Genomic DNA, 230,686 nt, shown 5'->3' with positions numbered 1-230,686 from the left:
CGCCCTCCTCGACCGGAATGCGAATGTCGATGCGCTTGCCCCGACGCGGGCGGAAGGTCAGGAAGGACAGGCCGCCTTCATTGCGGATACGGGTAACCGGATCGCCTGTCGAGGCGCGGAAGTAGCCCTTGTCACGATAGGCCTGGCGCACGCGCTCGGCATCTTCTTCCAGCTTCGAGGCGTCGTAGGTCTTCGCAAAGAGATTCTCAAAGATAAGCGAGTGCGGAATCCCGATAGGCCGCAGGTTCCTCATCGACTCGCGGAGTACCCGCGAGCTCAGATGCCGGTTTCCGGTAAAGGTGATGTTGCCCACCTTCACCTTGGGGCCTTCCTTGATGTTGAAGTTCACCTGCACTGAGGCCGGGGGAATCGTCTTCACGTCCGTCTTGATCGTGGCGAACTGGTGGCCATGCTCGGCCAGCAGCTCATGCAGCACGGTCACCGCACGGGCAATACGGGTCGGATCGTACTGGCTCTCGATCGAGAGTCCGACCTTTTCCTTCTTGTAGCGGTCGAGAACGTCGGACTGGGTAACCGAGTTCAGCCCCTTGTAGTTGATCTCGCGGATCGTGGGCTTCTCGCGAACATAAATATCCAGGATGACGCCCTTCGGGCTATCTTCCTTCTCGATGCGGACGTCTTCAAAGTAGCCGGTATTCCACAGCGAGTTGAAGTCGCGCTCCACCGTCTGAGGGTCATAGGTGTCGTTCTCGTGGCTGAAGAGCCGGGCGAGGATCGTCTCCTTCGGTATGCGGCGGTTGCCGATGACCCGAATGCTGGTAATGACCTGCTGAGGCTGCTGCTGTTGCGCCCGGGCCGGAAGCGACGCCGGAAGGAACGTGAAGCAGAGGAGCAGGAAGACAAAATACTTCAGCGCACGGCGGAGTAGACCACACGCAGGCTGCTGCTGTTCGGTTGGGGAACTTGCGCTCCCTTGCATCACGGGAAAGATAGGCACACCCTCACTGCTAAAGATCGATCCACTCGTAGGGAAAAGGCGATTATATGTGACCGGAGAATGAGTTCCAAGCTCGCGGCCGTGCTTCAGGTCCAGAACAGTCATCAGAACGCGTTCGCAGACCTCACCAATTCGTCAGCTTTCCAGTTCAGCGTGGATGGCAAATCCTTCGCCGTCCCAGCGAATCCCGAGAATATTTGGCTTGCAGCAGACCTGGCAGTCTTCAACATACTCCTGCCGTCTGCCCGCGGATTCATCCACGACAGTTTCATTCCACTCCCCACAGCCCGCGCATTGAAAACCTGCTGCGATCGGCATGGCAAATAACCCTCCCTAGTCTATAAGAAGGTTGCCTGTTTTAGCTGCTGGAGTTTTTCCCGTCCTTCTGTCCTGTCACATTTTGTACTTGCCGGACGATCACTCCGCTGCCCTATACTGCTGAGAGCGGTGCGCGACCGCATTTTTTACGCGCCGTCCTGAACCCCATCATGACCAGGCATGCAGCGCAACGCGGAGCAGACGGTCCTTCCATCCCGGACAAACTGTACTTTCGCATCGGTGAAGTCGCACGCCTTTGCGACGTCGAAACCTACGTCCTGCGCTTCTGGGAGACCGAATTCCCCCAGCTCAAGCCCAACAAAGGCGGCACCGGCCAGCGCCTCTATCGCAAACGCGACGTTGAAATGGCCCTTCGCATCAAGCGGCTGCTCCACGACGAGGGCTACACCATCGCCGGCGCGCGCCAGGTCTTCTCCAGCGAAACCCGCGACAGCGCCCCGCGCCCCCGCGAGCCCGAGCTCACTCCTTCCCGCGACGGCGCCGCCCGCGATGCCATGCCCCGCCTCGAGCGCGTCCGCCTGGAGCTCAGGGACATTCTGCAGATGCTCTCCAACGCGCCCGGCCACGCAGCCCGCCGCGAACACAAGACGCGCCGTGCCGGCGAAAGCACGAAAGACACCGGCCCCACCCTTTTCGGGATATAACTCCTGCCTACCCTCTTCGAATTGCAGTCCCAAGCCTCTCCAAGGAGAATGCCACCCATGACCACCGCCGAAATGCTGCTGCAGGACTTCGACAGCGAGATGTCCAACACGCGCCGCACCCTTGAGCGCGTCCCTGAAGGCAAAAACGACTATGCGCCCCATGAAAAATCCATGCCCATGGGCAAGCTCGCCATGCACTGCGCCACCCTCCCGCTCTTCGGCCAGTACCTGATCCTCGACGAGGGCATGGACATGGCCAACAGCAAGCGGCCGCATCCTGATTTCACCTTCAAGTCGCGCCAGGACTGCCTCGCGCAGTTCGACGCCAACGCCGCCGCCTGCCGCGCCGCCATCGCTTCCGCCTCTGACGAAGCCCTCGCCGCGCCCTGGCGCTTCACCTTCGGCGAGCAGCTCATCTCCAACGCATCTCGCTCCCTTTCCTTCAGGAGCATGTTCTTCAACCACCTCATTCATCACACCGCCCAGCTCGGCGTTTATCTCCGGCTCAACGACATCCCGGTGCCCGCGCTCTATGGCCCCTCCGCCGATGAGCAGTGGTCGCCCGGCAAGTAACAGCCTTGGCGGGGGCGCAAGCCTCCGCCTGCGGTTTCAGTAGGAGCGGACAGCTGCGACGTCTACAATAAGATTCGATCGTCAAAATAAACATAAGCATGGCTGTTTTCCGAGTTCTTACTGTCGCGGCTGTGACCGCGGCCACCCTCCTCCTGTCCGGCTGTCCGGGCGACCCGCCCGCCGCCTCGCCCGCGGCGAAGCAGCAGCAGGCCACCGCGCCTGCGCTCTCCGGCGCTCAGGGCGGCACGGCCTCTGCGGCTCCGGCCGCGCAGCAGCCAGCCTCGGAGGCTGCTCCAGCTCCGCCCATCAACGCGCAGCGCGACCAGTCTCTGATCGCCTCCGTTGAAAAGGCCTATCAGACCGGCGTCTCCAACTATCGCGACGGTCATCTTGAAGCCGCCCGCTCCAACTTCGATTACGCCGTCGATCTCATGCTCACCAGCGGTCTCGACCTCAGGAACGATCCCGCGCTCAGCGACGAGTTCGACCATGTCGTTGATGCCGTCAACACGCTTGAGATGGACGCCCTGCGCAGCGGCACCGCCCTCACCGCCCAGCAGCATCAGGACCAGGCGCCGGTCGACGTAGCCAATGACGTCACCTTCCCTGTCGATCCCGCCGTCAAGGCGCAGGCCCAGGCTGAACTCAAGACCACGCAGTCCGACCTTCCCCTCGTCATCAATGACTACGTCGCCAGCTACATCAATTTCTTCTCCAACACCCCCAAGGGACACAACACCATCGTCAACTCCCTCACCCGCGCCGGCCGCTACAAGGCGATGATCCAGCGCGTGCTGCGCGAAGAGGGCGTCCCGCAGGATCTCATCTATCAGGCTGTCGCGGAGTCAGGCTTCCGCCCCCAGGCCATCAATGCCCGTTCCGGCGCCGGCGGCATGTGGCAGTTCATGCCCTACGGCAGCTATGGCCTCGCGCGCAACGGCTGGTACGATGAGCGGCTCGATCCCGAGAAGGCCACCCACGCCTACGCTAACGAGATCAAGAAAATGTATGCCCAGTTCGGCGACTGGTATCTCGCCATGGCCGCCTACGACTGGGGCGCGGGCAACGTGCAGCGCGCCGTGCAGCGCACCGGCTATGCCGATTTCTGGGAGCTCTATCGCCGCAACAACCTGCCGCAGGAGACCAAGAACTACGTTCCGATCATTCTCGCCGTCACCATCATGGCAAAGAATCCTGCGCAGTATGGGCTCACCGGCCTCGTTCCCGACCCGCCTGAAGTCGTCGATACGGTGACCACCAACTACGCCGTCGACCTGCGCCTGGTCGCGGATACGGTCAACGCACCCGTTGAGGAGATCGCCGCGCTCAATCCCAGCCTGCTGCGCATGAGCACTCCGCCCGACGATTCCTTTGACCTTCATCTGCCTGTCGGGACCAGGGATCTGTACGAGAAGCGCATCGCCGAGATTCCGGAAGACAAGCGCCGCTCCTGGCGCTTCCACGTCCTCTCCCCTGGAGACACCCTCGCCAGCGTCGCCCACGAGTATCACGTCTCTGAGTCAGAGGTTGCCTTCGTCAATCAACTCGGCCACGATGGCGACCTTTCGAACACCGACTCGCTCGTCATTCCTCTGGCTCCCGCGGCTTCGCACTCACGCGTTAACTCCGCGGTCTATCGCGCACGCCGCGGCGACACTCTCGTCACCGTTGCCGATCGTTTCGGCGTCACGGTGGCGCAGTTGCGTCGCTGGAATCATCTCTCGTCGACCGTCATCACACCGGGTCGCAGACTTTATGTTGCCGAACCCGCACGCATCGTCACACATACTCGCAGAGCACACAGCAAGCGCACCTCCGCAACAGTGAAGAGCGCGGCGCCCGCGTCCAGCAAGCACAAACGCGCATCGCAGTGATCGGCACGCGACCGCATTCAGGAAAAATCTTTTGAGCAAAGATGCAGAGGATGTCATTAAACACTTGCGTTTAGTAGCTACCCGTTGCATGCTGTTGCTATAATCCGCGCGGCAGGGCATGAGCGCGCAGATAATAAAGCCGAAGCAAAGCCCCGGAGGCAATCGATGCAGGACGATCGCAAACTATACGCATTCAACGATGGCGAATTCGAACCGGAACTCGAAGACGATGATGCTGAAGAGCTCGAAGACGGCTTTGATGAAGACGAAGAAGAGGAAGAGATCATCATCGCGATCACTTCAGATGATGATGATGAAGACGATGCCGATATGAATGGTGACAGTGAAGAGTTTGCAGCAGCCCCTGTGCCTCAGGCAGTGAGTGCGCCTGCTCCGGCCAGGAAGGCTGCGAAGAAGGCCGCCCCCAGGGCGACCGCCGCAAAGAAAGCTGCCGCGAAAAAAGCGCCGGCCAAAAAGGCCCCCGCAAAGAAAGCAGCGGCAAAAAAGATGCCGGCCAAAAAGGCCGCAAAGAAGTCTGCAGCCAAGGCGCCCGCCAAGGGAGCCCGCAGCAGCGCAAAACCCGTGAAGAAGTCCACGGCAAGCAGTAAAAAATCTACTCAACGAGGTATTCCTTTGGCAGTGAAGAAGGTAGCAGCAAAGAAGACGGCGGCGAAGAAGACCGCGGTTAAGAAGACCGCAGCCAAGAAGACAGCGCCGGCCAAGAAGGCAGCAGCCAAGAAGGCCCCTGCCAAGAAGACCGCGGCAAAGAAGACCACCGCGAAAAAGGCAACCAAGGCAACAAAGGCAACGAAGACTGCAACAAAGGCCACCAAGAAGTAACACTGTAGTTTTCAGGCAAGCACAAAGGCCCGGCCAAGCGCCGGGCCTTTGTGCGTCTGCAGACAAATGCGACAATAAGCCTCAGCCATGCGCCGCATCTTTCCCGCTTCACTCCTCCTGTTCCCTGCCCTGCTTGCGGGCTGCGGCTACCATGCCGTCGAGAGCGCGGTGCATCTGCCTAAAACCGTTCACACCCTCGCCGTCGATCCCTTCGTCAACCACACGCAGTCCTACCACACTGAGGTTGACTTCACGCAGGCCGTCGTCCGCGAATTCAACAGCCGCACCAGCCTTCGCGTCGTGCCCGACAAGGCGCCCGCGGCGGTGGCCGACGCCACCCTCCACGGCGACATCAACACTTTTGAGATCATTCCTCTCACCTACAACGCGCAGACCGGCCAGTCGTCGAGTTACCTCATCTCCATCGGCGCCAGCGTGCGGCTCGTCGACCGGCACGGCAAGCTTCTTTATCAGAACAAGCGCTACCTCTTCCGCCAGCAGTATGAAACCACGCAGGACCCCGTCAGCTTCATTCAGGAAGACCCCGCCGCCGTCGAGCGCCTCGCCCGCGATTTCGCCCAGGCGCTCGTCTCCGATATTCTGGAGTCCTTCTGATGGGTGCAGGTTTCCAATCCGCGCAGCGCTTCATCGCCGAGGTCGAGAGCGGCAGGCTCAGGCCCGGCTACGTCTTCGCAGGCAACGAAATTTTTCTCTATGAACGCTGCCGCAAGGCCGTTCTCCGCCAGTTCGTGCCGCCCGACCTCCGCGACTTCTGCCTCTCCGAGTTCGATCTCGCGGAGACCAGCATCTTTGAGATACTCGACCTCGCGCGCACGCCCTCGCTCATGGCGCCTTTTCAGGTCCTCTTCGTCCGCAACCTCAAGCAGCTCTACACCCGCGGCGCCAAGAAGGACGAGTTCGCCGCCATCGACGCCTACTTCCGCTCCCCCAATCCGCAGGCGCTCGTCATCTTCGTCGCCGATCACATCCGCATCCCTTCCGATGTTCGCCGCATGGACATGGATGACAAGAACCGCTACGAGCGCATTCGCGAAACCCTCGCCGAGTGGTGCGGCATCGTCGAACTGGCACAGGCCGATGAGGCCGATGCCGTGCGCTGGATCGCTGCCGAGAGCGAGCGGCAGCAGCTTCGTTTCGATCCGGACGCGGCACGCGAGCTCGCCGACGCGCTCGGCGCTGACATGATGCTCATCGCCAACGAGTTTGAGAAGCTGTCCCTCTACGTCGGCATCAAGAAGCACGTCACCCTCGGCGACGTGGAGACGATGGTGCTCGCCGCCAAGCAGCGCTCCCTCTACGAGCTCACCGACGCCATCTCCTCCCGCGACCGCAAGCGCGCCCTCGAACTCCTCGAAGGCCTGCTCAACTCCTCCGACGGCGGCGAGGACTCGGCCATCGGCCACCTCTACATGCTCGCCCGCACCTTCCGCCAGATGCTCGTCATCCTCGAGAAGAATGTCCGCGACTCGCGCGCCATCTGGCAGGCCCTGTGGCAGGGCTTCCGCATGCCGCCCTTCGCCGCCGACGACCTCATCCGCCAGGCGCGCCGCTACAAGTCGCGCCGCGATCTCATGCGGGCGCTCCGTCTCATCGCCCGCGCTGACCTGGAGCTGCGCTCGCAGCCGCCTGACAAGCGCCTCGTCCTCGAGCGCCTCGTCATCGACCTCGCCAGCGAACCCAAAATCGCTCCGCCCTTTGAATCGCAGCAGTACGCGATGGATCTCTAGCGAGCCGCCGCCGGTACGCGCGCGCAATGGTAAACTCAAGATTCAGGCCGAACTCTTCGCTTAAGCGCCTCGCCCTGCATTCCAGATGGACAGCAAGCTCATACGCAATTTCGCCATCATCGCCCATATCGATCATGGCAAATCCACGCTCTCTGATCGGCTCCTGGAGCTGACCGGCTCACTTACCGCTCGCGAAATGCAGGCCCAGGTGCTCGACGCCATGGACCTCGAACGCGAACGCGGCATCACCATCAAGGCCCACGCCGTCCGCATGATGTATCCCGCGAAAGACGGCCAGATCTACCAGCTCAACCTCATCGACACCCCCGGCCACGTCGACTTCTCTTATGAAGTCTCGCGCTCCCTGGCATCCTGTGAAGGCGCGCTGCTTGTCGTCGATGCCTCGCAGGGTGTTGAGGCGCAGACCCTCGCCAACGCCTATCTCGCCATCAACAACGGGCTTGAGATCATCCCCGTCATCAACAAGATTGACCTGCCGTCGGCTGACATCGTGCGCACCCAGGAGATGATCGAGCAGGCCGTCGGCCTCGACGCCACCGATGCGCTGCCCGTCAGCGCCAAGACCGGCCTCGGCGTCCCCGATGTCCTCGAGGCCATCGTTCACCGCCTCCCTGCGCCGACCGGCGATATCGATGCCCCGTTGCAGGCCCTCATCTTCGACTCCTGGTTCGACGCCTATCGCGGCGTAGTCGTGCTCGTGCGTGTCATGCACGGCCGCCTCTCCAAGGGCATGAAGATCCGCCTCATGTCCAACGGCAAGACCTTCGACGTTGACTCCATGGGCGTGCTGACCCCCAAACCTGTCGAGATCAACGAGCTCTCCGCTGGGGAAGTAGGCTTCTTCGTCGCCACCATCAAGAACGTCGCCGACACCCGCATCGGCGACACCGTTACAGAAGAAGCTCGTCCCGCGCCCGCGCAGCTCCCCGGCTTTGAAGACATCAAGTCCATGGTCTTCGCCGGTCTCTACACCGTTGACTCCCACGAGCACACGCTGCTGCGCGACGCCCTTGAGAAGCTCCGCCTCAACGACTCTTCCTTCTTCTTTGAGCCGGAAAGCTCCGCGGCTCTCGGCTTTGGCTTCCGCTGCGGCTTCCTCGGCCTCCTCCACATGGAGATCATCCAGGAGCGGCTCGAGCGCGAGTACGACCTCGACCTCATCACCACCGCTCCCGGCGTCCGTTACAGGATCACCATGACCGATGGCTCGCTCCTTGAGGTCGACAACCCCTCCCGCTGGCCAGACCCCAGCGAAATCGAGTCCATCGAAGAGCCCATCATCACCGCCCGCATCCTCACCAATGAGGAATACGTCGGCGGCATCCTCAAGCTCGTCGAGGAGAAGCGCGGCCGCCAGAAGAACTTCGAGTACGTCACCCCCATCCGCGTCATGCTCACCTACGAGCTGCCGCTCAACGAAATCGTTCTCGACTTCTACGACCGTCTCAAGTCCGTCTCCCGCGGCTACGCCTCGCTCGACTATCAGCTTTCCGGCTCCTGGACTTCGCCCATGGTCAAGCTCGATATCCTCGTCTCCGGCGAGCCCGTCGACGCGCTCTCGATCATCGTCCACCGCGACTTCGCCTACGAACGCGGCAAGGCTCTGGTCGCCAAGATGCGCGAGCTCATCCCCCGCCAGCAGTTCGAGGTCGCCATCCAGGCCGCCATCGGCTCCAAGATCGTCGCCCGCGAAACCGTCTCCGCTCTGCGCAAAAACGTCATTGCCAAGTGCTACGGCGGTGATATCTCCCGCAAACGCAAGCTCCTCGAGAAGCAGAAAGAGGGCAAAAAGCGGATGAAGCGCATCGGCAAGGTCGAGATTCCCCAGGAAGCATTTCTGGCCGTTCTCAAAATCGGCGAAGATACCAGCGGTTAAGCAGATTTTGGCAGCCCTTGTCATCTCCCGTTCACACTGTTCTGTGGAAAGCTCACTTGGTTACTTTTGATTCCACGAAGAACGGCCTGCTAAGGCCCTTTAAACTTTGGTAACGGGATGCCTCTCATTCCGCACGAGTTATTCAGGGCCAGCCCGGTTACTTAATCTGCTCTATTGGCGCTTGCACCATGCCTTGTGCGAGGTGCGGCTTAAATTCCACAAAATTTTCCACATCCAGGCCGCAGTTTTGCAGCTCCCTCAAAAATCTCTCTTTTCGCATCTTTCCAACCCCTTTTGATGACCGCAGATACGCCGCTCTTCGCCCCGGCCCTGGCCGGCCATCGGCTCGTCCGCCCTCCGGATTCTCGTCAAATACTCCGTTTCTTTCCCATTAAAAGCCGGATTTGCCATTGACCGTGCTTCCGGCGCGAACCTATAATTTGCCCAGTTCCTGAGAACGTCCTCTGTCCGTGTTTCTGCTGTGCGTACCTGGGCCGTAGCCGGTCAGCAAGCCGCCTTTGACGAAGTACGAAGGAGGCAGGCCAGGAAGCGGAACCGCTCGCTTCCGCAGCATGTGCGGACGATCACCCTGAACTTTTAAGGAGTTTTTTATTTACATGAAGCGTTCGTTAACACTTGTTTGCCTGCTCGCGTCAGGCCTGACCACTGCCGCGCTGGCCCAGACTCCCGCTGCTGAACCCATGCCTAACGCCCCATCGACTGCGGGCGCCAGCGCTCCCACCGGAGCTACCAAAGTAGCCGTTATCATGTTCCAGCAGGTCGTGGCCCAGACGAACGAGGGCCAGCGTGACTTCTCTGAGCTCCGCCAGAAGTTCGAACCCAAGCAGGCCCAGCTCAAGAGCCAGAGCGACGAAATCGACTCCCTGAAGAAGGCCCTCCAGACCCAGGGCGCTAACCTCAGCGATGCCGAGCGTCAGCAGCGCCTCAAAACCATCGACGAGAAGGAAAAGTCCCTCCAGCGCTCCGCGCAGGATGCTCAGAGCGACTTCCAGACCGCTCTACAGGATACCTATAACCAGCTCGCGCAGAAGGTCTACGGCGTTCTCCAGGCCTATGTCCAGCAGAATGGCTATTCAATGGTGCTCGACGCCAGCCAGCAGCAGAGCCCCGTACTCTGGATGAACAACAGCTCCGACATCTCCAAGGCGATCGTCGACGCTTACAACACCAAATCTGGTGTACCAGCGCCTGCCAACCCGGCCCCAGCCGCTCCGGGCAGCTCGCCGGCACACGCGCCAACACACAGCACCACTCCGCGCACCACCCACCCCGCCAGCCACTAAAGCGATAGGTTGGTTGTACTTCCACAAGGCCCGCTATCGAGCGGGCCTTGTGTTTTGCTAGACGGTCGGCTGCACCAGCTCTGCCCGCAGCCCCGCCGCAGCCGCGCACATATTGCGGAGCGCAGCCATCACCTCCGGCCATCCCCTGGTCTTAAGGCCGCAGTCCGGGTTCACCCACAACTGCTCCGGCTTCAGCACCTTCACTGCCAGCCGCAGCAGGTTCGCCATCTCCTCGGCAGCAGGCACCCGCGGCGAGTGAATGTCATAGACGCCCGGCCCGATCTCATTCGGATAACCGAAATGCGAGAAGGCGTGCAGCAGCTCCATCCGCGACCGCGCTGATTCGATCGAGATCACATCGGCATCGAGCGCCGCAATCGACTCCAGCACATCCTCGAATTCGCAGTAGCACATGTGCGTATGGATCTGCGTCGCCGAAGCCGCTACCGAGGTCGCCAGCCTGAAGGCCTTCACCGCCCAGTCCAGATACTCCGCCCGTTCCCCAACGCGCAGTGGCAGTCCCTCGCGCAGGGCTGGTTCGTCGATCTGGAGGGCGCGCAGACCCGCAGCTTCCAGGTCCCGGACCTCTCCGCGCAGCGCCAGCGCAATCTGCCACGCGACCTCCCGCCGCGGCCGGTCGTCGCGCACAAAGGACCACTGGAGGATCGTGACCGGCCCCGTCAGCATGCCCTTTACCGGCTTCTCTGTCAGCGACTGGGCATAGCTGCTCCAACGCACCGTCATGGGCGCAGGCCGCGCCACATCGCCGTAGATCAGCGGCGGCTTCACGCAGCGCGAGCCATAACTCTGCACCCATCCATTCTGCGTAAAAGCGAAGCCCTGCAGCCGCTCTCCGAAATACTCCACCATGTCATTCCGCTCAAACTCGCCGTGCACCAGCATGTCGAGGCCAATCTCCTCCTGGGCGCGAATGCACTCTTCGGTCGCCGCCTTCAGGAAGACCTCGTAGTCCACCGTCGAGAGCGTGCCGCTGCGCCATCGGCTGCGCGCCTTGCGCACCTCCGCCGTTTGCGGAAACGACCCAATCGTCGTCGTAGGCAGCAGCGGAAGATCGAGTTCCCTTCTCTGCTCGTGGACGCGGACCGGGTAGCTTTCCGCCCGCGCGAACATGCTCTCGTCCAGACACCGCATCGCCTCACGCACCTTCGCGTCGAAGCTGCTCGGCGCAGCGGCCCGCTCTCGCTGCAGCTCCGCATTACGCGCGAACTCCTGCACAGCCGCCTCGGGACCTGCGGCAATCGCCGCCAGCTCATCCAGCTTCTCCGTTGCGAAGCTGAGCCACCTTCCCAGGCTGCCCGGCAGCGCTGCCTCGGTTGCCGCGCTATGCGGCACATGCAGCAGCGAGCAGCAGGGTGCGATCTGCACCCGCGCCGCCCCCAGTTCCCTCGTCGCTGTCTCTACCAGGGCATAGGCCTTCGCGAGGTCGGCAATCCAGATGTTGCGCCCGTCTACGCACCCCAGGCTCAGCACCTGCCCTGGCTGCACTGCACACAGCGCCTCCGGCAGCTGCTCCGGCCCTCGCACCAGGTCCAGGTGCACGCCCGCAACCGGCAGGGAAAATGTCAGCGGCAGGTTCTCGCCCAGTGAGCCGAAGTAGATCGTCAGCATCAGCTTCACCGGCGTCTCCGCGAGCCGCTCGTAGACGGTTCGGTAAGCTGTCCTGTACTCCTCAGGAAGGTCTGTAACCAGCGCTGGCTCGTCCATCTGCACCCATTCCGCACCCGCGGAGTGCAGCGCTTGAAGCAGCGCGGCATACGCCTCCACCATCCGCGGCAGCAGCGCCAGTGGATCGACGCCGTCTACTGATTTGCCCAGTCGCAGCAGCGTCACCGGACCCACCAGCACAGGCCGCGTCACGATGCTCAGCTCGCGCGCCTCCAGAAACTCGCCCACCGCCTTTGCCGCGCAAACCTCAAAGGGCAGATCAGCCGACCACTCCGGCGCCAGGTAGTGATAGTTTGTGTCGAACCACTTCGTCATCTCCATCGCCGTCTGCAGCTGGCTGTTGCGCGCCATGCTGAAGTAGCGTTCCGCGGTAACGGCTCCAGCGCCGAATCGCGCAGGGGTTGCCCCCAGCGCCACCAGCATATCGAGCACCTGGTCATAGAGTGAGAAATCGTTCGACGGCACAAGGTCGATGCCGTGTTCCTTCTGCAACTGCCAGTGACGGCGCCGCAGTTCTGCGCCGGTTGCGAGCAGCGCCTCTTCCGTGACGCGGCCCTTCCAGTAGTCTTCCAGGGCAAACTTCAGCTCCCGGTGAAGACCGATACGAGGAAAGCCAGGATTGGCGGTGGTGAAACGTGGTGCGTTCATTGGCGATGGGTCCCTTTCGTGAAATAGGAACCACCCGTGCGCTGTCATATCCGGTGCGCCAGCCCAGTCCACGAGGCCAGTTCCCACGCGCGCACGCCGCAGATTTTCTGCGGGGGTGGCGTCCAGGCCGGTCTTCGGACTCTGGGCTGCCTACTGGACGCCGCTTCCCATTTCTCGCGAAACAGTGCGTGGCCGCGGGGGCCGTGCGTCGTTCGTTCCCATTACCGCTGCGGGACAGTACCGGATTCTCACCGGTTTCCCGTTTAACAAAACCCGTGGGTTTTGCACCTTGACGTTGCCAGTGTACTTGAAGCGTTCCGCCGGCGCCGCCACGCCGCCGGTTACAATCAGACAGTGCAGCCAATTATTCGCGCTGAAAACTTAAGCAAGATCTATCGCGCCGGCAAGGTTGAAGTTCCGGCCCTCCGCAACGTTTCCTTCGAGATTGAACCCGGCGAATTCGTCTCCGTCGTCGGCCCATCCGGCAGCGGCAAATCGACGCTCTTCTACGTACTCGGCGGCCTCACGCGCGCGACCTCCGGCCGCATGACCATTGACGGCGTCGACTTCGCAACGCTCACCGACGCCGAGCGCACCAAGATGCGGCGCTCCAAGATCGGCTTCGTCTTCCAGAAGTTCAACCTGCTGCCGACGCTCTCCGCTATGGGCAATATTGAGATTGCCTACAGCATCTCAGGCCGACAGGAGCCGATGGACCACGCCTATCTCGAGCACCTCACCAGCCTGCTCGGCATCCGCGGGCGTCTCCATCATCGTCCTTCCGAGCTCTCGGGTGGGGAACAGCAGCGCGTCGCCATTGCGCGTGCCCTCATCACTCATCCAGCCATCGTGCTCGCCGATGAGCCGACCGGCAACCTCGATACCAAGAACTCCGACGCCGTCCTCGGCATGCTGCGGCGATCCAATCAGGAGTTCAAGCAGACCGTGCTGATGATCACGCATAATCCCGAGGCCGCAGCGATCGCCGACCGCATCCTCCACATGCGCGACGGGGAGATCGTAAGCGTCGAAAGCGGCCGCGGAAGGCAGCCTCGAGGAGAATCATTATCAAACGATAACAATTCTCCTTCGCGGGCTTTTCCCGCACCATAAGTGGTGCAAAATCGGGCGGAATTGACCAGAATTGCGCCGCCCCTTTATACTCAGCAAGTACTAAGCGGGAGTAGCTCAGTGGTAGAGCATCGCCTTGCCAAGGCGAGGGTCGCGGGTTCAAGTCCCGTCTCCCGCTCCAGTCAGCCCGGCCCACCCACGGGGCAGCAGTTAAAGGTTGACTTCCCACCGGCACGATGACGTAATCTATCCCGTTCCAGGGGCGCGGTACCCAAGTGGTAAGGGAGAGGTCTGCAAAACCTTTATGCGTCGGTTCGATCCCGACCCGCGCCTCCAGCCTTCTTAAATCCAAATCACAAAATCTGTCCCCAGCCGCCGCCGCCGGGCGTTTCAAGACGAATCACATCGCCCTTCGCTGCGGGAATGCTGCACTTGCCGGGCAACTGGGTCGTCTCGCCGTTATGCAGGTGCGATATCTTGCCGGGCATTCCGGGCTCTCCTCCGTTGAGTCCGTAGGGAGCGGTCTTCTGCCGATCGGCCAGCAGTGTAACCTGCGCATCGGCGAGCAGCTCGACTTCCTTGATGAGGCCGTTGCCGCCGCGATGCAATCCTCGTCCGCCTGAGCCAGGGCGATAGGAATACCGCAGCACCCGCAGCGGATACGCATACTCCAGAGCCTCAACCGGAGTGTTGAGAGAGTTGGTCATGTGGGTGTGCACTCCGGAGAGACCGTCCCACCCGCTCATCGCACCCATGCCGCCCGCAGTCGTCTCATAGTACGCAAAGGATGAACCGCTGCGCGGATCGACGCCGCCAATGGTGAGGTTAGACATCGTCCCGGAACTTGCGGCGGGAATGCGCTCGGGGATCGCCTTTGCCAATGCCCGCAGAAGAACATCGACGATACGCTGTGAGGTCTCGACATTGCCGCCGGCGACCGGGCCTGGCAGCTCGGCGTTGACGATGCTGCCCTTCGGCGCGGTGAGTGTGACAGGTCGCATCAGCCCCGCGGTGGCCGGAGCATCCACCGGCAGCAGACAACGAAAGACGTAGTAGACCGCCGAGTAGGTAATCGCCAGCACTGCGTTGAGGCTGCTCGCCACCTGTGGACTGGAGCCGGAAAAATCGATATGCGCCGTTGCAGTGGCAGGGTCCAGATCGATGCGGACGTGAATGGGAAGAGCGGCGCTGCCGGCGCCATCATCGTCAAGAACGTCCTCGGCCTCGAAGCTGCCTGCAGGCATGCGCGAAAGCTCCGCGCGGGTCAGCCGTTCGGAGTAGTTCAACAGCTCCCCGCACAGCAGGCGAATGGTTGCAGGCTGATATTTGGCAATGAGTTCCGCCAGGCGCAGCTCAGCCACATGGCAGGCTCCTATCTGCGCCTGCAGATCGCCCTCGCGCTCCAGGGGCGTGCGCACATTGTCGAGGATCATCCGCAGCAGATCGGAGTTGATTTCGCCGCGCCGGACAATTTTGACCGGAGGAATACGCAAACCCTCCTGATAGATCTCGCGGCACAGGCCCATGGAGCCGGGATATTGCCCGCCGACATCTGCATGATGCGCGCGTGCCGCCGCGTAAAACACCGGCGTCTCGCTCGTTGCAGAGAAAATGGCGACAACCATCGTGATGTCGGGAAGGTGCGTTCCTCCCTGATAGGGATCGTTGAGGATCGCGATATCGCCGCGCTCCAGCGTGAGAGCAGTGATCGCGGCCTTGACCGACATTGGCATCGACCCAAGGTGAACGGGCATGTGGTCGCCCATCGCAATGACCTGGCCATCGCCATCGAAGACGGCGCAGGAGTAGTCGCGACGCTCCTTGATGTTCGGAGAGAAGGCCGTGCGCCGCAGCGCCGCTCCCATCTCCTCGGCAATGGAGTGGGTTGCGCTCTTGAAGATAGAAACGTCAATCAGGCTGATCGGCTTCTGATACGGCATGGTGGACTCTGTTGGGCTCATTTCGCTGCGACCTCGATCAGCAGATTGCCGTAAGTATCGACGGAGACGACATCGCCTGCCGGCAGAACGGTCGTTGAACTGTATTCAGTAATCAGCGCAGGGCCCGGGAAAGAATCTCCCGGCCTCAGCTTTTCACGCGCATAGACGGGGGTCTCATGCCAGGAGCCGTTGAAATGAACACGCCTGTGCTTGAGAAGCGCCTGGCTGCCATCCCCTGCTTCAAGAGGCCTCCGGGGCAACTCCACTGGCTCCGCTTCCAGGATGAAGCGCACGCGCAGACTGACCACTTCGATGGTTCGCGATGGGTCGGAATAGCCATAGCGCGCCCGATGCGCCTCATGAAAATCTCTATCCATGTACGGTCCCGCCTGCACATTCAACTCATAGCCCTGCCCGTAGTAGCGCATATCTGCAGAGCGCACGACCCTGACCGTCGCGCCTTCGCCGCCAAGTTCTTGCCGCCCCCGCTCTTCGAGCCGCGCAAAGTATGGCTCCAGCGACTGCCCGCCAAAGGGCAGCATCACGGTTCGGGAAAAGTCGCGCACAGTATCCGAGAGCAGGATGCCCAATGCAGAAAGTGCTCCTGGCATGATGGGCACGAGCACGCGCGGAATTGACAACGCTCTCGCCAGCTCACATGCGTGCAGCGGGCCTGCTCCTCCAAAGGACAGCAGAGTGAACTCCCGTGGATCGTAGCCACGCTCGACGGAGATGACACGGATCGCCTTCTCCATCGCAACCTCCGCCAACAGAACTACACCGGAGGCGAACTGCTCGATGGTCTCTTCCGTAGCAAATCTGCCCGCACATGCGCGGGCGCGGTCTTCATCGAGGGTCATCGCGCCGCCCAGAAAGTTTTGCGGATCGAGCCGGCCAAGCAGCAGGTTAGCGTCCGTAACGGTCACTCCGTCGCCACGGCCGTAACATGCAGGGCCCGGATCGGCGCCTGCCGACAGCGGACCGACATGCAGAATGCCGCCTGCATCCATGTATGCAAGCGAACCTCCCCCGGCGCCAACCGTGTGTATATCCAGCATCGGCGAAGCCACGGGCATTCCTGAGACAGATGACTCCTTCGTGATCTGCGGACCACCGGCGCGGCCATCGATGAGAGAAACATCGGTGGATGTGCCGCCCATATCGAAGGCGATCACTTTATCGAAGCCAGCCAGTCCAGCGATGCGGTAAGCTCCGATGACTCCACCAGCCGGCCCTGACAGCACCGTGCGCACCGGCTCATCAATGGCGACAGGCGCGGCGATGATGCCACCGGACGACTGCATCACATGCAGATCTCCAGGCGGATAAGTGCCCGTCAACGAATTGGAGAGATTCCTGAGATACGCACCTACTTTGGGCGAAAGATAGGCGTTCACGACGATTGTCGAGGCGCGCTCATATTCGCGGAACTCCGGCAGGATGAGATGCGAGACGGAGAGCGGCAGCCCGAGCCGGGCCAGCGCTGCAGCCGCCTTGCGCTCGTTCTCAGGATTGGCGAATGAGAAGAGGAGTGAGAGAGCAATCGCCTGTGCGCCGCTGGCACGAACGGCGTCGCACAGCTCGTCAAGCTGCCCGGGAGTGGGCGAAAGCAGAATCTCACCCGTTGCACTCGTCCGCTCCCGGAGCCCGAAGCGCAGCTCGGGTGGAACAAGCGCAGGTGGCTGCGGCTGCGACCACTCATATAGCAACTGCCGAGTTTGTCTCCCGATGGCGATGGTGTCTTCAAAGCCGCTGGTGGTGACAAAGGCGACCCGCGCACCCTTTCGTTCCAGCATCGCGTTTGTGCCAACGGTCGTGCCATGGCGCACAGAGATGTCGGCGCCAGCGGGGACAAGCCTTCCAATGGCGTCGAGAATGGCCTGGGAAGGATCTGAGGGTGTCGAAAACACCTTGGTCAGCTGCAGCGAACCGGCTTCAAGAGAAACGCAATCCGTAAAGGTTCCGCCACTGTCGATGGCTAAGCGCATCAGGCCTCGCTCTCTGTCTGAATGTCCATCCCGATGTTCCTTCTTCTTCTCCAAATCAAAGGCGCCGCCTGCTTCTGGTCTGCATGGATTGCCTGGCTGATGGTTCAAGGCTGATGGAGTTGATTTCAGACGCAAGCTCGGAATTCTGCGATGCAAAATCAAGGCTCATGGTGCGCGCAATCGTCTTCAGAACATGTTCGGAGGATTTTTGTCGCGCCACCTCCGGTTTGCGCGCCTTGATGGCCCGGACAATTTCGCGATGCTCCTGGGCCAGATCCACGCCAAAGCTATCCATTGAGATCACCATGTAAAAGTAGCGGATCAGGCGTGCCTGCAGATTCGCCGTGATTTCGGCAAAGAGCTCATTTCCACTAGCTGCCGCGATCTCGACGTGGAGGTTCTGGTTCCACTCAAGAAAGGTGTGATAACTGGACTTCTGGCCGGTGTGGTACTCGTAGTTGGCCCAGCGCTCGATACTCCGGATCTGCTCAGCGCTTGCCCGCTCAGCAGCCAGGGCAGCTGCCGCCGGATCGATGACGAGTTGGACCTCGTGGAGGTTGCGAAACTCTGCAACGGTGAGCGGAGCAATGAAGTAGCCGCGGAAAGGAACGATGTGGATCAGGGATTCTTCCTGCAGGCGGCGGCAGGCCTCCCGCACTGGTGTCCGGCTCGCTCCGTAACGGGCGCAGAGCTCAGCCTCAGAGACAGAGGCTCCGGGAGCAAACTCTCCGCCAATGATGTCGTTTCGCAGTTCGAGATGAACGCGGACCGCTTCCGTCATAGGCCCACCTTGATGTACAACCTGTATACAATTGGCATCTAAAACCCACAATAAAGCAAAGAGCCTGCCACGACAAACGCAAATATTTGCGGATTGTCTCGGTATTTCCTTATTTCTAGAGCTAATAAATAGTTTTTATTAAGCATTGACATTCTGATTTTTAAATTCTATAAGCAGAACACACCGGTGTAGGCAACTCCCATATTTGGTCGGCCCGCTTGACTTGGTCGAGGCGACTTCAAGCCTCGTCAAGATGGAGGAGACATGCGAGTACCGGTAGCTTTCCGCGCATTCACGGTTGTATTGGTTCTGGCCCTCGCGCCAGTTAGCCGGTGCTTTGCTCAGGCCAGCGCGGCGGACATTCAGGGCACTATCACCGACCCGTCAGGTGCAGCAGTGGCCAACGCGACCGTCAGCTTGAGGAATGCGGACACGGGCGTCGTCGTGAAACTGGCAGCGCCGAGCGGCTCTTATCGCTTTCTCGATTTGAATCCGGGGCACTACACGTTAACGGTAGAGGCTCCTGACTTCTCTGCCGAGACGGTCGCCAACATCAATCTCCAACTCGGGTCGCATCTTCAGCAGAATTTGAGTCTGAAGCTGGGGAGCACGCAGCAGTCCGTCACCGTAGTCGCGGACAATGGCCAGGTGGATACCAGCACCAACGTCGTCGGCGGAGTTATCAGCAATCGCCAGATCAACACGCTGCCGCTCAATACCCGCCAGTATCTCAACCTCGCCCTGCTGATGCCCGGCACCAGCCAGGATGCTTCGCGCACCTTCTACAACAACGTACAGATCGGTGGCGGCGGCACCTTCTACGCGAATGGCTTCAGAGTAGACGGCGTATCAAACAACTGGGCAGAGCAGGGAGAGCCACGGCAGAATTTTCCGGAAGGCGCAGTGCAGGAGTTTAAGGTAGATATCACCCAGTACCCTGCCGAGTATGGACTCTCCGAGGGCGGACTGGTCACCATTGCCACCAAGAGCGGCACCAATGAATATCATGGCGAACTCTTTGAATACTTCCGCAATCAGGACCTGAATCACCTGAACAAGTTTCAGCAAGCGACAGAGAAGCAGCAGGGCACAGGCACGCCTCCATTCCTCCGCAACCAGTTTGGCGGGGATATGGGCGGCCCCATCATCCAAGACCGTACTCACTTCTACGCTGCCTATGAAAGAACGCAGACCGACGACTCTTACACTATCTTCACCTCTGAGCCGCAGTTCTATGGGGCGATGGCGGGAACCTTTGATGAGCCCAGCCATGACCAGATGCTGACGGGGCGCGTCGATCACCAGATCAGCAACTCACAGCAGATGTTTGTCCGCTATGCGCAGGAGTGGAATCTCTATACAGCCCAGGGTTGCGGCGGCAGTAACCTTCGCTTCTGCTACGACGGGCTTATTCCCCGATGGGCGATTGTAGGCGGCCACACCTGGACACTCTCGCCCACACTGCTCAATGATTTCCGATTCCAATACGGGCGCTCCGCGTATGAGCTTGGCCCCCACGGCTCACCAATCCCCACAAACGCCAAGAAGCTTTCCGATTCGACGCTCAATGAATTGCAGCGCGGCTATGTCTTTCCGAGCTTTAGCTATGGATACGGTTATGCCGAGGTTGGCGTGGAGCAGCGCTATGAGGCCCTGGATACCGTTTCGCTGGAGAAGGGCAAGCATTCCCTGAAGACAGGCTTTGACGTCAGTATCATCCCCTTCACTGACGTGACGGCGGTCAATTACAACGGCACATATTTCTTCAGCACGGACCAGGTATTCAATCCAAAGGATCCCGCGACTCTGGCTGCGCTGACTAATCCCGTAAGCTTCAGCTCTTCTACGCCGTCGCTTTCTAATACCGAAGACACGCGCCAGCTTGGTATCTTCGTTGAGGATTTCTGGAAGCCGACGGATCGGCTCACCCTCGAGATGGGGTTACGGTATGACCGCGAGTTTGGCTCCTTCAATGAACAACTGGCCAACACGACGCTGCCGAGCCGCGTGCCTTTCATGGGCGATCCAGGCAAGCGTGGCGATGAGAATAACTTTGCCCCTCGACTAGGATTTTCGTTTGATCCGGGCGGTAAGGGCCGAGATGTTCTAAGGGGCGGCTTCGGCATCTACTATGGGAACATTCAGACGCTTCAGAACTTCAATGAGCTTCGTGATCTTGCGCAATGCAACGTCTCACTGAATAACCCCTCATACCCAAACCCATACGGGTCGGGAACGGCGGCGCAGTTCTGCTCCACTGCTGCACCTATCGTGACTGTGCTTGCGCCGAATATTCAGAACCCATATTCGGAGCAGACATCACTCGGCTACTCGCGCCAGGTGTCACCTAACCTGTCGATCAATATCGATGGGCTCTACACACACACGCTCCGCGACTACCGGGTGTTTGACCTCAACTACCCCTACAGCGGAGCGCGTCCTCTTACAACATGGAATCAGATTCTGCAGCATGCGCCGGAAGGGGCAGCCAAGTATGGAGCGCTCTTTGTCCGTGTCGATAAGCGTTTCGCGAACCGATACATGTACACCGTCTCCTACACGTACTCCTCTTCACGCGACAACAACCCACAGGGGACGCTCGTAAACTACTCTCAGCCGCAGCTGGACTGGGGCCCGAGTGCGATCGATCGCCGGCACGCACTGGTGGCGAGCGGAACCTTTCTGATTCCCGGCAATGTAATGCTCGGCGCAATCTGGACCCTCCGCTCTTCTCTGCCCTTCAGTTCCTTTTCTGGAAGCGTCAACGCGGATGGCACCACCCAGTATGTTCCTGGCACTTCGCGCAACCAGGGCAACCGGAGCCTGAGCCTTGCCGCTGTGAACGCCTATCGGACAACGACCGGAGCGGCAACGGTAAACCATATTGACAGCAGCGCCTATGACAGCCTCGACCTGCGCGCGTCGCGCAGTTTCTTTACCCACGGCCAGAAGAGTCTGGAGATCCTTGGCCAGGTATTCAATGTAACTGGGCATGAAAACCTGTTGAACAGCGCGATGACAACCAGTGCACGCTCAGCTACCTTTGGAACGATTACGAACGCAAGTAATCTGCAACAGGTGGAGCTCGCGGCGCATTTCGTTTTCTAGATGGAAGCAGCGACTACTCTTCAGGAGAAAGACTAGAGGATCGACATTGACGTGGAGGTTCGGAACGATTGCAGGGACCGCTGTTCTTCTGGGTGGAAACATCTTCAGCTCGGCGGCCCCCGCGCAACAGAGAGAGCTTAGGAACTACATGAAACCTCTTCCTGCCAAATCCGCAGTTGTCATCGGTTCAGCGGAGGCCACGTCCATTGCCGCCTTTCCGCTGTCCTGCATCGATCACCCGCAGGCGGCTCCTGAGCATGCAGGAGCGTATCTCTGGGCGTTCGGATCCAAGCCGTTCATCCCGGAGGGATACGACAAGAGCCGCGCTTTCTATGGCTGCTATGACTGGCACTCCGCGGTAAACTCCTTGTGGACCATGGCCGTACTTACTCAGGCCTATCCTGATCTACCGCTTGCGCCGCTAATGCGCGAAAAGCTGAAGAAGCATCTCGGTAAATCAAATCTCGCAGGCGAACTCTCATTCTTCAAGCAGGCCAAGGACTTCGAGAAACCGTACGGCTATGCGTGGCTGATCAAGCTCCACGCGGAGATGGCGCGCTGGGATAACGCTGACGCCAAGGTGATGACCGCAGACCTGTCGCCACTCCGGGATTTCTTCAGCGGCAGGCTTGTTGACTACTTCAACGAACTACCCTACGCAACGCGGAGTGGCATTCACCAGAACACTGCCTTTTCGATGAATCTCGTTCTCGATGCCACAGAACTGGTGCCAGATCCTCCGCTGCATGATGCAGTGGTGCGCGCAGCAAAACGCATGTTCCAGAACGACCGGCACTGCCCCACGGCTTATGAGCCTGGAGGTGCAGACTTTCTCTCACCCTGCCTGACGGAAGCCAAGCTAATGGGGCGGGTACTGGGGCAGAAAGCATTTCTGCCCTGGCTGGATCAGTTTCTGCCGCCGACTGGCTCGGAAGAGTTCAAACCATTGACTACAGCGGTCGATGTGAAAGGAATCACCTCTGAAGATCTGCTGGCCGGCAAGTCACACCTCATCGGGCTGGCATGGCAGCGGGCCGAGGCCATGCTGGCGATTGCAGCCCTGCTGCCGCCAACCGATCCAAGAGTACCGATATTTCACCGCCTCGCCACAATTAATGCCGAGCAAGGACTCGCCTCGCTCACACAGGCTGGATATCTAGGTTCACACTGGCTGGGAACCTTCGTCGCCATGTACATGAAGACTGCAGCTCCGACCGACGCAATTCCGTCCGCAAGGAGTAGTGTTCCCGGCGCTTCCCATCCATAGATCACGACTATTGGAGTGCTCATGCTGACTGCACGTAACTACCTCGCCCTTGCCCTGCTAACAGCGACCGCATTCGGAGCGGCCACTTCTGCGCCTGCCCCTGTTGAAATTTCATCCTTCCTTGAGAATCCTTTTCAGACAGGCGCGATGCTGCAGGACACTAATGGAGACAAGGTTGCCGATGCCATCTGCGGCCACATCATCGTCTCGCCAGCGGCATCGGAAGCTGAAAATGCAGCGGCTGCAAATCTAGCTGCGAGGCTTGGCTATGGTACGAGCGCGTTAACACTTCCAGTGGTTGTGTCCGAGCCAGCCCCTGCGCCGCAAGCTGGGTGCAAGACCTCGAATAATATCTGGATAGGGTCATCCCTTCCCTCTGGCGAGCGGGCGAAGCTTGCTCCCTTACTCGAAGATCTCTCCCTGTCTGAGGGCGGCATCTATGCAGTTCCTGGTGGGATTACCGTACAGGCCCATGACGAGGTCGGCCTGCTGGTCGCTGCCAATGCGCTGGCGGCGCGGGCGCCTTATCTCTGGAGTCTGCCCGGCGCGAAGATCAATTCACTCGCGGCTGCGCTGAATACCGCCTTTGAGAAAGCAGGCCTGCAGGCACATGCAGACCTGCGAGGCCTCACCTATCTCAGCCGGACGCCAGGCGCCAGGCTTGCCGTCTTCTCCGTAAGCGGGTCGACCGATCTCGCCGGTATCGATAAGGCCTTGAAGCCGGAGGAACCTGGCACGCCGCTTCAACTGCATGGCATTCGGGAAGCGCGCCTTCTGATTGGAGAAACACCCCTAACGATTGCGGGGGTTCCGCAGCCGCTATCCGAGGGCCTCCCATCCACGCCGGAGGCATCCGCCGAGGCTGCACGCTCCCTCGATCTTGGGGAGCTCTATACGATCAAGGGACTCCTGAATGGAAGCCCGAAGAAGCCGATTCCATCAGCAGTCGCTACTCACCTCTATATAACGGCAGGTGCCCGAGGGACCGCGATGGCCAATCTAGCGGCGCGTATTGGCCTGGAGACGACGGGCATCATCCTACCCCTGGCAGAACCCGCTTCCGGCGTATCACCGGCGCAGGTCAAGACAAGCGCTGTGGTCGGTGGTGACTCGGCCCTTTCGCAGCGGCTCACGGACATCTTGAGCGCGCCCGGAAATGTCGACCTTGACAAGCTGGTCCGCGGCCAGTATCTCCATACCCCGAAGAGCCCGGAATTTGATGCTCTGGCCGCGAGCGAGGGTGAACTCAGGGTCGTGGATCGCGGCTTCGGTAAGCAGGATGCGCTGCTGGTGCGCGGGGATGACCAAGGCGCTGCAGCAGCAATTAGCTATGCGGCTGACCATCTGCCGTTCCTCTGGGAGCCCTCAAAGAGATATGCATCCGTTGAAGAGATGCGTGACGATGTCCGCCACTTCTTCACTTTGCGCTCGGGGGTGGGTCAGGCTAGCGCCTCGCTCTATCATCTCGATCGCTGGCTCGATGTGTTGAGCAAAAGCGAGCAGGGTAAGCATCTTTACTCCGTGACCGCGGAAGTATACGTTGACGAGGCGGACCCGCGACTCAGTGACTTTCTCCGCAAAGAGATTTCAAGTCGGATTCATGCTGATCACGTGGAGGTTAAGACCGGCAGCCTGCACGCAGGGCTGAAGTGCTGCGCAAGTGATCCTCCGCTACACCGCACCTCCAATGTTGTCCCTTTTATGCAGGCGAAACCTACGATCGCCGAAGACATCGTGATTCCGTGGGAAGGCAGGCGCCTGCTGGAGGCCGTGCAAAAGGCCTCTGTGGGGCTCCCGGTACAGGGCGATGTGAAGGTTGAGGCGCGCGTCAGCGAGAGTCCCGAAGAACGCGCGAAGCTGAGCCAGCAGATTGCCGCGATCCTGCAAAAGAATGGCGCGACGCCAGACCGCATTCAGGTGGAAGTCCTGAGCGCCTATAAGCAAGGCTACAGCTGGCTGCTGGATGGTGTCGCTCAGGAACTCGCGGGCAAAGCCGTGGATCACATCACGATTGAGTTCGCTCCGTATGGCGATCCTGCAAAACTATCTTCCATGAGATCGATTTCGCGATGGGTGCAGGAACTTTACCCTGCAGACGAAATGCTTGCGAAGAAGCTTGGCATATCGCTAACCAAGATCACCTTCTCCAAGATGACGGATGCGAGCGGCCCGACGTATCGGGTTCACGCCTATGCTGTTGACGGTCATGAGCTTCTTCAACAACCGTTCGCTGTCAAGATCGCGGAGCGAAGCTATAGCAGCGAATTTGCAAACTACGATCACGTAAATGTGGAGACCGGCTGGCTGCACATGACCGCAGGCGGAGAAGTCAAAGCAGATGAACGAATCGAGACAGATCCGGAATACTTTTGGGATCACTACCAGACAGAGACACTGCCAGCTATCTACAAATACATTCTCAGGCAAAACAACGGCAAGCCAAAGGTCGAGTACCAGCCGCTCTTTGACACGCTACGCGTCAGCTTTCACATGAGCGAGCCCGACTACAACATTGGCCTCGACCAGGAACGCATCTCTTCGCTCGAGGCCCTGCAGGAAGATACCCTTTTCTCCACGCAGAACTTCTTCTACATGCTCGGAAATCTGGAGTCGACTGGCATGATGGATTACCTCGGCCGCGTTATCCCGGTGGCCTATCCCTCAACAGAGGGGCAGGATGGGCACGTGCGCATCGAGTTCTATGCTAAGGACGCAGCGCATCCCATGGTGCGGCTTGCATGGAAAGAGCGCGCGGACAGCCCGGAGCAAGAGGAGAAGCGCGACCTGCCAGTACTGAAAGCAGGAGGAATTCGTCTAGTCGCTGCACGTGTGCTGGCTGGAAGAGATGGCGTCGAGTCGCTCACCTGGCGGGTGCCGGTAGATGCCAGGGAAGACAAGTTTGATGAGTGGGAAAGGTTGGTTCCCGAAGAACAGCTCGAACACACCGCAATGTTTGCCGAGCAGGGCGAGGGACAGCTTGCCTGGCTGGGGAAGCTGCATACGGCCGGCCTTTACAAAGATGAGCTGGCTTACCCTCATCTCGCTCATCTCGCCTTCGAGTTTCAGCTACCGCTGGGCTTTCACCCACCCGAACTGACGAAGCATGAGGTCGTTGCATCGACGCTCGAGGTTGCGCCTCCGGTGCATCCACGTCCGCAGATTACGGATATAACTCCAGCACCACTCAATGCACAGCAGCGCTTTGTGCAGTGGGAGAGGCCAATCGGCCCAGCAGAGAGCGCTCATCTGCTGGCGCGGCTCGCCACCTATCCAGGCGTGAATGTTTACTGGATGGGCAGAACTTATCTCGGGAACAACATCTGGGCTGCGGATGTGTTACTGCCGACCCCATCGGCTCACCGCTCGATGGCGAAGGAGACGACATACAAGGCTGCCATCATTTACTCTGGCCGCCAGCACGCCAATGAAGTGTCGAGTACCAGCCATCTCTTTCGACTCGCCGAGCAGCTTGTCACCGATCCTGCCACGCGGGCCTCGCTTAATAAGGTCAACGTAGTCATCCATCCAATCACTAACATCGACGGCGCACAGTTGGCGATGGACCTAGCGAAGATCACACCCAATAATATGCTTCACCCTGGCTACCATGCGTCGTTGACAGCGGACCTAGTCACCGACCAGTGGAAGAGCGACCCACTCTACCCTGAGTCGCGGACGCGCCGTCAACTATGGCAAACGTGGCTCCCGGACGCCTTCCTCAATCCGCACGGCTATCCCTCCCACGAGTGGGTGCAGCCCTTCTCCGAATATGCGGCCTGGGTCATTACGCGAACTGAGGCGGAATCAGGCAGAGCCTGGTGGATACCGCGTGGATGGTTCACCAGCTTGAACTACCTGAAGGATCCAGAGCACCCCGAGAGCGAGACTGTGACTATCGCCTTGCGCGACTATATTGCCAACAACATGGTGAAGACTCCAGGGGTGCTGGACATGAATGCAAAGATGAATGCCCGTTACTTCAGGTATGGTCAGCAGTGGGACAAGCGCGACTTCCAGCAACCAATTTATAAAGGCGTCCGCATCTACATGGCGCAGGTCGGCACAACACCTGATCCGCAGTCGCAGAGCTTCCTCGGCCGCTTTCCTGATGTCACCTACGACGATGGCTACACTGAGGCTCCAGATGAGACGGCCTACGGAGACTGGCTCAAGCTGGTCGCCTCCGCGGGCCTGGCATACGATCACGCTCACTTGCAGTACTTGTCTGACGCGAAGATGAAGATTAAGCACACACAGAAGGAGTTTTTCGACGGCGTCTCATGGAAGGTGGATAGGCAGCGGCCTATGCTGCCTGCAAACATCGATACACTCGATCATCAGAAGTAAACGCGCAGAGCAGGCAGCAAAAGGAGCAAATGGTGGGCACAACTTCATTTCGGCCGGAGCCAACGGGGACCATGTCGTGGCTGCGCGGAGCTACGACGGCGCAACGGCGCGTGCTGCTGGCCGCCTCCCTTGGCTGGATGCTCGACAGCATGGACGTGATGCTCTACGCGCTTGCCGTGCCTCGCATGAAGGCAGATCTGCACATGAGCTCCGCCACTGCGGGACTGATCATGTCGGGCACGCTGGTCGCAGCGGCCATCGGAGGAGTACTCTTCGGGCGCTTCGCCGACAGGCGTGGCCGGACCCGCGCCCTTACAGCGAGCATTCTCGTCTACTGCCTTTGCACCGGACTTTGCGGCCTGGTTCACACGGCGATGCAACTGGCCATCTGCCGCGTGCTGCTCGGCTTCGGGATGGGCGGGGAGTGGGCGGCCGGCGCTGCGCTGGTTGCAGAGACATGGCCAGACCAGCACCGTGCCAAGGCGCTCGCGCTGGTGCAAAGTTCGTGGGCGGTCGGTTACGCACTCGGGGCTGGAATCGTCGGGCTCATCATGCCGCATTTCGGCTGGCGCCCAGTCTTCTTTGCAGGAGTTCTTCCTGCTCTGTTTGCGGTGTGGATCAGGCGGCGCGTCGAGGAGCCCGAACGCTGGCAGGAGTCTGAGGCATCCGTCACCCCGCTGCGCGAGGTCTTCCGCAGCGGCACCCGTCGGCGGCTCACGCTCGTCACGCTGATGAATGGAGCGACGCTCTTTGCCTGGTGGGGACTTTTCTTCTGGGTTCCTTCGTTCCTCTCCCTGCCGGTGGCGCAGGGAGGGCGCGGACTCAGCATCCTGCAAACCTCCGGCTGGACGATCCTGATGCAGGTAGGGACCTTCGCGGGCTATGTGAGTTTCGGCTTCTTTGCGGATCGCTTTGGCCGCCGCCGGATGTATATCCTCTACCTTTTAATGGCGGCCATCGTAGTGCAGTTCTATGCGCGCGCCAGCAGCCCGGGCACGCTCCTGCTACTGGGACCGATTGTAGGATTCTGGGGATCGGGATACTTCAGCGGGTTTGCTGTCATCGCAAGTGAACTTTTCCCGACCATTATCCGCGCATCAGCAATGGGCTTCTCCTACAACATGGGAAGAATTGTCAGCGCCGCCGCTCCCTACGTGGTGGGGCGCGCCTCTGCCAACCACGGCATAGGCGCCGCACTGGGCATCACCTCCGTGGCTTTCCTGACGGCAGCAGCGCTGGCGACTACGCTGCCGGAGACCCGAGGGGCGCCGCTAAGCTAGGAACCTTTCCTGCAAGCCGTGGAGTGCCCGGCTTCTTCAATGCAGGAATTGCGCTCCACACAGAGCACAATTATGTAGACAAGATCGTACACATGCTAAACTTTCTGCGAGTCGCATCTGATCGTATCCCCTGGCTTCTCTATTCTGTTTCTCCCGTTCAGCATCTTCTCAGGAAGTCTCACGGAGGACTATGTCGACCCGCCAACGTCTTCGCGCTCTCAGCCTCGCACTCCCCTTGCTCATTACTGCTACCTTCTCCACACTGTCTTTGGGCCAGACAGTTACGCCAGAGCAGCAGTCGCCGTATAGCGCGTTGCACTACCGCTACATCGGGCCGCCGGGCAATCGGGTAACGTCAGTCGTCGGTGTTCCGGGTGATTTGAACATTTACTACGCAGGCGCAGCTTCGGGCGGCGTATGGAAGTCCTTTGACGCTGGTGAGCACTGGTATCCGATCTTCGACTCGCAGCCCGCACAATCCATCGGCTCGATAGCCATTGCTCCGTCCAACCACAATATTCTCTGGGTAGGCACGGGGGAAGCTTTTATCCGCAGCAATGTCTCGCTCGGCGACGGAATTTACAAGTCAATCGACGGCGGCAAAAGCTGGCAGCATATGGGGCTCGAGAAGACAGGCCGCATCGGGCGAATCCTGATCGATCCTGCGAATCCCGACATCGTCTACGCCGCCGCGCTGGGCACCTGCTACGGGCCGCAGCAGGAGCGTGGAGTCTACCGCACGACCGACGGCGGCAAGAACTGGAAGCGCGTTCTCTTTGTCGACCAGAATACTGGCGCCTACGACCTTACGATGGATCCGACGGACTCGAGCAGGATCATCGCCTCCACCTGGCAGATCGACATCAAGACATGGGGACGAAAGAGCGGAGGGCCGGGGAGCGGGTTATTCGTTACCAGCGATGGAGGCGATACCTGGAGCCGCATTAACGGGCATGGTCTGCCACCTTCCCCGCTAGGAAAGATTGCGGTGAGCTTCGCACCCAGCGACTCGCGGCGTGCATATGCGCTCATTGAAACCGGCCAGGGCGGTACGCTTTGGCGGTCAGACAACGGGGGCCTCGACTGGAAGGTCGTGAATTACAGCAGACTGCTCAACGAGCGGCCACACTACTACACCCGCATGCTGGTAATGCCGGATAACGAAAATGAGGTGTACTTTCCCTCGAACGGCATCAGCGCAACCTTTGACGGCGGATTCACCACCGACCACATGCATTGTCCGGGCGATAATCCCGATCCCGCGGCTGAAGAAAGCTCTGCCGAGCGCGAAGGCGGCTGCGGCGGAGATAATCACGACATGTGGGCCGATCCGACAAATCCCAGCCGCATGATGGTCGGCTCCGACATCGGAGTGATGATCAGCACCGAGCGCGGACGTTCATGGAAGATGATCCGGCTTCCGATCGCGCAGATGTACCACGTCACCACGGATAATCGCATTCCTTACATGGTGTATGGGCAAATGCAGGATGGCTCTCCGCTCCACGGGCCGAGCAATGCTCCGGGAGAGTCGAGCATCAGCGCGAGCCAGTGGACCACGACAGCCGGCTGCGAAACGGGGTGGAGCACGCCCGATCCGGTCGACAACAATATTGTCTGGGGCGGATGCTATGCAGGCGTAACGGAGCGCTTCGATGCGAGGTCCGGCTTTTCGCGCTCGGTGAGTGTGTGGCCCGACCGCACCATGGGTGCGAATGCAGGCGAGGTCAAGGTCCGCATGAACTGGACCTATCCCTTAATCATCTCTCCGCATGACCACAATACCGTTTATGTAGGCAGCCAATATGTGCATCGCACCCCCGACGGAGGGCAGACGTGGACACGCATCAGCCCTGATCTCACGTTGAACGATCCCTCGATGCACGGCGACTCGGGCGGCCTCACCGTCGACAATCTGAGCGTGGAATACGCCGGAGTGGTGTATGCGCTCGCGGAGTCTTCAGTTGCCAAGGGCCAGATTTGGGCAGGAACCAATGACGGCCAGCTGCAGATGACGCGCGACGGCGGCCAGCATTGGACAAACCTAACCGCGAACATAGCGGGACTGCCGCCGAAGATGACGGTCGACAGCATTGAGCCGTCGAAATATGCAGCCGGCACATGCTATGTGGCTTTCGATGGCCACCAGGTGGATATTCGCGATCCCTACCTCTACAAAACAACCGACTACGGCAAGACATGGACCCGGATCACGACTGGCATTCCCGCGTCACAGTTGAGCTACACACACGTGGTTCGCGAAGACCCGGTGCGGCAGGGACTGCTCTACGCAGGAACCGAAAACGGGCTATATATCTCCCTGGATGATGGGGCTCACTGGAAGCCGTTCCAGCAGAACCTTCCCCATGCGCCGGTGTACTGGCTAACCGTCCAGCCGCAGTTCAACGATTTGGTGGTCGGCACCTATGGCCGCGGATTCTGGATACTGGATGACATCACTCCGCTGCAGCACCTCAAGCCGGGAGCTGCAGAGAATGCTGACAACCTCTTACCAGTGCGGCACGCCTATCGCCTGCGTGCGCGCTCCAAGCGGGATATGGCTCCGGCGGGAGCCTCGGTAGGACAAAACCCTCCCTATGGCGTTCCAATTAACTTCACACTCAAATCCGCAGACGAAAAATTTACGCTGCAAATTTTCGACAGCCAGGGGAAGGCAGTTCGTCATCTGGATGCCAAGGCTCATGCCGGACTAAACCGCATCTGGTGGAATCTACGCTATGAGCCCACCGTCGAGGTAGCCCTGCGCACCATCCCGCCGGGCAATCCGCACATCTGGAGCGAGAAGCGCTTCAGTGGTAAACAGACGCGGCCCATCTTCTACTACGGCGTCGGCGGAGAGTCCACTGATGGCCCGCTGGTGGCTCCCGGCGCCTACACGGTCAAGCTCACAATCGGAGGGAGTACGCAGAGCCAGCAGGTCATTGTCCTGAAGGATCCGACGACTCCCGCTTCGCTACCGGATGCGATTGCTTCTTCCGAACTCTCTCACCAGATCTATGACGACACCAATCTCTCGGCCCAGCTGATCAACCAGATTGAGTGGAGCCGCAAACAGCTGGAGGATACGCGAAGCATGCTCACCGCGCGGGCCGCGGACAAGGCGCTCTTCGACGCCACTGACAACCTGAACAGAAAATACGTAGAACAGGAAAATCTGCTCATGCATCCGACGATCGCCGAAGGTGATGAGAAGTCCTTCCGCGGACCGCTGGGACTTTATCTCAAGTTCATCTGGCTTGGCGCCGAAGTAGGCACCGGTGGCGGAGACGTTGCCGGCAACTCCGACTATGCGCCCACGGAGCCTGAGAAGCAGGTCTTCTCTCTGCTCGACACGCAACTGCACACGGTGCAATCTGCTCTGAGCACAATAGATAAGGAAGCTGTGCCGGCTTATAATTCCATCTTGCAGAAAGCAGGATATTCGATCATCACGCCAGTTCCCAAAGGTGGGACTGTGCCAGGTGAGGCCAAGGCAGATAGTCGTGGTGAGGCAAACGATGCAGACTGAGCATGCTTAAAGAGATTGACTGGATCACACTTAGCGCCGATATCGGGCTGGGAGCTGTCGCATCGGCAACACTAAGCATCTGCCTTGGATTGCTTATCGCCGTGCGCTACAGCCCGCTGCGGCTGTGGCCTCATCGGCGGATCGACATATTTCGCATCCATCGGCTTCTTGCCTATCTGACACTGGTGGCAATCGCGGCCCATGTGCTGGTATTGCTGCTCGCGCGCCGCGTCATTTTTCGGTGGATCGATATTCTGCTGCCGATCCACTCACCCTTGCAGCCGCTCCAGAATACTTTAGGGGCTATTGCGCTTTATGTTTTGCTGGTGGTTCTCATCTCATCGCTCGTGCGCGTCGAGATCGGCCGCCGCCTCTGGAAGTCGTTGCACTATCTCGCGTATCCAGCCGGGCTATTGCTCTTTATTCACGGCATCTTTACTGACTCGGAATTGAAGACCGGCAAAGCTGATCTTCTCGATGGAGAAAAGGTGTTTGTAATGGGCTGCTTTCTGCTGGTGCTTGGCGCATCGCTTTTTGCGCTTCGCCTTCGACGGGTTCGTGCGCGCGAGAAGCTGTTGCGAACCGTAGCAGGCTGAACAGGATATTCAGCGGGCTCGATCGTTACCAGCTTCCTCGTTCTCCGAAGACGTCAATAATATGGCCGACTCGTTCGCAGCCTTTTTCCCAGTTTGTCTGAAGGCTTCGCTCCACCCGATCGGCATCGCCATCCGCCAAAGCACTGATGATGTCATTATGTTCGTTGATCGAAAGCTGCAGATTATGAACGATGGAGCTTGCATAGAGCCGCCAGTAGCGCTCCACCTGTGGTTCGATCGTCTGGTGCCATGCACGCAATCGAGGTCCAGCACCAGACTCAACAATGAGGCGATGAAAGTCCCGATCGATATCAAAAATGGTGCCGTGTTTGCTCGGGTTCGTTCGCACATCGCTCAACTGCTGATTCAACGACTTGAGCTGATGCACGATCACCATTCTTTTTGTTTTGGCCAACGCTGCGGTATTGCGTCCTGCCAGCCCCTCGAGACGACCGAGGAAGGAATATAACTCGCTTGCATCGTCTTTTGTGAGCGGGGAGACAATCATGCGGGATTTTGTAGCTGTCCGCTGCTCTCTGACGTAGCCTTCCTGCTGCAGCCACTGGAGCACTGCACGCACGGGCGTGCGACTTACCTTGAGACGTTTAGCCAGCTCTTCTTCAACGATCCACGTGCCCGGGGAAAGTTTGCCATGTACGATGAGCTCTCGAACCTGCTGCAATGCCTGGAGAACTGTGGTGTCTTGCTTTCGCTGGGAAGTGCCAGTTTTTGATGCTTTCTTTAACCCCACAGCCGTCATAATCACCCGTTCTCTAGTGTTAGATTGTACAACCCGCTCGTACCATGTCGCACAGAGTGAAGTCAGGGTGTAACTGGATATGCCGCATTCCACAGATCTCTGCATTTGCATGTGGCAGCAGCTATCACAGGCAGCGGCGATGATGGACGCAACAATCCTCAATGCTTCTGGATCGCAATACTTCTGGTTCAGCCGCTGAAGCCGGAAAGCTATTCTTTCGGCGTAGTACTCGAGCCGGCTTCCGGTTGCATAAGATAGCGGTAGAAGAATTCATCGGTTCGCCGCCACGCATCTCTTAGTACATAGGCCCTGCGGAAGAAGTGAATCTCTCCCGGATAAATAGCCATATCAAAAGGCTTGCCGAGCTTCTCCAGCGTGTCGATCACCTTCAGCGATTCCCAGAAAGGTACATTGGCATCATTGGTGCCTTGCAACAGCAGCAACGGGCGAACGAGTTTATCCAGATGCTTGACAGGTGCGGAGCGGTCATAAAGTTCAGGATCGGTCACAGGAGTTTCGCCGAGCCTTCCCAGGATGAGTCCTCCTGTTGTCCATGTCTCCCAGTCGCCTACGCCGGCCACATCGATTGCACAGCGGAAGAGAGTCGGATCAGTCACCATGGACTGCATCGTCATGAAGCCACCGTAGCTCAATCCCCAGATGGCGATGCGATTCGGGTCAACATAACTAAGCGTCTTCAGGTAGTCAGCGCCTGCGTTTACATCCTGAGTTTCGCCGCCTCCCAGGTCTCTGGATGCTCCAGTTGCCCAGTCTCTGCTATAGCCGGAGCTACCGCGGTAATCGGGCGTCAGCACTACATAGCCCTGCTGCGCGAGATATTCATCCATGGCGTAATACATGCGATAGGCGCCAGGATGCCATGCCAGATAGTTCTGATCGGCGCCCGAGCCGTGCACCCAGATGATGGCAGGGTGCTTCTTGGTGCGGTCCAGATGCTTATCGACGATGAGCGTAGCTGGAACAGGCTTTCCATCTTTCCTGCTCGGATAATGCACTGCTACGGGCGCGATGAGATCCTGTGGCAGCAAACCCGGAGGGAGTGAATTAGTGAGCCGAATGGGAACAGCTGCCGGCTTTGCCGCAACAGAGTAGACCTCGAGTGGATGCTCCACCGCACTTCGCTCATAAAGCAGAGTTGCGCCATCGGGAGAAAAGGCCGGGGCGCGATTCACACCATGCTCCGTAACTATAGGCTCGATACGTCCACTCTCTACGGAGGCTATGGAGATGAAGCGCTCCATCTGGTTGCCATCCGCGCTATGCGCGAAGGCAATTCGCTTGCTATCCGGCGACCATGCGATGTAGCCATCGCCGAAGTTTCCCTTGCCTATCTGCTTCGCCTGCGATTCAGAGGTAGCGTCCGTCTGTATCACGTAGAGATGCGGCCATCCGCTGCGGTCGCTGATAAACGCTACCCACTTACCATCAGGCGACGTAACATCCATCGCGCCATCAGCGGGTGAAATCCATGCGGGATCATGATCTTTCCACAGCGTGCGCGTTTCGCCGGTCATGGAAGTGATTTTCAACTCCATGGTTTTGTGATCAGGCGAGAACTCCTCATGCACGATGGACGGCCCCGCGGCCCATTGCATGTCAGTCGATCCGTAATTGCGTGCTGACACAGGTATCCACGTTGGCTCTGCTGCATAGCTGAAGACTGAAACGATGCCGATGCGATCATCCCAGTTCAAGCTGCGAAATACCTTCACCAGATTGCCGTTATAGGGCAGCGGCTCCGGTACAGATTCGTGGCGTGCAGCATTGAAGGCTACATATTGGCCATCCCCGGAAAAGGAAGGCTCGGAAGCGTGGAGGCCCTCCGGCATATGTGTAAGCCTGCGCCGCGCCTGAGACTCAAGCGAGGCTACCCATACATCGTCTTTCTGAATGAAGGCGATCTGCTTCTTATCCGCCGATAGGGAAAAGCTGCTCACTCCCTCAAAGCCCGCCAGCGACTCCGGCTTGCGTGTGGCGGTCGATACTCTCCAGAGCTGGTTTCCTTTGCTGAAGATGATTTCGTCTGAAGAGGACCACTCAAAGTGGCCTATGTCACAGACCAGCAGGTTCGGATCAACAGGAAAATCGGTCAGCGCAATCGGCGCTTCTCCTGCCCTGACCATGAATAATTCCTGCTTGCCTGCGGCATCCCACAGAAAAGCTATGGTCTTATTGTCTGGCGACCATTGTGCCTCAGTCGGATATTTGATATCTGCGATGCGATCGATGGTAATGCTGCCACGAGGTGCTTCTTGAGCATACGTCGCCTGCACAACGCCCACACCCATCCACAACAACATACAGACTGGAAGAACTTTTACATTCATCAGACAATCTCCGAGCTTTCGTAATTACCTACCGCGCCAGGTACTCCTGTTGGATAGCTTCAACTGCACAGGGCAGAATGATCCTGCCCCGTGCAGTTGCTAGATAGCTTCCTAGAAGCTGAAGCGCATTGCAAATCGAGCAATGAATGGGTTGAGTTGGTTCGTCGGCCGCCTGAAGCTGCTGCCGCCGGTCGGAACTTCACTGATTACAGTATTCGCATTCGCGATATTAAACAGATCCGCAATCGGTTCGAGTGTAAAGCGGTCGCCTAGATGTGTCGGCCGTGAAAGGCGGATATTAGCGATATCAACGTTCGGCAGACGAAGATGACCTATCGTGTCGCCAATCACCGATACCTGCCCCTGGTTGAGGTTCTCGAAGACAGCGGTGGGAGGCCCATTGTTAGGATCAAGCGGGTAACCGGTATAGTGCTGATAGTTCAACCCCAAAGCTATCGACTTAGGCAGCGTATAGTTCGACAGTATCTTGAACATCTGCGTGGCGTCGTAGTTCAGGATGGCACTCTTCCGGTTGATCTCGTTATTCGGATTATTGAAGTCATCCGTCAGTCCGCGTGTATAGGTTCCTTTCTGCTGCTGAAGAGTGTAGCCGGCCAGGACCTGCCAGCCTCGGCTCATCCTCTTGGTCATGGTGAACTCAATACCGTTGTAGTGATTCGTGTCCAGCTCGGGGATATTGGTGATTAGGTAGTTCGACAGGCCAACATCGGCGGGATTCAGGTTATAGAGCGTAATCTGTTGCCCGGTAATCGAATTGATCAGTGGATTCCCGAGGTTATCAACCTTTGTCGCAGTATAGTCAGTAGCAGGATTAGCCAGGTTGCGTTCCGCAAATTGATTCTTGATATTACGGTAGTAGTAGTTAACGCCGACCATGACAGAGGACAGTACCTGCTGTTCATACCCGACATTGAATTCACTCGTATATGGGCGCTTCAGATTCGGATCAACCTTAGTTACAACTCCACCTGAGGCAGAGACCAGATTGGCAGGAGAATCCCATTCATTCTGCTGTGGAACGCCATCTCCATTGAGATCGTTCCAGTTATAGACCTGAGTGCTCAGACCATTTGGATTGATCTGCTCAGCGAGCCCAGCGCCTTCAATGATGTCGAATTGCCCATAATAGGCGCGGATCACCGACCGTCCTTTTCCGGTTAGATCGTAGGCCATACCGAGACGCGGACGGAAGGTATTCCAGGTAGCGATGTCAGGTGACTTTGCGAAGGTCCTCTGGGGAAAAAGAGCGGGGAAGGTCGCAGCAGGACTGGTTTGTGCAGGATAAAAAGTGTTGAAGTGATCGTATCTGACGCCCAGGTTAAGCGTCAGCTTACGCTTGATGGTCACAGAGTCCTGCGCATAGGCGGCTGTCTCGTGATAAATGCTTCTCACATTGACAGGTGTGTTGTAGGCGATAACTTCAATAGGCTTGGTGTTGTTGTAGAGCGCGTTAATACCCTGGTCGACCGTGTAGTTATACCCGTTCCTGTTGACGGAACTATCCACACCGAACTTGAAGGTGTGAGAGCTGCCCCAAAGATGCCCGTTGTAGTAGGACACTCCCTCGGCAAAAGCGATTACGCTTGCAGGATTGACAAACGAGTAGGGCGGCGCACCGGACTCAGTCGAGAGAGTTACATCCTGCCGGTTAAGAGCATTGAGAGGAGTTCCTGGCTGGTTCTCAAGCGGAAAGACCTGGTGCAGATACCCGAAGCGGGTATCGAAGAGCATATTCTTGACCGTGCTCGTCCACTCCCCTTGCAGGATGTATGCAGGTTCGATCTGACGCCACGCTGCATCTGCACTTACAAAGGCATAGGATGTATCGCGGCGGAAGAACCTGTTCTGCTCGTTGTACCACCAGACAAAGTCGAGGTGATTATTCTTCGTAAGCTGGTAGTCACTGCGGAGCGTGACATTGCTTTGATGGTTCGGATCGGTCGTGGGCGTGCCATCGGGATTAGTGACCGAGAGGACGCTCTCCTTTAAGTCGTAGAGCCGCCATGACCCGAATATCCACCATTTATCTTTCAGGATTGGCCCGCCCAAATTAGTAGCTATATCTCGCGCCATGATGAATGGCGTGCCGGAGGGTACTGGAACGCCGCCGTAGATTGGATTGCTTATCGTGGCCTGGGTGCCAGCTGATTGGTAGTAGGCTGCTGCAAGACCATGCATCTGGTTGGCGCCTGACTTGGGAACCAGGTTCATATAGACGCCGCCTACTGCGACCTCAGCCGGAGCGCTATCGGTTACGACCTGAAGCTCAGAGAGAGAATCATCATCAACATAGAAGGACGTATAGCCGCCAGTTGAGCCGGGCCAGTTGAGACGCAGACCATTAAAGCTGTACACCTGGTCTCCGGGCAGGCTGCCGTGAACCTGCATGACCGATTGTTGAAAGCTCTGGCTGCCGGCAATATCAAAATCGCTGGTAGCCACGCCAGGAGCCTGCGCAACGGTAGAGAATGTATCCCGGCCACTGGGAACATTCTGCAACAACGCCTCATCAAAGGTAGTCGTGGAAGTGTTATCCGTCGTGTCGACCACAGGAGCCGCTGCCGATACAACTACCGATTGCTCGCTGGTACCAATTGCCAGCTCGGGGCTGACAGTAGCAGTAAATCCGGGAGTGATGGAGATGTTTGAGCGCACCTCTGTTTTGAATCCCGAGATAGTGTAAGTCAGCTCATAAATGCCAGACGGCAGGGAGTCAAAGAGATATCCCCCTGCCACATCGGTTGCAGTCGTACGAGACGTCATGAGCGCAGGACTCTTTACGGTAATTGATACGTTAGGCAGCGCACCACCTGAAGCATCTGTTACGACACCTCGTATCTGGCCGGTGATCGCGACCTGGCCAAACGCTAATGATGAGCCTAGACCCAGGATGAACAGAAGCAACAGAATTCTTTTTGTCATGACCTCTCCTTACACGCGTACTGTGGTGCTCGACAGCTGGTAACAGTGATAGACCTGCAGCCTCTCCTCAGCGCTGGAAGGTACGCGTCGGAAAGCCGCAGAGAAAAGATTTGAATGATTACAACGTGCTCCGAAAAGTAGTCTGGAACTCAGCAGCAGAAAGACTGATCGAGAAAAGGAGCTTTAATTTTGTGAGGCGAATGCGTATTCACAACAATGGTGAAGGCCCCGGCATTGGGTGTCCGCGAGTTAGAGCGCCGGGTGCTTCAGGTGCCAATCCGTGTGAAGCTGATATAACTTTGCTGCTCTTAAAACTGCAGCGTCGTTGCATGCTCGTCCCATGATCTGCATGCCATAAGGAAGACCAGCTGCACTGAAACCACTGGGGACGCTGATTGCGGGCAGCCCGCAAAGACTGGAAACTCCGTCGGGGGCGCGTCTATCCATGTGAAACTTCTTCGCGGCCTTAGCAGTTGCAGGATCATTTGGATCGTCAGGATCCTTTGCCCGCAGTGGCTGCGCCGCCGTCGGCTGCGCGGGAGAGATCAGCACCGAGTAGCGGTCGAACATGCTGTCAGCCGTGCGCTGCAACATAGGTCGAACGCGTTGAACATGAAGATAGTCCGTAACGGAAAACTGTTCGCTGGCGTAACCATTCACTTTGCCCACCGGATCGACAAGTTCCTTACAGTCTCCACTATGTATCAAATGTTCAAATGCGCTGGCAGCTTCCATGAGGATGGTCAGCTCGGCAGCCTCTTCAAACGGACCATCGGGAAACTCACATGACTCGACGGATGCACCTGCTTTCTCAAATACCGTGCAGGCTTCATCCACCGCCTTCTCCGTTCCCGGATCGCTCTTACCGTAGACATTCGTGAGACGGCCAATGCGAAGCGGAGCGCCATGGCCAGGATCCGTCTCCTGATAAACGAAGGGCTTCGCGCTGCTACTGAGCGAGTCGTGATCGAGCGGGTCATGCCCGGCCAGCACACTCAGCACCAGCGCGCAATCGTTTGCGGTTCGCGCCAGTGGGCCCAGCTTGTCCATGCTGTATGCAATGGCCATCGAACCATACCTGCTGACACGACCGAAGCTCGGGCGCATGCCTGAAACTCCGCACCAGGAAGATGGGCAGAGGATTGAGCCGCGCGTATCTGAGCCCAAGGCCCAAGGCGCCAGGCCTGCTGCGACGATTGCGCCGGAACCGCTCGATGATCCACAGGTCCAGCACTCTGGATTCCACGGATTCCGCGCTGGGCCTGTCAGCGAAGCTTCACCCGAGCTGTATCCCAGCCCGCCGGCCAGTTCAATCATGGCAGCTTTGCCCAGAAGGATCGCTCCAGCATTATTGAGCCGTTCCACGACTGTCGCATCAAAATCGAAGCTCTGATGCGCATAGGGCACCGCTCCCCAGGTGGTCGGATAGCCTTTCACTGCTACGAGATCTTTCACAGCATAGGGAATCCCGTGCAGAGGCCCGCGATACTTACCAGCTTTAATTTCCGCTTCAGCCTGCCTGGCCTGCCTGAGCGCCAGGTCGGCAGTGAGCGTTACAAACGCATTCAATCGCGCGCCTATCGTGCGGCAGCGTTCGAGATAGCCCTCGGTCAACTCCACAGGTGAGAGCCGGCCCTCTCGGATTGCGCCGCCGAGCGCTTCTACCGACATGAAATACGTTTCCCTGGGAACCATTGAGTCCTCTAGAAAGCCGTTGGATTGATCAGGTAAAGAGAGCCGGTGCCTACGAGCGATGAATCAGATGCTGCGTGTTGCGCTGTCGTGCTGATGAGAGCTATAGAGCCTTAAAGTACAAGCCGAGGGGTCGCCATTCTGCACGACGAAGGACCGGACCGAAACCAGCATGCGCTGGTTGGTGGTGAGAATGGCCGCCAGTCTGCGCTTTTCTTCTAACGAGAGCCGCTCTCCGTAGACCCGCAGCAAGTTCGAATACCGGGCGCGCACCTCATTCCAGTCTGCGTCGGAGAGGTCCTCCGGTCGTGGCCCCGGCTCGTCGGTGCTTTGGCTCTGAGCGGCGGATGCGACAGGGAGAAGAGCGACCGTGGCGGCTCCGAACAAGCTGCCCGCAAAGCCTCTTCGAGTGAGGGATCCAACGTCATCGGGAGCATTTCGAGCCTTCATTTGTGTCACCGAAGAGCATTCGCTCGCTTCAGATTGATGAAACTGGCTGCGGAGTAGCCGCATTTCCCTGCCAGAAGATGCAGGGCCGGAGTGCGATACCCGTTTTGTATACAATTATGAACGCGACGTCAATAAATATTTTTGAACCCTAACTTATTTTTGAGATTCACATGGAAGGCATGGACCTCCCCGGCTCTATGCCAAATCCGAAGTGGGGGATATGGGGAAAGGTTATAGTCGCCCAAAACGACTACACCGCCAGCCCACTTGTTAAGGGCTGGCGGTGTAGTTTGCGAGGTTCTGGAAAAGAGGGAGATCCCGGTAGTGCGGGCTCCTCAACTAGAAGTGGAAGGTTGCCCCACCGTAGATGGTAAACGGCGCAGCTGGGTAGGCCAGTGCATAGCCGCCCGTCGGCGTTCCGAAGTAGCCACCCGATGAGATGTACTCATATTCGTTGTACTGCTTGTTCAGTACATTCAGCGCCATCACATTCAGGTCGAAGTGATGGAATGGCGCCTTTGCTCCCATGTTCAATGTTTCATAGGAAGCCATGGTCAGCGGACTCGGCGCACCGAGGCTGTTATCAAAGATGTGCTGGCGCCCGATGAACTGGAACGAAGCAGTCGGCTGAATGGTCAGGTTATCCGTCGGCTTGAAGTTGTAGTAGGCGCCGATGTTCACTGTCGAAGCAGGCACATAAGGAACGGCGCTTCCGTTGTAGCTCGCACCCGGCGTGCCGTTAGGGTTATAGGCAATGACGTAGTAAGTGTAGGTTGCGCGTTCCAGACTTGCGTTGGCGAAGAGGTGAAGATTGGTGACCGGATCGTCATCCACGAACGCGTTCACGCCATGGTAAGACGAAGTTCCGTTGGTTGAGATGGTGTTGCCGTTGGCCAGACCGATATCAATTTCCTGGTTCGCGTAGTTCTGATGGAAGTATTCAGCACCGAGGATGAAGCTGTTCAGCAGCCCCGTTCCTTCTGCATGAGTCTTGAAGCCAGCCTGGTAGTAGCGCTGCCGGGCGAGGTGATAGCTTGACGGATCGACGGACTGGAAGAGCCCACCACCGCCGCCAACCTGCGGCGCCTTCAACGCTTCAAGATAGCCGCCATAGATCGTCAGCCATGGACGGGCCGTGATCGTGGCATTCGCAGAGGGCTCGATGCCGGTGCGGTTCTCCTGCGCCGCGGGGCATGCACCCTGGTTCGTGGCTGTATTCTTTTCTCCGACATTAGGAATATACCGGCAGACCGTGCTAAGAACAGCTCCGGGTCCGAGGGTAAAGTCCTGTGCGGCGTGATCGGCGAAGTTGGTCTGAAAACCGACGAAGCGGATGCCCGGCGTCACGTGAAGCCAGGAGATGGGATGCACATCGTCCTGCAGGGAAACAGCGAAATCATCCTGGTTGAAGTAGGTCGAGCGAATCTTGCCGCCGGCATTCACCACACGCTTCGAGCCGCCGTCTGCAGGATTGTAGAAGTTGTTCCGGCTGTTATACAGCGAGTGGATATAGTAGCCGCCGCCGCTGATGGTGTTCATCGGCAACCGCTTGGTAAAGAAGAGCCGGTCGCCAACTGTATCGGTGTGCGGATTGTTCCACTCCCGCAGTTGCGGGCCGCCACCATACACATCGTTGATGCGATAGTGGGTGCGGTCAATGCGCATGAACCATGCCAGGTTCTGAAGCGACATCGTGTCATCGAGCTTGATATTCTGGCGGCCATAGATGAGCGCCATATCGTTCGTGTCGTATTTGTTGTAGCTGTTATAGGGCAGCGTGCTGTAGTAGCCCGACGTCTTCTGGCTGTACTGCAGCGAGCCCGGCTGGCCGTCCACAGTCACGGCAGGATTGGGATCGGTGAGAATCACCTGCGAGCGATAGCCGCCCGCATGCGCATAGTAGCCACCGAACTCAAAGCTGTTGTCCTGAAAGTTTTTGACGGTCTTAACCAGCAGCGCCCAGTCCTTGCTTGGATTGGTGAAGCCATCCGGCGAAACCCGGAAGTCATCTCCACTGCCCGCGCCGAACGACAGCACCGACGACCAGCCATGATAGAGGCCGCTCGCTGCGTTGAGAGTCAGGTCCTTCTGGTTATAGCTGCCGTAGGTCAGGAAGAGATCGGCATGCGGCTTGGCGGTCGGCTGAATTGGAGTGAACTCCACAGCGCCGCCGATGTTGGTGTACCAGCGCTCCGCAGGATCGCCCGGGCCGTAGGTCACGTTAAGGTTCTGGATCATCTGCGTCTCAGGAATGCTCGGCGACTGCCAGAGTCCAGTCGCTGGATCGACGATCGGTACACCGTCAAACGTCACGCCCAGTGAGCCGCCGCCAGTGAAGCCGCCGTAGCCGCCCCAGCCCTGATTAATGCCATTCAGCGAGACCGTGTACTTGGTCGCGCCCGTGTTGCCGTAGCCGGTCACGTTTGCGCCCGGGGTTGTAGCAATGAGCTGAGCCGCGCCAGCCACCGGTCCGGCGATATCCATCTGTTTGCGATCGATGACGCGGATGGTCTGATCGGAGTTAAAGATCTGCTGCTGCGTCGGGGCCGGCGTCGCGCCCGAGACAACGTCTCCATGCACCACGACCGACTCAGAGGCTGACGAGACGGACATGGCGATATCTGAAGTTATGATCTGGCCTGGCTGAATCATCAGCGTCGTCGGCTTCGCGGCCGCGAAGCCATCTTTCACCACGACCAGCGTATAAGATCCGTTCGCCAGACCGCTGATGGCATAGGAACCATCTGCAGCGGTGGAAACATGGGTTGTGACGCCGGTGGCAACGCTGGTCAAAGTAATGTCGGCGCCCGGAATGGCAGCTCCGGAAGAATCAAGAACGTGCCCATTTATAGCGCTTGGGCTTGCAGCCCGGGCGAAGAGAACGCTGAAGAACATGACTGCACATACAACTGCTGCTTTGCGCACAGACGCAACTCCTAAAAAAGTTATTCAAAATGGCCGGAACTCTTAACGCTCTACGGATCAAAGCGAAGAGGTGTAGATGAATACTTAGTTAAGATTGGGGTGTGAACGTTGCAGAGGTGTTAAGGCAGAGTAAAGCTTCCGTTACAACCATCTCGATCATGGCAAAAAAAACAGACTGACCTATCGACAGCAGCACTTCGAGATTCTGTGATGAAAAATCACCTACGGAAAATACTTCGCCTGGGGTAACAACTTCTCGCGCTCGCGAGAGCACTTTCGCGACCCCGTCAGAGGAGGGTCGCGAAAGACAGTAGGCTATGTAGCATCAGCTGTTGAGCGACTCCTGCAGCTTGTTCAGGGTGCGATTGAGGTCTTTATCCGCCCTGCGCTGCTCATCGATCTTCGCTATGGAGTGCATAACGGTAGTGTGGTGCTTGCCGCCAAAGGCTCGGCCTATCTCCGGCAGCGATGCTTCAGTCATCTGCTTGGCAAGGTACATCGCAATCTGGCGCGGCACAACCACCGGTCGCGAGTTGTTCTTCTGCTTGAGTTCGACAACCCTCATACCGAACTGCTCGGCAACTACACGCTGAATTGCCTCAATGGTGATCTTGCGCACCTGCGTATCAATAAACTGCTTGAGGCACTGCTGTGCGGTCGGCAGGGTGATCTCGACTCCATTTAGTCCGCACCATGCAAAGAGACGCGTCAGGGCGCCTTCCAACTCGCGCACGTTGGTGCGGACGTTCGAGGCAATGAAGAGCGCGACATCAATGGGCAGCGCCATCTGCTCACTCTCTGCCTTCTTCTGCAGGATGGCGACCTTCGTTTCAAGGTCAGGCGGCTGGATGTCGGCAATCAGACCCCACTCGAAGCGCGAACGCAGACGGTCCTCAATTTCGGCCAGTTCCTTGGGAGGACGATCCGATGCGATGACAATCTGCTTCATGTTCTCGTGCAGCGCATTGAACGTATGGAAAAATTCTTCCTGCGTGCGTTCTTTCTGCGCGAGGAACTGGATGTCGTCGATGAGCAGCAGGTCAACTGTGCGGAACTTGTCGCGGAAGCTGGTCATCTTGTCATAGCGCAACGAGTTGATCATCTCGTTGGTGAACTTCTCACTGGAGACATAGCAGATGGATGCCGTGGGGATGGTGCGCTTCATCTCGTGGCCGATCGCCTGCATGAGATGAGTTTTGCCCATGCCAACGCCGCCATAAAGGAAGAGGGGGTTATAAGCCTTGGATGGGCGCTCGGCGACGGCCATCGCAGCGGCGCGCGCAAACTGGTTCCCTGCACCCGTCACAAAGCCATCGAACGTGTAGCGGGGGTTAAGCTGAGCGGCCGCACTCCAGTCAAAGCGGGCCTGCTGCGGCCCTCCTGCCTGCTGGGGGCGCGCTGCTGCGCCGTTGTTTTTCGACGGGGCTGCCTCCTGCGCCGGAGGCGCGCTGGGCGAGTGATCTGGTTGCGGCGCGAAGCCGCCATCCTCGCGCATGCGTGCCAGCGACGGATCCTTTTCGGCAGTGACAAAACTTACATCTTCAAACTCGAGCTCGAGCTTATCGATAGCTTCCTGGATAAGATCGCCGTAGCGGTCGCCGATATGCTCGAAATCGGCAGTGGGGATGCGCACGATGAGCAACTTGCCGCTGACATGACTGAACCGGGTTGGCTTGAGCCAGGTCTCGAAGGACTGGCGGTTGACCTTCTTTTCGAGCGCTCCGAGGATGCGCACCCAGGGGTTCAGGGTGGCCGGGGCCGTAGACATAAAAGACATCGTGTTTCCTCAGCTCATCATCCGCTGCCTGAAAAGAACTTGCAGTCCGCACACTCTCTGAAAAACAGCATTCCGCTGGGAGCCAATGCCCAGTCGAGGAAGCGATTCGTCGGTGTGTCGTGGACCCTTTGGACGGGCTTCGTCCCGTTGGTCGGGTTCTTTTTACAAGCAGGAGGACGTGGACAAAATCACTATTGAACGAGGCCCAGACTAGCACAAATCGAGGGCGTTGAAAGCCTTGTTTCGGTGCGAAATCTGTGATTCACCCAGAGTTGCACCAATGCTTGTGAAGAATGTTACTGATGCGTCTGATAGCGCCTCGCGGAGATGCGTTGCCTGTTCAAAATTCCCCCTTGAGGCAGGGTTTCGCAGCGCACGGAGAATGCGCTGCCCGGCACCAAGACAAGTCCGGGAGTTTTGCTATACTAAGCGAGGTTGTTGGGCAGCAGTCCGGTAGCAGATCCCCTATCGATCTCCGCTAACATACCTCCTTGGAAGTAATTCTCCCCAAGGCCAGATAGCTCAGTGGTAGAGCGCGGCCCTGAAAAGGCCGGCGTCGGCGGTTCGATCCCGTCTCTGGCCACCACATTTTCAACAAGTAATAAGGCCGCCAAGCATCCCTCACCCTCCGAAACGTTCCAACCAGGCGGCGGAGTCGGTCAACTCCCACGCCTTGGATTGCCGGAGAGTACAGGAACGTCTTCGGCAGCGCGGGGACGCCAAAATTTGGCAGACAGATATTTTCTGCGACGCGTGAAAATATTGGCTCGAAAGGAATCGTCTGGAGCGCAGGGCCCCAGAAGGCTGCTCTACAGTTCTCATACCTGCTTCTTCAAAGCCTAGATTTGGTGGCAAGACGCTGTCCCTGAAGAGATATCTCGTCGGCGCAGTCGGTCGCCCAGACTGTGCGCAGAGAACATTGCCGAACCGGCGAAGCACCTCTCTGTCCATTCCACTCTGTCCGTGATTTCAGTACAAACACTCTCTAAATTCCGCGATTCGGGTGCAGTATCCAAACCTCAAAAGTCATTTTCCGTGATTTGAGCGCAGCGTGATAGTTACTTAGGCGTAAGCGAGCATGGCTGACTGCCCGTCCTCGGTAGGATCGCTAAGTATACTGTGGACTTTGTCAGCTTCAGATTGGATTTGCGACTCCGCGACTCTACTCTCAAGAATGATTGCTGCATCGTGAGGGATAAAGCGTCGCACTTGGGAAAAAGCTAGCTCCGCCACTCTGGAGATTATGTCGTGCTGATTGGAGGTATCAACTTCACTCACGTGAAGTTGCACAATGCGGTCGCCGAACGCTCTCAGCAACTGATGAGCCCCGACCATAGATGAGTCGACTTGTCGAGCGTGGCCCAGGTCGAGACACATTGTTGTGCCAGGCAGCAAGTCGAAAACCCGAACGAGCTCTGCGGCCGATCGGCCTATTCCTTTCCGCTTGTCCATATTCTCAATCGCCAATCGCGGTGCTAAAGATCGCCAAGATGACACGTCGTGAATGGCGTCAGGATGCAGAACGATTGGCCAATTCTGTGGGAGCCGCTGAAGAAGTCTAATGAGGAGCGGCTCTTCTTGTTCGGTGAAGGAACTGGGCGCATGAAAGGATATATAGCTATATTGTGCCTAACTCAGGTTAGGCAAAGCGTCAATTAGGGGCTCCATTTCGCCGATACGAAGGGCTGATAGCTCGACTGCATTGAAGTTATAGGCAGACAGGAGTGTGAGCGCGTGAGTGAAATCTCCTAACGCAATTGCGCCTGTCGAATATCCAAGTATGCTCATTAGAAAACTCCGTATCTGATGCAAGAGAGCCGAACCCCACCAAGCTTGTGTCAGGAACGACTAGCGATTGACACGCCTCTAATAACCGAATCAGCTCCTTTGCTGCCTTCTCTCGTCCAACAGCCAAGAATCGCCAATCAACACCCAATTCAGCCGCAAGCTCTTCTGTCGTGTTCGCTTTCATCGAGCTCCCCATGCCATCTCAATTACAACCGTATCAGCGGGGACGCGAGCTTCCAAAAGGATAAGGATACGGTGGAAATCGTCGAATTAGACGTGGCCTGCTCACGCCGGTAGGTTTCATTCCCTGGGGGCGAAACGTTCCATTAGGCCGATGAGTGTTAAAATCCCCAATTCTGCAACGGGCCGTTGCAAAATTGGTCGGCCCTGGCGATTCGTTGGTTCGTATTGATATGGATGGCCTTTTCCTCATCGGGTGCGTTCCCGCGCAACGTCTCCATCTCTGAACGGAGCTTGTTGATGAACGATCTTCGATTGGGACACTATGTAGGAGGCGCAGCAATGGCCCGGCACGCTCACGTAGAAAGCTCGTTCACCATTGTGCTTCAGGGTTCCTAGCATGAGCGAATTGTCGGACGAAGCATCGAGCCCCGGCAAGGCTTGATGCTCTTCTATCCCGCCGGAGAGACCCACTCCCAGGAATTTGGCAAGGATGGGGCGTACAAGTTGATATTCCGTCGCAGCTCATCGTCGCCCAGTTTAGACTCACGCCGCCGCTCAGGAGTCTCAATTTATGACATCAGGCCTTAGCACGTTTGCAGACTCAAGCGGGCTGGAAACACGATTGGGCACTCATTGAAAATCGAAAGATGTTGATCGCTAGATGCCCGTTTACGAGGATTCTATCCGCCTGGACGCGCCCAAGTCGCGGTGGATAAGTGATTTGACCAGTAAGCAACACTTCACTTCTCATGATCCATCAATAGGGCATCCAGCAGAACTCGTCGGGCTGAATTCCGCATCTTCAAGTCCGGTCGACCAGAACTGAACATAGAGAGCAACCAGGGCAGCGGCAAGCCCCGATGACGCGCCAATGCCAAGGGCCCAACGCGGACCGAAATGGTTTGCCACCCAACCCACGATGGGGGCTCCAATGGGCGTGCCACCAAGAGCTATGGCCACGCGGAAGGCCATGACCCGGCCTCGCAGGGCAGGTTCGGTAGTGAGCTGCATCATACTGTTGGTTGTATTGGTGAAGGTGAGGGCCGCACCACCCACGAGGATGAGAGCGGCAGCAAACCACCAGTAACCCGGAGCCAGGGCAGCGAAGATGCATCCGATGCCGAAGACCGATGAGCCGGCGAGTAAAGTGCCAAATCTGGGTTTCTGCCGGCTCCCTGAAAACAGCGCCCCGACGATGGAACCGATTGCCATGATGGAAGACAGCAATCCGAAGCCTCGTGCATCGGCATGGAAGACATCAACTGCCATCGTCGAAATGAAGATAGGAAAATTAAGCCCGAAGGTGCCAATAAGAAATAGCATCAGCAGGATTGCCCGAAGGTCACGACGACCCCAGACATAGTGGAATCCTTCCAGAAAGCCACCTGCACTATGTCGAGTACGTGGATTTGGGGACAGTTCTGATTTGCGTAGCAACAAGATCGAGATCACAACTGCGGCAAACGACAGGCCGTTTATCGCAAATGCCCATCCGGTTCCCACTGTTGCGATGACGATGCCGGCGACTGCCGGGCCGATCATCCGGCCGGCATTGAAGGATGTGGAATTGATGGCGACGGCATTATGCAGGTGCTCGTCGCCCACAAGTTCTCCAACGAACGTTTGCCGTACTGGCGCATCGAGCGCCGCCGCGGAGCCAAAGAGGAATGCAAAGACATAGACCTGCCAGAGCTGGACGACCCCGGAGATCGTAAGAATGCCCAGAGCGAGCGCGAGTAAACCCATCGCCGCCTGGGTAAATATAAGAAGCTTTCGCTGATTGAAGCGATCCGCGGCAAGTCCGCTCCAGGGCAGCAAAAGTAGCTGCGGGGCAAACTGCAGCGCCATGACGATGCCAACGGCCGAGGCATTGTGGTGCGTGAGTTGTGTGAGGACAAGCCAGTCCTGAGCGACGCGCTGCATCCATGTGCCGATGTTGGACACCAGAGCGCCGACAGTCCACACCCGAAAGTTGAAGATGCCCAGGGCGCGGAGAGCGCCCGCCACAGGATTCTTCATGAGCGCCCGGGTGCGTTGCCTCCATGAAACTGGCCGAAATGCCGTGCCGACAAAAGGCTGATCAGCAGTGCGCCAAGGGCAAGAACAAGAACGTCACCGATCGATCTGAGATGAAAGATACCCACGCGCACAACGAGAAGGTATCCGATGACGGCGTTGAAGAAGCCCCATAGAACATTCACTGTAGACGAGGAAAGACCTTTGCCGGGCGGCTTTGCAAAGGGAGATTGGAAAGGCTGTCCCATCATGCCGCTGACAAAATGCGGTACGGCGTTGGCCAGAAAAATCCCCCCAAAGAAGTACGACACAAGATAAAGCCAGTTCACGATCAGGCGCTCCTTGTTGCCAGCAGGTCGAGTATGTCCTGAGTTGAGCCCGTTTCTCCGAGGCGCGGAAAGACATGGGCGAGGCTGTAGGCGTGGGCTTCGGGACGCGAATCGGTCATAGCGTCCATCGCAAGCGTCACATGGAACCCTGCTTCATACGCCTGCCGGGCAGTGGCTTCCACGCCGGTTCCGGTTGCCACGCCGGTGACGACCACCTGTGTGACTCTTTTCGCTTTGAGCTGCGCCTCAAGGTCAGTGCTCGCAAAGGCGCCCCATGTGCGCTTCGTCACCACAATGTCGCCGGGCTGGCGATTTAGTTCCGGAATCAGATCGCTGAACCCTTCAGAGAACGTCGAGATGCGGCGCGGCTGCTCCGTCCGGCCTGGGGCACTTCCCGCGACATTGACCAGAGCGGCCGGAAGATTGCGCTGGCGAAAGGCGTCGAGCAAAGCGCAGGTTCGTTCAATGACTCCAGCGATCGGATGGATAAAGGGTAAGGGGATAATACCTTTCTGAAGATCAACAACAATCAGTGCGGTCTCTGGATCGAGAGTGCTAAGGGGCATAGGGTTCCTCTCCTCGACGGGAATGTGAATCAGAGTTGTGTGGCCGCACGCGAAGACATCAGTCTTCGATAAGGCGGCCGAGCAGTTCCACCGCAGAAGCAAGTTTCTGTTGTTCGTGAGTGGAGAGCTTCTTCTGGATGGTGGTTGTGAGCCAATCCTGCCTGGCGGCGCGACCGTCCTTAAGCCACTTCTGGCATTTCCGGGAGAGTGCCATCAAGGTCTGCCGCCTGTCATTCGGGTCCGGAGCGCCGCACACCAATCCGGCTTCGAGTAAGGACGTTATGATGGCGCTCATCGATTGAGGACGCATGCCCTCTGCCCTGGCCAGCGTTGATACTGCTGCGGGACCGTCTTTTTCAATACGAAGCAGAACGGAGACCTGGGAAGGCGTCAAATCGTTTTGCCCTCCCTGCTCGCGCAGCTTCCGCTTGAGTTTGCCCAAGATCGCACGAAGCTCCGCGGCAAGTGCAGAGGCGCGCTCGTCTCGATAAGGACTCACCGGATCACTCATGGATCCCAGTATGGCACATATGCAGCCTGGCTGTACAGGTAAACTGTATACTTACTCAGTGGTGACGGCTGGACTCTACTTATCAGCAGCCTTACGAATCAGCCTCTCATAAGAGGGGCCGCAGAGCAGATGCTGCCATTACGCGAGTATCGATTCTCAATAATCGTGTCATCCAATGCGCTCATCCAAGCCGGAGCTCTACCGGGAATAGATGGTCCGCCGCGCGACTGCAGGGAAGCGCGGGCGAGACCATGGATTCTGCGCGCTAAAGGCCCAAATCGCTCAAGCCCGGATGGCCGTCAGGTCGCCTTCCCAGAGACCAATGAAATTTCCGGCCGGCTTCCGTGATGGGCAAATCATTGATACTGGCATGCCTTGCATACATCAATCCCTGGTCATCAAACTCCCAGTTCTCATTTCCATAGGCGCGGAATCAATTTCCAGAGTCATCGTGGTATTCGTAGGCAAACCGGACGGCGATGCGATTGCCGTGAAATGCCCACAGTTCCTTGATGAGCCGGTAGTCCAGCTCTCTGGTCCATTTTCGCGAGAGGAATGCGACGATCTGATCTCTGCCGGATATGAATTCGGCGCGGTTCCGCCAACGTGAATCCACAGCATAGGCAAGTGAGACCTTTTCAGGGTTACGGGTATTCCATCCGTCCTCGGCGAGGCGAACCTTTTGAGCTGCTGCTTCTTGTGTGAAGGGAGGCAGTGGTGGACGAGAAGTCATGGCAAACAAGTCCTCTTCAAGCCAGCATAGCTGCTTTCAATGGCAGTTTCTGCTCGCGTCCAGGTAGATCGGGTGGCTCGGATGCCTGAAGCTGCGAGTTCAAATTCAGCTTTGGGTGATGCGGGAATCTTGTTCGCGCACAGACGCGTGTGCCTCAGGCAGCAGTCCCGGCCTGGCTTTGTGAAAGAAGGATGGCACCGTGTCGAGGCATTTCGTGGACCAAGTGGGGCTGAGTCCTGCGCAAAGGCTTGCGAAAGCCATGGTTCGCCGGGCACAGCATCTGTTGGAAACAGCCCAGCGTTCTATCGAAAGCATCGCTGGGGAAGCGGGGTTCCGATCTGCGTCCGTGCTCAGGGAACATTTCAAATACTCCGTGGGCGTATCACCAAGCGTCTGGCGGCGATCCTTTGGACCCTCTGCATAGCAGATCAAGTCTCTCCACTGATTCCAATTGGATCGCCCCACTTTTGGAAGACATAATCTTAAGCCAAGATCTACTGCGCCGCGCGTGAGCCTGCGATGAGGATATCCACCAGTCTGCGAGCACTCTGCTGCCAGTCTGTGGTGTCAGCCACATGGGCGACGCCGACCAGAGCACGCAGCAGATCGGCAGGCTCTATATCCCGGCGAAGATCGCCGCTCTGGATAGCGCGCTTCACCAGTGCTCGAACTGCCTCCTGGATTTGCAGATACGAAGCCTCGAAAACCTTCTTGGGGTCTCCTGCGAGTTCCTTCAGGGCAGGGGCGATCACCTGCTTAGCGGCGATGGCTTCAACGAACAACAGCAGCCAGGCTCGCAATGCCTCCACCGGAGACAAGGTCTCGGCGAACGTGCGCTGTGCCTCAGCCAGCTTTTCAATTTCAGTTCGGTAGACGGCCTTCAGTAGCTCCTCGCGCGAAGGAAAGTGACGGTATAAGGTTCCTGCACCGACCTCTGCCTGCTTTGCAATCTCGTCGAGGCTGGCTTGCGCACCATATCGAGTGAATGCGTCTTTTGCAACCTCCAAGATGCGCTCTCGATTCCGCAGCGCGTCGGTGCGTGGTTTCCGGCTTGGCGTTCTTGCGTCTGGTTTTGATTTCTTTTTCGCCATTCCACAAACTTTTCTGCAACCGGAGACAGTCTCCACTTATCTATAGGATTAGGAGACTGTCTCCGTTCTATTGGATGCCGCGGCGGCCCGTCAACCACCGCACCTAAGAAATCGTAAGGATCAATGCAACAGGAGGAGAAAGATGCGTGTTTTTGTGACCGGCGCTACCGGATTTATCGGTTCTGCCATCGTGAAAGAACTTATGGATGCTGGGCACCAGGTACTTGGCCTGGCGCGCTCGGACGCAGGAACCCAGGCGCTCATCGCCGCCGGTGCTGAGGTGCATCGCGGCGACTTGGAAGACCTGGAAAGCCTGCGCAGTGGAGCGGCCGCCTCGGACGCCGTCATCCACACCGCCTTCCGGCACGACTGGACGAGGTTCGCGGAAAGCTGCGAACTCGATAGGCATGCGATCGAAGTCATCGGCGATGCACTCCAGGGTTCCAGCCGCCCGTTCATCCTTACAGGTGGACTTGCCGTGATTGCCCACGGTCATCTCGCCACCGAGGATGATCCGCCGGTTCCCGTCTCCAGTTCACACCCTCGCGCTTCCGAAGCGACCGGTGCGGCTCTCCAGGCGCGCGGAGTGAGCACAGCAGTGGTTCGACTTCCCCAGGTTCACGATACGGTCAAGCAGGGCCTGGTCAGCTATCTCATCGCAGTGGCCCGGCAGAAGGGCGTTTCGGCATACGTTGGCGATGGACAAAATCGCTGGGCCGCGGTGCATCGGCTGGATGCCGGTCGCCTGTACCGGCTCGCGCTGGAAAGGCATGAGACAGGCGCACGCTATCATGCCGTGGCCGAAGAGGGTGTGCCGCTCGTAGATATCGCCACAGCCGTCGGCCACGGGTTGAATGTACCCGTCCGTTCCATTTCTGCGGAAGAGGCGCAGGAACATTTCGGCTTTCTCGGACTTTTTGCGGGCAGGGACCTTCATGGTTCCAGTGCGAAGACGCGGCAACAACTTGGATGGAGTCCGGAAGGACCAGGGCTGATCGCCGATCTAAAAAGCATGCGCTATGCGCAGGACTGAACAAAGAGGCCGAGGCGCTATCTACAACCCAACTCAATTCAAACCGTTACAGAGGAATCGAATATGAAGAAGACATGGTTCATTACCGGCGCATCGCGCGGCTTTGGCCGCATATGGGCAGAAGCCGCACTCAAGCGCGGCGATCGGGTCACGGCAACTGCCCGCAAACTCGCTGACGTCGCCGATCTCACGGAGCACTTCGGCGATGCTGTTTTTCCACTGGCCCTCGACGTGACCAATGCCGAGCAGGTGAAGCAGGTGGTGCAGCAAGCGTACGCGCACTTCGGCAGGCTCGACGTTCTCGTCAACAATGCAGGCACCAGCGTGGTTGCAGCGACCGAGGAGGCGAGCGACGAGCAGATCCACAAACTGTTCGATGTGAACTACCTCGGCATGATCCGGGTGCTGCGAGCAGCTCTGCCTCTGTTGCGTCAACAGGGGAGCGGACACATTCTGGGCGTTTCCAGTGGTCTTGGAATTACGTCGATGCCCCTCATCGGCTACTACTGTGCGACCAAATGGGCCGTGGAAGCGCAACACGAAGCGCTGGCGCAGGAGGTCAAACCGTTAGGCATCCACGTGACACTCGTGGAACCAGGCGCCTATGCGACCGACTTCGGCAAAGACGCACAGATCGCCGATGCGCAGCAACCATACGCGGAGTTCCGGAAACAGTTTCTGACACATCTTGCCGGCATGGAACGTGGCGATCCTGAGGCGACCGCAGAAGCCGTTCTCAAGCTCGTGGATGCGGACGACCCGCCGTTGCGGCTCGGGCTGGGCACCTCGATTCTGCCTCGGGCGCGCGCCGCTTACGCCGAGCGTCTAGCCACCTGGGAAGCATGGGACGACGTTGCCAACGCCGCGATGGGCGTGCCGAAGATAACCAGTGAGGCGTGGGTCCAGGAACTTATCCGGGGAATCCCGGATAAGGCATGACGCCGGATTCCAAGCCGCGACAGCAAAGGCGTTTTCGTCCGCCTCACTCTTGATAGCGTTTGCGATGACAGAGTGAGTGAATCCACAGTAGCGGGCGGCTCGCGGAGCCAGACCAGATACCTCATTCGTGATTCATGGTGAGGGCAGCCTCACGACGACAATGACGATGAAGGCGGTTTGGCTACGCGAGCGTATGGCACTGGTTTGCAACGAGGGGTTGAGTCCAGATGAGTTACGCGAGGTGCTTATGCCGACTCGGCGAAAGCTAGAAGACATGAGCGATCAGGAGCGATTCACGGTGAATACGATCTATCTGGCAACAAGCGAGGGAATCTCAGTTGTCAGAGGTTCAGAGAACCGCTGGCAAGGAGCGACCCAACTCGAAGATAAACAGGTCGAATGCGTCCTCGCCGATCACAAAACTAGGGACGTGGCATTTTGTGGAACGTTTGGTGCCGGGCTGTTTAGAACGTCAGATGCCGGCCGAGCCTGGGCCCCTTGTGCTGGATTCCCGGAGGCGACGGTGACTGCCCTTGCCGCTGCCGAGTCCGGTGTTCTGTTTGCGGGCACCGAGCCAAGCCGAGTCTTTCGATCGGATGACCTCGGGGAAACCTGGTTTGCGTTGCCACGGCTTACCGAACTTCCATCTGCGGAGAATTGGAGCTTCCCTCCTCGCCCACATACCCACCATGTCAGGGCGATTCTGCCGGATTTCGAGCGTCCAGACGATCTCCACGTTGCGATCGAAGCCGGAGCAATGTTGCGCAGCAAAGATGCAGGAAGCCGTTGGGTTGATCGTGTACGGTCCGCGCCAAAGGACACGCACTGGCTCATTTCAAACCCGCTTGAACGAAACACTCTCTATTCAGCCGCTGGAGACGGGTTCTTTCAAAGCAGTGACGATGGAGAGACCTGGCAACGCTTTGAGCAAGGACTAGACGGCACTTATTGCTGGAGTATGGCAATAAGTGCGAGGCCCTCAAGAGCTATGGTGATGTCGGCTGCAAAAAGCGCTTATGGGGCTCACTACGAACCGTACGCCCATTCGTACGTGTATCGAAGAGAGGGAAATGCTCCCTGGGAGAAGACGCTGGGCGGACTGCCCAATTCCCAAGACCACCGAGCGGCCGTAATTGCATCTGTAGACACATCTCCAGGTTTGTTCTTTTTATCGACAGAGGGGGCCGTCTTCCGATCGACGGATGACGGCAGGAATTGGCAAGAACTGTCCATTGATTGGCTGAATGGTCGTGCAAAGCACGCAGTGGGTATAGCTGTCGGCTGAGTTTGCCGGACGGACGTTTGAGAAATTGCTCTTCGGAGGGAGTGGATCCACCTTTCGTTCGGCCTCCGCGTTTTGCCGCAAAATTGACAGTATCAATAAGTGAATGATCGCGGGGCCCCCCGTGGAACCCAGACTTCTAATCCAGTCGTCATGGGCCTGCCGGGACGCAGCCAGATGGAGAAGCGTTACGGAAAGGATGCCGAAGCCATGCTCTCCCAGCCCGCGACGAAGATATTTTTGAAAATTTCCGAACCGCGTGTAGCGAAATGGATCAACTTTCTGTGGGCCGAAGATAGCACGCAAGCAGATTGGGATCTATAAACGGCGGTTCGATTAGAGGAAGGACTTCATATCCCATTTTGGAGGAAGTTCCTTTTATCAAAATATTCTAAAAGGCTTAGCTACGCTGCAGGTTGGAACGTCAGCCCCGTAATCGGGATGAAAAGCGGTGTGTAATGCCTGAACAAAGCCGTCTCTGGCCACCACATTTTCAACAAGTAATAAGCCCGCCAAGCATCCCTCACCTTCCGCGTTCCAACCCGGCGGCGGAGTTGGTCGACTCCCACTCCTTGGATTGTCCGAGCGTACCGGAGGATCTTCGGCCTTGTGGTCCTGCTTCACCTTCGCCATGTGAAAGGCTTCTTGCGTCGCATTGTAGCGTTTGAGCAACCGCTCCCTCGCCGGCTCCAACAAGACGATGAAGTCGCTTGCTTCGAGTTCGGATTCAATTCGATGTAGCATCAACCTTCGCGAAAGCCGCGCCTAATCGTTCAATCTTGCAGCGATTCGTTCAAAGCCGCCGCGGACCGTAGTTGTGTAGGGGGAATCCGTCAGAGCTGATAGAAGGCGCAGTCCATCCTGTAGATGCCGTCTTGCGGAGTCGAACTCCCCGAGTCTCAAATAGTCATCTGCCAAATTCAGATGGAGGGAAGGGAAGAAATCCTTGATCGAAAGAGAAGGGTGGTGATTCTTTGCAGCCTCGTCGGTCGCTCGACGAGCTGCGTCGAAGGCTCGGATGTCCCACGAGAGCTCCTTCTCGATTTCGTCCTGCAGGTCGGCCATATAGTGGGATAGCACGCATTCTTGATATGGATCGGGCATCGGTTGCATCCGAGACCAGATTGCGGTAAAGCGGTTGCGCGCTCCGGACCGATCACCTGTGTGAAGGAGTGCGATAGTGTCCGTAATGTCTACCATTATTGAATCCTGCATTCCTTCGGCCCTATCCAAACCATGAACTGCGGTCAACGTTCATCTCGCGATACTGCGAATGGGAAGACATACTCGACAAGACGGGCAAGCGATTGTCCGGCTCCTCCATCATCATAGGTGATGAGGTTGAGACCCCAACCAGCTTTTTGAGGGGCTTCAACCTTCGCATACCATCGTGCTAACGGGTCGCGGTTAGCTGGCAGATCACAACAGCTTCAAAGGAGGCAATCGTAAGTGCTAGAAGCGGCAATGTCAGCACGATGCGCCTCGTGTTGGTGTCTCGGAACCATAGCCTTATTGCGTTGGGTAAGCAAGAGCACCACGAGGCAGCCAAGGGAGAAGGCCGAGAGCGCGACAAATCCGAGCGTGAACGAGCCCGTCTGCTGCTTGATCGCTCCAAGCAAAAAGTGGTGGGAAAAATCCGCCGAGGCCGGCCGCCGCCCCTACGATACCGGTCACACTTCCGACAGTGGGAGGAAAATACTCCGGAACAAGTTTGAATACCGCGCCATTGCCAAGGCCAATTGCGACGGCCATCCCCAGCGCGCCCAAGGTGAAAACCCGCACCGTGGGGCAGGCAAGGAAAATTGCCATGACTGCCGTGAACGGAAAGACAAGGGTGAGAATTCGCTTACCGCCCACTTTGTCCGCGAGTATGCCACCAACTGGCCACAGTGGAAAAAGGATTTTCCCATCGAGTGGGAAGGCGATCACTATGTAAGCCGTCGCGAGATGGTCAAGTTCCTCACTCTTGGATCATCGATTCTGGCCGCTGCAAATTGGCTGGTCGCCTGGATCTGGCATCGTCATCGGGCCGAAACATTCACAGCCCAGATGATTGGATCGGTTACGGATCTAGAACGCAGCAAGTCGATGTTGTTTCGGTATCCGACTGAGAGAGATCCTTGCATCGCCGTTTGTATGCCCACTGGCGAACTTGTGGCCTATTCCCAGGTCTGCACCCATTTGTCCTGTGCCGTGATCTACAAGGAAGAAGAACTCTTCTGCCCCTGTCACAATGGGGTATTTGAACTCAAGGCAGGACGTCCGACGGCAGGGCCGCCTACTCGCCCCCTTCCGCGGATCGTTCTGGAGAAGCGCGGCGACCAGCTATTCGCTACCGGGGTTGAGGTAACAGCATGAGCGTCCAACGACAAGGCACGGTCCTCTTCACCGCGATCCTTGTGCTGGTTGCGACAGGGGTTGTGGTTCAGTTATGGCTGCTAACCGTCAGCATGGAAGCAGTCTTCCGCCACGACGCCCATACGGCGATTCCTGCGGCTACGTGTTCCACCGTTCTTTTTGCGATCAATGCAGGATTGTTGCGTTACGTCTTCCGCTTCGACCGATCTCTGCAGCGATAGCTGGCTTAAATCCGCCTTGAGCTGATTTCAGGCCCTATCTCCGCTAGGAGGATGCAGTGATAAGGTCGCGGAGACCCTTGATGTCTTTCACCACAATGTGTCGCGCATCTACATCGAGCAAGCCTTCTGCCTGCAATCGCATCAGGTTGCGTGAGATAAGCTCACGAACCGTGCCAAGCTGACTGGCCAGCTCCTGGTGACTTGCGGGCAACTGGAATTCGATACCAGCTTCGGTTTGCTTGCCCTCGGTTTCCGCGAGCCGCACAAGCGCCGAGATAAGCCTCTGCCGAATAGTCGTAAAAGATAATTCTTCGATGATCCCGACCAGGCGCCTCAGACGCGCACCGACGACGGCCAGGACTTTGAGAGCTACCCCCGGATGTTCCAGGCAGAATGCCTGGAAGTCGGATCGCGAGATGAACGCGATCTCGGTGTCTTCAATGGCCATCGCCGATGCCGGAAAGACGCCCCCGTCAAACACAGGCAACTCGGCAACACACTCGCCGGATACATTGATCGCTAAAACCTGCTCTCGGCCGCCAAGCGAGGTCTTGAAAATACGAACTTTGCCATCGGCAATGATGTGCAAACCCTGGCATTTCTCTCCTTCGGCAAAAAGGAGTTCGCCGGTATCAAACCGCTTGCGCGAGGTACGAGCAGCCAGGAGTTGAGTCTCGGAGGGATTCAGGCTCGACAAAAGCGCGGTCTTTTGCAGGACGGCGGCAACATCTATGCGTTCGTGAATCATTGCGAGAAGTCTAGCAGTGCCAATCACACTCGAACAATCAAGCCACTTGGCGGAGATGCCTGGCGGGTGTCCTGGCCATAAGATCTGTCGCCGGAATCATCCTCAAGAAAGTCACGATGTAGGCACTTAAGTCACTGAGACTTTTTGCCGGCTCCTCTAACGTTGTTGATGAGGACACAATATGCAAACCGCAGTGAAACAGGTTCGGGATTTGGCTATTGAACAGCCATCATCGGTGCGGGTATTTGAACGATTCGGAATCGACTACTGCTGTGGCGGCAGAAAACCGCTGGAGCAAGTCTGCTCGGAGCAGAATATCCCCCTTCCACAGCTTCTCCAGGAGCTCGCCGAAGCTGAGGGTCATTCCCCTCAGCCAATAGAGCCTTGGATCGCGCGCCCGTTGTCGGAGTTGGTTGATCACATCGTGCGTGAATGTCATGCACCAACCCGCACGGAACTGGAACGACTCACGGTGCTGGCAAACAAGGTAAACAGCCGTCATGGCGCAAACCATCCCGAGCTCGTCCAGATTCAACAGCTCGTCGGGCAGATTCTTGAAGAGATGACGCCACACATGGACAAGGAAGAACAAGTTCTTTTTCCGTACATTATCTCCCTTGAAACAGCAGCTGTCACAGGTGCTGCGAAACCCTATGCGTTCTTCGGGAGTGTCGCCAATCCGATCGCAGCGATGATGGCTGATCACGATCTTGTCGGCGCTGCGCTTGCATCGATCCGGAGCCTGACGAACGACTTTGAACTCCCGGCAGGTGCCTGCCCTACGTACCATGCGCTCTACACGACGCTTGCGGACTTTGAGGCACTGACACACCGTCATGTCCACCTTGAGAACAATGTGCTCTTTCCAAGGGCAATTAACCTGGCCGGAAAGGAATGATTATGGCCACATAAGGTACCTCCTAATTGCGATTGATGAACGGCTCGCAAAACGCATGAGCCCGCATATCTTTGATAGCCACAGGGAATTGTTGTCTTTCGGAGCCTCCTGCGCGGGCCTTTTCTTTTCGCGCCTTCCTGAGCCATCAGCAGACAACTACTTCTCACGTTCTTAGAGTTACCCACTTGCCTGTCTTCTCCAGAAGGTCTGCGGGAACATCTTGCTGCAGCGTCTTGATCAGATCGGAGAGCCGCACACTGCGCAGCTTCGCGCGCCACGCGTCATCGGCCTCCCACATCACCCTCGCTACAGCACAGGCTTTGCTCTCCCGTGCACCTTTGGGCCTGCAGGGGTTGTTGCGCCGAATCTCCGTGCACACAAAGGTCGACGCCTTTCCCTCCACCGCCTCGACGATGTCGAGAAAGGTAATCTCCTTCGCAGGCTTTGAAAGCCTGTACCCCCCGCCGGGTCCAAGCGTGCTCTCGATAAGACCTGCTGTCGAGAGCGCCTGCAGCGCCTTCGACAGGTATTCCTTGGGGACACCATGGAACTCCGCGAGGTCTCTAGTGGCGAGATAGTGCTCCTCCGGCACTCCCGCGAGGATCGCGCAACAGTGAATCGCCCACTCCACATGGTTTCTAAGCTGCATTAGTTCAGGCCCGCCTTCGTCAGGCCGTACGCTTCGTCCTGCGATCCTGGCACTGCTTTGAAGCCAATACTCAAGCGGTTCCACCCGTTGATCGCCACGATCGCAAACGTAAGATCGCTGATCTCCTGCTCGCTCAACTGCTCTCGCACTTTATTGAAGATCTCGTCCGGAACACCGTGCGGCGGCAGCTTGGTGAGCACCTCGGTCCACTCAAGCGCCGCGCGTTCGCGTTGGTTGAAGAGCGTCGACTCACGCCACACCGCCACATGATGCAACCGCAACTCACGCTCGCCTGCGATCTTCGCCTCCTTCACATGCATATCCACACAAAAGGCGCAGCCATTCATCTGTGAAGCCCGCAGATCTACCAGGTGCAAAATGCTCTTCTCTATCGAGCCCTCTTTGATCCCCAGACTGAAAGTAAGGTACTTCCGGAAAAGGTTCGCGGACTGCTTCATATACTCCACCCGTATCGACATCTTCCATCTCCTCGAACAACGAAGTCGCCTATCAATTAAGGATATTGTATATCCTTAATTGATAGGCATGGAAGCTTATCTTGATCCGGCTCGATCTGAAGCGTTGCCACACTCAGGTTGCCAGGGCTAGCGGGTTGCTTCGGCATGGGCGACGACCACGGCGGAGTCGTGCGCGGCCTGCTCGTAATAACGGACCATGCGCTCAGGTTCCGGGGCACGGTAGGGAGCGAGATTGTGGGCCCAGCGAAAACCGATGGGCTGGTAGATGAGCTCAACTGCAATGTGGAACGGGCCCGTGGCATGGTGGGTAGAGACGGAGTAGCGAACGGTGCTGCCATCGCCGTTGAAGTTGGGATCTGCGGCAGCGCGACCGGCAACGCGAATGTCATGGACCGCGGTGGCTTTATCAAAGCCGGCTGGCAGCAGGCGGTTGTCTTTCAGGTAGCCGACCGCGCTAAGCAGACCCGTGGTGACGTGGCCCTCCAAGTCCTTGAGGATGGGCTCATAGATTTCGACCTGGTCGGGCTGGGTGATCTCGGTGAAATGCGGTTCGTAGCGGAGCGGGTCCACGTCGTTGGCATTGCCGACGATGGAGCCGTCGGGGTTTAGATGGCCCGATTCGAAGACGATGCGATTGTCTCTGTCGCGGACCGTGACGTGGAGCCAGACGCGGCGGGACGGGTAGGCCGTGGGGAACTTGTGCCCGGTGAGATTCTGCGCGTGGACCTCAAAGGCAAGGCCCTGGGCTGTGGGCGCGATGCCGTTAATTTCGACTCTGGCAGACTGGGTCTGGAGAAATTTGGTGGTGCGTTGAACAGCGGCCTGGAGCTGATCCGGTTGGGCCTCGACGGCCAGGGCCTGGCGATGCTCCTGAAGCATGGCCTGCATGAGGAAGTTGCCGCCGACGAAGACGTGGCGGTGCACGCCCTCGCGAGGCTGTCCATAGAGCGCGGTGACCGGAGTCGGCGAGGTGACCTCCGGCATATGGCACTCCTGGCAGGTCTGCGGCCGAGGCTTCTGCTGAGACGCGTTGGATGTGGTGATCACATTCGACACAGAGACCGGCGCACCGGCAGGATTGGAGGTGTTCCCCGCGGAGTAGTCACTATGCTGCCACTCGAGGAAGGGCATCTGCTCAGGGAGTACGCCCACCGTCTTGCCATTTGGGCCACGAGCCTTCGTGTAAAGGGTGTGGCAGGAGCCACAGAGGCCTGCATCGCGGATGTGGTCGCCTTGCATCGGGTCATAGCCGCCGGTAGAGGATTCCATGACGCTCTGATGGCCTGCGTCGATGCTGTAGGGGCCGTATTCCGGACGCAGAAGATGTTTGATCGGCCGGGCAAACGTGATGTTCCCATTGAAGCTGATAGGCTTTCCAAGATCTGTGGCCTCCGCCTGATGGCAAACCGAGCAGGAGACGCCATCGGCAGCGGCGTGGTCGCCCTTCGGAAGCAGCTGGAGCGGGAGATGGATGAAGACCGCCGTCTTGCGGCCGGCGTCACGGTTGGCGTAGTGCTGCACGGGCATGTGGCAGGTGGAGCACTCGTCTTCAATATCGGACTTGGCGGTGGGGTGATCAAGAGTCTCACGGCGGATGCTCGCGAGCCAGTAAGGATCGCGGCCGGCATTGGCCATGATGCTGGCTTGCCACTGGAGGCCGATGGAGACGTCTTCTCCACTGCTGGTGATCAGGCCGTTGTGACACGCGACGCACCGGTCGGAGGTGCGAAATTCAGAATGAACAGCGGCGGCAGCGCGGCGAGGATCGGCAGGAGCGAGACTGGGATCGCTCGGAAGAGGCTGAGGAATGGCCTCAGTCGGGATGCGCGGCTCGCTCTGGCCGGGAGGAACGTTCTGGGACTGCTGCTGCGGCGCAGACTGAGCACCATCCTGGAACAAGGCCGGAAGAGGTGAGGCGGCAATCAAAAAAGCAACACACGTGAGAATGCGAGTGAGCATCGGTTACCAGCCTTCCCAGAATTTGCCGTCCGCCCAATCCCAGAGAACGTAGAAGACTATTTGCGGCTTGCGCCCCTGGGTATCGGTGAAGGGAGCGCGTACACCAATGTCGGCGCGGACATGCTGGCGAGGACTCAGCGTGACCTGCATCTGGGGAAGGATGTCCCAGTCGGTTACGGCGCCGGTGGTGAAGTCGCGTCTCGCAAGCAGTTCGACCATTGGACTGTACTGGCGGCCGAGCCCATGATCGCGGGCGAAGGTTTGCCCGAGAGCAGTGCGATAGAAAAGACTGTTCGGGGTGTTTTTGCGGTTGGTCGGCAGATCGCCGCCGATCTGGAATTGAATCCAGGTATTCGTCTTGAATAGCTGGTCAAAAGCGGCGAACGGCTCAAAGGTAGCGGCCCCTGCGCCGAATCCACTGCGGCTATCGCCGGTAGGGAGAAGAATTCCACCTTGCAGGCTCAGGATCGAACCAGTGTGGAGGCTGGAGAAGAGCTCGCGCTTGAGGCCGACAGTAACGTCGCCTACCCCACTGGTGCCCTGTCCGTTGAGGTCAGCGTGATTGACAGGGACATCCACCTCAAGCTGGTTACGGCCAGCAAAGGTCTGCTCGTGGATCGCGTCGATGGTGTTGCTGGCCGCGCCGGAGACATTGGCGGCTGCGGAGAGCACGAGTTCGTCTTCAGGGAATGCCTTCTCCGTGACCAGGGCGCGAGGCAGATTGAGTTCGCCCCGTGGGTAGTGATGTACGTTATGGCAGAACGTACGCAGATACGCAACAACATCATTGATCTGGCGATCGGTGAGAAGTTGTCCGAATGCCGGCATGATCTGCGAGAAGCCGTAGTTAGGACCACCATGAACGATGACAGATTTGTAGGCGGAGTCGACCTCAGGCGTGGTCTGACTGCACGCGGTGAAGTCAGGAAAGCTGTCAGGCCGCGTGAAAACGGTGAGGCTCTGCGGAGCGCCCTTGCCTTCGGCGCCATGGCAGGCGATGCAGCCGGAGTTATAGATGACTGCGCCGTTGTTGGCGTCGGGTGGATGAGCATAGTGGATGGCTTGCGCACAGGCAGGAACAGCCGCGACGGAAAGTACGAAACCGAACGCGGCCAAAATGAAATGGGAAATGTAAGCGGCCCAGACACCAGCAGTGGTGGCCAAGCGACTACACATTTTGCAGACCACGCCCACTTGCTGCACCTTTCCTATCGCTCCCGCCATTCTGCGCCGAGAACCATCGTGACATTTTTCCCTTAGGATGCAGGATGCCGCGACTTGATTGCTCGGCGCAGGGCGTGCGTCAGAACATGCCGCACATCGTCGGCTCAGAAGTTCAAACGTAGGCGACGAACGCAGCTTTGATTTGGCCTCATGGCAGCGGCGGAGAAGAGGCCTCCGCAAGCGGCCGCGCTGAGCCGGCCGTTCAAGTTACCTATTCATCTGTCACAACTGCGCTCGCCTGCTCTTCGGAGGTTTCATTAAAGTGTCTCCTACTGCGCTCTTTGCCTGTCTCGTTGGCGCCATAGACGAATTGGTTCACCCATAGCTGTCATCAACAGGATGGCCATCAGGATGAGACCTGCATCTTTGAGTGTCTGCATGACTCCGAGAGAAATCAGCAGCGTCGTCGAAAGCGCAGCAGGCTGTGTCGCCTTCAACAGCAATGTTCCAAAGACCGTAAGCATTGCTGCAAGGACGGCCGCCCAGACACGAAGCCCCGGAACACCGGCCGACGAAACGCTCGGCACACCTCTCGCGCCGGTAAGCCACAATGCGAAAAATGCAGCTCCAATGGCGATGATGTTTCCTGCAATGATGTTGTACGGACGTGCGCTCGGCCTCTCCGGTGTCTCGATCAGTTCAAATGCAGTAGGGCCGAGGCTCGCAAAGACAAGCGGACTGTGGCTCACCCAGCCGCCCAGTGCGATCACCGCTATCAATGCAGCTTCGAGAAGCGGAGCAAGATAGATATCTTTGTGGCGCATAGCGATGAATCAAATCCAGTTCATCAAGTTTAGTTACAGCCATGGCGCCCGTCGAACAACAGGTGCTGAAGCACGTAGCTCCACCCGATCATCCTGCCTTCTACTCTTCGGGCCGCTTCGCTCTAACCCTGACGCGGAATGACATGATCGCTGCGGGATACTCGCCATCTCTGGAGAAATCTTCGCTGCAACCGGCGGCCGAACTCCACTCTAGCTGCCGGCTCGCGGTAGGACGATTACGATCAGGTCGGCTGTACAATCTCCGCGGAGGAGCGGAAACAATGTCCCTCACGATGAAAGTGCAGCCGGCGAGCCTGTTTCACTGATACTGCTATCTCGAGAACAATTTGGAGACCTCGCGCTCCAACCACGCAAACATACTATGCAAGCCGGATCTCGCTTAGATCGAGCTCTCGCTCCAGGCTGCGATGCACGCTATCCCCGATCCTCCCATGGGCCCGTAAAAGGTTCAGCTCTTCGCGCTCCCGCCGGATCGTATCCAACAGAAGATTGCTCATCGTGAGTCCATTCGAATCTCTTACCGGATCGCTTCCGTCCGGCGCACAGCCGTCGATCTCTTCCAGCTTATGTTGATACTCGTGCAGCAGATCCTCATAGAGATGCACCTCATGTTCTCCCTCCGCTGACCTCCTGCGTTCACCAAGGAAGTCGATTGCCGCCTTCAACAGCAGTTGTCTCGCCTCTACTTCTTCGCAGAACTGCGTATTTTCTTTCGAAATGCGTAAGACACGGATCAGCCAGGGCAACGAAAGACCCTGCAGAACGAGTGTTACCAGGATGAGGGAAAAGGTCAGGAAGATGATAAAGCTTCGCTGAGGAAACGGGCTTCCGTCATTGAGGGTAAGAGGTAGTGAGTTAGCCGCGGCCAACGCAACAACGCCGCGCATCCCCGTCCATCCCACCACAAAAACCTGGTTTGCTCTCGGACGTTCATACGCCTGCTTCGCAATGCGCGCTCGCACCCACCACGCTGCGCTTGCTGCGGGATACATCCAGACCATACGCAGCAGCACCAGAATGGCTGAGAAGGCAACGCCATATCCCAGCAGGCCCAGCTTGCTTTGTCCATGAATCCCATCCAATACATACGGAAGCTGCAGGCCGATGAGCACGAACACCAACCCGTTCAGCAGAAACTCCAGCGCGTCCCACACTGCCACGGCTTGTAACCGTACACCCGGGGAAAAAAAGTCCGAACTGCGCCGGCTTACGAACAGACCGCATACCACGACCGCAATCACGCCTGAGCCCTTCACCGCTTCCCCCGTCAGGTAGGCAGCATACGGCACGATCAGCGACAGAGCGATCTCGACTGGCCCGTCATCCACCCAGCGTTCCAGCCATGTGACCACCCATCCAATCACCAGACCTACAAGCAGTCCTCCTACCGTCAGCCAGGCGAACTCGAGTATGCCGCGACCTATGGTTGGAGCGGTCCCCTGCAGCACCATCTCCACACCGAACTCCAACGCTAGCAGCCCGGTCGCATCGTTGAGCAGGCTCTCACCTTCAAGCAGATCCACGATGCGCTGTGGCATTCCTACCTTGCGCGCGATTGAGGTCGCAGCGACGGCGTCGGTTGGCGAGACCACAGCCCCCAGCAGAAATCCGAGCTGCCAGTTGAATCCCGGCAGCCACCACTTCGCTGCAAAGGCCACGCCAACAGCGGTAAAGAAGACCAGCAGTACAGCCAGGCTCGAGATCGACACCAGGTTGTATTTGAACTCTCGCCACGACGTCTGCCACGCCGCCACATAAAGAAGGGGCGGCAGAATCACCAGGAACACCACCGAGGGCGGCAGCGGGATGCGTGGAATGTGTGGCAGCAGCGAACACAGCAACCCGAACACCACGAGAACAATGGGATAGGAAATGGCAAACCGGCGTGCCAGCCCGGCCACCGCCGCCACAGAGCATAGTAGGCCAATCAGCAGCACCAGAATGTAGTTCACGTGATCCATCGGATGAGTGCAGCCCTCCTTCACTTTCCATAGTGTCATTAGGCTGGCGTTATCAACAATATCCGCACAGGATTAAATACACCTGCGCGTCATCCACACGCTGATTCCGAATAGTTTTTGATCACGCTTGCGGCAATGGAACAGCCCCTGGCTATCGAATCCGGCTGGCTCGGAGGCGCACCCGTCGTAGCTCCTCAAAGTACGCGCAGGCTCTTCGCACGGAGACCGCAACATCCATCTGGCGCCGATATTTTGCGCTTCATCTTGGGTGCGATTCGCATACAATCAGTACTTACAGTAGTCGGGCCACTTCGATTCCACCAGCAACTCCATAAACATCCCGTGAAAACTCAGAATAGTTCTACACAACCGGCCGAACTGGAAACCCCTGATTCCAGGCAGCAGGACATCGAATTTCTTCACGAAATTGGCACGCGCATCGCCACGGCTCATGAACTGCATGCAGTGCTCGAACGTATCGTGAACTTCGTCTCGTCCATTCTGCAGTGCGACTCCTGCTTCGTTTATGTTCTGGAGCAGGACCGTCTGGTGCTCCGCGCCTCTAAAAACCCCCACACAGACGTGGTCGATCAACTCGGCATCAGCGTCGGGCAGGGCATCACTGGCTGGGTGGCGGAACATCTCAAGCCCGCGGCCATTCCTGCAAAGGCCCTCCGCGATCCTCGCTTCAAGCTGGTCCATTCCCTCCCGGAAGATTTGTTTGAAGCATTCCTCTCTGTGCCAATCCTGTGCAGGGGAAAGCTCGTGGGCGTCATCAACGTCCAGCACCGGAAGCCCTACCACCACACGGCGGAGGAAGTGCGACTGCTTTCCATGATCGGCTTCCTGGTCGGCGCCGAGATTGAGCGCGCCCGTCTCGAGTCAGAGAACATTGAGCTGTCCGCTCAACTCGAGACAAGAAAGCTTGTCGACCGCGCGAAGAGCATTCTTCAGAATGATCTGCACATCAAGGAAGAGGAGGCTTATCTCGCCCTCCAGCAAGAGAGCCGCCAGCGACGCAAGTCGATGCGCGAGATCGCAGAGGCGGTCGTGCTCAGCGATGAACTGCGCCGCAAACGCCAGCCGAGCTAAGCCCCGGCAGCGCGAATCTCAAACACTTAGCAAGTGATGAATGCTGGCCGGGTCGGAATCTCTCGGACTTCCATTTTCCACAATTCGTCCGCGCCGCATCACATAAAATCTGTCCGCAATGGACCAGGCAAAATCCAGATATTGCTCCACCAGGAGAATGGCTACCTTCAGCCGTGTGCGAATCTCGCGCAGGATCTCTTCAATCTGCTGGACAATCGACGGCTGGATTCCCTCCGTGGGCTCATCCAGTATCAGGAGCTTCGGCTGGGCCACCATCGCACGCGCAATAGCTAACTGCTGCTGCTCGCCTCCGCTCAACACGCCGCCCTTGCGATTCGGCACGCGGCGCAGTAACGGGAACAGTTCAAAAATGTGTGCCGGAATGGCGTCCCCACCGTTGTGCTCGCCTTTCCGTGCGGATGCTGATCCTAGGCGGAGATTTTCCTCCACCGTCAGATGCGGAAAAATGCCCCTCCCCTGGGGAACATACCCGATTCCCTTTCTTGCTCTCTGATACGCCGCACTGTGCGTGACCTCTTCCCCCGCAAACCTCACCGTACCCTGGCTCACCGGATGCAGCCCTACAATCGTGCGCAACAGTGTCGTCTTACCCACCCCGTTCCGTCCCAGCAGCGTCACTGACTCTGCTGGCGCGATCGATAGATGAACATTTTCGAGCACGCGGCTCTTTCCGTAGGCAGCACAGATTCCTTCCAGTTCAAGCAACGGACACCTCCTTCACCCGGCCCAGGTAGACAGCAGCAATCTGCGGATCATTCCGGATCTCTTCGAGCGTTCCCTCTCTCAACATGCGGCCCATGTGCATCACGCTCACCGGCGCGTCCAGTTGATCAACGAACGCCATATCATGGTCGATCACAAGAAGGCTGTGCTGCTTTGCAAGCTCACGTATCAGCGCTGCGGTCTGCGCCGACTCATCGTGCGACATTCCTGCAGCAGGCTCATCCAGCAGCAGCAGTTCGGCATCTGAAGCCACCACCATGCCAATCTCCAGCCACTGCTTTTGCCCGTGGGACAGCTGCCCGGCCAGCGCATGCTTCCTGTCGTTCAGCCCCACCAGCGTCAGCACGCGCTCTACCTGCGCACGAACTTCCTTGTTGAGTCCCACAGAAAACGATCTCCAGCACTCGCGATGACGACGCGCCGCCAGGTTCAGATTCTCCGCAACGGTCAGATTGTCGAGGATCCCCGGCGCCTGAAACTTGCGGCAGATTCCCCGCCGCACAATTTTGTACTCATCCATGCGCGTGATCTCATGCCCTTTGAACACAACTCTTCCGGCAGAGGGACGTACATGGCCAATAATCGTATCGAGCAGGGTAGATTTTCCTGCGCCATTTGGTCCAATCAGTACGCGGATGGAGGTTGGCATCAGATGCAGGCTCATGCCATCAAGGGCGTTGAAGCCATTGAAGCTCACCGTCACGTTTTCAACCGACAATAGTGGAGTTCCCATAATCCCCTCGCTCAATCAGTCTTTTTCAACCAGCGCAATTGCCGGCTGATCGGCCATCTTTGCTTCGCGCTTCCCTTTGCTCCACAGCACCAGCTTCTCGACTAAACCCGGAATTCCTGCGAGCCCCTGCGGAAGAGCAGTGACCACCAGAATGAAGAGAGCGCCCATCGCCAGCTGCCACATCTCTGGCATCGCGCTGCTGATCCAATCCTTGCCAAAATTCACCAGCAGCGTTCCCAGCACCACACCCGTCAGGCTGGATCGTCCACCTACTGCCACCGCAATCACCATTTCAATGGATGGAATCACGCCCACCATCGCGGGTGAAATCACCCCGACATGCACGACATAGAGCGCGCCTGAAATACCGGCGAGCATGGCCCCGAACGCGAAGGCGATCGTTTTATAAGCAGCGGGGTGATAGCCGAGAAAGCGCACCCGGCTTTCTCCATCGCGTATCGCTACCAGCACTCTGCCAAACGCAGTATGCGTAAGCCATCGGCAGGCGATCGATGCCAGCACAAGCACGCCCAGCGTGATCCAATAGATGTTTCGCTGGAAGCCAGGGTCAATCATCGGGTGCCCCAAAATAGTGCTGAAGTCCGTCAGTCCGTTGAATCCTCCGGTGTAAGCCTGCTGACTGATGAGCAACGTGGAAAACGCCAGCGCAAGCGCCTGCGTCAGGAGTGAGAAATAGACTCCGCTCACGCGGCGGTTGAACACCAGCCACGCCAGCAGTCCCCCCGCAATTGTGGGAATCACGACGACTCCGGCAATCGCTACCGCCGGATGCTCAAAAATCTTCCACCACGCCGGCAGGTGATCCAGACCGCTCCACATCATAAAATCCGGAAGATCGCCCGGCGCCAGCCCCGTGAGTTTCAGGTGCATTGCCAGCACGTAGGCGCCGAGTCCCCAGAACACACCTTGTCCCAGGCTCAGAATTCCTCCCCATCCCCAGATCACTGAGATTCCCAGCGACAGGACAGCCAGCGCAAGAAAGCGCCCCAGCAACGACAGGTGATAGGCAGACAGATAGAGTGGCGCCAGCGCAAGGGCAGCCAGAAGCACAATATCCAAAGACAGGGCCGACCATTTCTTCAAAGCTATGCCTCTTTCATCGCTCTGCTGCGTTGATAAATGATTCCCTTGGGACGGAACTGAATGAAGAGAATGACCAGAACCAGCAGCCATACATCTGCGAGGCTGATGCTGGTGAACATCTGCACCCCGGCGGAAAACAACCCCACCAGCAGTGCCGCCAGTGTGGTGCCGAACAGGCTGCCCAGTCCGCCCACAATCACCACCAGGAACGCATACACCACGTAGCTCTGTCCCACCGTTGGCGTTACCGGAGCAATCAGCGCCAGCGCGGCGCCAGCCAGTCCAGCCACGCCCGTCCCCATGGAGAAGACCACCAGATCGACCCAGCGCGTGTTCACTCCCAGCGCCTGCGCCATCTCACGATCCTGATGTACGGCTCGCAAGTAGAGACCCCAGCGCGTGCGTGCAATGAACACCATCAGCAACCCTAGAACAGCAACCGTTAGCAGGATGATGAAGATGCGCACGTAGGGCATTGACAGTCCTGCAAGCAGGCCATGCTCGATCGAGACTGAGCCCTCCAGCCAGTGCGGCGCGACCACCTCGACTCCGATCGCGCCAAACAGGCTCCTTGCCGCTTGTTGCAAAATCAGGCTTACGCCCCACGTGGCCAGCAGCGTGTCCAACGGCCTCCCGTAAAGCCAGCGAATCACGGTTACTTCGAGCAGCGCCCCCAGCAGCGCCGCGCCTGCAAATGAAAGCAGCAGCGCGAAAGGAAAGGCCAGCGGTCCATGCACCATCTTCGTGGCCAGAAACGAAAGATAACCGCCAACCATCAGCATTTCGCCATGTGCCATGTTGATTACGTTCATCAGGCCGAAGCTCAACGCCAGCCCCAGTGCTGTCAGCAGCAGAATGGAAGCAAGACTGACCCCGTTGAATCCCTGCCCTGCAATGATCGCCGCATGTCCCATACCTCTCACCGCCTTTCGTTCGCGCTGCTACTCGAGTGCTTTACTTGATCACGCAGTGCTTTCCGGGGAAGGCCAGCGCGTCATACGGATCCGGCCGCAATGGTTCCTTCGATTGCCACAGAACTTTGAACTGACCGTCCGGCTGCAACTGCCCCACATACGCCGTCTGGTAGAGGCTTTGGTTATCGGCAAACTGCACCTGTCCCATGGGTGAACTGGTTGCGCCCAGCTCCGTTGCGGCCTTCCGCACGGCATTCGGGTCAAAGCTTCCAGCCTTCTTCACTGCGGCCGCCCACATCAGCACATCGATGTATCCATGCACCATCGGATCATCGAGCACTGCGTTTGCGCCGAACTTCGCCTTGTACGCAGCGATGAACTTCTTGTTTGCGGGATTGTTGAGGCTCTCAAAGTAGTTCCACGCCGCATAGCTTCCATTCACCAGCGACGGCCCCATCGCCTTTGCCTCCTGCTCGGCAATGCTGAACGACATAACCGGCAGTTGCGACTGCGTGATCCCCGCTGCCGCCAATTGCTTGAAGAAGGAAACATTGCTGTCGCCGTTAAGAGTGCTGAAGATCACCTCCGGCTTGGCCATCTTGATCTTGGTAATGATGGAACTGAAATCTGTTCCGCCCAGAGGAACGTACTCTTCCCCTGCAACCGTGCCACCATCATGCAGAATATGTTTCTTCAGAATCAGGTTCGCTGTGCGCGGAAACACGTAGTCTGATCCCAGCAGAAACACTCGCTTCTTTCCCTTTTCGAAGGCCCACTGCAGTGCCGGCAGAATCTGCTGATTTGGCTGCGCACCCGAGTACATAATGTTGGGCGAGCACTCGTTGCCTTCGAACTGGACTGGATACCACAGCAGTGAATGAAAGCGCTCGAACACTGGCAGCATTGCCTTGCGGCTTGCCGATGTCCATCCACCGAATACCGTTACCACCTTGTCCTGCTGGATCAGCTTCTGCGCCTTCTGCGAGAAAATGGCAGGGTCCGATGCTCCATCTTCAATGACAGGAACAATCTTCTTCCCCAGCACGCCGCCCGAGGCATTCACCTGATCAATCGCCAGCATCGTGGCGTTCTTTACTGTCACCTCGCTGATTGCCATCGTTCCTGACATGGAGTGCAGCACTCCCACCTTTACCGTTGCGTCTTGCGCCGACAACGGCCCGCTCAACCCAATGCCGACCGTCACAACTGCCGCCAGCTTCACATATTTCCCAAACATGCTCTTCATCGAAACCTCCCTTTCGGTTCACGAACTGTGGATAGCACTGCCGCACGAGACCTGCTTTGGTTTCGCGGGCTAGAACATAATTTGCGTTTGGATCCATACCCTGCTGGCCGCAAAGGTTCGGCCTGTGAACGTATTGCCGTGTAGATAGGAATAGGACATTTGCACCTTGGCATTGTGGCCGTGAAGGTAATAGTTCAGCCCCGCCGAGTCCTCTCCAATCCGGTGATAAGGAAATCCAGGCCCGACGTACCATGTGTTCTCAACCGGCAGGGATGATCCAACTGCGACAGCGCTGCCCGCCCCGTAGTCTTCAGCGCCCCAGTTCACGCCGGAAATCCGCTGCGCAAATTCAAACTTCTTCGGCACCAGATAGAATCCGGCCTGCTCTCCATAGCCCCATGAGTTATTAGAAGGAGCGCCGGAGCCAGGATGCGTCTTGCGAAAATATCCCGTTGTCTGCAGCGTGAATAGCTTGTACCGATAAGCCGCTGTAGCCGTAGCGTTCTTCGTCGTATCCCCTGCCGTCAGGTTCTCGAATCCGGAGCTGTTCTCCACCGGGTTGTACGCGACTGATCCCCACAAGGTCAGTTGCTGTTTCGCAGACCCTGAAGGATCTGTTTCGACATATCCGTAGGGAGCCAGCACGTCATACTGCACATGTCCTAGGTACGCCAGCTTGGTGTCCACGTTCTCCTGGCCGCCTGCATCGAGTGCCGGAATATTGTTGGAAACCATTCCCGCATAGGACAGCTTTCCGGCATGCCCGTATGCCTGCACCCCAATCGCGCGCGGCAGAACAAACGCGTACTCAGCCGTGGATAGGTCGGCAAATAAGTAGTTTCCGGGATTGTCGTAGTACTCATAGGTATAAGGTGTCCATGCTCTTCCTACCTGCACTGTTAGATACTTCGAGAACGTGTCTGAAGCGAACCAGTCCAGCATCGAAATAGTGTTACTGTTACCCGCCGTGCTCCCCTGTAGCTGCAGAAAATACTTCAAACTAGGTCGCACGACTGACCCTGATATCGCCAGCCGGCCGAGAAACACATCGAAGTTCGCCGTACCCTTCGAGCTCTCTCCTAATGATTCAATACCGCTATGCGGTTTGAATCCAGTAAACCGCACCTGGAATAAACCATTTATATACAGCGAATAACTTTTATCTTTAGTGGATACAAAAAATCCGTCGTTATAGATGTCTGCAGGAATGAATCCGGACTTCGTCTTGGCAGTAGTTTCCGGCCCTTCTCCGACGGCAAGATTGCTCTTTGCCGGCGCAGCGGCGACTATATCCAGTTCCTTCTGAAGTGCCTGTAAATGCTGGCGTTCCGTGTCCAGCTGCTGTTGAAACCCTGCGCCAGGCTGCTTGGCGTCCAGCTCTTTTTGCAACGCGTCGATGCGCTGTGCTGACTGCTTCATCTCTTGTTGCAGCTGCTCCACCATCGCCTTTTCCTGAGGAGCGGGTGCGTCCTGCGCTACTGCGGAAAGGCCGAGCCATCCCAGGCAGATAACTGCCATCGACAGCGTTCTTATAGGTGCGCCGTTATATGCTTTCCGTAAAAACAATGAATACTTAGACACAATTCTCCCCTTAGCATTACAGTCGTTTTATTTTTAGTGACAGCGGAGAGGCGTCTTGGCCTGCTATATGGAAAGGCTTCGCGGCCCTTCGATAGTTTTTGAACTACCGAACTAAGTCTGCAGTTGCGAATAACTCGTGTTCGAGCTATTCCAACTCAACCAGGTCATATATAGATGTCTTAGGGAAACTATCTCGGCGTCGTGGGCAGATAGCATTTTGCAGCACATAATTTACTGCGTTTCATGTACTGTGTATACAAGAGAGTATCCAAATGGGAATCGCATGTAAAGAGATTTTTTTCGGCAGGACTTTGGCCGAATGGAGAGAAGACTATCTCCGCGGCACGCTTCAACCTCACAGCATGTTGGAATCGCTTGATCTTGACGCCGACGATCCTGCCTGGATCTCGCGCATCAACCAGGAAAGAATCGACTCCCAGCTCGACTACCTCGCCGCGCTATTGAGAGAGGCCGACGGCGATGTAGCACGCCTGCCTCTCTACGGCATTCCCTTCGCAGTCAAAGACAACATTGATGTTGCCGGATGGCCTACAACGGCAGGCTGTCCGGAGTTCGCCTACATCGCGGACTCCGATGCTACTGTCGTGCGACGTCTGCGGGACGCCGGCGCACTTGTCGTCGGAAAGACCAACCTGGACCAATTCGCAACCGGCCTGGTCGGCACCCGATCCCCCTACGGCACAGTCCCCAACTCTTTCCGCTCTGAATACATCAGTGGCGGCTCCAGTTCAGGCTCCGCCTCAGTGGTCGCACGCGGGCTGGTGCCTTTCGCTCTCGGAACAGACACTGCAGGCTCGGGCCGCGTGCCCGCTGGAATGAACAACATCGTCGGGCTCAAACCCACGCGCGGATGGCTTCCCATCACCGGCGTCGTGCCTGCATGCCGTACCCTTGACTGCGTTTCTATCATGGCGCTCACAGTAGAAGACGCGGCCCGCGTCGCCGGCATCGCTGCTGGGTTCGATGCCCACGACGCCTACTCGCGCCAACGCTCCAGCACTGCGCCCGCCGGCTTTCCAGCTCGTCCGCGCTTCGGCGTTCCTCACCCTGCAGAGTTCTTTGGCGACACCGCGGCCTTGCAGGCTTATGCGCGAGCAACGCAGGTGGCACAACGGATGGGCGCGGAAATCGTTCCAATTGATTTTGCCCCATTTTCTGCCCTCGCCTCTCTTCTCTATGAAGGCCCTTGGGTCGCCGAACGCTTTGCCGTTGTGGAGTCCTTGTGGAAACGCAATCCTGACGCGATTCATCCCGTCGTGCGGCAAATCGTCGAAGGCGCGGCGCGCTTTTCCGCTACCGACACGTTCAAGTCGGAGTATCGGCGCGCGGAGTTGACGCGGCTGATCGATGGCGTCATGGCTACCGTGGACGCACTGATGGTTCCCACCGCACCCACTGTCTTCACGATTCAAGAGGTGCTCGCAGATCCGCTCACGCTCAACGCCCGTCTGGGCATTCACACGAACTTCGCCAACTTTGCCGATCTCTGCGCCCTCGCTCTGCCCGCTGGCATGCGTGCAGATGGACTCCCCGCAGGCATCACCCTGCTCGCTCCCGCATGGCACGACACAGCACTCGCACAATTCGGACTGCGTTGGCAACGCTACTGGGGCGAACACGAGCAGGATGCAACTCTCGGCGCCACAGCGCGCAAATATCATCCAACATCAGAAGTCATCGCCCCGCCTGCACATAGTACTGTTCGCCTGGCCGTCGTTGGCGCGCATCTCCGCGACATGCCGCTGAACCACCAACTCACTTCCCGTGGGGCAGCCTTTGTTGAGGCAACCACGACTTCTGCTGAATATCATCTCTACGCCATCGCCAACAGCACTCCACCCAAGCCTGGCCTGGTGCGCGCAGCTCCTGGCGAAGCCGGCGCCGCGATTGAGGTGGAACTCTGGGACATCCCTATCGGCAACTTCGGCACCTTCACTGCTGAGGTTCCACCACCCCTCGGCATTGGCAGCCTCACCCTGGCTGATGGACGTGTCGTCAAAGGTTTCATCTGTGAACCCAGCGGTCTCGTCGGCGCGCTGGATATTACCCGGTTCGGTGGCTGGCGCGCATATCTCGCCAGTCTGCAATCTGAAAAATAACCCTCGGAGACTGCCATGTTCTCGACCGTCTTGATTGCAAATCGCGGCGAAATCGCCGTTCGCGCCATCCGAACGCTGCGGCGCATGGGAATCCGCAGCGTTGCCGTCTATGCAGAGACAGACCGCAATGCTGCCCATGTGCGCGAGGCCGACGTGTCGCTCGCGCTTGGCGGTGAACGCCCTGCCGACAGTTATCTGCGCATCGACAAACTCATGGCAGCGTGCCGCGAATCCGGCGCTCAGGCCATCTTTCCGGGCTACGGCTTCCTCTCGGAGAGTGCGGAGTTCTCTGAAGCCTGCGAATCTGCGGGCCTCGCATTTCTTGGCCCCACACCGCAGCAGATTCGAGACTTTGGATTGAAGCACCGCTCCCGCACTCTCGCTGCTGAGGCTGGGCTGCCGCTTGTTCCCGGCACCGGACTACTCTCCAGCCTCGAAGAGGCGATGCAGGAGGCAGCCACGCTTGGCTATCCCGTAATGCTTAAGAGCACCGCCGGCGGAGGTGGCATCGGCCTTTCGCGATGCAACACACAGGAGGAGCTCGCCGCTGCCTTTGCCAGCGTGCAACGCCTCGGCCAGCAGTTCTTTCGCGATGCAGGCATTTTTCTGGAGCGCTGCATCGTTCATGGCCGACACATCGAGGTCCAGATGTTCGGTGACGGTGGGGGCCGCGTTGTGGCCCTCGGTGAACGCGACTGCTCCATTCAGCGTCGCAATCAGAAAGTGGTGGAGGAAACACCTGCGCCTAACCTCAAGCCAGCCACCCGCGCGGCGCTGCTCCAGGCCGCCGTACGTCTCGGGGAGTCCGTCCACTATCGTTCCGCTGGCACGGTGGAGTTCATCTACGACATCGATGCCGAAGAGTTTTACTTCCTTGAGGTCAACACCCGCCTCCAGGTCGAGCATCCCGTCACCGAGATGGTCACCGGTCTCGATCTCGTCGAATGTATGTTGCGTGTCGGCGCAGGCGAACCACTCGACTGGAATGCTCTCCAGCAACCGCCGCGCGGCGCGGCCATTGAGGTCCGTCTGTACGCCGAAGACCCGGCGCGAAACTTTCAGCCCTGTCCCGGAACACTAACCGAAGTACACTTCCCTGCAGACGTCCGCATTGATGGCTGGGTCGAGACCGGAACGGAGATTTCTCCTTACTTCGATCCCATGCTCGCCAAACTCATCGTGCATGGCGCTACCCGGGAAGAGGCACGGGAAAATCTCTCCGCGGCTCTCGATGCCACCCGCCTGCACGGCATCGAAACCAATCTTGATTTTCTGCGCCATGTCATTGCCAGCCCATCCTTCATTCATGGCAATGCGACCACGCGCTTTCTGGATACCTTTCAGTACGAGGCCAGCATCATCGAGGTCCTCGAACCTGGCACGTACACCACAGTGCAGGACTATCCAGGACGCCTCGGCTATTGGAACATCGGCGTCCCACCCTCCGGCCCCATGGACGACGAAGCCTTCCGCATCGCCAACCGCATCGTCGGCAATGCGCCTCAGGCAGCCGGGCTGGAATCTACGCTGGCGGGGCCAACTCTGCGCTTCCATGCAGATGCGGTCATCGCGCTCACGGGCGCAGACGCATCGGCCACGCTCGATGAGGCCATCGTTAAGATGTGGACGCCTGTACCGGTGCGCGCAGGTCAGGTGTTGCACGTAGGCCGCGCAACCAATGGCTGCCGCACCTATCTCGCCGTGCGCAACGGGCTTGACGTACCCGTCTATCTCGGCAGCCGCTCCACATTCGTACTAGGCCAGTTTGGCGGCCACGCGGGACGCACACTACGGCCCGGCGACACCCTGCACATCAGCAATCCCCGCTCAGCTGCGTGCACTACGCCGCCGCCCACACACGAGCCCCGCGCACTCCCCGATGAGATGATCCCCTACTATCCGCGGCATTGGGAGATCAAGGTACTCTACGGGCCGCACGGTGCGCCCGACTATTTCACGCTTCAGGCGATCGACTCCATCCTGGCTGCCGACTGGCAGGTCCACTACAACTCCAATCGGCTAGGCGTGCGCCTCATCGGCCCTAAACCCGAGTGGACCCGCGACAGCGGCGGCGAAGCAGGACTGCATCCCTCGAACGTGCATGACTGCGAATATGCACTGGGCAGCATCAATTTCACCGGGGACAGTCCAGTCATCCTGACCCACGATGGTCCCAGCCTCGGCGGCTTTGTCTGTCCGGTCACCATCGTCCAGGCGGAAAGGTGGAAGGTCGGCCAGGTCAAGCCGGGAGACACCATCCGCTTCGTCCCAGTCCGCTATCAGGATGCACTTGAGCTCGCCCTCGCTCAGGAAGGGCGCATTCACACGCTCGCTCCTGTGCCGTCGCCTCGTTGCGCGCGGCCATCGCTGCACCCGGGAGCCAGAACCTCCGCCACTCTTCTCGAACAAAGAGATGCCGATGGCCACCATCCCCGAGCCGTCTGGCGTCAGGCCGGCGACAACTACATCCTGCTCGAATATGGCGAGGACGTGCTTGACCTCGCGTCGCGCCTTCGCGTGCATCTACTTATGGAAGCCATCCGCACAGAAAAGCTTCCCGTCGAGGAGCTGTCTCCCGGAGTCCGCTCCCTGCAGGTTCGCTACGATGGTCGCCGCATACGGCAGGGCGACCTCATGCGTCACCTGCTCCAGATCGAAGAGACACTTCCCGATGTCGCTACGCTGAGGATTCCTACCCGCATCGTGCATCTGCCGCTGGCGTTTGAGGACTCAGCCACTCTCGGCGCCATCCAGCGGTATCGCGAAACCGTTCGGGCCAATGCTCCGTGGCTACCCAGCAATACTGAATTTCTTCGCCGCATCAACGGCCTCGATGCCGTAGAAGAGGTGCGCGCCATCATCCATGCGGCGCGCTATATGGTGCTCGGACTCGGAGATGTCTATCTCGGTGCGCCCTGCGCAGTGCCTGTTGACCCGCGTCACCGCCTGCTCAGCTCCAAGTACAATCCGGCCCGCACCTATACCGCGGAAGGCACCGTCGGCATCGGAGGCATGTACATGTGCATCTACGGCATGGACTCGCCCGGCGGCTATCAACTCGTAGGCCGCACGCTGCCTATCTGGAACAAGTTTCTGACGAATCCACAGTTTGCCTCCGGCAAGCCATGGCTGCTCCGCTTCTTCGATCAGGTTCGTTTCTATCCCGTCGAGGAGGCGGAACTGACGGAACTCCGTGAATCCTTCCGCTCAGGACGCCATACGATCCGTATCGAGGATGAGATCTTCGATCACGGCGCCTATCAGCAATTCCTTGCCGCGCAATCCGGCAGCATCGCAGCCTTTCGACGTCGCCAGCAGGAGGCCTTCACCGCTGAAATCAGCCACTGGGCCAACCAGGAATCTGCCGCTGCCCAATCAGCCGCGCCCCCGGCGATTCCTGAAGAGCCGTCACTGCCCGACGGGCATCGCGTCCACGCCATCATGCATGGCAGCGTCTGGAAAGTGCTGGTGCAGCCAGGAGAGCAGGTCCAGGCTAACCAGGTCGTTCTCATCGTCGAGGCCATGAAGATGGAACTCGCGATTCTGGCTCCCGTCTCAGGCACTGTCAAATCGATCTATTGCAAAGTTGGTCATCCCGTCGCCACTGGTGATATTTTGGCAGTAATCGATGCCTAAGCGAAACCATCAGGTTCCCGCCTCGCAAAAACTGCGCCCGCAGAATTTAGCGGACACAGTCTATGAGCAGCTCAAGTCCGAGTTGTTTGAATTTCGCCTGCTGCCAGGCGACCGCTTCACCGAGGCTGAAGTGGCTGACCGCACCGGGGCCAGCCGCACCCCCGTGCGTCAGGCGCTCTACCGTCTGCAGCGCGAAGGCTTCCTCGACGTCAACTTCCGCAATGGCTGGGAAGTGCGCCTGCTCGACTTCGAACAGCTCGATGCTCTCTATGAGCTGCGCATCCTGCTCGAACAAGCCTCCGTGCGTCGCATGGCTGCCCTCGGCGCAAAAGAACTCGATGCCGTTCTCTCGCCGCTCGATCATATCTGGGGCATTGCGCCGCGCAGCCGCAGCAACGACGGCATGCAGGTTGCTGCATGGGACGAGGACTTTCACTGCGGTCTGGTGGCCGCGTCCGGCAACCCGGAGTTTGTCCGCGTTCACCTTGAAGTGACCGAGAAAATCCGGATCGTCCGTCGCCTCGACTTCACCGAGGGCGCCCGCATTACGGCCACTTATAAAGAACACAGCGCCATGCTTGCGGCTCTCCGCCAGCGCAAGTTCGCAACCGTCGCCGGGCAGCTTTCCGGGCACATTGAAGCTTCGCGCGAGCAGGCCCGCAAGATCACCCTGCTCCGTCTGCAGAATGCCCGCCAAAGTCTTTCGTAGCAGGGAAGCCCACCCGCTCTGGCAAACGCAGATAAGCTCAACGGAGAGTAGACTTCGAGAATCCAGCCGAGGTCTGGCAACGTGTCGACTTTTGCAGCAAAAAGACTACGCAGGTTGACAAGCGGCAGACGAGTAGAGAACGGCGTCGCATTTCCACTGGGAGCTACCCTCTGCGGAAACGGCGCAAACTTCAGCGTCTTCTCCTCCCACGCAACCAGTGTCGAGCTTCTGCTCTGCAACAGCGAAGGCGCTGACGAACTCATCCTGCTTGATCCAGTGAAGAACCGCACGACCCACTATTGGCATGTTCACGTGCCCGGCGTACGCGCCGGACAGCGTTATGCCTGGCGCATGAACTGGCCCAGCCCGCCGAAACCCGGCCATCGGTTCGATCCGGGCAAGCTGTTGCTCGATCCCTATGGAAGAGCCATCGACCCCACGGAGTATCGGCGCGCTGCGGCCATTGCTCCGGGCGACAATCGTGCAGAAGCGATGAAGAGTGTCGTCGCCGATCTGTCCTCCTATGACTGGGAAGAAGATCACCCGCCGAACCATCCCTTCAGCCAGACCGTCATCTATGAAATGCACGTGGCCGGATTCACCAGAAATCCCAATTCAGGAGTGGCTGCCGACCGGCGCGGTACGTATGCCGGAGTCATCGATAAAATTCCATACCTCGTGGACCTCGGCATATCTGCTGTCGAGCTGATGCCGGTCTTCCAATTCGATCCGGAAGATGCTCCTCCCGGCCGCGAAAACTACTGGGGATATTCTCCGGTTTCCTTTTTTGCGCCCCACTTCGGATACAGCTCCCGTCCCGACCCACTGGGCTGTCTCGATGAGTTTCGAGACATGGTCAAGGCTCTTCACCGCGCCGGCATCGAGGTCATTCTCGATGTCGTCTATAACCACACCGCTGAAGGCGGCGACGACGGCCCGACGCTCTCCTTCAAAGGGCTCGACAATCACACTTACTACATCCTGTCTCAGGACTACTCCGAATACCAGGACTACACCGGCACAGGCAACACTCTCAACGCCAACTTTTCAGTCGTGCGCCGCATGATTCTCGACAGCCTCCGCTACTGGGTTTCAGAGATGCACGTGGATGGCTTTCGCTTCGATCTGGCCTCCGTCTTATCTCGCGACGAGCGCGGCAACCCCGTGCCCAATGCACCGGTTCTCTGGGACATCGATTCTGATCCTGTGCTTGCAGGAACAAAACTGATCGCCGAAGCCTGGGATGCCTCTGGCTTATACCAGGTCGGCTCCTTCATCGGAGACAAGTGGAAGGAGTGGAACGGTCAGTTCAGAGATGATCTCCGCCGCTTCATCAAAGGCGATTCCGGAATCATAGCGAACATCAAGCAGAGGATGCTCGGCAGCCCCGATCTCTATGCCAAGCGCAGTCATCCGCCCGACCAGAGCATCAATTTTGTAACATGCCACGATGGCTTCACCCTCAACGATCTTGTCTCTTACAACGAGAAGCACAATGAGGCCAATCTCCAGAATAATCAGGATGGCACTCTCGACAATCTCTCCTGGAATTGCGGCATCGAGGGTCCCACCGACGATCCGAAGATTGAGGAATTACGCTCACGGCAGATTCGCAATGCGCTCGCCATCACCCTCTTTTCGATCGGAACGCCGCTGCTGCTGATGGGAGATGAAGTTAGACGAACGCAGAAGGGCAATAATAACGCCTACTGCCAAAATAATGAGGTGAGCTGGTTCGACTGGGACCTCTGCAAGTCAAACTCTGAGCTTCATCGCTTCGTGCGTCTTCTCATTCACTATCGCAAGCGCTTCATGCGTGCACGCCGGGGTGAGGTGCTCACTCTCTCGGAGTTCCTCGATCGCGCAAAATTGGAATGGCACGGAGTGGGGCTAGGCAAGCCCGACAACTCCGTGAACTCCCACTCCCTCGCGGGAACAGCGTATCGAGACGACGGCCACGCCTTCCACTTCATCCTGAGTGCCTACTGGGAACCTCTGCGATTTGAACTTCCCCTGACGCGGCCCGGCAGTGGCTTGTGGTACAGAATCGTGGACACGGCACGCAAAATACCGGAAGGCCTTCCCCTCGGAGCGCTTTCTCCTGTCACCGAGACGACCTATCTGGTGCATCCAAGATCGGTCGTGCTGCTAGTTAATATCCCGTCGCCGCTCGACACCAGCTCGCTGGCATATCTCCTCACCGGTTGATCGAAAAGACAGCGTTGGCGGCCAGGGATGACAATTGCCGGCGGTGCGGCTAAGGTGGTTAGCGGAAGCAGGCAAACACCGCGAATGCTCTGCAGGACTGGAAATCTTCTCTGGGTCGGGATCATCGCCGGCCTGTTAGGCACGGGGGCGGCCCTCCCGGCTGCTGCGCAAATGACCGCAGCCGCCCCCCGTCTGCAACAGGCGGATACTGCCTACAGGGCCGGCCAAGCCGCTCTTGCGCAGCGTGATCTTGCCGGTGCGCGGGCCGACTTTGAAAAAGTGGTGAAGCTCGCTCCCCAAATCGAGGAGGGCCACAGCGCTCTTGGCGCAATTCTCGTCAGCACGGGCGAAACTCGTCGCGGTATCGTGGAACTCGAAAAGGCCCTCACGCAGAAGCCCGGCGACTCCGTGGCCCAGACCAACCTGGCCCTCGCCTACGAACAGACGGGCTCGTATCGAAAAGCTCTTCCACTCTTTGAGAAACTCGACGCCGAGGCCCGCTCAAAAGCCGCAAACAGTCCCACCCGCACGCTGTCTCCTTACCTGTTGTCAGCCTATGCGCGGTCCCTTGCCGCCACGCATCAGGACAGGGCCGCAATCATGCAGATGAAGCGCGCGGCAGCGGCAGCCCCACAGAATGCCGATCTCTGGGATGCGCTCGGCACACTCTATGCGCAGCAACAGGAGTGGCCGCTTGCTGCCGCGCAGTTTCAGCACGCCATCCGGCTCCAGAATTCCCTCGCCGTCGCCCATCTGCATCTCGGCGTCGTGCTGGGGATGCAGAAGGAGTTACCGCAATCCATCGTGGAACTGCAGCGCGCCATCCAGCTTGCCCCGCAGGAGGCTGCAGGCTATGCCGAATTGGGTAACGCGCTGGTAGCCGCAGGGCACGATGCCGATGCCATACCCGTGCTGCAGAAAGCGCTGGCACTCAATCCTTCTCTGCCGAAGACACAGTATGCCCTCGCAGCCGCGCTGCAGCGCAACGGCCAGGAGGAGGCCGCGATTCCGCTCTTCAAACAACTACTGAAGGCGGAGCCGGACAACGCTGAGACCCTCACCAATCTTGGACTTGCACTCCTGCAGACCAACCATGCCGTGGACGCGATCCCGCTGCTGCAGCGCGCGGCGCTGACCTCTCCGCATGATGCAACAGCGCATCAAAATCTGGCCGCTGCCTATCTGCAGATGAACCAGATGGACGACGCCGCTCGCGAGCTGAGGCTGTGCCTCAAAGACAACCCGGATAGTCCCCAGATGCACTATGATCTGGGCCTCGCACTCAAACTTAAAGACGACGATGCGGATGCGATCCCGGAATTCAAGACCGCCGAAAGGCTCGATCCCGCTGCCTCCGAATATCCATTTGCCCTCGGCATGCTCTATCTGCAGGACGGCCGCTACCAGGACGCGGCAGGTAACCTAGAGACCGCGCTCAAGCTGCACCCGGCGAATGCAGATGGATGGGCGACGCTGGGTACCGTCTATCGCAATCTGAATCAACCGGCAAAGGCCATCGCCGCGCTGCGGCAGGCCATCAGGCTGGCGCCCGACGAGCCGGCCCCACACCTCACCCTCGCCACCGTACTGACCGAGCAGGGGCAGACGGCGGAGGCGATCGAGCAGCGCAAGATCGGCGCCGACCTCACTCGCCAGGGAATGAATAAGCAGCGTGCGGAGATCGCCATCAACTCCGGCAATGCTCTGCTGCAGAAAGGGCGCGTCGCCGATGCGCTCGCCGATTTTGAGCAGGCCATAAAGGATGATCCGTCGAGTGCCGCTGCACACCTCGGTCTCGCGACAGCGCTCGAACGGAACGGCAGGACAGTCGAGGCCGCGCAGGAACGCAGAAAGGCGAGCAGCTTAAATGAACGATAAACTCGACAACGGTTGCCGCAATCCGTGACCGCCAGCCTCAGAGAGCGCAGCGTACAATCCTTACTGGTATGAAGGTCGAGCGCCAAGTCGCCGCGAAAGAAAATTCACAGTATCCGCACTTTTCCCTGCTATGAAGCTGGCTCGCATCGCTGCATTCCTTTTCGCCGCGATGACTGTCGCGGGCCTCGCAGGATCGAAAGTTAAGTCTCATCCAGTGCTCGCGCAGGCGACCAGCAGCTACTCTGACAAAGTAAACAAGACTTACACCTATCCCTTTGGTAAAGATAAAATCTCCGCGCCAGGCAACGCCGTCTCCGTCGACAATCAATTTATTCCGCCGGGTGCGTTCATCTCAGCTGAGTACTGCGGCCATTGTCATGCGGAGGCCTACAAGCAGTGGCGGCAGTCGCTTCACTCCAACTCCTTCCGCACGCCGTTCTACCGCAAGAGCGTCAATCTCCTCATCAACACAAAAGGCATAGCCTACGCACGCCACTGCGACAGCTGCCATAACCCGGCAGGCCTTCTTGCAGGCGCGCTGGATCCTGCTGCGAATATGGACCGCTCTTTTGAAGATGACGGCGTCACCTGCACAACCTGTCACTCCGTTCAGAAGCTCCAGCCGCTCACCGGGAATGGAAGCTATGTCATGGGCATCCCCGCTACCATAGTAGACGCACAGGGCAAGCCGATCCCCGGGGAAGTTCCTTATGCGGAGATACTTGCGAACACCGATCGCCACTCTGAAGCCGTGATGAAGGATTTCTATCGGAGCGCCAAGTTCTGCGCCGCATGCCATAAGGCAAATTTTCCCGCCAGCCTCAACGAGTACAAGTGGATAAGGGCCTTCACCACCTATGATGAATGGCAGACTTCCAAGTTCTCCAAGCAAAACCCTCTCGTCTTCTACACCGCTGACTACACTCCGTGCCAGGGCTGCCATATGAAGCGCACGCAGATCAGCGTGCCTGACTATGGAGCGAAGAATGGCATGCTGGCATCGCATCGCTGGCTGGCTGGCAACACGGCGGTTCCCTTTTACTATGGCGATGACGAGCAACTACAGAAGACAGAAGCGTTCCTGCGCTCCGGGAACTACCTTAACGTCGACATCTTTGCCATCAAGGAAGCATCCGGCCCCAGCCTGATTGCACCTCTCGGCACTGTGCCTTTCCAATTGCCGGCAAATGAGACGATACAGGTCTACATAGTCGTGCAGAACAAGAACATTGGCCACTCCCTCGTTCCTGAAGTGCGCGATCTGTATGAGGCGTGGGTCCAGTTCTCCGTCAGCGATGCGAGTGGCTCCATCCTTTATCGCAGCGGATATCTGCGACCGGACGGCACGCTCGACCCCGGCGCGCACAGCTTCACCAACCGGCCCGTCAATCTCCACGGCGACTTTGTCGACAATCATCAGGTGTGGGGTATCCACTCCGTGGCCTATGACAATACGATTCAACCAGGCCGTTCAGCGCTGGTGCGATATGAATTCCGAATTCCTGCCGCAGTCAAAGGCCCGCTCACAATCACGGCTCGCGTCAACTATCGCCATTTGCGCCAGAGCTATCTGAACAATGTATTCGGTCCCGATCATCCGGATTATCCGGTAGTCGAAATGGCCTCGAAGACCCGGACGCTCAACATAGGCGAGAACTCACCCCAGACTGCAACGCCGCAGGATAATCCCGAATGGATGCGATGGAACAACCTTGGCATCGCGCTGCTTGATGAGGAGCAGTACGCAGATTCTATCCACGCCTTTGAACAAGTGCTTCGCCTGCGTCCCGACTACGACGACGGCATGATCAATGTTGCCCTCACTTATATCCAGTGGGAAAAATATGCTGATGCACGCGCGCCGCTTGAGCATGCTCTTGCCCTGCATCCCAGCAATGCCCGCGCCCTCTACTATCTCGCCATCGTCGAACGCCGTGAGGACCATCCTGAAGCCGAGATAGCCGACCTGCAGCAGGTGGTTGCGCAGTTTCCTGAGGCGCGCGATGCACGCCGGGAGCTGGGTATCGCCTACTATCAGGCTCACCAGCCCAGAGAAGCAGTCAAGCAGTTTGAGGCGCTCCAGTCCATCGACCCCGATGACTTGACCGCCCACTACAACCTTGCCGTTCTCTATCGACGGCTTGGCATGAACAGCAAAGCATCCGAACAGGCCGCCCTTTACGCTACCAAGAGGATTGACCCCGGCGCTCCGACTTATTCGCTCGACTACCTTCGTAAGCACCCTGAGATATCGACAGAGAGTGTGCCGTGGCATGTGCACCGCGAGATGCAACCTTGAATGACAGGAGAATGTGATTTGGATCAGGGCCGCAGAAAGTTGTTGGTATCCCTTAGCCGCACCGCTCTGGTGCTCCCCTTTGCTGACATCATGGCCGCTGCATTGCCTCCGCAGCAGTCGCAGTCCAATCGATTGCCCCAGCATCCGATGGAGCGCAGCTACGATGCAAAGCCTGCGCCACCTCCGCCGGGCCCCCGATCTCCGATTGAGGGAACGCCACTCGGCGTCAGCTTTGTCGATGTAGCGAAGCAGGCCGGCATCGGAGTCGAAACCATCTATGGCGGCCAGCACACCAACAAATACCTGCTGGAGACCACAGGGTGCGGACTCGCCTTCTACGACTACGACGATGATGGCTGGCTCGACATCTTTCTGGTCAACGGCTGGCGACTCGAAGGCTTTCCCGCGGGCCAGGAGCCTCGTTGCCATCTCTTCAAGAACAACCGCGACGGCACCTTCACCGATGTCACCAAAGGATCTGGCCTGGAGCATCGCACCGGCTGGGGGCAGGCTTGTTGCGTAGGCGACTATAACAACGATGGCCACGATGATCTCTTCGTCACCTACTATGGCCAGAACGCTCTCTATCGCAACAACGGCAATGGAACCTTTACCGATGTCACCGAGGCAGCTGGATTGATACAGCCGGGCCCTAAGACGCGCTGGAATACAGGCTGCACATTTGTAGACTATGACCGCGACGGCCATCTCGATCTCTTTGTGGCCAATTATGTTGACATGGATCTGAAGACAGCGCCCTTACCCTCCGACGGCCCGTGTACTTATAAGGGCATCCTGGTAGCCTGCGGACCTCCGGGGCTTCCGGGCGGCAAAAACATTCTTTATCACAACAACGGAAACGGCACCTTCACCGACGTCAGCGAGAAATCCGGCATGTGGACCGCGGTCGGAACCTATGGGCTCAGCGTCGCCGCATCCGATCTGGACAACGATGGCTGGCCTGACATCTACGTCGCCAATGATTCAGCTCCTGCGACCCTCTACATGAACCAGAAAGACGGCACCTTCAAGGACATGGCCATTGAGGCCGGAGCCGCTCTTTCAGCCGAAGCCAAACCGCAGGCAGGCATGGGCGTTTCCATCGGGGACTACAACCGCGACGGCAACCTCGATGTAGTCAAGACAAACTTCGCGGGCGATACCGACTCGCTCTATACCAACCTGGGCGGGGCCAACTTTGAAGATCGCACCTATCCCGGGGGCCTCGGCGTCAACACCCGCCTGCTTGGCTGGGGCGTCGGCTTCTTCGATATGGACAACGATGGCTGGCTCGACATCCTGATGTCCAACGGCCACGTCTACCCTGAAGTGGATCTGTCCAAGGCTGACCTTCGCTATGCGGAACACAAGTATCTCTACCGCAATCTTCGTAACGGCAGGTTTGAAGAGGTGACGGACAAAGGCGGCCCGGGCATACTCGAGAACGCGCCTGCCCGCGGTTGCGCCTTCGGAGACTACGACAATGACGGCGATATCGACATCGCCGTCAACTGCATCAATACCATCCCTCAACTTCTGCGCTGCGACTCTTCCCTCCACCGCAACTGGATCAAGGTCAAGCTCGTTGGCGTCAAGTCAAACCGTACCGGCATCGGAAGCCGTGTCACAGTCACGGCGAAAACGATGTCCGATGCGTCACGGCCGCTCGTGCAGATCGATGAGCTTCGCAGTGGCGGCAGCTACTTCTCGCAGAACGATCTGCGCATGCATTTCGGCCTGCAGGATGCGAAGAAAGTGGATTCTGTCCAGATTCGCTGGCTGAGCGGCCAGGTAGATGAACTGAAGGATCTCGATGTGAATCAGCTTTATGTCATACAAGAGGGTGGGAAAATTCTGGGAACGCAGGCGATGAAGCAGGCGTGAGAATCCTCCTGCAGCGGTCGCGAAAAATAGCCTGCGGCCTGGCAGCGGCTGCGCTTCTTGTCCCGGCAGCCAACGCTTGGGCACAGCCAGCCTGCGAGTGGCTGAACAGCGCTTCCGCAGCCACGCTGCTCGGAGGCCTGCCTGAGGTTAAAACCCTCTCCGCAAATGATGAAGACACCATGTGCTCCTTCACTCATCAGCAGGGTTCCTCGAGGGCGGAGCTTCGGTTGACGATCACACCGGCAGCACACGCTGCAAGGGATGCTGCAACTCGCACGCGTGATTGCATGGGCAGCAGCATGCCGCTGAGGGGCATCGGCAACGACGCATCGCGCTGCGATCTCAGGCAGACGCACGGCCTCCATGTAGAGCAGATCACCAGCAGGGTTCGAGACCGGACCTTCACCCTGCAATGGATGCAAACCACGCGACCATCCTCACCCGCCGCACGAGCCCTCCAGTCTGAACAATTCGAACGGCTGGCACGGATGATCGCAGGAAATCTCTTCTAGTAACTCTTCGGGAGATAAAAAAAGAATGTTTCCTCATGCTCCCCGCGTACGGCACAATGGCAGCTAAGGTGCCGACACTGCAATCCATCCGCCTGCGTCTGCTTGAGGGCTTTCTCGACCGCTGCCACCGCGCCGCCGCCCCGCGCATCGCACGCCAGCCGCAGCACCTCGCCACTGGCCGCCGTGGCGAGCGCGCCGCGCTTTTCCATCTGCGCAGGCTCGGCTACACCGTCGTCGCCCACGGATGGCGCTCCGGACGCGCTCCCGGCGACCTCGACCTCATCGCCTGGGATCGCGACATCCTCTGCTTCGTCGAGGTCAAGACGCGCACCACGCGCGACATCGCCACCGCCGAGGCAGCAGTCGATGAACACAAGCGCCGCACCTTGCGCAGGCTCGCTCGTCTTTACGTCAGGCAGCTGCCGGATGCGAACGTGCCGGCTCGCTTCGATATTCTGTCAGTCTATTTTGAAGAAGGAAAGCCGCCAGCCTTCGAGCACTTTATCAGCGCCTTTGACTGGCGGTAGGTGGGACTCAACCCTGCGCGTCTTGGTACTCGTCGTACCACGCCATCTGGATGGCTTCCAGCTTGGACTCATTCGACTTCGCCGGCTCATCGGAGAAGCCCTCAAGCTCCGTCACATATTTGTGCAACTCCGTGAAGCGAACCGTCAGCGGATCAAGATCAGGAAATTTCTCCTGCAGCTGAATGCCGATCTCTTCCGAGTCATTCCAGGTGATTTCGCGGGCCATCGTTATTTCTCCTCGTTCAGCGCGAGCGGCTTGCCTTCTGAAACATAGTTCCGGTTCCACTTGGGAATCTCGACAACATAGCTCCCCGGCCCTGTAATCACTGCCTGGCAGCCCAGCCGCGAATTCAGCTGCAGGTCGGCAGCCAGGTCCAGCCGGTCCAGCTCGTCTTCATCTGCTTCGCTCAATCCCCGCTCGCCTTCCTTGACCCACAGGTGGCACGTCGTACACGCACAGGCGCCGCCGCACGCATGGTCGAGGAAGATTCCATAGTTCTCAGCCACATCCAGAAACGACATCGGCTTGCCGTGATGGTCATACGGCATCGTGCCGTATTTGAACTCGACCGTTTTACCCTCGGGCATAAATGTCACGCGCACCATATCCGCGGCGGGCGGCTTGCTTAAATCGATCGTTTGCTCTTGCTGTGTAGCTTCGCTCATTTTCTTCCAGTCTATTTGATCTCAGCCGGTGCAAACGGGTGCGGCACCGTCGGCGCTTCGCCCAGGTTTTCTCCGGCTGCATCCATCGTCTTGCCGCCAATCGCGCTCGATACCGCGGCATCCATCATCAACTCCGCAAAGCGCCGCGTAGCCTTGTCCAGCGCTTCCGTCGATGCCTGGATTGCCGTGCGCTCGCCCGTTTCCCTGAGCACGCGCAGTTCATCGGCCAGCATGTTGATCTGCGTCCGTTCTTCCTCAGACAGCTGCTGCCACGCAGCATTCCCCGGCGCCTTCTCCACCGCCGTCAGGATCGTCTCCGCCTCGTTGCGCGCCTCGATCAGCTGCCGCTCGGCGAAGTCCTGTTCTGCATAGTCGAACGATTCCAGAATCATCGACTCGACCTGCTCATCCGTCAGCCCATAGGTCGGCTTCACCTCGATCTCAGCCTCCTGCCCCGAGCGCTGTTCCCGCGCCGAGACATGCAGGATGCCATTCGCATCGATCAGAAATTTCACCTCGATGCGCGGCAGCCCCGCCGACATCGGCGGAATCCCCTTCAGGTCAAACCTCGCCAGTGAGCGGCAATCCTTCGCCATCTCGCGCTCGCCCTGCACCACGTGAATGGCGACATTTGTCTGCCCATCGACGCCAGTCGTAAAGTGCTCCGTCGCCGAAGCCGGAATCGTAGAGTTGCGCTGAATAATCTTCGCCACCACTCCGCCCAGCGCTTCTATGCCCAGCGAAAGCGGCGTCACATCCAGCAGCAGCATGTTTTCCGTCGCTGCCGAGCCGCCCCCAAGAATGTTCGCCTGCACCGCTGCGCCCAGCGCCACCACCTCATCTGGGTTCAGCTCGATGTGCGGCTTCTTGCCGCGCGCCGCCAGGTGAAACACCTCGTCCGTCAGCTGGCGCACCGCCGGAATGCGCGTCGAGCCGCCCACCATCACCACTTCGTCGATCTGCTCCGGCGTCACCTGCGCATCTTTGAGAGCCTGCCTGCAGGGCCCCTTGGTCCGGTCGATCACCGGCTTGATGATCTGCTCGAATGCCTCGCGCGGCAGCTCGCGTTGATACTTCTTTCCATCCGGCAGCTCGACGCTGATGCGGCTCGTCGTCTCCGTCGACAGCGCAATCTTCGCCTCGATCACTGCCTTGCGAATAGCCTGCACCGCCTCCGCATTCGCGCGAAGATCCAGCCCCAGCTCGCCCTGGATATCGTCCAGAGCAATCGCGATCAGCAGATTATCGATATCGTCGCCGCCGAGGTGCGTATCGCCGTTCGTGGCGATCACCTCGAAGATGCCGTCCTGCAGCTTGAGAATGGAGATGTCGAAGGTGCCGCCGCCCAGGTCATAGACCGCGACAATGCCTTCCTTCTTGCGGTCCAGGCCATAAGCCAGCGCGGCAGCGGTCGGCTCGTTCACCAGCCGCAGCACTTCCAGCCCTGCCATCCGCCCGGCGTCCTTCGTCGCCTGCCGCTGCGCATCGTTGAAGTAGGCAGGCACCGTCACCACAGCCTTCGCCACCGGGGCTCCAAAGTAGCGCTCAGCGTTCCGCTTCAGCTGGCGCAGGATGTGCGCCGAGATCTCCGAAGGTGTGAACTGCTGCTCGCCCAGTTTGATGCGCAGCACTTCGCCGGGGCCGATATCCTCCGCCATGCGAAATGGAAAAAGCTTCAGCTCCTCGTGCACATCTTCAATGCCGCGGCCCATCAGCCTCTTCACCGAATAGACCACGCGCTCCGGCGACTCCACCAGCGCCTTACGTGCGCTGTTGCCCACCACAAAACTCCGCGCATCCGCGCCAGTCATCGCGACTACCGATGGCACCAGGTTTACCCCATCTTCTCCGGGGATAACTACAGGGTGCTCGCCCTGCATAAAAGCCACCAGCGAATTTGTGGTGCCGAGATCGATTCCTACAATACGTTCGTCTGCCATGAATCCCTTAGGGTGTTGGAGCGTCGCCGCTCTGCCCGTCAAGCGCCGCGTTCACATCGCGGACCAGGTTGCGCACATAGCGTCTGCGATCGAGCAGCGCCAGCATCTCTTCCTTGCTGGCCATCTGCGCCGTCAGGTCTCCCTCGGCGAGCGCTCCATCCCACTTCGCCCACAGCGCCGCCAGGTCTGCATCCGCCTGCGCCAGCTGCGCTTCAAACTGCTTCTTCGCATTCTCCAGATCGCTGCGAAGCTGCGGATCGTCGCCGCCCATGCGCATCTCTTCGAGCTGCATATTCAGCTCGAAGACTTCCTCCAGCAGGTCAGCGGGGGGCTGCTGCTTCTTGCCCGTAGTCTCTTCGCCGATCGCCATCCCTTCGAGCTTCAGCAGATACTCCGTCCGTGCAATCGGATCTTTCAGCGCGCGATACGCGTCATTGACGAGCGAGGTCTGCTCCGTGCTCCACTGCTGCTCCAGCTCTGAGGTGCGCGCGTAAAGGTCGGGATGCAGTCTGCGGCTCAGCCGATAGAACTCGCGCTCCAGCACCTTAGTGTCCAGCGAGAGCCTGCGGGGCAGACTGAAGACAGCGAAGTAGTCCTGCTCCGTCGCCGGCTGCACCTTGCCGCAGGCCGCACACAGCGGGCCGGACACGTCTGCGCCGCACGACCAGCAGGCCGTCTTCACGGATTGTTGTTCAGCGATTTGCATTTAGCTTTGGAAGATCAGGCCGAAAACGACGAACCGCAACCGCAGGATTTCGTCGAATGCGGGTTGATGAAGTTGAAGCCCTGCCGCATCAGTGTCTCTTCATAATCCAGCACCATGCCGTGCAGGTAGAGAAACGACTTCGGATCGACGAAGACGCGAATATCGTCAAACTGGAAAATGCGGTCGCGCTCGCGCGGCTGCGTGTCGAAACGAATGTTGTAGCTAAGTCCCGAGCAGCCGCCGCCCTGGATGCCGAGCCGCAGCCCGCCCTCCACCGGCGAAACGCCTTCCTTGGCCATCGCAACGCGAATGCGCTTCAACGCGCGCTCCGTCACCTGGATGCCCTTCTGATTCGGCGCCATATTTTCCGCGTTCAACACTGCCAGTTCGGTCGCCATTCTGTTCCTCGGGTGCTCGCAAACAACCGCCGGCTGCCAGCCTTAGCTGACAACCGGCATCTATTTCTGCCCTTACTGCGCTGCGACTGCCTGCGGAGCTGCCGCCCCTTCGGCTACGCCGTTCTTCTTCTTCCAGTCGCCGATCGCCGCACGGATCGCATCTTCCGCCAGAACCGAGCAGTGAATCTTCACCGGCGGCAGAGCCAGTTCCTTCACGATGTCCGTGTTCTTGATCTCCATCGCTTCGCTGACCGTCTTGCCCTTTACCCATTCGGTTGCCAGCGAAGAAGAAGCGATCGCAGAGCCGCAGCCGAAGGTCTTGAACTTCGCCTCTTCGATCACTTGCGTCTCCGGATTCACCTTGATCTGCAGACGCATCACGTCGCCGCACTCCGGCGCGCCTACCAGCCCCGTTCCTACTTCGCTGCTCGACTTATCGAGCTGGCCAACGTTGCGGGGATTGTTGTAGTGGTCGATGACCTTATCGCTGTATGCCATGTTGAATCTCCTGTCTAACTTTGAAAAAACCGTGCCTGCTGCAAATCCCTTTTAGTGCGCCTGCCACTCGATCTTGGTAATGTCGATGCCTTCTTTCACCATCTCGTAGAGCGGCGAAAGCTCGCGCAGCTTCTGCACCACATCGATCACCTTATCGGCGACGTAATCGACTTCGGCGTCATTATTGAAGCGGCCGAGTCCGAATCGAATCGAGCTGTGCGCCACATCGTCGCCCAATCCCAGCGCCTTTAATACATAAGATGGCTCCAGCGTCGCAGAGGTGCATGCCGATCCGCTTGAAACCGCAATATCGTTAATGCCCATCAGCAGCGACTCGCCTTCCACATACACAAAGCTCATGTTCAGGTTGCCCGGCAGATGGTGTTCCATCGTTCCGTTCACGTGAATGTAGTCGAGCTTCGATTCGAGCTTCGCCTTCAGCCTGTCGCGCATCCCCGCCAGCCGCTTCGCCTCTTCGTCCATCTCCAGCCGCGCCAGCTCGCAGGCTTTCCCCAGCCCCACGATGCCCGGCACGTTCAACGTACCCGAACGCATGCCGCGCTCATGGCCGCCGCCGTTGATCTGCTCTGAGATCTGCACCCGCGGATTGCGCCGCCGCACATAGAGCGCGCCCACGCCCTTCGGGCCATAAATCTTGTGTGCCGTCAGCGAAAGCGCGTCGATGTTCATCGCATTCACATCCACCGGCACCTTGCCTACCGCCTGCACCGCATCGGTGTGGAAGAGTACGCCGCGCTCGTGACAGAGCTTGCCGATCTCGGCCACCGGCTGGATCACGCCGATCTCGTTGTTCGCGAACATGATCGTGACCAGAATCGTCTTGTCATCGATCGCACGCTTCAGGTCTTCCATGTCGATCAGGCCATCGGCCTTCACCGGCAGATACGTCACGCGATATCCGGCCTTTTCCAGCCGCTTGCAGGTGTCGAGCACCGCCTTGTGCTCGGTCGCCTGCGTGATGATGTGGTTGCCGCGCTCCCGATACATCTCCGCGATTCCCTTGATCGCCAGGTTGTTCGACTCCGTCGCGCCTGAGGTGAAGATGATCTCCTTCGCCGTCGCTCCGATCAGCTTCGCAACCTGCTCGCGTGCCTGCTCCACACCCTGCTCGGCTTCCCAGCCAAAGGAGTGGTTGCGGCTCGCCGCATTGCCGAACTTCTGCGTGAAGAACGGCATCATCGCCTCCAGCACCCGCGGATCGAGCGGGCTGGTCGCATGGTTGTCCATGTAAATTGGCAGCGTTACGCCGGCCGGAATCTCAACTGTGGATGCCACGGTGCTCATAATCTTTTCTTCTCCAGTCACTTTCTTAACTCTTGATCGACACCAGCGTGTGGACGTCATGTCCGGTTCCCGCCAGGTCTGCAATCCGCATCTTCTTCAGCACATCGGTAATGCTGTCGTTCACACGTGCCAGTGGTTCTTTGATGGTGCAGCTGTCATGCAAGTCGCATGCTCCGCTCACCGTCACGCATGAGGTGATAAACAAGGGACCGTCAATTGCGCGAATCACCTCAAAGGCCGTTATCTCCCGAGAACTCCGCGCCAGCGCATAGCCGCCATTCATCCCCGCATGCGACTTCACCAGCCCTTCCTTGGCCAGCCGCTGCAGAATCTTCGCCAACAGCTGCTGCGGAATGTGATACGCATCGGCGATATCCTTGGCGCTCACCGCAGGCACATCCGGGTGCTCGGCCAGATACTTCAGCGCCATCAGCCCATAATCTGCCTTTTTGGTCAGCCTCAGCATCCTGGTTCCATGACTCCCTTTTTCACTATTCCAAGTATACGACCATTAGAGTCCGCATTTCAAATCGGCATTTATCTTGCCGCCCCCTGCAAAAAAATCCGCCCCCCGCGCCCACTTCGCGTTTGACAACTCCCTCCGGGCGAATACAATTCTGCCCATAACGACTTTCCAACGGTCCAAACCATCCAATGAATACCGTTTGCAAACACCCCCAAGTCCGAATCGTTGCCCGCGAAGAGGATGCCGAGTTCGTCGAATGCCAGCAGTGTGGCGAGGTCTTCGACTCTGATGAGTTCCGCGATATGGAAATCGAAGAAAAGACCGCGGAGGATGAGGAAGAATCGTAACTTCAGTCCGAAGACATAGTTCCTCCAGGGCAGCGGTCTCCAGTGACACAGTTGCGCTTACCAATGGCATTTCCCGAGAAAAGCCTTCGCGGGACAGGTGCGTCCCATTACCCCAGCCCTGCAAACCCTGGCTGCGCCAGTAAACCAAGCCGCAAAAAGAGATGGGCCTTCCGCAATCGTTCTGCAGAAGGCCCACATCCTCAAACCAGAATCGGCAACCCGCCGGCTAGCTGACCGGCTTTTCTACCCTGTCTCCCAGCACATGCAGCCTCAGGAAGTTCGTCGAGCCGGACTTCGTCCGCGTTCCCGCCACAATGCCCAGGATGTCCTTGGTCGTAGCGAAGCCACCCTCTTCGAGCAGCCGTTCCGCCATATCCACCATCTCTTCGGCCGTGCTTGCCTTGGCGCAGAGAACAGGATGCACTCCCCACAGCAGTCCCATGCGATTGATGACCACATCGACGCTTGAGAGCCCGTAGATAGGTGACTTCGGGCGGTACTTCGAAAGCTGCCGTGCCGTCGTGCCCGTTTCGGTGAAGACCACAATTGCCTTGATATCCAGATCCTGCGCCGCATGCGCCATCGATTCGCAGATGGTCTCCGCAACCGACAGCCGGACATGGCTTGGCCGTCCATCATGGATCGGCATTCCGCCCATCTGGTTTTCCGTTTCGATGACGATCTTCGCCATCATCTTCACCGCCTCGACCGGATACTTGCCCGCAGCGCTCTCTGCCGAGAGCATCACTGCATCCGTTCCGTCATAGACGGCATTGGCCACATCGCTCGCCTCAGCGCGCGTCGGCCGCGGATTCTCGATCATCGACTCCAACATCTGCGTCGCCGTGATCACTGGCTTGCGATACTCTGACGCCCGGCGAATCACATGCTTCTGGATCGCCGGAACCTTTTCCGGCGGCATCTCGACGCCCAGGTCACCGCGCGCGACCATCACGCCGTCAGCCACTTCCAGGATGCTTTCGAGGTTGTCGATCGCCTGTGGCTTTTCCAGCTTCGCAATCACCCAGGTATCGGCTCCGAGCGACGCAATCCGCTCCTTCACCAGCCGCACATCTTCCGCCGTGCGTACAAAGGAGACGGCAATCGCGTCCGCGCCGTTTTTCACCGCAAATTCAAGATCCACCGCGTCCTTGTCCGTCAGCGATGGCACCCGCACCGGAATCCCCGGCAGGTTGATGCCCTTGTGTTCACCCAGCATCCCGCCGTTGATCACGTCGCACTCGACATCCTCGCCATGAATGGCCGTCACCCGCAGCTCAATCAGCCCATCGGCCAGCAGAATCCGCGCCCCCGGCTCCAGGTTCTCCGCCAGTGTGGGGAAAACCGTCGAGATCACCGATGCGTTGCCCGCAATGTCCCGGGGTGTAATGGTCAGCTTCTGCCCGCCCTGCAACTGCACAGGAATCCGGTTTTCGAGCCGCCCGGTCCTGATCTTCGGTCCCTGCAGGTCGGCCAGAATGCATAGGGCCTTTTTCTCTTCCTGCGCGACCTTGCGGACCATTTCGATCAGCTTCAGCTTTTCCGGCTGCGTCCCGTGGGAGAAATTCAGGCGAACAACGTCAAGTCCTGCCCTGACTAGTTCGCGAAAGGTCGTCTCATTGTTCGACGCTGGTCCAAGTGTGGCTACAATCTTTGCCCGGCGCTCTGCATTTGTGGCAGGCGCGGCAGCAAGCGTGAAATTCATCCATCCCCCAACTTCAAAAACTGCTTCGGTAACGCGTTCTTGAGCCTCCTCATTCTAACTCGCGCGAGGGGTCTTCAGCGCGCCCCGTGCCCTGCCTCAGGTATCGAGGCATAGGCTGCCCCGCGTCTCGGCTCTCCTTCCGGCGCTTCCAGCCCGATCGTGCGAGGCAACGGGAAGAGCTGTGCGTTGAACTCCGAGCCCAGCAGAATACTCAGCGAAACCATGTACAGCCACACCATCGTGGCCACGCCCGCCCCAAACGATCCATAGACCTTCGAGTAGTCGGCGAAGCGCGTCACATACCACCCGTAGAGCATCGTGGCCGCAAACCAGGAGATCGTCGACAGCAGGGCGCCCGGCACCACCCGCCTCCAGTGCTGCGCCCGCGGCAGCGCAAAGTGGTAGACCACCGCCAGCACCGTAATGCTGGTTGCAATCGCGATCAGCCAGCGCAGAATTCTCCACACAAACAGCACATAGAGTTGCAGATTATGCCCGGAGTTATCGACCATCCAAAGCTCGATCTGGTGGCCGAAGACCACAAATGCCGTCGCCGCCATCATCGGCACCAGCGTGCTGGGGATCAGCGCGAACGCCACCAGCCGCTCCCGCCAGAAGCCGCGAAAATCGCGCGGCAACCCATACGCCTGGCGAAAGCCCTCCATCAGCGACAGCATGAATCCCATTGCCGCCAGCACGCTCACAGCGGCCGCCGACCAGGCCAGGTGCCACGGCCGCGCATGGCTTGTCTGGAAGTAGTTCTGCAGCAGCCCCATTGTGTCCGGCGGCAGCAGGTCGCTGAAAACCGCGCGGATATCCGAGCTCGCGTCGCTCGTCTCCGGCGTCAGCGCCAGCAGGGACGTAGCCACCAGCACTGCCGGAAAGATGCTCAGAATCGCGGAATAGGCCGCGGCCTTCGCGGTCGCGAAAGCATTGTGGCCAAAGGCCTTCCACATCGCTCGCCGCAGATTGATCCAGAGCGTCTGCATGGCATGAGACTACCCGAATCTCGCCGCACGCCGCCAGCAAATCGGCTAACGCTTCGGCTTCCACTTCTCCAGAAAGGCCGTCACTGCGTCTCCGCTTACCTGTCCCATCTTTTCGAATTCGCCATTTCGCTGGCTGTAGAGCATTCTGCCCTCGCCATCCAGCACCGCCAGCGCCGGCACCCCCAGCTTAAGCGGTATCCGGTACTTTGCCGCCAGGTCCAGATTCTTGTCATACCGCCCGATGTCGATGTCCACCAGCACATAGTTGTTCTGCAACAGCCCGAGGTTAGGAAACTGGTGCAGGTAGATATCGAGCACCAGGCAATCCCCGCACCAGTTCCCGCCAAAGTCCAGAATCACCCGCTTGTGCTGCTTCGCCGCCGTTGCCAGCGCTTCGCGAATCTCGACATGCGCATCCGCCGTCGGCGAATAAACCTCCCGGAACTGCCCGCGCGCCACGGGCGCAGCGATGACCGCCATCAGTGCCACGACCACCGCAGCAGTCTTTTGATAGATCCGCATCTCGACAGCATCTCTCCTTCATAGGACTTGATCGAAAATCAATGGAAGTTCAGCGTGTATCGGCCCGCTGCCTCACCGCCCGCTGAGTCGATGCTCTTTAAGATGTCACAAATCCGCCCGCGACACGAGCGGCTTTTTGCCTCTGTGCCCCCGGCAAAAAAAGGGCCGCGGCTTTCGCCGCGGCTATCCAGAGTGATTTCTATTTTCCTGAAACGCGATTGCTCAGCGTCCCGCGAGACCAGTCGATCGACGTACCGGCAGCGTTTGCGCTTCCCTTGTGCCGGGCTTTTGCTCGCGCTGCTTCATGGGCAGCACCTTGTGCTCCGTCCTCTTACGCTTCTGCCGCTCTTTGCTGCCGATACTTGCCACCATCACCGGCGCCGTCAGTAGTCCCAGGAACGCCAGCGCCATCCATAACTCGTGCATCGCCATCTCCCACCTGCACTGCCAGCATCTCCCCATAGCTGCGGCCTGCAAATCCCACCTTCGGTGCCCTCCCCGAACTTTCAGGTGATTACCGGCTAACACAGAAGTGTTAGTCCCGGTCCGCTCGGTCGAAATCGAATATTTTCGGTTTGAGACCCGGACGGGTGCGGTATCCTCACTCTGTCAATGAATGAGTGAATATTTGCCGAACAAATTGCCTGAACCTTTTTTTGTTTTCCTTCCTGTTGACTGCGTTCCGGTAGCTGCAGATACTTTTTCTAAAAAACAGGACAACGATGACACCTTCTGAACTTTCTCGCCGCTCCTCATATGTGGAGGCAGAAAAGGAACAGGCCGAAGAAGATTTACTGCAGTCTGCTCGCCTGAAACTTCGCGCGGAAATCACCATCCTCGTTGCCCACGATCTCGGCAATCAGCTCACCGTCATCCAGAATGCAGCCCAGATGCTCCACGATCACCCCGAGCTGCCCGACAGGAACCTGCTCGATCTCATCCTTTCCTCGTCCCGCTGGGCACTCTCCCTCAGCCGCCAGCTGCAGGGCCTCGCCCACGATGACGGCGACGTCGCCCGCCCCGCCGACTGCAATGAGCTCATCCGCGAGCAGTCCGGCACGCTGGCCGGCGTCCTCGGCAGCGCCGTCACCCTTGACTTTGAACTCTCCCCGATGCCCATTCATGCGGCCATCGACCATGCAAGCCTCCGGGAGGTCCTGCTCAATCTCGCCCTCAACTCGCGCGACGCCATGCCCGACGGCGGCGTCTTCCATGTCTCCGTCGGTCTCTCCTCGCCGCCGGAGAAGAGCAGCATGCCCCCTGAACCATGCGTCCACATCACCGTCCGCGACACCGGGCACGGCATGGATGAAGAGACCAGGCTCCATGCCTTTGAGCCCCACTTCAGCCGCAAGGAAAAGAACGGCAGCCCCCGCCGCGGACTCGGACTCGTCTCCGTCGAGCGAACCATCTCGCGCGCCAAAGGCATGGTTCTTGTCGAAAGCGCCCCCGGCAAAGGTGCACGCTTTGACCTCTATCTGCCGCTGGCCCGGGAATGCCAGGCAGCAGGCTGACAGACCGCCTTTGTTATACTTTTCTTATGAACGCAGCTTTTATCTCGCTCCCCGTACGCTCGGCGTACCTTCCGGTGTGAGCGCCAGTTCGACCCGCCTCAAATCCTCTCTGAGTTAATTCATCCATCTTTTTGTGGCAGGCTCATCGTGAGCCGTCCCCTTTGCCGCTATCCCTGTCTTTTTTCCGGGATCGCAATTGGAGGCCTCCTTGTCGGCAAGTTCCGCTCTATCCCTTTCAGAAGCGAAAACAAATATCCTCTCCGGTCTCACCGTCGCACTCGCCCTTGTTCCTGAGGCGATTGCCTTTGCTCTCGTGGCCCACGTTAACCCGCTGGTTGGCCTCTACGCCGCTTTCATCATGTGCCTCATCGCCTCCGCCTTTGGAGGCCGTCCCGGCATGATCTCAGGAGCCACCGGCTCCATGGCGGTCGTCATGGTCGCCCTCGTCGTTCAGCATGGCGTCGAATACCTCTTCGCTACCATCGTCCTCACCGGCATTCTTCAGCTCGCCTTTGGCCTTCTTCGCCTGGGCAAGTTCATCCGCATGGTTCCCCATCCGGTCATGCTCGGCTTCGTCAACGGCCTCGCCATCGTGATCTTCCTCGCCCAGCTCGGCCATTTCAAGGTCAAGGACGCGACCGGCGCAGAGCACTGGATTCACGGCCGTCCGCTCGGCATCATGCTCGCGCTCATCGTCGCGACCATGCTCATCATCTATCTTCTGCCCAGGCTCACAAGGGCCATTCCCTCGTCCCTTGTCGCCATTGTGGCCGTCGCCCTCTTCGCCATCTTTACCGGCATCCACACCCGGACCGTGGGAGACATGGCGTCCATTCGCGGCGGCTTCCCCAGCTTCCATCTCCCTGCCGTCCCGTGGAACCTCGCCACCCTCAGGATCGTGCTTCCCTATGCATTCATCCTGGCCGGCGTCGGCCTCATCGAGACGCTACTCACGCTCAACCTCGTCGATGACATCACCGACAGCCGCGGCCGTCCCAATCGCGAATGCCTCGCCCAGGGCGCAGGCAACCTGGTCTGCGGCTTCTTCGGCGCCATGGGAGGCTGCGCCATGATCGGCCAGACCATGATCAATGTAAGCTCCGGCGCGCGTCGCCGCCTGGCCGGCATCACCGCCGGGCTCTGCCTGCTCAGCTTCATCCTTTTCGCCTCTTCGCTGATCGAGCGAATTCCCATCGCCGCCCTCGTCGGCGTCATGTTCGTCGTCTCCGAAAAGACCTTTGAATGGGGCTCCTTTCGCGTCTTCGGCAAGGTCCCGAAGCACGACATCTTCGTCATCATCGCCGTCACCGTCGTCACCGTCTTTACGGATCTCGCCGTGGCCGTCATCCTCGGCATCCTGATCGCCGCCCTCGTCTTTGCCTGGGAGCACGCCAAGCAGATCGCCGTAAAGACCCGCATCGATGAAGAGGGCCGCAAGATTTACGAGCTCTCCGGCTCCGTATTCTTTGCCTCCACCGCGCAGTTTCAGGATCTCTTCACTCCCCGCGAAGATCCCGACGACGTCATCATCGAATTCCGTCACGCCCGCGTCATGGATCATTCCGCGCTGGAGGCCATCGACAGCGTCGCGGATAAATATCAGCAGGCAGGCAAGCGTCTTCATCTGCGCCATCTCAGCCCCGACTGCTACGAACTGCTGCAGAAGGCCCGCTCGACGGTCGAGGTCAACCTCATCGAGGATCCTCGCTATCACGTCGCCGACGATCAGATCAGTTGAACATCAGGCGGGCTGTCGCGGCGGCATTTGACACTCGGGCCACGCCGCGATAGCTTATTTCCAGATGCAGATCCGCACCCACCATCGTCATCACCACCATCATCATGTGACGAACGTGTCGGCGGATCCTTTCGGCCTGCGATAGCAGCCAAACCAAAAAGGAATCAGGAAAGCCCGCCGATGCGCAATGCGCTGGCGGGCTTTCTGCTTTCAGCGCATCCGCAGGCGGCCAAACAGGAAGGGAACGGACAGTGGAATTGGATTTCGCGAAAATGGATGGCCTCGTCCCGGCAATCGTGCAGGACGCAAAATCGGGCCAGGTGCTGATGGTCGGCTTCGTCAACGAAACAAGCTACAACAAGACTCTTGAAACAGGCTTCGTCACCTTCTGGAGCCGCACCCGCCAGAAGCTCTGGATGAAGGGCGAAACCAGCGGCAACCGCCTGCGCGTGCTCGACGCGGCCACTGACTGCGATCAGGACACCCTCCTCTTCCGCGTTGAAGTCGAAGGCGACGGCCTCGTCTGCCACGAAGGCACCGTCAGCTGCTTCACCCGGCCCATCGCCGTCTCAGCCGCCAGCAATGCCGCGGAGGTGCGCTAATGGCCAACAAACTCCGTCTCGGCATTCCCAAAGGCAGCCTGCAGGACGCCACCATCGCCCTCTTTGAACGCGCAGGCTGGCGCATCTACGCCAATGGCCGCTCCTACTTCCCCAGCATTGACGACAGCGAAATCGAGTGCATGCTCATCCGCGCACAGGAGATGGCCCGCTACGTCAACCACGGCGTCCTCGACGCCGGACTCACCGGCATCGACTGGGTCGTCGAGAGCGGCCTCGATGTCACCAGCGTCGCCAGCCTCGTCTACGCCAAGCAGAGCCGCCAGCGTGTCCGCTGGGTGCTCGCCGTCCCTGAGGATTCCCCCTGGCAGCGCGCCGAAGATCTCGCCGGCCAGACCATCGCCACCGAGCTCGTCGAGGTCACCAAGCGCTACTTCGCAGAAAAGAACGTCCCCGTCAAAGTGGAGTTCAGCTGGGGCGCAACTGAAGTCAAGCCCCCCATGCTCGCCGACGCCATCGTTGAAGTCACCGAGACCGGCAGCTCCCTCAAGGCCAACCGTCTCCGCATCATTGATACCGTCATGTTCAGCGAGACCCACCTCATCGCCAACGCCACGGCCTACGCGAATGACTGGAAGAAGCAGAAGCTCGATAGCCTCGCCATGATGCTCAAGGGCGCCATCGCCGCACAGGGCCAGGTCGGCCTCATGCTCAACGTTGCCAAGGCCAACCTGCCCACCGTGCTATCCGTTCTGCCCGCGCTCAACTCGCCCACCATCTCCGAGCTCAGCAATCCGGAGTGGGTCGCCGTCAACACCATCCTTGAGGAGAGCGTCGTCCGCGAAGTCATCCCCAAACTCAAGGCCGCCGACGCGACCGGCATCGTCGAGTACCCGCTTAACAAGGTGGTCCTGTGAAGATACTCCGCACCACCAGCCGAAGCGCGCGCGCCGTCATCGAAGCCCTCGAAAGCCGTCGCGCCGCTTCGGACCCGGCCATCACCAAAGCCGTCGCGCGCATCGTCGCGGGCGTCAAAAGCGGAGGAGACAGCACTCTCCTCCGCTACGCGGCGAAGTTCGACGGCTATACGTCGCAGTCGCCGTTACAAATCTCCCCGGACGAGATGCGAGCCGCATGGGAGGCCACTCCGCGCCGCCTGCAGGCTGCTCTCAAGACCGCGGCGAAAAATATCCGCGCCTTTGCCCAGCGCCAGCTTCCTCGCTCCTGGAGCTTTTCTCCCGTCAAAGGCCTCACCACCGGCCAGCAGGTTCGCGCGCTTGACTCCGTTGCCTGCTACGTTCCCAGCGGCCGCTATCCCTTGCCGTCCACCATGCTCATGACCGTCATCCCCGCGCAGGTCGCGGGCGTCCGGCGCATCGTGGTTGTCTCCCCGCGCCCCGCGCAGGAGACTCTCGCAGCGGCTTCGCTTCTCGGCGTCACCGAGTTCTACCGCATCGGCGGAGCGCAGGCCATCGCCGCTCTCGCCTACGGCACAGCCAGCGTCCCTCGCGTCGCCAAAATCGTTGGCCCCGGCAACGCCTATGTCACCGCCGCCAAAGAGGCCGTTGCCTTTGACTGCGGCATCGACATGCTCGCCGGTCCGACTGAGATTGTCGTCACCAGCGAAAGCGGCAAAGCCGTCAACATCGCCTCCGATCTCATCGCCCAGGCCGAGCATGATCCCGACGCCCTCGCCATCTTCATCACCAGCAACGCCACCCTCGCCGAGGAAGTTTCCGCCGAGGTCAAGTTCCGCGCCCGCGCCAATCCCATCGCCGCCCAATCCATTCGTGCCCACGGCCTGATAATCGTAACCAGGTCAGTTACAGAATCGCGCGAGCTCACCAATCGCCTCGCCGCCGAACACCTCACCGTCGATTCTGAAAGCGATCTCGCCTGGGTGCAGAATGCAGGTTCTGTCTTCATCGGCCGCTGGTCCCCGCAGCCCATGGGCGACTACATCAGCGGCCCCAATCACACGCTGCCCACCGGCGGACTCGCCCGCGTGCGCGGCGGACTCAGTGTCCTCGACTTCGTCAAGCTCATCACCGTGCAGCAGTACACAGCAGCAGGACTGCAGTCTCTCGGCCCCGCCGCCATCGCGCTCGCCGAGGCTGAGGGCCTTCACGGCCATGCGGAAGCCATCCGCGCACGAGGCGTGCGATGACCACACCTCAGCCCCGCGCCGCCGTGCGCCGCATGAAGGAGTATCACCCACCCCTCGGTGGCCGCGATGGTTTGCGCCTCGACTTCAACGAAAACACCTTCTCCTGCTCCCCGCGCGTCCTTGAAGCGCTGGCGAAGATCTCCAGCGCCGAGCTCACCAGGTATCCTGAACGCGGCCCTCTTGAGGCGCTCGTAGCGCAGCACCTCAACGTTGCACCCGCGGAGACGCTGCTCACCAACGGAGTCGACGAAGCCATTCACGTTCTCTGCCAGGCCTTTCTCGACGCAGGCGACGAGCTGCTGCTGCCCGTCCCGACCTATTCCATGTACGAGGTCTACGCCTCTTCGACCGAGGCGCGCATCGTCACCGTTCAGGCAGGCGCCGATTTCCGCTTCCCGCTCGATGCGCTGCTCGCCGCCATCACGCCTGCAACCAAGGTCATCTGCATCGCCAACCCCAACAGCCCCACCGGCAGCGTGGTCTCGCGCGAAGCGATTCTGCGCATCCTCGCGAGCGCGCCCCACGCCATTGTCCTCATTGACGAGGCCTACTTTCACTTCCATGGCGAAACCGTACTCGACCTCATCGGCCGGCATCCCAACCTCATCGTCGCGCGCACCTTCTCTAAAGCCTATGGCCTCGCTGGTCTGCGCCTCGGCGCGCTCATCGCAGCAGAAGAGCAGATGCAGTGGCTGCGCCGCGTTATCTCGCCCTACAGCGTCAACTCGCTCGCGCTCGCCTGCCTGCCCGCCGCGCTGACTGACAGCGCTTATCTCGACTGGTATGTCGAAGAGGTACTCGCCGCGCGCCGTGAATTCGCTGCTGCCCTCGACGAGCTCGCGCTTCCCCACTGGCCCTCCGCGGCCAACTTCATCCTCGTCAACATCGGCTCACAGCACGCCGCTTTCACAGCGGCAATGAAGACCCGCAACGTTCTCGTCCGCGATCGCTCCTCCGATCCCGGCTGCGACGGCTGCGTGCGCATCACCATCGGCACCCGAGAAGACACTCGCGCAGGCATCGAGGCCCTCCGCGAATCACTCGCCGCAATCAACTGGAAAAGGGACAGCGAAGCATGAAAGCAGCCAGCGCCAGGCGCACCGCCGCCATCGACCGCAGCACCACCGAGACAAAGATCTCCCTGCGCCTCACCATTGAGGGAACCGGCAAATACAAGGTCTCCACCGGCATCCGCTTCTTCGATCACATGCTCGAGCTCTTCACCCGCCACGGCGCCTTCGATCTTGAACTCACCTGCCAAGGCGACCTCGACGTCGATCAGCACCACACCGTAGAAGACGTGGGCATCGCGCTCGGCGAGGCATTCGATCAGGCGCTCGGCGACAAGCGCGGCATCATGCGCGCGGGTTACTTCCTCATGACCATGGATGAAACCCTGGGCGTCGCCGCCGTCGATCTCAGTGGCCGCGTCGCCTCCGTCGTCAAGACCAAGGTCAAGACGCGCCTCGTCGGCGATCTCCAGTCCGAGCTCGTCGAAGATTTCTTTGAAGGCTTCGCACGCGGCGCACGCGCCAACGTCCATATCAAGACGATGTATGGCCGCTCCAATCATCACAAGGTAGAGGCGCTCTTCAAGGCCTTCGCACGCGCCCTCCGCGTGGCCTGCTCCCGCGACAAGCAGCTGGGTGAGATGCTGCCCAGCACCAAGGGCCTTCTGTGATCACCGTCATCGATTACAAGGCCGGCAACCTCACCTCTGTCGTCAAGGCGCTCCGTGCAATCGGCGCCGACACCCTCGTCACTGAAGATCCCGACGAGGTGCGCCGCGCAGACAAGCTCGTGCTTCCCGGCGTCGGCCACTTCGCCGCAACCCGCTTTCTCGCTGACCGCGGGCTCAGGCAGGCCGCCACGGAAAAGATCGCGCAGGGCACGCCATTCCTCGGCATCTGCGTCGGCCTGCAGTGGCTCTTTGCCGGCAGCACAGAAGACCCATCGGTGCAAGGCGCAGGATTATTCGAGGGCATGTGCGAACGTTTCACCGGCGCCATGAAAATCCCCCACGTCGGCTGGAACTCTATCTCGGTCGATCCCGCATCGCGTCTGCTGCGCGGGATTGAAGAGGGTGCCTATGTCTACTACACCCACTCCTGGCGCGCGCCCATCATAAAAGAAACAGCGGCAGTTACAAATTACGGCCAGCCCTTCACCGCCGCCGTCGAACGCGACAATCTCATGGCGGTACAGTTCCACCCGGAGAAGTCGAGCGCCGCCGGTCGCACTCTGCTTGAAAACTTTGTGAGGCTCGAATCATGCTGACCAAGCGCATCATCGCCTGCCTTGATGTCACCGCTGGCCGCGTCGTCAAGGGCGTACAGTTTCTTGACCTCGTCGACGCTGGCGACCCCGCGGAGCTCGCCGCGCGTCACGCCGCCGCTGGTGCCGACGAAATCGTCCTCCTCGACATCACCGCCACGCACGAGGGCCGCGGCACTCTGCTTGAGACCGTGCGCCGCACCGCCCAGCGCCTTTTCATCCCCTTCACGGTCGGCGGCGGCATCCGCACCGCAGATGACGCAGCCCAGGTCTTCGATGCAGGCGCAGATAAGGTCAGCATCAACTCCGCCGCCATCGCACGCCCCGAGCTCATTGGCGAAATAGGCCGCAGCTTTGGTGCGCAGGCCGTCGTCGTGGCCATCGACGCGCGCCGCACTGTAGACGGGGCAGAGGTCTTCATCAACGGTGGCCGCAAGCCCGCAGGCCGCGCACTCCTTGACTGGGCGCGCGAAGCGGAAGACCGCGGCGCCGGAGAAATTCTGCTCACCTCCATGGACGCCGATGGCACCCGCGCCGGTTTCGACTGCGAACTCACCGCCCTCGTCAGTCAGGCCGTGCAGATTCCCGTCATCGCCTCCGGCGGCGCGGGCACGGCGGAGCACTTTGCAGAGGTCTTCCTCGTAGGCAAGGCCGACGCCGCGCTTGCCGCCAGCATCTTCCACTTCGGTATCGCCGATGCCCGTACACTGAAAGAAGTAATTGCGCAGAGAGGTATTCCCATGAGGCTCCCATGTTAATTCCTTCCATTGACCTGATGGGTGGCCGCATCGTGCAGCTCGTCCACGGCGAGAAGCTCAAGCTGGCCTTCGACGACTTTGAATACTGGATCGAGCGCTTCGCCTCCTATCCGCTCATCCAGCTCATCGATCTCGATGCCGCCATGCGCCAGGGCAGCAACGCGCCCCTCATTGAAAAGATCGCGCGCCGCCTTCCATGTCAGGTCGGCGGCGGCGTAGCCACCGCAGCCCACGCTCAGTCGCTCCTCGATGCAGGCGCCAGGCGCGTCATCTTCGGCTCCGCGCTCTTCCGCGCCGATCTCAACGCCCCGGTTAATGCCGCGTTCGCGCGCGAAATCGCCGACTCCATCGGCACAGACAAATTTGTAGCAAGCATTGATACAAAAGCCGGTCGTGTCGCCATCAAGGGCTGGAAGGAGCAGACCGCCCTCACCCCGGAAGAGGCGATCGTCGCGCTCGAAGCCTACTGCACAGCCTTCCTCTACACCCACATTGACACGGAGGGCACCATGCAGGGCTTCCCGCTGCCCATCGCCGCCTCGCTGCGCCGCCTCACCCAGCGCCAGCTCATCGCTGCCGGTGGCATCCGCGAACAGGCTGAGATCGACGCGCTCGACGCCATTGGAGTCGATGCCGTCGCGGGCATGGCCGTCTACACTGGCGTATTAGCGGTTTAGCATCTCGCGTCCTCGCAGCCGCACGCCGATGAAGAAGAAGATCAGCGCGACCACCGCGTCGATCGTCGCCGTGTCTTTGTGGTGGTGCACCAGCGCCACCGGCACAGCTGCAATCCATAACACCGCAAGCAGAAACCAGATTGTTGATCGCCGCATAGCGCTAAGAATATCAGCAACGACACGCCGCTTCAGATAAGTTATGCTGTTCCGTTACCTGAAAGGAAGCCTACGCTATGCCAACGAGAAAAAGCGGCCTGCGCCTCGCCAAGCGACTTGATGAAGTTGGCTTCTCCGATATCGTGCAGATCAGGAACAAGGTGCTTGAGCTGCGCGCCGCCGGTGAAACCGTTCACCCCTTCCATGGCGGCGAGCCCTTTTTCGAGACTCCTGAGACCATCAAGTACGCGATGATGCGCGCCCTCGTCGAGAACAAGACAAAGTATGCAGCCTCCTCAGGCATCGCCCCCCTCCGCGAGGCGCTTGCACGCAAGCTCACCACCCGCAACGGCATCGACACGACCGTCGACGACGTCATCGTCACCGCGGGCGGCGCGCATGCGCTGTATGCGGCCTTTCAGGCCATCCTTGATGCGGGCGATGATGTCCTGCTCTTCTCGCCCTACTGGACGCCCATTCGCGACATGATCACCGGAGCGCAGGCGCGCCCGCTGCTCGTGCCCACCTCCAGCGCGCGCCGCAACGGCATCACCCGGACGCTGGAACAGTTCTCCACGCCTCACACCCGCGCCATCTACTACAACACGCCCCAGAACCCCTCCGGCACCGTCTTCTCCCGCGCAGAGGCAGAAGAGGTCGCCGCCTTTGCCATCAAGCACAAACTCATCGTCATCGCCGATGAGGCTTATGAAGACCTGGTCTATGAGGGCGATCACTTCTCCATCGCCTCGCTGCCCGGCATGGCCGAGCGCACCATTACGACCTACACCTTCTCGAAGAGTTACGGCATGACCGGCTGGCGTCTCGGGTACGCCGTCGCGCAAGAGCCTTTCATGACCGGCCTTCGCAAGCTCGTCCTCTACTCCACCAACGGCGTCTCAACGCCCATCCAGTGGGCTGGGCTTGAGGCCCTCGCGACGCCCCACTCTGTCATCGCCAGGCGTCGCGAAGAGTACCGTGAGCGCCGCGACCTGCTGGTCACCGGCCTCAATGCGCTCGGCCTCGAATGCGAGATGCCGCAGGGCGCCTTCTACGCCTTTCCGCGCGTCGAAAAGATCAGCAAGGACAGCCGCAAGGCCGCCGCCACCCTGCTGGAGAAGGCTCACGTCGCCACCATTCCCGGCGTCGTCTTCGGAGCCCAGGGCGAGTCCCACGTCCGCTTCGGATACGCCGTCTCCATGGAGGCTATTGAATCCGGCCTCGCCGCCCTGCGCCGCTTCCTCGGCTAAGCCAGCAGTACTGAGACCACTTCCCCCGCCGCCAGTGCCTCCCGCTCAGGAGGCACCACCGCGAAACAATTCGCCCGCGCCGTCGCCGCCAGGTCACCGGATCCCTGCCATGCCACCAGCTTCACCCTCGATCCCTCCACGGCGCTCTCCAGCACCGCCGGCAGAAACCGCCTCAATCCCGTCTTCACCTTCACCGGCTCCGCCAGCGTCGCCTGCGCAAATCGTGGAGAGGTTTCGCTCTCCCCGGCCGTTCCCCGGATCATCGGCTCGGCAAACAGCAGAAACGTCACCATCGTAGAGACAGGATTCCCCGGCAGCCCAAAGAAGTATTTCCCCATCGCCCGCCCAAAAACCGCAGGACGCCCCGGCTGGATCTCGACCCCCGTAAAGAAAAACTCCGCGCCCAGTCCTGTCAACACCTCTTCCACCAGGTCATACTTCCCCATCGAAACCCCACCCGACATCAGCACCAGGTCGCACTCCAGCGCCTCCCGGATCGACGTCTCCAGCGATCCCCGTTCATCGCGCGCCACCGGCAGCACCACCGCTTCCGCTCCAGCCGCCGCCACCATCGCCGCCAGGCTATAGCTGTTTGAGTTGCGAATCTGGTGCGGCAGCGGAGCATCGGCCACCTGCACCAGCTCATCTCCGGTCGCCAGCACGGCCACGCGCGGCCGCTGAAACACCTCGACCTCCGCATACCCGCAGGCCGCCGCAGCGGCGATTTGCGTGGCCGTCATCCGCACCCCGGCCGCAAGAATCACCCCACCCTTCGCCGCCTCTGCCCCGCGGGGAACGATATTCTCGCCCCGCCTCGCCATCCGCCCGACCTGCAGCTCAATCCCGGCGCCGCACTCCACCACATGCTCCACCATCACCACGCAGTCCGCCCCTGCAGGAACCGGCGCGCCCGTCATGATCTCCACCGCTTCTCCTGCCCCCAGCGGGTCGACATGCCACACCTCACCGGCACGCACCGTCCCCATCACACGCAGCGCCCCGCCTGCATCCTCCGCCCGGCACGCAAACCCGTCCCGCGTCGAGCGGTCAAAGGGCGGCTGGTCCCGGTCGGCAACCACCCCCGCCGCCAGCACCCGTCCCTGCGCATCCAGCAGACCCACCTTCTCCGTCCCAGGTCGTGGCCTGCCGGCTGCATGCGCCCCAATCGCCTCCGCCGCCTGCACATAACTCAGCACCTTCACGGGAGCATTCATAGAGTCCTTTCCACTGCACTTTCCCTCAAAGAAAAACGCCGCCCCGGTCTTCCCGGAGCGGCGCTTTCTTTTTCGCTAAGCTACTTCTTCTTTCCTGCCTTGAAGGTCTTGCTGACCGTTTGGCCCATCTCCGCCAGCACGCTCTTGGCTTCCGCCGAAAAGGGGCCGTTCGGATCGAGCTCCAGGTACTTCTGGTAGGCCTCTGCGCAGCCCGGAGGAGCCACAATCTTCTGTGTCTTCGGGTCGACCGTCGCCTTGTTGATCAGCGCCTGTCCCTTCAGGTAGTAGGGAATCGGCTTGTTCGGATCGGCGGCAATCGCCTTATCGGCTGCTGTGACTGTAGCGTCCGGCTGCCCGGCGCGGCTCAGCACGATCGCTTCATTGCCGTAATACATGGCTGCATTGGCGGGCACTGCCTTGGCCGCTGCGTCATAGGCGGCTTCTGAATCGGGCAGCTTGTTCTGTGCTGCCAGCACCTCGCCCAGTGCGTTGTTCGCCCCGGCAATGATCTCCTGGTTCGGCTTCTTCGCCGCGGTTTCCAGGTCGATTGCCTTCTTCAGTGAGGTCGCCGCATCGTCATACTTCTTCTCGCCGGACTGCGCCGTCCCCAGCTCCAGCCAGAGTACTGAGGCATCCGGCTTCGCCGTGGTGTCCTTCTGCATCAGGCTCTCGGCCTCGGCAAAGTTCTTCGCCTTGTTGTCCTCGCGCGCCTTGATCAGGTCAGCATTCAGATTCTTGATCTGGCTGTTTTCCTTCATCGCTTCCGCGTTCTTCTGCTTCAGATCGGCCAGCGCCTTCTTCTGCTCCGCGCTCAGCTTCGATACGTAATCCGCCCGCGACATATCGAAGTCCTGCGCCGTGTCGCCGCCCGCAGTGATCTTCACTTCCGTGAACCGGTCCACCGCCTTATCGGCCTGGAAGGCCGTTGCCACATAGGTCCCGGGCGCAATTCCGTCGCCTTTGTAATCGCCGTTGCCGTCCGCAGTGAAGGTGTACTTCGCCGTTTTGCCGTCCGTGCTCAGCTCGACCTTTGCGTTGGCGAGCGCAACTCCGGCCGGGTCCTGGATATGGCCGTGAATCTTGCCCGTGGGTGCCTGCGCGTGCGCGCTGAACTGGAGGGCCGGCAACAGCATGGCCACAAAAACCGCCAGCCAGAGTTTTGTCTTTCGCATTGTCTTCTTCTCCCTTACCTCATATGTGGAACGGCAGCAGTCTGCTGCGTCCCATCACTAAATCTTTTTTCACGCCGCATAAGGCACTGGATCCACTGTCCCAGCCTCTGCAAATGCCCTCAGGCGCAGAACACAGCTCTCGCATACGCCACACGCTCGCCCCTGCTCTGAATAGCACGACCAAGTTAAATTGAACGGCGCACCCAGTTCAAGGCCGAGAGCTACAATCTCCCGCTTCCGCATATGGATGAGCGGAGTCGCAACTTCGATGTCTCCCTCTTTCGTTCCTCTGCGGATCAACTCTTGAAACGCCTCGTAATACGCCGGCCGGCAGTCCGGATATCCGGAGCTGTCCTGCTCTACCGCGCCTATATAGATCTTCCGTGCGCCCACCACCTCGGCCCAGCTCACCGCCGCCGACAGAAAGTGCGCATTCCTGAACGGAACATAAGTCACCGGCACCGAAGCGCCGATCCCCTCCTCTACCGCCGCGGGCACCGCGATCGTCTCATCGGTCAGTGCCGAGCCTCCGATCCGCCGGAAGAGGTCGATCTCCAGATGCAGAAACTGCTTCGCGCCCACCGCCTCGGCCACCCCGCGCGCGCTCTTGAGCTCGCGAGCCTCGGTCCGCTGCCCATAGCTGAAGTGCAGCGCATAGACCTCGCACTCCCTCGCCGCCAGCGCCGCGCAGACCGCCGAATCCATTCCTCCCGAAAGGCAGATCACCGCCCGGGGCTTCAATCCTGTCATCATAGCTCTCTTAATCGTAACGCCGCAGCCCTGCTTCCTGCACTATGTACTACCGCCGCCAGCCCCAGAAATCCCAATCCCAGGATGCACACCCCCGGCCAGCGGTACCGGGTCCACGCCATCGCCGAGAAGAGCGACCCCAGCGACCCGCCCATAAAGAACAGCGTCATATAGATTGTATTGATCCGTCCCCGAGCGCTCGCCTCCAGCCCGAAGATGCGTGTCTGGTTCGCAATCTGGTTCGCCTGCGCCCCCAGGTCCAGCACCACCACCCCCAGGATCAGCCCCGCCAACCGGTAGCCCGCCACCAGGAAGATCACAAAGGCCGTCGACAGCAGCACCAGCGCCATCGTCACCACGGCCCGCGAACCGCGCCTGTCCGCCAGCCTCCCTGCCACCGGCGCAATCAGCACGCCCGTCGCGCCCAGAATCCCGAAGCTGCCCGCTACCCCCGCGCCCAGCCGGTAGTGCGGCGAGCCCAGCAGAAAGACCAGCGTCGTCCAGAAGCAGGAGAACCCTGCAAACACCAGCGCCCCCTGCACCGCCGACTCCCGCAACACCGGCTGCGTCCGCACCAGCGTCCACAGCGAACGCAACGCCTGCCTGTAGGGCAACGGGTGAGAAGGCGGAAGCGTGGGAAACTTCCGCAGCAGGATCGGAACAAACGCCGCATTTCCCGCCGCAGCCATAAAGAAGACCGCCCGCCAGCCAAGCCACGCCGCAATCGCGCCCGAAACCGCACGCCCCAGCAGCACCCCCAGCAGCAGCCCCGTCATCACATTGCCGATGGCTCGCCCGCGCTCATCGTCATTGGCCAGTTCCGGCGCAATCGGCACCGCCACGTGCGTCACCGCCGCTGTCAGCCCCAGCATCACGCTCGCAAGGATCAGGGTCAGCAGGGTAGGAGCCAGCCCTGTCAGCAGTGCGGCCACCGCCGCCCCCGCAAAGAGCTTCATCATCAGGCCGCGTCGCTCCACCACGTCCGCCAGCGGCACAAACGCAACGATGCCCACCGCGTAACCGACCTGCGTCGCCACCGCCACCGTGCCGGTCTGACCAGCCAGCACGTGAACGCTGCGGCTCATCTCCAGCAGCAGCGGCTGATTGTAGTAGATGTTCGCGACCCCGACACCGCATGCCAACCCCAGCAGCTGCAGCAGCCGCTTGTGCGAAGCCGGTCGCGGGCCTGCCGACGCCTCCGAAATGGTCGCTGCCTCTCGCAAGCTTTCAGTGTAGATGAAAAGAAAGCGCGGTCAGACCGCCGCGCTCCTCGGGAGGGTTGAATCGGTAGAAAATTTACGGAATTGGCAGCCGGAAGACCAGTCCCATGCTCACCGTCTGCTGGTTGGTTCCCTGGTTCAGCCCCGGAAAACCTCCATAGCTGTACTCGATCACCCGCCAGTCGAGCCTCGGAAAGAAGGTAAGATCCAGTCCCCCCAGCACCGAATAGTTGAGGAAGGTTCCGCGCCTCAGGGCAGATCCCTGCCCCACCTGCACACGCGCCGCGCCTCCCAGCACCTCGGCATAGGGGTGAAGCGGCAACACTGGCAGGTGAAACACCGCCCGAGGCCCCACCAGTCCGCCGTAGACCTGCTCCGATCCGCCGCTGCCCAGCACCTCGCCACGCGCATCCACTCCGAAATTGACGACCGGCAGATGAAAGCGGTCGTCATAGATTCCAAAGGTCGGGCCATAAATCCAGCCTGTCTCATTGGGCACGTTCAGCGTCGTCGCGCTGAAGTTGGCATACACGCCGACCTGCCCCCGGGCCGGGGCGATGGAAAAGAGAGAAACAAGGAACAGCAACGCAAACAGGTGAATCCGCTTCATCGATCCTCCAGACAATTTTTCTAACCCTACAACACATTCGTCACCACATCCACGTAACTACAGTCACGTGCCGGGCATTTTCACCTGCGATCCTCCTGTCCCTCCTGCTCAGTGAACTTCAACTCTCCAGGCCACTTAGCGTTCCGCTCACGGTTCCACGCGCGCCCCCGATAGTCACACGTCTTCGCCCTCGGGATTTTCTGCATAGAGATTTCAAGACGCTGCAACGCGGCCTCACTAGCGTGGATGCTCTATCGCTGCCCGGCGGATACCCGGCTCAGCATCTCATCCCGTGCTGCGGTCGCCGGGCGATAACGATTCTCAGGCGAGAATCGTTATCGCTAGCGGGTAAAAGGGGGCTGCTACTTTGCCCCTCCGAGCACCAGTTTTCCAATCGTTGCGAGCTGCATATTCGAGGTGCCTTCGTAGATCTTGCCGATCTTCGCATCCCGGTAAAACTTCTCCACCGGGTAGTCCTTCACAAAGCCGTAGCCGCCGTAGATCTCCACCGCATGGCTCGCCACGCGCTCCGCCACCTGCGACGAGAAGTACTTCGCCATCGCCGCCTCGCGCACGTAGTCGAGCTTCGCGTCCTTCAGCCGCGCCGCGTTGTAGACCAGCAGGCGAGTCGCCTCGATCTCCGTCGCCAGCTCCGCCAGCAGGAACTGCACCGCCTGGAACTCCGCAATAGGCTTGCCGAACTGCTTCCGCTCCTTCGCATACTTCGCCGCGTGGTTCCACGCGCCCTGCGCCAGCCCCAGCATCTGCGCGCCAATGCCGATACGCCCTTCGTTCAGCGTTTCAATGGCGATCTTGTAACCCTTGCCCGGCTCGCCCAGCACGGCCTCCGCCGGCACGCGGCACTCTTCCAGAATCAGCTCGCAGGTGGAGGAAGCGCGAATCCCCAGCTTGTCTTCCTTCTTGCCAATCGTCAGCCCCGGCGTATTCTTGTCCACCAGGAACGCCGTAATGCCCTTGTATCCCGCCGCGGCATCGAGCGTCGCAAAGACGATGAACAGCCCTGCTTCCTTGGCATTGGTGATCCACAGCTTCTGACCCGTCAGCACGTAGTCGCCGCCGCTCTTCACCGCGCGCGTCTCCAGCGCAAACGCATCCGAGCCTGAGGCTGCCTCGCTCAGCGCATAGGCGCCGATCGTGTCCGCGGCCAGCCGCGGCAGCCACTGCTGCTTCTGCTCCGCCGTCCCCCAGCGCAGCAGCGCATTCACGCAGAGCGTGTTCTGCACATCGACCAGCACGCCCACCGCAGGGTCGACCGCCGAGATCTCCTCGACGGCCACGATCGCCTCAAAGAAGCTACCCCCCGAGCCGCCATGCTCCACCGGGACTTCGATGCCCATCAGCCCCAGCCCGAAGAGCTGCGGAATCAGCTCCGCAGCGAAGTGCTGCTCCTCGTCCATCTGCCGCACCAGCGGCCCGATCGTGTCGCGCGCAAACTCGCGCACCGTGGAGCGAAAGAGCTGTTCATCCTCATTGAGATAGGTGAGGGGAAGCGTAGTAGCAGGAGCCGTCAGCATGTCAGACATTAAGACCTCGAAAACCGCTGAGTGTAGCACGCCGGCCATGCCGGGCGCTCGTCGCTCAGCTGCAGCGCCGCCAATATCCACAAATTCATTCCTGGGCCTTTCGCCCCTAACCTTTCAAATCTCCGTTCCGCACAGGTGCCGTCATGTTTAGATTGGAAGCGAGAATCAAGAGCGACAATCGATGAGATCCACAGGAAAAATCGCCTGCCTGCTGCTGGCTTCCTTTTCATGGGGAGCAGCCTACTCCCAGCAGGACGCGACCAGGCCGGCTACCGCGCCCCAAACCGTTCCCCAGAAGGCTCCCCAGACGGCTCCGCCGCAGTCCCCCCTGAACACGCCCGGCGGCAAGGCGCAGACCGGCGGCAGCGTCAACAGCGCCACCTCGCAGCCGGAGAGTGCCCCCAAGAGGCCGACCGATTTTCCGCCCATCGTTCCCGCCGGCAGACCCGTCATAGGCCTCGTTCTGGAGGGCGGCGGCGCGCTCGGCCTCGCCCATATCGGCGTCCTCGAATGGCTGGAAGAGCACCACATCCCCATCGACCGACTCGCCGGAACCAGCATGGGCGCGCTGGTTGGCGGCCTCTATGCCGAGGGCCAGACGCTGCCGCAGATCAACGCGCTCGCCACGGGCGGCGACTTCGAACACATCTTCTCGGTCGATTCCCCTTACTCTGACCTCAACTATCGCCGCCGCCAGGATCGCCGCGACCTGCCGCAGGCCATTCAGTTCGGCCTGCGCGACGGAGTGAGCCTCAGAAACGCCCTGCTCACCGACCGTCCGCTCGACAAGTTTCTCCGCGAAGAGTTCACCGCCTACAACACCAGCGCGCTCAGCTTCGACCGCATGCCCATCCCTTTCCGCTGCGTCGCCACCGATCTCAATGACCTTGAGCCGCTGGTCTTCGACGGCGGTCCGCTGCCCGAGGCCATCCGCGCCTCCATCGCCATTCCCGGCATCTTCCCGCCCGTCGAGTATCACAACCACTACCTCGTCGACGGAGCCATCACCGACAATCTGCCCACCGGCGTCCTCAAGAACGATCTCCACGCCGACCTGATCATCGCCGTCCACCTGCCGGATGCGGCCCTCGGCCGCGGCGACCTCAGCTCCATCGTCGGCGTCTTCGCCCGCGCCTTCACCGCAGGCACCGCGCACAACGTCCAGCAGAGCCAGAAGCTGGCCGACATCCTCATCACCCCCGCCCTCCAGCAGTACTCCACCGTCGACTACGACAAGGGCGCCGAGCTCGTGAAGGCAGGCTACGAAGCAGCCGCCCGGCACAGTGCCCAGCTGCTGCCCTATGCGCTGAACGATGCCGGCTGGCAGGCCTATCTGGCCGCGCGCCAGGCCCGCATCCGTCCGCGCCCAGGGCTGCTAAAGGCGCTCCGCATTGAGGGAGGCACAGCCGGCGCGCGCCGCACCGTCGCCGCCAGCATCAAGCCGCTCGAGAACCTCCCCATCCAGGCCAACGCCCTTTCCTCTGCGCTCACCCGCGTCGAGGGCGGCGGCACCTACCTGTCCAACTTTCAAACCTTCGCCCCCGGACAGAGCGACAACCTCTCCGCCACCCAGGCCCAGGGGCCTGATACCGGCGTCCTCGTCAGCCTGAATCACGTTCACAACGGGCCGCCCTTCCTCCTCTTCGGCGCAGACCTCACCGCCATGAACTCGAACGTGACCCGCACCACCTTCGACTTCCGCCTCATTGATCAGGACCTCGGCGGCTTCGGCTCGGAGCTGCGCAGCGATCTGCGCCTCGGTTTTCTCACCCAGGCCTCGCTGGAGTACTACCGCCGCCTCTCTGACAAGGGATATTTCCTGCAGCCCCACCTCGGCTTCCTTCGCCAGCCCGTTTATCTCTGGTCAAACCAGGTGCGCATCTCCTCTTGGCTTCAGCAGATGGCCGGCGGCGGACTCGACTTCGGGCGCACCGTCAGCAGGCACACGCAGCTCGCCGCCGAGTGGCGCGAGCAGGCCGTCCGCTGGCATCTCCAGCTCGGAAATAACACCGAGCCCGACCTCTCCGGAACAGCGCAGACGGCGGTCGTCCATCTGGTCTACGACACCGCCGAGACGGGAGCCGTCTCCCCCTCCGGCTCCCACTTCGACCTCTCCGCGGGAGCCCTTTACCATACCCTCGCCAGCGAAAACGCCCCCCTCATCCAGCTCAGCACGGACAAGACCCTCAGCATCGGGGACGACAACATCTTCGGCGTCGCGATTGACGCCAGCTCCTACCTCCGGCGCAACGTTGCCGATCCGCTGCGCTTCTCTCTCGGCGGCCCGCTGCGGCTCTCCGCCTCCTCCATCGACGAGTATCGCGGCACCGACGACTATCTCATCCGCGCGGGTTATCTGCGCCGGGTGGCGCGCCTGCCCTCCGGCCTCGGGCATGGCATCTACACCTCCTTCGCCTATGAGGCCGGCGAGGTCTGGTCGCCGGAGCTGCCTGCCTTCCTGCGCGAAGATGTACTCTCCGGGCTGGTCGCCGTGACCCCGCTGGGCGTCATCACCTTTGGCGGCAGCCTCGGCGATGCCGGCCGGCGAAAGATCTTCTTCACCGTAGGACGCCTGTTCTAAAGCGGCGCCTACTTCATCCCGGCAGGAAGCAAAAAGGTAATTACATACTTGACACACAAGGCAATCGAGCCTATATTCGAGGAATGGCAGCCCCTCACACACTGCAAGAAGCAATCATCTACTTCTCGGACGCTGACCGTGCTTTCCAGTACGCGCTCAACTTGCGCTTTCCGAATGGTGTCGTCGCTTGCCCGCGTTGCGGCTCCGAGAAGCACTCGTTCATCAAAACCCGTAAGGTCTGGTTTTGCTCGGGATGCAAGAAGCAATTCAGCCTCAAGGTGGGAACGATCTTCGAAGATTCCCCACTCGGACTCGACAAGTGGATGTGTGCGTACTGGATTCTCTGCAATAGCAAGAACGGTGTTAGCTCCTGCGAAATCGCCCGCACCCTTGGTATCACTCAGAAGTCGGCTTGGTTCATGATGCATCGCATCCGCACCACCATGCATGACGATTGCACCACCAAGCTCTCTGGCGAAGTTGAAGCCGATGAGACGTTCATTGGTGGCAAGGCCCGCAACATGCACCTGAGCGTCAAGGACCGTCGCATCACCGGTACCGGAACGAAGGATAAGACTGCTGTTATGGGCATTCTTGAGCGCGGAGGCAAGGTTCGCACGATGGTTGTGGCAAACCACAAGAAAGCCGCTCTTCAGTCGGAAGTAAAGAAGCACGTCGAAGCTGGCGCGGCTCTGTACACTGATGCTCTTCTCTCGTATGAGGGGCTGGCTGGACAATACGCTCACGCGGTCGTGGATCACGCCGTGGAGTACGTCAACGGTCGCATCCACACCAATGGCCTTGAGAACTTCTGGTCGCTGCTGAAGCGCGGCATCAACGGTACTTATGTGAGCATCGAACCTTTCCATCTGTTTCGCTACCTCGATGAGCAATCGTTCCGGTATAACAACCGCAAGAACATGGACGACCAGGCCCGATTTGAAGCTGCTATGTCCAACGTGTTCGGTCATCGTCTGACCTACTCCGCGCTCACTGGAGCCGCGACGACACACTGATAAACGGCAAGGACGAGGCAAGCGCAAACGCTAGTCCTTGCTGGGTTCTTCCTTCGGTTTGGCTGGGGGGGGCTTGAAAGGGCTCTCAGGTTTGGGTGCCTGAAACAGCTTCTTCATGCCGTCCTCAAATCTCTTCAATGCTTCCGGCCCTTCGTGGTATTCGTGTTTCATAATTCGCCTCACCTCAGAGGATAGCGCGTGCTAGACCATCCAGAATTTCAGTCCGAAGAAGATCCCCCCAACGCGAGAGGTGATGAATCCGCAGACAAAGACGGAAAATCCCCAGTAAGCATCTCTCCCATTTCTAGCCATCCGCAGCCTCCACCAACCCCACCAGGTAGCGCCCAACCCGCCAAAGAACCCAGCAAGTGGCGAGATAACGTCAAACTTGGAATAGAGTTGCTCGGGCTGGCGGCGCTGATCGTCTATACCGTATTCTCTATCCTTCAGTGGGCGCAGATTCGCTGGACTAACAGGCTGACCCGTGAAGCCCTGAATGGGAGCGACTACACGCTGCAAGAAACCTTGAAAAAGATGCAGGCTCAGACCGACGCCACCAACCATCTGTACGGGGAGGCCCAGAAACAAACAGCCCAGGCGACGATTCTTGCCAATAATTCCGCGAAGCAAGCTGCCGCCGCTACCAACATCGCCGGTCTGACTGCTAAGCAATTCGACCAAAACCAGCGTCTTATCGAATCGCAAAGAGCGTCGATAGATGTCTCCTTTTTGCATGTTCTGAATCCCGTAACCTTCAGCGATCTCGGCGGAATGTCTGCCGCTTTCTCTCTCGCCTTCAAAAACGACGGCTCTCTTCCCGCCAATCTGACAGCAGTCCGATACAAGGTGATATTTGTGCAGTGGGGCGATGACTTGTTCAAATCTCCGGCCCAGAAGCAGTCCGAATTGTGCGCCCGACCCCCTACGGCGGATGAATCGCGCATAGTTGGGGTTCCAACTACCATCTACAAGGATTCCGCGCTGGAATGGCAGATAAACTTTGGTACGGGGCGGCCCACCGACAGCGAAATTATCAAGTGGCCCCCTCCCCAGCGTGGGGATGCCTCGCCCATCGTTCAGACTTTGCGGGTGTATCCTGTCGTCGTCGGCTGTGTCGATTACCAGTCGGGGGCCATGCAGAACGGCCATCAGACCGGATTCATCTACACAATTGAAAGAGTTGGAGAGAACGGCCCAACCATGCCGACCCTCATCAATTTCGGCATGAATGTGCCTAGAGAAAGTGTGGTCGTTAGCAGGTACTTCTTTAGTCAAGGAAAGACATATTAGAAAGCCCAGTAGCACTGCCCTGTCACGGAGTCTCATTTTGACTCCTTACAGCCTTGTGTGTCAAGTATGTAATTACCCAAATTTGCCTCAGCACCTGTCAACTATGGGATCTTCAGATTTTGTAGAAGCAGATGAAAAGGGCTGGCGTAGCTCAGCTGGTAGAGCATCTGATTTTTAATCAGACAGGCGGGGGTTCAAGCCCCTTCGCCAGCTCCACAAGATCAGATTTACCGCATGAATCAGGTCTGTCAAATCGTAGCGATTCCCAGCTAGCTAAGGCCCCACCGCCGCCCCGGAAGCAAAAAAGCCCCACCCTCGGCGCTGGTTCAGCGCCGGGGGTGGGGCTTTTCTGTCTTGCGGGTTTTGCTTAGGCTGCGGCTTCTTCGCCCTTGACCGTTACCTTGATGTGCGCGGTCACTTCGCGATGCAGCTTGACCGGCACCAGGAACTCGCCCACGCTCTTGAGGGGCTCTTCCAGTGTGATCTTGCGGCGTTCGATGTTGAAGCCCTTCGCCTCAAGCTGCTGGGCGATGTCGGCCGAGGTGACCGAGCCAAAAAGGTGCTCGTTCTCGCCCACTTTACGCTCAAAGACCAGCGCGACTGCATCGAGCTGGGCCACAAGCTGTTCGGCTTCGCCCTTTTCACGGGCTGAGCGGCGCAGGGCCGATGCCTTCATCTGCTCGATGACGGTTTTGTTGGCAGCGGTCGCCTGCATGGCGAGCTTTTTCGGCAGCAGGTAGTTGCGGCCATAGCCCTCAGCCACCTTCACCACGTCGCCGCGATGGCCCAGGTTGATGACGTCTTCCTTCAGAATGACTTCCATTGCGAATCTCCAGTTCTTAAATGCGGCGCAGCCCGGCCAGGGCGCGATGCTGCGTCCGATCGCACGCTAGAAGCGCGCAGCAAAAGGCAGCAGGGCGATATTCCGGGCCTGCTTGATGGCGCGGGTCAGACGGCGCTGGTGCGTCGTGCAGACACCGGTCAGGCGGCGGGGCACGATCTTGCCACGCTCGGCCACGAAGCCCTGCAGCAGGCGCACGTCACGGTAAGGGATCGCGTCGATCTTCTCGGTGCAGAACTTGCAGACCTTCTTGCGGCGGAAAAACTTGCGTCCGCCGCCGCCGGGTCCACCGGGACCGCTCGGCCGGGGGCCGCCTGAACGCGGGCCACCAGGGCCTGAGGAGGATGGTGCGCCGCCTTCGGCGCGTTGCGGTGTTGTTTCGTCAGCCATTTGTCTCTTCCTTCTTTTTTGCCGCGCAGAACACGGCAGGTTCGATGAATTTCAATTCTCTTAGGCGCTGGCCGGGGCCGCTTCCGCGGGCTCGGGAGCCGGAGTCGGAGTCGCTTCAACCACCGCTGCCGGCTGCGCGCTCAGCTTCTTACGCGTCGCCCGGATGGCCTTCACCTTGTTCAGGCGCTTCTCTTCCTCGTCCATGCGCACGGTGAGGAACTTGATCACCGGCTCGGAGACGCGCAGGCGGCGCTCCAGTTCGGCCACCAGCGGACCGTCGGCGTCGACCGTCAGCAGCACGTAGTTGCCGTCGTTGAACTTGCGCACCGTGTAGGCCAGCTTGCGGCGGCCCAGCTTCTCCGTCGAGCGGATTGCTCCGCCGCCGTTCGTCACCGTTCCCTCGAACCCGGCGATCAGCTTGTCGAGATCCTCATCCAGCACATCGGGCCGGACGATAAACATTACTTCGTAAAAACGTTGCATAGCGTCTCTTTTCTCTACAGTTCTCGTTTGCCGCCGGCGGCCGTTTGCTGCCGGTTTGCTGCCTTTTCCCTACTCCGCCGGGCCGTTTTGCTCTCGACGGTTGAACTCGTTCATCGCCACGCTGACTCCCTGCGCGACGATCACCCCTACTGCCTTCGCGGTGCGGTCTAGCACCTCGTCCAGCACTGCAAGCTCTGCCTTCCGCATCGGCGTCAGCAGGTAATCCTTGCCGCGCCGCCGCATGCTCTCGGGCCCGTTATCCTCCGGCCCAACCCCGATCCGGATGCGCGCCCACTCTTCCGTGCCCAGCGCTCCGTTGATCGACTTGGCGCCATTGTGGCCGCCCGAGCTGCCACGTTCTCTCACCCTCATCGACCCCAGAGCCAGCGCCAGCTCGTCGTAGATCACCACCAGCTCACGCTTCGGATCGATGCCGAACTCTGTCACCAGCGCCTGCACGGACAAGCCGCTCAGGTTCATCCAGGTTTCGGGCTTGGCCAGCACTACATCGCGCCCTGCCATCTGCACCCGCGCCGTCTGGGCGCGGCAGCGGCGATTCACCACTGCCACGCCATAGTCGTCCGCAATGCGATCGATCGCCAGAAACCCCGCATTGTGCGGCGTGAACTGGTACTCGATGCCCGGGTTGCCAAGGCCCACGACCAGGAACACGCCGGTTTACTTCTTGCCGGAGCCCGCTTCTGCAGACTCCTGCTTGCCCCTCTTCGCCACTTCCGGCTCCGCAGGGCCGGCCGCTGCTACTGCATCGGCAGCCGGAGCAGCCTCTGCCTTCACCGCGGTCACGTGCGCTACCGCCGCATGCTCGTCGGTCAGGAACTTGAGCTTGCCGCCGTGCGGCAGGTCGGAGACGCGCAGCACTTCGCCAAAGGCCAGGTTGGTGATATCCACATCGATGTGGCTCGGAATATCGCCCGGCAGGCACTCGATTTCAACTTCGCGCAGCACCTGGTCAAGGATGCCGCCCTGTGTCTTCACGCCCACCGCAACCCCGTTGAGCTGCACCGGTACCGCCACCCGCATCACCTTGTCGAGCGCAATGCGCTTCAGGTCGATATGCAGCAGCGAGCCCTTGATCGGCTCATACTGCCAGTCGACGATCATCGCCTTGGCCTTCGCATCCGAACCCGCAATTTCCAGGTCGAAGATGGAGTTGTGACCGGCATCCGAGTGCAGGATGCGCAGAATCTGCTTCGGATCGACCGCCACTGCGACGGAAGGCTCCTTCGCCCCATAAATGACCGCGGGGATCTTGCCCTGGACGCGCACGCGCCGGGCTGCATTCTTGTTGAACCGGCCCTCGCGGGGCGTAGCTTTTACGACTTCCTGAGTAATCATTTTTTCCTTTCGGGCACGGATTGAAAACCGCTCCCTTTGCAACTGCCTGTTAGCTGAACAGCGTACTTACGCTGGTCTCCATGTGAATGCTTTCCATCGCCGCGCCCAACAGCCCGGCAATGGAACGCACCTTGATCTTGCCAATCCGCTGCGCCTCTTCCCGCAGCGGAATCGAGTCGGTCACGACCAACTCTTCAAGCCTTGAGTTCGCGATGCGCTCAATCGCCGGGCCCGAAAGCACGGCATGCGAAGCGCTCGCATACACCTTCAACGCACCCTGCGCCAGCAGAGCGTCCACTGTCTTCACCAGCGTCCCGGCCGTGTCCACAATATCGTCGATGATCAGGCAGGTACGCCCCTTCACATCGCCGATCACGTGCATCACTTCCGTCACGTTGATGTCCGTCCGGCGCTTGTCCACAATCGCCAGCGGAGCACCCATCTTCGTCGCAAAGAAGCGCGCCCGTTCCACGCCTCCCGCATCCGGCGAAACCACTGTCAGGTTCGGCAGGTTCAACTCCCGGAAGTAGCTCACCATCACCGGACTCGCGAACATATGGTCCACCGGGATGTTGAAAAACCCCTGAATCTGCGCCGCGTGCAAATCCATGAACAGCGCGCGGTTCGCTCCTGCCGTCGTCAGCAGATCCGCGACCAGCTTCGACGAAATCGCCACCCGCGGCCGGTCCTTCCGGTCCTGCCTCGCGTAGCCGTAATACGGAACCACCACAGTGATCCTGCCGGCCGATGCGCGCTTGAGCGCGTCGATCATGATCAGCAGTTCCACCAGGTGCTGGTCGACCGGATAGCAGGTCGGCTGCACCACAAACACATCCGCTCCACGCACGTTCTCGAGAAGCTGAAAATAAACCTCGCCATCGGCGAACCGCTGCATCTTGGTCTCGCCCAGCGGAACCCCGATGTGCCGCGCAATTTCCTGCGCCAGCGCCCGGTTTGCCGAGCCCGAGAAGACCTTGAAGCGCTTGTCTTCACTCAACCGGCCGGCCTTTTTCCGCTCCGCCGCCATCTTGCTTCGCCCGTCCGCATCCTTCAACGGGTCGGCCACTAATCCATCCATCGTTTCCTGTTTCACAAAGAACCCCCCAAGCTGGTTTGCGTTGGTTGTCCCTTGCTGGCGTACTGCAGGTCGCCAGCGGCTGAATTGTCTCCGCTGCGGTTGCGAGCGGTCCTTCTGCTGCTGAAACTTCTGGCTGGGCGACTAGGATTCGAACCTAGACAAAGTGCTCCAAAGGCACTTGACCTACCGTTAGTCGATCGCCCAGTAAACCAATTCAATCCCTGTACTGCTCTCGACCCTCCGGCTCCGGCCTGCTTCTGGCCGGAGCCGGACAGAAAGGCACTTGGCCTGCCGTTAGTCGATCGCCCAACTATCAAATCCGTGTACCCTTGCGCCCGCTACTGGCGCGAAGAATAGCAACTACCCACCTGCTCCACCATGCCGCTCCAGTACTCCGACCGCGGCAGGGTCACCGTCCGCAGCGAAGCTACCCCAAGCTGCTCCAGCCGGCGAACTGCTTCACTGGCAGCATCGTCCGTGCGATAAAGCCCGAACAAGGCCGAGCCTGAACCGGACAGGGCTGCATACTCGCAGCCAGAACCCTCTAATGTGCGCTTGATCTGAAAAAGGGCAGGATGCTGGCGGAAGACGACCTCTTCAAAGTCGTTTCTCAGCTCAGCATTGGTCCCGGTTCGGACAAGCGCGGAAAGCGGGTTTCCGGCCAGGCCTTCTCCTGAAGCTGAGAAGACACCGGAAGAGTGTGGCTCGCACAAACCTGCTGCGATGGCCTGACTCAACCTTTTGAGTCTATCCGACGCAGCTTCGGCGGTCAATTGCATCTGTTGCGTATCCCACTCCCTGAAGGCCGCAGGCGTCGAAACCCCGACCGACGGCAGCGCCACCACGCAGCTGCAGGCAGGCAGCTCCGGCATGGGATAAACCTCTTCGCCGCGCCCCAGCCCAAGAACCGCCCCGCCCAGCAGAAACAGCGGCACGTCCGAGCCCACCTCGGCGGCAATCCGCAGTCGCGCCCCGCCCTCCAGGCGCACGCCCAGTTCGCGCTCCAACCCGATCAGCGCCGCCGCCGCATTGGCTGACCCCGCGCCCAGGCCGCCCTGCACGGGCAGTCTCTTTTCAATATGAATGCTGACCTCGGCCCGCACTCCCAGCTCTCCCAGCGCCCGCTCCACCATCTTCCACGCCGTATTGCGCCCGTCCGTCGGCACCCGCCGGTCGTTAGTGGTGAGCAACAGCCGGCTCTCCGCGCCCGGCGCAAGCAGCTCGGCCGCCACCGTAACCAGGTCGTGCGCCGCCAATGTCTGGTAGAGCGTCGTCAGCGCATGGAATCCATCCGCCCGCGCAGGGCCAATGGCCAGACCGAGGTTGATCTTCGAGTAGGAACGGACACGCGTAGCCATAAGCCAATCGCGATTGTAACCGCTGAGGCGCCTCCAAGGCCCTGTCGCCGGGCTCTAACCCGCTGGGGATGAGTCTCTTCCGCCTTGAGCCTCCACCTCGGCTCCATCCCACATTGGTAAGAGTTACCTATGAGGTAGTAGAAGTTACTCATTATTTTCACATTTGTACAGTAGCTTTTATGTAAAATCGCCCGGCTGAAGTGCAGATGCTGTTATGACCCCTGGAGCGTCCTCAATGATGGTCGGCTTTGCCATGGTAGTAGGTCCACGCGAAGGTGGAATCGCCACTGACACAATTCGCTCCATCCTGAATTTCTACCCTCAATCCAAAATATGGATCCGCGACGACGCCACCACCGACGGTACCTTCGAACAGCTTCAATCTCTGGCCGCGAGCGCTCCACACCGCATTGACCTGACCCGCAATCCTCACGCGATGGGGCTGGACGGCATCGCCGTCTCCACTTTCCGCCTCTTCCAGCACATCGCCAACGCGCCTGAAAAGCTGGAGATGGTCATCCAGCTCGATCCCGACGTCTGCATCGTCCGTGAAGGACTCGTTGAATTTGCCCGTAAGCGATTCGCCGTAGCCGGCCCCGGCATCCTCGGCTCTTATACGCGGACGCCCGACCGGAGACCGCGCTCCCATCGCGTCCATGCGCGCGCCATGCTCCGCGACCTGCTGCCCGTCGACCGCGATCGCGGCTCCGGCCGGCTGAGGGCGGGGCTGCCTTTCTACCTGCGATTTCTGCCGCGCGCCTTCCGCAGCGGCTACAAGCCGGGGCATCACGTCCTCGCCGCCTTTTACATCGTTCACGGGGAGACGCTCTATGCCCTCGCCCGGCTGGGCTTCTGGAGCTCGATTCCTAAGGATGGAAGCCGCTCCGTCAAGCCGGACGATCCTCTGGTCTCGCTCGGCGCTTACGCCGTCGGCCACAGGCTCATTGACATCCATGAAGAAGATGGCCGGTCCCAGGTCTGGATCCAGCATCGAGCGCCCGTGCCACTCACCGCAGAGGAGATCCACGCGCATAGCCTGCTTGCCGTTCACCCCCTCAAGCAGGATGAGGCCAGCATGCTGCTGCGCAACGAACTGAAGCGCCTCACCCTCCAGTGAACGGGCCGCTTTTGTCGCGCGCCTACTGCGGTGCCGGAACGGTTGCAGAAGCAGGAGCAGCGGCAGCCGAGCCGGAACCGGCAGGCGCGGAACCAGCCGGGCCATCGGCAGCGCCGTCATGGTGGGGCAGCTCAAACGGCTTCTTCAACCCGCGCTCGGCGGCCAGCCGCGTGTCCTGCTGCCCGTCGCGCACATTCAGCGCATCGTGGTACTCCGCCAGCGCCTGGTCGCGCTCATCCTGCACATCGTAGATGCGACCCAGATAGATATGCGACCACGCCATCGTGCGCGGGTCTTTGGAAAGCTTCACCGCCTGCGTGAAATCGTTCTGCGCCGTCTCCATATCGCCCTTCATCAGCGAGACGCGCGCGAGGATGAAGTTTGCCCGGCCCGGGTCCGGCGTCCGGTCCTTGAGCGACTGTTCGGCGATCTTACCCGCGCCATCGGCATCGCCCTTCATCAGCTTCATCTCCGCCAGGTCCAGCCCGTGCAGGGTCAGAGGAGCGCGGCTCACCACGTCGCCCGTGCTCTGCGGCTCCTGGTTAAAGGTGACGTCGCGGGCCCGATGCACCTGCCGGTCGACATCCATGCCGTAGACCATCTCGCCGATGCTGTCCTTCAATCCCGTTGGCGTCTTCTCAAACGCGATCATCTGGTCATAGAAATACTGCGTCAGCACGAAGCCCTCGGCCATCGCCTCCTGCACTGCCTTTTCGCGTGCCGCCGCGATCTGCTGCAGCGACACCGAACGGAGATGCTCATACTTCGGCAGGTCCGCGCGGTCGATATTATCCGGAATCTTGTAAACCGCGATGCCGGTGTCCATGGTGCGGGCTTCGATCGCGCGAATCATGCACTCGATCGTCAGGGCAACGATATCGCTGCGGAAATTGAAGTCCAGCGGAGCCTCGCGCACCGTCTTCAGAATCGGCAACATCCTGTCCATCGAGCTTGACTTCGAATACAGCAGCGGCTCGATCTCATAGTGCAGATAGGTGTGGCGCACATCCTGCATGCGGATCGTGCCGTTCACCGGCGAGACGACGACCACGTAATCCGTGCCGTAGACGCGCGCATTCACGTCCGCAGGCGAGAGCATCGGTTCAATCACCACCAGGAACCGCTTGCCGCCGTAAGTGCTGGCCGGCATCTTCAGGTAAGTGTTGGTCTCGACGATCATGTTCGTCAGCGGATCGTGCAGCTTGTTGATGGCCGCTTCATAGGACGGGCGGTTCGTCACCCAGATCACATGCAGATCGATCGCCTTGGCAAACGCGCGCAGACTGGGCAGGATCCCTTCCACCGCGCTCGCGTCCGGCGGCAGGTCTTCGTCTTCCACGCTCGGCTCCAGCACCGGCGGCGGCGTCAGATAGAGCGCCAGTGAAACATACTGCGCCAGGTCGCGGCTGTCGCTCGACAGGTGATGCTGCGCGATGAAGAGGCACATCTGGTCACGCGCATTGCGTGCATCGGCAGACTGCTCCGCCGCCTGGTTCACCTCGTCGCGAACGCGCTTGCGCACCGGGTCGGACTCGTCCAGACCGTTGTCATATCCGCAGGCGTTGAGCGCCACCGCCATGTCAAAGAGCGATTCGCTGGGCTCCAGGCCGACCGTCGGGCCCGCCGGGTCCATCACGGCCGGTGGCTTCTGCGGGCGCGGCTCGGCCGGGGGCAGTTGCTGCTGCTGCGGTCGATTCCTGAGGGGAGGCGCAGTGATCTGCGGCGTCTGCGAAAAGGCTGGAACAGCCAGGGCAGCGCACAACAGCGTGGCTGCGGACATGAGGACGGAACGGGACAAGACCGGCATAATAGGCAATTCAACCCGGGTTACCGCGGACGGGTTCAGTCAAGTCTACCCCAGCCGGGCCTTCCCCTGCCCCCGTCCTCTATAATCCGACTCGATGAAACCAGACAGATTGAGTGAACTGGAAAGCCGCAATGCTCTTGCCGAGGAGGGCGGCGGCCCCGAGCGCCGCGAGCGCCAGCACCGCGAGGGCAAGCTCTCCGCCCGTGAACGCGTTGCCCTGCTGCTCGACGAAGGCTCCTTTGAAGAAACCGACCGCCTCGTCACCCATCGCTGCACCGACTTCGGCATGGAGGAAAAGCGCATCCCCGGCGACGGCTTCGTCACCGGCTACGGACGTATCGACGGGCGTACCGTCTTCGTCTTCGCGCAGGACTTCACCGTCTTCGGCGGTTCGCTCTCCGAGTCGAACGCGGCCAAGATCGTCAAGCTCATGGACATGGCCATGCGCGTCGGCGCGCCCGTCATCGGGCTCAACGACTCCGGCGGCGCGCGCATTCAGGAGGGCGTCGTCTCGCTCGCCGGCTACGCCGACATCTTCCTCCGCAACACCCTCGCCAGCGGCGTCGTCCCCCAGATCTCGGCAATCCTCGGCCCCTGCGCAGGCGGAGCCGTCTACTCGCCCGCCATCACCGACTTCACCCTCATGGTCGACAAGACCTCCTACATGTTCGTCACCGGCCCTGACGTCATCAGGACCGTCACCCATGAGGAGGTCACCAAGGAAAAGCTGGGCGGCGCAGCCACCCACAATGAGACCTCCGGCGTCGCGCACTTCATGGCGCACGACGATGCCGAGTGCCTCGCCATGGTCCGGGAGCTGCTCAGCTTCCTGCCCTCCAACAACCTTGAAGACCCGCCCCGCCGCGCCTGCTCCGATCCCATCGACCGCGCCGACGCGGAGCTCGATACCCTCGTCCCCGCCGAGTCGAACCAGCCTTACGACATCAAGCTCGTCATTGAACGGCTCGTCGATGATGGCTATTTTTTTGAGGTGCAGGAGCACTTCGCGCGCAACATCGTCATCGGCTTCGCCCGGCTCAACGGCCGCCCCGTCGGCATCGTCGCCAACCAGCCGGCCTTCCTCGCCGGGGTGCTCGATATCGACGCCAGCGTCAAGGCAGCGCGCTTCGTTCGCTTCTGCGACGCCTTCAACGTGCCCCTGCTCACCCTTGAAGATGTTCCCGGCTTTCTCCCCGGCACCCAGCAGGAGTACGGCGGCATCATCCGCCACGGAGCCAAGCTGCTCTACGCCTTCGCCGAGGCCACCGTGCCCAAGCTCACCGTCATCACCCGCAAGGCCTACGGCGGCGCCTACTGCGTCATGAGCTCCAAGCACATCCGTACGGACCTGAACCTCGCCTGGCCCACCGCGGAGATTGCCGTCATGGGGCCCGAGGGCGCGGTCAATATCGTCTATGGCCGCGAACTCGAACGCGCCGTGAAAGAAGCCGAAGCCGCCGGGCCCCTCACTGAGGAGCAGAAGGCCGCACTGCTCGCCGCCGCCCGTGAGGAAAAGGTCCACGAGTTCCGCGAGCAGTTCGCCAACCCCTACATCGCCGCCGAACGCGGCTACGTCGATGCCGTCATCCGCCCCCGGGAGACGCGCCGCAGACTCATCGCCGCGCTTGAAATGCTCGACGGCAAGCGCGACCGCAATCCGCCGAAGAAGCACGGCAACATTCCTCTCTGAGGCATGTTGCCGTCGCTAACACGTAAGCCGCGGTCGATGAGTGCATCGGCCTGAATGCGTCAAGTGAGGTGGAATGGGTAAACAGAGGCCGACTTTCGGTATTTACTTACCCGATCGTGCGTTTGTAAGCCACCCGCTCCTATTCGAACCTCTCGTTTTCACGTTTCTCGGAGTCGAGTTCCTGCCGCTTTAGGGCATCTAGCGAGCGTATCAATTCATCTCGCTGCAATCTAGCAAACGCGGCAAGATCGGTATCCGAGTCGTTCTCAAAGTGATCGAGGAGTCGAGCGTTGGCTTCCCAAGTCGCTGACCTCGACCCTGACCAACTCATCGGTTCGAAATGACGAATGTAATGCGTCAAGACGTCGATCTTGTTTGGGGCCCGCTCCAGCAACGCCAGCGCGGACGGCTTCCACTGTGGCTTATCGGAGTTGGGGGCCTTGCTGAATGGAACCATCCTTGCCGCAATCCGTGGATATCGCGCAGTTCTGTCTTCATCACACCATGCAAGCAAGGTCGTTTCCGGAATGCGATCGAGCGGCGAGCATAACACGTCATCATGATCGAAGAAGTCCCTGAATCCAGTGCGTTCATTTTGTCTTCCGGGAGCGAAGAGATCGTCCAGCACAACGGTCGGCTGCGCTGCGAAGAGAGCACCAAGTATCTGGTTCTCCTCCATAAAGTCGAAAGTGTAGTTGGCATGTGACTCTCGAAGGCGAGCAAGAAGCATCTCGACCATTGGGATGGCATCAGCAGAGCTCATGCACACCTCGATCACCTCCCCTAGCGCATGGGCATCGTGTTTGAGCCGCCGGTCGAATTTGCAGGCATCAATGACGATCCGCCCTGCGGCAATGAGCTCCGGCGAGAGCGCTTGCTTGTCTTGGCGCACCTGTAGGATCCGCATGTGGAGGGTATCGACCGCGACATCGAAGCCTCCATCTAGTTGCAAAATTAACGGAAGGAGTTCAAGCGTTGCAGAATCATCGAGTTTGTTGTTCCAGGCAAGCCCCATGTACCGCTCTGCAGGAGCACTCTTCTGCGCCAACGAATCTTTCAGGCGCTGCAATCCGGCCGCAGAGATAACGACTCCCTTCTGGAAGTATGGGAACCACTCCGCAAGTAGAGAGTCATTTAGGCACTGATCCAAAAGCTCTTCGGCGAGTTCCGAATTTGCCGATTGAAGGTTGAAGATGTAGCAGGCAAGCAATTCCGGCGAACGCTGTGCCGGGTCGGCTGCGCGAAACGAAGCGACGAGTTTATCCCACAAGGCGCGTTGGTCAGTCGTTGCATCGACAAGGCCCTTGGCCAACGGCTCCAGCGTTATGCTGGTGCTGCAGATAATCAATTCTCCAATCAGTCCGTCAAGAAGAGTGCCTTCGGCAGACAGAGTCCTTCCCAGTTCCATCAGCTGTTGCTGATGCCGCTCGTGCTGTGGTTGGTAATCGCGAAAACCAATGTCGTCGTACGCCTCCCGAACATTCCGCAGGACCCTCGCCCGCACCTGTTCTACGAGAGTTTGCGGCGACAGAGTCGCCTCGATCCTAGCAAGTTTGGTGTCTTCCTCGGCAGGCAGAGGTTCTTCGCGCCAGCGCCGAATTGAACGAATGCCGGTCCAACCTTCTGGCCAGAATCGCCTCTCTTGGAACTCGCGGCAAATTGCTTCCACCTCATCCTGCAGTTCGGCTTCCGTCCACAGGTTACGCAGATGCGTTCCCAAAATCGTGCGGACGCGGGAGGAATTCGCATCGTTGCGCACGTCATGGGACGAGCACAGCGCGAGAACCGATTGGAACCAGTGCACCACGTCCTGGCGACGCTTCGGGTGCCAGCCGTAGTCGCGTGAGCGTCCACCAAAGTCGAAACGATGGAACGACGAAAAACCCGACGTTTGCAGCATCGCCTCCAGGGACTTGAATCCGAGCTCCCGCCGAACCTCGCTGTTCGATTTCAGTAAACCATCGACGACCCGGCAGCGTTGTTCGATGGTGGCATGCGTCCCGGAAAGAAACGCGTGGAAGAGCGACGGAAAGCTATTTCTCACCTGGTTGGCATAGCGTCCCGGCTCTTCGGACTCGATTAGATCGAGGATGAGCGCGACGGAGCGATCGAAAAGGTCAGCTTCAAACGCCAAAGACAACAGGAGAGTGCGAAACTCCTCACCCGCAAGAATCTCTCCTGCTTGGCGAGCCCTCAGCATCGCTCGCTCAATCGTGTCGATGGCCCCTGCTGGGTTAACAGGAGCGACGTTGTTCAACACCGTTCTTCTGGTCTCATTGAGTTCTTCGACACGTCCGAGCAATCCGTCCACTGCAAACCAACGTCTGACGATGCTCTGAGCTGCTGGTGAGGTGTGGAGGTATCCCAAACGACGCGAGATGGACTTCAAAAGACGATCGGAGGCACCGACGACGAGTTGATCAAAGTCTTGAGAAGAGATGTTTTCCAAAGCCATGGCTGCAAGGCGATTGGCAATCGCATGGGGGAGTAATGCTCTCCAAGCCCCTCGCTGCTGCACGAGGTCTCGCCGTTTCAGCTCCGCGACATCGGCGTAAAGAGTGCGAGCGTCCCTGCCGACCACCGCGGCCAGCTTCGAGAGTTCCGCTTCGACTCCCGTGCCAAGATCTTCTCCCTGGAATGAGTACGCAAGGGAACACGCCTGCGCGGAAACTAGGAGAGAACCGCTGGATTCGTTGCGCTGGCGAAAGAGCCTCTCGAACAGCTCGGCGTCGTTCAACAAAGCAACGGACTCATGGCTATCGACCGTATGAGCCAAGGCGAGAGCGACTCGCGCGTTACCGCTCGCAAACGTCGCGATCGATCTGGCGTTCACCTGAGACAGCCCGGTCACCCGACGCTGGAGCAGTTTTTCGATCAGATCGTCCGAGGAGGGTTGAAGCTCAAAGACATCCGTGTCCTCAGGCTGGTCTTCGCGCACGTCATATTCAACCGTGAGTAAACTAACGCGGCTCTCGGTCCGCGTGCAGACTTCCGCAAGCCGGCGATGAAGGTCGGGCGTGCAATTATCGACAATCAAGACCTGACGACGCCCCAGGGCTACGAGTTCGGTACTTACGGGAATAGGCTTCGGACTCGGGTTATCCGACAGGTTCGTATAGATGGCTAGGTCTGCGGAAAGTGCGAACTGCCCTACTCGGTCATCGAAGAGCGCCTGCACTAACCGCGTTTTGCCCACCCCGGACAGGCCGACCAGGCGAACAACACCTCGTTCTGCTGCGAGTGTTCTCCGAAGTCGCCCCATTCCTTGGACGATTGACTCCCCTTCGCCCCTGGAACCCACCCCTCGGATGCGGAGTGAATCGTCGATCAAGTACGTGCCAGCCAATCCTTCGCGCGAAGCTGCCCAGTCATCGTAGGGGCGCCATCCTGATATGGGCCGGCCAATGCGTACGCGGACCCAGGTGACGATACCTGCGTGATCCCGTACCCAAGTCGCGAGTCGATCGCGGTCGTAGAAGTCCAGGTACAGATCATCGCAGTTGGCGATGCCGGCCACGGCATCGTGCATCGCGCGTCTACGGTCGGCGAGAGCGAAATCCGATGCTGACCCCTTGGAACTGACGATTATGTAACTGCCGCCAGCGGCTGCGAGCTCAAGAATCGATGGTCTGACGGTTCCGTCTGGCTTCATCTCCGCGAGAATCTTCCCGCGCGGCATATCCTCCGCTTTGACTTGATATACAGCATTAGGACGCGCGAATGCGGCACCCAGCGGGGCCGATTCACCTAGCGTAACCCGCACGTCGACACCGCCGTCTACCGCATTTTGATTGCCGCCCCAAGTTGCGCATAACGGGGACAGCCCCAAACGGCGCAGTTCCGCCTCACACAGACGTCCGACCAAAGTTCTCAGGTCTTCATCGGAAAGTAATGAAATATCTTGCCCCGTAACGTCGAACATGGATGATCACATGATACGAGCGGCCCCCGCACATTTCTGTTTTCGTGCTCCGAATCAATCCATCGTGACAAACGGGGTCTCGTCAGTGAGACGTGTCGATTCATGCAAAATCGCCGAGGCGCTCAGCGACGGCGTTCGATGGGTGGATCGGCCTGTGTTACGCAGTCTCAGTTTATAGCGGCCTGCCGATCTCCCAGCGATGACCAAATGGATCCATGACTGCGCCATCACGCCATCCGTAATCGTGGTCTTGCATGGGGGAACGAACTGACGCGCCGGCAACTGTAGCCTGTTGGAATACAGCGTCCGGATCCTCAACAATCAACATCAACCTGACCGCCGTCCCTCCCAGCTGTACTGGTGACGGATTGCCGATCTCCTCGCCAGCTGGATGAACCCAGAACTCCGCACCGTGCGCCAGGAGCTGCGCCACCATGTCCGGCGCGGGCGGCGTGCTCCAGCCAGTCGTAGCTCCAAAGGCCCGCCCATAGAACGCAATGGCATCGCGGACGTCGCCGGGGATGTGCAACATCGCTGAGAAACGGTAGCTCATATTGCACCGAAGGATACCCGATCTGCCAAAGCCGATCAACCATCCTCCACGCCACCAATTTGCGCAGACTCTGCCCAAGGTACTTCTGGTCCATCAACAGCTGGATTCTCAGTTTGTGCCAAATCGCGAATGCGCGTTTCGAGGGCGTTAGGGCGCTGGAAACGTGAGTCGGCCTAGTGGGCAACAACTGGCCTTCAAGATTAGGAAAGCTCGTTGCCGATCTTCCTTTACTACTTGCACCGTCGTAGTGAATGGCCTGGTTGTTGCTGTCCCTGGCCGAGGGAAGCAGCAAGACGGTGCCTTCGTTAGTATGGTTTTTGATGGCAAAACGTGCCGAGAACACCGGAGCTATCCCCACAACGCTGGCGAGTCCGGGCGCTTCGCGATTTTGGCTGGCGGTTTGCCTGATCGGTGTGACCACGGGTCTGGCAGCGGCGGCGCTGACTCGATTGCTTGAAATCGTTCAGCATGTTGTGTGGCATGGTTCTGGCACCAACATACTTGCCGCCGCGCGGCAGGCAAGCTTCGCGAGACACGTCACGGTTCTTCTCGCCGCAGCGATTCTGACCGGGGCCGGGCAGCTTCTTCTCAAACATCTTTCCAGCGGCAACGGCATCGACACCACCGCAGCCATCTGGTTTCACGCCGGGCGGATGCCAGCCTGGCGAACGCTGGGCAGCGCGGTGTTGTCCATCTTCGACGTCGCCATGGGTGCCTCCATGGGTCGCGAGGGCGCGCCCAAACAAGCCGGCGCTGTCTTCGCGAATCTGTTTGCCGACACCGGAAGACTCTCCGATGAGCAGCGAAGCTTGCTAGTGGCTTGCGGCGCCGGAGCCGGCATGGGAGCGGCCTATGGCGTTCCCTTGGGCGGTGCGCTGTTCTCCCTGGAAGTGATGCGCGGGAAGCTGGCCTTGCGCTTTGTTTTGCCGGCGCTTCTTGCGTCGCTGATCGCAACCGGAGTCTCTTGGATCGCTCTGCCGAATACGCCCACCTATATCATTCCCTCCTTCCCGCTTTCGGCTTCAGGGATGGTGTGGGCGATTGTGGCTGCCCCCTTCTTCGCGTTTGCTTCCATCCTTTATCTCCGCCTCGTTCGTTGGGCCGACAAGGGCAAGCCGCGCGGATGGCAGCGATTCATAGCCCCCGTCATCGTCCTCGGTCTGCTGGGCGTGGCCTCCGTGCGGTTTCCGGAGATACTCGGCAACGGCAAAGACCTTTCGCAGTTGCTCTTTACGGATCAGGTTGGGTTAAGGCTCGTGCTGGCCCTGCTGTTGCTGAAGCCGCTGGCGACGATCCTGTGCATGCGCAGTGGCGTGCCTGGCGGCCTGTTTACGCCGTCGCTGACCTTCGGCGCCCTGCTCGGCGCCGGGCTTGGGTATGCCTGGAGCGCGCTGTGGCCGGGCGTGCCCCTCGGATTTTTCGCGTTGCTTGGGGCTGGGGCCGTTCTATCGGCTACCACCCAGGGGCCAATCTCCACCGTTGTCCTGATGTTGGAGCTTACCGGCAGGGACAGGTCTTTCATTTTGCCGCTCATCCTCATCGCAGCTCTCTCGACACTCATCGCCCGTTCCATTGAGCCTCGTTCGATCTACGACGCGCGCCTAAGCGACGAGCAAATCGAGTCAAGACAGAAAATGCGCGAACAGGAACCAAACGAAATCGGCATTCCTCAATAGCCGTTTGTGGGGAACGAGGCGCGAACGAGGGCTACTTCACTGGACGAATGGCATTTCCGATACTCGCTTCCCTCTCACGCACATCTCGAAGAGTCCGTTATCACCGAGGCACTCATCGGCACAGATCATTCCTCATAGCGTCGGGCCACCAGTGACCGAAGCAGGCCGGGGGCTGCGAGTCTCCTCACAGCCCCGTCACCCTGTTAAGCGACTTCGATGGCGACCTTGAGTACGCCGTCCTTCTGTTGGCTGAAGAGGGAATACGCCTCGACGATCTCATCCAGCTTGTAGCGGTGCGTGATCAGCGGCGTCAGATCGACCCGCTGGTGCAGCACCAGCTCCATCAGTCTGCGCATGCGCTCCTTGCCGCCCGGGCAGAGCGTCGTCACGATCTTGTGGTCGCCCAGCCCCGCGGCAAACGGCTCCAGCGGAATCGTCAGCTTGCCGGAGTAGACGCCCAGGCTCGACAGCGTGCCGCCGGGCCGCAGAACGCGCAGCGCGTTCTCAAACGTCTCCGCCCGCCCCAGCGCTTCAATCGCCACATCCACGCCGCGGCCGCCCGTCAGCTTCAGGATCTCGGCAACCGGGTCCTGCTGGCCGATATTGATCGCGTGATCGGCTCCCATCTTCATCGCCTGCTCGAGCCTGACCGGGTTCGAGTCCACGGCAAAGATCTGCCCCGCTCCGCGCAGCTTCGCTCCCGCAGTAGCGCACAGCCCGATAGGGCCTTCCGCAAAGATCGCAACCGAGTCGCCTATCTTGACCTGCGCGCTCTCCGAGGCCGAGAAGCCGGTGGACGCAATATCGGCCAGCAGGATCACCTTCTCATCGTTTAGCTCCTCCGGAATGAGAGCCATGTTCGCCTGCGCGTTGGGGATCAGCGCATATTCAGCCTGCACGCCGTCCATCGTGTTCCCCAGCTTCCAGCCGCCCATCACGCCGCCGCACTGTGACAGGTTCCCGCCCAGGCAGGCGTTGCACTGCCCGCACGGAGTGATGGCTCCGACCAGAACACGATCGCCCGTCTTGTAGCCGCTCAATCCCGCGCCCAGTTCGTGAATCGTGCCCACGGCCTCATGCCCGATGACCAGGCCGTTCCGCACCGGATACTCGCCCTTCACAATATGCACATCCGTACCGCAGATGGTCGTCAGCGAAATCCGGATCACGGCCTGCCCCGGCCCCGCCTTCGGAATCGGGCGCTCCTCCAGCCCGATCTCATTCGGACCCTTGAAGACCAGCGCTTTCATGAATCCGGGCCGCACCTTCACGGACGGACTGGTTTCGATCAAAGTGTTTGCGTGTGTTTCCACGGTGAGATACCTCTGGTAGAAACGCTAGTCCCCCGCCGCCGGTCAGGATGTGATCACAATCACAGGAGCGGATTCGCAGGCATTTCCGGCAGAGAAACGATAATCATTATCAAAGGATAACGATTATCGTTTTTGCGGAAAATCGAGCGCAATTACCGGGCCAAACCCCTTATTCGTACTTCAGAGATTCGACCGGATCGAGCTGCGCCGCACGGTTGGCGGGCAGCGTTCCGAACACCACTCCGACCAGCGATGAGGTGACCAGCGCGATCACCACCGACCACGGACTGATCGGCAACGGATAGCTCGTGAAGAGACGCACGGAAACCGGCAGAGCCAGCCCCAGCAGCGTGCCCAGCAATCCTCCGCTCAGCGAGATGAAGACCGCTTCAATCAGGAACTGCAGCTTGATTTCACGCGCAGTTGCGCCCAGCGCCTTGCGTATCCCGATCTCGCGGATACGAGAGCGCACGGTCGCCAGCATGATGTTCATGATGCCCACGCCGCCCACCGCCAGCGTGACCGCTGTGACCAGGATCAGCACCACCGTGAGCGCATCGGCGATCAACGCCGCATCGGTCAAAAGCTCTGTCATGGTGCTGGCCTTGTAGACCGAGGAGGGCTGGTGTCGCGCATGCACCACAGCCACAATCTGCTTGGCTGCTTCCTCCACATCCTTTTCGTCGCGGATGGAGAAGAAGATGTCCTTCACATTGTCAGTCCCGGTAAAGTAGCGGGCAACGGAGTACGGAATCAGGATAGTCTGGTCGGCAATCTCAGACTGGCCAAAGGTATTCACACTCTCCTTGAACACCCCGACGATGGTGAAGGGAATGCCGCTCAGCGTGAAAGTTTTATTCACCGCGGAGTCCATGCTGCCGAACATGGCGCGGGCAAAGGCTTCGGTGACCACTGCCGCTTTGGTATGCGTCGACTCGTCCTCTTCATCGAAGAAGCGGCCGGAGAGCACGACCAGATTGCGAACCATCTTGTACTGCGGGCTCACCCCCAGTACGAGAACTTCTTTGACGACGCCCTGACCGAAGCTGACGCGGTCGTGCATCTCCAGCATGGGCGACGAATAGGCAACTGCCGGCACCTGTTCCTCCACCGCACGCTCGTCGTCATGGGTGAGGTAGTCGTTCTGGAAATTATTGATAGCGCCGGACCCGCCGCCTGCATACTCCAGGTCGACCATGTTGGTGCCGATGCTGCGCAGCAGGTTGAGGATATAAACCTTGCCGGTAAGCCCGATAGTGACAACCAGGATCAGCGACATGGAGCCGATGACCATGCCGAGCGCGGTCAGCGCAAAGCGCACCTTGCTGGTGCGGAAGCTGTCGATCGCCAGGCGCACGATCTCACTGAGCACCATGGTGCGCTTGGCGCTCTGCAGCGTGAGTTCAAACGAGCGGTGGTGTGAGGTGCGGGGAGGTGTCGACATCTGGCTCAAAGTACTTGATGCGCGGATAAGTCTGCGCGATTCGCTCGGGCTCCACAGTCATCTTACCCGGATCGAACGACAAGCCCCTAAAAAGCGGAAGCCCCGGAGGCTACTCTGCGCTCCGGGGCCTGCGATAGTCCGGTGAAAATACTTAGGCGGCTGCGGGCTTGCTGGGCAGCGCTGCCTTCGCCTGCTCGACCAGTGCGGTGAAGCCCTGCGGATCGTTGACGGCGATGTCGGCAAGGATCTTGCGATCGAGCTCAACGCCGGCCCGCTTGAGTCCGTTGATGAGCAGCGAATAGCTGATGCCGTTGATCTTGGCAGCGGCATTGATGCGCACGATCCAGAGCGAGCGGTACTGCCGCTTCTTCTGCTTGCGTCCGCTGTAGGCGAACTTGAGTCCGCGCTCGACGGCTTCCTGCGCTGCCTGGTAGAGCTTGGATTTTGTGAGGAAATATCCACTCGCGCGCTTAAGAATTTTCTTGCGGCGGTCGTTGCGTTTCGTACCACGTTTTACACGAGGCATGGGTAGTTCTCCTTTTGCGTTTCGTTATCGAGCGGCTGGAGGCAGGTGGGCCTCTTCACACGCTTTGCAATCCTGATCTCTCGGCTGGAACACCAGCCGGGGGCCTGGTGCGGAACGCTCTCCGCGGCCCTTGATTCCAGAGGAACCAGATCAGGCGTAAGGGATCATGCGGGCTACCTTGGCGTAGTCGGCATCCGAGACGAGAGCGCTGGCTGCGAGCTTGCGCTTGGTCTTGGTATCCTTCGACGTCAGGATGTGGCGCATCTTCGTCTGGCCGCGCTTGATCTTGCCGGTGCCAGTCTTCTTGAAGCGCTTGGCCGCGCCACGATGGGTCTTGAGTTTGGGCATGGTATTTCCTAGTGAAAAAACGGACTTAAGACAACATCTGCCAGTATAGAGGAAGAGCGCGACTTCGGCCAGCCTTACCCTGCTACGCCGCCGGCTGCAGCAGCCGCACCACCTCTTCGTGGCCGCGCTCCCGTGCATAGTCCTCCGCGGTTTTGCCTTGGGCGCAGCGGGCGTCCCGCTTCGCTCCCGCCTGCAGCAGCAGGCCGATGACATCCACCCGATTGTTGGCGGCGGCCAGATGCAGGGGCGTGTAATCGCCGGCCCCGACCGCGTTTACATCTGCGCCGGCCTCGATCAGAGCCTTGACGGTCGCCGCCGAGCCATCCAGCGCCAGGCAGGCGTGAAGCGGCTGGTTGCGCAGCGGATTGTGCGAGAACTGATGCACGTGCGCGCCGTGCTCGATCAGCAGAAGGACAGCCTCGGGAGTGCCGAAGGCAGCGGCGAGGTGAAGAGCACTCCAGCCGTCGCCGGCGACAGCGTGCGCTGCCATGGCATCTGCGGCGAGGAGCGCGGACAGCCGGGAGCAGTCGCCCAGCGCGGCCGCCTCAAAGAGGCCGAGGGGTCCGGCATGGGGGCGCAGAAGCTCCACCACCGGCCGCTGATGTGTATAGATCGCCCACATCAGCGCAGAGACGCCTTGCGTATCGCATGACTGCGCGAGCCGCGGATTGTCCTGCAGGGCCGTGGCCAGTTCAGCCGTCTGGCCTCTGCGGATGAAATCAAAAATTTGCTGCCCCATGCGGTTGCTCCTGCTGGCTAGGATATAGGACGGCCGGTAGACCCCGCGCGGCCGCGGCGCACATTCATTTCACGGAGTCTTCGCGTCCTTTCCAGCAGACTGCGCATCGGATGGAATGACGCAAAGAAACATCCCAGAGAGGCACCGATATGGCAGAGAGCAAAGCGAGATTCATGCAGGTACCGGCGGCAGGCGCGCCGTTCGAGCTGGTTACGCGAGCAATTCCTGAGCCCGGACCGGGACAGGTACGGCTGCGCGTGCAGGCGTGCGGCATTTGCCACAGCGATTCATTTACCAAAGAAGGGCATTTTCCCGGACTGGTCTTTCCGCGCGTGCCGGGCCACGAGGTCGTGGGACTGATAGATGCAGTGGGTGCGGGCGTAGACCACTGGAAGACGGGCCAGCGCGTGGGCGTGGGCTGGTTTGGCGGCCACTGCGGCAAGTGCGAACCCTGCCGCCGCGGCGACATGATCGCCTGCCAGCAGGGGAGTGTGCCGGGCATCAGCTATGACGGCGGCTATGCCGACTACATGGTAGCTCCCGCCGAGGCGCTGGCCGCACTGCCTGAGTCACTGGCGAGCGCCGAAGCCGCGCCGCTGCTCTGCGCGGGAATCACCACCTTCAACGCGCTGCGCAATAGCGGAGCAAAGCCGCCGGACACGGTGGCCGTGCTGGGCATGGGCGGGCTGGGACACCTGGGCGTGCAGTTTGCGGCGAAGATGGGCTACAACACAGTGGCCATCGCCCGCGGCGCGGACAAGGCGAAGTTTGCCCATGAACTGGGCGCGCACCACTACATCGACAGCACGGCAGGCAGCGTGGGAGACGCCCTGAAGAAGCTGGGCGGCGCACGCGTCATCCTGTCGACGGTCACGGATGCGGATGCCATGACGGCCGCCATCCCGGGACTGGGCTACGCAGGCGAATTCATCATGCTCGGCGTCTCCATGGAGCCGGTGAGGGTGTCTCCGCTGCAGCTGATCGGCCAGCGGCAGTCGGTCCATGGCTGGCCCAGCGGAACGGCCATCGAATCAGAAGACACGCTGAAGTTCAGCGCGCTGACCGGCGTGGCGCCCTTGATTGAGAAGTATCCGCTCGAAAAGGCGGAGGAGGCTTATCAGCGCATGATGAGCGGCAAGGCGCGCTTCCGCGTAGTGCTCGAAACCGGAGCGTAAGGCCCGGTCGCAGAAAGCAGCAAAGCTATACTGACGGTTGCCGCATTCGACTGGATGCGAGTGCGGCGACCTACGCACGATGAAAAATATTCTTGCCTGTCTTCTGCCGGCTTTGCTCTGCTCCCCCGGCGTTTCTCAACAGCCCACTCCCGCTGACAATCAGACGGTCATCGTTACAGCTACGTTTGAGCCGGTGCCGCTCTCGGAGAACGACCGCTCGGTGCGCGTCTTCCATACTGACCAGCAGCCGCTTCTCTTCAATGATCTCGAGAGCTACCTGCGGCTGGACCCTTCCGTGGACCTGCAGGAACGCGGGCCCGGCGGAGTGCAGGCGGATATTTCCATCCGCGGCACTACCTTTGAGCAATCACTGGTGCTGCTGAACGGGCTGCGCATCAACGATCCGGAGACCGGCCACCTGAACATGGATATCCCGGTGCCTCTCGACGCGATTTCGCGGGTCGAGGTGCTGCACGGCTCCGGCTCGACCTTCTACGGCTCCGATGCGTTGGGCGGGGCGGTCAACCTGATTACCACGGAGCCTCAGCGCACGGCGGTCCAGGCCGGGATCGGCTATGGCAACTACGGCTCGACCGAGCAGCACGCAGTCGGCGCCTACCTGGCGCGGCACTGGTCTGAGCAGCTCTCGGGCAGCCGCGAGACCTCCAGCGGATTCATGATCGATCGCAACTACCGCACCAGCGCAGTCTCCTCAGAGACATGGCTGCACACGGCGCTGGGCAGCACGGATGTGCTGCTGGCAGCAAGTGACCGGCCCTATGGCGCGAACCAGTTCTACGGCAACTTTGAGTCCTTTGAACGGACCAAGGGGTGGTTCGGATCGGTGCGGCAGCAGCTGGGCGCGAAGAGCGAGGCAGACTTCGGCTATCGCCGCCACACCGATGTTTTTACGCTGCTGGTCTACGATCCCGCTGTCTATCAGAACAACCATATCGACACCGCGTGGCAGGGTGACCTGCGCCGGGCGGATCGGCCCGGGCGCAATGCAACCGTGGCTTATGGGCTGGAGGCGAGCGGCGACGGCATCAACAGCAGCAATCTCGGACAGCATGCGCGCAACCAGGGAGCGGGCTACGCCAGCCTCGACCTGCGCGCGCTGAAGCGGCTTTCCCTCTCGATCGGCGCACGGGAGGAGATTTTCAGCGGCGGCGATGCGGTCTTCTCCCCTACGGCGGCGGCCGGCTACTGGCTGGGCCACGGGATGCGGCTGCACGCGGCGGCGGGGCATGCCTTCCGCCTGCCCACCTATACGGACCTTTATTACAGCGATCCGACAACGGTGGGCAATCCGGGGCTGCGGCCAGAGTCGGCATGGAGCTACGAAGGCGGTCTGCAGTGGGAGTCGGGCGGGAGAATTTCCTTTGACCTGACGGGCTTCCGACTGCTCGAACGCAATGGCATCGACTACTCAAAATTTGCACTGAGCGACCGCTGGCAGGCGACCAATGTGCAGAACCTCAATTTCACCGGCGCAGAGACGACTGTGCACCTGCGGCTGCCAGCCTCGCAACAGGTGGAGCTGGGCTACACAGGGCTGCACGCAAGCCAGCAGCCGGTCCCGGGGCTGATCTCCGAATACGCCTTCAACTATGCGAGCCAGAATGCCACTTTCGCGTGGAGCGGCGAGTTTGCTCACCGGGTTGACGCCCGGACACAGGTGAGCATCGTTCAACGCGTGGGGCAGACCGCCTACCCGCTCTGGGATCTCTCGGTGGCGGGCAGCGGTGGGCGCGTGCGGCCTTATCTGCGCTTCTCGAACCTGAGCAACACGGGCTATGAAGAGGTGCCCGGCGTGCCCATGCCCGGGCGGACGATCATGGGGGGAGCGGAGTTTTTCTGGGCGCGGAATCGCCGGTGAGCAGGAGGCAGGAGAGTCTCCATTGACTATGGGGGCCACTTTGCCTTACTCTAGAATCCTTGCGCAGTCCTTCGTCTTTCTGCATGCGGCCTAGCCGCTGACCAGCAGGCTGGCAGACCCGGAAAAGCCCCTTCGGGATCTAAGCTGCGCTACCTCACGCGAACAGATATTGTCCGTCGGTGGGAAACAGGTTTTCAAGGCCCCGCATTTGGGTTTTGCGGGAGCCATTGCGTTGAGAAGCGCACGAGATTCGCCCGGGAGAAGAAGCAAGAGATGTCAACGTATATTCCAAGCGCGCACGAAATCAGCCGCAAATGGTTTCTGGTAGACGCCAGCGGCAAAACGCTGGGCCGTCTGGCCACTGAGGCCGCAAGCATCCTGGCTGGCAAGCGCAGCCCCAAGTACACGCCCTACATCGACATGGGCGACCATGTCGTGATCGTGAATGCCGAAAAGATTCGGCTGACGGGCCTCAAGAGCGAGCAGAAGGTCTATCGCCGGTATACCGGTTTCCCCGGCGGCCTGCGCGAGGAGTCATTTACACGCCTGCTGAAGCGTCGCCCGGAAAAGATCGTCGAAGACGCGGTCAAGGGCATGCTTCCGAAGACCAAGATGGGCCGCCAGATGGCGACCAAGCTCAAGGTTTACAAGGGCGAGCAGCACCCGCACCAGGCGCAGCAGCCACAGGCACTCGAAATCAACGCATAAGGATAGTCAGGACAGACGATGGCAGATTTGGTTCAGTATTACGGAACGGGACGGCGGAAGTCGGCGATTGCGCGTGTTTTCCTGCGTCCGGGCAGCGGCGAATTCAAGGTTAACGGCAAGGCGTTCGAGGTTTACTTCGTCACCGAGCAGCAGCGTATGGCAGCGAAGCGCGCCTTTACGGTCACTGAGCTTGCCTCGTCCTTTGACGTGCTGACTACGGTCAGCGGCGGCGGAGTGGCGGCACAGGCCGATGCAGTCAAGATGGGCATGGCCCGCGCGCTGATCGAGTTCAACCCCGAGCTGCGCAAGACGCTGAAGGCTGACGGACTGCTGTCCCGCGATGCGCGCATCAAGGAGCGCAAGAAGTACGGACAGAAGGGCGCCCGCAAGCGGTTCCAGTTCTCGAAGCGCTAGTTTATGGGGCATCCTGCTCTCTCTGGCCACGGGCCGGGAGCAGGATGCCCTGCAGGTTCAGGTAGTTCAAATTTTCCCAAGAGGGAATCAATTCCGGCCCGGTTTACGAGCTTTGCCGGAATGCAATCCACAAAGGAGGCTGTTTGGCCACGATCACCATGAAGGAGCTGCTCGAAGCGGGAGTCCACTTCGGGCACCAGACCAAGCGCTGGGATCCGAGGATGAAGGAGTATATCTTCGGCGAGCGCAACGGTATTTACATCATCGACCTGCAGAAGACGCTGAAGATGTTCAAGGAAGCGTCCAAGTACGTCACCGACCTGACCGCGCAGGGCAAAGTCATTCTCTTCGTCGGCACCAAGCGCCAGGCGCAGGATGCCATTGCTGAAGAGGCTACCCGCTGCGGCATGTTCTACATCAACAACCGCTGGCTGGGTGGGTTGCTGACGAACTGGGTTACGGTGCAGAAGTCGGTGAAGCGCCTTCAGGAACTGGACGATATGGCCACCGACGGCCGCTATGAACTTCTGACCAAGAAGGAAGTCATCAAGCTTGAGCGTGAGCGCAAGCATCTGCAGGCGAATCTTGCCGGCATCAAGAACATGAAGCGGCTGCCCGACGCGCTCTTCGTGGTCGACTCGAACAACGAGGCAATCGCCGTCAAGGAAGCCCGCAAGCTGGGTATCCCGGTGGTTGCAGTGGTTGACACGAACTGCGATCCGACCGTGGTTGATCATGTGATTCCGGGCAACGACGATGCGCTCCGCGCCATTCGCCTCTTCACCGCCAAGATCTCGGATTCCGTGATCGAGGGAGTGCAGATGGTCGGCGACAAGCAGTACATGGAAGTTGCCGGTGTGACGACGGCTGAGGCTCCTGAGGCACAGGTCGAGGGACTCGAAGCTGGCGCAGAGGATGCCGCGACGGAAGAAGTTGACCTCGAAGCCGTGCTCGGCGGCGGAATCCGCAAGGCGCCCGCAGTGGTCAACGAGTTGGGCGATGCCGAGGCAGCAGAAGCCGGCCTCTGATTCAAGTCCGCTGAAGGATCAACGGGAAGCGTGGCTTGCAACACTTACAGCCACGCTTTCTTTATGTAGTACAGATAACCGGCAGACTGCCGGATGGGAACGAAGGAATGTCGACTGTGACTGAAAAAATCGATGCAAAGCTGGTAAAAGAGCTCCGCGAGAAGTCCGGAGCGCCGATGGGCGACTGCCTCAAGGCGCTGCAGGAGTCGAAGGGCGACATGGAAGATGCGTTCGTCGTCCTGCGTAAGCGGGGCATGGCGTCGGCAGCCAAGAAGGCTACGCGCACAACGAATGAAGGCGCCGTGGGCACCTATATCCATGCAGGCGGCAAGATCGGCGTCCTGCTGGAGATCAACTGCGAGAGCGATTTCGTCGCCCGCACGACCGACTTCCAGGAGCTGCTGAAGGACATCGCGATGCACATCGCGGCATCCGATCCGCGCTATATCCGTCGCGAAGACGTGACGGAGGAAGACCTGGCCCGCGAGAAGGACATCTATCGCGCCCAGGCAGCGCAGACCGGCAAGCCGGCCCCTGTGGTCGAAAAGATCGTAGAAGGCAAGATGAGCAAGTTCTACGAAGAGGTCTGCCTCCTCGATCAGCCTTTCATCAAGGAGCAGACGCTGACGATCAAGGACATGATTGCGCAGAAGGTCGGCAAACTGGGCGAGAACATCTCTGTCCGCCGCTTCGCTCGCTTCAAGGTCGGCGATCCGAATTGGACGGTAGCCCAGGTCAAGGCGGAAGCCGAGTCCCAGGCCTAAAAGCTACGGCAGCTGCACCACCCATGCTCCATGGATGGTGCAGCTGCAACCTGTAACGAAGATCCGCTTCCCCTACATTTCTGTTCCCTGCCCGCTCTCAGCCTCTCCATTAGAAAAAATTCTGCGTTGCCGGTGATATTCTCTCCCCGCACCCTTCCCCTATTTATCTATAAGTTACGGTCTATTCTCCGCCACAACGGGCCAGGAGAATGTTTCCTTCACAATATATTTCTGTTCGACAGGACAAAATCCGGCAAATACGTGCTACGCTTATGTTGTCGATTGAAACAGATTGGTTTTCTGCAAAGGCTTTTGTGTACGAACCCCGATTTAGGTCATCTCGTCAAATTCAGCATTAATTAGGAAGTAACAATATGGAACAGGGAACAGTGAAGTGGTTTAACGACGCGAAGGGGTTTGGATTCATCAGCCGTCAGAACGGCGAGGATGTCTTCGCACATTACTCGGCAATCACATCGAGCGGATTCAAGAGCCTCCAAGAGGGTCAGGCTGTGCAGTTCAACGTTGTCAAGGGCCCCAAGGGCTGGCAGGCAGCGGACATCCAGCCTCTGTAAATTACGGAGAGTACGATCATCGACAGGGACGGCTTAGGCCGTCCCTGTCGCCGTTTAAAGTGCTCTTTCCCGGCTAGTCAATAGGCAGAGAGACTACGACCTCTGTTCCGTGGCCAGGCTCGCTGACGATGCTGAGTTCTCCACCTATTTCACGAGCGCGCTCCTTCATCCCAGTTACGCCGAAATGACCATCAGGGCCGGCAGACAGCGCGCCGCCGGAGAATCCCCTCCCATCGTCGTGGACCTTCATCTCGAAGCGTGCCGTCTCAAAACGCAGCAGAAGATCGATACGGCCCGGGTGGCCGTGGCGGATAGCATTCGTCATGGCCTCCTGCGCGATGCGAACAAGCTCGCGTTCGACCTGGGGCGGCAGCGGGCGATAGCTGCCCTCGACCTTGACCCGCATTTCAACGGGCGCAGTCCCGATGACGTGTGCGGCGACCCTCTTGAGCCTGGCGACGAGATCTTCCTGGGAGGCGTTCTGCGAGCGCAGATCCCAGATGGAGCTACGTGCTTCATCGAGGCAATGCCGCACAAGCGAGCGAGCTTCGTCGAGGTGCGCCTTGGCTGTCTCGGTGGAGCTGGCGAGGACGCGGGAGACGATCTCGAGCTGCACGGAAACGGCGACGAAACCCTGAGCCAGCGTGTCGTGAATCTCGCGGGCGATGCGGTTGCGCTCGGCCATGACCGCGGTAAATTGCTGTTCGACACGGCGCACCCGGCGACGATAGAGCTCATAGCCGAAGAGGATAGCGGCAAGCAGCAGCGCCAGGTCGAACCAGTATGTCTGGTAGAAGTGCGGCATCAGCCGGAAGCTGACGGCTGCATCCCGCTCACTCCAAATGCCGTCATTGTTCGCGGCGGCGACGCGGAAGGTATAGCGACCGGGCGGGATGTTGGTGTAGTAGGCGACCCGGCGGCTGCCCGCGTCTATCCAGTGGCGGTCGAAGCCGTCCAGCTTGTAGCGGAAGTGAACCTTCTGCGGAGCTACGAAGCTGAGGCCTGCATACTGAAAGGCAAAGCGGGAGCCGCCGGGGCTCACCCGCGCCAGCTCGCCGCCGCTCAACGCACGGTCGTCGATGCTGACCTGCTCAATGGCGACCAGGGGCGGCACGTGGTTGATGGCCATCTGCTCCGGGTTCACCGTTGCCACTCCCCGCAGGGTAGCGAACCACATGCTGCCGTCCACGCGCTTAGCGGCGGCTGGATGGCCACCGCTGCTGCACTCGCTGATCTTCATGCCGTCGGCAGTGCCGTAGGCATCGATGGCGACGGAAGAGTCCTGGCCAGCGGCGAAGCGATCGAGCGCAGCCTTGGAAACCCGGAAGATGCCCTTATTGGAGCTGAGCCACAGGTGGTTTCCAGAGTCTTCGAGGATGCTGTAGATGTTTGGAGGCAGTCCACCGGAAGCCGGCGGATAAGCGGTCACGTGACCAGCCGCGAGCCGGTCGAGTCCACCTCCGCTGGTGCCGATCCACAGCGTACCCGCCGGATCCTGATAGAGCGCCGTGATGATGTTGCTGGAGAGGCCATTGGCGGTGGTGATGTTAGTGAAGTGGCCGCGAACGTAATGGGTCAGGCCGCCGAGCGTTCCAATCCAGAGACTGCCATCGCGGTCAGCCAGCAACGCACCGACGAGGTCGCTGCCCAGGCCGTCGAGGCTGGAGTAGCTCTGAAACTGGCCGTCGGCATAGTGGGTGAGGCCGCGTCGCGTGCCAATCCAGAGGGCTCCGCGACTATCGGTGGTTAGAGAGCGCACGAAGTCGTCCGCCAGACCGTCGGCCGAGGTGAATGCAGTTGCGTGACCGTTGCGCAGGCGGTCGAGACCGTCAGGAGTGCCAACCCAGAGGTCGCCTGACGCATCATCGGCGAGAGCGAGGACGATGTTGCTGGAGAGGCCGCTGGCCGTGGTCAGCGCGGTAAAGCCCTTGCCGTTCCAGCGGTTAAGGCCGCCGCCGTTGGTGCCCACCCACATGCCGCCGCGACGATCCTGGTAGATGGCGCGCGCGAGGTCGTCGCTGAGGCCCTCCTGCGAGGTGTAGGTGGTGAACTTGCGGTCGCGCAGTACGCCGACGCCGCCGGATTCGGTACCGAGCCACAGATCGCCCTCGCGATCTTCAAGAAAGGCGAGCACGCTGTTGCCTGAGAGGCCCTGGCGAGCCGTGAAGGACTGTAGGCTGCCATCGGCGAGACGGGCGATGCCGCGGGAGGTCGCGATCCAGAGGGTGTGACGATGATCCTCATACAGCCGGGTGATGGCATCCGAGGGCAGGCCATCTTGCGCGGAGTAGCCGCGGAGCGCATGGCCGTTCCAAAGCCAGAGACCTTTGCCGGCACCGATCCACAGGCGGCCTTCGTCGTCCGGCAGGAGCGCCGTGATGTCTGTCGCGGGCAAGGCGAAGGGATGGACTGCGCCGTCCTTTTCGATGAGCACGAGACCGGTCCGCGTGCCCACCCAGAGGCGGCCTGCATTATCCTGCGCGAGCGATTGCACCTGAGAGGCGTCGAGCAGCGCCTGCGCGTGGCCTGCGGGGGAGAGCCGAATCAGGCCGCTGATGGTCCCCACCCAGATCGTGCCGTCGGGTGCCTGCAGTACCGGATCAGCATCTTCCAGCCCCTGAGCTACGGGAAAAGCTGTCCAGCGGCCATGGCTCAGCCGCGCCAGCCCTCCGGCCGTTACGGCCCAGAGTTCCCCGGTGCGGCCTTCAAAGGTTCTCCAGACAGTGCTGGCGGGCAGACCGTCCTGCGCGGTGTAGCTACGGAAAACGCCGTCGCGGAAGGAGGTAAGGCCCGCAGCCGTGCTGATCCAGAGCGTTCCGGCGCTATCCTGCGTGAGCCCGTTGATAACATCTCCTGCCAGGCCGGGCGTGTTCTGGCGATCGTAAACTGCGAACTGCGCTCCGTCATAGCGGACCAGACCGGCCTCGGTCGCGAACCACAGATAGCCGTCGCGGGTCTGGAGGACGGCGTGGACGGTGTTCTGGGGCAGGCCGCTGTCGGTCTGCCAACTCTGGTAGTTGAAGCTGCGCAGCTCCTTGTGGGGGTCGAGGCCTAGAGCCGGCAGCGTCAGCGCCGCGAAGAGTGCGGCTAAGGAGCAGGCGGCGCGGAGTATGCGGGCAGTGAACATTGGTTCCAGTTCACTCTAAACACTCCTGCCGCTCCCGGTCTAAAGTGCACCGCTCAGGCGGGCTCGCGCATCTGTTACCTTAGGGTCGTGCGGCCAAATTGAAAACTGCGAAAGCCCTTTGCTGCGCACGCGGAGGCGGGGTTTTCCATTCGGAGAGAAACCTCCGAATCAACAGCTTTCCCATCCTGCCTTTTAAAAAATCAATCCATGGAGTTTCAAGGAAATATGGCGGAATCGAAGATCAAGTCTCACGGCTATGCGGCACACTCAGCCACCAAGCCCCTTGCCCCTTTCAGCTTTGAACGCCGGTCGCCCGGCGAGCATGACGTGGTTGTGGAGATCGAATACTGCGGCGTCTGCCACTCGGATATTCACCAGGCGCGGAATGAGTGGGGTGGATCGAACTACCCCATGGTGCCGGGCCACGAAATTGTCGGCAAGGTGACGGCGGTCGGCAGCGCGGTGAAGAAGTTCAAGGTCGGCGACCTGGCCGGTGTGGGCGTAATTGTCGACTCCTGCCGCGAGTGCGCCAGCTGCAAGGCGGGCGAGGAGCAGTACTGCGAAGTCGGCATGGTGCAGACCTATAACACGCCGGACAAGCAGGGCGAGATGACCTACGGCGGCTATTCAAACAACATCGTGACGCATGAGGACTTCGTGCACTCGGTCTCGCCGAAACTGAACCCGGCGGGCGTGGCGCCCCTGCTCTGCGCCGGAATCACCACTTATTCGCCGCTGCGCCACTGGAAGGTCGGCAAGGGGCAGAAGGTGGGCGTGGTCGGGCTCGGCGGCCTTGGGCACATGGCGCTCAAGTTCGCACATTCGTTCGGCGCGCATGTGGTGCAGTTCACCACCTCGCTGAGCAAGACCGAAGACGCAAAGCGGCTGGGTGCAGATGAAGTGGTGCTCTCGAAGGATCCGGAGGCCATGAAGGCGCATGCGAACAGCTTCGACTTCATTTTGGATACGGTCTCAGCGCCGCACGACATGAATGCCTACCTTGCGCTGCTGAAGCGCGACGGCACCATGGCCCAGGTAGGACTGCCGGACAAGCAGCCAACGATCGAGATGGGTAACCTGCTCTTCAAGCGGCGCACTCTCTCCGGCTCCATCATTGGAGGCATGGCCGAGACGCAGGAGATGCTGGACTATTGCGCGGAGCACAACATCACGGCGGATGTTGAGGTGATCCCGATAGACAAGATCAACGAGGCGTTCGAGCGCGTGCTCAAGAGCGATGTGAAATACCGCTTCGTGATTGACATGAAGAGCCTGAAGCAGGGCTGATTCGCGCGATAGGACTGGCTCTAAAATGCGCGGGCAGGGAACAATCTCTGCCCGCGCTTTTTTGTGGTCTATTTTTGGGTCACGAATCGAGATGACCCCAGAACTGGGCTGAAGCCGCAGGTCAGGGAAATCCAGTCGCGCGCGCAGGTGACCGCAACCAGGCATCACCCGCGTCCGGTTTCCTGTTGTCTTTGCCCCATGTCCAGTACATGCCGACGTAGGCATAGTTCTCCGTTTGCCCGGCAACGGAGTGGCCATAGCAGAACAGAAACTGTTCACCGGGATGATGCCTGAGGTGGTAGGAGCCGCCCATGTCGATCATCGCCGAAGCCTCCGTCTGCGGAGTGGCGAAGCCCTCGCGAGCATGAGCAAAGAGCTCGCCGCCTAACTCCAGCCGCTCCCCGAAGGTGTATTTAGCCAGGAATCCGCCATACGGAAAGTCACGGTATTGAGTCTGCGGAACCACCGTTTCACCGGCGCCGCCATCCAGGAGCCAGTGCCCTATATTCTTTTGCAGCCAGAGGGGAACCTTGTACCAGACCTTCCCCACGCCTAGTCCCTTGTCGTAGCTGCCGGTCGGAATTTCAAACATCGTGAAAGTGCCGATCTGGGGAGAATACCTTGTCTCCTTGATGAAGGCGATCTTCGCCCCCAACTCCGTATCAAGGAGACCAAAAGCGCTGGGGCCAGTCCCTGCGGGCAGATAGACAGGATTGTTCGATGGGTTAATGGAGCCCCAGGGCAGGATCGCGTGAAGCTGAACTCTGGGAATCGCTCCCCAGTTGAACTCGAAAGCCGGTCCCGTGGAATCGGTTTCCACCGGCGTCCCGTCTGTGTTGCCGAAGATGTAGAACTCGTAATGGTGCAGGTCTACGGGGACCGGATCATCGGTCTGGTAAGGAGGACCCTGCGCCAGGAGCTTCGACACGGCGAGCAAAAGGAGGATGCACAACATCGAGCCTGAACATTTGCCGTTCATCCATCCAGTCCTCCCGGCCCTCCGGCAAGAGCCCTGAGGTTTTCCACTCGCGAATCTTCATCTCGGACAGGTTATATCGAACTTCGATACCAGGCAATTCGATATTGAGCCGGGAACGATATATTGATCGTGTGTTAAAAGCACAGCGGGAACTCTTGTTCGGACTGATACGGATTCATGTGCTGGTGCACGCCGCGCATGAGCCCATCTTTGGGCTGGCCATGATGGAGGAGCTAGGGCATCACGGATACCGCATTGGACCGGGAACGCTCTACCCCCTGCTGCATGGTCTGGAGCGCAACGGCCTCTTGAAGTCTTCGCTCAAAACAGTTGAAGGACGCAGACGGCGCCTCTATAAGATCACGTCCGCTGGCAGAAAGGCCCTGGAAAAGGCCACCGTCAAGGTGGACGAGCTGCACCACGAACTGCATGAAGAGCATCCGCGGAAGATCTCGCCCGGCAGCGATGGCCCTGCGGCCAGCTAAGCAGTCAAGCCAGACAGGAAAGTATCCGGTACCCCCAATCTCTCCACGGCATTACTATTGTTAGCAATCACCTGGAAGATACGAGGGCTCGATGAGGCAATGGACGGCGGCGGTTCTGCTGGTTTGTGGGGGCATGATGGGGGCGGGCGGCACGATGGCGGCGCAGACTGCAAAGGCAGCGGACGCGGATTTTCGCACACTGGCGGCGAAGTATTTCGAGGAAGCTTACTTCAAGTATCAGCCCACACAAGGGACGATGGACGGGCTGCACAAGTACGATGCACAGCTTGAGGACTTCAGCCGGGCAGGAATCGATGCAGAGACAGCAGCGCTGCACAAGTTTGCCGACGAGTTCGACGCCGTACCGATGGCGCCGCTGAACCAGCCGACGCAGGGCGACCTGCAGATGGTGCGCAACCAGATCGCAAGCCGGCTGCTGACGCTGGAGACGATCCGCCCCTGGCAGAAGGACCCGGACCACTACTCCAGCGACCTGACCAACAGCGCGTTCGTGCTGATGGAGCGCAAGTTTGCACCGGCGAACGAGCGGCTGCGGTCACTGATTGCGCGCGAAAAGCTGATGCCGGCGGACCTACAGGCGGCGCGGGTAAACCTCTCAAATCCAGCACAGATCTCCACGGAAATTGCACTGGAGCAGCTGCCGGGCATCATTGGCTTCTTTGAGCACGATGTGCCGTCAGCCTTCACAGATGCGACTGATCCGTCGCTCAAGGCGGAGTTCAAGCGGACGAATGCAGCAGTGATCGCAGCGCTGGTCAGCTACCAGCACTGGCTGAAGGCAGATCTGCTGCCGCGTTCCCATGGCGATTTCAGGCTGGGAGCGGACACCTTTGCCAAGAAGCTGAAGTATGACGAGATGGTGGACACGCCGCTCGACAAGCTGGTCGAGATTGCCTATGCCGATATGCATAAGAACCAGGCCGAGTTTGAACGTATCGCGAAGGAAGTGGATCCGTCGAAGACACCGAAGGAAGTGCTCGCGGAGCTGGCGACGATACACCCTGCTCCGGATCACCTGCTGCAGAGCTTTCAGGACACGTTCAACGGCCTGATCGGGTTCATCCAGCAGAAGCACATCATCACCATCCCCTCGGATGTGCGGCCTACACTCGAGGAGACGCCGCCCTTCATGCGGGCGACGACGCAGGCCTCGATGGACCCGCCGGGGCCGTTTGAGACGCACTCGAAGACCGCCTATTTCAACGTGACGCTGCCGGAAAGGACCTGGTCGGCGGAGCACATCGCCGAGCACATGTCGGCGTTCAATGTCGGGACAATTGTGAGCACGTCGGTTCACGAGGCGTATCCCGGGCACTATGTTCAATTCCTCTGGGTGAATAACGCTGCGCTGAGCCAGGTGAGGAAGATTATCAACGCGAACACAAACGTCGAGGGCTGGGCGCACTATTGCGAACAGATGATGCTCGAAGAAGGCTACGGGCAGCCGGGCACGGGGGCGAAGGATGCACGCGAGGCCAAGCTGATCCGGCTGGGGCAGCTGCAGGATGCCCTGCTGCGGGACGCGCGGTTTGTGGTCAGCATCAAGCTGCACACAGGCCAGATGAGCTTTGACGATGCGGCGAAGTTCTTTGTGACGGACGGCTACCAGTCGCCATCAGTGGGGCTGGTGGAGACGAAGCGCGGCACCTCCGATCCGACCTATCTCTATTACACGCTGGGCAAGCTTGAGATTATGAAGCTCCGCGCGGATGTGGAGAAAAAGGAGGGCAAGGATTTTTCACTACAAAAATTTCACGACGATTTCATGCGTCAGGGAGGCGCACCGATCAAGATTGTGAGACGAGCGTTTCTGGGTGACAACTCGCCGACGCTTTGAGATAAATCTGCATCTCAAAGCGGTGGCAGCAGTACGAAGCAACTCGAAGTGGAAATTATTTTTTGAGACAGACGAAGGAAGCTGAATGACGAAAAAGGTACGCAAGGCAGTATTCCCGGCAGCAGGACTGGGCACCCGCTTTTTGCCCGCAACCAAGGCCATTCCCAAAGAGATGCTTGCGCTGGTGGATAAGCCGATCATCCAGTACGGTGTCGAAGAGGCGCTGGCAGCGGGCTGCGAAGAAATCATTATCGTTACGGGCCGCGGCAAGTCTGCGATCGAAGACCATTTCGATATCAGCTTTGAACTCGAGGCAACGCTCGAAAGGCGGGGCAAGAAAGAGCTGCTGGCGCTGAGCCGCCAGGTATCGAACATGGTCAAGCTGGCCTATGTTCGCCAGAAGGAGGCGATGGGCCTGGGCCACGCGGTGCTGATGGCCAGGGAGCTGATCGGCGACGAACCTTTTGCGGTGATTCTGCCCGATGATGTAATCGATGCGCCGGTTCCCTGCCTCAAGCAGATGATTGACGTCTATAACCAGACGCAGAGTTCCATCCTGGCGACGATGGAGGTGGACGGCCCGGCGATCTCCGCTTACGGAGTGCTCGAAGGCACGCCGGACAGCACCAACCCCAAGCTGTTCAACGTGACAGGCATGGTTGAGAAGCCGAAGCTGGCCGATGCGCCGTCAAAGAACGCGATTATTGGCCGGTATATTCTGACGCCGAAGATCTTTGAGCTACTCGAAAAGACGCCACTCGGCGCAGGCGGCGAACTGCAGCTGACCGACGGCATCAAGGCGCTGCTGGCTACGGAGAAGGTTTATGGCTACACTTTTGACGGCATCCGGCACGACGCAGGCGACAAGTTCGGCATGCTGAAGGCTACGGTTGATTTTGCGCTGAAGCGGGAAGATATGGGCGAGAAGTTTCGCGAGTATCTGAAGTCGCTGTCGCTCTAGGAAGAAATCGATCGCTGGAGGAAGCCATCTTGCTTTCTCCAGCGATCGACTGCTGTCACGCCGAAAACTTCATCTCTTCGCCTTCGGGCCGGCCGTGAATACCGGGTGCGCATAGGTTCCCTCAATGCTCACCGGAATCTGTGCACCTGCGTGTTTACGCTTGTAAAAAGGTGTAGCGATCTTGAGCAAGATGGATTTGAACCCGGTGGTGGCCTGAGAGACTGTGGCCTGCATCCGCAAGTTGCCGCGCAGATCCACCTGGGAGTTGAGCAGGCTGTAGGAGCCCTGCAGTCTGGCATGCGCTCCAGGCACCGCAAATGACAGACTGCTGAAGGTTGCGACGCCACTCTGCAGCTTGACCTGCCCTCTCAAATCAGACTGAACCGAATCAAGGTCAGTATTTTTATTGCCGAGCGCCCGCTCGCTGAGAAGGTCTACCTCTGCCTTGGTCGATGGGCGCGTCGGCTGGGCGTGTTCCATCCCGAAGGCGCCTTCCAGCTGTACCCGGGTAAGAAAACCTTGAGGGCCCGGCGGAAGAGTGACCTGGGTATGGAACTGGATGGGCCCTGTCGCCGGAGGAACCGCAGAGGAAAGAAGAAGCCGCAGCAGATCGTCGATGCGTCCCTCAGGAGAGCTGATCGATAGAGTGGTGAGCTTGCCGGAGCCCGCGGGTGAATCGGCCACGACGCCATGCGATTCGAGCCGGGTGCGGGCGAGCTGTGCGATGACGCTTTTCAGCACCACATCGCCCGTGGCGCCGTTCACTACGGTTTGGAAGCCAGCCTTGAGCGGCAGGGGATGGTGCGCGGATTTAACCTCAAAGTTCGGCACCAGGGCCTCGCCGCTCACCGCAAGGCGATTCAGGGGGCCATCGAATCTTCCATCCGAGGAAAGCTGGCCGGCAATGCCCGGGAAGACACCCATGTCTGCATGCCGCAGAGAGTAGCTGCCGGTGAGATGGGTACTGCCGGGGTTGCCGAGCTGGAGCGGTCCAAATTGTCCGGAGAGTTGAAGCTGCGCCGGAGGAATCGGGTTGCTCAACGCAGCGTGGAAGGTCAACGGACCGTTGCCGCCCATGGAACGCAGGGAAAGATGCTGCAGGATGAAGCGCAGCGGCGGCTTCGCCGGGTCCGTCTCGATCTCGAGTACAGCTCCGTCGGCGAGGAAGTGATCGATGACCGTGGACTTCCAGCCTCCGCCCTCCGCCCCAATCTGCTTGCCCTTGCGGGATGGAGCTGCATTGATGCGAAGAAAGAGCTGCTCCGCCACCAGACTTGATACACGGGTTGGACTGGTGAGCATACCAAAGTAGCTCCCGCGGACCGTCACGCGGCGGACAGTAAGCCATGGTCGGGTATCGCCAGTCGCGATATGGGTGAGGACAATGTTCTCGGCGATATACCCCGGATGAGGAAAGTAGACCTGGCGGAAGGAGCCGACGGTTACGGTGCTCGCCAGGTTACGCCCGAGATCGCGAATAAATTTGGCCCGGCCATAGGACCGCCAGCCGAGGAGAGCGAGCGCCGCAGTGGCACAGATCAGAATCGCGGCAGGGAGCAGGAGAAAGAGCCGCAGGCGCGAGCTGCTCCTCGCTTCTCCTGAAGAGTCCTCAACGTGAATGGTAGGTGCGACTGCCATAGCGGGGCCCGATACGAAAAATAAGACGCAATGGCTCCAAGGGAGTTGGCTGGCTCGCGAAGAAAGCACGGCAGAAGCAGGAAGGGGCCTCTGCCGCGAGATGGGTTACGGCTTTCCGTGCTCTGCCGCAGTGCCTGCGCCAATAACAGCGAGAAGCGGATCTTCGGGGATCAGCTCGACGGTGTAGCTCTGCAGCGGACTCATCTTGACCATCTCATAGAGGACTTCCTTGAGCCGGGAGAGATCGAGACGGTCGATATCACGGCCGGTGAAATAGAAGCGTCCCGGCCCTTCGATATGGATCTGCGTTGCAGTCGCGGCAGCCAGCGCGCGGTGCCAGAGCTCGACGAAGTCGCAGCAGCGCCTGTCGCCGTGCTTCGCAGCCTCGAAGATCTCGTCCGGCTCCATGTCAAGAAAGCGGAGGCGCATGGCGCGGTGACCCATGATGCCTTCCAGATGGCCTTTGCCGCCGCAGCCGCAGTAGTTCTCGCGCGGATCGAGCGTAACGGTCGTGTGGCCGCCCTCCCAGGGACCCTCGGTGTAGGGAAACCGCCCGAAGCCTATGCCGTTGCCGACCGTCCAGACGCGGATGAGGCGGTCGAGCTGGCCCCGGGTGGCTGCAATGCCGGCGGCTGTCGCATCGGCGTCGTTGAAGACGCTGACCTTGTGACTGATGCCCCGTGAAGCAAGGCCGGCATTGATCATCGCGGCAATGTGGGCTCCCTTGAGCTGGGCAAGATTAGGCGAGTCTTCGATGATGCCGTTGCGGACGATGCCCGGCAGCGCGACACCAATTGCACTGATCTCGTTATCGGTAGCGAGGGCTTCGATCTGGGTGCAGATGATCTCGCAGAGCGCGTCCACGGGTAGCTCGACGAGGGCGCCGGTTTCTTCTTCAGACGCGGGAAAGCGGCGGAGCTCGCCGACAAGCTTATGGTCCTCAAAGCAGCCCGCGAGCACCTGCTCTGCCATGACAACGCCAATGGTCTTCGCCATTTGCTCCTCTTCTCTCTTGCCCCTTTGTTCAGGTGGGCAGATCCAGTGCCCGCGCAGCTTTACTCGAAGCGCGCGAGCCGGTTCACACCGTTAAAGGCGGCGGCTTTGTAGCACTCCGCCAGCGTGGGATAGTTGAACACTGTGTTGATGAAGTAGTCCACCGTACCATTGAGGACCATGACAGCCTGGCCGATGTGGATCAGCTCTGCTGCGCCCTCTCCGATGATGTGGACACCGAGAATGGCGCGGGTCTCACGGTGGAAGATCAGCTTGAGCCGGCCGGTGGTATCCCCGCGAATCTGTCCGCGGGCAATCTCACGATAGTAGGAGACGCCGACCTCGTACGGAACGTCCTCCTCGGTGAGCTGCTCTTCCGTCTTGCCGATGAAGGAGATCTCCGGGATGGTGTAGATGCCATAGGGGTAGAAGCTGGGATTGGACTGCTCAGTCTCGTCACCATAAGCGCGCGCGACAGCGATGCGGCCCTGCTCCATCGAAACAGAGGCAAGGCTGGGAAAGCCGATCACGTCTCCGGCAGCGAAGATATTGGGGACCTTGGTACGGAAGTCCTTATCGACGGGGATGCGTCCGCGGGCATCGGCTTCAATACCGGCGGCGGCCAGGTTCAGCTCATCGATGTTGCCCTGGCGGCCGACCGCATAGAGCAGCGCGTCGCCGGAGATGCGCTTCTTGCTTTCGAGATTGGCGACGACAGTACCGTCGGGCAGCTCTTCCACGCTCTCCACCTCTTCGTGCAGGCGCATGGTGACGCGGCTGTCGCGGAGGTGATAGCTGAGCGCCTCGACAATCTCCTGGTCGGCGAACTCAAGCAGCTTGGGACGCTTTTCAACCAGAGTGACGCGCACGCCAAGGGCGGCGAACATGCAGGTGTACTCAACGCCGATGACGCCACCGCCGACCACAATGAGCGTCTTCGGCAGATTGGCCAGATCGAGCACCTGATCGCTGTTGACGATGGTCTTGCCGTTGATGGGAACCTTGGCCGTGCTGGCGGGCTTGGTGCCGACGGCGATGATGATCTTCTCCGCTTCATGAACGGTGCTGCTGCCCATTCCATCCACACGGACGTGATGCTCATCGACAAATTGCGCAGTGCCGGTGATGACCTCGACTCCATTGCGGGAGAGCTGCGCCTCCGTGACGTCGATCTCCGTCTTGATGACATGCTGCACGCGAAAGGCGAGATCGGACATCGTGATCTTTTCCTTGACGCGGTAGTTCATGCCATAAATGGAGCGATAGTTATAGCCGGAAAGGTGCAACACGGCTTCGCGCATCGTCTTGCTGGGTATAGTGCCGGTATTGATACAGACGCCGCCGACGACGCTTCGCATCTCGACGAGCGCCACACGCTTGCCCTTCTTGACGGCGGAGACTGCCGCGCGTTGTCCGGAGGGGCCGGAGCCGATTACTAGCAAATCATAAGTAGCCATGTCGTAGTTGTTCAGTGCGGAAGCAGCTTCCGGAGAAGCAAACCCCTGTCTCCACTTTAACTCTGTGCGGGGCCCTGTGCTTGAAAGTGGGGTTTCTACTTATCGTTCATGCCTAAAATGGGCTTAGATGCAGCTTTATGCCATCACCGACGGAACCAGTGGCCGCGAACCCGCTGACCGCCTGATCGAACAGGCTGCGCGGTGGGCTGCGGGCGGCGTGGACTTCATCCAGATACGCGAAAAGCATCTCTCGCCCGCTGTCCTGCGGGGGCTGACAAAAGCCATTGTCGCCGCCGTGCGGAAGCAGAACTCCAACACTCGGGTGCTGCTGAACGGCGCGGCGGAGCTGGCCCGGGAAGCGGGTGCGGACGGCATTCACCTCGCGGGGGAGAGGCTTCACGAGATCGACGCAGTGCGGCTGCGCCTGCCTGGGGCGACTCTCAGCGTAGCCTGCCACTCCGCGGAGGAGATTACACAGGCACACGAGGCCGGGGCCACGATGGCCCTGTTTGCGCCGGTCTTTGAGAAGCCGCTGCCCGGCGGACGGCTCGCCGGACGCGGGCTTGAGGAGCTTGAAGCGACGTGCGCTGTGGCGGATGGCATGCCGGTCTACGCGCTGGGCGGCATCACCGTCGCTAACGCGCGGCTCTGCATGGAAGCGGGAGCAACAGGGGTGGCGGGAATACGCCTCTTTGCCGGTGAAGGATGGCTTCTGCTGCGGTGATCTGCCGCACGAAAGTCACCGCCCGCGACCCTCACTTTCGCGGCGATTCTCCGCCAAACGCGTGATATGCTTGGCGTTTTCCGGAGGATTTTACCTGCTATGCCCTTTGCAAGACAGTCTCTTAGCCTGATATTGCTGGCTGCCCTGGCCGGCGGATGCGCGTTTGCCCAGTCGGCTGACGAAAGCGGCCCCTGGGACGCGCCCCAGCCTGCCGTCGAGAAACTCGACCTGACCATGTACCAGCGCATCCGGGAAGAGGGACTGATGCACTCCCACATCATGGAGTACGCCTCGGCGCTCTCCGATGACATTGGCCCGAGGCTGACAGGCTCGCCGAACATGGCCAAGGCGAACGCCTGGACGCGGGACCAGCTGACGGCGATGGGCTGCGTGAATGCCCACCTGGAGGATTGGGGCGAGTTTGGCATGGGCTGGCAGCAGCTGAACACCTGGGTGCGGATGACTTCGCCCGACACAGCGGTCTTTATCGCGCAGGCGACGCCGTGGTCGCCCTCGACCCACGGGGCGGTAACGGGCGAGGCGACTATCGTCACGATTAATGACGAGAAGGATTTTGACAAATACAAAGGGAAACTCGCGGGCAAGATGGTGCTGCTGGGCGAGATGCGCGATGTGCCTCCCGTGGACAAGCCCCTCTTCACCCGCTACACCGATGAAGAACTGAAGAAGATGGAAGAGTACCCGACCGCGGGCGGTCCGGGGCCGGATTACCAGAAGCGGCTGCAGGCGTACATGAAGCGCTATCAGCTCACAGAGAAGATCGCCGAGTTTCTAGCTAAAGAACATGCCGCCGGGGTGATCCGGCCGAGTCGCGACGCCGAGGATAGCGGCGGCTCCGGGGGCACATTCTTTGACGATAACGGCGCGGCGCTGGGACGCACGCCCTACAAGGCAGACCACGCGGTCAAGGTGCCGGTGGTGGTGATGGCGATCGAAAACTACGGCCGCGTCTACAGGCTGCTGGAAGCACATGTTCCGGTGAGCCTGCAGATGGACGTGGAGACGAAATTCACGGGAGACCACGAGCACGGATTCGATACCGTGGCGGAGATCCCAGGCACGGACCCCTCGCTGAAGGATCAGGTAGTGATGGTTGGCGGCCACCTCGACAGCTGGATCGCAGGAACCGGCGCAACCGACAATGGCGCCGGCTCAGTCGTTGCCATGGAAGTGATGCGCATCCTCAAGGCTCTGGACGTGCACCCGCGGAGAACCATCCGCATTGCGTTGTGGAGCGGCGAGGAAGAGGGCCTCTTTGGCTCCAGGGGCTACGCCCGCGACCATTTCGGCTCGGCTCCGCTGTCGACCGCACCGGACCAGTTGATAATGCCGGAGTTCCTGCGCAAAGCTGCAGGGCCTCTCTCGCTCAAACCGGAGCAGAAGCTGATCTCCGGCTACTTCAATGTAGATAACGGCTCGGGCCGCATCCGTGGAGTTTACCTGCAGGAGAATGCGGCAGTGGCGCCGATCTTCTCGCAATGGATCGCGCCGCTCAAGGACCTGGGGGTGAGCACCCTCTCCATGCGCAACACCGGCGGGACAGACCACCTGTCCTTCGACGCTGTTGGGATCCCGGGCTTCCAGTTTATTCAGGACCCGCTGGACTACGAGACGCGGACGCACCACTCCAACATGGATACCTATGAGCGGCTGCAGCCCGGCGACCTGAAGCAGGCGGCGGTGGTCGAGGCGATCTTTGTCTACAACACTGCCATGCGCGACCAGATGCTGCCACGGAAGCCGCTGCCGCATCCGGAGCTTCGCGACAAGCAGAATGCTCCGCTGCCGGGGCTCTTCCCGGGAGCCGTGGAGCCGAAGTAAGGGCGCGCAGAGGGTTGGCGCTGGCCTCAGTGCCAACCCTCCGCGGTTTCATGATCCTGCTATTGACTCACTCTGAAAACATCATTCGCGACTGCCCCATCCAGAAGCGATTACTCCATCGCACAACCGGCCCTACGTTGCGCGCCATCAGCCGGGCGACAGCCTCGTGGTAGGGCCCTACGAAGCGCGCAGCGTCAGGCAGCCTGCGATAGAAAACGGGCAGCCACTGCCGCGCACGCGCTGCTGCGGCTGCTTCCCGCTGCCCGGCCGAAAGCTCAAACTGCTCGCGAAGCCGCTCAGGCAGCCATACCGCGGTGAGCGCTCTGTACCAGCCCGGCACGGGAACCCATGATCCTCTTCCATGAAGAACGTGATGCGCCAGCCCGCGCGACAGCGCATTGACCCCCAGCGTCTCCGAGTCCCACATGGCGCGGTTGTAGGCAGCGAAAGCTGCCCAGTCAGCAGGCAGCGCCGAGGGCGGAATCCCGAAGAGAGCCGCCATGAGCTTGCTCTCGGCATAGTAGGCCTCGCGCTCGGCCGCCGACAGGGGTGGCGATACGACTTCGTAGGCCAGCAAGGCGCTCTCCACCAAGGTGGCGTGTACCCAGCGGAGGGCATTGATCTCGTTGGCCTGGTAGACGGAGCCTCGCGCATGAGCGGCCACCGCTGCCGGAAGTCGGCCTGTGATGCGCGAGTGCATCTGATAGAGACTTTGCGAGGCGGACAAGGCCTGGTTGAGCGTGCCGAAGACCATGGTGAAAATGACCCGGAAGGTATTGTGAAAACGGGCCAGAGGATCATTTCGCAGGTTCGAATGCTGATCGAGCGCTGCCGCCACCCAGGGATGTGCCAGCTGCAGCAGCGCCGCCCGGCCGGCTCCGAGGAAGAGGGCGGATTCGCGGTTGACTTTCCAGCTGACAGACGATGGCCCGAAGATGCCCGCGCGCGGGTCGGCGGTGCGGGCTGCGAGCCACTTCCATAGTTCAGAGATGTCGTCGGGCGTGATTGTCGAGGCGGTTTCCATAGATGCGCTGCCTATGGGCAACGCATCCACTCTATCGCCCTTCGCGCTGGATGCGCACGAAGACCCCTTCGGGCAGTTCCCCTTCCAGCAGGTGAATAACGCCGCCCTTGACGAATCCGCGCATGAGCTTGGGAGGCGCCGGCGCGCTTGCGGCAGCAGCAGGAGCCTTGCCTGTGCCTTTGTCCATGGCTTCGTTGGCCAGGCGGTCGGCATCGCGATTCTTCTCGCGCAGGACGTGGGTGATCTGAAACTTCTTGAGCTTCGCGATCCGGCGCTTCGCCTCTTCGTAAAGCGGGCGCAGCTCCGGGCTCTTGACCTGATACTGCCCCTTGATCTGCTTAACCATCAGTTCGGAGTCGGAGACTACCTTGAGCCACGGATGCCCCTCTTCCACGGCGAACTCGAGCGACGCCAGCAGGCCGGAGTATTCGGCATAGTTATTCGTCTTCTTGCCGAGATATTCGCTCAGCTCGGCAAGCTTGATGTGGTCTTCGGTCTCGATATAGACGCCGTAGCCCGCGGGACCGGGGTTACCGCGCGAACCTCCGTCGCAGTAGGCGATGATCCAGCTCTCTTCTGTCTCGTGAAGCATACTTCGAGTCTAGCGGAAGCGGTTGCGGAAAAGACTGCAGCCACAGGAGCATCGAGGCAATCTAAATAGTTGTCACAACGACGCCTACAGGAGAAATGAACGATGCCTCTGCATCCTGAAGAAGTGGAAAAACTGAAGCACGCGCCGGCCGTGAGCGGTGTGCCCGAGATCATTCTGCATCGCTGGAGCCCACGCGCTTTCGCAGACAAGGAAGTCTCAGGCGACGACCTGAAGAAGATTTTTGAGGCTGCACGGTGGGCCGCATCGTCTTTCAACGAGCAGCCGTGGCGCTTCCTGGTGGGGCGGCGTGGCGACGCAACCTACAAGAAAATCTTCGAATCGCTGGTCGAGTTCAACCAGCTGTGGGCCAAGAGCGCGCCGGTGCTGATTCTTTCTATCGGCAAGAAGACCTTCTCGCATAATGGGGCGGCCAACAAATACGCGCTGCATGATGTAGGCGCAGCGACTGCCTACCTAGGGCTGGGAGCCACTGCAGCGGGGCTGCACACGCACTCCATGGCTGGCTTCGACTCCGACAAGGCGCGGGCATCGCTGGCTATTCCCGACGATTACGAAATCGGAGCAGTAACGGCGCTGGGCTACTTTGGCGATTCCGCAACGCTGCCCGAGCAGATGAGGCAGACAGAGGAAGCGGCGCGGTCGCGTAGGCCGCTGGAAGAGATTGTGCTTTCGGAGTTTGACAAACCCGCACAGTTCTAAGGCTTGCGCCCCCCCTGGCGGGCTAGACCGCCGGGGGCGCCACCTGCCGCCGCGCCATCCCTTTGCGGATGGCTGTGACAGCGATGGCTACGATAACCAGCCCGAGCAGGCTCAGCAGCAGGGTATGGTGTTCATGCGCGAGGCGGCCCACGAGTCCCACAGCCTCCGGACCGTAGCGAATCGCAAGGTATCCCTCGATGCCGAAGCGCACCAGGCGACCGAGAAACACGGCCAGCAGAAAGTTCGTGGTGCGCATTTCAAAGACGCCTGCTCCGAAGACGAAGACCTTCCAGGGGGTCGGCGGCGGCAACATGGAGGGAATCAGCAGCGCAAGAAACTCCTGGCGCTCGAAACGGTCGCGCAGCTTCTCATACTTTTCGCGCTCGATGCGCTTGAGCAGGAAAAGTTCGCCGCCGGCGCGGCCAAGCAGAAATGGCAGCAGCCCGCCAATCGCCGATCCCAGCGCCGCCATGATGACGAAGAGGTAGTAGCGATGAGGGTTGTTCCATGCGTAGAAGGCCATGATGGGATCCATCGGCACCGGCATGGAGCTGGAATCAAGCAGGGAGATTGCCCCCGCACCCCAGAAGCCCATGGGCTTGAGGACGGTGAGCAGCCATACTTTGTACTTAAGAAAGAGCGCGATCAGGTGTTTCAAGGATTCAGGTCAGGCGGAAAACGCCGCTTTCTAATCGAGAATGCAATGAAATATAAAAACGCAGAGGCGGCAACAGCCGCCTCTGCATGGGACTGATGAGAGAGTCGCCTACTTGGCGGCGACTGCTTCCTTTTCCTTGCCGGCGCCCAGCTCCGTCAGGCGCTTGGCCAGCAGCTTCTCCAGGTTTTCCAGCGCGGCGCTGAAGCCCTCAATGCCTTCCTTGAGCTTGTCATGAGCCATGCGATCGGCTGCATGCATCTTCTCAAAGGTCGCTTCATCGATGGTGAGTTTCTCGATCGACATGGACTCGGCATTCTTCGGATCAAGCTTGCGCGGCAGCTCTTCCTGCTTCGAATCCAGCTCCGCGAGAAGATTGGGCGAGATCGTCAGCAAGTCGCAGCCTGCCAGTTCGCGAATCTCACCGATATTGCGGAAGCTCGCGCCCATGACCTGCGTCTTGTGGCCGAACTTCTTGAAATAGTTGTAGATCTTCGTGACCGACTGGACGCCCGGATCATCTGCGCCCTGGTAGTCCTTGCCCGTGTCCTTCTTGTACCAGTCGAGAATGCGGCCAACGAAAGGCGAGATCAGCGTGACCTTTGCATCGGCGCAGGCAACCGCCTGGTGAATGCCGAAAAGCAGCGTCAGATTGCAGTGAATGCCTTCCTTTTCAAGCTGTTCGGCTGCGCGGATGCCAGCCCAAGTGGACGCGATCTTGATGAGCACACGCTCGCGGCCGACTCCTGCATCCTCATAGAGCTTGATGATTTCGTGGGCCTGCTTGAGGGTCTTCTCGGTGTCGTAGGAGAGACGCGCGTCTACTTCAGTGGATACGCGACCGGGAATGATCTTGAGAATGCGCTTGCCGAACTCAATGGCGAGATGCTTGAACGCGAGGTTCGCGACATCCTGATCGCTGGCGCCCTCGCCGAGCTTCTTCTTGGCTTCAAGCAGCGTGCCGTCCACAATCTCCTGATACTGCGGCATACCGGCTGCAGCGGTAATGAGGGAGGGATTCGTGGTGGCATCCTGGGGCTTGACCTTTTCGATCGCCTCGATGTCGCCGGTGTCGGCCACGACCGTCGTCATTCCACGCAATTGTTCGAGCAGTGTCTTCGACATAAGAATTCTCCTGATTTCTGCGCCTGCATTGAAAGACGCGATCACTTAGTTGGATGCGGTCGAACCGCGCTCCGCTCTATTTAAGAGTGTACCAATTCCCTCAACGGTGACGCTGACCGTATCCCCTGGCTGCATCGGGCCAACCCCTGCCGGAGTGCCGGTGGCGACCAGGTCGCCGGGCATAAGCGTCATCGCAGCAGTGATGTAGCGGAGCAGGTGATCGATGGGGAAGATAAGGTCGCGAGTGGTGCCATCCTGACGCAGCTCCCCATTGAGGTGGGTCTGGACCCGGATGCCGGCAAAAGGGTCAATTTCATCGGTGACGAGCGGCCCGACCGGACAGAAGGTATCGAACCCTTTGGCGCGTGACCACTGGCCATCGGACTTCTGCAGATCGCGGGCAGTGACGTCGTTGACGATGGTGTAGCCCCGGATATAGCCGCGGACATCCTCCGCCGCGCCGATGTGGCGCGCACGCCGGCCGATGACGATTCCCAGCTCGCCCTCGTAGTCGACGCGCTGCGAGAGGGATGGCATCTCAATCTGATCCCCGGACGCGATGATCGAGGAGGGAGGCTTGAGAAAGAGAAGCGGCTCCCGGGGAACGTCATTGCCGAGTTCCGCGGCATGATCGCGGTAGTTGCGGCCGATGCAGACGATCTTCGAGGGTGTGACCGGGGCGAGCAGCTTCGCTTCGCCCAGCGGAAGCGGCTGAAACTCCCCCACGGAAGCTGCAGCGGCGGAAGCATCCTCAGGAGAAGGCAGGAGCCGCGTGATGGTTTCCACACCGTTGCGGTTTTCAACCGCGCCATAGTGAGCAACCTTGCCGTCAAGCAGAAAGCGGCAGTAGCGCATCAGTTCTGGCCCTCATCTTCAAACCGCCGCGCCTGATCCTTCCGCTTGAGTTCGCGGGCCGGCACTCCGCCGACGATGGAGTGGTCGGCGACAGGCTTTGTCGCCACGCCCATCGCGCCGAGCATGGCATCTTCGCCGATGCTGACGCCGGCCATCACCGATGAGTGATAGGTGAGCCGCGCACCGGGCCCGATAACGGTCTGCCGGTTCTCAACAATGCTGGAGTCGACCGGGTCATGAGCATGCGAGTAAATCGCCGAGTAGTCGGAGATGGAGGTGCCTTTTTTGATGATGATCTCGCCGCGGTCATCGAGCATGACGTACTTGTGGATCACGCAGTTGTCTTCGATGGTCAGGTTGTAGCCGTAGCTGAACTCGACCCCGTGGAAGATCTTCACGTTGCTGCCGATGTGCTTGAAGATGTGCTTGCCCAGCATGGCGCGAAAGCGGAAACCGAGCCAATGGTTCAGCGAAACAGGAGAGCGGTCGAACATCTGCCAGAAGTAGATCAGCGGCTTGATGCAGGCGTATTTCTCCTCGTCGATATCGCCGTAGTACTCAGGCTCCAGGGTGACGTTCTTCGAGTCGAAGGAGAGCTGCAGCACGTTAAAGGGCAACTCGCTGGTGAGGGTGAAGTTGAGCTTGCCGCCCTTGGGCTGGCCGAGCATCAACTGGTGCAGATTGTCGTGGACAAGCTCGGCGCGGAGGGCAGGCTTTCTGTGCTTGGTGAACTCTTCGTCGAGGTAGGTAATCCAGCGCGTGAAGACCTCTTCGGCCTCGCGGGAGGGATGCAGATCGCGGTATGGGTAGCGTGGCATGTCGTTATCAGATTAAGCCTCAGAGCGGGATGTATGCCACGGAAAGCTATTCAATGGCGAAGACAGCGTAGACCGTAGCCGACCTCTCGACGCGGCGTGGAGAGAGGCTCAGGGGCTCAACTTTCTGCTGTCCCGAGGCGCTGCCCGCTTCCATCGTCATGGCTGCACGGCCCTTGAGAGCGAAGACCGGCCTCTGCGGCGCCTCATTGCTGGCATACATCAGAGAGCCGAGCTGGGCGCCGAGGCCTTTGGCCATTTGCCCGGCGATGGCCCGCGCCCGCTGGAGCGCCCGGGCTGCGGCCTGGGCCTGCAGAGAGTCGTCATCATTCACGGTCCAGTCGATCTGGCCGCTGTTGTTGGCTCCGGCCTTGATCGCGGCATCGAGAGTCTTCGCCGCATCCTGCGCCTTGACCTTGACGCTCCAGGACTGCTGAACGCTGTACTTGCGTATCAGCCGCTCCGCCGGGGACAGGTTCTGCAGCTCAAAGGGCTGGACTTCCGCGACGCCCTGAGATTCGCTCTCGATATTCTGCTTTTCAACGCCCAGAGCCTTCAGCGCCGACGCGACGGCGTTCGAGCTCTTCGAACCTGCCGCGTAGGCTGCGTTCGCATCGGACGCGTAGTCCTTGAAGCCGATATGAACGATCGCCGCGTCCGCGTCTGCACTGGCTGAATCGCTGGTGGTGACGGCAATTGTCCGATTGTTTCTGTCTATCTGGATGGTCGGCGTTTGCGCCCGCGCCAGGCCAGCCACCAAAAACAGCCCCGCAACTGCTCCTGCCATGCTTCGCATCTTCATCGTTCCTGCCTCCGTATGCCGGTTAAACACGAGATTGCGATTTCTGTTCCTGCCGGACCTGCCGCAGCGCAGCGAGGGTACACACTGCGGCTCCGGAATCCACTGCGTCCGCACAACGCTCCACCCCTTCGCGGAGATCCGCCACCAGCCCTGCCACCCTGAGCGCCGCTGCTGCATTGAGCAGGACGATATCTCGCCGCGGCCCCGATGCGCCCTGCAGGATGCTTTCGATCATGGCTGCGCTCTCCTCCGCGGTGCTTCCGCCGCGCAACTCCGCAATCGATGCGGGTGGCAGGCCAGCCTCTTCCGGTGCAATGACGACCTTGGACAGCCGATTGTGCTCGTTCACCACTACGGCATCGGTTTCGCAGAGGCCGATCTCATCCAGACCATCACGCGCATGTACGGCCATCGCCGAGCGGATCCCCAGCCGCGACATGGCCTCGGCCACGGGCACCAGCTTATCTTCGGCAAAGACGCCCATCACCTGCGCCTGTGCCCCAGCCGGGTTCGTCAGCGGGCCGGCGAGGTTGAAGATGGTCCGGAAGCCCAGCGCCCGCCGTACCGGCTGGACGCGCTTCATGGCCGGGTGAAGGAGCGGCGCATAGAGGAACATGAATCCGGTAGCGCGGAGGCATTCGACGGCCTGCGCAGGAGGCAGATCCACGGGCACACCCAGCGCTTCGAGAACATCTGCCGAGCCGCATTTTGAGGTGACGCCACGGTTGCCGTGCTTGGCCACGCGGGCGCCGGCGGCAGCAGCAACCAGTGCCGCCGCAGTCGAAATATTGAAGGTCCCCATGCCATCGCCGCCCGTGCCGCAGGTGTCCACGAGCTGCGCACGCTCCGCCTCAGTGAGTGGCAGGGGCACCGCCAAAGCGCGCATGGCCTCGGCAAAGCCGGTGAGTTCGTCCGCCGTCTCACCGCGCACAGCAATCGAAGTGAGCAGCGCCGCAATCTCCACATCGCTCGCGTCCCCGCCAAGCATGGCGTTGAGCGCCGCATGAGATTCTGCGCGGGTGAGCGGGCGGTGTTCGCCAATTGTGGCAATGAGCAGGTCTTTAAGCGTGGCCATCGGTGCTGTCATCGTACCGAAGGCCGCGCCGGCAAGGAAACTCCTGCCGCCCGTGGAGGAATCGCCGGGCTGGCTGGCTGGCGTTGCATGGTCTGCAGGCTGCAGGTCCTGTACCCCTGCGAAGAGGCCTCTGGATGTGCAGGATCGTTAGAAATGACGGGCCTGGCGGCCGCGGCTGTTTGCCCGTTGACTTTGCGTCCGCTAGTATGAAGAGTCTGCTGTATGACTTACGGCACGCGTTGCGTAAGGACCCCTGGGCGGCTGCGAACGGAAGCGGCAACAGGGAATATTTACCGAAATTCTTATATGAAAATTCACGAGTACCAGGCAAAAGACATTCTCGCGAAATACGGCGTTGCCGTGCCGCGGGGCGAGGTGGCGAACACGCTCGACGAAGCGTTGGACGTCGCTAAGAGGCTCTTCAGCAACGGCGCGAATGGGGTAGTCGTCAAGGCCCAGATTCACGCCGGAGGCCGCGGCAAGGGCGGCGGCGTGAAGGTCGCGAAGAACATCGAGGAAGCCGAGCAGTACGCAAAGCAGATCCTCGGCATGCAGCTGGTGACCCACCAGACCGGGCCACAGGGGCAGAAGGTGCAGCGCCTGCTGATCGAGGAGACGGCGGCCATTGACCGCGAGCTCTACCTCGGCATCGTGCTGGATCGCGCAGCTGCGAAGCTGGTCTTCATGGCGTCGAAGGCGGGCGGAATGGAGATCGAGGAGGTCGCCGCCAAGGATCCGAAGGCGATTCACAAGGCGTATATCGAGCCGGCCATCGGCTTCCAGCCCTATCAGGCACGGCAGCTGGCCTTCGCGCTCGGCCTCAAGCCGAACCAGATCAATGAGGCCGTCAAGTTCATGATGGGCCTCTACAAGGTCTACGTTGATACCGATGCTTCCCTGCTGGAGATCAATCCCTTCATCACGACGAAGGATGACAAGCTCTTTGCTCTGGACTGCAAGATCAACTTCGACGATAACGCGATGTTCCGGCACAAGGAACTGAAGGAACTGCGTGACGTCGCCGAGGAAGATCCACTTGAGGTAGAGGCGTCAAAGTATGCGCTGAACTACATCAAGCTCGATGGCAACATCGCCTGCATGGTCAACGGGGCAGGCCTGGCCATGGCGACCATGGACATCATCCAGTACGCGGGCGGCAGCCCGGCGAACTTCCTTGACGTGGGCGGCGGCGCTAATCAGCAGCAGATTGAGCACGCCTTTGAGATTCTGCTCTCGGACAAGAACGTGCAGGCTGTCTTCATCAACATCTTCGGCGGCATTCTGCGCGTGGATACGCTGGCACAGGGCGTGGTGCAGGCGGCAAAGAATCTTGGCGTTACCGTACCCGTCGTGCTTCGCCTCGAAGGAACGAACGTCGAAGAGGGCCGGCAGATTTTGAAGGATTCCGGACTGAAGTTCATCGTTGGCGACACAATGCAGGACGCAGCAGAAAAGGTTGTTGCTGCGACCAAGGGAGGCAAGTAGACATGGCGGTTCTTGTAGACAAAAATACTCGCCTCATTGTGCAGGGCATCACCGGCAAAGAAGGCACCTTCCACGCGAAGGGCTGCGCCGAGTACGGCACCAAGGTCGTCGGAGGAGTGACACCCGGCAAGGGTGGCTCCACGCACGAGGGCTGGCCGGTATTCGACACCGTGCAGGACGCGGTCGAGCAGACCGGGGCCAACGCGACGGTCATCTTCGTACCTCCACCGTTCGCGGCCGATGCGATTCTTGAAGCCAACGAAGCAGGCCTGCCGCTGATCATCTGCATCACCGAAGGCATTCCGGTCAACGACATGGTGAAGGTCTGGAGCGTGCTTAAGCACTCCAAGTCCACCCTGGTGGGACCGAACTGCCCCGGCGTCATCTCGCCTGGCAAAGCGAAGATCGGCATCATGCCCGGACGGATTCACAAGGAAGGCAATGTCGGCATCGTTTCCCGCTCCGGCACGCTGACCTATGAGGCCGTGTATCAGCTGACCCAGCGCGGCATCGGACAGTCCACCGCCATCGGCATCGGTGGGGACCCGATCATCGGCACCACGCACATCGACGCGCTCAGGCTGCTCAACGAAGACCCGGAGACAGAGGCAATCATCCTGATCGGCGAAATCGGCGGCACCGCGGAAGAAACTGCGGCCGAGTACGTCAAGCAGCATGTGAAGAAGCCGGTTGTGGGCTTTATCGCCGGGCAGACTGCACCTCCGGGGCGCCGCATGGGCCACGCAGGCGCAATCATCTCCGGTGGACAGGGCACCGCGGCCGAAAAGATGAAGGCTCTGACGGCAGCCGGCATTCACGTCGTGGAATCACCCGCAGCGATCGGCGAGACCGTCGCTCGCGTTATCGGCAAATAACAGAGATTTACTCAGGAGCTAATACGCAAGTTATGTCGCAACGCACTTTCAGCATCATCAAGCCGGACGCTGTTCGCAAGGGCCACACCGGGGCCATTCTCGCCGAGATCGAAAAGGCGGGATTCAAGATCGTCGCCATCAAGAAGGTTTCCATCTCGAAGACGCAGGCTGAGGGGTTCTATCATGTGCACAGCGCACGGCCCTTCTTCGGTTCTCTGACAGAGTTCATGTCCTCCGGCCCCATCTTTCCGATGGTGCTCGAAAAAGAAAACGCAATTGCAGACCTGCGCAAGCTGATGGGCGCGACCAATCCGGCGAATGCCGAAGAGGGCACCATCCGTAAGAAGTTTGCGGGTTCGATCGAAGAGAATGCCATCCACGGCTCCGATGCCGAGGACACGGCGAACTTCGAAATCGGCTATTTCTTTGCCGGGTACGAACTGGTCTAAACAACCTTCCAGACACAACAAAAGCCCCGCATCTCAGCACGAGACGCGGGGCTTTTGGTTTATTTAGAGGATCGCTGAGAGGTTCTCTACTGCGCGCTCGCGCATCATCTGGTAGAGGCCGCCGATCACATACTCCTGGAAATGGGCGGAGGCGCGATGAGCTTCGTGCGCAGCGGTGTCTATGTACTGCTCATAGATCACCAGGGTGTCTGCCTCGGCCTCGGTCCAGTGCGGAACGTAGGTGACGCAGCCGGGCTCCTTGCGGGAAGCTTCTGTAGCCTTGAGCACCGCCTCGTTCACGCGGGCGCGGTCGTCGTTTGCAAACCTCATTCTTACCAAGAAACTGACCATCGCGCGGATACCTTTCTGTTATGCGTGAAGCTTGTTCAGCGCTGCCTCGAACTCCGGCAGGGCCATGGTCTGGTCGCGGTCCGGCCCGGTCGAGATCATGCCGATCTTCGCGCCTGACTCGCGCTCGAGGAAGCGCAAATATTCCTGCGCGGCCTTGGGCAGCTTCTCAAACGATGGAACGCCCTCGGTCGACTCCCTCCAGCCCTTAAGCTTCGTGTAGACAGGCTCGATGGCTTCGAGGCCGCGGACATCGGCCGGCATCGTATCGACTTCCTTGCCTGCGATGCGATAGCCGGTGCAGACCGGAATCTCCTCCAGATCGTCGAGCACATCGAGCTTGGTGACGACCAGCCACTCGGTGCCGTTGATCATGTTGGAGTAGCGCAGCAGCGGCAGGTCAAGCCATCCGCAGCGGCGCGGGCGGCCTGTGACAGCCCCGTATTCCTGGCCGCGTGCGCGCAGGACTTCCCCTGCGGCATCGTGAATCTCGGTGGGGAAAGGTCCCTCGCCCACGCGGGTCACATAGGCCTTGGTCACGCCAATGACGGTGCCGATCGCGGTGGGGCCTACGCCGGTTCCGGTGACGGCTCCCCCGGCAGTGGCAGAGGAGGAGGTCACAAACGGATAGGTTCCGTGGTCGATGTCGAGCATCGTGCCCTGCGCGCCCTCGAACATGACGCTGCCGCCCTCGCGGATCGCCTGGTTGAGCAGCGCAGCGGTGTCGGTGACAAAGGGAGCAATCTGCTCAGCAGCACGCGCGTAGTCCTCATACATCTTGGCCGGATCAAGCGGGCTGGTGCCGAACAGCGCATGGGCGATGGTGTTCTTTTCGCGGCAGGCGTTTTCGATATGCGTCTTCAGCAGGTCGCGGTTGAGCAGGTCAACGATCCGCAGGCCATTGCGGGCCATCTTATCTTCATAGGCAGGCCCGATGCCCCGGCTGGTGGTGCCGATCTTCTGCCGTCCTGGCGCGCTCTCCGCGGCCAGCTCGATCATGCGGTGATATTCGAGGATCACCTGGGCGCGGTTCGAGACGAAGAGCTGGTTATCGATATCGACGCCGAGATCGCGCAGCTTGGCAACTTCCTTAAGGAAAGCCATCGGGTCGAGCACAACTCCGTTGCCGATGACCGCGCGGCAGTCAGGCCGCAGCACGCCGCAAGGCACGAGCTGGAGGATAAACTTCTTGCCGCTGATGATGACCGTATGTCCGGCATTGTGGCCGCCGGCGTAACGGGCTACGACAGAGAAGCGCTCCGAAAGTACATCGACGATCTTGCCTTTACCTTCATCGCCCCACTGGGCGCCGAGAACGATTGCAGTCTTTGCTCGCATGGATTCCTGAGTGATTGTAATGTGCCTCGCACACGTTTCCTCTGCCCTGTGGGCGCGTTCTGCTGTTGACGCTGGAACGGTTAAAAGGAAGACCTGGATCGAAGCGTGCTTCGGGCCGGGAGGAAACCACGACCCCACACAGATGATATAACGGCCAGCCCGGGAGAAGAAACGGGAAAGCTGCAGAAGAGACGACTTTGGGGCGGCGAAGACGTCCTAGCGAAAGAAATGATCGATCAGATAATCGCGCAGCTCGAAGTCAAAGTTGCGGGTGTTCTGTGCGGTGTCCAGCGCGTCGGTATTGTAGGCAACGATATAGGCGCTGCGGGTTGCCGGGTCAATATAGAAGTGGCTCCGAAAACCGTTTTGCCATCCGGCGTGCCCAATCAGGCGCAGCCCGCCATCGTTATGCACAAAGAAGCTTGTCGTCACAAAGTCCTTTGCGCCGGGTCGTGACTGGAAATCGTCGTCCGGGATAACGGGCAGACAGGGCTTCCACATCTCTTCGAGCGACGATCGTTTGAGGACCACGCTGTACTCTTCCTCGTGCGCCGGGTCGCCCAGCAGAAAAGCCAGATACTCCAGCATGTCGGGCATGGGCGCATTGAGCCCGCCATTGGACCTCGTGATGCCGGTGTTGAAGTCGAAGGGGTCTTCCGTGAGCCGGCCGTCCTTCAGGTCCCAGCTATGGGAGCGGTAGGGCAACAGAAAATACGGACTGCGGTCGAAGTAAGAGTGGTCCATGCCGAGCGGCCGGAGAACATTTTTCTCCATATAGGTCTCGTATGAGTCGCCCGAGAGCCGCTCGATGATCTCACCCAGAAAGATGACGCCGAGGTTGGAGTAGCTGAAGCGGCTGCCCGGCGGGAAGGCGACATTCGTATACGGCATCATGGCTACGAGCTGAGACCATTCGGTCGGCTCGAAGGGCTGCCAGTCCTGGTCGCGCCACGGCCAGGTGGGGTCGCGGAAGCCACCCGAATGGGACATGACATGGCGGATGGTGACCTTCGCGATCGGGCCGTAGGGATCATGCACCTGCGCCAGTTCCGGAATGTACTTGATGAGCGGATCGTCCAGTGACAGCAGGCCTCGGTCGCGGAGCTGCATGATAGCGATGCCGGTAAAAGTCTTGGTGATCGAAGCCCAATGATAAGTGGTGCTGTCCTCTACCAGCTGATCGGGCGACCGGCGCTGGAGCCCGTAGTTCTCGCGAAAGACCACCTGTCCCCCGCGGATAAGCACGAGACTGCTTCCGATGATGCCATTCCTCCGCAGTCCACTTTCGTAGAAGCAGCGGATTGCCGGAGCGTTGGCGAGCGGCCCCTGCGCCGGGCACGGGACAGCGGCAAAGACGGACAGAACGAGCAACATCGGCAGGCACAGTCTGGGCATTCCACTCTCCGGCGTTGAGAAGCTGCTAACACTGTATATGCAGCGGTCGAGACATCGGTCGGCGACCGATCCGTGCCTCCTGGGCCCGATCAAGCTGCACTCTACCGGTGCAAGCCGCATCCAATGGGGGACATCTATGCCGCAGGGCGCCAACAATCCGCCTGAGATTCTTGCACCGAGAACCCGCGCCGCGCGGGGACTCTTTGCCGATGAGAATCTGGACATGCTCGCCCACGTGCTGGATGACTGCTTCCGCATTCCCGGCACGTCGATACGCTTCGGGCTGGACGGCATTGTCGGCCTGATCCCCGGCCTCGGCGACGTGCTTGCGGGCCTTGCTTCGACCATTCTGGTGGTAGCGGCATGGTTCCGGGGAGTGCCCTATGTGACACTCGCCCGCATGCTGGTGAACCTCGGCCTCGATGTAGTGATCGGGGCGGTTCCGCTCCTGGGCGACATCTTCGACATCGCGTGGAAGGCAAACCGCCGCAACTACGCCCTGCTCACCCGCCATCTGCATGAACCGCGACGCCATACGTGGCGCGACTGGGTCTTTCTGCTGCTGATCGGCTTTACGGTGGCGGCGATCTTTACCGCTCCCCTGCTGGTGCTCGCCTGGCTGCTGGGCTGGATGATGCACCGGCTGTGAGCCGCCAGCCCTACGATGCGAGGCTGTGAACCAGCGGCTGCGAGGTGATGTGCTTTCTAGGACCACGCTTGCGCGCGATCATGACGCGGATACGTTCGAGAACATCGAGCGGCGTGCAGGCGCCCTTGGGCAGGAATGCATCGGCGCTGCTGGCGCGTTCATAAGCCTTGACGCTTCCGGAGAGGATAATCATCGGTACCTCGGGCGAGATCTGCTTCATGCGCTCGACGAGCTGGTTGCCGTCCATCTGGGGCATGATGAGGTCGCTGAGCACGAGGTCGATCGCGTTCTCACGGAAGAGTTCGAGCGCTTGCTCTCCCGAGGTTGCTGTCAATACGCGGTAGCCGCGAGTCTCCAGCATGAATTTACGTACGGAGAGTGCCTGTTCATTATCGTCGACGCAGAGGATGATTTTACGGGGCCGCATTCGTTTGCTTTGTCTCTCTCCCGCGAGCACGGCGGGGCGTTGCTGCGGGCAGACACACGTAGGGTGTATGCGCCCGCAAAGGGTTTCCGGTGGCCGCATCCTGACTGCGAAAGGCGGGTCTGGCCTAAAAAAGGCGCAAAGCTACCCGGGCCCGTGCGGGGCTGCGAAAAAAACGCAGCGCGCAAACACGGGACCGCATTCCCAGTCAGGATGCGGAGAGCAAGGGTTGCCCGCCCATTGCAGGGCCTGACTCATGGCTGCGCATATTCCGGATCGGTTCCCCGGACGATAGCAGGCATGAGCGCGGCCCCACTGCTGGGCGCTCTTGCTCTAACTCAGTTGTCGGTCAATAGGCGAAAGTGCGTCCGGGGATATTTTCCTGAACGCTTGCCAAGAGTACGAAGAGCAGAGCCTCAGCGCAACGGCGAATGAAAGGAGAAAATGGCCGTCATTTTCCTCTTGGCAATCGTTGAAAACTGTCATCGCACTGTAACTATTGGCGATTTCCTATTCTGAGGCTGTTGAAAGCATGTGCATCACTCAAGGAAAAGGAGTCCATTTGCCACAGGAACGGTGCTGCCCGCGACGCGCACTTCGCTCACGGTGTCTCCAAACAGTTTTGCGGTCGCGTAAAGATCGCTCGGCCTTTTGATTTCAATGCCCTGGCGAAGGTGCACTGGCGCCTCGGAGGGCTCCTGACCATGGCGCACCAGCCATGCAATCGCGCAGCCGGCCGCGGACCCGGTGGCGGGATCCTCGCCGTTGTAGAACTGCATCCGGGTGCGCCACTCGCCTGGGGCTTCCCGCGCGATGCAGTAGAAGAACTTCGCGTCCGTCTTCGCCAGGTAGGCGGCTGCATCCCGCTGCGAGATCTGTAGACGCTCCAGCGTCTCGACGGACCTGAGCGGCACAATGCAGTAGGCGATACCCGTGGAGACGGTCTGGATGGGCGCGTGCGGGGCCAGGTCATGTGGCGTCATCCCGATAGCCGCTGCCACTGCGGCCGGATCATGGAATGCGCCAAAGCGCGGCTCAGGCTGCGTCATTTCCCCGAAGGCGATGCGGGGCTTCTGCTTCCCTGGTGCGAAGCGCACCGGCACCCTGCCAGCATTCAGATCGAGCGTGATGGTCTCTGCCCCGTGGTACTCAGGCAGGAGCGTGCGGGCGACGCTCGCAGTGCCCAGCGTTGGGTGACCGGCAAAAGGCAGCTCCTCCTGGACGGTGAAGATGCGGACCCGCAACCCACGCTCTCGCTCGACCTCAGGCGTGCGACGGAGAAGGAAGGTTGTCTCGGAAAGATTGGTTTCGCGGGCAAGCGCCTGCATCTCGGCGTCGGTGAGCCCGGAACCATCATGAAAAACGGCGAGCTGATTTCCGGTAAGGGGCGTTTCTGTAAAAACATCGCAGAGGGTGTAGGAGAGTTCGCGCATGAGTGGAGTTTGACACGGCGGGCGGCGCGGTTCTAGTCTTGGCTAGAGATGAACGGAACTGCTTACACTCCCATGTGCACCTGCTGTCGCTGCCGCTGTCAGTGTGCTGCGCGGGTGTGTTCCGGGAGCGAATCGTAAAGGCAGATTCAAACCAGAGGTTCGAACGACCCACCCGCAGAGAGCTGCCGAGGTGGGTTTTTTATTGCACGGAAATCAACCCTTCACGGAAGAGGACGAGAGCAAATGAGCACAGAGAACCGTATTCCCCGCATCAACGATCCGGCGCCTGAGTTTCAGGCCAAGAGCACGCATGGCGTGATCAAGCTGAGCGACTACACCTCGAAGGGCAAGTATGTGCTGCTCTTCTCGCATCCTGCCGACTTCACCCCCGTCTGCTCAACGGAGTTCATTGAGTTCGCGCGCCGCTCCGCGGAGTTCGACAAGCTGAATGTGCAGTTGGTCGGTGTGTCGATCGACTCCATCTACTCGCATATCGCCTGGGTACGCGATCTTGAAGAACACGGCGGCATCCAGGTCAAGTTCCCTGTCATCGCCGATCTCGATACGAAGGTTTCGCAGGCTTACGGCATGATTCACGAGGCCGCTTCCGATACCTCGACGGTTCGCGCTGTCTTCGCAATCGATCCGAAGCAGACGATTCGCGCCATCATCTACTACCCCATGCAGGTCGGCCGCAATATCGACGAACTGGTTCGTGTCTTCCAGGCGCTCCAGGTTGCGGATGCAAACTCTGTTTCGCTGCCGGCAAACTGGCAGCCGGGCGAGTCAGTGATCGTTGCAGCTCCTGCGACCGTAGAAGACGCAGCGAAGCGCACCAACGGCGGCGGAGCAGGACTCAAGGTTGAGCGGTGGTACCTGTCCAAGAAAGACCTGGCCGCGAAGTAAGCTATAGTCGTTGTAGAAGCGGCCCTGAGAGCTCTTTCAGGGCCGCCGAGTGAGCACCGATGGCGAAGTGGCTAACGCGCTGGTCTGCAAAACCAGTATTCATGGGTTCAAATCCCATTCGGTGCTCCAACAGAACTGCTTCTCAGGCGAGCTGAGAACCTCCGCCCGTTGGAAATGCGCCATAGCGCACCAGGTCGAAGCGCCGGTCACGCTCCTCCAGTCTTAGATAGAGTCGCTCGACAAGCGCCTGCGGCAGCGCGCCATCCATCCTGACGGCAAATCCGTTTCTAGCATCCAGCAGATCGCGACTCTCTTCGCCGGCCTCTCTCAGCAAGGCCTCTGTCTCCGAAAAGAAACTGCCCTCCTGCTGCTCCTGCGGCTCGTGACCCCAGATGCTGTAGAGGCCATTACGAATGCCAAGCTGCTCCTCGCACCAGATGTAGGGTCCGCGCGAGAGAAAGCACGCCGCGAGGCTGTAGGACGAGACAGAGCAGATGCGGAGATCGGCCAGGGCGAGCAGGCAGAGATCACTGCACTCGCTCAACGTGTGATGAAGCGTGGTGACTGCATCAAGCTCCGCGGCAAGGCGGCGGAACTGATCGGACGGGCGATCGCAGAGCAGAAGAAACTGCGCTTTCGTTCCGAACTCGGCCTTGAGGCTCCGCGCCGCGGCTGCATACCACTCGAACGGCAGCTTGACGTTGAACCGTGAACGCATGGATTCAGTCTCCGCGAGGAAATCGCTGCCCGCGCGTACATGCACTGCAATCAGCAGCTTGCCGGGGTCGATCCTGCTCCTCGCGTCAAAGATATTCTGCAGCGCGCGCCGGGAATTCAGCAGCTTGCTCCACAGAAACTCCCGGGCTGTTTCTATGGCGTAGTAGCCGCCGTACATTCCATCGACAGTAACGACGTAATTCTGCTTGCGCAGCAGCCCCTTGGCCTCTGCCCATACTTTGAAGGCTTCAGCGAAGTCGCGGCGGCCGGCCGCGCGATAATCGTCCTGCGTGAAAGGGTAATGAGGCAGAGACTTGAGCAGCACCTCCTGGCGGAGCCAGTCGAGTCGGCCTGTTTCGAAGTTGCGCCAATACTTACGGCCATTCAGACCCCAGGCCGTGCCCGAAAGATGCGCATCGAGCACGCGGCTGGCGATGAACGACTTGGCCCAGGGAATGATCTCATTGCCGAGGCCTTCCCCGCGGCGGCTGAGCCGCTTTGCGATTACTGTCCGCATGAAAAAAATGACCTTTCTTTATGCACGGCCGGCGCCGAATGCAACTTCCTCTTCCTCGACGACCAACTCCTCGACACAGATGCCGAGATGTCGCCCGAGGTCCAGGAACTGCTCCATCCACGCGGGGGCAGGAGCATGTTCCTCATGCGCCAGCTTGAGGGTTGTATTCCAGATGTTCTGTGCCTGCCACAGATTCAGTTCGAAGGGCAGCTCGCGCAGCGCCTGCGCGGCCTGCGATGCCGTCTCCAGATTCTCGGGTATCTCCGGATGGCTGCTTAGTCGATCCATGGCGCGCTTCATCTGCTGGTCTGCCAGGTAACTTAGAAGTTTCTGATCCAATGAAATCTGGTCTGCGGTCGCAAGCGCAAGGTAAGTGCGCGCCTCGACCACATTCATCGGATCGGCGCTGAGAGCTCGCCGCAGCCCGGCATTGACGGCGAAGCTGGCAGCCATGGCAAGCGCCGGCGGTTTGGGCGCATTTGCCAGGCTGAGGAAGTGCAGCAGCGAAGCGTGATCTTCATAGATCGCGATGAGGCTGGTCTCTACCTCTGCCAGGGTTGAGTTGAGAATCAGGTCGAGAATCCTGCGCTGCTCATCGCGGAAGAGAGAGTGAATGGAGTAGCTCTTGTCGCCGAAGGTCCGATCGAAGAGGCGGATCACTTCAGGGAAGTCGGCACGGGTGAGAGCCACCTTCGCTGCATCGGAGAACTGGAGCCGTGCAGCAGCATCGATCGCATCGTAGCGCTTCACCGCTGCGGTAATGTTCTGATCGCCAAAATGAAGAACGGCAAAGAAGGCCCGCTCAGCCTCTTCAGTGATGGCCGAGACTACCTTTGCATCTCCGATGACGAGCCTTGCCCGGCCGGAGGTGCTTGCCTCATAGGTCTGCCTGCGGACGAGATAGCAGAACAGCTGCGTCTCCTGAGGATAGCTACTGAAGACGGAACTGATTGCGTAGTGCGCGGCGACCTGCTCAAGGCCGACCTGGGCATGCTTGGCCGTGCGCGCATAGATGGATGCGCCATCCTTCTCCTCGGGCACGTTGCTCTTGGCGGTACTGAGCTGCTCGATGAAGTCCGCCTCCAGCTTTGCGCTCGACACGCCGAAGAGCTCCGATGCTAACTGCAGCACGCGGCCCGCATACGCGATGATCTGGACGGTTTCGATGCCTGAGATTTCATCAAAGAACCAGCCGCAGCTGGTGAACATGAGCAGCGCGTGCCGCTCAAGCTCCATCAGCTTCAGGATGGTTGTGCGTCCGGCGGCATCGAGCGGACCCACCCTGTGAGCGGCTAGAAACGTCTCAACGGCAGCGGGCTTGCGGTCGAGAATCACATCGATATAGGCATCGCGGGCAGCCCAGACGTCGCGCAGCAGCGGCGCCGCGGCAGCCTCCACCAGCGGAACCGTTGCGTCGCGTAGCTGATCGAGCGCCTTGCGGAGAGGTGCGCGCCACTCCTGGTTCCAGCCGCCATGGCCGCCGTTGCAGCCACAGTTGGAGCGCCACCGCTCGACGCCATGGACACAGCTCCAGGAGGTATTTTCTACAATCTGCGCTTCATGGGACGGCGGGAATTTCGCAAGAAATTCTCCATAGTTGATGAGCGTTGCATCCTGCCCCTGCTCGATCCACTTGAGCGCATAGGAGAGCGCCATTTCGCCATGCTTGTGATGATGGCCGTAACTCTCGCCGTCCGTTGCAACATGGACAAGCTGCGCATTCGCGCTGCCGGAGAAGCCGTCGAGCAGTCGACGCGCCAGCCTTTCGCCGTTATCCAGCAACCCTTCAAAGGCGATCGCGCGCGAGCTTGGCCCGTCGTAGAAGAAGACGGCAATGCTTCTGCCGCCGGGAAAGCGCACCAGGTAGGGCTGCCGTGTGTCGACAGAAGACTCAGGCGTCTCCGACCATTCCCTGTCCAGCGCAGGACTGCCAAGCTCGCGCACGCGGGCGCACTGGTGCGGCGCAAGCACGGTGAAGCGGATGCCTTCGTCCGCCAGCAACCCAAGCGTCTCTGAATCCACGGCAGTCTCGGCAAGCCACATTCCCTCGGGCTGGCGTCCAAAGCGACGAGCGAAGTCTGCGATGCCCCAACGAATCTGCGTCTGCTTATCGCGCGTGTTCGCAAGCGGCATGATGATGTGGTTGTAAACCTGCGCCATGGCAGAGCCGTGACCGCCGAAGCGGCGCTGGCTGGCCTTGTCGGCGTCGAGGATCATGCGGTAGGTGCGAGGCGCATTCTGCTCCAGCCACGAGAGCAGCGTTGGACCGAAGTTGAAACTGATCCGCGAATAGTTATTGAGAATGCGGATGATTTCATCTTTCGTATTCAGGATGCGCGAGGCCCCGTTAGGCGCATAGCACTCGGAGGTGATCCGTTCGTTCCAATCGTGGAAAGGAGCGGCGGAGTCCTGGATCTCGACCGTCTCCAGCCAGGGGTTCTCACGAGGCGGTTGATAGAAGTGACCGTGAATACAGATGTAACGCGTCTGGTCGAATGCTTTTTCTGTGGCTTCAGGCTGCATGGCTGCTTCTATTAAAGCAGCCGCCGGGGAGCTTTGGCTGGCTTACTTTTCCGTCATCGGATTGAGATTCGACGCCGAGCAGCTGTTTTGGACAACATGCCCTCAAAAAACCAGGGGGCCGGGAAAGATCAAAATGGATCACCCCAACACGGAAAGCCGACGGGCAGACTCGCTCCTGCCCAACTTATACTTGGAACCAATGGCAAGAAATCTCGAACGTTCTCTCGCATTGCAGAAGCGCGCAGAAGCGCTGCTCCCTGGTGGGGTCGATTCTCCCGTGCGCGCCTTTCGCGCCGTAGGGGGTGAGCCGCCGTTTGTGGTGCGCGGCGCGGGGGCCTACCTGTGGGACGCGGACGGCAACCGCTATCTCGACTACTTCGGCTCATGGGGGCCGATGGTGCTGGGGCACGCATTTCCCGCGGTCGTTGAGGCAATCCAGCAGGCGGCGGCGAAGAGCGCGAGCTTTGGCGCATCGACGCCGGCGGAGGGCGATCTGGCAGAACTGGTCGTCGAAGCAGTGCCTTCGATCGACAAGCTGCGCTTCGTCAGCTCCGGCACAGAGGCGACCATGTCCGCGATCCGCGTGGCGAGAGCCTTTACGGGGCGAAAATACATCATCAAGTTCGAGGGCTGCTATCACGGCCATTCAGACGGCCTGCTGGTGAAAGCCGGCTCAGGGGTGGCGACCTTCGGCATTCCCGGATCGGCCGGCGTGCCGGAGGAGATTGCCCACTACACATTGGCGCTCCCCTATAACGACATAGCCTCGGTTGAGGCGGCTTTCGAGGCGCATCGCGGGGAGATTGCCTGCATCATTCTGGAGCCGGTGGTCGGCAACATGGGCTGCGTGCTGCCGGCGGGGGGCTATCTGGAGACCCTGCGCGCCATCACCCTGCGCGAAGGCGCGCTGCTTATTTTCGACGAGGTGATGACAGGTTTCCGCGTGGCGCATGGCGGGGCGCAGCAGCGCTACGGCATAGTGCCGGACATGACGGCTCTGGGCAAGATCATCGGCGGTGGCCTGCCCTGCGGGGCGTTCGGTGGCCGGGCAGAGATCATGAACCTGCTGGCGCCACTCGGACCGGTCTACCAGGCCGGGACGCTGAGCGGCAATCCGCTGGCGATGGCGGCAGGGATGGCGACACTCCAGCACCTGAGGCAGCACAAGACCGAGGTCTATGCACGCCTGGAGGCCCTGAGCGCCATGGTTGCGGACGGTATCACCGCCGCTGCACACGAGGCGGGCTTGCCCGTCGTAACCAACCGCGTCGGCGCCATGTTTACCTGGTTTTTCACCGAGGCCCCCGTTACCGATTTTGCCAGCGCCGCGGCCTCGGACACCGCGCTCTTCGCCCGCTTTCACCACGCGATGATGGAGGCCGGAATCTGGCTGCCGCCGTCGCAGTTTGAGGCTGCCTTTCTGAGTACTGCGCACACAGAGGCTGATATCTCCGCCACCATCGAGGCCGCGCGAAATGCCTTTGCGGCGATCGAGGTGAACGCATAATGGGCCTTTTTCGCAAGAAGCTCAAACAGGAACACAAGGTGATGCTGCAGGCAGAGCGGGCGCAGGGAGCACTGCTGCCCGAGTATCACCGCGCCACCCCGGAGTGTCCACACCCGGAGCGGTGGAGTATGTATGACTCGATGACCGCCGAGGCCGAAGTGCTGGAGTTTCTGCGCACTCTGGTGACGACGGTGAAGCCGGAGCTGGTCGTCGAGACGGGATCGTTCCTCGGCGTAAGCACACTCTGGATCGCCGAGGGGCTCAAGCGAAACGGCTTTGGGCGAGTGATCAGCTGCGAGTTCGATCCTGTCGTCTTTGCAAAGGCAAAGGAGAAGATTGCCGCGTCAGGGCTGGCCGAGTGGATCGAACTGCGGAATGAGTCCAGCCTGGAGATGCAGGTGAATGGCACGATTGACCTGCTCTTCAGCGATAGCGACATGCCTATCCGGGAGCAGGAAGTCAAGCGCTTTCTGCCGCAGATCAACCCTCAGGGATTGGTGCTGATGCATGACGCAAGCTCCCACCTGAAGACAGTCCGCGACGCTGCGCTCAAGATGGAGGCGGAAGGCTTGCTTTCCGTCGTTCTGCTGCCTACGCCACGAGGTCTGGTGGTCGCGCAGAAGCGGGACGGCTGGCGGTAAAATCTCGATGCTTTAACCGCAAGAAGCGGAGTGCAGGCGCGAGCTGAAACGCCGGAAGATGGTGGCATGGATACGAACCATATCTGGGACCGTGCATGGGAGATGGTGGCGACGCGGGAGGTCTCCGCGGATTCGCTCTTTGTGTATGGAGTGCGGACAACGGGGATCTACTGTCGTCCCTCCTGCCCCAGCCGGCGGCCACGGCGGAGCTCCGTAGCGTTTTTCGCCACCAGCGAGCTTGCCGAGCAGGCCGGATTTCGCGCCTGCAAGCGGTGTACCCCGGAGCGGGAGCATCCGCACCTTCGGGTGCTGACCACTCTCTGCCGCTACCTGGATCAGCACGCGGAGCAAAGCGTCAGCCTTGCCGCGCTGGGTAAGGTCGCAGGGCTTAGTCCGTTTCACCTGCAGAGGCTTTTTCGCCGCTGCCTGGGGCTCTCCCCGCGCCAGTATCAGCTTGCCCGGCGGATGGAGCAGATGCGCGAAGGGCTGGCGACTGGCGGCAGCGTGACGGAGGCGATCTACAGTGCGGGGTATAGCTCCTCAAGCCGCTTCTACGAGCGGGCTACCGCAGGCCTCGGCATGAAGCCGGGCGCCTTGCGGCGCGGAGCGGCTGGAGAAACAATCCGCTACACGATCACGCTCTCACCGCTAGGGAAGATGCTGGTAGCGGCGACCGCGGCCGGGCTCTGTGCCGTAGGCTTCGGCGCGCTCGAAAGCGAACTGGAAGACGACCTGAGAGCGCGCTTTCCTCGTGCCGAACTGACGCGCGATGACAAGGCGCTTGGCAAAATGGTCGCCCAGGTCCTGGCGCACCTGGGCGAGCATCCGGTGACGCGCGAGTTGCCCCTCGATGTGAGGGCAACTGCGTTTCAGGCGCGCGTATGGAAGGCGCTCCAGCAGATCCCGAGAGGCGAGACACGCAGCTACGCCCAGGTGGCCGACGCAATCGGCCAGCCAACGGCTGTCCGCGCAGTAGCGCGCGCCTGCGGCTCGAATCCGGTCGCAGTGGTGGTGCCCTGCCACCGAGTGGTGGGGAGCGACGGCAGCCTAACCGGCTATCGCTGGGGAATCGAGCGCAAGCGCAAGCTGCTGGAAGCGGAACGCAAACGATCCTGAAGGCTTTCAGGCATCGCGGCGGGCTGAATGGTATTCTCAAGGGGCGAGGAGCACATCTGAAGGGGCCCGCTACGGGAGCCCGACGCAAAAAATTATGGCGACTACAACAGCTACACCGAACCACGTAAAGAATCTCGACCTGGCCGATCAGGGTCGCAAACGCATTGAGTGGGCGAACCAGTCGATGCCCGTGCTTCAGAGCATCCGCAAGGAGTTCATCAAGAACCAGCCGCTCAAGGGCATCCGCATTGCTGCCTGCCTGCATGTGACGACCGAGACAGCAAACCTGATGATCACCTTGCGCGACGGCGGCGCTGATGTGGCGCTCTGCGCCTCCAACCCGCTCTCCACGCAGGACGATGTAGCCGCGGCGCTGGCGCGAGATTTCAGCATCCAGACCTATGCGATCAAGGGCGAGGATAACGACAGCTATTACTCCCACATCATGTCGGCGATCGACCACAAGCCCCATTTCACGATGGATGATGGCTGCGATCTGGTCACCCTGCTGCACACCAAGCGCAAGGATGCGCTGGCCGGCGTGATTGCAGGCACAGAAGAGACGACGACCGGCGTCATTCGCCTGCGTGCCATGGCCAAGGACGGCGTCCTCGGGTACCCGGTGGTTGCGGTGAACGATGCTCTTACCAAGCACATGTTCGACAACCGCTACGGCACCGGGCAATCCACGATCGATGGCGTGGTCCGCTGCACCAACGTGCTGCTCGCAGGAGCCAAGTTCGTCGTTGCCGGCTATGGCTGGTGCGGACGCGGCCTGGCCATGCGCGCACGCGGCATGGGCGCAGAGGTCATCGTGACCGAGATTGACCCCACCCGCGCGCTGGAAGCGGTGATGGATGGCCTTCGCGTGATGTCCATGACCGAGGCGGCCAAGATCGGCGACATCTTCGTGACGGTCACCGGCAACAAGAGCGTCATCCGCCAGGAGCACTTCGAGCTGATGAAGAACGGTGCGATTGTAGCCAACTCCGGCCACTTCAACGTCGAGATCGACATCCCGGCCCTGGAGCGCATCTCCTCATCGAAGCGCCCGACCCGCGAGTTTGTTGAAGAATACGCAATGCGCGATGGCCGCAAGATTTACCTGCTGGGCGAGGGTCGCCTGATTAACCTTGCAGCGGCTGAAGGTCATCCAGCCTCCGTCATGGATATGAGCTTCGCCAATCAGGCGCTCGCGGCTGACTACCTGGTGAAGAACCACGGAAGCCTTGAGAAGAAGGTCTACTCCGTACCGCAGGATCTGGACAAGCGCGTCGCCAAGCTGAAGCTGGAGTCGATGTCGATCGGCATCGATCGCCTGACATCAGAACAGGAAGAATATCTGGCGAGCTGGTCTGAAGGAACATAAACAAAGCTTTCAAGCGAGCAAGCCCCGGATTCAACTCCGGGGCTTTTTCCATTGGTGAATGAAGTTGAATCTCCTCAGCGCAACCTGGATCGGAATCATGGCAGGCCTGTGCACGTTGGCAGCGGCGCAGCAGAGCCCGCCGAAGGTGAAGGTCTATGAGTCCGCCGCTCCACAGGCTGTCACTGCACCCTCCGTCAATGGCGTCACCGATCTGCCGCTGGGCGCAACTGCGGGTACTTCCCATGCTTCGCGCAAGGGCACATACAACTTCACCGCGAACGCCGATGAGTGGACGGACACAGGCGTCGAGGTGCAGGCAGGCGATCCGATGGAGTTCTCAGCCACCGGAACCCTGACGCTCTCCGACGGACGCACCGCAACACCGGATGGAGTGCCGCGCGGATGGAAAGACCTGCTGCGTAATTTCCCCCTGAATACCGCCCAGACGGGAGAACTGATCGGACGCATGGGATTGGGCGACGCGGCCGTGCCCTTCGCGATCGGCGCACAGAAGGCTGTTACTGCGCCGGTAAGCGGAGAGCTCTTTGTCCGCGCCAATGTCAGCAGCGACCTGAGCCGAGAGGGCTCCTTCGCGGGCAAGGTGAAGCTCTCCGCGGCTACCGCAGCCGGCAAGGACGCGGCAGTGAGGCTGAGCCAGGTGCTCGCACCTGCTCTCTTTGCAGACATTCCGCGTCGCGTGAGCGATCAGCAGGGCGATCCCGGGGACATGGTCAACTTTGCCCTGATCGGAACCGATAGTCAGGTAACACAGGCCTTTGCCTCCGCCGGATGGACAAAGACTGACAAGACGACGCAGGATGCAATTGTGCACGGACTGGAAGCCACGCTCTCGCACAAGGCGTATACCGATATGCCGATGAGCACCCTCTACCTCTTTGGCCGTCCGCAGGACTATGCCTACGCGCGCGCCGACCCGCTCGAAGTGGCTGCGGTGAGGAACCATCTGCGCGTCTGGAAGACCACGGAAACGGTGAATGGGCAGCCGCTCTGGGTGGGCTCGGCAACGCATGACAACGGATTTGAGACGGACCAGAGGAACAATGGTGTCACCCACCATATCGATCCCAACATTGACGCGGAGCGGGACTTTATCGAGCAGAGTTTCGCGGCCGCGGGGGTGGTTGCGGCGGCAGCGTATGTCATGCCTTCCCACCCGCTCACCACGGCAAAGACGGCAACCGGCGGCAGTTTCCACTCCGACGGGAGAATTGTTGTCATGCTGCTCAAGTAAACCGACGGGCAGAAGCTGCCCGTCAGTTGCGCTTCGAGTTCGTCGATCAAGGCAAGCCCGCTATATTCCTATCCGCGAGCGCCTTCTACCTGGTTGGGTGCGCGGTCGTGTCGTAGAAGCTGTCGACATCCTTCTTCAATCTGTCGAGCGATGACTGATCGATGTAGACCATGTGCCCTGCTTCGAAGTGGTCGCGGGTGATATGCGAGTGCTCCTCAGGCGTCAGGCCCATGTGGTCGAGCGTGTAGTCGACCGCGAAGTAGGGCGTAGCGCAGTCGTAGTTGCCCTCGGCGACGAAGACGCGCATGTAGGGATTTTTGGCGAAGGCCTTCTGCAGCGATTCGCTGGTATCCGGGTAGCCGCCCTCCCGCTGCTCGTCATTGAAGTCCCAGCCCTTCACACCGCCGCCCAGGATGTAGTAGGTCAGGTCAGTCTCGTAGCCAAGTTCCTGCTTAACGTAGTCGCCAAAGAGAGACGTGTAGGGCGGACGAATCGCCGACTCGCTGGGGTCGTAATCCGGTTCCTGCGATGTCTGGTCAAGGCTGGTGCCGGTGAAGCGGCCATCGAGGCGACCGATGATCTTGTTGTCGCTGCGCATCAGCTCTGTATCGAAGGCGCTCAAATCAATACGCAGATTTTTCTCGAGAATGTACTGCTTGGGCAGGCCAGTATAGCGGGCAAGCTTTTCTGCAACCGCATCCCGCTCCGCAGCGGTCAGGCTGTCGCCTTTCTGCAGCGCTACGGTGTAATCGTTCGTCACCCACTGCTCTACTTCGTGGCGCAGTGCCACCGGATCATCGCCTACCCCGGCGGCAAGCTTCTTGTGATAGTCGGCGATCATCGCATACGTGGGCAGGATGAGCGCATAAGGCTGATCGTTGCCGCGGTCGAACTCCAGCGTCTGGAACTGCATGACGGTGGAGATAAGCACGATACCGTTGAGCGCGATGCCGTGGTCGACCAGGTAGCCGGAAAGCCCGGCGGCGCGGGTCGTGCCGTAGCTTTCGCCCGCGAGATAGAGCGGCGACGTCCAGCGAGAGTTCTGTTGCAGGTAGAGGCGAATAAACTCACCGAACGCGGCGACATCGCCCTTGACGCTCCAGAACTTCTTGCCAAGCTCCGGGGTGGCCGGACGGCTGTATCCGGTGCCGATGGCATCGACGAAGACAAGGTCCGACTTATCCAGCCACGTGTCCTGGTTGTCCTCCAGCTGGTAGGGCGGCGGCGGCATAAAGCCGTTCGGCAGCATCTTGACCCGCTTGGGGCCAAAGGCTCCCATGTGCAGCCAGACGGTCGCCGAACCGGGGCCGCCATTAAAGGCAAAGGTGAGCGGCCGCTTGCCTTCCGCTCCGTCGAGCGTATACGCAACGTAAAACATCTCCGCTTCGATATCGCCCTTCTCGTTCCTGATGGGCAGCCGCCCAGCAGTGGCGGTGTAGCTGAGCGTCTTGCCATGAGCCACGATCTTATGGTGCGTCACAGACGGCTTCTCTACCGTCATCGCGGGAGCGGGCGCGGCCGCGGGCTTCTCCGGCTCATGCGGCGCGGTCTGAGAGAAGGCGGGTGCGGCTAACAGGCAGAGAGCGAGCAGATAGATGGATTTCATGATTTCTCCGTGGAAGGAAAATACTATCGCAAATAAAGGCAGCGCACGATAGCGAAGAGCAAAGCCTCAACTGCCGTTAAGCTGAATCTGGAAGCATCCAAGTCTAAGTTAAACGGGAGCTTATGAAGATACTGGACGTTCTTTTCGGCAAGCCGCTGCCTAGTTTCGACGAACGAGCTGAGCAGATCGGGCCTTCGGCCGGCATTCCCATCTTCGGACTCGATGCCCTTAGTTCGGCTGCATACGGGCCGGAGGCAGCGCTGACGCTGCTGATTCCGCTAGGGCTCGCAGGCGTTCACTATATCGTCCCGATCAGCGCTGCGATTCTCGCCCTGCTGATCATCGTCTATTTCTCCTATCGGCAGACGATCGATGCCTATCCCCACGGAGGAGGCTCTTACACGGTAGCCTCGGAGAACCTGGGCCGCATGCCGGGGCTGCTCGCAGCAGCAGCGCTGATGATCGACTATGTGCTGACCGCAGCCGTCGGCATCTCGGCGGGCGTGGGCGCACTGATCTCGGCTGCGCCCGGCCTGCAGCCGCATACGCTGGCTCTCTGCCTGGGGATTCTTGTGCTGCTCACGCTGATCAACCTACGCGGGGTTCGGGATACCGGAGTCGCCTTCATGATTCCGACGTATCTCTTCCTGGGCACGCTGATGACCGTGATCGCCCTGGGCGGCTGGCATGCGCTGGCCTCAGGCGGTCACCCTCATCCCGTGATCGCTCCGCCCCAGCTGCCTGCGGCGACTGAGGCGTTGAGCCTCTGGCTGCTGCTGCGCGTCTTCTCGAGCGGCTGCGCGGCGATGACCGGGGTCGAAGCAGTGAGCAACGGCGTCATGGCCTTCCGCGAGCCGCGCTCGAAGAACGCGAAGCTTACGCTGACCATCATCATCGCCCTGCTCATCATCCTGCTGGCAGGGATTGCATGGCTTTGCCGCGAGTATTCCATCGGCGCCACCAACCCGAATGGTCCCGGCTACGAAAGCGTCCTCTCGGAGCTGATTTCAGCCGTCATGGGCCGTGGCATCTTCTACTACGTCTCGATCGGCTCCATTCTGCTGGTACTGGCACTCTCTGCGAACACGGCCTTTGCCGATTTTCCACGGCTGACGCGGGCAATCGCCAGCAACAACTATCTGCCGCGAGTCTTTCTGCTGCGTGGACGAAGACTGCTCTATTCCCACGGCGTATACGCGCTCGTTGGGTTGACGGCAGCACTGCTGATCCTCTTCGGCGGCGTCACCGACCGGCTTATACCCCTCTACGCCATTGGCGCCTTTCTGGCCTTTACGCTCTCCCAGTCCGGCATGGTCGTGCACTGGTACAAGAAAGGGAACGCCCACGGCCGCATGCTGGTGAATGGCATCGGCGCACTGGCGACCGGCGTAACGACGTGCGTGGTTCTCGCTACGAAGTTTGAGGAGGGCGCCTGGGTTACGGCGCTTCTGATCCCGCTGCTGATTGTCATCATGTTTGCCGTGCATCGGCACTACGAGCGCGTGGCGCGGGAGACGGCCAACCCCGATCCGCTGCGTGTGGCAGGATTGCGGCCGCCGCTGGTAATTGTGCCTATCGATCGCTGGAGCAAGATCAGCGAGAAAGGGCTTCGCTTCGCGCTGATGCTCTCGCCGGATGTCGAAATCGTCCACATCGAAGGGGAAGACGAAGACCCCGGCTCCATCTGCAATGTATGGGAGCAGATGATCGCAGGCCCCATCCGCGAGGCGGGCCTGAATGTGCCGCATCTGGAGCGGATCAAATCTCCTTACCGGCTCGTCATCCGGCCTTTGACGGATTATGTGCTGGAGCAGGAGGCAAAGCATGAGAACCGTCAGATTGCGGTGCTGGTCCCGGAACTGGTGGTGCGGCACTGGTGGGAAAACCTGCTGCATAACCAGCGTGCGAATGCGCTGAAACTTTTCCTGCTGCTGAAGGGCAATCAGCGGGTGATGGTCATCAATATTCCGTGGTACCTGAACAGGTAGATAAAAGCAGATACCCCCGCCATGAGCGGGGGTATCGGTCTTATCGTCAGGATTGAAAAGCAGGAATCGGCTAGCCGATATCCTCGCTCCAGTTTTCCAGGTACTTCTTCATTTCCGCCATGAACTTGCCTGCGTCGGCGCCATCGATGATGCGGTGATCGAAGCCGAGAGTCAGGTGAATCATGTGGCGGATGGCGATGGAGTCTGTGCCGTCCTTATCGGTGATGACTGCCGGCTCCTTAAAGAGACCGCCGACGCCGAGGATGGCGCTCTCCGGCATGTTGATCAGCGGCGTGCCGAACTGCTCGCCGAAGATGCCCGGATTGGTGATGGTGAAGGTGCCGGAGCCTACTTCGTCTGGCTTCAGCTTCTTGCCGCGTGCGCGGTCGGCCAGATCGACAATGGCGCGGGCCACACCCAGGAAGCTGCGCTCCTCCGCCTGCTTGATGACCGGAACGATCAGCCCCCACTCAAGAGCGACCGCGATGCCGATGTTGATGTTCTGGTGATAGCGGATCGCATCGCCTTCCATCGAGGCATTCACGATAGGCATCTTGCGCAGGGTGGCCACCGCCGCGCGCGCGATGAAGGGCATGTAGGTCAGCTTCACGCCATTACGCTGCTCGTACTTCGACTTTTCCTTTTCGCGGATGCGGACGATGCGGGTAAAGTCCACCTTGAAGACGGTGTGGACATGCGCATTGGTGCGCTTGGTCTCGACCATGCGCTGCGCGATGATGGAGCGCATCCGGGTCATGGGGACAAGCTCGCCGGGCTGCGGCGCAGAGACCGGCGCAGCAGCAGGCCTGGCAGCAGCGGCCGGGGCCGGAGCTGACGGGGCAGCTGCAGGGGCCGCGGAGGGCGCTGCTGCCGCAGCAGGCTTCTTTTCCATGAAGCCGAGAACATCTTCCTTGGTGATGCGGCCGCCCGAGCCCGAGCCGGAAACCTGGGAGAGGTCGAGGTTATTCTCCTTGGCCATCTTGCGTACCAGCGGCGAAGAGCGGACATGCTCTGCGGTGCCTGCGCTGGGCTGGGCCTCAGGAGTCGCCTGCGCCTGAGCCGCCGGCGCGGCTGCCTTGGGAGCCTCTGTCGGTGCGGCCGCGGCTGCTCCAGCTGCTCCGCCCAGGACGGCCACTACGGTATTGATCTGCACAGTGGTGCCGGCAGGGACTTTGATCTCGGTCAGGGTTCCAGCGGCGGGCGAAGGAATCTCGGCATCGACCTTGTCGGTTGAAATTTCAAAGAGCGGCTCGTCCCGCTCCACCTTGTCGCCGACCTGCTTGAGCCACTTGGTAATCGTGCCCTCGAAGATCGACTCGCCCATCTGGGGCATGACGACATCGGTGGCCGGGCCACTGGCAACGGGCACCTCAGGCGCGGGCGTGGCCTTTGCTTCCGGCTGAGCCGGAGCGGCGGCGGCAGGAGCTGCCGCAGTTGCCGCCTGGGCCTGGGGTGCGGCGTCGGGAGTGCCACTGCCGGAGGCAGCGAGGAGCGCCACCACGGTATTGATCTGAACGGTTGTACCCTCGGCTACCTTGATCTCCTGCAGAACGCCTGCAGCAGGCGAAGGAATCTCGGCATCGACCTTGTCGGTCGAGATCTCAAAGAGCGGCTCGTCCCGCTCTACGGTGTCGCCTGGCTTCTTGAGCCATTTCGTAATGGTGCCCTCAAAAATCGACTCGCCCATCTGGGGCATAAGTACTTCCGTCGCCATGAATTCCCTCTCCGCAGTAGCCGGACAATTTGATACGCAAAATCGGATTATAAATTGAACGCACGCGGCATCCGCATGCGCAGACCAAACTCCCCAGTTTACGCCAGGATTTGATTCTGGGCAGTCAGAGCCTCGGTAGATTCCACCCAGAGGACCTGCATGGAGAAGATATTCCCAAAATGACGGGATACGGAGTTTGCGACCGCCTCCATCGTGGGCAGCTCCGCGGGGTCCACCTCGCGCTCCACACTCGTGACCTCGCGGTCAGCAATGCCACAGGGCACAATCAGCTCAAAGTCGCGCAGGTCGGTCGTAACGTTAAGAGCGAAGCCGTGCGAGGTGATGCCGCGCGAAATATGAACGCCGATCGCAGCGATCTTTTTTTCACGGATGCTGCCTCCAGCTATGGTCCAGACGCCGGTTCGACCGGCGATGCGCTGGGTCAGGATGCCGTAATCGCCGCAGGCGCGGATGAGAGCCTCTTCCAGCATGCGGACGTAATCGACCGGGCCGAGGCGCGGGGAAAAGCTGCGCAGATCCAGGATCGGGTAGCCAACGAGCTGCCCCGGGCCATGGTAGGTGACGTCGCCTCCGCGGTTGATCTCGTGCAGCTCGACACCGCGCCGGGCCAGCAGCTCATCGCTCGCGAGAATGTTTGCGCGATCGGAGTTGCGGCCCAGCGTCAGGACCGGCGGATGCTCCAGCAGCAGCAGGGTGTTGCCGATCCGCTGCTGGTGACGAAGCTCGACCAGCTGCCGCTGCAGCGCAAGCGCCTCAGCATAGGGAATGCGGCCGAGATGGACGAGGCTTAGGATCACCGTCTATAGCTCGAGCGACTTGCCCTCTACGAGGGTCCGCGAGCGCTCGATAAACTCGGCCGCCGGCATCGCTCCCTGATCGCCCTTCCCTCGTGTGCGAACGCTGACAGCGCCAGCCTCAGCTTCCTTGTCGCCCATCACCAGCACATAGGGAACCTTCTGCAGGGTGAAATCGCGGATCTTGGCGTTCATCTTCTCGTTGCGGCTGTCGAGCTCCACCCGAAGACCCGCCGCCTCCAGCTGCTTCTGTACTTCTTTCGCGTAGTCAAGATGACGTTCGCTGATAGGCACAAGTGCGACCTGCACCGGCGCAAGCCAGAGCGGGAAGGCGCCGGCGTAGTGCTCGATGAGCACGCCAAAGAAACGCTCCACGCTCCCGAAGAGCGCGCGATGAACCATGACGGGCTGGTGGCGCTCGCCGTCTTCGCCGACGTATTCGAGCTCAAAACGCGCAGGAAGGTTGAAGTCGAACTGTACCGTCGAGAGCTGCCAGAGCCGGCCCAGCACGTCGACAAGCTTGATATCGATCTTTGGCCCGTAGAAGGCAGCTTCGCCGGGGATGGTCTTGAAGTCGATGTTCTTCCGCTTGAGCACATTTTCAAGCGATCCGATGGCCAACATCCACTTGTCGTCCGAGCCTGCGTAGCTCTGACGGTCCTTCGGGTCCCAGGTGGACAGCTCAACCTTGAACTCCTTAAAACCAAAAGTCTTGAGCACCGCCTCGGCAAAGTCGACACAAGCGGCCACCTCGTCTTCAATCTGCTCCGGCGTGCAGAAGATGTGGGCGTCATCCTGCGTAAATCCACGCACGCGCAGCAGCCCGTGCATCGTCCCTGAGCGTTCATAGCGGTAGACGTTGCCCAGCTCCGCATAGCGAACGGGCAGATCGCGGTAGCTCCTGGGAGAATTCTTGTAGATGAGGATGTGTCCGGGGCAATTCATCGGCTTCAGCCGGTAATCCGCGTCGTCCAGCTCCATCTTGGTGAAGAAGTTCTGCGCGTAGAAGCCCTCGTGTCCGCTGGTCTGCCAGAGATTTACCCGCATGACGTGCGGCGTATAGACAAGATCGTAACCGCGGCGGATACATTCTTCTCTCATCCAGTCTTCCATGATCTTGCGGATCATCGCGCCCTTGGGATGCCAGAAGATCAACCCTGCGCCGGCCAGTTCCTGAATGGAAAAAAGATCGAGCTGTTTGCCAAGTACACGATGATCGCGGCGCGCCGCCTCTTCGAGCCGCTCAAAGTGCGCATCCATTTCCTTCTTAGAGAAAAAGGCCGTTCCGTAGACGCGCTGCAGCTGCGGGTTCTTCTCATCACCGAGCCAGTAAGCGCCCGCGAGACTCATGACCTTGAACGCCTTGACGCGCCCGGTAGAAGGCACATGCGGCCCACGGCAGAAGTCGGCGAACTCACCGTTGCGATAGAGCGAGACATCCTCACCTGGCCTGGTGAACCGCTCAATGAAGTGCATCTTCATGAAGTCGTTATCGGCTTTGTAGCGGGTCAGCGCCTCTTCGCGGGGCTGATATTCGCGAACAAACTTCTCATCGCGCGCGACGATCTCGGCCATGCGGCCTTCGATCAATTTCAGGTCTTCCGTCGTAAATGGCGTTGGCCGGTAGAAGTCGTAGAAGAAACCAGCGTCCGTAGCCGGACCGTGACCCAGTTTTGTCTCAGGGAAAAGCTCGAGCACGGCCGTCGCCATCACGTGCGCCGCCGAGTGGCGCACCACCTTGAGCGCGTCTGCATCTTTCTCCGTGAGCAGCGCCAGCGCTACATCTTCCGTGAGCGGCGCTGAGAGATCGACGATGCGCTCCGCAGCGGTATCTTCCGCCGCATACATAGCCGCCTCGCCACTTTCGTCTGTCGCAGCCACAACGGGCGCAGCGTTCAGGGGCCGCACGCGCGCGGCTACGGCCGCCGCAGCGAGCCGGGGTGAGATGCTGTTCGCGACATCAAAGGGGGTCGAGCCGGCGGGGAACAACTTGATTGCGCCGTCTGGGAGCTGCACGTTAATTTCGGCTTGGGGATTCATGGACTTTGCTTCCTAGAATACTAAGTCTTATGCTGACTGGCACGCGGAGGAACCATGAACGCCCTGAATGAGAGAAGCGGAGGACAGCAGATGCTCGCCCTCCTCGGATGGCTGGTGCTGTGTTTTGCGGTCTCCGGCATCGCCGGGGCGCTGACGGCAAAATCGATTCCCACCTGGTATGCGGGCCTGGTCAAACCCAGCTTCAACCCTCCGAACGCGATCTTTGCGCCGGTCTGGACCACGCTCTACGCGATGATGGCCGTCGCTGCCTGGTTTGTCTGGAGAGGCCAGCCGTCGGTGCTGCGCACCCAGGCGCTGGCCTGGTTCTGTATTCAGCTCGCCCTGAACTTCCTCTGGAGCTTCCTCTTTTTCTATCGCCACAGCATCGGCGGCGCGCTGATCGACATCGGCGCCCTGTGGATCGCGATCCTCGTGACGACCCTCTTCTTCTTTCGCCTCAGCCCGATTGCCGGGTGGCTCATGACGCCCTATCTGGCCTGGGTCAGCTTCGCCAGCGTGCTCAACTGGGCCGTTATGCGATTGAATTGAAGGGGTATGAAGACCAAAAGCGATGTCATTATCCTCGGCGCGGGCATGGCCGGACTGGCCGCCGCGCGTGAGCTCGCTCAGGCGGGACGCAGCGTCACGGTGCTGGAGGCGCGCGACCGCATCGGCGGGCGCATTCTCACCCTGAGACCAGCGGAGAGCCCTCTGCCGGTTGAGCTGGGCGCGGAATTCGTCCACGGACGCCCTTCCGAGCTGCTGAAGCTGATTGAAGAGGCAGGGCTCACCCTGTTCGAGTTCGATGGCGAGGACGTGTGCTTTGAGTCCGGCAAGCTGGGCGAGTGCCCTCAGCGCGAAGCCTTTGCCCTGCTCGACGAGCTGAGCATCGAGGACGATCTTACCTTTGCGGAGTTCCTGCGGCTGCAGCAGGCGGCGCCAGCCGTCGCCGCACAGGCAACCCGCTACGTGGAGGGATTCAACGCTGCGGACGCGAACCGTATCGGCACCGCCTCGCTGGCCCGGCAACAACAGGCCGAGGATGAGATCGAGGGCAGCCGCGCCTTCCGCATTCAAGAGGGCAACGACCGCCTCACGGCGTTTCTCGCAGCCAGAGTGGAGGCAGCGGGCGGCCAGCTGCTGACCTCGCGCGAGGCCACGCTCATCGAATGGCGTCCCGGAGCCGTCCGCGTTCACGCAGGCCGCGATGTCTTCGAGGCAGCGCAGGCCATCGTCACTGCACCGCTGGGGGTACTGCACTCCGGGCAGATTCGCTTCACTCCCGAGCCCGAGGAGACGCTCCGGGCGGCGCACGCGATGGCGATGGGCACCGCAGCGCGGATCACCTTCAGCTTCTCCACCCGCTTCTGGGCAAGCCGCTTCCCCGCCATGGGCTTCCTCATTTCGCAGGATCATTTTCCGTCGGTCTGGTGGACGACCTGGCCTCGAGCGAATGGCCTGCTGACAGCCTGGAGCGGCGGGCCGCGAGCGGCCAATCTGAAAGAAAGCGATCTGCGGACCGCCAGCCTCGCCGCTCTTGCAGAGATGTTCGCACTGGATCACGTCCAAGGCCTGCTGGCAGGCTGCTGGCAACATGACTGGCAGCGGGACCGCTTCAGCCGGGGTTCTTACAGCTATGCGCCAAAAGGCGCGCTTCACGCATCAGGGGAGATGGCGCGCCCAGTGGAAGAAACCCTCTACTTTGCCGGCGAACACACCGATGTGACCGGGCACTGGGGCACCATGCATGGCGCTTTGCGCTCCGGGCTGCGCGCCGCGAAGCAGCTGCTTGGCAGGGATCACGGCTCAGCCTTGCGATGAGTTGCTGCTGACCGGTTTTAGCGGAGAACGTTGTTGGCCGGCCAGTCATCGACCACCACGCCGAGATCGTTCAGCAACTGCACGGTCGCCTCGATGTTGCGGCGGACAGCGGGACGGTCAAGCTTCGCCGCAACCGGGTCCTCCTCGACAGCAACGACACGACCGTAAGGCCACATCTCTTCGGGCAGCGCGCTCAGTGCCTCAGGCAGGCTGCCCAGCCTGAGGCTCAACTCGGTACGCCGCGCATTCGCGGGCTTCAACAGGTTGCTGGGAATCGCCGAGCTATGGGTGAGGTCCGGGTTCATCACCCGTAGAGTGATGGTCGACTTGCCAACAATGAGAAATGGGTTGTTCCAGCTCTCCACCGTCCGGATGGAAAGGTAGCGGCTCTTGGAGGGCGGTGGAATCTGATCAAGCTCCTCTCGCGCCGAGGCAAGCTCTTTGACCCTGGCTGCACGCGCGGCCTGAGCCTGCTGACGGGCGGTAGCAACAGACGGAGGAGCCTGAGGTTGTCGGGAGCAGGCGCTGAGCGTGAGTGCCAGCAGCAGGGGAGCAGTGCGTGAGAGTCGGGCGTTCATCAGGAGTGGTCTAACAGCAGCATATCAAGCCCACTCAGCGCCCCTTCCACACTGTCTGCCGCTTGGCCAGAAAAGCCTCGGCACCTTCGGCTTTGTCTTCGGTTCCGCAGCAGAGGCCAAAGCCCGCCGCCTCGTGCGCAAGCGCTGCATCGAGCGGCAGATCGGCTCCTTCCCTCACCGCGGCCAGGCATTGCGCAACAGCCACGGGAGCCATCGCAGCAATGGTTGCGGCGAGCGCCTGAGCGCGAGGCATCAACTCCGCGGCGGTGCAGACCTCATCCACCAGTCCCAGGCGCAGCGCCTCGGCAGCGGGAACGGCCTCACCTGTCAGCAGCAGCTTGAGAGCTGCACCCCGGCCGATGAGCCGCTGCAGCCGTTGCGTGCCGCCATAACCGGGGATTAGCCCGAGCTTGAGCTCCGGCTGGCCAAGCCGGGCCGCCTCACTCGCGAGGCGAAAGGCGCACGCCATGGCCAGCTCGCATCCTCCACCGAGAGCGAAGCCGTTGACGCAGGCGATGAACGGCTTGGGGCAGCGCTCGATGCGATTGAAAATCGCCTGTCCCCGCAGCGAAAGCGCCTGCCCTTCCAGGGCCGAAACCCTCGCCAGCTCCTGGATGTCAGCGCCTGCGGCGAAAGCCTTCTCTCCCGCACCTGTCAGCAGGGCGACCCGCAACGCGGGGTCAGCGGCAAAGGACGCAATCGCAGCGTCGAGCTCGGCCAGCAGGGCTGCATTCAAGGCGTTGAGCACCTTGGGCCGGTTGAGCGTGATGGTGAGGACGGGGCCGCTGGACGTAACTACAATGTTTGGCTCGGACATAGGTGAACCGGCGAGTGTACGTGGCGCTCCGCTGCTGATGCAACTTTCGCGCCCCGCAGGATCAACCGCAGCTACACAGGCTGCATGAAGTCCAGCGCGCGGCTCAGATAACTCTTCAGCTCGCGGCGGTCAACAACTGCATCGAGCATCCCGTGCTCCAGCAGAAACTCGGAACGCTGAAAACCTTCGGGCAGCTTCTGCCGGATAGTCTGCTCGATTACACGCGGTCCGGCAAAGCCGATCAGGGCGCCCGGTTCCGCGATATTGAGATCGCCAAGCATGGCGAAGCTCGCCGTCACGCCACCCGTTGTCGGGTCGGTAAGCACCGAGATGTACGGCACGCGAAGCTCATCGAGACGCCCCAGCGCAGCGGAGATTTTCGCCAGCTGCATAAGGCTGACAATGCCCTCCATCATGCGCGCCCCGCCTGAGGCGGAGATGATGATGAGCGGCAGCCGGTCTGCGATCGCCCGGTCAACCGCGCGGGCAATCGTCTCGCCCACAACCGCTCCCATGCTGCCACCGATGAAGCTGTATTCCATGACGCTGAGGACTACCCGATGCTTCCCGAGCATGCCTGTCGCATTCACAATGGCATCATTCAGACCGGTGGACTCCTGCGCTTTTTTGAGACGGGATTTATAGGACTTGAGGTCCGAAAAGTCGAGCGGGTCGGTCGACTTCAACTCCAGGTCAACGAGTTCGTAGCCCGGCTCAAGCAGCGCCTCGATGCGGGCGCGGGCGTCGATACGATAGTGGCGGCCACATTTGGGGCAGATCTGCTGGTTAGCCTCGACGTCGGCCTTCCAGATCACCTGGCTGCAGCCTTCGCATTTGAACCATAGCCCCTCGGTGCGAACGCTCTTTTCGACGCCGCTTTCGATCGTGTTTCCCTGCCGCTTAAACCAGGACATTTCCAGCCTTTCTCAATACTCAATGCCGCGCTGCGCGAGGACACCCTTTTCGTAAGCGTGCTTCACCTGGCGCATCTCGGTAACCGTGTCGGCCAGCTCAATCAGCGAGGCATGGGCATTGCGCCCTGTCAGGATCACATGCACCATCTCCGGACGCTCGCGCAAAGTAGCGGCCACCAATGCAGGATCCAGCATGCCATAGCTGATGGCGTAGTTTATCTCGTCAAGCACCACCATGTCCCACTCACCCGACAGGATAGCTGCGCGCGCCTCAGCCCAAGCCTCCTCGACCAGGCGGATGTCTTCGGGATCAGTCTCAGCACCGCCGACCTTAACAAAGCCGCGGCCCATCTGCTTCATCACAAAATTGTCGCCAAACGCCTTCACGGCATCGAGCTCACCGTAGTGCCACGAACCTTTGAGGAACTGCAGCATGAGCACACGCATGCCGTTACCAACCGCACGCAGCGCCGTACCCATTGCCGCAGTCGTCTTGCCCTTGCCGGGCCCGGTGTTGATCAGGACAAGTCCGCGCCGGGATTCTGCTGCCGTTTCATTCATAGGTTGCTCAGTGCCCGCTGTGATAGGGGTGCCCTGCAAGGATTGTAAATGCCCGGTAGACCTGCTCCGCGAGCACGACCTTGGCCAGCTCATGCGGCAGGATCATCGACCCAAGCGAAAGCAGCAGGTTCGCCTGTCCGCGGGCGGCTTCTGACCACCCATCCGCCGGTCCAATCGCAAAGATGACGGATTGCTGTCCGGCGTCGCGCTGCTGGCCCATCCATACCGCGAAACCCTCTGAGGTCATGGATTTGCCACGAGCATCAAGCAGAACAAGCAGCGGAGAGGTGCGGGCACGGTGCTTCTCAACGGCCTGAAAGAAAGCTGCCTCGGACCGTACCGTCTGATCTTCATACGGTGAATACGCCTTCAGCCGCTCAAGATACATCGCGGCAAGGGCCCGGAATTGTTCCCGCGGCGGCCGGGAGGCAATGGACAGGAGGATTAGCTTCATATCACCTATGGAAAACAGTAGATCGATTCATGAATATCTGTGTTTGGCTGGACTTTTCGGCCATTTGATAGCCTTCTCGAGTCTCTCCGCATCCCTGGAACTTCCAGCACAGTGTTCATAACCTGATGATTGTGATGATTTAGGGATCAGCCATCATCACCGATCCTCAGGTAATGCAACAAGTGCGCCAAACTGGCCCCTGAATTGCTAATAGTTATTGACAATAGCAAAAATTTACTGCGTGCCCGCCTGGGCACGAGTTTTGATTCATTCACCTTTCAGAGGGAAGAGGACACAAATGAAGATGAAATTACAGGCAGGTACTTTATTCCTGAGTACCGTCATTGCTTTGGGTGGAGTTGTCACTATGACCCCGCAGACGGCATTGGCGCAAGCCGAAGCCGGTACTGTGAGCGGCACGGTGCTTGATCAGAGTGGAGCAGCAGTACCAGGCGCGAATATCACCCTTACCAAGACAGATACAGGTCTCGTTCGCCAGTCGGTAAGCAGCGGCTCCGGCGCCTTCCAGTTTCCATCGCTGGTTCCCGGCCCTTACGAACTGAAAGTCACCTCCACTGGATTCAACACCTACGATCAGAAGCTGGTCGTGACGGTTGGCGCTCACGTCAACGTCGAGACAAAGCTCTCTGTTTCCAATCAGCAGACAACGGTCCAGGTGAGCGAACTCGATACGGCTTCTGGCGTGAATACGACCGACCAGCAGATATCGGAAACGATCACCCCCCGAGAGATGCAGTCTCTTCCCAGCCTCACACGTAATCCTTACGACTTCGTCACCCTCTCCGGCAACATTTCGGCCGATCCAAATGGTTCGACGGGCCCCAACGGCGTCGGAGTCGCCATCGACGGTATGCGCTCGGCGAGCACGGGTATTCTGCTTGACGGCGTAGAGAACGTCGATACCTTCGGCGCAAGCGTCGGCCAGAATATCCCGCTCGATTCCGTTCAGGAGTTCAGCATCGTCACCAACGGCTTCATGGCAGAGTATGGCCGCGCGTCGGGTGGCATCGTAAACGTCGTCACCAAGAGCGGAACCAACGACTTCCACGGGTCGCTCTATGAGTACAACCGCATCTCGGCTCTCGCTGCGAATACCTATAACGAGTCCGCCACGAATGTGTATAACCTGGCGAACGGGCTGCCCCGCCTGCCCCATGATCGCTTCACCAGGAATCAGTTCGGCTACTCAGTAGGCGGCCCCATCAAGCACGACAAGCTGTTCTTCTTCTCCAACACCGAATGGACACGAATCGCGAGCGCCGGTCTCCAGCAGGCAGTCGTTCCTACAGCTGCCTTCATCGCCTCGTCCGCCCCTGCAACCCAGAGCTTCTTCAATCAGTACGGCAAGCTGGCTCCGAACGCAGTGGTTGGGCAGCCGGTAAACGTGAAAGGCTTTGACGGGCCAACTCCGCTGCAGGAGGTCAACTTCTCCGTTCCCTCCAACGCTGGCGCCGGTGACCCGCAGGGTACCTACTCGATTCTTAACCGAATTGACTACAACATCTCCGATAGAACTCTGCTTTATGGGCGCTACGGTCTCTTCAACCAGGATGCACCTGCGGGAACCAATGCATTCAGCCCTTACGCCGGATACAACACCGGTTACAACAACTACGATCAGAATCTCCTCATCAGTCTGACCCATACCTTCGGGCCCTCCCTCGTGAGCGAGTCCCGTCTCGCCTACAACCGTCTCAACAACAGCCAGCCGCTTGGGACCGCCCCTGTAGGTCCGACCCTCTACCTCAACCAGGCGAACACTGCCAGCGTCGATGGCGGCACGGGCCGCAACATCGCAATGCCTGGGTACCTGCCTTACAGCCCGGGCAACGCGCTTCCTTTCGGTGGCCCGCAAAACGTTTATCAGTTCAGCCAGGATCTGAGCTGGACCGTCAAGCAACACAGCTTTCGGTTCGGCGGCGAGTTTATCCAGATCCGTGACAACCGCGTCTTTGGCGCATACGAGAACTCCGTCGAGCAGGTTGCCAAGAGCGGAACAGCGGAAGGCACATCCCTTGCAGCCCTCCAGGCAGGCATGATCTACAGCTTCTCCGGAGCCATCAACCCTCAGGGCAAATTCCCTTGCCCCACCAATGAGCAGGGCGTAACGCAGGTTTCTCCTGGCTGCTCTGTCACGCTGCCGGTGTCAGCACCCAGCTTCACCCGCGAAAACACCTTCAACGATGGCGCCGCCTATGCACAGGACTCCTGGAAGGCTACGCCGACCCTTACCATCAATCTGGGACTGCGCTGGGAGTACTACGGTGTTCAGCACAACAGCAATCCCAACATCGAATCGAATTTCTTCCTCGGCACCGGCTCCAACCTCTTCGATCAGATCCGCAATGGACAGGTGCTGCTGACTCCGCAGAGCCCGACCCATGGCCTCTATGCCCAGCAGTTTCACAACTTCGGCCCACGCCTAGGCTTTGCCTGGGACGTCAAGGGTGACGGCAAGTGGTCGGTTCGCGGCGGATACGGCATCGCCTATGAGCGCGACTTCGGCAACGTCACGTACAACGTGATTCAGAATCCGCCGGACTACGCAGTTATTTCGCTGGTCGCAGGCGTGGATGTTCCTACGCTCCCCGTCTACTCCGACAATGCCGGCCCCCTTGCCGGCAGTGGCACCAAGGCACTCCCCAAGGTCAGTCTGCGCGCTCCCCAGCAGAACATTCCGACTGCCTATGCGCACATGTATAACCTCTCGGTCGAACACGAGGTTGCACAGAGCACCACAGTGGGAATCGAGTACACCGGAAGCCGCGGCATCCACCAGTATTCGATCGCCAACTACAACATCCTCGGCGGCGGCAACGTCTACGAGCACGACACGAATCCCTACAACCGCTTGAACTACCAGTACTCGGGCATCAACGTTCGCGAGGCAAACGGCGACAGCTATTACAACGCCCTGAATATCCGCCTGAACTCGACCCGGTTCGCATCCGAGGGAATCCAGGCAATCGCGAACTACACGCTGGCTCACTCCATGGACAACCTGAGTTCGACCTTCAGCCAGTCCGGTAACAACTTCAACCTTGGTTATCTCAACCCCTTCAACCCAGGCCTCGACCACGGCAACTCGGATTTCGACATTCGTCACCGCATCACCATCGGCGGCACGTGGGAACCCAAGTGGCTTAACTTCCACGGCCGGTCAGAAGTACTGCAGTCCCTGGCTGGGGGATGGCAGTTTGCGCCTATCTTCCACGCGCAGACAGGAACTCCGTTCACCATCTATGACTGCACCAACGGACTGAATGCCTGCCCACGGATCGTGGACGCGCCAGGATTGAAGTTCCACGGTACCGCTGTGCACCAGGGCGGAATCAACCAGTTCACCTACATCAACATCCCCCAGGCCTCCGCGAATCCCTATGTGGATCCGATCCTCGGAGCCTCGGACCTGGCAGACTGCACCGGGGGCGGATGCGTACAGAACCCCGGCCTTGGAAGGAACTCCTGGTGGTCTCCAGCCAACTACAATCTGGATCTTGGTCTCTATAAGAACTTCAAGATCCACGAACGCTACACGGCGCAATTCCGGGGTGAGTTCTACAACGCACTCAATCATCACAACCTCTACATCGTTCCTGGGAATGCCGACTACGCTGAAGTATCTGCAATCCAGGCTGTAAAGGGCGCACCGGGTGGCTCACCGGGACCCAGCGACGAACGCCGGCAGGTGCAGCTCGCACTTCGCCTGGAGTTCTAGCACGGTCGAAGCTGTAAATGTTAAAGGCCGCCACGAAACTGTGGCGGCCTTTCTTTTTCCCCGATAAGCAGGATTTACTTGGCTGTCTTTTTTGCGGCGGAAGTCTTCCTAGCCGCCTTTTTAGGAGCCGCCTTCTTTGCGGCGACCTTCTTTGCAGGGGTGACCTTTTTCGCCGCCTTCTTGGCCGGGGCCTTCTTGGCCGGAGCCTTCTTGGCTGGGGCCTTCTTCGCCGCCGCGGCAGGCTTAGAGACCTTCTTCCTTGCCGCGACCGTCTTCTTGGTCAGAGCAGCCTTCAGTTCTTCCAGGTCGACAGTCTTGGCCGACTTGCGCAGTCTCTCAATGTCGTAGAAGGCGCGCTTATCCTTGAGGAAGATGTGGACAACGAAGTCCACGTAATCCATCAGCACCCACTCGCCCTGGCGGCGGCCCTCGACTGAGTTGGGATAAGTAGCAAACTCGCGCTTGAGGCGCAATTCAATCTCGTCGGCGATGGCCACAGCCTGCCGCTCATTGGCCGCGCTCGCGATCAGAAAGAAATCGGTGAAGCCGGAGTCGGCGGGGTCCAGCTCAAGGATGCGTGTATCCTCAGCCTTCTTGTCATCGCAGGCTGCCGCAGCAGCCAGCACCATTTTGCGTGTTTCGTCAGAGGCCATAAGTAGTCGCTCTTTCATCCTAGCCTGCTATCCGACCCTGCGCCAGCAGGAAGAAAAACTATAAAAATTTCATAAGGGAAACATCGAGAATGGTATCGAACCTGCCGCTGTTTGCGATACACTACTTGCTACCCGAGTTGGGACGTCTGGAGGTGTCATTCAATTGGCAGAGGTTCGCGTGCAGGAAGGCGAGCCGCTTGAAAATGCACTACGCCGCTTTAAGCGCAAGGTGCAGCAGGAAGACATCATCAAAGAGGTCAAGCGTCACTCGTTTTATTTGAAACCGGGCGAAAAGCGTCGGGTAAAAGAGGCGCTGGCGCGCAAGCGGAATCGCAAGAAGGCTCGTAAAGAGCAGGACTAAGTACGACGGGGATGAGGCCCATCCGGCTTCATCCCCGTAACAGAAGTTGAAGTTTATGTTTCAAGCATTACTTAGTACGCCCTCATTTGGCGTGCTCTTCGATCTCTTCTCTCACTGAGATCGATGTTTCGCCGCTCGTTCACCGCGGCATGGGCCCCTGACACAATGTAAATGTTCTCAGGTTTGGGCAAAGCTCTGTCTGAATATAGACCGGGCAGCCCGATACTTTCGTGTTTCAAGAAAGTCTGGCAACGCCAAGGAACGCGGCAATGGAGTTCGTCGATAAGATTCTTAAGTGTGCCGACTGCGGAAGCGAATTCGTTTTCACAGCCGGTGAGCAGTTATTTTTTCACGACAAGCAGTTCAAGAATGACCCTAAACGCTGCAAGCAGTGCAAAGGCAAGCGAGCAGCCGGCGGGAAAGCAGTCCGCTCTGAGACCAAGACAGTGTGCTCCGAGTGCGGGATGGAGACTACCGTCCCCTTTAGGCCCACCCAGGGGCGTCCCGTGCTGTGTCGCCAGTGCTTCCAGAAGGCACACTCCAGCGCTCCAGCAGCAAGCCAGGCTGCAGGTTGATTGCCCGAAAACGGGAATCGTCCTCGTTAAATGTCGTGCACTGGGAGGGTTACGCCTTGGTCGGCGCTGTTTTGCGGGTTGTGGCCTTCTCCGCCACCATCTCATGCACATGGCCGGGCTGCTTGCGCTTCTTGTCTTCGTGGCTGACTAAAAGAAGCTCCAGCTGCATGATCAGGTCATTCGTATTCATGGGCTTGACCAGCATCTGGTCTGCTCCCTCGTCGCGCCATTCAGAGCCGGCCATCGGAAAAGCTGTCAACATGGCAACGGCTGGATTGTAGTCCGCCTTTTTAGCCGCATGGACAACTTCGATTCCTGCCCGGTCGCTCTCCATACGCATGTCGGTGATGACCATGTGATAGGGACCGGTTTTTATCTTGGATTTGGCCTCACGCGCCGATGCGGCGGTCTCCACCTCGAACCCGTTAATCTCCAGCACCGCTTTGAGCGTAAGCAGGATTGCCAGTTCGTCATCCACCAGCAGAATTCGCCGTTTCATAAATTGGAAGCTCCTCGATGGTGTAGGCTGTCAGGCCATGCGTAATAGGATCTGCCTGGAGGAACAGCTTGACCCCGGGCCCACTTCACGGAAAAACTAAATCATTAGGGAGAATATCATGCTGCCCCCATGGAAGATATTTTCGATGGAACTGAAAAAAGGGCTACCATCGACGATGACTCCGGCGCTACTCCTGATGACTTTCCGCCATCAATAACCTGCACTTTAAATCCGGTCCCGGCATCTCACCGTCTAGGTAACACGCAGGCGGCTTGCGTCAGGATGATATTCTAGTAGCAGAAGGCTGCGCCCTGACGTCGCCTTTGGAGGACAACCATCGATAAGCGTTCGGCCAAACAATTTATCCGCATCAACGAAAGAATCCGCGCACGGGAAGTGCGCGTCATCAATGACGCCGGCGAGCAGCTCGGCATCATGCCCCCCTTTGAAGCGCTGAAGACTGCCCGCGAGCGCGGTCTGGATCTCGTTGAGGTCTCACCCAATGCAGTGCCGCCGGTGTGCCGTATCCAGGATTACGGCAAGTTTCTCTACGAAAAAGATAAAAGCGACCGGGCTGCGCGCAAGAAGCAGAAGATCATCACCATCAAAGAGGTCAAGTTCTCCGTCACAGTCGATGAACATGACTACCAGACGAAGAAAAATCAGGCTGTCCGCTTCCTGCACGAAGGCGACAAGGTCAAGGCATCGCTCCGCTTCAAGGGACGCCAGATGGCGCATCGTGAGCTTGGGTATGCCATCATCAATCGCCTGATCCAGGACATTGGCGACACAGGGATCGTGGAGTTTATGCCGCGCATGGAAGGCACAACCCTTCACGCCATCATTGCCCCCGGCAAAAAGGAAGTCCCGAAGAAGCCAGCCACTCCCAAGCCTGAGGCCGCTCCTCAGCCGACCGCTCAGCCCGCTTCCTAGGCCGCCAGTTCTAAGATTGCGCTGCAGATATTTCAGGTGGCGGGACACAGGTCCCGCCATTTTGAATTCAATCCTTGCTGACCTGCCATCCATCATTGCCGGTTAGAACCAGCGTCGCCTTATCTATCTGCGCGCCCGCGATGTCCGCCTGGATAGTGGGGAAGGCTGTCTTCATCTCCGTACTTCTCGCCCAGCTGGCAATGTCTGAAATCGTGAAGTGATAGTCGACGTTGGCGATGGTTGCGCCCTGCTGGTCGCCGCTGGTCGTGAAGTTGTCGACGGTCGTCACATCGCGATGACCAAAGCAGAAGTTGCCGGAGCCTGGCTGCTGCTGATCCGGCGTCCACGCCGACCGGCCACGATCAGAGAGATCGTAGCTGTTGATCTGCTTGGAGCCGAAGATGAACACCTTTTTCTGCTCAGACGTCCGCGTCAGCAGTCCTGCATCCGTCAAGGCATCGAGGCCGGCCGTCTGCCCCTCTTTCGAAGGGTCAGCCTCCACTGGGAACTTCACCGGGCTCGTCCATACGCACTCCGGATGCGCGGAGTAGTAGCTGTTGATCGCTTCCTTGAAGTTGGCCTTGGTTGGATCCTTCTTGCTCGAGCAGCCTGCGGCGAGAAGTATCATGCCGCCTATCAGAATTCCGCGGGTCAAACCCCTCATTGCGCTCATCCTCCAGCGGTTGGATGCAACTTTACGGCATCCCGAGCATCATGCGCTGCCAAAGCGTCGGATGCGGGCTAAGGACAGTTGCAATCTGCGCCCACTGACGATCGAGCGCAGATGCCATAAGAAAGAGTTCCGCCGAACTCCCCGGATTCCACGTGCCGGAGAAGCCCGGCTCACCCGCGTTATGCCGGGCGTAGTCGAAGCTGTCTTCGGAATTGACATACTCCTGGTGGCTTCTTGCGCCGGAAGCATAAGGAGCCAGCCAGCCGATTGCCATCCCCAGGTTTGCCCCCGTCGAGGCGGCGATGCCATACCAGTTCACCCCATGATTATGGGCTGCCAGTGCAGCCATCACTAACGGATCCAGATCCTCCACTACAGCCCGCAGTGCATCGTGCCGGGTGTAGTCCGCCACGGTGCCGTTGGAACGGATATTGTTGCTCAACTGCTGCGTATAGGCCGACTGTGCGTGATCGATGAGTCCCCAGTCGCCCGTTGAAAAAGCGGCCAGGGTAGCCAGCCTGACGCGTTCGCTCTGCCAGTTGTCAGCGCTCGCTGCGCTGTCAGCCTGTGCGAGATAGTTCTGCGCCATGTCGGTATTGAATGCCTGCCATGCAGCTTCGGTATCCTCCGGGAAGCTGGCCCTGAGAATATCTGCGGCAAGATAGAGCGGGATGAAAACACGCTCGTCGATCGGGTTGTAGCTCGGCCGATACATGCTCAGCCACGCATTGAGAATCCGCAGGGCATGGTCGCGATAGTCCGGGTTGCCCGTCACGCAGTAGCCGACAGCCAGATTGCGTGCAGCGGGAAAGTCGCGCGCTGCCGTCTCGCTCTCGTCGCGGATGCCCTTGTGCGGCAGCAGTCCCTGCATATGAAGATGCCTGCGTGCATGGGGAATCAGCGACATGGCGCTGTTCGCCATCGCTATCGCCTGCATGCGCCTTCCCTGGGCGACGATCTTGCATGCGTCCGCCGCTTCCTTGGAGTTGAGGAAGGCGAAGTTCTGCGACCGGGCGGAGACGCTCAGCAGCAGAACAAACGCAATCGTGAAAAGTCGCTGCATAACCGGAAACAGAATACGCCACGGGCGTATCCTGTGCTGAGAGCAGGTCCGGAGCAGGATAAATGGCGACTTTAACAGCATCGGCACGAATGCCCAAAGTACGGCAGAAGACCATTCCCTGGTATGTATGGTGCGCGGCGCTGGCCGTGACCAGCGTCACTATCGGCGCACACTGGGATGTCTCCTGGCATCGCTCGATCGGCCGGGACAGCTTCTGGACACCGGCCCACATGGCCATCTACGCCTGCGGAGTGCTGGCTGGCATCTCCTGCGGTTATCTCATTCTTAAGACCACCTTCACGCGATCGCCGGAGATGGTCGCGTCCTCGGTTTCGGTCTTTGGATTTCGAGGCCCCCTCGGCGCGTTTCTTGCCGCCTGGGGCGGCATCGCGATGCTGACCTCCGCGCCCTTCGACAACTGGTGGCATAACGCCTATGGGCTCGACGTAAAGATCATCAGCCCGCCTCATACTCTGCTGATGCTGGGCATCTGGGCAGTAGCCGTAGGGGCGCTCTTTCTGCTGGTTGCGGAGATGAACCGCGCGGATGGAGCGCTCTTCCGGCATATGCAGTGGCTGCTGCTCTACGTCAGCGGACTCATGCTGGTGCTGTCGATGTTCTTCCGCATGGAGTACACCTGGGACGTGAAGCTGCACGGTGCCGGCGCCTACATTTCCGTCGCCCTGGGTGTCCCGCTCTTCTATGCCATGGTCTGGTATGCCTCGCGCAACCGCTGGGCCTGCACATGGACCACGCTGCTCTATACTGTCTTCCTGATCGGGCTGATCCTGATTTTGCCGCTCTTTCCCGCACAGCCCAAGCTCGGCCCCGTCTACCAGCAGGTCACGCAGTTCATCCCGCCCAAGTTCCCGCTTCTGCTTGTCGTGCCTGCCTTCGCGCTTGACCTTCTTTGGTCCCAGACGGTCAAGCGTCAGGCCTGGCTTGTTGCACTGCTCAGTGGCCCGGTTTTCATCCTTACTTTCGTCTGCGTTCAGTGGCCATTTGCGACCTTCCTGATGAGCAAAGCTTCTGAGAACCGCTTCTTTGGCACAACCTACCACGACTACGGCACGCCGCCCTGGTCCTATGAAGTGCTGCGGCGCTTCTGGATGCCGGAACATGGCCTCGTCCTCTGGGAAGGGCTGGCGATGGCCATGCTCTATGCAGCAATCACGACCTGGATGGGCATTGCCCTCGGAAGATGGATGCAGAAAATACAGCGATGAGAAGACTATTCCTGCTGACTCTTGTCCTGCTGGCGGGTGTGATGCCAGCACTCGCCCACGTTGGCAGCCCGGATGTCTACGCCGACGGACAGGCTGGCCCTTACAAGTTGTTCGTCGTCATCCGTCCCCCTCTGGTGATACCCGGAGTAGCGGAGATTGAAGTGCGCGCCGCCACGCCCGGCATTGACCAGATTCAGATCGCGCCGATGCTGCTCACCGGCGACGCATCCCGGCACCCGCCCGTGCCGGACACGATGCAGAAGCCCTCGGGTGACGCGCAGTTCTTCACCGGCCACCTCTGGATCATGGCCACCGACTCCTGGCAGATCCGCTTTACCGTGAAGGGCAACAAGGGTTCCGGCGTCCTCTCCATTCCGCTGCCTGCCACGGCTATGGGCACCAGGAAGATGCAGCCTGCCCTGGGAGCAGGCCTCAGCATCCTCGGCCTGCTGCTGGTTCTGGGAATGGTCGGCATCGTGGGAGCCGCCGTCCGCCAGGCGCAGCTGACACCCGGCGAAGAGGTTCCCGCAGCCCGCAGGCGCAGAGCCATGGCCGCCATGACCATTACCTTTGCCCTGCTTACTGCTGCCGTCGTGCTGGGCGGAAAATGGTGGAATGCGGAAGCCGCAAGCTATGCCGGAAATGTTTATAAGCCGCTGGACATGACCGCATCGCTGCTGCCCGGCAATACACTTGACCTCGCAATCGCCGACCCCGGATGGTTGAAGGCGCGCAAGCTCGACGACTTCGTTCCGGATCACAACCACCTGATGCATCTCTACGCGATCCGCTGGCCGGCGATGGATGTCGTCTACCACCTACATCCGCAGCCGGTTGCAACCGGAGATTTCCGCCTCGACATGCCTTCCATGGCTGCCGGGACGTATCACCTCTACGCCGATGTGGTGCATGCCAACGGCTTTCCAGAGACGATGGTGTCCTCGATCACCCTGCCCGCCATTGAGGGCCGCCCGCTCAGCGGCGATGACGCGATGGGCCGGATAGCGGATGCCTCCAGCGCCAGTTTCCGCCTGCCCGACGGCTACACGATGATCTGGAAGAAGCCGCCAACCCTGACGGCACAAGCCCCTGAGGAGTTTCGCTTCGAACTGCTCGATCCGCACGGCCATCCGCCCACGGACATGGCGCTTTACATGGGCATGGTTGGCCATGCTGCCTTCGTCAAGTCGGATGGCACGGTCTTCGCGCATATCCACCCTTCGGGCACGGTGGCGATGGCTGCCCTCATGATGGCGGCAGCGCAGAATGCGCCGCAGAACTCGGCGCAGAGCTCTTCGATGGACAGCATGCCGGGCATGGACATGTCAGGATCGATCCCCAACACCGTCAGTTTCCCCTACGGATTTCCCACCGCAGGCCGCTACCGGGTCTTCTTACAGATGAAGCATGGAGCAACGGTCGAGACCGGCGCGTTCGATGCCATGGTGGAGCCTGCCCACGCTCTCGCGGCCAGCAGGTAATCCGCAGCTAAGCTCACTGCGAGACGGGATGAGGCTCCGGCCCGGAAGGCGCCTTCAACCGCGGCTCCGGAGGCGCTTTCGGGTGCGGCGGCCGCTTCGGCATTGGAGGCATCGGCGGCTCCACGCCGGGGCCTGTATCACCTTTCCTGACCTCGATTTCCCCATGGTTGGTGGTCAGGGTGATTTTTGGCCCGCCCTGGCCCACTTTGCCGGAGAGTATCTGCGTATCGTCTGAGCTCGCCGCGGTCAGCTGGAAGTCCGTCTGGACGCTTTCATCCTTGCTCGTTCGCGCATTGATCTCGAAGTTCGCAGTTGGCGGCAGAGTCAGGCTGATGCCGCCGGTGCTGTTGCTGACGTCGATATTGCCGAGGGGCAGCATAGCCGTCAGGTTCACCTCGCCGTTGCTGTTCTGGATGTGCGCGTCGCCGGTCAGCTGCGTGATCTCAATATCTTTCGAACGGGTCACGACCCGTACCGGCCCCGCAGGCTGGCTGATGTGCAGATCGCCGGAGTCCATTGTGAGGTCGCCGTTCAGCCGGGGCACATCGAGGTCGGTACGGCTGGAGTGAAAGTGGACGGTCGAGCCTGCCTGCTCCACATGCGTATCGCCAAAGAACTCGCCGTTGATCACAACGCTGCCTTTGACGTCGGAGACAGTCACATCGCCGGCATGGCCATCGAGAAAGGCATGCCCCGTGATGCTATGCGCAGAGAAGTCGCCGTGGTTCATCCGCGCATGGACGTCCCCATTGATGGTGTCGAATTTTACATCTCCGCGGCCGGCGCTCACGTCGGCACTCGCGTTCAGACCGGTGATCGAAACATCACCATGTGCGGCATTAATGTTGAGCGAGGCGTTGCGCGGCACTTCGAGGACGAGATCCACCCGTCCATTGTTGCGGCCCGCGACCGCAAGGACGGCGCTCGAGCCGGTCGCGATCAGGCGCGGCCGCAGAGCATCGAAGTCGCGCTGGGTGTTCCTGTCCGAGGAGCTATGGACAACCTCATGCGCGCGGACATGGACCTGGTCATCGGCGGCAGAGGTGACCACAACATCGCCGCGCGGGTTCTCAATCTGGATGGCGGCATTGGAAGCAACGGCCTGCGTGAACTCAATGTCGTTGTCGTGCTCCTCGCCAAGCATGGAGAAGAAGTCGTCGCTATTGTCAGAAAACTGATCGTGGAGCGGACCCCAGATATGCGCTGCGTGCGTTCCCCAGCCGATGAAGGCGAGCAGCAGCACCAGGAAAACTACTCCACCGCCGGTGCCGCATCGCGTGTAAGGCTGGTCGCGATCAAGGAACCATTCGCCCAGCAGAAGCAGACCGATAGCAATCAGCAGGATCGGCCACCAATGCGAATACCAACCCCAGAAATACATGGGGTTGAGCTTTCCCGTTTCCAGCAGCAGCGCGACCACGCCGACGGTGATGAGCACGACCGGACGCACGATCGACGAGCGGCGGCAGTTTATACGCGCCTGATACATCTGAGCACGCGCTGCATAGCGGGCCTGCCGTCTTGCTTCACGCGGCGTTAAGGGCGGTGGGATGGTTGCCATAACTTACCTGCTTTCGCCATTCTGGTAAGGCGGTTGGGAGACATCCACGGGGGGCCGCGGAGGCAGTGCTGCAGACTCAGCCAGGGTGAAGCGTTCGGCAAGTCCCAGCAGGCCCAGAACGATCAGGTAGAGAGGCCAGCTCCGGCCAAAACTGAGGATGTGCCACTGGTTGAGAATCGCCGTGACCCCGAAGGTAAGCAGCAGGATGGGACCGCGAATGCGACGCAGGAAATAATAACGATCCATCATGCACCCCCCACAGGAGGAGGAACGCTGCGCGTCCTCCGAACCAGCAGCCATACACCGACGACGATCACAATGACCGGCCAGCCCTCTCCTATCCAGTCGAAGCGGAAGATTCCGAGGGTGCTGAAGAGGAACAGCATTCCGACAACGATAAGGACGATCGCTCCAATCGGTTCAGACCGCGCCGGTGGAATCGGTGGCGCCATAGGCGGTATCGGGACGCCCGGGGTGGCCTGCGCCGCGGCCGGCGGCTCCCCATAGGCGGAAGCATAGGGTGAGGGCGGCGCCACATAAGGCGCAAACGGAGCAGCGGCCGGCGCCCCACGCATGCCCATGCGATTCCCGAGATCATTCAACCCGAAAGGGTCCGGCAGAGGCAGGCCGTCCCGGCGCGCCCGGGCTGTGTGGGCGGCATCGAAGACCTGGTACGCAACCCATGCAGCGATGAAGATTCCAAAGATTCCGTTGTGATTGGAGAGTCCGATCAGGAGGGCAAAGACCACGACATGCACCAGCGCCTTGGCGAACTGGCCGTTGTACATCGCGCCTACGCCAGGGATGAATCCGAGAACTGCGGCGGTGACGGGATTAGGGGAACCGGTGACCGGAGAAGCCGCTGTTGACGCAACTCCAGCCGCGGGTACGCCCAGTCTGGCGGCAAGGCAGCTCTCGCAATAGATCAGCCCCTGGACAGAGCGGACACACTGCTCGCAAAGCGGCTTGCCACAACTCTGGCAGTAGGCGGATACAGGTGTTTCAGGATGATTGGCGCAGTTCATAGCAGGCCCCCTTTAATGGCGCCGATTTTGCAGATAGCGAGTGCCGCGGCTGAGGCACTCCACCAAGACGGCTTTGTCTCTTGATCCTTGCGTGCCAGTACGGGTGGGCCTGCCAGTGCGCCTTCAGGCGTATGCATGCGGCTTCCATTCTTCCGGGCTCTGCCGTCCGGGTTGGCCTTTTCCTGCTTCGGCGCAGGCTCGGACTGGGGCGTGGCTTCTGAATCACGCCGCAGCTCCCGCACTCTGGCCTCGACCTCATAAATAACGCGAAGGTTGTCGTAGTAGCGAACAATCTGTCCCTTCGTGCCGTAGAACTGCCGGGAGAGGTTGGCCTGCATGCTGGAGGGCCTGAGGTCAGCCAGCCGAAGCTGCGTAAGCTTTACCCCGGCAAGGTTCAACGTAATCCCGATAGAGAAAAAGGCCATCGCCGCAGTCATCAGGAGGCGCGCATTCAGATAGGCGCGCTGGTTGGCGAAAGCACCCAGATGCATGACGGGTGCCGGGTGCATCGGCGCCGGAATGCCCATGGCGACAGGGCGGCCGAGGCCGGTGGTGCGCGCCAGAATCCTTGCCTGCAGATCGGATGGAACCTCAGGCTCCTCATGCAGGAATGCGAGCCATTCACGCCCCTCGCGGGCATGCTTCAGAATTTCACCGCAGGCGACGCAGTTCCTGCCGTGCGATTCAAAGGCTACGCTGTCAGTTGCTGGAAGCGTTCCATCAAGCGCATCGGCGAGCATCGCTTCCCACTCCTCGCACGGCAGCCCGACTGGTTCCGCTTGCGGCGTCCTTTCAAATGGATTTCGGTCCTTCATCGCTACACCACCTGCCCTCTGTTTTTTTCCAGCAAACGCGCTAGCTCCGCGCGGCCACGGCTGATACGGGACTTCACCGTGCCCTCGGGAATGCGCAAAACCTGGGCAATCTCCTTGTAATCCATATCCTGGAGATCCCGCAGAATGACTGCTTCGCGCAGTTCAGGCGAGACTTTTGCCAGCGCCTGCTGCACCATTTTTTGAAGCTCCCGGCCTGCAGCCCGATCGTGCGGACTGGGCCGGTTATCGGCAATGCGATCTGAGACAGGCAGCTCGTCCACGCCGTCCCAACCCGCATCAATCGAATCCGTTACCCGCTGCTGCTTTGTACGACGGAAGTGATCGACCAGAAGATTCCGGGTCAATGTCGTCGCCCACGTCTTGAAACTGCCGCGAACCAGATCGAACGACGCAAGATTTCCGTAGATCCGCAGAAACACTTCCTGAGTCAGGTCCTCAGCATCCTGAGGAGATCCCGTAAAGCGATAGCAAATACAGTAGATGCGCCGATGATGGGCACGCACCAGCTCAGCCCATGCGTGAGAATCGCCATCGAGGCAGCGACGAACGATCAGCGACCAGTTCTCGTCTTCCGCAGGCGCCGCTACGGGAGGCGGAACAGTCCGCCTGTGTTCCGGCTCAGAGTTGGATGGGCGGGATCGCATCGGGCGGCTCACAAAACCTTTCCGGGGATCGGCCAGTCCAGCACTGCTCCACGGGATTGCGCCTGCCATACTCATGCAAACCATTACGCAATGGGGACGCGCATGGTTCCCTTAAGTAGGGAGGCAAGGATTTGACTGAGCATACAACAATTTAGGAAAAATTTGATGAGGCATTAAAAACGGGAGACAATGGGGCGCATCCCCAAGGCATACAGAGAGATAGCCTGAGGATGCACCCGCTTTACCGCAAATAGCCCACTACCCCTGCTGCATGAACTCTGGCGCAACCGGATTTTCGTACAGAGAGTAATCGCGCGTCACCACGGTAATGCCGCTGGGCGTGACAAAGTAGTTCTTCCTGTCTTCGTTCTGGTCATAGCCGATCACGGTGCCCTCGGGAAGGTGCACATCGCGGTCGATAATCGCTCGCCGTATGCGACAATGGCGGCCGATGTTGACGTGAGAAAACGCGATCACTCCATCGATCTCGGAATAGGAGTTCACGCGAACGTCCTGCGAAAAGACGCTGTTGCGCACGACCGCGCCGGAGACGATGCAGCCTGCGCAGATAACCGAATTGATCGCCATCCCGGTACGCCCTGGCTCGCCAAAGACAAACTTGGCAGGCGGATACTGCCGCACCCGGGTCCGCATGGGCCAGTTTATATCGTAGAGATTAAAGGTCGGCGATACCGAAGCGACATCCATATTCGCGTCGTAATAAGCATCCAGCGTGCCCACATCCCGCCAGTAGAGAGCCTCCTGGCGATTCTCGTCGATGAAGTTGTAGGCGTGCATCTTGTATTGCCCAAGCAGGTTGGGCAGGATGTTGTGCCCAAAGTCGTGCTTGGAATTGGGGTCCTCGGCGTCCTTCATCAGCGCCGGCAACAGCACGTCAGTGTTGAAGAGGTAGACGCCCATCGACGCATCCACCATGTTCGGATTGAGCGGGGAGCGCAGGTTAGTGACCTTTGGCTTCTCCTGAAATCCGATGACCTCACCGGTGCGGCTGACCTCGACAATCCCGAAACTTGAACTTTCTGACGGATCGATGGCCAGCGTAGCCAGGGTCACATCTGCCCCTGTGTCCTTGTGGTGCTGCAGCATCTTGCCATAGTCCATCTTGTAGATGTGGTCGCCGGAGAGAATCAGCACATGCTTGGGCTGCTCGGAGCCAATCGAATAGATGTTCTGATAGACAGCGTCGGCTGTGCCCATATACCAGTTGGCGCTGACCCGCTGCATCGGCGGCAGGATCTCGATAAACTCCCCCAGATCCTGGGCCACGGCGCTCGTCCAGCCCTCGCGGATATGGCGATTGAGCGAAAGCGCCTTGTACTGCGTGAGGATATACACACGGCGCAGGTCGGAGTTGATGCAGTTGGAGAGAGTGATATCGATGATGCGGTAGTTGCCGCCAAAGGGCACTGCCGGTTTCGCGCGATCACGGGTCAGAGGAAAAAGTCTTTCACCAGCCCCACCGGCAAGCAATACTCCTAGCGTATCTTTCATACCTGACATTTAGCCGAACATCCCTTTCGTATCTCGCGTTCGCGGTTACCCGAAGTTTTAGGCGCGTCCCACGCTACAGGACGTGCGGAATTCGCGATACTACCACAGGGAGCGGCCATCTAACATCCACGTAGATCCCAGGTGTCTATTCGCCGTCCCCTTCTACTGAAATGCGGAGTGACCGCAGGAAGTTCAAGTCCTGTGTAGAAAAGGGCTTACCGTCCAAACTCTCGCTCAGCTTCATCTGCTTGGATGACTCCTTGCCGCTGCCCGGTTGCTGCTCGAGCTCGTTCAGACCGATGGTCGCCTCGAGCATCAGCAACACCTCGAATCCCTGCTTTCTGATGTCCTGGACCACTCCGGCGATGTGGTCGGACTCCGAAACTGTCTCGTGAATCGCTTCTCCCAGCTGCTGGACCAGCTTTCGCAATTTTTGGTTCAAAGGTCTACTCCAATCCTGCCGGGCGGAACTCGATGCCCGTCCGGCGAACCGATTTCTATCTACCTTACTTCTGATGTTTATGGGGAGCAATCCGAATCTGACGACGGAGAAACTATTCCTTATTTCTTTTCCGGTAAACTTCTGGTAATGCAGCCGGACACCTTCGGGCGAAAAGTCGGGATCGGACTACGAGTAGCCGGCAGGCTTCTTCGGAGCCGTGCCGGAGATGCGGCGGTCGCCGCTCGTCGCGATGCCCCTGTCTATCTGGAGCGCGGACGCGCCGTAGCCAAGGGCAGCCGCAAGCTGGGCTCCTCCCTCTGGCAGCCCGTCGCCCACGCCGGCAGCGTGCTGTGGCTTGAGGTAACAGGCCTGTTCTTCGCGCTTTTTGCTCTCTTCTTCCTGCAAAATCTCTATCGCCTTCGCGACGCCTGGAGAACCGGTGCAGAGCACCAGCATTTTGTTCTCTACGTTATCTTCGCGGTACTGTTCGCCTATTTCTCTGCCAGCTCGTTTTACCGGGCGCGCCGCAGAAAGCGCCGCAGACAGGCCGAGGGCCGTTAGGACTGGCAGCAGGCTTCAAAAAAAGGTCAGTGGTGCTTTATTAGCGTCAGCATCAGGCTGCTGACGCCGTTCCAGGCGATCTGGACGCCGATGCACAGCAGGAGAAAGGCAATGACCCGCAGAATGCCATGCGCTGTCTGAGGGGAAATCTTCCGCGTGATCAAGGGCGCGTAAGCGTATGCAAAGTAAACAAACACGCAGAGAATCACGACCGCCAGCAGGATGCCAAGATGGGCGAGCAGGTTCCTCACCAGCGGGTGCGCAGAGGCATGCGCCGTCAGTGTCAACATGATCACGATGCAGCCCGGACCGGCCGTCACCGGAAACGTCAACGGGTAGAAGGTCTGCTGATCGAGATTTGCATAGGAAGCATGCGCCTGGTCTTCCTTCTCCTCCTGCTGTTTCGCGCCCGAGTCCTTCCCATTAAGCAGCGACCAACCCATGGCCGCCAGCACAAGGCCACCCGCCACCTCTACAATTGGCAGGGAAACCCCAAAAAACTCAAGCAGGGCCGCGCCGATCAGTTCAATAATGAGCAGGAAAATTACGGTATTGACTGCGATCTTGCGCGCCAGCCGGCGATAAACCTCCGGTGGCGCTGAGCCTATCAAGCCGTAAAAAACCAGTGCCGAGCCGAGCGGGTTCACCAGCGGCAGCAACGCACTGAAGGCGATCCCGAGATAGGTCCAGACCAGGCGGATCATGAATTGTAATGTAGCAGGCGGCGGCTTCTAGACCGAGCGATGCTCCAGCGCCGACACCGAAGCGCCCAGCCCTGCAGCATCGATCGCCGCCTGCACCATGCAGTCGAAGCCCATGCAGGAGTTCATCATCAGGTGATAAAGACGGCGGTCCGTCCAGTCATGCTGGTAATAGCGGCGAACATAGGCAGCCCGGCGCTTATCCGTGGCGATGATTTCTTCCTCGGCGCTACCTGCATGCTCCGGAAAGTGCTCCTCAAACCAGCGAACCTTCCTCACCATGGAGGCATACACAAAGACGCGGAAAACATGCGGCGTCTCGAAGAGCACGCTGGACGCCCCGCGGCCCACAATCACGCAGTTCCCCTCGGAGGCGCGCTCGTTCAGATATTCCCTCACGAAGCCGACCATGCGCTCGCTGTCGAAGACTTCCTGCTCCGGCACCGCCGGCATCCGCTCGATAGAGCCATGCCAGAAAGCCTTGCCGAACCGGTAATACCACGGATCGAGGCGCTCATCGCAGTTCTTTGCCAGGCTCTGCGGAATACCCGCTTTCGAGGCAATCTCATCGATAAAGCACTGATCGATCAGTCTCCAACCCAGGCGTCCTGCAAGATGATGGGCAAACTCAGCACCCTGGCTGCCGTATTCACGTTCGACGGTGATGACGCGGACCATACTCTCGCCCCTAACGCTCTTAGCGAGAAGATGCTAGCACCCGGAAGAGATCAAAATCCAGCCTCGAAGCTTCACCCGCGCCTGAAATGCGCGCCTGATAGGATGGCTTCGTGACGCCCGCGCTCCTTGAGATCAATGAACTGTCCGTCCGCTTTGGCGCGGCGGCCACAAGGCCCGCGGTCGCGGGGCTCTCCCTGCGCATCGCCCGCGGTGAGGTTCTCGGACTCGTAGGCGAGTCTGGCTCAGGCAAGTCAGTCACTTCGCTCGCCATTTTGCGGCTGCTTGATCCTGCCGCAGCCCGCGTAACCGGGTCGATCCGCTTTGAGGATCGGGAGCTGCTCACGCTGCCCGAGGACGAGATGCGCAGGCTCCGGGGCAGCGGTATCGCCATGATCTTTCAGGAGCCGATGACGGCGCTCAATCCCGTCATGCCGATCGGCGAGCAGATTGCCGAAGCAGTTCGCATCCACCAGCCGGGTCTCGGAAAGCGGCAGGTGCGCGAGCGGGTCATCGAAGCGCTGAATGCCGCCGCTTTTCCCCGTCCCGCCGAGCGCTACTCCGATTATCCGCACCAGTTCTCCGGAGGCCAGCGGCAGCGCATTCTCATCGCCATGGCCGTCGCCAACCGTCCACGGCTGCTGATTGCCGACGAGCCGACAACCGCGCTCGACGTAACCGTCCAGGCCCAGATACTCGATCTGCTGGCAAAGCTGCGCGAAGAGTTTTCGCTCTCCATGCTCTTCATCACGCACGATCTCGCGGTTGTCTCGCAGGTTGCTGACCGCGTCGCAGTCATGCGGCACGGCAGCCTGCTGGAAGAAGGCCGTTGCGGCGATGTCTTCGCGCACCCGCAGCACGAGTACACGCGCAGCCTGCTGCATGCCGTGCCTACGATGACCACAGACCTTGAACGGCCCCTGGCCACCCTCTCGTAAATTTGCTGCTTCTTTAGGCGGGGCGCTTCTTTACATATCTGCGGCCGGCGACGTGATATTCGCCGGAGAGTACGCGGGCAATACCCTCCGTATACGCCAGGTGCTCCTGCGCCAGAATGCGCAGGCTCAGCGCATGCTCATCGTCCTCTTCGAAGACCGGGACCGGCTTCTGCAGGACGATCACTCCATGGTCCAGTTGCTCATCCACGAAATGTACAGTGCACCCCGCAAACTGCACTCCGTAATCCAGCGCCTGACGTTGGGCATCGAGGCCGGGAAAGGCGGGCAGAAGGGAGGGGTGAATATTCAGGATCCGTTCGGGAAAGGCCTGGACAAACTCCGGCGAGAGCAGCCGCATGTAGCCGGCCAGGCACACAAGGTCAACGCCCTGCTCCCGTAGCTTTGCAATCATCTCGGCGTCATGCTCTGCCCGCTTGCGGCCTTTGGCTTCTATGACAAAGGCGGCCAGCCCGCGCTCCTGAGCCGCCGCAACTCCCGGCGCGTCTGCCTTGTTTGAGATCACGGCGGCGATCTCCGCATCGAGCCGGCCTGCTGCAATGCTGTCTGCAATGGCGAGAAAGTTCGATCCTCGCCCCGAGAGCAGGATGCCGAGCCGCGCCTTCTTCACTGATAGATGACCTTGCGGTCGCCCTTCACAATCTTGCCGATGACGTAAAACTTCTCGTTCGCGCGTTCGAGCATCGCCTTCGCGCGCTTGAACTTGTCCGCAGGAACCACCGCGATCAGACCGATGCCCATATTGAACGTACGCAGCATCTCTTCCTGCTCCACGTTGCCCAACTCGCGCAGGTGCTCAAAGATCGGCAGCACTGGCCAGCTGCCCAGCTCGACGCAGGCCGCGGTGCCCTTCGGCAGAATGCGCGGCAGATTCTCCGTGATGCCGCCCCCGGTGATATGCGCCATGCCCACGGTAAGGTCCGTGGCCGTGAGCTTCTTGATAATGGAGAGATAGCTGCGATGGGTCTTCATCAGCGCCGCACCGGCTTTTTCCTTGAGCGCATTCACATACTGCTCGGCCTTGTATCCGGCAACTTCAAAGAAAAGCTTGCGTGCCAGCGAATAACCGTTGGTATGCAGCCCGGTTGAGGGCAGTCCGATGAGCACATCGCCTGCTTTGATCCTGGCGCCCGTGACGATCTTGTCCTTGTCCGCCACGCCCACGATAAAGCCCGCAAGATCGTATTCGCCATCAGCATAGAAGCCAGGCATCTGCGCGGTTTCTCCGCCGATAAGCGCACAGCCGTTCGCGCGGCAGGCATCGGCAAGCCCGCTGACGATCTTCTCCGTGATCTCGCCGTCCAGGTGCCCGGTCGCAAGATAGTCGAGAAAGAACAGCGGCGTCGCGCCCTGCACTGCAATGTCGTTGACGCAGTGGTTCACCAGATCCGCGCCAACCGTGTGATGGATGCCCAGCTCAAAAGCGATCTTCAACTTCGTGCCCACGCCATCGGCGCTTGAAACGAGCACGGGCGACTTGTAGCGAGCCGTGTCGAGCTTGAAAAGGCCGCCGAAGCCGCCAATCTCGCTCAGCACCTGCTTAGTGAAGGTCTTCTGGGCAAGGTATTTAATCCGTTGCTTCGTCCGGTCGCCGCTCGATATATCGACGCCGGCATCGGCATAGGTCACGCTGGTACGCTTCTGATCTGGCAAGGCGATTCCGTCGGGATAAGGTGGTGTGGAATCCAAATTTTATCACCCGGACGCCCCTCGCGAGCGGCGAAACGGAATTGCCGCCCTTTACAAAGCGTATTTGCCGCCTTTACGGAGGAGTAACCAGGATCTCCAGGAGGCTATTCTTGCCTACAGCTCAAACGTCTCTTCCTCTGGAGCGCCTCACTTTCCGCAGGTCACTTTTCAGGAGTCGCAGCAGAGGGAAGCGCGCTGCAGTTACTTTCCGCCATCTTTCCCGCAAACCGTGCGTCAACCCAGGTCTTCATCTGGGCGGTAGACGAGGTTAAGACTGTCTCGTGAGTAGCCCCGCGCTGGACGACGTATTCGAGTGGCGTTCCGTTCTTGCAGAGCGATTCAACCTCATCATCCGTCCAGGAAGGCATTACCGTATCATCCGCGGTGCCCTGCGCCACCAGCGTCGGCACCCTGATCTCCAATCCATTCGGTTCATTCTCTGCCGCAACCTTCAAGACCGATGCAAGGTCTGCTCCCGGAAGAAACTGATCCTTGGGAATAGCCGTTGCCCAGTATCCCTTGCTGACAGTGGCCGTGATGCAGGCATGCTGGGTTTCCGGCAGGTGGTGCAACGCCTGTTTCGTCAGGATTTTATTCAGTTCAATGTTGGAATGGTTGGAGGCAAAAGACTCCAGCACATACATCGCGTACCCCAGCGCATAGGAGGGCGTGGATGCCCGCGTCATGGCTTGCAGAGTGGCCGCAATATGCGAGGCAGGCGCGAGGGCAATGTTTCCCAGGAGCGTCAGCTCGGGCACGTAGGCGGGCCCCAGCGCCGCGGTGAAGAGGTCAGCCTGTCCGCCCTGCGAATGCCCGATGGCAACATAGCGAGTGCCGATGCGCGGGTCTATTTCGCGGGCTGCACGAATGATATCGAGAGCACCGTGAGCCTCGGATGCGCCCTGCAGAAACGGATGGAGGCCCGGAGGGCCAAGTCCTTCGTAATCGGTAGCAACCACAACATAGCCACGCTTCACATAGTCGTCCATCACCACTTCGTGCATGCCTAGAAACTGATGTTCAGGCCCATCCGCCGTATCCAGCGATGGCGCGCAGAGCGGAGCAATGCCGGTAGTGCCGTGAGTCCAGGTTGTAACCGGCCAACCGCCCGCCGGTGGATCTCCGGCAGGAATGGCGACTGTACCGGTGACCGCCACATCCTTTCCGTCTTCGCTGGTGGAGTGATACATCACGAGCAAATTGCGCGCGGCGCTTTGCAACGCGGCGGCATCTGTCAAGGGAAGAGAGCGGATCACCTTTCCATGTTCTCCAGCAGGGAGTGGTGTGGGCGGAACATAGAACGCATGCATTGTCTGGGCAGGGCTTTGACTCGGGATCCCCATGCAGAATAGAAGCGCAGCAGCGACAAACGGAATTCGAAGGGGGATAAACAGCATGGAAGTCCTTCCACTCCAGATACAGATATTGACAAGGTGCCCTGTAAATGAAGCCTCACCTTACCAATGGGAGACGGAGCGCGCCTATGACGCTATCTGGTGATTGCCTACTGCTACCCTGATCTGTATCCTGCTGAAAAAATTGCTCCCCCGGCACGAGTTCCAGGTCGCACACTCTTATTACTGTTCTCTCTGGTTGGCATGTCTCCGCTCAGAATAGGGACCCGACGGATTCATCCGATAGTCGCGCAGCTGGCGATCAGACAATAGGTAGCAGCAGAGTTCAAGGTAATCCGCCATACGCTTTATCAGGCCCGTACGTAGTCGTCTCGCAGCTCCCGCAGATTGCATCATCGGTGCAAGCGGGAAACAAAAGCGCAGCTTGGAAACTGCGGCGGAATGGCGGAGGGAGAGGGATTCGCTACGCCTTAGCGTATTGAAAAAAACAAGTTATTGAAAAGTCGAGGCGCTCAATATGCAACAAACGCTAGATTGGGCGAATCGTTGCACGTATATTGCACGTAAGAGCACGTCTTCTCGATGGAACATGTCAGGCTGGTCATTCAACTCAAATCACCGTCCTCCTCCAAGACTTTCAGATAGCAATCGAGGTTGCTGCTGATCTTCTCGAAGACCTTAGGGAGAAGAGGCAGAATCTCGGAGAACGTCACATTCGGGCCGAGCTCAACTGAGTGGTAGTAGTTCAGATACGAAGCGATCGTTGCGCGATCAGCCTTTGAGACACTTTCCATCGGATCGCGCGTCGCGTAGTCGTGGAAGTTCGAGAGGTGAATGAAGGCGCATCCAAATTGGTAGACATTCCTCGCCCAATTGAAGAGGTATTTTGACAATTCCACCATCTCCCTGTCCCTAATGCGTCCCTTGGCGCCCTTCTTGGTCCATGGGCGCCCGTTAACCGAGTCCGTAATCAATGCGCTTCGATAGGAGCGGTCGGCTTGCGAAAGCAGGAAGATGACGCGGACGAGCGAATCGAGTTCTTGGCGAAGAATTGGCACCACGTTTGCGTGAAGTCTTCTTTCGTAGAGCAAGGAAAGCGATTCCGCGTTCTCGCGAGAACGCTTTTTTACTTGGCGAACAAAAATCTCCACGTTGGTAGTTATCATCAGCCGCAGATTAGCATAGCTCCCTGGGGATAAGTTCTACCTTGCAATACCACGTGGACGTGCTTTAGTGAGGATGGACTCGTTCTTTGAAAACTTGGGGTAACTAATCATTAAAAAACATGACAAGAGCAAAATTTGTTTGTCTTTCAAAAACAGAAATCTACACAGATATTTTGATTGATGGAAAATCAATCCCAGGCACGTTAGTCTCGGTTCACTTCCAAGTTGTGACCGCAACCAGCGACGAGAACAAATCGTTCTTCGCTTCGACGCCCTCCGGAACCATAGAATCTGGACAAATGAAGAAAGAGGTAGCAGACCAGTTTGAATTGAGCAAAGAGTATTATGTCGATTTCACTCCGGCCAATTAAATTAACTATCGCCCCAAGTTTTCAGAAAGTCCAGCCGAAAGGCTTATACTGTAAGGTATTTATTTTCAGCAACATAGCACTATTCGTTACACGTAGATTACACCCGTACACATATACAGACAGGCTAAATTGTCTGGAGTGAAAGACTTAGATCTGGCAGGGAGAGGTATTCACACTTGGCCAGTAACTTTTTTATTATCAGATGCTTATAAAATTCTTTATTTTTTATGACCACGGTTTGTGACCACGAATGAAACGGCGCTAGGGCAATAATTTGTGACCCTGCGGAGGTCGAGACGCCATGACACTCCTTAAGTCATCCTCAGACAGCCTACTTACAATTCACTTGAGACTGCTCCCGCCAGATAACGCCTACTTCGCCTCTCTGCGCTGGAGAGACTCGCGAACTGCTTCTTTGCTTACGCGTTCGTTAGAGCTGAAGTGAGACTTGCTGGTGGGCACTTCTATTCTTCGATAGATAAGTACAACGATTTAGTAAGTAGTAAGGAAATTACTCATTTTGTGGATATGTGAACGAGTCCTAATGGCGGTCTAGGTGGATCGATGCTGTAGCCATTTGACACCCATACCCCCCGCCGAGCACTTGCTCATCACCGTTAGGGTTCAGGCTTCCCATTTGCCTTACGCGTGTAGCGCTGGCATTTCAATCATGCCTGCGTAGGCATTGCGTCCCGCGTCAATCCCAGGCGATAGCACCCCACTTCTACAGGGCACTGAGGAAGCAGCATATTTCAATTGCTACGCATGAAAATCTGCAGTTTTGGAGACACGCATATTTCACGCCATACGGGTCTAGGAAACTGAACCGCCAGGGATTCGACCCCATACCCCTCACACAAGATCGGGGCATTGATTGCAGCGAGCTTGGCTGCAGGCCGTCGAGGGCGGCCCGCTCCATCGGTACATTGTGCGAAAAAAGCGAAGTAAGCGAATTAAGAACATAAGCTGCAAATTATCAGTTACTTATGCGATCCATCCTTCTGGGGAAGAATGCGAAGTAAGGCTGAAAAAATCCAATCGGCGCAGCAATTGGGCAGAGAAGCGTGTGATCTTCAGATCTGATGGAGCTGGCTTTCGTCAACACTAGTTGACGCTCGTCAAGGAGAGTTCGTCGACCTGACCTTCACTCACTATAAGCCGACTAATGAGATGGTCCGCCGCTTGATTCCCCTGCCTGAGCAGGAGGATCGTGAAGGCAGCTTCTAACAAGGAGGATCATCGCTATGCAGATT

The 230,686-nt window shown here is 59.7% G+C and carries 200 protein-coding genes, 6 tRNA genes, 1 pseudogene and 1 riboswitch (1 of these 208 cut by a window edge); of the genes and pseudogenes, 91 read left to right on the top strand and 116 right to left on the bottom strand.

Features of this window, described 5'->3' with window-relative positions; translation table 11 throughout:
- On the bottom strand, window positions 1-958 hold the 5' end (the start) of the coding sequence (bamA, locus tag C7378_RS14715; protein WP_341539155.1) for an outer membrane protein assembly factor BamA. It extends 1,949 nt beyond the left edge of the window; 958 of the gene's 2,907 nt are visible here — the first part of the coding sequence; the start codon lies at window positions 956-958; its stop codon lies off the left edge, out of view.
- 135 nt (window positions 959-1,093) lie between these two features.
- Window positions 1,094-1,276 (bottom strand): CPXCG motif-containing cysteine-rich protein, encoded by a 183-nt coding sequence (locus tag C7378_RS14710; protein ID WP_131998425.1) that lies wholly within the window; start codon window positions 1,274-1,276, stop codon window positions 1,094-1,096.
- Between the two features lie 170 nt (window positions 1,277-1,446).
- Here C7378_RS14710 and C7378_RS14705 point away from each other — a divergent pair, with 170 nt between their 5' ends.
- From C7378_RS14705 to C7378_RS14670, 8 genes are all read left to right on the top strand, one after another.
- Entirely contained in the window at window positions 1,447-1,941 is a 495-nt protein-coding gene (locus tag C7378_RS14705) for a MerR family transcriptional regulator (RefSeq protein ID WP_131998423.1), read from the top strand.
- Window positions 1,942-1,998: 57 nt separating this feature from the next.
- The gene (locus C7378_RS14700; protein ID WP_131998420.1) at window positions 1,999-2,514 is read left to right on the top strand and encodes a DinB family protein; all 516 of its coding nucleotides are present in this window, start codon (window positions 1,999-2,001) and stop codon (window positions 2,512-2,514) included.
- 98 nt (window positions 2,515-2,612) lie between these two features.
- Window positions 2,613-4,388, top strand: coding sequence for a lytic transglycosylase domain-containing protein (locus tag C7378_RS14695; RefSeq protein WP_165876826.1), 1,776 nt, complete (start codon window positions 2,613-2,615; stop codon window positions 4,386-4,388).
- 165 nt (window positions 4,389-4,553) lie between these two features.
- Window positions 4,554-5,228, top strand: coding sequence for a hypothetical protein (locus C7378_RS17860; RefSeq protein WP_207901447.1), 675 nt, complete (start codon window positions 4,554-4,556; stop codon window positions 5,226-5,228).
- Between the two features lie 87 nt (window positions 5,229-5,315).
- A complete protein-coding gene (lptE, locus tag C7378_RS14685; protein ID WP_131998417.1) occupies window positions 5,316-5,843 on the top strand; it encodes an LPS assembly lipoprotein LptE in 528 nt (175 codons plus the stop codon).
- A complete protein-coding gene (gene holA / locus C7378_RS14680; RefSeq protein WP_131998414.1) occupies window positions 5,843-6,976 on the top strand; it encodes a DNA polymerase III subunit delta in 1,134 nt (377 codons plus the stop codon). The genes lptE and holA overlap by 1 nt, the downstream gene beginning before the upstream one ends.
- 85 nt (window positions 6,977-7,061) lie before the next feature.
- Window positions 7,062-8,873, top strand: a complete 1,812-nt coding sequence (gene lepA, locus C7378_RS14675) for a translation elongation factor 4 (protein ID WP_131998411.1) — start codon at window positions 7,062-7,064, stop codon at window positions 8,871-8,873.
- A gap of 617 nt (window positions 8,874-9,490) precedes the next feature.
- Window positions 9,491-10,177 carry an OmpH/Skp family outer membrane protein gene (locus C7378_RS14670; protein WP_131998408.1) on the top strand — a complete coding sequence of 229 codons (687 nt, stop codon included), beginning with the start codon at window positions 9,491-9,493 and terminating at the stop codon, window positions 10,175-10,177.
- Window positions 10,178-10,234: 57 nt separating this feature from the next.
- Here C7378_RS14670 and metE read toward each other — a convergent pair whose 3' ends face one another.
- Window positions 10,235-12,511, bottom strand: coding sequence for a 5-methyltetrahydropteroyltriglutamate--homocysteine S-methyltransferase (gene metE, locus C7378_RS14665; RefSeq protein WP_131998405.1), 2,277 nt, complete (start codon window positions 12,509-12,511; stop codon window positions 10,235-10,237).
- A gap of 108 nt (window positions 12,512-12,619) precedes the next feature.
- Window positions 12,620-12,818, bottom strand: a riboswitch (cobalamin riboswitch).
- Between the two features lie 47 nt (window positions 12,819-12,865).
- On the opposite strand from metE, the gene C7378_RS14660 reads away from it, so the two are divergent.
- The 3 genes from C7378_RS14660 to C7378_RS14650 all read left to right on the top strand — a co-directional run bounded on the left by C7378_RS14660 (window position 12,866) and on the right by C7378_RS14650 (window position 13,918).
- Entirely contained in the window at window positions 12,866-13,624 is a 759-nt protein-coding gene (locus C7378_RS14660; RefSeq protein ID WP_131998402.1) for an ABC transporter ATP-binding protein, read from the top strand.
- A gap of 64 nt (window positions 13,625-13,688) precedes the next feature.
- Window positions 13,689-13,763, top strand: a tRNA-Gly gene (locus tag C7378_RS14655).
- A gap of 80 nt (window positions 13,764-13,843) precedes the next feature.
- A tRNA-Cys gene (locus C7378_RS14650) sits at window positions 13,844-13,918 on the top strand.
- Between the two features lie 17 nt (window positions 13,919-13,935).
- On the opposite strand, the gene C7378_RS14645 is transcribed toward C7378_RS14650, so the two are convergent.
- Genes C7378_RS14645 through C7378_RS14635 form a run of 3 tightly spaced genes read right to left on the bottom strand, consistent with a single transcriptional unit; the run spans window position 13,936 to window position 18,291 of the window.
- Window positions 13,936-15,543, bottom strand: a complete 1,608-nt coding sequence (locus tag C7378_RS14645) for a hydantoinase B/oxoprolinase family protein (protein WP_243648277.1) — start codon at window positions 15,541-15,543, stop codon at window positions 13,936-13,938.
- Window positions 15,540-17,510, bottom strand: a complete 1,971-nt coding sequence (locus tag C7378_RS14640) for a hydantoinase/oxoprolinase family protein (RefSeq protein ID WP_131998399.1) — start codon at window positions 17,508-17,510, stop codon at window positions 15,540-15,542. Before C7378_RS14640 ends, C7378_RS14645 begins: the two co-directional genes overlap by 4 nt.
- A gap of 55 nt (window positions 17,511-17,565) precedes the next feature.
- Entirely contained in the window at window positions 17,566-18,291 is a 726-nt protein-coding gene (locus tag C7378_RS14635; protein WP_131998396.1) for a GntR family transcriptional regulator, read from the bottom strand.
- Window positions 18,292-18,555: 264 nt separating this feature from the next.
- Here C7378_RS14635 and C7378_RS14630 point away from each other — a divergent pair, with 264 nt between their 5' ends.
- The 6 genes from C7378_RS14630 to C7378_RS14605 all read left to right on the top strand — a co-directional run bounded on the left by C7378_RS14630 (window position 18,556) and on the right by C7378_RS14605 (window position 32,418).
- The gene (locus C7378_RS14630; RefSeq protein ID WP_131998393.1) at window positions 18,556-21,399 is read left to right on the top strand and encodes a TonB-dependent receptor; all 2,844 of its coding nucleotides are present in this window, start codon (window positions 18,556-18,558) and stop codon (window positions 21,397-21,399) included.
- A gap of 148 nt (window positions 21,400-21,547) precedes the next feature.
- On the top strand, window positions 21,548-22,666 hold the full coding sequence (locus C7378_RS14625) for a DUF2891 family protein (protein ID WP_131998390.1): 1,119 nt from the start codon (window positions 21,548-21,550) through the stop codon (window positions 22,664-22,666).
- 21 nt (window positions 22,667-22,687) lie between these two features.
- Window positions 22,688-27,013, top strand: coding sequence for a M14 family metallopeptidase (locus C7378_RS14620; protein ID WP_131998387.1), 4,326 nt, complete (start codon window positions 22,688-22,690; stop codon window positions 27,011-27,013).
- 29 nt (window positions 27,014-27,042) lie between these two features.
- Window positions 27,043-28,293: an MFS transporter gene (locus tag C7378_RS14615; RefSeq protein WP_131998384.1), complete on the top strand. Its 1,251-nt coding sequence runs from the start codon at window positions 27,043-27,045 to the stop codon at window positions 28,291-28,293.
- Between the two features lie 190 nt (window positions 28,294-28,483).
- The gene (locus tag C7378_RS14610) at window positions 28,484-31,822 is read left to right on the top strand and encodes a WD40/YVTN/BNR-like repeat-containing protein (protein WP_131998381.1); all 3,339 of its coding nucleotides are present in this window, start codon (window positions 28,484-28,486) and stop codon (window positions 31,820-31,822) included.
- A 2-nt stretch (window positions 31,823-31,824) separates the two neighbouring features.
- Entirely contained in the window at window positions 31,825-32,418 is a 594-nt protein-coding gene (locus C7378_RS14605) for a ferric reductase-like transmembrane domain-containing protein (RefSeq protein ID WP_131998378.1), read from the top strand.
- A gap of 25 nt (window positions 32,419-32,443) precedes the next feature.
- Here the strand turns inward: C7378_RS14605 and C7378_RS14600 are convergent, their stop codons facing one another.
- From C7378_RS14600 to dnaA, 7 genes are all read right to left on the bottom strand, one after another.
- Window positions 32,444-33,178 carry a GntR family transcriptional regulator gene (locus tag C7378_RS14600; protein WP_131998375.1) on the bottom strand — a complete coding sequence of 245 codons (735 nt, stop codon included), beginning with the start codon at window positions 33,176-33,178 and terminating at the stop codon, window positions 32,444-32,446.
- A 209-nt stretch (window positions 33,179-33,387) separates the two neighbouring features.
- Window positions 33,388-35,526, bottom strand: a complete 2,139-nt coding sequence (locus C7378_RS14595) for a S9 family peptidase (RefSeq protein ID WP_131998372.1) — start codon at window positions 35,524-35,526, stop codon at window positions 33,388-33,390.
- A gap of 111 nt (window positions 35,527-35,637) precedes the next feature.
- Window positions 35,638-38,469 carry a TonB-dependent receptor gene (locus C7378_RS14590; RefSeq protein ID WP_131998369.1) on the bottom strand — a complete coding sequence of 944 codons (2,832 nt, stop codon included), beginning with the start codon at window positions 38,467-38,469 and terminating at the stop codon, window positions 35,638-35,640.
- A 249-nt stretch (window positions 38,470-38,718) separates the two neighbouring features.
- Window positions 38,719-40,140: an amidase gene (locus C7378_RS14585; protein ID WP_165876825.1), complete on the bottom strand. Its 1,422-nt coding sequence runs from the start codon at window positions 40,138-40,140 to the stop codon at window positions 38,719-38,721.
- Between the two features lie 87 nt (window positions 40,141-40,227).
- The gene (locus tag C7378_RS14580; RefSeq protein WP_131998363.1) at window positions 40,228-40,611 is read right to left on the bottom strand and encodes a hypothetical protein; all 384 of its coding nucleotides are present in this window, start codon (window positions 40,609-40,611) and stop codon (window positions 40,228-40,230) included.
- 339 nt (window positions 40,612-40,950) lie between these two features.
- Entirely contained in the window at window positions 40,951-43,536 is a 2,586-nt protein-coding gene (locus C7378_RS14575) for a TonB-dependent receptor (protein ID WP_131998360.1), read from the bottom strand.
- Between the two features lie 325 nt (window positions 43,537-43,861).
- The gene (gene dnaA / locus C7378_RS14570) at window positions 43,862-45,313 is read right to left on the bottom strand and encodes a chromosomal replication initiator protein DnaA (protein WP_131998357.1); all 1,452 of its coding nucleotides are present in this window, start codon (window positions 45,311-45,313) and stop codon (window positions 43,862-43,864) included.
- Between the two features lie 511 nt (window positions 45,314-45,824).
- Between dnaA and C7378_RS14565 the strand changes: the two genes are divergently transcribed.
- A tRNA-Phe gene (locus tag C7378_RS14565) sits at window positions 45,825-45,899 on the top strand.
- A gap of 1,043 nt (window positions 45,900-46,942) precedes the next feature.
- On the opposite strand, the gene C7378_RS17765 is transcribed toward C7378_RS14565, so the two are convergent.
- The 6 genes and pseudogenes from C7378_RS17765 to C7378_RS14540 all read right to left on the bottom strand — a co-directional run bounded on the left by C7378_RS17765 (window position 46,943) and on the right by C7378_RS14540 (window position 51,439).
- A complete protein-coding gene (locus tag C7378_RS17765; RefSeq protein ID WP_165876824.1) occupies window positions 46,943-47,101 on the bottom strand; it encodes a hypothetical protein in 159 nt (52 codons plus the stop codon).
- A 930-nt stretch (window positions 47,102-48,031) separates the two neighbouring features.
- Window positions 48,032-49,303: an MFS transporter gene (locus C7378_RS14560; RefSeq protein WP_131998354.1), complete on the bottom strand. Its 1,272-nt coding sequence runs from the start codon at window positions 49,301-49,303 to the stop codon at window positions 48,032-48,034.
- Window positions 49,300-49,629 (bottom strand): hypothetical protein, encoded by a 330-nt coding sequence (locus C7378_RS14555; protein ID WP_131998351.1) that lies wholly within the window; start codon window positions 49,627-49,629, stop codon window positions 49,300-49,302. Before C7378_RS14555 ends, C7378_RS14560 begins: the two co-directional genes overlap by 4 nt.
- Before the next feature lie 2 nt (window positions 49,630-49,631).
- Window positions 49,632-50,195, bottom strand: coding sequence for a cysteine hydrolase family protein (locus C7378_RS14550; RefSeq protein WP_131998348.1), 564 nt, complete (start codon window positions 50,193-50,195; stop codon window positions 49,632-49,634).
- 58 nt (window positions 50,196-50,253) lie between these two features.
- A complete protein-coding gene (locus tag C7378_RS14545; RefSeq protein ID WP_243648276.1) occupies window positions 50,254-50,694 on the bottom strand; it encodes a MarR family winged helix-turn-helix transcriptional regulator in 441 nt (146 codons plus the stop codon).
- 277 nt (window positions 50,695-50,971) lie between these two features.
- Window positions 50,972-51,439, bottom strand: a pseudogene (locus C7378_RS14540) (nuclear transport factor 2 family protein).
- Window positions 51,440-51,638: 199 nt separating this feature from the next.
- On the opposite strand from C7378_RS14540, the gene C7378_RS18230 reads away from it, so the two are divergent.
- Window positions 51,639-51,863 carry a helix-turn-helix domain-containing protein gene (locus C7378_RS18230; RefSeq protein WP_131998342.1) on the top strand — a complete coding sequence of 75 codons (225 nt, stop codon included), beginning with the start codon at window positions 51,639-51,641 and terminating at the stop codon, window positions 51,861-51,863.
- A gap of 70 nt (window positions 51,864-51,933) precedes the next feature.
- On the opposite strand, the gene C7378_RS14530 is transcribed toward C7378_RS18230, so the two are convergent.
- The gene (locus C7378_RS14530) at window positions 51,934-52,446 is read right to left on the bottom strand and encodes a TetR/AcrR family transcriptional regulator (protein WP_341539154.1); all 513 of its coding nucleotides are present in this window, start codon (window positions 52,444-52,446) and stop codon (window positions 51,934-51,936) included.
- Between the two features lie 226 nt (window positions 52,447-52,672).
- Here C7378_RS14530 and C7378_RS14525 point away from each other — a divergent pair, with 226 nt between their 5' ends.
- The 3 genes from C7378_RS14525 to C7378_RS18225 all read left to right on the top strand — a co-directional run bounded on the left by C7378_RS14525 (window position 52,673) and on the right by C7378_RS18225 (window position 56,108).
- Window positions 52,673-53,563, top strand: a complete 891-nt coding sequence (locus C7378_RS14525; RefSeq protein ID WP_131998336.1) for an SDR family oxidoreductase — start codon at window positions 52,673-52,675, stop codon at window positions 53,561-53,563.
- A 63-nt stretch (window positions 53,564-53,626) separates the two neighbouring features.
- On the top strand, window positions 53,627-54,502 hold the full coding sequence (locus C7378_RS14520; protein ID WP_131998333.1) for an SDR family NAD(P)-dependent oxidoreductase: 876 nt from the start codon (window positions 53,627-53,629) through the stop codon (window positions 54,500-54,502).
- A gap of 1,384 nt (window positions 54,503-55,886) precedes the next feature.
- On the top strand, window positions 55,887-56,108 hold the full coding sequence (locus tag C7378_RS18225) for a type IV secretion system DNA-binding domain-containing protein (protein ID WP_424221497.1): 222 nt from the start codon (window positions 55,887-55,889) through the stop codon (window positions 56,106-56,108).
- Window positions 56,109-56,165: 57 nt separating this feature from the next.
- Here the strand turns inward: C7378_RS18225 and C7378_RS14510 are convergent, their stop codons facing one another.
- On the bottom strand, window positions 56,166-56,528 hold the full coding sequence (locus C7378_RS14510) for a hypothetical protein (RefSeq protein ID WP_131998327.1): 363 nt from the start codon (window positions 56,526-56,528) through the stop codon (window positions 56,166-56,168).
- 21 nt (window positions 56,529-56,549) lie between these two features.
- Window positions 56,550-56,888 carry a hypothetical protein gene (locus tag C7378_RS14505; protein ID WP_165876822.1) on the bottom strand — a complete coding sequence of 113 codons (339 nt, stop codon included), beginning with the start codon at window positions 56,886-56,888 and terminating at the stop codon, window positions 56,550-56,552.
- A 477-nt stretch (window positions 56,889-57,365) separates the two neighbouring features.
- On the opposite strand from C7378_RS14505, the gene C7378_RS17855 reads away from it, so the two are divergent.
- Both C7378_RS17855 and C7378_RS14495 read left to right on the top strand, forming a co-directional pair.
- A complete protein-coding gene (locus C7378_RS17855; RefSeq protein ID WP_207901446.1) occupies window positions 57,366-58,142 on the top strand; it encodes a QcrA and Rieske domain-containing protein in 777 nt (258 codons plus the stop codon).
- Complete coding sequence (locus C7378_RS14495; RefSeq protein WP_131998321.1) at window positions 58,139-58,363, top strand: DUF6755 family protein; 225 nt, start codon at window positions 58,139-58,141, stop codon at window positions 58,361-58,363. Before C7378_RS17855 ends, C7378_RS14495 begins: the two co-directional genes overlap by 4 nt.
- 43 nt (window positions 58,364-58,406) lie before the next feature.
- Here C7378_RS14495 and C7378_RS14490 read toward each other — a convergent pair whose 3' ends face one another.
- Window positions 58,407-59,111, bottom strand: a complete 705-nt coding sequence (locus C7378_RS14490; protein ID WP_131998318.1) for a Crp/Fnr family transcriptional regulator — start codon at window positions 59,109-59,111, stop codon at window positions 58,407-58,409.
- Between the two features lie 181 nt (window positions 59,112-59,292).
- Here C7378_RS14490 and ric point away from each other — a divergent pair, with 181 nt between their 5' ends.
- Complete coding sequence (gene ric, locus C7378_RS14485; protein ID WP_131998315.1) at window positions 59,293-60,009, top strand: iron-sulfur cluster repair di-iron protein; 717 nt, start codon at window positions 59,293-59,295, stop codon at window positions 60,007-60,009.
- A 163-nt stretch (window positions 60,010-60,172) separates the two neighbouring features.
- On the opposite strand, the gene C7378_RS14480 is transcribed toward ric, so the two are convergent.
- The 6 genes from C7378_RS14480 to C7378_RS14455 all read right to left on the bottom strand — a co-directional run bounded on the left by C7378_RS14480 (window position 60,173) and on the right by C7378_RS14455 (window position 67,105).
- A complete protein-coding gene (locus C7378_RS14480; protein WP_131998312.1) occupies window positions 60,173-60,658 on the bottom strand; it encodes an RrF2 family transcriptional regulator in 486 nt (161 codons plus the stop codon).
- Window positions 60,658-61,137, bottom strand: a complete 480-nt coding sequence (locus C7378_RS14475; protein ID WP_131998309.1) for a carboxymuconolactone decarboxylase family protein — start codon at window positions 61,135-61,137, stop codon at window positions 60,658-60,660. Before C7378_RS14475 ends, C7378_RS14480 begins: the two co-directional genes overlap by 1 nt.
- A gap of 126 nt (window positions 61,138-61,263) precedes the next feature.
- A complete protein-coding gene (locus C7378_RS14470) occupies window positions 61,264-63,096 on the bottom strand; it encodes a hypothetical protein (RefSeq protein WP_131998306.1) in 1,833 nt (610 codons plus the stop codon).
- 3 nt (window positions 63,097-63,099) lie between these two features.
- On the bottom strand, window positions 63,100-64,260 hold the full coding sequence (locus C7378_RS14465) for a c-type cytochrome (RefSeq protein ID WP_243648275.1): 1,161 nt from the start codon (window positions 64,258-64,260) through the stop codon (window positions 63,100-63,102).
- A 329-nt stretch (window positions 64,261-64,589) separates the two neighbouring features.
- Window positions 64,590-65,084, bottom strand: a complete 495-nt coding sequence (locus C7378_RS14460) for an HPP family protein (RefSeq protein WP_131998300.1) — start codon at window positions 65,082-65,084, stop codon at window positions 64,590-64,592.
- 380 nt (window positions 65,085-65,464) lie between these two features.
- On the bottom strand, window positions 65,465-67,105 hold the full coding sequence (locus C7378_RS14455) for a Na+/H+ antiporter (protein WP_243648274.1): 1,641 nt from the start codon (window positions 67,103-67,105) through the stop codon (window positions 65,465-65,467).
- A gap of 303 nt (window positions 67,106-67,408) precedes the next feature.
- On the opposite strand from C7378_RS14455, the gene C7378_RS14450 reads away from it, so the two are divergent.
- Entirely contained in the window at window positions 67,409-68,158 is a 750-nt protein-coding gene (locus C7378_RS14450) for a GAF domain-containing protein (RefSeq protein ID WP_243648273.1), read from the top strand.
- An 18-nt stretch (window positions 68,159-68,176) separates the two neighbouring features.
- Here the strand turns inward: C7378_RS14450 and urtE are convergent, their stop codons facing one another.
- The 6 genes from urtE to C7378_RS14420 all read right to left on the bottom strand — a co-directional run bounded on the left by urtE (window position 68,177) and on the right by C7378_RS14420 (window position 74,417).
- The gene (urtE, locus tag C7378_RS14445; protein ID WP_131998294.1) at window positions 68,177-68,884 is read right to left on the bottom strand and encodes an urea ABC transporter ATP-binding subunit UrtE; all 708 of its coding nucleotides are present in this window, start codon (window positions 68,882-68,884) and stop codon (window positions 68,177-68,179) included.
- The gene (urtD, locus tag C7378_RS14440; RefSeq protein ID WP_207901445.1) at window positions 68,877-69,650 is read right to left on the bottom strand and encodes an urea ABC transporter ATP-binding protein UrtD; all 774 of its coding nucleotides are present in this window, start codon (window positions 69,648-69,650) and stop codon (window positions 68,877-68,879) included. The genes urtE and urtD overlap by 8 nt, the downstream gene beginning before the upstream one ends.
- Window positions 69,651-70,739: an urea ABC transporter permease subunit UrtC gene (gene urtC / locus C7378_RS14435; protein ID WP_207901444.1), complete on the bottom strand. Its 1,089-nt coding sequence runs from the start codon at window positions 70,737-70,739 to the stop codon at window positions 69,651-69,653.
- Window positions 70,740-70,741: 2 nt separating this feature from the next.
- Window positions 70,742-71,653: an urea ABC transporter permease subunit UrtB gene (gene urtB / locus C7378_RS14430; protein ID WP_131998285.1), complete on the bottom strand. Its 912-nt coding sequence runs from the start codon at window positions 71,651-71,653 to the stop codon at window positions 70,742-70,744.
- Window positions 71,654-71,693: 40 nt separating this feature from the next.
- Window positions 71,694-72,899 (bottom strand): urea ABC transporter substrate-binding protein, encoded by a 1,206-nt coding sequence (gene urtA / locus C7378_RS14425; protein WP_131998282.1) that lies wholly within the window; start codon window positions 72,897-72,899, stop codon window positions 71,694-71,696.
- Between the two features lie 69 nt (window positions 72,900-72,968).
- A complete protein-coding gene (locus C7378_RS14420) occupies window positions 72,969-74,417 on the bottom strand; it encodes an OmpH family outer membrane protein (RefSeq protein ID WP_131998279.1) in 1,449 nt (482 codons plus the stop codon).
- A 374-nt stretch (window positions 74,418-74,791) separates the two neighbouring features.
- Here C7378_RS14420 and atzF point away from each other — a divergent pair, with 374 nt between their 5' ends.
- The 9 genes from atzF to C7378_RS14375 all read left to right on the top strand — a co-directional run bounded on the left by atzF (window position 74,792) and on the right by C7378_RS14375 (window position 90,253).
- Window positions 74,792-76,600: an allophanate hydrolase gene (gene atzF, locus C7378_RS14415; protein ID WP_207901443.1), complete on the top strand. Its 1,809-nt coding sequence runs from the start codon at window positions 74,792-74,794 to the stop codon at window positions 76,598-76,600.
- A 15-nt stretch (window positions 76,601-76,615) separates the two neighbouring features.
- Window positions 76,616-80,236, top strand: coding sequence for an urea carboxylase (uca, locus tag C7378_RS14410; protein WP_131998271.1), 3,621 nt, complete (start codon window positions 76,616-76,618; stop codon window positions 80,234-80,236).
- Complete coding sequence (locus C7378_RS14405; protein WP_131998268.1) at window positions 80,229-80,945, top strand: GntR family transcriptional regulator; 717 nt, start codon at window positions 80,229-80,231, stop codon at window positions 80,943-80,945. Before uca ends, C7378_RS14405 begins: the two co-directional genes overlap by 8 nt.
- An 81-nt stretch (window positions 80,946-81,026) precedes the next feature.
- Complete coding sequence (gene glgX / locus C7378_RS14400; protein WP_243648272.1) at window positions 81,027-83,153, top strand: glycogen debranching protein GlgX; 2,127 nt, start codon at window positions 81,027-81,029, stop codon at window positions 83,151-83,153.
- A gap of 84 nt (window positions 83,154-83,237) precedes the next feature.
- The gene (locus C7378_RS14395; protein ID WP_165876821.1) at window positions 83,238-85,031 is read left to right on the top strand and encodes a tetratricopeptide repeat protein; all 1,794 of its coding nucleotides are present in this window, start codon (window positions 83,238-83,240) and stop codon (window positions 85,029-85,031) included.
- Window positions 85,032-85,161: 130 nt separating this feature from the next.
- Entirely contained in the window at window positions 85,162-87,330 is a 2,169-nt protein-coding gene (locus C7378_RS14390) for a tetratricopeptide repeat protein (protein ID WP_131998262.1), read from the top strand.
- Window positions 87,331-89,214, top strand: a complete 1,884-nt coding sequence (locus C7378_RS14385; RefSeq protein ID WP_131998259.1) for a CRTAC1 family protein — start codon at window positions 87,331-87,333, stop codon at window positions 89,212-89,214.
- Window positions 89,211-89,726, top strand: a complete 516-nt coding sequence (locus tag C7378_RS14380) for a hypothetical protein (protein WP_131998256.1) — start codon at window positions 89,211-89,213, stop codon at window positions 89,724-89,726. The genes C7378_RS14385 and C7378_RS14380 overlap by 4 nt, the downstream gene beginning before the upstream one ends.
- 56 nt (window positions 89,727-89,782) lie before the next feature.
- Window positions 89,783-90,253 carry a YraN family protein gene (locus C7378_RS14375; RefSeq protein ID WP_131998253.1) on the top strand — a complete coding sequence of 157 codons (471 nt, stop codon included), beginning with the start codon at window positions 89,783-89,785 and terminating at the stop codon, window positions 90,251-90,253.
- A 7-nt stretch (window positions 90,254-90,260) separates the two neighbouring features.
- On the opposite strand, the gene iscX is transcribed toward C7378_RS14375, so the two are convergent.
- The 8 genes from iscX to C7378_RS14335 form a co-directional block, all read right to left on the bottom strand.
- Window positions 90,261-90,479: a Fe-S cluster assembly protein IscX gene (gene iscX / locus C7378_RS14370; protein ID WP_131998250.1), complete on the bottom strand. Its 219-nt coding sequence runs from the start codon at window positions 90,477-90,479 to the stop codon at window positions 90,261-90,263.
- Window positions 90,480-90,481: 2 nt separating this feature from the next.
- Window positions 90,482-90,919, bottom strand: coding sequence for a 2Fe-2S iron-sulfur cluster-binding protein (locus tag C7378_RS14365; protein WP_165876820.1), 438 nt, complete (start codon window positions 90,917-90,919; stop codon window positions 90,482-90,484).
- 11 nt (window positions 90,920-90,930) lie between these two features.
- Window positions 90,931-92,859, bottom strand: coding sequence for a Fe-S protein assembly chaperone HscA (hscA, locus tag C7378_RS14360; protein ID WP_131998247.1), 1,929 nt, complete (start codon window positions 92,857-92,859; stop codon window positions 90,931-90,933).
- Between the two features lie 7 nt (window positions 92,860-92,866).
- Window positions 92,867-93,565, bottom strand: coding sequence for a Fe-S protein assembly co-chaperone HscB (gene hscB, locus C7378_RS14355; protein ID WP_131998244.1), 699 nt, complete (start codon window positions 93,563-93,565; stop codon window positions 92,867-92,869).
- Between the two features lie 14 nt (window positions 93,566-93,579).
- Complete coding sequence (locus C7378_RS14350; protein WP_131998241.1) at window positions 93,580-93,963, bottom strand: HesB/IscA family protein; 384 nt, start codon at window positions 93,961-93,963, stop codon at window positions 93,580-93,582.
- A gap of 72 nt (window positions 93,964-94,035) precedes the next feature.
- Entirely contained in the window at window positions 94,036-94,461 is a 426-nt protein-coding gene (gene iscU, locus C7378_RS14345) for a Fe-S cluster assembly scaffold IscU (protein ID WP_131998238.1), read from the bottom strand.
- Window positions 94,462-94,512: 51 nt separating this feature from the next.
- Entirely contained in the window at window positions 94,513-95,766 is a 1,254-nt protein-coding gene (locus tag C7378_RS14340; protein WP_131998235.1) for an IscS subfamily cysteine desulfurase, read from the bottom strand.
- 25 nt (window positions 95,767-95,791) lie between these two features.
- Window positions 95,792-96,232, bottom strand: coding sequence for an RrF2 family transcriptional regulator (locus C7378_RS14335; RefSeq protein WP_131998233.1), 441 nt, complete (start codon window positions 96,230-96,232; stop codon window positions 95,792-95,794).
- 188 nt (window positions 96,233-96,420) lie between these two features.
- Here C7378_RS14335 and C7378_RS17760 point away from each other — a divergent pair, with 188 nt between their 5' ends.
- Entirely contained in the window at window positions 96,421-96,579 is a 159-nt protein-coding gene (locus C7378_RS17760; protein WP_165876819.1) for a hypothetical protein, read from the top strand.
- Between the two features lie 226 nt (window positions 96,580-96,805).
- Here the strand turns inward: C7378_RS17760 and pyk are convergent, their stop codons facing one another.
- The 4 genes from pyk to C7378_RS14315 form a co-directional block, all read right to left on the bottom strand.
- The gene (pyk, locus tag C7378_RS14330) at window positions 96,806-98,284 is read right to left on the bottom strand and encodes a pyruvate kinase (RefSeq protein WP_131998230.1); all 1,479 of its coding nucleotides are present in this window, start codon (window positions 98,282-98,284) and stop codon (window positions 96,806-96,808) included.
- A gap of 74 nt (window positions 98,285-98,358) precedes the next feature.
- The gene (locus tag C7378_RS14325; RefSeq protein ID WP_131998227.1) at window positions 98,359-99,273 is read right to left on the bottom strand and encodes a YihY/virulence factor BrkB family protein; all 915 of its coding nucleotides are present in this window, start codon (window positions 99,271-99,273) and stop codon (window positions 98,359-98,361) included.
- 45 nt (window positions 99,274-99,318) lie between these two features.
- Complete coding sequence (locus tag C7378_RS14320) at window positions 99,319-99,795, bottom strand: thioredoxin family protein (protein WP_131998224.1); 477 nt, start codon at window positions 99,793-99,795, stop codon at window positions 99,319-99,321.
- A gap of 222 nt (window positions 99,796-100,017) precedes the next feature.
- Complete coding sequence (locus C7378_RS14315) at window positions 100,018-100,221, bottom strand: hypothetical protein (protein WP_131998221.1); 204 nt, start codon at window positions 100,219-100,221, stop codon at window positions 100,018-100,020.
- Window positions 100,222-100,517: 296 nt separating this feature from the next.
- Here C7378_RS14315 and C7378_RS14310 point away from each other — a divergent pair, with 296 nt between their 5' ends.
- The 10 genes from C7378_RS14310 (at window position 100,518) to C7378_RS14265 (ending at window position 109,483) form a co-directional block, all read left to right on the top strand.
- Window positions 100,518-101,309, top strand: a complete 792-nt coding sequence (locus tag C7378_RS14310) for an ATP-binding protein (RefSeq protein ID WP_131998218.1) — start codon at window positions 100,518-100,520, stop codon at window positions 101,307-101,309.
- Between the two features lie 208 nt (window positions 101,310-101,517).
- The gene (locus tag C7378_RS14305; RefSeq protein ID WP_131998215.1) at window positions 101,518-103,047 is read left to right on the top strand and encodes a SulP family inorganic anion transporter; all 1,530 of its coding nucleotides are present in this window, start codon (window positions 101,518-101,520) and stop codon (window positions 103,045-103,047) included.
- 251 nt (window positions 103,048-103,298) lie between these two features.
- Entirely contained in the window at window positions 103,299-103,649 is a 351-nt protein-coding gene (hisI, locus tag C7378_RS14300) for a phosphoribosyl-AMP cyclohydrolase (protein ID WP_131998212.1), read from the top strand.
- The gene (hisG, locus tag C7378_RS14295) at window positions 103,649-104,524 is read left to right on the top strand and encodes an ATP phosphoribosyltransferase (protein WP_131998209.1); all 876 of its coding nucleotides are present in this window, start codon (window positions 103,649-103,651) and stop codon (window positions 104,522-104,524) included. Before hisI ends, hisG begins: the two co-directional genes overlap by 1 nt.
- Window positions 104,521-105,774, top strand: a complete 1,254-nt coding sequence (gene hisD / locus C7378_RS14290; protein ID WP_131998206.1) for a histidinol dehydrogenase — start codon at window positions 104,521-104,523, stop codon at window positions 105,772-105,774. The genes hisG and hisD overlap by 4 nt, the downstream gene beginning before the upstream one ends.
- On the top strand, window positions 105,771-106,853 hold the full coding sequence (hisC, locus tag C7378_RS14285) for a histidinol-phosphate transaminase (RefSeq protein WP_131998203.1): 1,083 nt from the start codon (window positions 105,771-105,773) through the stop codon (window positions 106,851-106,853). The genes hisD and hisC overlap by 4 nt, the downstream gene beginning before the upstream one ends.
- The gene (hisB, locus tag C7378_RS14280) at window positions 106,850-107,455 is read left to right on the top strand and encodes an imidazoleglycerol-phosphate dehydratase HisB (protein ID WP_131998200.1); all 606 of its coding nucleotides are present in this window, start codon (window positions 106,850-106,852) and stop codon (window positions 107,453-107,455) included. Before hisC ends, hisB begins: the two co-directional genes overlap by 4 nt.
- A complete protein-coding gene (gene hisH / locus C7378_RS14275; protein ID WP_131998197.1) occupies window positions 107,452-108,051 on the top strand; it encodes an imidazole glycerol phosphate synthase subunit HisH in 600 nt (199 codons plus the stop codon). The genes hisB and hisH overlap by 4 nt, the downstream gene beginning before the upstream one ends.
- On the top strand, window positions 108,045-108,806 hold the full coding sequence (gene hisF / locus C7378_RS14270) for an imidazole glycerol phosphate synthase subunit HisF (protein ID WP_131998194.1): 762 nt from the start codon (window positions 108,045-108,047) through the stop codon (window positions 108,804-108,806). The genes hisH and hisF overlap by 7 nt, the downstream gene beginning before the upstream one ends.
- Window positions 108,800-109,483 (top strand): 1-(5-phosphoribosyl)-5-[(5-phosphoribosylamino)methylideneamino]imidazole-4-carboxamide isomerase, encoded by a 684-nt coding sequence (locus C7378_RS14265; protein ID WP_131998191.1) that lies wholly within the window; start codon window positions 108,800-108,802, stop codon window positions 109,481-109,483. The genes hisF and C7378_RS14265 overlap by 7 nt, the downstream gene beginning before the upstream one ends.
- On the opposite strand, the gene C7378_RS17755 is transcribed toward C7378_RS14265, so the two are convergent.
- Window positions 109,472-109,639: a hypothetical protein gene (locus tag C7378_RS17755; RefSeq protein WP_165876818.1), complete on the bottom strand. Its 168-nt coding sequence runs from the start codon at window positions 109,637-109,639 to the stop codon at window positions 109,472-109,474. The genes C7378_RS14265 and C7378_RS17755 overlap by 12 nt on opposite strands.
- A gap of 77 nt (window positions 109,640-109,716) precedes the next feature.
- Here C7378_RS17755 and C7378_RS14260 point away from each other — a divergent pair, with 77 nt between their 5' ends.
- On the top strand, window positions 109,717-110,889 hold the full coding sequence (locus C7378_RS14260) for a pyridoxal phosphate-dependent aminotransferase (protein WP_131998188.1): 1,173 nt from the start codon (window positions 109,717-109,719) through the stop codon (window positions 110,887-110,889).
- Here C7378_RS14260 and C7378_RS14255 read toward each other — a convergent pair.
- The 6 genes from C7378_RS14255 to C7378_RS14230 all read right to left on the bottom strand — a co-directional run bounded on the left by C7378_RS14255 (window position 110,886) and on the right by C7378_RS14230 (window position 117,399).
- Window positions 110,886-112,103 carry a molybdopterin molybdotransferase MoeA gene (locus tag C7378_RS14255; protein ID WP_131998185.1) on the bottom strand — a complete coding sequence of 406 codons (1,218 nt, stop codon included), beginning with the start codon at window positions 112,101-112,103 and terminating at the stop codon, window positions 110,886-110,888. The two genes, C7378_RS14260 and C7378_RS14255, sit on opposite strands and share 4 nt — an antisense overlap.
- 80 nt (window positions 112,104-112,183) lie before the next feature.
- Window positions 112,184-113,275, bottom strand: coding sequence for a carboxypeptidase regulatory-like domain-containing protein (locus C7378_RS14250; protein ID WP_131998182.1), 1,092 nt, complete (start codon window positions 113,273-113,275; stop codon window positions 112,184-112,186).
- Window positions 113,276-113,344: 69 nt separating this feature from the next.
- The gene (gene queC / locus C7378_RS14245; RefSeq protein ID WP_131998620.1) at window positions 113,345-114,025 is read right to left on the bottom strand and encodes a 7-cyano-7-deazaguanine synthase QueC; all 681 of its coding nucleotides are present in this window, start codon (window positions 114,023-114,025) and stop codon (window positions 113,345-113,347) included.
- Window positions 114,025-115,248, bottom strand: a complete 1,224-nt coding sequence (locus tag C7378_RS14240; protein ID WP_243648270.1) for an MFS transporter — start codon at window positions 115,246-115,248, stop codon at window positions 114,025-114,027. Before C7378_RS14240 ends, queC begins: the two co-directional genes overlap by 1 nt.
- A gap of 73 nt (window positions 115,249-115,321) precedes the next feature.
- Window positions 115,322-115,855 carry a hypothetical protein gene (locus C7378_RS14235; RefSeq protein WP_131998179.1) on the bottom strand — a complete coding sequence of 178 codons (534 nt, stop codon included), beginning with the start codon at window positions 115,853-115,855 and terminating at the stop codon, window positions 115,322-115,324.
- Between the two features lie 362 nt (window positions 115,856-116,217).
- Window positions 116,218-117,399 carry an acyl-CoA dehydrogenase gene (locus C7378_RS14230; RefSeq protein WP_131998176.1) on the bottom strand — a complete coding sequence of 394 codons (1,182 nt, stop codon included), beginning with the start codon at window positions 117,397-117,399 and terminating at the stop codon, window positions 116,218-116,220.
- 181 nt (window positions 117,400-117,580) lie between these two features.
- Here C7378_RS14230 and C7378_RS14225 point away from each other — a divergent pair, with 181 nt between their 5' ends.
- The 4 genes from C7378_RS14225 (at window position 117,581) to C7378_RS14210 (ending at window position 122,502) form a co-directional block, all read left to right on the top strand.
- On the top strand, window positions 117,581-119,980 hold the full coding sequence (locus tag C7378_RS14225) for a patatin-like phospholipase family protein (RefSeq protein WP_131998173.1): 2,400 nt from the start codon (window positions 117,581-117,583) through the stop codon (window positions 119,978-119,980).
- A gap of 83 nt (window positions 119,981-120,063) precedes the next feature.
- Entirely contained in the window at window positions 120,064-120,996 is a 933-nt protein-coding gene (locus tag C7378_RS14220; protein ID WP_131998170.1) for an IS1595 family transposase, read from the top strand.
- A 198-nt stretch (window positions 120,997-121,194) separates the two neighbouring features.
- Window positions 121,195-122,286, top strand: a complete 1,092-nt coding sequence (locus tag C7378_RS14215; protein ID WP_131998167.1) for a hypothetical protein — start codon at window positions 121,195-121,197, stop codon at window positions 122,284-122,286.
- Window positions 122,287-122,426: 140 nt separating this feature from the next.
- A tRNA-Lys gene (locus C7378_RS14210) sits at window positions 122,427-122,502 on the top strand.
- Between the two features lie 151 nt (window positions 122,503-122,653).
- Here C7378_RS14210 and rplI read toward each other — a convergent pair.
- The 8 genes from rplI to C7378_RS14170 form a co-directional block, all read right to left on the bottom strand.
- Window positions 122,654-123,109: a 50S ribosomal protein L9 gene (rplI, locus tag C7378_RS14205; RefSeq protein WP_131998164.1), complete on the bottom strand. Its 456-nt coding sequence runs from the start codon at window positions 123,107-123,109 to the stop codon at window positions 122,654-122,656.
- A gap of 66 nt (window positions 123,110-123,175) precedes the next feature.
- Window positions 123,176-123,517 carry a 30S ribosomal protein S18 gene (gene rpsR / locus C7378_RS14200; protein WP_131998161.1) on the bottom strand — a complete coding sequence of 114 codons (342 nt, stop codon included), beginning with the start codon at window positions 123,515-123,517 and terminating at the stop codon, window positions 123,176-123,178.
- A 60-nt stretch (window positions 123,518-123,577) separates the two neighbouring features.
- Window positions 123,578-124,000, bottom strand: coding sequence for a 30S ribosomal protein S6 (gene rpsF, locus C7378_RS14195; RefSeq protein ID WP_131998158.1), 423 nt, complete (start codon window positions 123,998-124,000; stop codon window positions 123,578-123,580).
- A 69-nt stretch (window positions 124,001-124,069) separates the two neighbouring features.
- Window positions 124,070-124,672: an aminoacyl-tRNA hydrolase gene (gene pth / locus C7378_RS14190; RefSeq protein WP_131998155.1), complete on the bottom strand. Its 603-nt coding sequence runs from the start codon at window positions 124,670-124,672 to the stop codon at window positions 124,070-124,072.
- A gap of 6 nt (window positions 124,673-124,678) precedes the next feature.
- A complete protein-coding gene (locus C7378_RS14185; protein WP_131998152.1) occupies window positions 124,679-125,356 on the bottom strand; it encodes a 50S ribosomal protein L25 in 678 nt (225 codons plus the stop codon).
- Window positions 125,357-125,405: 49 nt separating this feature from the next.
- Complete coding sequence (locus C7378_RS14180) at window positions 125,406-126,434, bottom strand: ribose-phosphate diphosphokinase (protein ID WP_131998616.1); 1,029 nt, start codon at window positions 126,432-126,434, stop codon at window positions 125,406-125,408.
- A 130-nt stretch (window positions 126,435-126,564) separates the two neighbouring features.
- A tRNA-Gln gene (locus tag C7378_RS14175) sits at window positions 126,565-126,638 on the bottom strand.
- A 134-nt stretch (window positions 126,639-126,772) separates the two neighbouring features.
- Window positions 126,773-127,792, bottom strand: coding sequence for a 4-(cytidine 5'-diphospho)-2-C-methyl-D-erythritol kinase (locus tag C7378_RS14170; protein WP_131998149.1), 1,020 nt, complete (start codon window positions 127,790-127,792; stop codon window positions 126,773-126,775).
- 214 nt (window positions 127,793-128,006) lie between these two features.
- Between C7378_RS14170 and C7378_RS14165 the strand changes: the two genes are divergently transcribed.
- On the top strand, window positions 128,007-128,909 hold the full coding sequence (locus C7378_RS14165; RefSeq protein ID WP_131998146.1) for a glycosyltransferase family 2 protein: 903 nt from the start codon (window positions 128,007-128,009) through the stop codon (window positions 128,907-128,909).
- A 22-nt stretch (window positions 128,910-128,931) separates the two neighbouring features.
- Here the strand turns inward: C7378_RS14165 and C7378_RS14160 are convergent, their stop codons facing one another.
- The gene (locus C7378_RS14160) at window positions 128,932-130,716 is read right to left on the bottom strand and encodes a tetratricopeptide repeat protein (RefSeq protein WP_131998143.1); all 1,785 of its coding nucleotides are present in this window, start codon (window positions 130,714-130,716) and stop codon (window positions 128,932-128,934) included.
- 94 nt (window positions 130,717-130,810) lie between these two features.
- Here C7378_RS14160 and C7378_RS14155 point away from each other — a divergent pair, with 94 nt between their 5' ends.
- The gene (locus tag C7378_RS14155) at window positions 130,811-132,406 is read left to right on the top strand and encodes an acyl-CoA carboxylase subunit beta (protein ID WP_131998140.1); all 1,596 of its coding nucleotides are present in this window, start codon (window positions 130,811-130,813) and stop codon (window positions 132,404-132,406) included.
- A 139-nt stretch (window positions 132,407-132,545) separates the two neighbouring features.
- Here C7378_RS14155 and C7378_RS14150 read toward each other — a convergent pair whose 3' ends face one another.
- Both C7378_RS14150 and C7378_RS14145 read right to left on the bottom strand, forming a co-directional pair.
- On the bottom strand, window positions 132,546-136,328 hold the full coding sequence (locus C7378_RS14150; RefSeq protein ID WP_131998137.1) for a hypothetical protein: 3,783 nt from the start codon (window positions 136,326-136,328) through the stop codon (window positions 132,546-132,548).
- Between the two features lie 172 nt (window positions 136,329-136,500).
- On the bottom strand, window positions 136,501-136,881 hold the full coding sequence (locus C7378_RS14145) for a VOC family protein (protein WP_131998134.1): 381 nt from the start codon (window positions 136,879-136,881) through the stop codon (window positions 136,501-136,503).
- A gap of 320 nt (window positions 136,882-137,201) precedes the next feature.
- Here C7378_RS14145 and C7378_RS14140 point away from each other — a divergent pair, with 320 nt between their 5' ends.
- Complete coding sequence (locus C7378_RS14140) at window positions 137,202-138,557, top strand: chloride channel protein (protein WP_165876817.1); 1,356 nt, start codon at window positions 137,202-137,204, stop codon at window positions 138,555-138,557.
- Between the two features lie 203 nt (window positions 138,558-138,760).
- Here C7378_RS14140 and C7378_RS14135 read toward each other — a convergent pair whose 3' ends face one another.
- From C7378_RS14135 to C7378_RS14115, 5 genes are all read right to left on the bottom strand, one after another.
- Complete coding sequence (locus C7378_RS14135; protein ID WP_131998614.1) at window positions 138,761-139,807, bottom strand: NAD(P)-dependent alcohol dehydrogenase; 1,047 nt, start codon at window positions 139,805-139,807, stop codon at window positions 138,761-138,763.
- A gap of 232 nt (window positions 139,808-140,039) precedes the next feature.
- The gene (locus tag C7378_RS14130) at window positions 140,040-141,314 is read right to left on the bottom strand and encodes an ABC transporter permease (RefSeq protein WP_131998128.1); all 1,275 of its coding nucleotides are present in this window, start codon (window positions 141,312-141,314) and stop codon (window positions 140,040-140,042) included.
- 151 nt (window positions 141,315-141,465) lie between these two features.
- A complete protein-coding gene (gene rplT / locus C7378_RS14125; protein ID WP_131998125.1) occupies window positions 141,466-141,840 on the bottom strand; it encodes a 50S ribosomal protein L20 in 375 nt (124 codons plus the stop codon).
- A gap of 150 nt (window positions 141,841-141,990) precedes the next feature.
- Window positions 141,991-142,188: a 50S ribosomal protein L35 gene (rpmI, locus tag C7378_RS14120; RefSeq protein ID WP_131998122.1), complete on the bottom strand. Its 198-nt coding sequence runs from the start codon at window positions 142,186-142,188 to the stop codon at window positions 141,991-141,993.
- An 82-nt stretch (window positions 142,189-142,270) separates the two neighbouring features.
- On the bottom strand, window positions 142,271-142,927 hold the full coding sequence (locus C7378_RS14115; RefSeq protein WP_131998119.1) for an ankyrin repeat domain-containing protein: 657 nt from the start codon (window positions 142,925-142,927) through the stop codon (window positions 142,271-142,273).
- Between the two features lie 149 nt (window positions 142,928-143,076).
- On the opposite strand from C7378_RS14115, the gene C7378_RS14110 reads away from it, so the two are divergent.
- The 7 genes from C7378_RS14110 to C7378_RS14080 all read left to right on the top strand — a co-directional run bounded on the left by C7378_RS14110 (window position 143,077) and on the right by C7378_RS14080 (window position 149,470).
- The gene (locus C7378_RS14110) at window positions 143,077-144,102 is read left to right on the top strand and encodes an alcohol dehydrogenase (protein WP_131998116.1); all 1,026 of its coding nucleotides are present in this window, start codon (window positions 143,077-143,079) and stop codon (window positions 144,100-144,102) included.
- 79 nt (window positions 144,103-144,181) lie between these two features.
- Entirely contained in the window at window positions 144,182-145,981 is a 1,800-nt protein-coding gene (locus tag C7378_RS14105) for a TonB-dependent receptor plug domain-containing protein (RefSeq protein ID WP_131998113.1), read from the top strand.
- Window positions 145,982-146,254: 273 nt separating this feature from the next.
- On the top strand, window positions 146,255-146,689 hold the full coding sequence (rplM, locus tag C7378_RS14100) for a 50S ribosomal protein L13 (protein WP_131998110.1): 435 nt from the start codon (window positions 146,255-146,257) through the stop codon (window positions 146,687-146,689).
- A gap of 18 nt (window positions 146,690-146,707) precedes the next feature.
- Window positions 146,708-147,103 carry a 30S ribosomal protein S9 gene (gene rpsI, locus C7378_RS14095; RefSeq protein WP_131998107.1) on the top strand — a complete coding sequence of 132 codons (396 nt, stop codon included), beginning with the start codon at window positions 146,708-146,710 and terminating at the stop codon, window positions 147,101-147,103.
- 143 nt (window positions 147,104-147,246) lie between these two features.
- Window positions 147,247-148,131, top strand: coding sequence for a 30S ribosomal protein S2 (gene rpsB, locus C7378_RS14090; protein WP_131998104.1), 885 nt, complete (start codon window positions 147,247-147,249; stop codon window positions 148,129-148,131).
- Between the two features lie 107 nt (window positions 148,132-148,238).
- Window positions 148,239-148,895 (top strand): translation elongation factor Ts, encoded by a 657-nt coding sequence (gene tsf, locus C7378_RS14085; protein WP_131998101.1) that lies wholly within the window; start codon window positions 148,239-148,241, stop codon window positions 148,893-148,895.
- 374 nt (window positions 148,896-149,269) lie between these two features.
- Entirely contained in the window at window positions 149,270-149,470 is a 201-nt protein-coding gene (locus C7378_RS14080; RefSeq protein ID WP_013579717.1) for a cold-shock protein, read from the top strand.
- A 73-nt stretch (window positions 149,471-149,543) separates the two neighbouring features.
- Here the strand turns inward: C7378_RS14080 and C7378_RS14075 are convergent, their stop codons facing one another.
- Entirely contained in the window at window positions 149,544-152,597 is a 3,054-nt protein-coding gene (locus C7378_RS14075) for a sensor histidine kinase (protein WP_131998098.1), read from the bottom strand.
- A 225-nt stretch (window positions 152,598-152,822) separates the two neighbouring features.
- Here C7378_RS14075 and C7378_RS14070 point away from each other — a divergent pair, with 225 nt between their 5' ends.
- On the top strand, window positions 152,823-153,884 hold the full coding sequence (locus C7378_RS14070) for an NAD(P)-dependent alcohol dehydrogenase (RefSeq protein ID WP_131998095.1): 1,062 nt from the start codon (window positions 152,823-152,825) through the stop codon (window positions 153,882-153,884).
- 121 nt (window positions 153,885-154,005) lie between these two features.
- On the opposite strand, the gene C7378_RS14065 is transcribed toward C7378_RS14070, so the two are convergent.
- Complete coding sequence (locus C7378_RS14065) at window positions 154,006-154,863, bottom strand: transporter family protein (protein ID WP_131998092.1); 858 nt, start codon at window positions 154,861-154,863, stop codon at window positions 154,006-154,008.
- A 155-nt stretch (window positions 154,864-155,018) separates the two neighbouring features.
- Between C7378_RS14065 and C7378_RS14060 the strand changes: the two genes are divergently transcribed.
- The 3 genes from C7378_RS14060 to galU all read left to right on the top strand — a co-directional run bounded on the left by C7378_RS14060 (window position 155,019) and on the right by galU (window position 158,167).
- Complete coding sequence (locus C7378_RS14060; protein ID WP_243648269.1) at window positions 155,019-155,348, top strand: PadR family transcriptional regulator; 330 nt, start codon at window positions 155,019-155,021, stop codon at window positions 155,346-155,348.
- 91 nt (window positions 155,349-155,439) lie between these two features.
- Complete coding sequence (locus C7378_RS14055) at window positions 155,440-157,206, top strand: DUF885 domain-containing protein (protein WP_243648268.1); 1,767 nt, start codon at window positions 155,440-155,442, stop codon at window positions 157,204-157,206.
- 85 nt (window positions 157,207-157,291) lie between these two features.
- Window positions 157,292-158,167, top strand: coding sequence for a UTP--glucose-1-phosphate uridylyltransferase GalU (gene galU / locus C7378_RS14050; protein WP_131998086.1), 876 nt, complete (start codon window positions 157,292-157,294; stop codon window positions 158,165-158,167).
- 69 nt (window positions 158,168-158,236) lie between these two features.
- On the opposite strand, the gene C7378_RS14045 is transcribed toward galU, so the two are convergent.
- The 3 genes from C7378_RS14045 to sthA all read right to left on the bottom strand — a co-directional run bounded on the left by C7378_RS14045 (window position 158,237) and on the right by sthA (window position 162,255).
- Entirely contained in the window at window positions 158,237-159,805 is a 1,569-nt protein-coding gene (locus tag C7378_RS14045) for an AsmA family protein (protein WP_131998083.1), read from the bottom strand.
- A gap of 105 nt (window positions 159,806-159,910) precedes the next feature.
- Window positions 159,911-160,801, bottom strand: coding sequence for an ROK family protein (locus C7378_RS14040; protein ID WP_131998080.1), 891 nt, complete (start codon window positions 160,799-160,801; stop codon window positions 159,911-159,913).
- A 59-nt stretch (window positions 160,802-160,860) separates the two neighbouring features.
- The gene (sthA, locus tag C7378_RS14035; protein ID WP_131998077.1) at window positions 160,861-162,255 is read right to left on the bottom strand and encodes a Si-specific NAD(P)(+) transhydrogenase; all 1,395 of its coding nucleotides are present in this window, start codon (window positions 162,253-162,255) and stop codon (window positions 160,861-160,863) included.
- Window positions 162,256-162,382: 127 nt separating this feature from the next.
- Between sthA and C7378_RS14030 the strand changes: the two genes are divergently transcribed.
- Window positions 162,383-162,979, top strand: coding sequence for a thiamine phosphate synthase (locus tag C7378_RS14030; protein ID WP_131998074.1), 597 nt, complete (start codon window positions 162,383-162,385; stop codon window positions 162,977-162,979).
- A gap of 99 nt (window positions 162,980-163,078) precedes the next feature.
- Window positions 163,079-164,821 (top strand): M20/M25/M40 family metallo-hydrolase, encoded by a 1,743-nt coding sequence (locus C7378_RS14025; protein ID WP_131998071.1) that lies wholly within the window; start codon window positions 163,079-163,081, stop codon window positions 164,819-164,821.
- Window positions 164,822-164,888: 67 nt separating this feature from the next.
- On the opposite strand, the gene C7378_RS14020 is transcribed toward C7378_RS14025, so the two are convergent.
- The gene (locus tag C7378_RS14020) at window positions 164,889-165,845 is read right to left on the bottom strand and encodes an oxygenase MpaB family protein (RefSeq protein ID WP_131998068.1); all 957 of its coding nucleotides are present in this window, start codon (window positions 165,843-165,845) and stop codon (window positions 164,889-164,891) included.
- A gap of 31 nt (window positions 165,846-165,876) precedes the next feature.
- A complete protein-coding gene (locus tag C7378_RS14015) occupies window positions 165,877-166,437 on the bottom strand; it encodes a ribonuclease HI family protein (protein ID WP_131998065.1) in 561 nt (186 codons plus the stop codon).
- A gap of 102 nt (window positions 166,438-166,539) precedes the next feature.
- On the opposite strand from C7378_RS14015, the gene C7378_RS14010 reads away from it, so the two are divergent.
- Window positions 166,540-167,157 carry a nitroreductase family protein gene (locus C7378_RS14010; protein WP_131998062.1) on the top strand — a complete coding sequence of 206 codons (618 nt, stop codon included), beginning with the start codon at window positions 166,540-166,542 and terminating at the stop codon, window positions 167,155-167,157.
- 22 nt (window positions 167,158-167,179) lie between these two features.
- Here C7378_RS14010 and C7378_RS14005 read toward each other — a convergent pair whose 3' ends face one another.
- The 6 genes from C7378_RS14005 to trpD all read right to left on the bottom strand — a co-directional run bounded on the left by C7378_RS14005 (window position 167,180) and on the right by trpD (window position 172,484).
- Window positions 167,180-167,815 (bottom strand): YqaA family protein, encoded by a 636-nt coding sequence (locus C7378_RS14005; RefSeq protein WP_243648267.1) that lies wholly within the window; start codon window positions 167,813-167,815, stop codon window positions 167,180-167,182.
- A 108-nt stretch (window positions 167,816-167,923) separates the two neighbouring features.
- A complete protein-coding gene (locus C7378_RS14000; protein WP_131998059.1) occupies window positions 167,924-168,937 on the bottom strand; it encodes a transaldolase in 1,014 nt (337 codons plus the stop codon).
- A gap of 45 nt (window positions 168,938-168,982) precedes the next feature.
- Complete coding sequence (locus C7378_RS13995; RefSeq protein ID WP_131998056.1) at window positions 168,983-169,792, bottom strand: fumarylacetoacetate hydrolase family protein; 810 nt, start codon at window positions 169,790-169,792, stop codon at window positions 168,983-168,985.
- A complete protein-coding gene (locus C7378_RS13990; protein ID WP_131998053.1) occupies window positions 169,792-170,610 on the bottom strand; it encodes an acyltransferase in 819 nt (272 codons plus the stop codon). Before C7378_RS13990 ends, C7378_RS13995 begins: the two co-directional genes overlap by 1 nt.
- Window positions 170,611-170,656: 46 nt before the next feature.
- On the bottom strand, window positions 170,657-171,409 hold the full coding sequence (locus C7378_RS13985) for an SIMPL domain-containing protein (protein WP_165876816.1): 753 nt from the start codon (window positions 171,407-171,409) through the stop codon (window positions 170,657-170,659).
- Between the two features lie 22 nt (window positions 171,410-171,431).
- Window positions 171,432-172,484 (bottom strand): anthranilate phosphoribosyltransferase, encoded by a 1,053-nt coding sequence (gene trpD, locus C7378_RS13980; RefSeq protein WP_131998047.1) that lies wholly within the window; start codon window positions 172,482-172,484, stop codon window positions 171,432-171,434.
- A gap of 306 nt (window positions 172,485-172,790) precedes the next feature.
- Between trpD and sucC the strand changes: the two genes are divergently transcribed.
- The 3 genes from sucC to ndk are packed head-to-tail and all read left to right on the top strand — an operon-like array spanning window position 172,791 to window position 175,293.
- Window positions 172,791-173,969: an ADP-forming succinate--CoA ligase subunit beta gene (gene sucC / locus C7378_RS13975; RefSeq protein WP_131998044.1), complete on the top strand. Its 1,179-nt coding sequence runs from the start codon at window positions 172,791-172,793 to the stop codon at window positions 173,967-173,969.
- A gap of 2 nt (window positions 173,970-173,971) precedes the next feature.
- Window positions 173,972-174,844, top strand: a complete 873-nt coding sequence (gene sucD / locus C7378_RS13970) for a succinate--CoA ligase subunit alpha (RefSeq protein WP_131998041.1) — start codon at window positions 173,972-173,974, stop codon at window positions 174,842-174,844.
- Between the two features lie 32 nt (window positions 174,845-174,876).
- On the top strand, window positions 174,877-175,293 hold the full coding sequence (gene ndk, locus C7378_RS13965; RefSeq protein ID WP_131998038.1) for a nucleoside-diphosphate kinase: 417 nt from the start codon (window positions 174,877-174,879) through the stop codon (window positions 175,291-175,293).
- A gap of 63 nt (window positions 175,294-175,356) precedes the next feature.
- Here ndk and C7378_RS13960 read toward each other — a convergent pair whose 3' ends face one another.
- The 3 genes from C7378_RS13960 to C7378_RS13950 all read right to left on the bottom strand — a co-directional run bounded on the left by C7378_RS13960 (window position 175,357) and on the right by C7378_RS13950 (window position 178,374).
- Window positions 175,357-175,644 carry a putative quinol monooxygenase gene (locus tag C7378_RS13960; RefSeq protein WP_131998035.1) on the bottom strand — a complete coding sequence of 96 codons (288 nt, stop codon included), beginning with the start codon at window positions 175,642-175,644 and terminating at the stop codon, window positions 175,357-175,359.
- 18 nt (window positions 175,645-175,662) lie between these two features.
- Window positions 175,663-176,979 (bottom strand): adenylosuccinate synthase, encoded by a 1,317-nt coding sequence (locus C7378_RS13955; protein ID WP_131998032.1) that lies wholly within the window; start codon window positions 176,977-176,979, stop codon window positions 175,663-175,665.
- A 216-nt stretch (window positions 176,980-177,195) separates the two neighbouring features.
- Window positions 177,196-178,374, bottom strand: a complete 1,179-nt coding sequence (locus C7378_RS13950; protein WP_131998030.1) for a serine hydrolase domain-containing protein — start codon at window positions 178,372-178,374, stop codon at window positions 177,196-177,198.
- Between the two features lie 37 nt (window positions 178,375-178,411).
- Between C7378_RS13950 and C7378_RS13945 the strand changes: the two genes are divergently transcribed.
- Complete coding sequence (locus C7378_RS13945; RefSeq protein ID WP_243648265.1) at window positions 178,412-179,023, top strand: DUF4112 domain-containing protein; 612 nt, start codon at window positions 178,412-178,414, stop codon at window positions 179,021-179,023.
- 10 nt (window positions 179,024-179,033) lie between these two features.
- Here the strand turns inward: C7378_RS13945 and C7378_RS13940 are convergent, their stop codons facing one another.
- Together C7378_RS13940 and C7378_RS13935 are read right to left on the bottom strand one after the other, a co-directional pair.
- A complete protein-coding gene (locus C7378_RS13940) occupies window positions 179,034-179,450 on the bottom strand; it encodes a response regulator (RefSeq protein WP_131998027.1) in 417 nt (138 codons plus the stop codon).
- Between the two features lie 536 nt (window positions 179,451-179,986).
- The gene (locus C7378_RS13935; RefSeq protein ID WP_131998024.1) at window positions 179,987-180,880 is read right to left on the bottom strand and encodes a PhzF family phenazine biosynthesis protein; all 894 of its coding nucleotides are present in this window, start codon (window positions 180,878-180,880) and stop codon (window positions 179,987-179,989) included.
- Window positions 180,881-181,123: 243 nt separating this feature from the next.
- On the opposite strand from C7378_RS13935, the gene C7378_RS13930 reads away from it, so the two are divergent.
- Both C7378_RS13930 and C7378_RS13925 read left to right on the top strand, forming a co-directional pair.
- Window positions 181,124-181,786 (top strand): peroxiredoxin, encoded by a 663-nt coding sequence (locus C7378_RS13930; protein ID WP_131998021.1) that lies wholly within the window; start codon window positions 181,124-181,126, stop codon window positions 181,784-181,786.
- Between the two features lie 53 nt (window positions 181,787-181,839).
- Window positions 181,840-181,915, top strand: a tRNA-Cys gene (locus C7378_RS13925).
- 13 nt (window positions 181,916-181,928) lie between these two features.
- Here C7378_RS13925 and C7378_RS13920 read toward each other — a convergent pair.
- Together C7378_RS13920 and C7378_RS13915 are read right to left on the bottom strand one after the other, a co-directional pair.
- Window positions 181,929-183,020, bottom strand: a complete 1,092-nt coding sequence (locus tag C7378_RS13920) for a hypothetical protein (protein WP_131998018.1) — start codon at window positions 183,018-183,020, stop codon at window positions 181,929-181,931.
- A gap of 18 nt (window positions 183,021-183,038) precedes the next feature.
- On the bottom strand, window positions 183,039-185,543 hold the full coding sequence (locus tag C7378_RS13915; RefSeq protein WP_131998015.1) for a DUF3536 domain-containing protein: 2,505 nt from the start codon (window positions 185,541-185,543) through the stop codon (window positions 183,039-183,041).
- A 199-nt stretch (window positions 185,544-185,742) separates the two neighbouring features.
- Between C7378_RS13915 and hemL the strand changes: the two genes are divergently transcribed.
- The 5 genes from hemL (at window position 185,743) to C7378_RS13890 (ending at window position 191,428) form a co-directional block, all read left to right on the top strand.
- Window positions 185,743-187,050, top strand: a complete 1,308-nt coding sequence (gene hemL / locus C7378_RS13910; protein WP_131998012.1) for a glutamate-1-semialdehyde 2,1-aminomutase — start codon at window positions 185,743-185,745, stop codon at window positions 187,048-187,050.
- Window positions 187,050-187,691, top strand: coding sequence for an O-methyltransferase (locus tag C7378_RS13905; protein ID WP_131998009.1), 642 nt, complete (start codon window positions 187,050-187,052; stop codon window positions 187,689-187,691). The genes hemL and C7378_RS13905 overlap by 1 nt, the downstream gene beginning before the upstream one ends.
- Window positions 187,692-187,757: 66 nt before the next feature.
- Window positions 187,758-188,807 carry a bifunctional DNA-binding transcriptional regulator/O6-methylguanine-DNA methyltransferase Ada gene (gene ada / locus C7378_RS13900; RefSeq protein ID WP_131998006.1) on the top strand — a complete coding sequence of 350 codons (1,050 nt, stop codon included), beginning with the start codon at window positions 187,758-187,760 and terminating at the stop codon, window positions 188,805-188,807.
- A 94-nt stretch (window positions 188,808-188,901) separates the two neighbouring features.
- On the top strand, window positions 188,902-190,176 hold the full coding sequence (gene ahcY / locus C7378_RS13895) for an adenosylhomocysteinase (protein WP_131998003.1): 1,275 nt from the start codon (window positions 188,902-188,904) through the stop codon (window positions 190,174-190,176).
- A gap of 58 nt (window positions 190,177-190,234) precedes the next feature.
- Window positions 190,235-191,428, top strand: a complete 1,194-nt coding sequence (locus C7378_RS13890; protein ID WP_131998000.1) for an LssY C-terminal domain-containing protein — start codon at window positions 190,235-190,237, stop codon at window positions 191,426-191,428.
- Window positions 191,429-191,513: 85 nt separating this feature from the next.
- Here the strand turns inward: C7378_RS13890 and C7378_RS13885 are convergent, their stop codons facing one another.
- Window positions 191,514-193,034 (bottom strand): S10 family peptidase, encoded by a 1,521-nt coding sequence (locus tag C7378_RS13885; protein ID WP_131997997.1) that lies wholly within the window; start codon window positions 193,032-193,034, stop codon window positions 191,514-191,516.
- Between the two features lie 122 nt (window positions 193,035-193,156).
- On the opposite strand from C7378_RS13885, the gene C7378_RS13880 reads away from it, so the two are divergent.
- Window positions 193,157-195,022: an APC family permease gene (locus C7378_RS13880; protein WP_131997994.1), complete on the top strand. Its 1,866-nt coding sequence runs from the start codon at window positions 193,157-193,159 to the stop codon at window positions 195,020-195,022.
- Between the two features lie 70 nt (window positions 195,023-195,092).
- On the opposite strand, the gene sucB is transcribed toward C7378_RS13880, so the two are convergent.
- From sucB to thrS, 3 genes are all read right to left on the bottom strand, one after another.
- Window positions 195,093-196,736: a 2-oxoglutarate dehydrogenase, E2 component, dihydrolipoamide succinyltransferase gene (gene sucB / locus C7378_RS13875; protein WP_131997991.1), complete on the bottom strand. Its 1,644-nt coding sequence runs from the start codon at window positions 196,734-196,736 to the stop codon at window positions 195,093-195,095.
- Between the two features lie 98 nt (window positions 196,737-196,834).
- Window positions 196,835-197,554: a lipoyl(octanoyl) transferase LipB gene (gene lipB, locus C7378_RS13870; RefSeq protein WP_131997988.1), complete on the bottom strand. Its 720-nt coding sequence runs from the start codon at window positions 197,552-197,554 to the stop codon at window positions 196,835-196,837.
- A 3-nt stretch (window positions 197,555-197,557) separates the two neighbouring features.
- Complete coding sequence (gene thrS, locus C7378_RS13865) at window positions 197,558-199,591, bottom strand: threonine--tRNA ligase (protein WP_131997985.1); 2,034 nt, start codon at window positions 199,589-199,591, stop codon at window positions 197,558-197,560.
- A gap of 54 nt (window positions 199,592-199,645) precedes the next feature.
- Between thrS and C7378_RS13860 the strand changes: the two genes are divergently transcribed.
- Together C7378_RS13860 and C7378_RS13855 are read left to right on the top strand one after the other, a co-directional pair.
- Window positions 199,646-200,140, top strand: coding sequence for a TspO/MBR family protein (locus C7378_RS13860; RefSeq protein WP_131997982.1), 495 nt, complete (start codon window positions 199,646-199,648; stop codon window positions 200,138-200,140).
- Between the two features lie 6 nt (window positions 200,141-200,146).
- Window positions 200,147-201,412 carry a flavin monoamine oxidase family protein gene (locus C7378_RS13855; RefSeq protein WP_131997979.1) on the top strand — a complete coding sequence of 422 codons (1,266 nt, stop codon included), beginning with the start codon at window positions 200,147-200,149 and terminating at the stop codon, window positions 201,410-201,412.
- 17 nt (window positions 201,413-201,429) lie between these two features.
- Here C7378_RS13855 and C7378_RS13850 read toward each other — a convergent pair whose 3' ends face one another.
- From C7378_RS13850 to C7378_RS13830, 5 genes are all read right to left on the bottom strand, one after another.
- Window positions 201,430-201,990, bottom strand: a complete 561-nt coding sequence (locus tag C7378_RS13850) for a hypothetical protein (protein ID WP_131997976.1) — start codon at window positions 201,988-201,990, stop codon at window positions 201,430-201,432.
- 34 nt (window positions 201,991-202,024) lie between these two features.
- Entirely contained in the window at window positions 202,025-202,807 is a 783-nt protein-coding gene (locus tag C7378_RS13845) for an enoyl-CoA hydratase-related protein (RefSeq protein ID WP_131997973.1), read from the bottom strand.
- Between the two features lie 71 nt (window positions 202,808-202,878).
- Complete coding sequence (gene accD, locus C7378_RS13840; protein WP_131997970.1) at window positions 202,879-203,721, bottom strand: acetyl-CoA carboxylase, carboxyltransferase subunit beta; 843 nt, start codon at window positions 203,719-203,721, stop codon at window positions 202,879-202,881.
- A gap of 12 nt (window positions 203,722-203,733) precedes the next feature.
- Window positions 203,734-204,282 carry a cob(I)yrinic acid a,c-diamide adenosyltransferase gene (gene cobO / locus C7378_RS13835; protein ID WP_131997967.1) on the bottom strand — a complete coding sequence of 183 codons (549 nt, stop codon included), beginning with the start codon at window positions 204,280-204,282 and terminating at the stop codon, window positions 203,734-203,736.
- A gap of 7 nt (window positions 204,283-204,289) precedes the next feature.
- The gene (locus C7378_RS13830) at window positions 204,290-204,736 is read right to left on the bottom strand and encodes a 23S rRNA (pseudouridine(1915)-N(3))-methyltransferase RlmH (RefSeq protein ID WP_131997964.1); all 447 of its coding nucleotides are present in this window, start codon (window positions 204,734-204,736) and stop codon (window positions 204,290-204,292) included.
- 298 nt (window positions 204,737-205,034) lie between these two features.
- On the opposite strand from C7378_RS13830, the gene C7378_RS13825 reads away from it, so the two are divergent.
- Complete coding sequence (locus C7378_RS13825) at window positions 205,035-208,475, top strand: TonB-dependent receptor (RefSeq protein WP_131997961.1); 3,441 nt, start codon at window positions 205,035-205,037, stop codon at window positions 208,473-208,475.
- A gap of 74 nt (window positions 208,476-208,549) precedes the next feature.
- On the opposite strand, the gene rsfS is transcribed toward C7378_RS13825, so the two are convergent.
- Window positions 208,550-209,146 carry a ribosome silencing factor gene (rsfS, locus tag C7378_RS13820; protein WP_243648264.1) on the bottom strand — a complete coding sequence of 199 codons (597 nt, stop codon included), beginning with the start codon at window positions 209,144-209,146 and terminating at the stop codon, window positions 208,550-208,552.
- Between the two features lie 145 nt (window positions 209,147-209,291).
- On the opposite strand from rsfS, the gene rpsU reads away from it, so the two are divergent.
- Window positions 209,292-209,489, top strand: a complete 198-nt coding sequence (rpsU, locus tag C7378_RS13815; protein WP_129207262.1) for a 30S ribosomal protein S21 — start codon at window positions 209,292-209,294, stop codon at window positions 209,487-209,489.
- A 269-nt stretch (window positions 209,490-209,758) separates the two neighbouring features.
- The gene (locus C7378_RS13810) at window positions 209,759-210,064 is read left to right on the top strand and encodes a zinc-ribbon domain containing protein (RefSeq protein WP_131997955.1); all 306 of its coding nucleotides are present in this window, start codon (window positions 209,759-209,761) and stop codon (window positions 210,062-210,064) included.
- A gap of 49 nt (window positions 210,065-210,113) precedes the next feature.
- On the opposite strand, the gene C7378_RS13805 is transcribed toward C7378_RS13810, so the two are convergent.
- Window positions 210,114-210,563, bottom strand: a complete 450-nt coding sequence (locus C7378_RS13805; protein ID WP_131997952.1) for a response regulator — start codon at window positions 210,561-210,563, stop codon at window positions 210,114-210,116.
- 336 nt (window positions 210,564-210,899) lie between these two features.
- On the opposite strand from C7378_RS13805, the gene infC reads away from it, so the two are divergent.
- Window positions 210,900-211,496, top strand: a complete 597-nt coding sequence (infC, locus tag C7378_RS13800) for a translation initiation factor IF-3 (protein ID WP_207901451.1) — start codon at window positions 210,900-210,902, stop codon at window positions 211,494-211,496.
- 67 nt (window positions 211,497-211,563) lie between these two features.
- On the opposite strand, the gene C7378_RS13795 is transcribed toward infC, so the two are convergent.
- Window positions 211,564-212,160, bottom strand: coding sequence for a hypothetical protein (locus tag C7378_RS13795; protein ID WP_243648262.1), 597 nt, complete (start codon window positions 212,158-212,160; stop codon window positions 211,564-211,566).
- A gap of 31 nt (window positions 212,161-212,191) precedes the next feature.
- Window positions 212,192-213,232: an alginate lyase family protein gene (locus C7378_RS13790; RefSeq protein WP_165876815.1), complete on the bottom strand. Its 1,041-nt coding sequence runs from the start codon at window positions 213,230-213,232 to the stop codon at window positions 212,192-212,194.
- Between the two features lie 62 nt (window positions 213,233-213,294).
- Here C7378_RS13790 and C7378_RS13785 point away from each other — a divergent pair, with 62 nt between their 5' ends.
- Together C7378_RS13785 and C7378_RS13780 are read left to right on the top strand one after the other, a co-directional pair.
- Window positions 213,295-214,458: a hypothetical protein gene (locus C7378_RS13785; protein WP_243648261.1), complete on the top strand. Its 1,164-nt coding sequence runs from the start codon at window positions 213,295-213,297 to the stop codon at window positions 214,456-214,458.
- A complete protein-coding gene (locus tag C7378_RS13780) occupies window positions 214,455-215,939 on the top strand; it encodes a hypothetical protein (RefSeq protein WP_131997943.1) in 1,485 nt (494 codons plus the stop codon). The genes C7378_RS13785 and C7378_RS13780 overlap by 4 nt, the downstream gene beginning before the upstream one ends.
- Window positions 215,940-215,952: 13 nt before the next feature.
- Here the strand turns inward: C7378_RS13780 and C7378_RS13775 are convergent, their stop codons facing one another.
- From C7378_RS13775 to C7378_RS13745, 7 genes are all read right to left on the bottom strand, one after another.
- On the bottom strand, window positions 215,953-217,500 hold the full coding sequence (locus C7378_RS13775) for a DUF4097 family beta strand repeat-containing protein (protein ID WP_131997940.1): 1,548 nt from the start codon (window positions 217,498-217,500) through the stop codon (window positions 215,953-215,955).
- Window positions 217,501-217,503: 3 nt separating this feature from the next.
- On the bottom strand, window positions 217,504-217,749 hold the full coding sequence (locus C7378_RS13770; RefSeq protein WP_131997937.1) for a hypothetical protein: 246 nt from the start codon (window positions 217,747-217,749) through the stop codon (window positions 217,504-217,506).
- On the bottom strand, window positions 217,746-218,525 hold the full coding sequence (locus tag C7378_RS13765) for a B-box zinc finger protein (protein WP_131997934.1): 780 nt from the start codon (window positions 218,523-218,525) through the stop codon (window positions 217,746-217,748). Before C7378_RS13765 ends, C7378_RS13770 begins: the two co-directional genes overlap by 4 nt.
- Entirely contained in the window at window positions 218,522-219,340 is an 819-nt protein-coding gene (locus C7378_RS13760; protein ID WP_131997931.1) for an anti-sigma factor family protein, read from the bottom strand. The genes C7378_RS13765 and C7378_RS13760 overlap by 4 nt, the downstream gene beginning before the upstream one ends.
- 2 nt (window positions 219,341-219,342) lie before the next feature.
- Complete coding sequence (locus C7378_RS13755) at window positions 219,343-220,005, bottom strand: RNA polymerase sigma factor (protein WP_131997928.1); 663 nt, start codon at window positions 220,003-220,005, stop codon at window positions 219,343-219,345.
- A gap of 258 nt (window positions 220,006-220,263) precedes the next feature.
- Window positions 220,264-221,517 carry a glucose-1-phosphate adenylyltransferase gene (glgC, locus tag C7378_RS13750; RefSeq protein ID WP_131998601.1) on the bottom strand — a complete coding sequence of 418 codons (1,254 nt, stop codon included), beginning with the start codon at window positions 221,515-221,517 and terminating at the stop codon, window positions 220,264-220,266.
- A 145-nt stretch (window positions 221,518-221,662) separates the two neighbouring features.
- Window positions 221,663-221,959 carry a hypothetical protein gene (locus tag C7378_RS13745; protein WP_131997925.1) on the bottom strand — a complete coding sequence of 99 codons (297 nt, stop codon included), beginning with the start codon at window positions 221,957-221,959 and terminating at the stop codon, window positions 221,663-221,665.
- Between the two features lie 147 nt (window positions 221,960-222,106).
- On the opposite strand from C7378_RS13745, the gene C7378_RS13740 reads away from it, so the two are divergent.
- On the top strand, window positions 222,107-222,520 hold the full coding sequence (locus C7378_RS13740) for a hypothetical protein (protein WP_131997922.1): 414 nt from the start codon (window positions 222,107-222,109) through the stop codon (window positions 222,518-222,520).
- Window positions 222,521-222,546: 26 nt separating this feature from the next.
- On the opposite strand, the gene C7378_RS13735 is transcribed toward C7378_RS13740, so the two are convergent.
- Together C7378_RS13735 and C7378_RS13730 are read right to left on the bottom strand one after the other, a co-directional pair.
- Complete coding sequence (locus tag C7378_RS13735; RefSeq protein WP_131997919.1) at window positions 222,547-223,224, bottom strand: MarC family protein; 678 nt, start codon at window positions 223,222-223,224, stop codon at window positions 222,547-222,549.
- Window positions 223,225-223,251: 27 nt separating this feature from the next.
- A complete protein-coding gene (locus C7378_RS13730) occupies window positions 223,252-223,899 on the bottom strand; it encodes a cytidylate kinase-like family protein (RefSeq protein WP_131997916.1) in 648 nt (215 codons plus the stop codon).
- A gap of 110 nt (window positions 223,900-224,009) precedes the next feature.
- On the opposite strand from C7378_RS13730, the gene C7378_RS13725 reads away from it, so the two are divergent.
- Complete coding sequence (locus C7378_RS13725) at window positions 224,010-224,834, top strand: ATP-binding cassette domain-containing protein (protein WP_131997913.1); 825 nt, start codon at window positions 224,010-224,012, stop codon at window positions 224,832-224,834.
- 13 nt (window positions 224,835-224,847) lie between these two features.
- Here the strand turns inward: C7378_RS13725 and purN are convergent, their stop codons facing one another.
- The 4 genes from purN to C7378_RS13705 form a co-directional block, all read right to left on the bottom strand.
- Window positions 224,848-225,462 (bottom strand): phosphoribosylglycinamide formyltransferase, encoded by a 615-nt coding sequence (purN, locus tag C7378_RS13720; protein ID WP_131997910.1) that lies wholly within the window; start codon window positions 225,460-225,462, stop codon window positions 224,848-224,850.
- Window positions 225,459-226,511, bottom strand: coding sequence for a phosphoribosylformylglycinamidine cyclo-ligase (gene purM / locus C7378_RS13715; protein WP_207901450.1), 1,053 nt, complete (start codon window positions 226,509-226,511; stop codon window positions 225,459-225,461). The genes purN and purM overlap by 4 nt, the downstream gene beginning before the upstream one ends.
- Before the next feature lie 191 nt (window positions 226,512-226,702).
- Entirely contained in the window at window positions 226,703-227,797 is a 1,095-nt protein-coding gene (locus C7378_RS13710) for an alpha/beta fold hydrolase (protein WP_165876814.1), read from the bottom strand.
- Window positions 227,798-228,501: 704 nt separating this feature from the next.
- On the bottom strand, window positions 228,502-228,954 hold the full coding sequence (locus C7378_RS13705) for a hypothetical protein (protein ID WP_131997901.1): 453 nt from the start codon (window positions 228,952-228,954) through the stop codon (window positions 228,502-228,504).
- 227 nt (window positions 228,955-229,181) lie between these two features.
- Here C7378_RS13705 and C7378_RS13700 point away from each other — a divergent pair, with 227 nt between their 5' ends.
- Entirely contained in the window at window positions 229,182-229,433 is a 252-nt protein-coding gene (locus C7378_RS13700; RefSeq protein WP_131997896.1) for a hypothetical protein, read from the top strand.
- The last annotated feature ends 1,253 nt before the right edge of the window (window positions 229,434-230,686 follow it).

Origin of the sequence: Acidipila rosea, from assembly GCF_004339725.1 — a bacterium.
GTDB classification, from domain to species: Bacteria; Acidobacteriota; Terriglobia; order Terriglobales; family Acidobacteriaceae; genus Acidipila; species Acidipila rosea.
The sequence above is the reverse complement of the archived record's forward strand: the minus strand, read 5'-3'. Positions and strand labels throughout refer to the sequence as shown.

What these genes read in the sequence shown, in the direction of transcription:
- C7378_RS14055 (WP_243648268.1), top strand. Translation starts at nt 155,440, where the DNA reads ATGAGGCAATGGACGGCGGCGGTTCTGCTGGTTTGTGGGGGCATGATG.
- rplT (WP_131998125.1), bottom strand. Translation starts at nt 141,840, where the DNA reads ATGCCTCGTGTAAAACGTGGTACGAAACGCAACGACCGCCGCAAGAAA.
- C7378_RS14420 (WP_131998279.1), bottom strand. Translation starts at nt 74,417, where the DNA reads ATGGCAGTTATCTGCCTGGGATGGCTCGGCCTTTCCGCAGTAGCGCAG.
- hscA (WP_131998247.1), bottom strand. Translation starts at nt 92,859, where the DNA reads ATGGCAGACGAACGTATTGTAGGAATCGATCTCGGCACCACAAATTCG.
- C7378_RS13920 (WP_131998018.1), bottom strand. Translation starts at nt 183,020, where the DNA reads ATGCGGACAGTAATCGCAAAGCGGCTCAGCCGCCGCGGGGAAGGCCTC.
- trpD (WP_131998047.1), bottom strand. Translation starts at nt 172,484, where the DNA reads ATGGCCACGCTTAAAGACCTGCTCATTGCCACAATTGGCGAACACCGC.
- C7378_RS14580 (WP_131998363.1), bottom strand. Translation starts at nt 40,611, where the DNA reads ATGAAGGCTCGAAATGCTCCCGATGACGTTGGATCCCTCACTCGAAGA.
- C7378_RS17860 (WP_207901447.1), top strand. Translation starts at nt 4,554, where the DNA reads ATGCAGGACGATCGCAAACTATACGCATTCAACGATGGCGAATTCGAA.
- glgC (WP_131998601.1), bottom strand. Translation starts at nt 221,517, where the DNA reads ATGAAAGATACGCTAGGAGTATTGCTTGCCGGTGGGGCTGGTGAAAGA.
- C7378_RS14520 (WP_131998333.1), top strand. Translation starts at nt 53,627, where the DNA reads ATGAAGAAGACATGGTTCATTACCGGCGCATCGCGCGGCTTTGGCCGC.
- C7378_RS14585 (WP_165876825.1), bottom strand. Translation starts at nt 40,140, where the DNA reads ATGTCGGTAGAAGCGCTCGGCGGCGCAATCCGAGAGGGCCGGCTCTCA.
- C7378_RS14605 (WP_131998378.1), top strand. Translation starts at nt 31,825, where the DNA reads ATGCTTAAAGAGATTGACTGGATCACACTTAGCGCCGATATCGGGCTG.
- C7378_RS13985 (WP_165876816.1), bottom strand. Translation starts at nt 171,409, where the DNA reads ATGAAGATGCGAAGCATGGCAGGAGCAGTTGCGGGGCTGTTTTTGGTG.
- C7378_RS14115 (WP_131998119.1), bottom strand. Translation starts at nt 142,927, where the DNA reads ATGGGGCAGCAAATTTTTGATTTCATCCGCAGAGGCCAGACGGCTGAA.
- C7378_RS13955 (WP_131998032.1), bottom strand. Translation starts at nt 176,979, where the DNA reads ATGCGAGCAAAGACTGCAATCGTTCTCGGCGCCCAGTGGGGCGATGAA.
- C7378_RS14395 (WP_165876821.1), top strand. Translation starts at nt 83,238, where the DNA reads ATGCTCTGCAGGACTGGAAATCTTCTCTGGGTCGGGATCATCGCCGGC.
- holA (WP_131998414.1), top strand. Translation starts at nt 5,843, where the DNA reads ATGGGTGCAGGTTTCCAATCCGCGCAGCGCTTCATCGCCGAGGTCGAG.
- C7378_RS13860 (WP_131997982.1), top strand. Translation starts at nt 199,646, where the DNA reads ATGAACGCCCTGAATGAGAGAAGCGGAGGACAGCAGATGCTCGCCCTC.
- C7378_RS14510 (WP_131998327.1), bottom strand. Translation starts at nt 56,528, where the DNA reads ATGCTACATCGAATTGAATCCGAACTCGAAGCAAGCGACTTCATCGTC.
- C7378_RS13935 (WP_131998024.1), bottom strand. Translation starts at nt 180,880, where the DNA reads ATGCGCGAACTCTCCTACACCCTCTGCGATGTTTTTACAGAAACGCCC.
- C7378_RS14185 (WP_131998152.1), bottom strand. Translation starts at nt 125,356, where the DNA reads ATGATTACTCAGGAAGTCGTAAAAGCTACGCCCCGCGAGGGCCGGTTC.
- C7378_RS14405 (WP_131998268.1), top strand. Translation starts at nt 80,229, where the DNA reads ATGCCTAAGCGAAACCATCAGGTTCCCGCCTCGCAAAAACTGCGCCCG.
- C7378_RS13730 (WP_131997916.1), bottom strand. Translation starts at nt 223,899, where the DNA reads ATGGTCCGCGTCATCACCGTCGAACGTGAATACGGCAGCCAGGGTGCT.
- hisG (WP_131998209.1), top strand. Translation starts at nt 103,649, where the DNA reads ATGGCCAACAAACTCCGTCTCGGCATTCCCAAAGGCAGCCTGCAGGAC.
- C7378_RS14615 (WP_131998384.1), top strand. Translation starts at nt 27,043, where the DNA reads ATGGTGGGCACAACTTCATTTCGGCCGGAGCCAACGGGGACCATGTCG.
- C7378_RS14025 (WP_131998071.1), top strand. Translation starts at nt 163,079, where the DNA reads ATGCCCTTTGCAAGACAGTCTCTTAGCCTGATATTGCTGGCTGCCCTG.
- C7378_RS13960 (WP_131998035.1), bottom strand. Translation starts at nt 175,644, where the DNA reads ATGGTCAGTTTCTTGGTAAGAATGAGGTTTGCAAACGACGACCGCGCC.
- C7378_RS14130 (WP_131998128.1), bottom strand. Translation starts at nt 141,314, where the DNA reads ATGTCGACACCTCCCCGCACCTCACACCACCGCTCGTTTGAACTCACG.
- C7378_RS13755 (WP_131997928.1), bottom strand. Translation starts at nt 220,005, where the DNA reads ATGCGATCCCGCCCATCCAACTCTGAGCCGGAACACAGGCGGACTGTT.
- C7378_RS14220 (WP_131998170.1), top strand. Translation starts at nt 120,064, where the DNA reads ATGGCAGCCCCTCACACACTGCAAGAAGCAATCATCTACTTCTCGGAC.
- C7378_RS14475 (WP_131998309.1), bottom strand. Translation starts at nt 61,137, where the DNA reads ATGTCGATACGGGTGGAGTATATGAAGCAGTCCGCGAACCTTTTCCGG.
- C7378_RS14000 (WP_131998059.1), bottom strand. Translation starts at nt 168,937, where the DNA reads ATGTCGAAGACACTGCTCGAACAATTGCGTGGAATGACGACGGTCGTG.
- ada (WP_131998006.1), top strand. Translation starts at nt 187,758, where the DNA reads ATGGATACGAACCATATCTGGGACCGTGCATGGGAGATGGTGGCGACG.
- C7378_RS13995 (WP_131998056.1), bottom strand. Translation starts at nt 169,792, where the DNA reads ATGCGCTACTGCCGCTTTCTGCTTGACGGCAAGGTTGCTCACTATGGC.
- C7378_RS13905 (WP_131998009.1), top strand. Translation starts at nt 187,050, where the DNA reads ATGGGCCTTTTTCGCAAGAAGCTCAAACAGGAACACAAGGTGATGCTG.
- C7378_RS13890 (WP_131998000.1), top strand. Translation starts at nt 190,235, where the DNA reads ATGAAGTTGAATCTCCTCAGCGCAACCTGGATCGGAATCATGGCAGGC.
- C7378_RS14325 (WP_131998227.1), bottom strand. Translation starts at nt 99,273, where the DNA reads ATGCAGACGCTCTGGATCAATCTGCGGCGAGCGATGTGGAAGGCCTTT.
- C7378_RS14700 (WP_131998420.1), top strand. Translation starts at nt 1,999, where the DNA reads ATGACCACCGCCGAAATGCTGCTGCAGGACTTCGACAGCGAGATGTCC.
- ric (WP_131998315.1), top strand. Translation starts at nt 59,293, where the DNA reads ATGCAAACCGCAGTGAAACAGGTTCGGGATTTGGCTATTGAACAGCCA.
- C7378_RS14600 (WP_131998375.1), bottom strand. Translation starts at nt 33,178, where the DNA reads ATGACGGCTGTGGGGTTAAAGAAAGCATCAAAAACTGGCACTTCCCAG.
- C7378_RS14335 (WP_131998233.1), bottom strand. Translation starts at nt 96,232, where the DNA reads ATGCTGAGGCTGACCAAAAAGGCAGATTATGGGCTGATGGCGCTGAAG.
- hisF (WP_131998194.1), top strand. Translation starts at nt 108,045, where the DNA reads ATGCTGACCAAGCGCATCATCGCCTGCCTTGATGTCACCGCTGGCCGC.
- rpsR (WP_131998161.1), bottom strand. Translation starts at nt 123,517, where the DNA reads ATGGCTGACGAAACAACACCGCAACGCGCCGAAGGCGGCGCACCATCC.
- C7378_RS14620 (WP_131998387.1), top strand. Translation starts at nt 22,688, where the DNA reads ATGCTGACTGCACGTAACTACCTCGCCCTTGCCCTGCTAACAGCGACC.
- C7378_RS14490 (WP_131998318.1), bottom strand. Translation starts at nt 59,111, where the DNA reads ATGATTCACGAACGCATAGATGTTGCCGCCGTCCTGCAAAAGACCGCG.
- C7378_RS14320 (WP_131998224.1), bottom strand. Translation starts at nt 99,795, where the DNA reads ATGCGGATCTATCAAAAGACTGCTGCGGTGGTCGTGGCACTGATGGCG.
- C7378_RS14460 (WP_131998300.1), bottom strand. Translation starts at nt 65,084, where the DNA reads ATGCGCCACAAAGATATCTATCTTGCTCCGCTTCTCGAAGCTGCATTG.
- C7378_RS13990 (WP_131998053.1), bottom strand. Translation starts at nt 170,610, where the DNA reads ATGCCACGCTACCCATACCGCGATCTGCATCCCTCCCGCGAGGCCGAA.
- C7378_RS14340 (WP_131998235.1), bottom strand. Translation starts at nt 95,766, where the DNA reads ATGAGCACCGTGGCATCCACAGTTGAGATTCCGGCCGGCGTAACGCTG.
- C7378_RS14505 (WP_165876822.1), bottom strand. Translation starts at nt 56,888, where the DNA reads ATGCCCGATCCATATCAAGAATGCGTGCTATCCCACTATATGGCCGAC.
- C7378_RS14235 (WP_131998179.1), bottom strand. Translation starts at nt 115,855, where the DNA reads ATGAAGCGGATTCACCTGTTTGCGTTGCTGTTCCTTGTTTCTCTCTTT.
- C7378_RS14070 (WP_131998095.1), top strand. Translation starts at nt 152,823, where the DNA reads ATGGCGGAATCGAAGATCAAGTCTCACGGCTATGCGGCACACTCAGCC.
- sucB (WP_131997991.1), bottom strand. Translation starts at nt 196,736, where the DNA reads ATGGCGACGGAAGTACTTATGCCCCAGATGGGCGAGTCGATTTTTGAG.
- C7378_RS14260 (WP_131998188.1), top strand. Translation starts at nt 109,717, where the DNA reads ATGCCAACGAGAAAAAGCGGCCTGCGCCTCGCCAAGCGACTTGATGAA.
- C7378_RS14365 (WP_165876820.1), bottom strand. Translation starts at nt 90,919, where the DNA reads ATGAGCGAAGCTACACAGCAAGAGCAAACGATCGATTTAAGCAAGCCG.
- thrS (WP_131997985.1), bottom strand. Translation starts at nt 199,591, where the DNA reads ATGAATCCCCAAGCCGAAATTAACGTGCAGCTCCCAGACGGCGCAATC.
- C7378_RS13930 (WP_131998021.1), top strand. Translation starts at nt 181,124, where the DNA reads ATGAGCACAGAGAACCGTATTCCCCGCATCAACGATCCGGCGCCTGAG.
- rpmI (WP_131998122.1), bottom strand. Translation starts at nt 142,188, where the DNA reads ATGCCCAAACTCAAGACCCATCGTGGCGCGGCCAAGCGCTTCAAGAAG.
- C7378_RS14030 (WP_131998074.1), top strand. Translation starts at nt 162,383, where the DNA reads ATGCAGCTTTATGCCATCACCGACGGAACCAGTGGCCGCGAACCCGCT.
- C7378_RS13735 (WP_131997919.1), bottom strand. Translation starts at nt 223,224, where the DNA reads ATGATCCGCCTGGTCTGGACCTATCTCGGGATCGCCTTCAGTGCGTTG.
- C7378_RS14710 (WP_131998425.1), bottom strand. Translation starts at nt 1,276, where the DNA reads ATGCCGATCGCAGCAGGTTTTCAATGCGCGGGCTGTGGGGAGTGGAAT.
- C7378_RS14455 (WP_243648274.1), bottom strand. Translation starts at nt 67,105, where the DNA reads ATGACACTATGGAAAGTGAAGGAGGGCTGCACTCATCCGATGGATCAC.
- C7378_RS13740 (WP_131997922.1), top strand. Translation starts at nt 222,107, where the DNA reads ATGCAGCCGGACACCTTCGGGCGAAAAGTCGGGATCGGACTACGAGTA.
- C7378_RS13760 (WP_131997931.1), bottom strand. Translation starts at nt 219,340, where the DNA reads ATGAAGGACCGAAATCCATTTGAAAGGACGCCGCAAGCGGAACCAGTC.
- C7378_RS14610 (WP_131998381.1), top strand. Translation starts at nt 28,484, where the DNA reads ATGTCGACCCGCCAACGTCTTCGCGCTCTCAGCCTCGCACTCCCCTTG.
- sucC (WP_131998044.1), top strand. Translation starts at nt 172,791, where the DNA reads ATGAAAATTCACGAGTACCAGGCAAAAGACATTCTCGCGAAATACGGC.
- cobO (WP_131997967.1), bottom strand. Translation starts at nt 204,282, where the DNA reads ATGAATGAAACGGCAGCAGAATCCCGGCGCGGACTTGTCCTGATCAAC.
- C7378_RS13940 (WP_131998027.1), bottom strand. Translation starts at nt 179,450, where the DNA reads ATGCGGCCCCGTAAAATCATCCTCTGCGTCGACGATAATGAACAGGCA.
- C7378_RS14020 (WP_131998068.1), bottom strand. Translation starts at nt 165,845, where the DNA reads ATGGAAACCGCCTCGACAATCACGCCCGACGACATCTCTGAACTATGG.
- C7378_RS17760 (WP_165876819.1), top strand. Translation starts at nt 96,421, where the DNA reads ATGAATACCGTTTGCAAACACCCCCAAGTCCGAATCGTTGCCCGCGAA.
- sucD (WP_131998041.1), top strand. Translation starts at nt 173,972, where the DNA reads ATGGCGGTTCTTGTAGACAAAAATACTCGCCTCATTGTGCAGGGCATC.
- C7378_RS14160 (WP_131998143.1), bottom strand. Translation starts at nt 130,716, where the DNA reads ATGCCGGTCTTGTCCCGTTCCGTCCTCATGTCCGCAGCCACGCTGTTG.
- pyk (WP_131998230.1), bottom strand. Translation starts at nt 98,284, where the DNA reads ATGAATTTCACGCTTGCTGCCGCGCCTGCCACAAATGCAGAGCGCCGG.
- C7378_RS14075 (WP_131998098.1), bottom strand. Translation starts at nt 152,597, where the DNA reads ATGTTCACTGCCCGCATACTCCGCGCCGCCTGCTCCTTAGCCGCACTC.
- C7378_RS14385 (WP_131998259.1), top strand. Translation starts at nt 87,331, where the DNA reads ATGACAGGAGAATGTGATTTGGATCAGGGCCGCAGAAAGTTGTTGGTA.
- C7378_RS14350 (WP_131998241.1), bottom strand. Translation starts at nt 93,963, where the DNA reads ATGGCGACCGAACTGGCAGTGTTGAACGCGGAAAATATGGCGCCGAAT.
- C7378_RS14310 (WP_131998218.1), top strand. Translation starts at nt 100,518, where the DNA reads ATGACACCTTCTGAACTTTCTCGCCGCTCCTCATATGTGGAGGCAGAA.
- C7378_RS14315 (WP_131998221.1), bottom strand. Translation starts at nt 100,221, where the DNA reads ATGCACGAGTTATGGATGGCGCTGGCGTTCCTGGGACTACTGACGGCG.
- rpsF (WP_131998158.1), bottom strand. Translation starts at nt 124,000, where the DNA reads ATGCAACGTTTTTACGAAGTAATGTTTATCGTCCGGCCCGATGTGCTG.
- hisC (WP_131998203.1), top strand. Translation starts at nt 105,771, where the DNA reads ATGACCACACCTCAGCCCCGCGCCGCCGTGCGCCGCATGAAGGAGTAT.
- rplI (WP_131998164.1), bottom strand. Translation starts at nt 123,109, where the DNA reads ATGGAAGTCATTCTGAAGGAAGACGTCATCAACCTGGGCCATCGCGGC.
- C7378_RS14625 (WP_131998390.1), top strand. Translation starts at nt 21,548, where the DNA reads ATGAAACCTCTTCCTGCCAAATCCGCAGTTGTCATCGGTTCAGCGGAG.
- C7378_RS14155 (WP_131998140.1), top strand. Translation starts at nt 130,811, where the DNA reads ATGAAACCAGACAGATTGAGTGAACTGGAAAGCCGCAATGCTCTTGCC.
- C7378_RS14390 (WP_131998262.1), top strand. Translation starts at nt 85,162, where the DNA reads ATGAAGCTGGCTCGCATCGCTGCATTCCTTTTCGCCGCGATGACTGTC.
- C7378_RS14495 (WP_131998321.1), top strand. Translation starts at nt 58,139, where the DNA reads ATGAGCGTCCAACGACAAGGCACGGTCCTCTTCACCGCGATCCTTGTG.
- C7378_RS13810 (WP_131997955.1), top strand. Translation starts at nt 209,759, where the DNA reads ATGGAGTTCGTCGATAAGATTCTTAAGTGTGCCGACTGCGGAAGCGAA.
- C7378_RS14560 (WP_131998354.1), bottom strand. Translation starts at nt 49,303, where the DNA reads ATGAAGAATCCTGTGGCGGGCGCTCTCCGCGCCCTGGGCATCTTCAAC.
- C7378_RS14110 (WP_131998116.1), top strand. Translation starts at nt 143,077, where the DNA reads ATGGCAGAGAGCAAAGCGAGATTCATGCAGGTACCGGCGGCAGGCGCG.
- C7378_RS14590 (WP_131998369.1), bottom strand. Translation starts at nt 38,469, where the DNA reads ATGACAAAAAGAATTCTGTTGCTTCTGTTCATCCTGGGTCTAGGCTCA.
- C7378_RS14150 (WP_131998137.1), bottom strand. Translation starts at nt 136,328, where the DNA reads ATGTTCGACGTTACGGGGCAAGATATTTCATTACTTTCCGATGAAGAC.
- C7378_RS13790 (WP_165876815.1), bottom strand. Translation starts at nt 213,232, where the DNA reads ATGCAGCGACTTTTCACGATTGCGTTTGTTCTGCTGCTGAGCGTCTCC.
- hscB (WP_131998244.1), bottom strand. Translation starts at nt 93,565, where the DNA reads ATGCAAATCGCTGAACAACAATCCGTGAAGACGGCCTGCTGGTCGTGC.
- C7378_RS14010 (WP_131998062.1), top strand. Translation starts at nt 166,540, where the DNA reads ATGCCTCTGCATCCTGAAGAAGTGGAAAAACTGAAGCACGCGCCGGCC.
- queC (WP_131998620.1), bottom strand. Translation starts at nt 114,025, where the DNA reads ATGACAGGATTGAAGCCCCGGGCGGTGATCTGCCTTTCGGGAGGAATG.
- ahcY (WP_131998003.1), top strand. Translation starts at nt 188,902, where the DNA reads ATGGCGACTACAACAGCTACACCGAACCACGTAAAGAATCTCGACCTG.
- C7378_RS13845 (WP_131997973.1), bottom strand. Translation starts at nt 202,807, where the DNA reads ATGTCCGAGCCAAACATTGTAGTTACGTCCAGCGGCCCCGTCCTCACC.
- C7378_RS13830 (WP_131997964.1), bottom strand. Translation starts at nt 204,736, where the DNA reads ATGAAGCTAATCCTCCTGTCCATTGCCTCCCGGCCGCCGCGGGAACAA.
- C7378_RS14375 (WP_131998253.1), top strand. Translation starts at nt 89,783, where the DNA reads ATGGCAGCTAAGGTGCCGACACTGCAATCCATCCGCCTGCGTCTGCTT.
- C7378_RS14645 (WP_243648277.1), bottom strand. Translation starts at nt 15,543, where the DNA reads ATGAGCCCAACAGAGTCCACCATGCCGTATCAGAAGCCGATCAGCCTG.
- C7378_RS14065 (WP_131998092.1), bottom strand. Translation starts at nt 154,863, where the DNA reads ATGAACGGCAAATGTTCAGGCTCGATGTTGTGCATCCTCCTTTTGCTC.
- C7378_RS14595 (WP_131998372.1), bottom strand. Translation starts at nt 35,526, where the DNA reads ATGAATGTAAAAGTTCTTCCAGTCTGTATGTTGTTGTGGATGGGTGTG.
- hemL (WP_131998012.1), top strand. Translation starts at nt 185,743, where the DNA reads ATGGCAAGAAATCTCGAACGTTCTCTCGCATTGCAGAAGCGCGCAGAA.
- C7378_RS13855 (WP_131997979.1), top strand. Translation starts at nt 200,147, where the DNA reads ATGAAGACCAAAAGCGATGTCATTATCCTCGGCGCGGGCATGGCCGGA.
- iscU (WP_131998238.1), bottom strand. Translation starts at nt 94,461, where the DNA reads ATGGCATACAGCGATAAGGTCATCGACCACTACAACAATCCCCGCAAC.
- iscX (WP_131998250.1), bottom strand. Translation starts at nt 90,479, where the DNA reads ATGGCCCGCGAAATCACCTGGAATGACTCGGAAGAGATCGGCATTCAG.
- C7378_RS13945 (WP_243648265.1), top strand. Translation starts at nt 178,412, where the DNA reads ATGCAGCGGTCGAGACATCGGTCGGCGACCGATCCGTGCCTCCTGGGC.
- C7378_RS14225 (WP_131998173.1), top strand. Translation starts at nt 117,581, where the DNA reads ATGAGATCCACAGGAAAAATCGCCTGCCTGCTGCTGGCTTCCTTTTCA.
- C7378_RS14250 (WP_131998182.1), bottom strand. Translation starts at nt 113,275, where the DNA reads ATGCGAAAGACAAAACTCTGGCTGGCGGTTTTTGTGGCCATGCTGTTG.
- C7378_RS14630 (WP_131998393.1), top strand. Translation starts at nt 18,556, where the DNA reads ATGCGAGTACCGGTAGCTTTCCGCGCATTCACGGTTGTATTGGTTCTG.
- C7378_RS13885 (WP_131997997.1), bottom strand. Translation starts at nt 193,034, where the DNA reads ATGAAATCCATCTATCTGCTCGCTCTCTGCCTGTTAGCCGCACCCGCC.
- accD (WP_131997970.1), bottom strand. Translation starts at nt 203,721, where the DNA reads ATGTCCTGGTTTAAGCGGCAGGGAAACACGATCGAAAGCGGCGTCGAA.
- metE (WP_131998405.1), bottom strand. Translation starts at nt 12,511, where the DNA reads ATGAACGCACCACGTTTCACCACCGCCAATCCTGGCTTTCCTCGTATC.
- C7378_RS14045 (WP_131998083.1), bottom strand. Translation starts at nt 159,805, where the DNA reads ATGGCAGTCGCACCTACCATTCACGTTGAGGACTCTTCAGGAGAAGCG.
- rpsI (WP_131998107.1), top strand. Translation starts at nt 146,708, where the DNA reads ATGGCAGATTTGGTTCAGTATTACGGAACGGGACGGCGGAAGTCGGCG.
- C7378_RS14635 (WP_131998396.1), bottom strand. Translation starts at nt 18,291, where the DNA reads ATGACGGAAGCGGTCCGCGTTCATCTCGAACTGCGAAACGACATCATT.
- C7378_RS13825 (WP_131997961.1), top strand. Translation starts at nt 205,035, where the DNA reads ATGAAGATGAAATTACAGGCAGGTACTTTATTCCTGAGTACCGTCATT.
- C7378_RS14145 (WP_131998134.1), bottom strand. Translation starts at nt 136,881, where the DNA reads ATGAGCTACCGTTTCTCAGCGATGTTGCACATCCCCGGCGACGTCCGC.
- C7378_RS14525 (WP_131998336.1), top strand. Translation starts at nt 52,673, where the DNA reads ATGCGTGTTTTTGTGACCGGCGCTACCGGATTTATCGGTTCTGCCATC.
- C7378_RS13850 (WP_131997976.1), bottom strand. Translation starts at nt 201,990, where the DNA reads ATGAACGCCCGACTCTCACGCACTGCTCCCCTGCTGCTGGCACTCACG.
- C7378_RS13805 (WP_131997952.1), bottom strand. Translation starts at nt 210,563, where the DNA reads ATGAAACGGCGAATTCTGCTGGTGGATGACGAACTGGCAATCCTGCTT.
- dnaA (WP_131998357.1), bottom strand. Translation starts at nt 45,313, where the DNA reads ATGTCTTTTATGTCTACGGCCCCGGCCACCCTGAACCCCTGGGTGCGC.
- C7378_RS14230 (WP_131998176.1), bottom strand. Translation starts at nt 117,399, where the DNA reads ATGTCTGACATGCTGACGGCTCCTGCTACTACGCTTCCCCTCACCTAT.
- sthA (WP_131998077.1), bottom strand. Translation starts at nt 162,255, where the DNA reads ATGGCTACTTATGATTTGCTAGTAATCGGCTCCGGCCCCTCCGGACAA.
- C7378_RS14165 (WP_131998146.1), top strand. Translation starts at nt 128,007, where the DNA reads ATGACCCCTGGAGCGTCCTCAATGATGGTCGGCTTTGCCATGGTAGTA.
- C7378_RS14080 (WP_013579717.1), top strand. Translation starts at nt 149,270, where the DNA reads ATGGAACAGGGAACAGTGAAGTGGTTTAACGACGCGAAGGGGTTTGGA.
- C7378_RS14670 (WP_131998408.1), top strand. Translation starts at nt 9,491, where the DNA reads ATGAAGCGTTCGTTAACACTTGTTTGCCTGCTCGCGTCAGGCCTGACC.
- C7378_RS13785 (WP_243648261.1), top strand. Translation starts at nt 213,295, where the DNA reads ATGGCGACTTTAACAGCATCGGCACGAATGCCCAAAGTACGGCAGAAG.
- C7378_RS13795 (WP_243648262.1), bottom strand. Translation starts at nt 212,160, where the DNA reads ATGAGGGGTTTGACCCGCGGAATTCTGATAGGCGGCATGATACTTCTC.
- lptE (WP_131998417.1), top strand. Translation starts at nt 5,316, where the DNA reads ATGCGCCGCATCTTTCCCGCTTCACTCCTCCTGTTCCCTGCCCTGCTT.
- C7378_RS13770 (WP_131997937.1), bottom strand. Translation starts at nt 217,749, where the DNA reads ATGATGGATCGTTATTATTTCCTGCGTCGCATTCGCGGTCCCATCCTG.
- ndk (WP_131998038.1), top strand. Translation starts at nt 174,877, where the DNA reads ATGTCGCAACGCACTTTCAGCATCATCAAGCCGGACGCTGTTCGCAAG.
- C7378_RS13765 (WP_131997934.1), bottom strand. Translation starts at nt 218,525, where the DNA reads ATGAACTGCGCCAATCATCCTGAAACACCTGTATCCGCCTACTGCCAG.
- rplM (WP_131998110.1), top strand. Translation starts at nt 146,255, where the DNA reads ATGTCAACGTATATTCCAAGCGCGCACGAAATCAGCCGCAAATGGTTT.
- C7378_RS14015 (WP_131998065.1), bottom strand. Translation starts at nt 166,437, where the DNA reads ATGCTTCACGAGACAGAAGAGAGCTGGATCATCGCCTACTGCGACGGA.
- C7378_RS14265 (WP_131998191.1), top strand. Translation starts at nt 108,800, where the DNA reads ATGTTAATTCCTTCCATTGACCTGATGGGTGGCCGCATCGTGCAGCTC.
- galU (WP_131998086.1), top strand. Translation starts at nt 157,292, where the DNA reads ATGACGAAAAAGGTACGCAAGGCAGTATTCCCGGCAGCAGGACTGGGC.
- C7378_RS14135 (WP_131998614.1), bottom strand. Translation starts at nt 139,807, where the DNA reads ATGAAAGCGCTGGTCTTCAAGGGTCCGAATGAGATCGGGCTGGAGGAG.
- C7378_RS14470 (WP_131998306.1), bottom strand. Translation starts at nt 63,096, where the DNA reads ATGCTCACTCGCATTCTCACGTGTGTTGCTTTTTTGATTGCCGCCTCA.
- C7378_RS13950 (WP_131998030.1), bottom strand. Translation starts at nt 178,374, where the DNA reads ATGCCCAGACTGTGCCTGCCGATGTTGCTCGTTCTGTCCGTCTTTGCC.
- C7378_RS14705 (WP_131998423.1), top strand. Translation starts at nt 1,447, where the DNA reads ATGACCAGGCATGCAGCGCAACGCGGAGCAGACGGTCCTTCCATCCCG.
- C7378_RS13780 (WP_131997943.1), top strand. Translation starts at nt 214,455, where the DNA reads ATGAGAAGACTATTCCTGCTGACTCTTGTCCTGCTGGCGGGTGTGATG.
- rsfS (WP_243648264.1), bottom strand. Translation starts at nt 209,146, where the DNA reads ATGAAAGAGCGACTACTTATGGCCTCTGACGAAACACGCAAAATGGTG.
- C7378_RS13915 (WP_131998015.1), bottom strand. Translation starts at nt 185,543, where the DNA reads ATGCAGCCTGAAGCCACAGAAAAAGCATTCGACCAGACGCGTTACATC.
- urtA (WP_131998282.1), bottom strand. Translation starts at nt 72,899, where the DNA reads ATGAAGAGCATGTTTGGGAAATATGTGAAGCTGGCGGCAGTTGTGACG.
- C7378_RS17755 (WP_165876818.1), bottom strand. Translation starts at nt 109,639, where the DNA reads ATGCGGCGATCAACAATCTGGTTTCTGCTTGCGGTGTTATGGATTGCA.
- C7378_RS14105 (WP_131998113.1), top strand. Translation starts at nt 144,182, where the DNA reads ATGAAAAATATTCTTGCCTGTCTTCTGCCGGCTTTGCTCTGCTCCCCC.
- C7378_RS14550 (WP_131998348.1), bottom strand. Translation starts at nt 50,195, where the DNA reads ATGCCCCTTAGCACTCTCGATCCAGAGACCGCACTGATTGTTGTTGAT.
- C7378_RS14180 (WP_131998616.1), bottom strand. Translation starts at nt 126,434, where the DNA reads ATGGATGGATTAGTGGCCGACCCGTTGAAGGATGCGGACGGGCGAAGC.
- C7378_RS14640 (WP_131998399.1), bottom strand. Translation starts at nt 17,510, where the DNA reads ATGCGCTTAGCCATCGACAGTGGCGGAACCTTTACGGATTGCGTTTCT.
- C7378_RS14480 (WP_131998312.1), bottom strand. Translation starts at nt 60,658, where the DNA reads ATGCAGCTTAGAAACCATGTGGAGTGGGCGATTCACTGTTGCGCGATC.
- C7378_RS14255 (WP_131998185.1), bottom strand. Translation starts at nt 112,103, where the DNA reads ATGAATGCTCCCGTGAAGGTGCTGAGTTATGTGCAGGCGGCGGAGGCG.
- C7378_RS14170 (WP_131998149.1), bottom strand. Translation starts at nt 127,792, where the DNA reads ATGGCTACGCGTGTCCGTTCCTACTCGAAGATCAACCTCGGTCTGGCC.
- urtB (WP_131998285.1), bottom strand. Translation starts at nt 71,653, where the DNA reads ATGGGACATGCGGCGATCATTGCAGGGCAGGGATTCAACGGGGTCAGT.
- C7378_RS13775 (WP_131997940.1), bottom strand. Translation starts at nt 217,500, where the DNA reads ATGGCAACCATCCCACCGCCCTTAACGCCGCGTGAAGCAAGACGGCAG.
- uca (WP_131998271.1), top strand. Translation starts at nt 76,616, where the DNA reads ATGTTCTCGACCGTCTTGATTGCAAATCGCGGCGAAATCGCCGTTCGC.
- C7378_RS14140 (WP_165876817.1), top strand. Translation starts at nt 137,202, where the DNA reads ATGGCAAAACGTGCCGAGAACACCGGAGCTATCCCCACAACGCTGGCG.
- hisB (WP_131998200.1), top strand. Translation starts at nt 106,850, where the DNA reads ATGAAAGCAGCCAGCGCCAGGCGCACCGCCGCCATCGACCGCAGCACC.
- C7378_RS14040 (WP_131998080.1), bottom strand. Translation starts at nt 160,801, where the DNA reads ATGGCGAAGACCATTGGCGTTGTCATGGCAGAGCAGGTGCTCGCGGGC.
- C7378_RS13880 (WP_131997994.1), top strand. Translation starts at nt 193,157, where the DNA reads ATGAAGATACTGGACGTTCTTTTCGGCAAGCCGCTGCCTAGTTTCGAC.
- lepA (WP_131998411.1), top strand. Translation starts at nt 7,062, where the DNA reads ATGGACAGCAAGCTCATACGCAATTTCGCCATCATCGCCCATATCGAT.
- C7378_RS14695 (WP_165876826.1), top strand. Translation starts at nt 2,613, where the DNA reads ATGGCTGTTTTCCGAGTTCTTACTGTCGCGGCTGTGACCGCGGCCACC.
- tsf (WP_131998101.1), top strand. Translation starts at nt 148,239, where the DNA reads ATGTCGACTGTGACTGAAAAAATCGATGCAAAGCTGGTAAAAGAGCTC.
- C7378_RS13700 (WP_131997896.1), top strand. Translation starts at nt 229,182, where the DNA reads ATGACAAGAGCAAAATTTGTTTGTCTTTCAAAAACAGAAATCTACACA.
- C7378_RS17765 (WP_165876824.1), bottom strand. Translation starts at nt 47,101, where the DNA reads ATGAGCATACTTGGATATTCGACAGGCGCAATTGCGTTAGGAGATTTC.